This is a genomic window from Haloarcula marina, assembly GCF_024218775.1.
GTDB lineage: Archaea > Halobacteriota > Halobacteria > Halobacteriales > Haloarculaceae > Haloarcula > Haloarcula marina.
Genome location: NZ_CP100404.1, coordinates 3,134,209 through 3,357,773, shown reverse-complemented (window position 1 = coordinate 3,357,773; position 223,565 = coordinate 3,134,209). Strand labels below are relative to the sequence as shown.

Annotated in this window: 216 protein-coding genes, 4 tRNA genes, 3 rRNA genes, 1 other RNA gene and 1 pseudogene (1 of these 225 running past the window's edge); 128 read left to right on the top strand and 97 right to left on the bottom strand. The window is 66.4% G+C overall.

Features of this window, described 5'->3' with window-relative positions:
• Positions 1–23 precede the first annotated feature (23 nt).
• The 3 genes from NJQ44_RS17610 to NJQ44_RS17600 form a co-directional block, all read right to left on the bottom strand.
• Complete coding sequence (locus NJQ44_RS17610) at positions 24–2,423, bottom strand: bacterio-opsin activator domain-containing protein (protein WP_254272633.1); 2,400 nt, start codon at positions 2,421–2,423, stop codon at positions 24–26.
• A gap of 46 nt (positions 2,424–2,469) precedes the next feature.
• A complete protein-coding gene (locus NJQ44_RS17605; protein ID WP_254272632.1) occupies positions 2,470–2,619 on the bottom strand; it encodes a hypothetical protein in 150 nt (49 codons plus the stop codon).
• A gap of 268 nt (positions 2,620–2,887) precedes the next feature.
• Positions 2,888–2,958, bottom strand: a tRNA-Gly gene (locus tag NJQ44_RS17600).
• Between the two features lie 175 nt (positions 2,959–3,133).
• Here NJQ44_RS17600 and NJQ44_RS17595 point away from each other — a divergent pair.
• The 3 genes from NJQ44_RS17595 to thsB all read left to right on the top strand — a co-directional run bounded on the left by NJQ44_RS17595 (position 3,134) and on the right by thsB (position 6,257).
• Positions 3,134–3,967, top strand: coding sequence for an NAD+ synthase (locus NJQ44_RS17595; protein WP_254272631.1), 834 nt, complete (start codon positions 3,134–3,136; stop codon positions 3,965–3,967).
• Positions 3,968–4,011: 44 nt separating this feature from the next.
• Entirely contained in the window at positions 4,012–4,401 is a 390-nt protein-coding gene (locus NJQ44_RS17590; RefSeq protein ID WP_254272630.1) for a DUF7383 domain-containing protein, read from the top strand.
• A 191-nt stretch (positions 4,402–4,592) separates the two neighbouring features.
• The gene (gene thsB / locus NJQ44_RS17585) at positions 4,593–6,257 is read left to right on the top strand and encodes a thermosome subunit beta (RefSeq protein WP_254274352.1); all 1,665 of its coding nucleotides are present in this window, start codon (positions 4,593–4,595) and stop codon (positions 6,255–6,257) included.
• Between the two features lie 316 nt (positions 6,258–6,573).
• On the opposite strand, the gene NJQ44_RS17580 is transcribed toward thsB, so the two are convergent.
• Both NJQ44_RS17580 and NJQ44_RS17575 read right to left on the bottom strand, forming a co-directional pair.
• A complete protein-coding gene (locus tag NJQ44_RS17580; RefSeq protein ID WP_254272629.1) occupies positions 6,574–7,155 on the bottom strand; it encodes a hypothetical protein in 582 nt (193 codons plus the stop codon).
• Between the two features lie 57 nt (positions 7,156–7,212).
• Positions 7,213–8,034 (bottom strand): hypothetical protein, encoded by an 822-nt coding sequence (locus NJQ44_RS17575; protein WP_254272628.1) that lies wholly within the window; start codon positions 8,032–8,034, stop codon positions 7,213–7,215.
• A 105-nt stretch (positions 8,035–8,139) separates the two neighbouring features.
• Here NJQ44_RS17575 and NJQ44_RS17570 point away from each other — a divergent pair, with 105 nt between their 5' ends.
• On the top strand, positions 8,140–9,135 hold the full coding sequence (locus NJQ44_RS17570) for an ornithine cyclodeaminase family protein (protein WP_254272627.1): 996 nt from the start codon (positions 8,140–8,142) through the stop codon (positions 9,133–9,135).
• Here NJQ44_RS17570 and NJQ44_RS17565 read toward each other — a convergent pair.
• A complete protein-coding gene (locus NJQ44_RS17565) occupies positions 9,132–9,344 on the bottom strand; it encodes a DUF7535 family protein (protein ID WP_254272626.1) in 213 nt (70 codons plus the stop codon). The two genes, NJQ44_RS17570 and NJQ44_RS17565, sit on opposite strands and share 4 nt — an antisense overlap.
• Positions 9,345–9,434: 90 nt before the next feature.
• Here NJQ44_RS17565 and NJQ44_RS17560 point away from each other — a divergent pair, with 90 nt between their 5' ends.
• Both NJQ44_RS17560 and leuS read left to right on the top strand, forming a co-directional pair.
• Positions 9,435–10,217, top strand: coding sequence for an SDR family NAD(P)-dependent oxidoreductase (locus tag NJQ44_RS17560; RefSeq protein ID WP_254272625.1), 783 nt, complete (start codon positions 9,435–9,437; stop codon positions 10,215–10,217).
• Positions 10,218–10,299: 82 nt separating this feature from the next.
• Positions 10,300–13,017 (top strand): leucine--tRNA ligase, encoded by a 2,718-nt coding sequence (leuS, locus tag NJQ44_RS17555; protein ID WP_254272624.1) that lies wholly within the window; start codon positions 10,300–10,302, stop codon positions 13,015–13,017.
• On the opposite strand, the gene NJQ44_RS17550 is transcribed toward leuS, so the two are convergent.
• From NJQ44_RS17550 to lpdA, 7 genes are all read right to left on the bottom strand, one after another.
• On the bottom strand, positions 13,018–13,476 hold the full coding sequence (locus NJQ44_RS17550) for a peroxiredoxin (RefSeq protein WP_254272623.1): 459 nt from the start codon (positions 13,474–13,476) through the stop codon (positions 13,018–13,020).
• 1 nt (position 13,477) lies between these two features.
• Complete coding sequence (locus NJQ44_RS17545; RefSeq protein ID WP_254272622.1) at positions 13,478–13,879, bottom strand: Hsp20/alpha crystallin family protein; 402 nt, start codon at positions 13,877–13,879, stop codon at positions 13,478–13,480.
• Positions 13,880–13,979: 100 nt separating this feature from the next.
• Complete coding sequence (locus tag NJQ44_RS17540; RefSeq protein ID WP_254272621.1) at positions 13,980–14,432, bottom strand: DUF5518 domain-containing protein; 453 nt, start codon at positions 14,430–14,432, stop codon at positions 13,980–13,982.
• Between the two features lie 66 nt (positions 14,433–14,498).
• Positions 14,499–15,317 (bottom strand): prephenate dehydratase, encoded by an 819-nt coding sequence (gene pheA / locus NJQ44_RS17535; RefSeq protein ID WP_254272620.1) that lies wholly within the window; start codon positions 15,315–15,317, stop codon positions 14,499–14,501.
• A gap of 48 nt (positions 15,318–15,365) precedes the next feature.
• Positions 15,366–17,087: a PAS domain-containing sensor histidine kinase gene (locus NJQ44_RS17530; protein WP_254272619.1), complete on the bottom strand. Its 1,722-nt coding sequence runs from the start codon at positions 17,085–17,087 to the stop codon at positions 15,366–15,368.
• A 46-nt stretch (positions 17,088–17,133) separates the two neighbouring features.
• Complete coding sequence (locus NJQ44_RS17525) at positions 17,134–17,973, bottom strand: aldo/keto reductase (RefSeq protein ID WP_254272618.1); 840 nt, start codon at positions 17,971–17,973, stop codon at positions 17,134–17,136.
• A 79-nt stretch (positions 17,974–18,052) separates the two neighbouring features.
• The gene (gene lpdA / locus NJQ44_RS17520) at positions 18,053–19,471 is read right to left on the bottom strand and encodes a dihydrolipoyl dehydrogenase (RefSeq protein ID WP_254272617.1); all 1,419 of its coding nucleotides are present in this window, start codon (positions 19,469–19,471) and stop codon (positions 18,053–18,055) included.
• A gap of 84 nt (positions 19,472–19,555) precedes the next feature.
• Here lpdA and NJQ44_RS17515 point away from each other — a divergent pair, with 84 nt between their 5' ends.
• Entirely contained in the window at positions 19,556–19,888 is a 333-nt protein-coding gene (locus NJQ44_RS17515; protein WP_254272616.1) for a carboxymuconolactone decarboxylase family protein, read from the top strand.
• On the opposite strand, the gene NJQ44_RS17510 is transcribed toward NJQ44_RS17515, so the two are convergent.
• The 4 genes from NJQ44_RS17510 to lipA form a co-directional block, all read right to left on the bottom strand.
• The gene (locus NJQ44_RS17510) at positions 19,885–21,474 is read right to left on the bottom strand and encodes a dihydrolipoamide acetyltransferase family protein (RefSeq protein ID WP_254272615.1); all 1,590 of its coding nucleotides are present in this window, start codon (positions 21,472–21,474) and stop codon (positions 19,885–19,887) included. The two genes, NJQ44_RS17515 and NJQ44_RS17510, sit on opposite strands and share 4 nt — an antisense overlap.
• A 2-nt stretch (positions 21,475–21,476) precedes the next feature.
• Positions 21,477–22,472 (bottom strand): alpha-ketoacid dehydrogenase subunit beta, encoded by a 996-nt coding sequence (locus NJQ44_RS17505; protein WP_254272614.1) that lies wholly within the window; start codon positions 22,470–22,472, stop codon positions 21,477–21,479.
• A complete protein-coding gene (gene pdhA, locus NJQ44_RS17500) occupies positions 22,469–23,575 on the bottom strand; it encodes a pyruvate dehydrogenase (acetyl-transferring) E1 component subunit alpha (RefSeq protein ID WP_254274351.1) in 1,107 nt (368 codons plus the stop codon). Before pdhA ends, NJQ44_RS17505 begins: the two co-directional genes overlap by 4 nt.
• 96 nt (positions 23,576–23,671) lie before the next feature.
• Positions 23,672–24,625 carry a lipoyl synthase gene (gene lipA, locus NJQ44_RS17495; RefSeq protein ID WP_348533066.1) on the bottom strand — a complete coding sequence of 318 codons (954 nt, stop codon included), beginning with the start codon at positions 24,623–24,625 and terminating at the stop codon, positions 23,672–23,674.
• A gap of 419 nt (positions 24,626–25,044) precedes the next feature.
• On the opposite strand from lipA, the gene NJQ44_RS17490 reads away from it, so the two are divergent.
• The gene (locus NJQ44_RS17490; protein ID WP_254274350.1) at positions 25,045–27,447 is read left to right on the top strand and encodes a DEAD/DEAH box helicase; all 2,403 of its coding nucleotides are present in this window, start codon (positions 25,045–25,047) and stop codon (positions 27,445–27,447) included.
• Between the two features lie 210 nt (positions 27,448–27,657).
• The gene (locus NJQ44_RS17485) at positions 27,658–27,903 is read left to right on the top strand and encodes a DUF8028 family protein (protein WP_254272612.1); all 246 of its coding nucleotides are present in this window, start codon (positions 27,658–27,660) and stop codon (positions 27,901–27,903) included.
• Between the two features lie 77 nt (positions 27,904–27,980).
• On the opposite strand, the gene NJQ44_RS17480 is transcribed toward NJQ44_RS17485, so the two are convergent.
• The gene (locus tag NJQ44_RS17480; RefSeq protein ID WP_254272611.1) at positions 27,981–28,634 is read right to left on the bottom strand and encodes an HAD family hydrolase; all 654 of its coding nucleotides are present in this window, start codon (positions 28,632–28,634) and stop codon (positions 27,981–27,983) included.
• A 77-nt stretch (positions 28,635–28,711) separates the two neighbouring features.
• Here NJQ44_RS17480 and NJQ44_RS17475 point away from each other — a divergent pair, with 77 nt between their 5' ends.
• The 6 genes from NJQ44_RS17475 to pheT all read left to right on the top strand — a co-directional run bounded on the left by NJQ44_RS17475 (position 28,712) and on the right by pheT (position 37,067).
• The gene (locus NJQ44_RS17475; RefSeq protein WP_254272610.1) at positions 28,712–29,437 is read left to right on the top strand and encodes a PDDEXK family nuclease; all 726 of its coding nucleotides are present in this window, start codon (positions 28,712–28,714) and stop codon (positions 29,435–29,437) included.
• A gap of 31 nt (positions 29,438–29,468) precedes the next feature.
• On the top strand, positions 29,469–30,467 hold the full coding sequence (gene endA, locus NJQ44_RS17470; RefSeq protein WP_254272609.1) for a tRNA-intron lyase: 999 nt from the start codon (positions 29,469–29,471) through the stop codon (positions 30,465–30,467).
• Between the two features lie 67 nt (positions 30,468–30,534).
• Positions 30,535–32,154 (top strand): tryptophan--tRNA ligase, encoded by a 1,620-nt coding sequence (locus NJQ44_RS17465; RefSeq protein ID WP_254272608.1) that lies wholly within the window; start codon positions 30,535–30,537, stop codon positions 32,152–32,154.
• A 167-nt stretch (positions 32,155–32,321) separates the two neighbouring features.
• Positions 32,322–33,554, top strand: coding sequence for a hypothetical protein (locus tag NJQ44_RS17460; protein ID WP_254272607.1), 1,233 nt, complete (start codon positions 32,322–32,324; stop codon positions 33,552–33,554).
• 268 nt (positions 33,555–33,822) lie between these two features.
• Entirely contained in the window at positions 33,823–35,334 is a 1,512-nt protein-coding gene (gene pheS, locus NJQ44_RS17455; RefSeq protein ID WP_254272606.1) for a phenylalanine--tRNA ligase subunit alpha, read from the top strand.
• A complete protein-coding gene (gene pheT / locus NJQ44_RS17450; protein ID WP_254272605.1) occupies positions 35,334–37,067 on the top strand; it encodes a phenylalanine--tRNA ligase subunit beta in 1,734 nt (577 codons plus the stop codon). The genes pheS and pheT overlap by 1 nt, the downstream gene beginning before the upstream one ends.
• Before the next feature lie 189 nt (positions 37,068–37,256).
• Here the strand turns inward: pheT and NJQ44_RS17445 are convergent, their stop codons facing one another.
• From NJQ44_RS17445 to NJQ44_RS17435, 3 genes are read right to left on the bottom strand one after another with little or no spacing between them, the layout of a single operon-like run.
• Positions 37,257–37,742 carry an RDD family protein gene (locus NJQ44_RS17445; RefSeq protein ID WP_254272604.1) on the bottom strand — a complete coding sequence of 162 codons (486 nt, stop codon included), beginning with the start codon at positions 37,740–37,742 and terminating at the stop codon, positions 37,257–37,259.
• A 39-nt stretch (positions 37,743–37,781) separates the two neighbouring features.
• Positions 37,782–38,834 (bottom strand): quinone-dependent dihydroorotate dehydrogenase, encoded by a 1,053-nt coding sequence (locus NJQ44_RS17440; RefSeq protein WP_254272603.1) that lies wholly within the window; start codon positions 38,832–38,834, stop codon positions 37,782–37,784.
• Between the two features lie 51 nt (positions 38,835–38,885).
• Positions 38,886–39,083, bottom strand: a complete 198-nt coding sequence (locus tag NJQ44_RS17435) for a hypothetical protein (RefSeq protein WP_004516407.1) — start codon at positions 39,081–39,083, stop codon at positions 38,886–38,888.
• A gap of 249 nt (positions 39,084–39,332) precedes the next feature.
• On the opposite strand from NJQ44_RS17435, the gene NJQ44_RS17430 reads away from it, so the two are divergent.
• The 9 genes from NJQ44_RS17430 to NJQ44_RS17390 all read left to right on the top strand — a co-directional run bounded on the left by NJQ44_RS17430 (position 39,333) and on the right by NJQ44_RS17390 (position 46,732).
• Positions 39,333–39,641, top strand: a complete 309-nt coding sequence (locus NJQ44_RS17430; RefSeq protein WP_254272602.1) for a non-histone chromosomal MC1 family protein — start codon at positions 39,333–39,335, stop codon at positions 39,639–39,641.
• A gap of 166 nt (positions 39,642–39,807) precedes the next feature.
• The gene (locus NJQ44_RS17425; RefSeq protein ID WP_254272601.1) at positions 39,808–39,951 is read left to right on the top strand and encodes a hypothetical protein; all 144 of its coding nucleotides are present in this window, start codon (positions 39,808–39,810) and stop codon (positions 39,949–39,951) included.
• Positions 39,952–40,186: 235 nt separating this feature from the next.
• Positions 40,187–41,657: ribosomal RNA gene (locus NJQ44_RS17420) — 16S ribosomal RNA — on the top strand.
• A 101-nt stretch (positions 41,658–41,758) separates the two neighbouring features.
• Positions 41,759–41,830, top strand: a tRNA-Ala gene (locus tag NJQ44_RS17415).
• Between the two features lie 202 nt (positions 41,831–42,032).
• Positions 42,033–44,959, top strand: a 23S ribosomal RNA gene (locus NJQ44_RS17410).
• 129 nt (positions 44,960–45,088) lie between these two features.
• Positions 45,089–45,211 (top strand): 5S ribosomal RNA (gene rrf, locus NJQ44_RS17405).
• The 16S, 23S and 5S rRNA genes sit together here with 1 tRNA gene alongside, the layout of an rRNA operon.
• A gap of 100 nt (positions 45,212–45,311) precedes the next feature.
• Positions 45,312–45,569 (top strand): DUF5789 family protein, encoded by a 258-nt coding sequence (locus NJQ44_RS17400; RefSeq protein ID WP_254272600.1) that lies wholly within the window; start codon positions 45,312–45,314, stop codon positions 45,567–45,569.
• Positions 45,570–45,616: 47 nt separating this feature from the next.
• Positions 45,617–45,692 (top strand) — tRNA-Cys (locus NJQ44_RS17395).
• 176 nt (positions 45,693–45,868) lie between these two features.
• Positions 45,869–46,732, top strand: coding sequence for a hypothetical protein (locus NJQ44_RS17390; RefSeq protein WP_254272599.1), 864 nt, complete (start codon positions 45,869–45,871; stop codon positions 46,730–46,732).
• A 22-nt stretch (positions 46,733–46,754) separates the two neighbouring features.
• On the opposite strand, the gene NJQ44_RS17385 is transcribed toward NJQ44_RS17390, so the two are convergent.
• From NJQ44_RS17385 to NJQ44_RS17370, 4 genes are all read right to left on the bottom strand, one after another.
• A complete protein-coding gene (locus NJQ44_RS17385; protein WP_254272598.1) occupies positions 46,755–46,970 on the bottom strand; it encodes a DUF8123 family protein in 216 nt (71 codons plus the stop codon).
• Positions 46,971–47,185: 215 nt separating this feature from the next.
• Positions 47,186–47,259 (bottom strand) — tRNA-Lys (locus NJQ44_RS17380).
• Positions 47,260–47,293: 34 nt separating this feature from the next.
• Positions 47,294–47,962, bottom strand: coding sequence for a DUF7119 family protein (locus NJQ44_RS17375; RefSeq protein ID WP_254272597.1), 669 nt, complete (start codon positions 47,960–47,962; stop codon positions 47,294–47,296).
• 126 nt (positions 47,963–48,088) lie between these two features.
• Positions 48,089–48,238: a DUF8595 family protein gene (locus NJQ44_RS17370; RefSeq protein WP_254272596.1), complete on the bottom strand. Its 150-nt coding sequence runs from the start codon at positions 48,236–48,238 to the stop codon at positions 48,089–48,091.
• A 264-nt stretch (positions 48,239–48,502) separates the two neighbouring features.
• Here NJQ44_RS17370 and NJQ44_RS17365 point away from each other — a divergent pair, with 264 nt between their 5' ends.
• From NJQ44_RS17365 to NJQ44_RS17355, 3 genes are all read left to right on the top strand, one after another.
• The gene (locus NJQ44_RS17365; RefSeq protein WP_254272595.1) at positions 48,503–48,844 is read left to right on the top strand and encodes a DUF8134 family protein; all 342 of its coding nucleotides are present in this window, start codon (positions 48,503–48,505) and stop codon (positions 48,842–48,844) included.
• A 93-nt stretch (positions 48,845–48,937) separates the two neighbouring features.
• Entirely contained in the window at positions 48,938–50,701 is a 1,764-nt protein-coding gene (locus NJQ44_RS17360; protein ID WP_254272594.1) for a nitrite/sulfite reductase, read from the top strand.
• Between the two features lie 268 nt (positions 50,702–50,969).
• Positions 50,970–51,929 carry an AAA family ATPase gene (locus tag NJQ44_RS17355; protein ID WP_254272593.1) on the top strand — a complete coding sequence of 320 codons (960 nt, stop codon included), beginning with the start codon at positions 50,970–50,972 and terminating at the stop codon, positions 51,927–51,929.
• Between the two features lie 7 nt (positions 51,930–51,936).
• Here the strand turns inward: NJQ44_RS17355 and NJQ44_RS17350 are convergent, their stop codons facing one another.
• The 4 genes from NJQ44_RS17350 to NJQ44_RS17335 are packed head-to-tail and all read right to left on the bottom strand — an operon-like array spanning position 51,937 to position 59,378.
• Positions 51,937–53,436, bottom strand: a complete 1,500-nt coding sequence (locus NJQ44_RS17350; protein ID WP_254272592.1) for a DUF7519 family protein — start codon at positions 53,434–53,436, stop codon at positions 51,937–51,939.
• Positions 53,436–54,698, bottom strand: coding sequence for a DUF58 domain-containing protein (locus NJQ44_RS17345; protein WP_254272591.1), 1,263 nt, complete (start codon positions 54,696–54,698; stop codon positions 53,436–53,438). The genes NJQ44_RS17350 and NJQ44_RS17345 overlap by 1 nt, the downstream gene beginning before the upstream one ends.
• Positions 54,691–55,320 carry a DUF7269 family protein gene (locus NJQ44_RS17340; RefSeq protein WP_254272590.1) on the bottom strand — a complete coding sequence of 210 codons (630 nt, stop codon included), beginning with the start codon at positions 55,318–55,320 and terminating at the stop codon, positions 54,691–54,693. Before NJQ44_RS17340 ends, NJQ44_RS17345 begins: the two co-directional genes overlap by 8 nt.
• Entirely contained in the window at positions 55,317–59,378 is a 4,062-nt protein-coding gene (locus tag NJQ44_RS17335; protein WP_254272589.1) for a transglutaminase domain-containing protein, read from the bottom strand. The genes NJQ44_RS17340 and NJQ44_RS17335 overlap by 4 nt, the downstream gene beginning before the upstream one ends.
• Positions 59,379–59,622: 244 nt before the next feature.
• Between NJQ44_RS17335 and rnpB the strand changes: the two genes are divergently transcribed.
• The 9 genes from rnpB to NJQ44_RS17290 all read left to right on the top strand — a co-directional run bounded on the left by rnpB (position 59,623) and on the right by NJQ44_RS17290 (position 69,628).
• Positions 59,623–60,019, top strand: an RNA gene (gene rnpB, locus NJQ44_RS17330) — RNase P RNA component.
• Positions 60,020–60,066: 47 nt separating this feature from the next.
• Entirely contained in the window at positions 60,067–61,056 is a 990-nt protein-coding gene (locus tag NJQ44_RS17325) for a M10 family metallopeptidase domain-containing protein (protein ID WP_254272588.1), read from the top strand.
• Positions 61,057–61,102: 46 nt separating this feature from the next.
• On the top strand, positions 61,103–61,717 hold the full coding sequence (locus NJQ44_RS17320) for a rubrerythrin family protein (RefSeq protein WP_254272587.1): 615 nt from the start codon (positions 61,103–61,105) through the stop codon (positions 61,715–61,717).
• Positions 61,718–61,756: 39 nt separating this feature from the next.
• Positions 61,757–61,918: a C2H2-type zinc finger protein gene (locus tag NJQ44_RS17315; protein ID WP_254272586.1), complete on the top strand. Its 162-nt coding sequence runs from the start codon at positions 61,757–61,759 to the stop codon at positions 61,916–61,918.
• Positions 61,919–62,137: 219 nt separating this feature from the next.
• Positions 62,138–64,195 carry an excinuclease ABC subunit UvrB gene (uvrB, locus tag NJQ44_RS17310; RefSeq protein WP_254272585.1) on the top strand — a complete coding sequence of 686 codons (2,058 nt, stop codon included), beginning with the start codon at positions 62,138–62,140 and terminating at the stop codon, positions 64,193–64,195.
• A 72-nt stretch (positions 64,196–64,267) separates the two neighbouring features.
• Positions 64,268–64,759 (top strand): cation:proton antiporter regulatory subunit, encoded by a 492-nt coding sequence (locus NJQ44_RS17305; RefSeq protein ID WP_254272584.1) that lies wholly within the window; start codon positions 64,268–64,270, stop codon positions 64,757–64,759.
• Positions 64,752–65,945, top strand: a complete 1,194-nt coding sequence (locus tag NJQ44_RS17300) for a cation:proton antiporter (protein ID WP_254272583.1) — start codon at positions 64,752–64,754, stop codon at positions 65,943–65,945. The genes NJQ44_RS17305 and NJQ44_RS17300 overlap by 8 nt, the downstream gene beginning before the upstream one ends.
• Before the next feature lie 224 nt (positions 65,946–66,169).
• Complete coding sequence (locus NJQ44_RS17295; protein ID WP_254272582.1) at positions 66,170–68,632, top strand: ribonucleoside-diphosphate reductase subunit alpha; 2,463 nt, start codon at positions 66,170–66,172, stop codon at positions 68,630–68,632.
• A gap of 3 nt (positions 68,633–68,635) precedes the next feature.
• Entirely contained in the window at positions 68,636–69,628 is a 993-nt protein-coding gene (locus NJQ44_RS17290) for a ribonucleotide-diphosphate reductase subunit beta (protein WP_254272581.1), read from the top strand.
• Positions 69,629–69,652: 24 nt separating this feature from the next.
• Here NJQ44_RS17290 and NJQ44_RS19515 read toward each other — a convergent pair.
• Positions 69,653–69,852 (bottom strand): annotated as a pseudogene (locus NJQ44_RS19515) (hypothetical protein); the annotation flags it as partial.
• Positions 69,853–70,119: 267 nt separating this feature from the next.
• Between NJQ44_RS19515 and NJQ44_RS17285 the strand changes: the two are divergent.
• On the top strand, positions 70,120–70,962 hold the full coding sequence (locus NJQ44_RS17285) for an alpha/beta fold hydrolase (protein WP_254272580.1): 843 nt from the start codon (positions 70,120–70,122) through the stop codon (positions 70,960–70,962).
• 258 nt (positions 70,963–71,220) lie between these two features.
• Here NJQ44_RS17285 and NJQ44_RS17280 read toward each other — a convergent pair whose 3' ends face one another.
• The gene (locus NJQ44_RS17280) at positions 71,221–72,585 is read right to left on the bottom strand and encodes a PQQ-binding-like beta-propeller repeat protein (RefSeq protein ID WP_254272579.1); all 1,365 of its coding nucleotides are present in this window, start codon (positions 72,583–72,585) and stop codon (positions 71,221–71,223) included.
• Between the two features lie 292 nt (positions 72,586–72,877).
• Here NJQ44_RS17280 and NJQ44_RS17275 point away from each other — a divergent pair, with 292 nt between their 5' ends.
• Positions 72,878–73,810: a hypothetical protein gene (locus NJQ44_RS17275; RefSeq protein WP_254272578.1), complete on the top strand. Its 933-nt coding sequence runs from the start codon at positions 72,878–72,880 to the stop codon at positions 73,808–73,810.
• On the opposite strand, the gene NJQ44_RS17270 is transcribed toward NJQ44_RS17275, so the two are convergent.
• A complete protein-coding gene (locus tag NJQ44_RS17270; RefSeq protein ID WP_254272577.1) occupies positions 73,807–74,748 on the bottom strand; it encodes a M48 family metallopeptidase in 942 nt (313 codons plus the stop codon). The two genes, NJQ44_RS17275 and NJQ44_RS17270, sit on opposite strands and share 4 nt — an antisense overlap.
• 271 nt (positions 74,749–75,019) lie before the next feature.
• On the opposite strand from NJQ44_RS17270, the gene NJQ44_RS17265 reads away from it, so the two are divergent.
• A complete protein-coding gene (locus tag NJQ44_RS17265) occupies positions 75,020–75,907 on the top strand; it encodes a DMT family transporter (protein WP_348533090.1) in 888 nt (295 codons plus the stop codon).
• 163 nt (positions 75,908–76,070) lie between these two features.
• Here the strand turns inward: NJQ44_RS17265 and NJQ44_RS17260 are convergent, their stop codons facing one another.
• Together NJQ44_RS17260 and NJQ44_RS17255 are read right to left on the bottom strand one after the other, a co-directional pair.
• A complete protein-coding gene (locus NJQ44_RS17260; RefSeq protein WP_254272575.1) occupies positions 76,071–77,807 on the bottom strand; it encodes an excinuclease ABC subunit C in 1,737 nt (578 codons plus the stop codon).
• 33 nt (positions 77,808–77,840) lie between these two features.
• Positions 77,841–78,458: a hypothetical protein gene (locus tag NJQ44_RS17255; RefSeq protein WP_254272574.1), complete on the bottom strand. Its 618-nt coding sequence runs from the start codon at positions 78,456–78,458 to the stop codon at positions 77,841–77,843.
• Positions 78,459–78,533: 75 nt separating this feature from the next.
• Here NJQ44_RS17255 and NJQ44_RS17250 point away from each other — a divergent pair, with 75 nt between their 5' ends.
• The 4 genes from NJQ44_RS17250 to ligA all read left to right on the top strand — a co-directional run bounded on the left by NJQ44_RS17250 (position 78,534) and on the right by ligA (position 83,362).
• A complete protein-coding gene (locus tag NJQ44_RS17250) occupies positions 78,534–79,043 on the top strand; it encodes a zinc ribbon domain-containing protein (protein ID WP_254272573.1) in 510 nt (169 codons plus the stop codon).
• 41 nt (positions 79,044–79,084) lie between these two features.
• Positions 79,085–79,999 carry a DUF7979 domain-containing protein gene (locus NJQ44_RS17245; RefSeq protein ID WP_254272572.1) on the top strand — a complete coding sequence of 305 codons (915 nt, stop codon included), beginning with the start codon at positions 79,085–79,087 and terminating at the stop codon, positions 79,997–79,999.
• A 79-nt stretch (positions 80,000–80,078) separates the two neighbouring features.
• Positions 80,079–81,191: a pyridoxal-phosphate-dependent aminotransferase family protein gene (locus tag NJQ44_RS17240; RefSeq protein WP_254272571.1), complete on the top strand. Its 1,113-nt coding sequence runs from the start codon at positions 80,079–80,081 to the stop codon at positions 81,189–81,191.
• A 65-nt stretch (positions 81,192–81,256) separates the two neighbouring features.
• Positions 81,257–83,362, top strand: a complete 2,106-nt coding sequence (gene ligA / locus NJQ44_RS17235) for an NAD-dependent DNA ligase LigA (RefSeq protein ID WP_254272570.1) — start codon at positions 81,257–81,259, stop codon at positions 83,360–83,362.
• Positions 83,363–83,473: 111 nt separating this feature from the next.
• On the opposite strand, the gene NJQ44_RS17230 is transcribed toward ligA, so the two are convergent.
• The 3 genes from NJQ44_RS17230 to NJQ44_RS17220 all read right to left on the bottom strand — a co-directional run bounded on the left by NJQ44_RS17230 (position 83,474) and on the right by NJQ44_RS17220 (position 85,763).
• Complete coding sequence (locus NJQ44_RS17230; protein ID WP_254272569.1) at positions 83,474–84,499, bottom strand: ABC transporter permease subunit; 1,026 nt, start codon at positions 84,497–84,499, stop codon at positions 83,474–83,476.
• Entirely contained in the window at positions 84,496–85,425 is a 930-nt protein-coding gene (locus NJQ44_RS17225) for an ABC transporter ATP-binding protein (RefSeq protein ID WP_254272568.1), read from the bottom strand. Before NJQ44_RS17225 ends, NJQ44_RS17230 begins: the two co-directional genes overlap by 4 nt.
• A 62-nt stretch (positions 85,426–85,487) precedes the next feature.
• A complete protein-coding gene (locus NJQ44_RS17220; protein WP_254272567.1) occupies positions 85,488–85,763 on the bottom strand; it encodes a DUF7967 family protein in 276 nt (91 codons plus the stop codon).
• Between the two features lie 183 nt (positions 85,764–85,946).
• Between NJQ44_RS17220 and NJQ44_RS17215 the strand changes: the two genes are divergently transcribed.
• From NJQ44_RS17215 to NJQ44_RS17200, 4 genes are all read left to right on the top strand, one after another.
• A complete protein-coding gene (locus tag NJQ44_RS17215; protein WP_254272566.1) occupies positions 85,947–86,579 on the top strand; it encodes a type VI secretion system tube protein Hcp in 633 nt (210 codons plus the stop codon).
• A gap of 85 nt (positions 86,580–86,664) precedes the next feature.
• Positions 86,665–87,951: an O-acetylhomoserine aminocarboxypropyltransferase/cysteine synthase family protein gene (locus NJQ44_RS17210; protein WP_254272565.1), complete on the top strand. Its 1,287-nt coding sequence runs from the start codon at positions 86,665–86,667 to the stop codon at positions 87,949–87,951.
• Positions 87,948–89,150: a homoserine O-acetyltransferase MetX gene (gene metX, locus NJQ44_RS17205; RefSeq protein ID WP_254272564.1), complete on the top strand. Its 1,203-nt coding sequence runs from the start codon at positions 87,948–87,950 to the stop codon at positions 89,148–89,150. The genes NJQ44_RS17210 and metX overlap by 4 nt, the downstream gene beginning before the upstream one ends.
• A 34-nt stretch (positions 89,151–89,184) precedes the next feature.
• Positions 89,185–89,487 (top strand): DUF7130 family rubredoxin-like protein, encoded by a 303-nt coding sequence (locus NJQ44_RS17200; protein WP_254272563.1) that lies wholly within the window; start codon positions 89,185–89,187, stop codon positions 89,485–89,487.
• Here NJQ44_RS17200 and NJQ44_RS17195 read toward each other — a convergent pair.
• Positions 89,484–90,050 (bottom strand): hypothetical protein, encoded by a 567-nt coding sequence (locus NJQ44_RS17195; protein WP_254272562.1) that lies wholly within the window; start codon positions 90,048–90,050, stop codon positions 89,484–89,486. The genes NJQ44_RS17200 and NJQ44_RS17195 overlap by 4 nt on opposite strands.
• 82 nt (positions 90,051–90,132) lie before the next feature.
• Here NJQ44_RS17195 and NJQ44_RS17190 point away from each other — a divergent pair, with 82 nt between their 5' ends.
• Complete coding sequence (locus NJQ44_RS17190) at positions 90,133–91,011, top strand: ketopantoate reductase family protein (protein ID WP_254272561.1); 879 nt, start codon at positions 90,133–90,135, stop codon at positions 91,009–91,011.
• 18 nt (positions 91,012–91,029) lie between these two features.
• On the opposite strand, the gene NJQ44_RS17185 is transcribed toward NJQ44_RS17190, so the two are convergent.
• On the bottom strand, positions 91,030–91,626 hold the full coding sequence (locus NJQ44_RS17185; protein ID WP_254272560.1) for a TetR/AcrR family transcriptional regulator: 597 nt from the start codon (positions 91,624–91,626) through the stop codon (positions 91,030–91,032).
• A 110-nt stretch (positions 91,627–91,736) separates the two neighbouring features.
• On the opposite strand from NJQ44_RS17185, the gene NJQ44_RS17180 reads away from it, so the two are divergent.
• Both NJQ44_RS17180 and NJQ44_RS17175 read left to right on the top strand, forming a co-directional pair.
• The gene (locus NJQ44_RS17180) at positions 91,737–92,645 is read left to right on the top strand and encodes an ABC transporter ATP-binding protein (protein ID WP_254272559.1); all 909 of its coding nucleotides are present in this window, start codon (positions 91,737–91,739) and stop codon (positions 92,643–92,645) included.
• The gene (locus NJQ44_RS17175) at positions 92,642–94,114 is read left to right on the top strand and encodes an ABC transporter permease (protein ID WP_254272558.1); all 1,473 of its coding nucleotides are present in this window, start codon (positions 92,642–92,644) and stop codon (positions 94,112–94,114) included. The genes NJQ44_RS17180 and NJQ44_RS17175 overlap by 4 nt, the downstream gene beginning before the upstream one ends.
• Positions 94,115–94,117: 3 nt before the next feature.
• Here the strand turns inward: NJQ44_RS17175 and NJQ44_RS17170 are convergent, their stop codons facing one another.
• Positions 94,118–94,984 (bottom strand): beta-keto acid cleavage family enzyme, encoded by an 867-nt coding sequence (locus NJQ44_RS17170; protein WP_254272557.1) that lies wholly within the window; start codon positions 94,982–94,984, stop codon positions 94,118–94,120.
• Between the two features lie 126 nt (positions 94,985–95,110).
• Here NJQ44_RS17170 and NJQ44_RS17165 point away from each other — a divergent pair, with 126 nt between their 5' ends.
• Together NJQ44_RS17165 and NJQ44_RS17160 are read left to right on the top strand one after the other, a co-directional pair.
• Positions 95,111–95,335 (top strand): hypothetical protein, encoded by a 225-nt coding sequence (locus NJQ44_RS17165; RefSeq protein ID WP_254272556.1) that lies wholly within the window; start codon positions 95,111–95,113, stop codon positions 95,333–95,335.
• On the top strand, positions 95,325–96,455 hold the full coding sequence (locus NJQ44_RS17160; protein ID WP_254272555.1) for a GNAT family N-acetyltransferase: 1,131 nt from the start codon (positions 95,325–95,327) through the stop codon (positions 96,453–96,455). Before NJQ44_RS17165 ends, NJQ44_RS17160 begins: the two co-directional genes overlap by 11 nt.
• Positions 96,456–96,474: 19 nt before the next feature.
• Here the strand turns inward: NJQ44_RS17160 and NJQ44_RS17155 are convergent, their stop codons facing one another.
• Both NJQ44_RS17155 and NJQ44_RS17150 read right to left on the bottom strand, forming a co-directional pair.
• The gene (locus NJQ44_RS17155; protein ID WP_254272554.1) at positions 96,475–97,500 is read right to left on the bottom strand and encodes a lysylphosphatidylglycerol synthase transmembrane domain-containing protein; all 1,026 of its coding nucleotides are present in this window, start codon (positions 97,498–97,500) and stop codon (positions 96,475–96,477) included.
• A 1-nt stretch (position 97,501) separates the two neighbouring features.
• Positions 97,502–99,004, bottom strand: a complete 1,503-nt coding sequence (locus NJQ44_RS17150; RefSeq protein ID WP_254272553.1) for a sulfatase family protein — start codon at positions 99,002–99,004, stop codon at positions 97,502–97,504.
• 268 nt (positions 99,005–99,272) lie between these two features.
• Between NJQ44_RS17150 and NJQ44_RS17145 the strand changes: the two genes are divergently transcribed.
• Positions 99,273–101,261 carry a beta-galactosidase gene (locus NJQ44_RS17145; RefSeq protein WP_254272552.1) on the top strand — a complete coding sequence of 663 codons (1,989 nt, stop codon included), beginning with the start codon at positions 99,273–99,275 and terminating at the stop codon, positions 101,259–101,261.
• 549 nt (positions 101,262–101,810) lie between these two features.
• Here the strand turns inward: NJQ44_RS17145 and NJQ44_RS17140 are convergent.
• Complete coding sequence (locus NJQ44_RS17140) at positions 101,811–102,569, bottom strand: IclR family transcriptional regulator (protein WP_254272551.1); 759 nt, start codon at positions 102,567–102,569, stop codon at positions 101,811–101,813.
• Between the two features lie 222 nt (positions 102,570–102,791).
• On the opposite strand from NJQ44_RS17140, the gene dgoD reads away from it, so the two are divergent.
• Entirely contained in the window at positions 102,792–103,982 is a 1,191-nt protein-coding gene (dgoD, locus tag NJQ44_RS17135; protein WP_254272550.1) for a galactonate dehydratase, read from the top strand.
• A 16-nt stretch (positions 103,983–103,998) separates the two neighbouring features.
• Here dgoD and NJQ44_RS17130 read toward each other — a convergent pair whose 3' ends face one another.
• On the bottom strand, positions 103,999–105,093 hold the full coding sequence (locus NJQ44_RS17130; RefSeq protein ID WP_254272549.1) for a M24 family metallopeptidase: 1,095 nt from the start codon (positions 105,091–105,093) through the stop codon (positions 103,999–104,001).
• Between the two features lie 114 nt (positions 105,094–105,207).
• On the opposite strand from NJQ44_RS17130, the gene NJQ44_RS17125 reads away from it, so the two are divergent.
• Positions 105,208–106,038, top strand: a complete 831-nt coding sequence (locus NJQ44_RS17125; protein ID WP_254272548.1) for an SDR family NAD(P)-dependent oxidoreductase — start codon at positions 105,208–105,210, stop codon at positions 106,036–106,038.
• Here the strand turns inward: NJQ44_RS17125 and NJQ44_RS17120 are convergent.
• On the bottom strand, positions 106,026–107,771 hold the full coding sequence (locus NJQ44_RS17120; RefSeq protein WP_254272547.1) for a glycoside hydrolase family 97 protein: 1,746 nt from the start codon (positions 107,769–107,771) through the stop codon (positions 106,026–106,028). The two genes, NJQ44_RS17125 and NJQ44_RS17120, sit on opposite strands and share 13 nt — an antisense overlap.
• 434 nt (positions 107,772–108,205) lie before the next feature.
• Between NJQ44_RS17120 and NJQ44_RS17115 the strand changes: the two genes are divergently transcribed.
• Entirely contained in the window at positions 108,206–109,387 is a 1,182-nt protein-coding gene (locus NJQ44_RS17115) for an ABC transporter ATP-binding protein (RefSeq protein WP_254272546.1), read from the top strand.
• Between the two features lie 86 nt (positions 109,388–109,473).
• Here the strand turns inward: NJQ44_RS17115 and melA are convergent, their stop codons facing one another.
• Positions 109,474–110,781: an alpha-galactosidase gene (gene melA / locus NJQ44_RS17110; protein ID WP_254272545.1), complete on the bottom strand. Its 1,308-nt coding sequence runs from the start codon at positions 110,779–110,781 to the stop codon at positions 109,474–109,476.
• Between the two features lie 175 nt (positions 110,782–110,956).
• Between melA and NJQ44_RS17105 the strand changes: the two genes are divergently transcribed.
• From NJQ44_RS17105 to NJQ44_RS17095, 3 genes are read left to right on the top strand one after another with little or no spacing between them, the layout of a single operon-like run.
• Entirely contained in the window at positions 110,957–112,312 is a 1,356-nt protein-coding gene (locus NJQ44_RS17105; protein ID WP_254272544.1) for an ABC transporter substrate-binding protein, read from the top strand.
• A gap of 7 nt (positions 112,313–112,319) precedes the next feature.
• A complete protein-coding gene (locus NJQ44_RS17100) occupies positions 112,320–113,240 on the top strand; it encodes a carbohydrate ABC transporter permease (RefSeq protein WP_254272543.1) in 921 nt (306 codons plus the stop codon).
• A gap of 2 nt (positions 113,241–113,242) precedes the next feature.
• Positions 113,243–114,154 carry a carbohydrate ABC transporter permease gene (locus NJQ44_RS17095; protein WP_254272542.1) on the top strand — a complete coding sequence of 304 codons (912 nt, stop codon included), beginning with the start codon at positions 113,243–113,245 and terminating at the stop codon, positions 114,152–114,154.
• Between the two features lie 419 nt (positions 114,155–114,573).
• Here NJQ44_RS17095 and NJQ44_RS17090 read toward each other — a convergent pair whose 3' ends face one another.
• On the bottom strand, positions 114,574–114,939 hold the full coding sequence (locus NJQ44_RS17090) for a NifU family protein (RefSeq protein ID WP_254272541.1): 366 nt from the start codon (positions 114,937–114,939) through the stop codon (positions 114,574–114,576).
• Positions 114,940–115,084: 145 nt separating this feature from the next.
• Between NJQ44_RS17090 and NJQ44_RS17085 the strand changes: the two genes are divergently transcribed.
• Entirely contained in the window at positions 115,085–115,852 is a 768-nt protein-coding gene (locus NJQ44_RS17085; protein ID WP_254272540.1) for an SDR family NAD(P)-dependent oxidoreductase, read from the top strand.
• Between the two features lie 84 nt (positions 115,853–115,936).
• Positions 115,937–116,509, top strand: coding sequence for a peroxidase-related enzyme (locus NJQ44_RS17080; RefSeq protein WP_254272539.1), 573 nt, complete (start codon positions 115,937–115,939; stop codon positions 116,507–116,509).
• Positions 116,510–116,518: 9 nt separating this feature from the next.
• On the opposite strand, the gene NJQ44_RS17075 is transcribed toward NJQ44_RS17080, so the two are convergent.
• Positions 116,519–117,046 carry a halocyanin domain-containing protein gene (locus tag NJQ44_RS17075; RefSeq protein ID WP_254272538.1) on the bottom strand — a complete coding sequence of 176 codons (528 nt, stop codon included), beginning with the start codon at positions 117,044–117,046 and terminating at the stop codon, positions 116,519–116,521.
• A 269-nt stretch (positions 117,047–117,315) separates the two neighbouring features.
• On the opposite strand from NJQ44_RS17075, the gene NJQ44_RS17070 reads away from it, so the two are divergent.
• Positions 117,316–119,514 carry a DUF7407 domain-containing protein gene (locus tag NJQ44_RS17070; protein ID WP_254272537.1) on the top strand — a complete coding sequence of 733 codons (2,199 nt, stop codon included), beginning with the start codon at positions 117,316–117,318 and terminating at the stop codon, positions 119,512–119,514.
• Positions 119,515–119,665: 151 nt separating this feature from the next.
• Positions 119,666–119,812: a hypothetical protein gene (locus NJQ44_RS17065; protein ID WP_254272536.1), complete on the top strand. Its 147-nt coding sequence runs from the start codon at positions 119,666–119,668 to the stop codon at positions 119,810–119,812.
• Between the two features lie 25 nt (positions 119,813–119,837).
• On the opposite strand, the gene NJQ44_RS17060 is transcribed toward NJQ44_RS17065, so the two are convergent.
• On the bottom strand, positions 119,838–121,220 hold the full coding sequence (locus tag NJQ44_RS17060; protein ID WP_254272535.1) for a sodium-dependent transporter: 1,383 nt from the start codon (positions 121,218–121,220) through the stop codon (positions 119,838–119,840).
• Positions 121,221–121,274: 54 nt separating this feature from the next.
• Complete coding sequence (locus NJQ44_RS17055; RefSeq protein WP_254272534.1) at positions 121,275–122,039, bottom strand: proteasome assembly chaperone family protein; 765 nt, start codon at positions 122,037–122,039, stop codon at positions 121,275–121,277.
• 74 nt (positions 122,040–122,113) lie between these two features.
• On the opposite strand from NJQ44_RS17055, the gene NJQ44_RS17050 reads away from it, so the two are divergent.
• The gene (locus NJQ44_RS17050; protein WP_254272533.1) at positions 122,114–122,257 is read left to right on the top strand and encodes a hypothetical protein; all 144 of its coding nucleotides are present in this window, start codon (positions 122,114–122,116) and stop codon (positions 122,255–122,257) included.
• Between the two features lie 651 nt (positions 122,258–122,908).
• Here NJQ44_RS17050 and xacF read toward each other — a convergent pair.
• On the bottom strand, positions 122,909–124,348 hold the full coding sequence (gene xacF / locus NJQ44_RS17045; protein WP_254272532.1) for a 2,5-dioxovalerate dehydrogenase: 1,440 nt from the start codon (positions 124,346–124,348) through the stop codon (positions 122,909–122,911).
• Positions 124,349–124,446: 98 nt separating this feature from the next.
• Here xacF and NJQ44_RS17040 point away from each other — a divergent pair, with 98 nt between their 5' ends.
• From NJQ44_RS17040 to NJQ44_RS17010, 7 genes are all read left to right on the top strand, one after another.
• Positions 124,447–125,310, top strand: coding sequence for a fumarylacetoacetate hydrolase family protein (locus NJQ44_RS17040; RefSeq protein ID WP_254272531.1), 864 nt, complete (start codon positions 124,447–124,449; stop codon positions 125,308–125,310).
• A 354-nt stretch (positions 125,311–125,664) separates the two neighbouring features.
• Positions 125,665–126,900, top strand: coding sequence for a mandelate racemase/muconate lactonizing enzyme family protein (locus NJQ44_RS17035; protein WP_254272530.1), 1,236 nt, complete (start codon positions 125,665–125,667; stop codon positions 126,898–126,900).
• A gap of 154 nt (positions 126,901–127,054) precedes the next feature.
• Complete coding sequence (locus tag NJQ44_RS17030) at positions 127,055–128,437, top strand: ABC transporter substrate-binding protein (protein ID WP_254272529.1); 1,383 nt, start codon at positions 127,055–127,057, stop codon at positions 128,435–128,437.
• 51 nt (positions 128,438–128,488) lie between these two features.
• On the top strand, positions 128,489–129,439 hold the full coding sequence (locus NJQ44_RS17025; protein WP_254272528.1) for a carbohydrate ABC transporter permease: 951 nt from the start codon (positions 128,489–128,491) through the stop codon (positions 129,437–129,439).
• Between the two features lies 1 nt (position 129,440).
• Positions 129,441–130,373: a carbohydrate ABC transporter permease gene (locus NJQ44_RS17020; RefSeq protein WP_254272527.1), complete on the top strand. Its 933-nt coding sequence runs from the start codon at positions 129,441–129,443 to the stop codon at positions 130,371–130,373.
• A 2-nt stretch (positions 130,374–130,375) separates the two neighbouring features.
• Positions 130,376–131,524: an ABC transporter ATP-binding protein gene (locus tag NJQ44_RS17015; protein WP_254272526.1), complete on the top strand. Its 1,149-nt coding sequence runs from the start codon at positions 130,376–130,378 to the stop codon at positions 131,522–131,524.
• Positions 131,524–132,678: an ABC transporter ATP-binding protein gene (locus tag NJQ44_RS17010; RefSeq protein WP_254272525.1), complete on the top strand. Its 1,155-nt coding sequence runs from the start codon at positions 131,524–131,526 to the stop codon at positions 132,676–132,678. Before NJQ44_RS17015 ends, NJQ44_RS17010 begins: the two co-directional genes overlap by 1 nt.
• Before the next feature lie 19 nt (positions 132,679–132,697).
• Here NJQ44_RS17010 and NJQ44_RS17005 read toward each other — a convergent pair whose 3' ends face one another.
• A complete protein-coding gene (locus NJQ44_RS17005) occupies positions 132,698–133,471 on the bottom strand; it encodes an SDR family NAD(P)-dependent oxidoreductase (protein WP_254272524.1) in 774 nt (257 codons plus the stop codon).
• 100 nt (positions 133,472–133,571) lie between these two features.
• On the opposite strand from NJQ44_RS17005, the gene NJQ44_RS17000 reads away from it, so the two are divergent.
• The 4 genes from NJQ44_RS17000 (at position 133,572) to NJQ44_RS16985 (ending at position 137,923) form a co-directional block, all read left to right on the top strand.
• On the top strand, positions 133,572–134,615 hold the full coding sequence (locus tag NJQ44_RS17000; protein ID WP_254272523.1) for a zinc-dependent alcohol dehydrogenase: 1,044 nt from the start codon (positions 133,572–133,574) through the stop codon (positions 134,613–134,615).
• 79 nt (positions 134,616–134,694) lie between these two features.
• The gene (gfo6, locus tag NJQ44_RS16995) at positions 134,695–135,765 is read left to right on the top strand and encodes a D-xylose 1-dehydrogenase Gfo6 (RefSeq protein ID WP_254272522.1); all 1,071 of its coding nucleotides are present in this window, start codon (positions 134,695–134,697) and stop codon (positions 135,763–135,765) included.
• 111 nt (positions 135,766–135,876) lie between these two features.
• Positions 135,877–136,641 carry an IclR family transcriptional regulator gene (locus NJQ44_RS16990; protein ID WP_254272521.1) on the top strand — a complete coding sequence of 255 codons (765 nt, stop codon included), beginning with the start codon at positions 135,877–135,879 and terminating at the stop codon, positions 136,639–136,641.
• Positions 136,642–136,948: 307 nt separating this feature from the next.
• Positions 136,949–137,923, top strand: coding sequence for a Gfo/Idh/MocA family protein (locus NJQ44_RS16985; RefSeq protein ID WP_254272520.1), 975 nt, complete (start codon positions 136,949–136,951; stop codon positions 137,921–137,923).
• 25 nt (positions 137,924–137,948) lie between these two features.
• Here the strand turns inward: NJQ44_RS16985 and NJQ44_RS16980 are convergent, their stop codons facing one another.
• A complete protein-coding gene (locus NJQ44_RS16980; protein ID WP_254274349.1) occupies positions 137,949–138,689 on the bottom strand; it encodes an SDR family oxidoreductase in 741 nt (246 codons plus the stop codon).
• A 292-nt stretch (positions 138,690–138,981) separates the two neighbouring features.
• On the opposite strand from NJQ44_RS16980, the gene twy1 reads away from it, so the two are divergent.
• The gene (gene twy1 / locus NJQ44_RS16975) at positions 138,982–139,962 is read left to right on the top strand and encodes a 4-demethylwyosine synthase TYW1 (RefSeq protein ID WP_254272519.1); all 981 of its coding nucleotides are present in this window, start codon (positions 138,982–138,984) and stop codon (positions 139,960–139,962) included.
• A 263-nt stretch (positions 139,963–140,225) separates the two neighbouring features.
• Here the strand turns inward: twy1 and NJQ44_RS16970 are convergent, their stop codons facing one another.
• Positions 140,226–140,645 carry a universal stress protein gene (locus NJQ44_RS16970; protein ID WP_254272518.1) on the bottom strand — a complete coding sequence of 140 codons (420 nt, stop codon included), beginning with the start codon at positions 140,643–140,645 and terminating at the stop codon, positions 140,226–140,228.
• A gap of 96 nt (positions 140,646–140,741) precedes the next feature.
• On the opposite strand from NJQ44_RS16970, the gene NJQ44_RS16965 reads away from it, so the two are divergent.
• Positions 140,742–141,056 carry a hypothetical protein gene (locus tag NJQ44_RS16965; protein ID WP_254272517.1) on the top strand — a complete coding sequence of 105 codons (315 nt, stop codon included), beginning with the start codon at positions 140,742–140,744 and terminating at the stop codon, positions 141,054–141,056.
• A gap of 156 nt (positions 141,057–141,212) precedes the next feature.
• A complete protein-coding gene (rtcA, locus tag NJQ44_RS16960) occupies positions 141,213–142,280 on the top strand; it encodes an RNA 3'-terminal phosphate cyclase (protein ID WP_254272516.1) in 1,068 nt (355 codons plus the stop codon).
• On the opposite strand, the gene NJQ44_RS16955 is transcribed toward rtcA, so the two are convergent.
• The 4 genes from NJQ44_RS16955 to NJQ44_RS16940 all read right to left on the bottom strand — a co-directional run bounded on the left by NJQ44_RS16955 (position 142,254) and on the right by NJQ44_RS16940 (position 143,944).
• A complete protein-coding gene (locus tag NJQ44_RS16955; protein ID WP_254272515.1) occupies positions 142,254–142,550 on the bottom strand; it encodes a hypothetical protein in 297 nt (98 codons plus the stop codon). The two genes, rtcA and NJQ44_RS16955, sit on opposite strands and share 27 nt — an antisense overlap.
• Positions 142,551–142,613: 63 nt before the next feature.
• A complete protein-coding gene (locus tag NJQ44_RS16950) occupies positions 142,614–143,030 on the bottom strand; it encodes a DUF7539 family protein (RefSeq protein ID WP_254272514.1) in 417 nt (138 codons plus the stop codon).
• Between the two features lie 64 nt (positions 143,031–143,094).
• The gene (locus NJQ44_RS16945; RefSeq protein WP_254272513.1) at positions 143,095–143,730 is read right to left on the bottom strand and encodes a dienelactone hydrolase family protein; all 636 of its coding nucleotides are present in this window, start codon (positions 143,728–143,730) and stop codon (positions 143,095–143,097) included.
• 40 nt (positions 143,731–143,770) lie between these two features.
• The gene (locus tag NJQ44_RS16940) at positions 143,771–143,944 is read right to left on the bottom strand and encodes a hypothetical protein (RefSeq protein WP_254272512.1); all 174 of its coding nucleotides are present in this window, start codon (positions 143,942–143,944) and stop codon (positions 143,771–143,773) included.
• 466 nt (positions 143,945–144,410) lie between these two features.
• Between NJQ44_RS16940 and NJQ44_RS16935 the strand changes: the two genes are divergently transcribed.
• The 5 genes from NJQ44_RS16935 (at position 144,411) to NJQ44_RS16915 (ending at position 149,347) form a co-directional block, all read left to right on the top strand.
• Positions 144,411–145,109, top strand: coding sequence for a DUF120 domain-containing protein (locus tag NJQ44_RS16935; protein ID WP_254272511.1), 699 nt, complete (start codon positions 144,411–144,413; stop codon positions 145,107–145,109).
• Entirely contained in the window at positions 145,096–145,749 is a 654-nt protein-coding gene (ribB, locus tag NJQ44_RS16930; protein ID WP_254272510.1) for a 3,4-dihydroxy-2-butanone-4-phosphate synthase, read from the top strand. Before NJQ44_RS16935 ends, ribB begins: the two co-directional genes overlap by 14 nt.
• A 102-nt stretch (positions 145,750–145,851) precedes the next feature.
• On the top strand, positions 145,852–146,913 hold the full coding sequence (locus NJQ44_RS16925) for a hypothetical protein (protein ID WP_254272509.1): 1,062 nt from the start codon (positions 145,852–145,854) through the stop codon (positions 146,911–146,913).
• 137 nt (positions 146,914–147,050) lie between these two features.
• On the top strand, positions 147,051–148,220 hold the full coding sequence (locus NJQ44_RS16920; protein ID WP_254272508.1) for a hypothetical protein: 1,170 nt from the start codon (positions 147,051–147,053) through the stop codon (positions 148,218–148,220).
• 188 nt (positions 148,221–148,408) lie between these two features.
• The gene (locus NJQ44_RS16915; RefSeq protein WP_254272507.1) at positions 148,409–149,347 is read left to right on the top strand and encodes a branched-chain amino acid transaminase; all 939 of its coding nucleotides are present in this window, start codon (positions 148,409–148,411) and stop codon (positions 149,345–149,347) included.
• A gap of 1 nt (position 149,348) precedes the next feature.
• Here the strand turns inward: NJQ44_RS16915 and NJQ44_RS16910 are convergent, their stop codons facing one another.
• Positions 149,349–150,005, bottom strand: a complete 657-nt coding sequence (locus NJQ44_RS16910; RefSeq protein WP_254272506.1) for a DUF502 domain-containing protein — start codon at positions 150,003–150,005, stop codon at positions 149,349–149,351.
• Positions 150,006–150,045: 40 nt separating this feature from the next.
• Complete coding sequence (locus NJQ44_RS16905) at positions 150,046–150,882, bottom strand: proline dehydrogenase family protein (RefSeq protein WP_254272505.1); 837 nt, start codon at positions 150,880–150,882, stop codon at positions 150,046–150,048.
• Positions 150,883–150,994: 112 nt separating this feature from the next.
• Here NJQ44_RS16905 and NJQ44_RS16900 point away from each other — a divergent pair, with 112 nt between their 5' ends.
• Entirely contained in the window at positions 150,995–151,540 is a 546-nt protein-coding gene (locus NJQ44_RS16900; RefSeq protein ID WP_254272504.1) for a CDP-2,3-bis-(O-geranylgeranyl)-sn-glycerol synthase, read from the top strand.
• A 1-nt stretch (position 151,541) separates the two neighbouring features.
• On the opposite strand, the gene NJQ44_RS16895 is transcribed toward NJQ44_RS16900, so the two are convergent.
• Positions 151,542–153,236: an outer membrane protein assembly factor BamB family protein gene (locus tag NJQ44_RS16895; RefSeq protein WP_254272503.1), complete on the bottom strand. Its 1,695-nt coding sequence runs from the start codon at positions 153,234–153,236 to the stop codon at positions 151,542–151,544.
• Positions 153,237–156,869 carry a glucodextranase DOMON-like domain-containing protein gene (locus NJQ44_RS16890; protein WP_254272502.1) on the bottom strand — a complete coding sequence of 1,211 codons (3,633 nt, stop codon included), beginning with the start codon at positions 156,867–156,869 and terminating at the stop codon, positions 153,237–153,239.
• A 186-nt stretch (positions 156,870–157,055) separates the two neighbouring features.
• Here NJQ44_RS16890 and hemC point away from each other — a divergent pair, with 186 nt between their 5' ends.
• The 3 genes from hemC to NJQ44_RS16875 are packed head-to-tail and all read left to right on the top strand — an operon-like array spanning position 157,056 to position 159,723.
• On the top strand, positions 157,056–158,213 hold the full coding sequence (gene hemC / locus NJQ44_RS16885) for a hydroxymethylbilane synthase (RefSeq protein WP_254272501.1): 1,158 nt from the start codon (positions 157,056–157,058) through the stop codon (positions 158,211–158,213).
• Positions 158,210–158,971 carry a uroporphyrinogen-III C-methyltransferase gene (gene cobA / locus NJQ44_RS16880; RefSeq protein WP_254272500.1) on the top strand — a complete coding sequence of 254 codons (762 nt, stop codon included), beginning with the start codon at positions 158,210–158,212 and terminating at the stop codon, positions 158,969–158,971. Before hemC ends, cobA begins: the two co-directional genes overlap by 4 nt.
• A complete protein-coding gene (locus tag NJQ44_RS16875) occupies positions 158,971–159,723 on the top strand; it encodes a uroporphyrinogen-III synthase (protein WP_254272499.1) in 753 nt (250 codons plus the stop codon). The genes cobA and NJQ44_RS16875 overlap by 1 nt, the downstream gene beginning before the upstream one ends.
• 5 nt (positions 159,724–159,728) lie before the next feature.
• Here the strand turns inward: NJQ44_RS16875 and NJQ44_RS16870 are convergent, their stop codons facing one another.
• Positions 159,729–160,454, bottom strand: coding sequence for a PspA/IM30 family protein (locus tag NJQ44_RS16870; RefSeq protein WP_254272498.1), 726 nt, complete (start codon positions 160,452–160,454; stop codon positions 159,729–159,731).
• A 208-nt stretch (positions 160,455–160,662) separates the two neighbouring features.
• On the opposite strand from NJQ44_RS16870, the gene NJQ44_RS16865 reads away from it, so the two are divergent.
• The 5 genes from NJQ44_RS16865 to NJQ44_RS16845 all read left to right on the top strand — a co-directional run bounded on the left by NJQ44_RS16865 (position 160,663) and on the right by NJQ44_RS16845 (position 165,416).
• Positions 160,663–161,169 carry a hypothetical protein gene (locus tag NJQ44_RS16865; RefSeq protein WP_254272497.1) on the top strand — a complete coding sequence of 169 codons (507 nt, stop codon included), beginning with the start codon at positions 160,663–160,665 and terminating at the stop codon, positions 161,167–161,169.
• Positions 161,170–161,214: 45 nt separating this feature from the next.
• Complete coding sequence (gene recJ / locus NJQ44_RS16860) at positions 161,215–162,675, top strand: RecJ family nuclease (protein WP_254272496.1); 1,461 nt, start codon at positions 161,215–161,217, stop codon at positions 162,673–162,675.
• Between the two features lie 63 nt (positions 162,676–162,738).
• Positions 162,739–162,972 carry a hypothetical protein gene (locus tag NJQ44_RS16855; protein ID WP_254272495.1) on the top strand — a complete coding sequence of 78 codons (234 nt, stop codon included), beginning with the start codon at positions 162,739–162,741 and terminating at the stop codon, positions 162,970–162,972.
• 49 nt (positions 162,973–163,021) lie between these two features.
• Positions 163,022–163,342: a DUF5783 family protein gene (locus NJQ44_RS16850; RefSeq protein ID WP_254272494.1), complete on the top strand. Its 321-nt coding sequence runs from the start codon at positions 163,022–163,024 to the stop codon at positions 163,340–163,342.
• Between the two features lie 49 nt (positions 163,343–163,391).
• Entirely contained in the window at positions 163,392–165,416 is a 2,025-nt protein-coding gene (locus NJQ44_RS16845) for a heme-binding protein (protein ID WP_254272493.1), read from the top strand.
• Positions 165,417–165,677: 261 nt separating this feature from the next.
• Here NJQ44_RS16845 and NJQ44_RS16840 read toward each other — a convergent pair whose 3' ends face one another.
• Positions 165,678–166,040 carry a DUF7344 domain-containing protein gene (locus tag NJQ44_RS16840; RefSeq protein WP_254272492.1) on the bottom strand — a complete coding sequence of 121 codons (363 nt, stop codon included), beginning with the start codon at positions 166,038–166,040 and terminating at the stop codon, positions 165,678–165,680.
• Between the two features lie 162 nt (positions 166,041–166,202).
• Complete coding sequence (locus NJQ44_RS16835; RefSeq protein WP_254272491.1) at positions 166,203–166,859, bottom strand: helix-turn-helix domain-containing protein; 657 nt, start codon at positions 166,857–166,859, stop codon at positions 166,203–166,205.
• Positions 166,860–167,285: 426 nt separating this feature from the next.
• Here NJQ44_RS16835 and NJQ44_RS16830 point away from each other — a divergent pair, with 426 nt between their 5' ends.
• From NJQ44_RS16830 to NJQ44_RS16815, 4 genes are all read left to right on the top strand, one after another.
• On the top strand, positions 167,286–167,795 hold the full coding sequence (locus tag NJQ44_RS16830; RefSeq protein WP_254272490.1) for a hypothetical protein: 510 nt from the start codon (positions 167,286–167,288) through the stop codon (positions 167,793–167,795).
• A 154-nt stretch (positions 167,796–167,949) separates the two neighbouring features.
• Entirely contained in the window at positions 167,950–168,246 is a 297-nt protein-coding gene (locus NJQ44_RS16825; RefSeq protein WP_254272489.1) for a DUF3303 domain-containing protein, read from the top strand.
• Between the two features lie 283 nt (positions 168,247–168,529).
• Positions 168,530–168,847, top strand: coding sequence for an RPA12/RPB9/RPC11 RNA polymerase family protein (locus NJQ44_RS16820; protein ID WP_254272488.1), 318 nt, complete (start codon positions 168,530–168,532; stop codon positions 168,845–168,847).
• 185 nt (positions 168,848–169,032) lie between these two features.
• A complete protein-coding gene (locus NJQ44_RS16815) occupies positions 169,033–170,790 on the top strand; it encodes a sensor histidine kinase (protein ID WP_254272487.1) in 1,758 nt (585 codons plus the stop codon).
• Here the strand turns inward: NJQ44_RS16815 and NJQ44_RS16810 are convergent.
• From NJQ44_RS16810 to sufU, 3 genes are read right to left on the bottom strand one after another with little or no spacing between them, the layout of a single operon-like run.
• A complete protein-coding gene (locus tag NJQ44_RS16810) occupies positions 170,778–171,236 on the bottom strand; it encodes a pyridoxamine 5'-phosphate oxidase family protein (protein ID WP_254272486.1) in 459 nt (152 codons plus the stop codon). The two genes, NJQ44_RS16815 and NJQ44_RS16810, sit on opposite strands and share 13 nt — an antisense overlap.
• Positions 171,237–171,273: 37 nt before the next feature.
• On the bottom strand, positions 171,274–172,044 hold the full coding sequence (locus tag NJQ44_RS16805) for a class I SAM-dependent methyltransferase (protein ID WP_254272485.1): 771 nt from the start codon (positions 172,042–172,044) through the stop codon (positions 171,274–171,276).
• A 36-nt stretch (positions 172,045–172,080) separates the two neighbouring features.
• A complete protein-coding gene (sufU, locus tag NJQ44_RS16800; RefSeq protein WP_254272484.1) occupies positions 172,081–172,509 on the bottom strand; it encodes a Fe-S cluster assembly sulfur transfer protein SufU in 429 nt (142 codons plus the stop codon).
• Between the two features lie 169 nt (positions 172,510–172,678).
• On the opposite strand from sufU, the gene NJQ44_RS16795 reads away from it, so the two are divergent.
• Positions 172,679–173,527 carry a hypothetical protein gene (locus NJQ44_RS16795; protein WP_254272483.1) on the top strand — a complete coding sequence of 283 codons (849 nt, stop codon included), beginning with the start codon at positions 172,679–172,681 and terminating at the stop codon, positions 173,525–173,527.
• Between the two features lie 73 nt (positions 173,528–173,600).
• Here the strand turns inward: NJQ44_RS16795 and NJQ44_RS16790 are convergent, their stop codons facing one another.
• The 3 genes from NJQ44_RS16790 to NJQ44_RS16780 all read right to left on the bottom strand — a co-directional run bounded on the left by NJQ44_RS16790 (position 173,601) and on the right by NJQ44_RS16780 (position 177,022).
• Positions 173,601–174,605, bottom strand: coding sequence for an aldo/keto reductase (locus tag NJQ44_RS16790; RefSeq protein ID WP_254272482.1), 1,005 nt, complete (start codon positions 174,603–174,605; stop codon positions 173,601–173,603).
• Positions 174,606–174,679: 74 nt separating this feature from the next.
• Positions 174,680–175,588, bottom strand: a complete 909-nt coding sequence (locus NJQ44_RS16785) for a CheF family chemotaxis protein (RefSeq protein ID WP_254272481.1) — start codon at positions 175,586–175,588, stop codon at positions 174,680–174,682.
• A gap of 186 nt (positions 175,589–175,774) precedes the next feature.
• Entirely contained in the window at positions 175,775–177,022 is a 1,248-nt protein-coding gene (locus tag NJQ44_RS16780) for an aminotransferase class V-fold PLP-dependent enzyme (RefSeq protein ID WP_254272480.1), read from the bottom strand.
• 136 nt (positions 177,023–177,158) lie between these two features.
• On the opposite strand from NJQ44_RS16780, the gene NJQ44_RS16775 reads away from it, so the two are divergent.
• Entirely contained in the window at positions 177,159–177,686 is a 528-nt protein-coding gene (locus NJQ44_RS16775; RefSeq protein ID WP_254272479.1) for a carbohydrate-binding protein, read from the top strand.
• Here the strand turns inward: NJQ44_RS16775 and NJQ44_RS16770 are convergent, their stop codons facing one another.
• The 3 genes from NJQ44_RS16770 to NJQ44_RS16760 are packed head-to-tail and all read right to left on the bottom strand — an operon-like array spanning position 177,687 to position 179,029.
• On the bottom strand, positions 177,687–177,977 hold the full coding sequence (locus NJQ44_RS16770) for a DUF424 domain-containing protein (RefSeq protein WP_254272478.1): 291 nt from the start codon (positions 177,975–177,977) through the stop codon (positions 177,687–177,689).
• Positions 177,974–178,753 (bottom strand): tetratricopeptide repeat protein, encoded by a 780-nt coding sequence (locus tag NJQ44_RS16765; RefSeq protein WP_254272477.1) that lies wholly within the window; start codon positions 178,751–178,753, stop codon positions 177,974–177,976. Before NJQ44_RS16765 ends, NJQ44_RS16770 begins: the two co-directional genes overlap by 4 nt.
• Before the next feature lie 45 nt (positions 178,754–178,798).
• Positions 178,799–179,029 (bottom strand): hypothetical protein, encoded by a 231-nt coding sequence (locus tag NJQ44_RS16760; RefSeq protein WP_254272476.1) that lies wholly within the window; start codon positions 179,027–179,029, stop codon positions 178,799–178,801.
• A gap of 54 nt (positions 179,030–179,083) precedes the next feature.
• On the opposite strand from NJQ44_RS16760, the gene thpR reads away from it, so the two are divergent.
• The gene (gene thpR / locus NJQ44_RS16755; RefSeq protein ID WP_254272475.1) at positions 179,084–179,644 is read left to right on the top strand and encodes an RNA 2',3'-cyclic phosphodiesterase; all 561 of its coding nucleotides are present in this window, start codon (positions 179,084–179,086) and stop codon (positions 179,642–179,644) included.
• Here the strand turns inward: thpR and NJQ44_RS16750 are convergent, their stop codons facing one another.
• Positions 179,645–179,923 carry a DUF7999 family protein gene (locus tag NJQ44_RS16750; RefSeq protein WP_254272474.1) on the bottom strand — a complete coding sequence of 93 codons (279 nt, stop codon included), beginning with the start codon at positions 179,921–179,923 and terminating at the stop codon, positions 179,645–179,647.
• A gap of 161 nt (positions 179,924–180,084) precedes the next feature.
• Here NJQ44_RS16750 and NJQ44_RS16745 point away from each other — a divergent pair, with 161 nt between their 5' ends.
• On the top strand, positions 180,085–180,897 hold the full coding sequence (locus NJQ44_RS16745; protein WP_254272473.1) for a ZIP family metal transporter: 813 nt from the start codon (positions 180,085–180,087) through the stop codon (positions 180,895–180,897).
• On the opposite strand, the gene NJQ44_RS16740 is transcribed toward NJQ44_RS16745, so the two are convergent.
• Positions 180,894–181,412 (bottom strand): hypothetical protein, encoded by a 519-nt coding sequence (locus NJQ44_RS16740; RefSeq protein ID WP_254272472.1) that lies wholly within the window; start codon positions 181,410–181,412, stop codon positions 180,894–180,896. The two genes, NJQ44_RS16745 and NJQ44_RS16740, sit on opposite strands and share 4 nt — an antisense overlap.
• Positions 181,413–181,551: 139 nt before the next feature.
• Here NJQ44_RS16740 and NJQ44_RS16735 point away from each other — a divergent pair, with 139 nt between their 5' ends.
• Genes NJQ44_RS16735 through NJQ44_RS16725 form a run of 3 tightly spaced genes read left to right on the top strand, consistent with a single transcriptional unit; the run spans position 181,552 to position 182,650 of the window.
• Positions 181,552–181,704 (top strand): 50S ribosomal protein L39e, encoded by a 153-nt coding sequence (locus tag NJQ44_RS16735; RefSeq protein ID WP_135303897.1) that lies wholly within the window; start codon positions 181,552–181,554, stop codon positions 181,702–181,704.
• Positions 181,704–181,982: a 50S ribosomal protein L31e gene (locus NJQ44_RS16730; protein WP_254272471.1), complete on the top strand. Its 279-nt coding sequence runs from the start codon at positions 181,704–181,706 to the stop codon at positions 181,980–181,982. The genes NJQ44_RS16735 and NJQ44_RS16730 overlap by 1 nt, the downstream gene beginning before the upstream one ends.
• Positions 181,983–181,984: 2 nt before the next feature.
• On the top strand, positions 181,985–182,650 hold the full coding sequence (locus tag NJQ44_RS16725; protein ID WP_254272470.1) for a translation initiation factor IF-6: 666 nt from the start codon (positions 181,985–181,987) through the stop codon (positions 182,648–182,650).
• A 34-nt stretch (positions 182,651–182,684) separates the two neighbouring features.
• Here NJQ44_RS16725 and NJQ44_RS16720 read toward each other — a convergent pair whose 3' ends face one another.
• Entirely contained in the window at positions 182,685–182,846 is a 162-nt protein-coding gene (locus tag NJQ44_RS16720) for a hypothetical protein (protein WP_254272469.1), read from the bottom strand.
• A 96-nt stretch (positions 182,847–182,942) separates the two neighbouring features.
• Between NJQ44_RS16720 and NJQ44_RS19505 the strand changes: the two genes are divergently transcribed.
• Positions 182,943–183,071 (top strand): hypothetical protein, encoded by a 129-nt coding sequence (locus tag NJQ44_RS19505; RefSeq protein WP_256557181.1) that lies wholly within the window; start codon positions 182,943–182,945, stop codon positions 183,069–183,071.
• Position 183,072: 1 nt separating this feature from the next.
• Here NJQ44_RS19505 and NJQ44_RS16715 read toward each other — a convergent pair whose 3' ends face one another.
• The gene (locus NJQ44_RS16715; protein ID WP_254272468.1) at positions 183,073–183,441 is read right to left on the bottom strand and encodes a DUF5658 family protein; all 369 of its coding nucleotides are present in this window, start codon (positions 183,439–183,441) and stop codon (positions 183,073–183,075) included.
• Positions 183,442–183,550: 109 nt separating this feature from the next.
• Between NJQ44_RS16715 and rpl18a the strand changes: the two genes are divergently transcribed.
• The 4 genes from rpl18a to NJQ44_RS16695 all read left to right on the top strand — a co-directional run bounded on the left by rpl18a (position 183,551) and on the right by NJQ44_RS16695 (position 186,533).
• Positions 183,551–183,724, top strand: coding sequence for a 50S ribosomal protein L18Ae (gene rpl18a / locus NJQ44_RS16710; RefSeq protein WP_254272467.1), 174 nt, complete (start codon positions 183,551–183,553; stop codon positions 183,722–183,724).
• Positions 183,721–184,188 carry a prefoldin subunit alpha gene (pfdA, locus tag NJQ44_RS16705; protein ID WP_254272466.1) on the top strand — a complete coding sequence of 156 codons (468 nt, stop codon included), beginning with the start codon at positions 183,721–183,723 and terminating at the stop codon, positions 184,186–184,188. The genes rpl18a and pfdA overlap by 4 nt, the downstream gene beginning before the upstream one ends.
• Positions 184,189–184,201: 13 nt before the next feature.
• Positions 184,202–185,455, top strand: a complete 1,254-nt coding sequence (ftsY, locus tag NJQ44_RS16700; protein WP_254272465.1) for a signal recognition particle-docking protein FtsY — start codon at positions 184,202–184,204, stop codon at positions 185,453–185,455.
• Positions 185,456–185,630: 175 nt separating this feature from the next.
• Positions 185,631–186,533 carry a DUF4397 domain-containing protein gene (locus NJQ44_RS16695; RefSeq protein WP_254272464.1) on the top strand — a complete coding sequence of 301 codons (903 nt, stop codon included), beginning with the start codon at positions 185,631–185,633 and terminating at the stop codon, positions 186,531–186,533.
• A gap of 37 nt (positions 186,534–186,570) precedes the next feature.
• Here NJQ44_RS16695 and NJQ44_RS16690 read toward each other — a convergent pair whose 3' ends face one another.
• The 4 genes from NJQ44_RS16690 to NJQ44_RS16675 form a co-directional block, all read right to left on the bottom strand.
• On the bottom strand, positions 186,571–188,415 hold the full coding sequence (locus tag NJQ44_RS16690; RefSeq protein WP_254272463.1) for a PDC sensor domain-containing protein: 1,845 nt from the start codon (positions 188,413–188,415) through the stop codon (positions 186,571–186,573).
• Positions 188,416–188,724: 309 nt separating this feature from the next.
• Positions 188,725–189,375, bottom strand: coding sequence for a bifunctional 4-hydroxy-2-oxoglutarate aldolase/2-dehydro-3-deoxy-phosphogluconate aldolase (locus NJQ44_RS16685; protein WP_254272462.1), 651 nt, complete (start codon positions 189,373–189,375; stop codon positions 188,725–188,727).
• A 45-nt stretch (positions 189,376–189,420) separates the two neighbouring features.
• Positions 189,421–189,801: a cupin domain-containing protein gene (locus NJQ44_RS16680; RefSeq protein WP_254272461.1), complete on the bottom strand. Its 381-nt coding sequence runs from the start codon at positions 189,799–189,801 to the stop codon at positions 189,421–189,423.
• 36 nt (positions 189,802–189,837) lie between these two features.
• Entirely contained in the window at positions 189,838–190,743 is a 906-nt protein-coding gene (locus NJQ44_RS16675; protein WP_254272460.1) for an AEC family transporter, read from the bottom strand.
• 93 nt (positions 190,744–190,836) lie between these two features.
• On the opposite strand from NJQ44_RS16675, the gene NJQ44_RS16670 reads away from it, so the two are divergent.
• Both NJQ44_RS16670 and NJQ44_RS16665 read left to right on the top strand, forming a co-directional pair.
• Positions 190,837–192,243, top strand: coding sequence for a signal recognition particle protein Srp54 (locus tag NJQ44_RS16670; RefSeq protein ID WP_254272459.1), 1,407 nt, complete (start codon positions 190,837–190,839; stop codon positions 192,241–192,243).
• 54 nt (positions 192,244–192,297) lie between these two features.
• The gene (locus NJQ44_RS16665; protein ID WP_254272458.1) at positions 192,298–192,696 is read left to right on the top strand and encodes a universal stress protein; all 399 of its coding nucleotides are present in this window, start codon (positions 192,298–192,300) and stop codon (positions 192,694–192,696) included.
• 43 nt (positions 192,697–192,739) lie between these two features.
• On the opposite strand, the gene NJQ44_RS16660 is transcribed toward NJQ44_RS16665, so the two are convergent.
• Together NJQ44_RS16660 and surE are read right to left on the bottom strand one after the other, a co-directional pair.
• Positions 192,740–193,801, bottom strand: a complete 1,062-nt coding sequence (locus NJQ44_RS16660) for a YihY/virulence factor BrkB family protein (protein ID WP_254272457.1) — start codon at positions 193,799–193,801, stop codon at positions 192,740–192,742.
• Between the two features lie 139 nt (positions 193,802–193,940).
• A complete protein-coding gene (surE, locus tag NJQ44_RS16655; RefSeq protein ID WP_254272456.1) occupies positions 193,941–194,807 on the bottom strand; it encodes a 5'/3'-nucleotidase SurE in 867 nt (288 codons plus the stop codon).
• Between the two features lie 91 nt (positions 194,808–194,898).
• On the opposite strand from surE, the gene NJQ44_RS16650 reads away from it, so the two are divergent.
• Genes NJQ44_RS16650 through NJQ44_RS16640 form a run of 3 tightly spaced genes read left to right on the top strand, consistent with a single transcriptional unit; the run spans position 194,899 to position 197,145 of the window.
• The gene (locus NJQ44_RS16650; protein WP_254272455.1) at positions 194,899–195,477 is read left to right on the top strand and encodes a magnesium transporter; all 579 of its coding nucleotides are present in this window, start codon (positions 194,899–194,901) and stop codon (positions 195,475–195,477) included.
• Positions 195,470–196,045 (top strand): magnesium transporter, encoded by a 576-nt coding sequence (locus NJQ44_RS16645; protein ID WP_254272454.1) that lies wholly within the window; start codon positions 195,470–195,472, stop codon positions 196,043–196,045. Before NJQ44_RS16650 ends, NJQ44_RS16645 begins: the two co-directional genes overlap by 8 nt.
• 47 nt (positions 196,046–196,092) lie before the next feature.
• Positions 196,093–197,145 (top strand): nucleoside recognition protein, encoded by a 1,053-nt coding sequence (locus tag NJQ44_RS16640; RefSeq protein WP_254272453.1) that lies wholly within the window; start codon positions 196,093–196,095, stop codon positions 197,143–197,145.
• Here the strand turns inward: NJQ44_RS16640 and NJQ44_RS16635 are convergent.
• Together NJQ44_RS16635 and NJQ44_RS16630 are read right to left on the bottom strand one after the other, a co-directional pair.
• Positions 197,142–197,876, bottom strand: a complete 735-nt coding sequence (locus NJQ44_RS16635; RefSeq protein ID WP_254272452.1) for a GNAT family N-acetyltransferase — start codon at positions 197,874–197,876, stop codon at positions 197,142–197,144. The two genes, NJQ44_RS16640 and NJQ44_RS16635, sit on opposite strands and share 4 nt — an antisense overlap.
• 60 nt (positions 197,877–197,936) lie before the next feature.
• Positions 197,937–198,839 carry a CBS domain-containing protein gene (locus NJQ44_RS16630; protein WP_254272451.1) on the bottom strand — a complete coding sequence of 301 codons (903 nt, stop codon included), beginning with the start codon at positions 198,837–198,839 and terminating at the stop codon, positions 197,937–197,939.
• A 76-nt stretch (positions 198,840–198,915) separates the two neighbouring features.
• Here NJQ44_RS16630 and NJQ44_RS16625 point away from each other — a divergent pair, with 76 nt between their 5' ends.
• On the top strand, positions 198,916–199,857 hold the full coding sequence (locus tag NJQ44_RS16625) for a lamin tail domain-containing protein (protein WP_254272450.1): 942 nt from the start codon (positions 198,916–198,918) through the stop codon (positions 199,855–199,857).
• 23 nt (positions 199,858–199,880) lie between these two features.
• Here the strand turns inward: NJQ44_RS16625 and NJQ44_RS16620 are convergent, their stop codons facing one another.
• The gene (locus tag NJQ44_RS16620; protein ID WP_254272449.1) at positions 199,881–200,099 is read right to left on the bottom strand and encodes a hypothetical protein; all 219 of its coding nucleotides are present in this window, start codon (positions 200,097–200,099) and stop codon (positions 199,881–199,883) included.
• Between the two features lie 133 nt (positions 200,100–200,232).
• Here NJQ44_RS16620 and NJQ44_RS16615 point away from each other — a divergent pair, with 133 nt between their 5' ends.
• Positions 200,233–201,288, top strand: coding sequence for a molybdopterin-dependent oxidoreductase (locus tag NJQ44_RS16615; RefSeq protein WP_254272448.1), 1,056 nt, complete (start codon positions 200,233–200,235; stop codon positions 201,286–201,288).
• Here the strand turns inward: NJQ44_RS16615 and NJQ44_RS16610 are convergent, their stop codons facing one another.
• From NJQ44_RS16610 to NJQ44_RS16580, 7 genes are all read right to left on the bottom strand, one after another.
• Complete coding sequence (locus NJQ44_RS16610) at positions 201,289–201,912, bottom strand: HAD family hydrolase (protein WP_254272447.1); 624 nt, start codon at positions 201,910–201,912, stop codon at positions 201,289–201,291.
• Positions 201,909–202,325 (bottom strand): RNA-binding domain-containing protein, encoded by a 417-nt coding sequence (locus NJQ44_RS16605; RefSeq protein WP_254272446.1) that lies wholly within the window; start codon positions 202,323–202,325, stop codon positions 201,909–201,911. Before NJQ44_RS16605 ends, NJQ44_RS16610 begins: the two co-directional genes overlap by 4 nt.
• Entirely contained in the window at positions 202,322–202,885 is a 564-nt protein-coding gene (locus NJQ44_RS16600; protein ID WP_254272445.1) for an AAA family ATPase, read from the bottom strand. Before NJQ44_RS16600 ends, NJQ44_RS16605 begins: the two co-directional genes overlap by 4 nt.
• A gap of 57 nt (positions 202,886–202,942) precedes the next feature.
• Positions 202,943–203,785 (bottom strand): polyprenyl synthetase family protein, encoded by an 843-nt coding sequence (locus tag NJQ44_RS16595; protein ID WP_254272444.1) that lies wholly within the window; start codon positions 203,783–203,785, stop codon positions 202,943–202,945.
• Positions 203,786–204,289: 504 nt separating this feature from the next.
• The gene (locus tag NJQ44_RS16590; protein WP_254272443.1) at positions 204,290–205,240 is read right to left on the bottom strand and encodes an electron transfer flavoprotein subunit alpha/FixB family protein; all 951 of its coding nucleotides are present in this window, start codon (positions 205,238–205,240) and stop codon (positions 204,290–204,292) included.
• Positions 205,237–206,028, bottom strand: coding sequence for an electron transfer flavoprotein subunit beta/FixA family protein (locus NJQ44_RS16585; RefSeq protein WP_254272442.1), 792 nt, complete (start codon positions 206,026–206,028; stop codon positions 205,237–205,239). Before NJQ44_RS16585 ends, NJQ44_RS16590 begins: the two co-directional genes overlap by 4 nt.
• 71 nt (positions 206,029–206,099) lie before the next feature.
• Complete coding sequence (locus tag NJQ44_RS16580) at positions 206,100–207,245, bottom strand: helix-turn-helix transcriptional regulator (RefSeq protein ID WP_254272441.1); 1,146 nt, start codon at positions 207,243–207,245, stop codon at positions 206,100–206,102.
• 155 nt (positions 207,246–207,400) lie between these two features.
• Between NJQ44_RS16580 and NJQ44_RS16575 the strand changes: the two genes are divergently transcribed.
• Positions 207,401–208,654: a DUF7096 domain-containing protein gene (locus NJQ44_RS16575; protein WP_254272440.1), complete on the top strand. Its 1,254-nt coding sequence runs from the start codon at positions 207,401–207,403 to the stop codon at positions 208,652–208,654.
• 125 nt (positions 208,655–208,779) lie between these two features.
• On the opposite strand, the gene NJQ44_RS16570 is transcribed toward NJQ44_RS16575, so the two are convergent.
• Entirely contained in the window at positions 208,780–209,400 is a 621-nt protein-coding gene (locus NJQ44_RS16570) for a methyltransferase domain-containing protein (RefSeq protein WP_254272439.1), read from the bottom strand.
• A gap of 149 nt (positions 209,401–209,549) precedes the next feature.
• Between NJQ44_RS16570 and ahaH the strand changes: the two genes are divergently transcribed.
• The 10 genes from ahaH (at position 209,550) to NJQ44_RS16520 (ending at position 219,104) form a co-directional block, all read left to right on the top strand.
• Positions 209,550–209,882, top strand: a complete 333-nt coding sequence (gene ahaH / locus NJQ44_RS16565; RefSeq protein ID WP_254272438.1) for an ATP synthase archaeal subunit H — start codon at positions 209,550–209,552, stop codon at positions 209,880–209,882.
• Complete coding sequence (locus NJQ44_RS16560; protein ID WP_254272437.1) at positions 209,869–212,085, top strand: V-type ATP synthase subunit I; 2,217 nt, start codon at positions 209,869–209,871, stop codon at positions 212,083–212,085. The genes ahaH and NJQ44_RS16560 overlap by 14 nt, the downstream gene beginning before the upstream one ends.
• A gap of 227 nt (positions 212,086–212,312) precedes the next feature.
• On the top strand, positions 212,313–212,564 hold the full coding sequence (locus NJQ44_RS16555) for a F0F1 ATP synthase subunit C (protein ID WP_254272436.1): 252 nt from the start codon (positions 212,313–212,315) through the stop codon (positions 212,562–212,564).
• A gap of 21 nt (positions 212,565–212,585) precedes the next feature.
• Entirely contained in the window at positions 212,586–213,170 is a 585-nt protein-coding gene (locus tag NJQ44_RS16550; RefSeq protein ID WP_254272435.1) for a V-type ATP synthase subunit E, read from the top strand.
• Positions 213,167–214,243, top strand: a complete 1,077-nt coding sequence (locus tag NJQ44_RS16545) for a V-type ATP synthase subunit C (protein WP_254272434.1) — start codon at positions 213,167–213,169, stop codon at positions 214,241–214,243. Before NJQ44_RS16550 ends, NJQ44_RS16545 begins: the two co-directional genes overlap by 4 nt.
• Positions 214,240–214,563 carry a V-type ATP synthase subunit F gene (locus NJQ44_RS16540; protein ID WP_254272433.1) on the top strand — a complete coding sequence of 108 codons (324 nt, stop codon included), beginning with the start codon at positions 214,240–214,242 and terminating at the stop codon, positions 214,561–214,563. Before NJQ44_RS16545 ends, NJQ44_RS16540 begins: the two co-directional genes overlap by 4 nt.
• 2 nt (positions 214,564–214,565) lie before the next feature.
• The gene (locus NJQ44_RS16535; RefSeq protein WP_254272432.1) at positions 214,566–216,326 is read left to right on the top strand and encodes an ATP synthase subunit A; all 1,761 of its coding nucleotides are present in this window, start codon (positions 214,566–214,568) and stop codon (positions 216,324–216,326) included.
• A gap of 2 nt (positions 216,327–216,328) precedes the next feature.
• The gene (locus NJQ44_RS16530; RefSeq protein ID WP_254272431.1) at positions 216,329–217,753 is read left to right on the top strand and encodes an ATP synthase subunit B; all 1,425 of its coding nucleotides are present in this window, start codon (positions 216,329–216,331) and stop codon (positions 217,751–217,753) included.
• 178 nt (positions 217,754–217,931) lie between these two features.
• Positions 217,932–218,624: a V-type ATP synthase subunit D gene (locus NJQ44_RS16525; protein ID WP_254272430.1), complete on the top strand. Its 693-nt coding sequence runs from the start codon at positions 217,932–217,934 to the stop codon at positions 218,622–218,624.
• Positions 218,625–218,711: 87 nt separating this feature from the next.
• A complete protein-coding gene (locus tag NJQ44_RS16520; protein WP_254272429.1) occupies positions 218,712–219,104 on the top strand; it encodes a DUF6276 family protein in 393 nt (130 codons plus the stop codon).
• A gap of 186 nt (positions 219,105–219,290) precedes the next feature.
• Here NJQ44_RS16520 and NJQ44_RS16515 read toward each other — a convergent pair whose 3' ends face one another.
• Both NJQ44_RS16515 and prf1 read right to left on the bottom strand, forming a co-directional pair.
• Positions 219,291–221,189 carry a right-handed parallel beta-helix repeat-containing protein gene (locus tag NJQ44_RS16515; protein WP_254272428.1) on the bottom strand — a complete coding sequence of 633 codons (1,899 nt, stop codon included), beginning with the start codon at positions 221,187–221,189 and terminating at the stop codon, positions 219,291–219,293.
• Between the two features lie 162 nt (positions 221,190–221,351).
• Positions 221,352–222,617: a peptide chain release factor aRF-1 gene (gene prf1, locus NJQ44_RS16510; RefSeq protein ID WP_254272427.1), complete on the bottom strand. Its 1,266-nt coding sequence runs from the start codon at positions 222,615–222,617 to the stop codon at positions 221,352–221,354.
• A 7-nt stretch (positions 222,618–222,624) separates the two neighbouring features.
• On the opposite strand from prf1, the gene NJQ44_RS16505 reads away from it, so the two are divergent.
• Both NJQ44_RS16505 and NJQ44_RS16500 read left to right on the top strand, forming a co-directional pair.
• Positions 222,625–223,179, top strand: a complete 555-nt coding sequence (locus NJQ44_RS16505) for a hypothetical protein (protein WP_254272426.1) — start codon at positions 222,625–222,627, stop codon at positions 223,177–223,179.
• Positions 223,176–223,565, top strand: partial view of a tyrosine-type recombinase/integrase gene (locus NJQ44_RS16500; protein WP_254272425.1) — the beginning only. It continues 612 nt past the right edge of the window; 390 of the gene's 1,002 nt are visible here — the first part of the coding sequence; the start codon lies at positions 223,176–223,178; the stop codon falls past the right edge of the window. The genes NJQ44_RS16505 and NJQ44_RS16500 overlap by 4 nt, the downstream gene beginning before the upstream one ends.

Sequence of the window (223,565 nt, the reverse complement as noted above, 5' to 3'; positions counted from 1 at the left end):
CCCCGACAAGTATCCCGCGGTCCCTAGGTGAACAGTTCCTCGAACACCTTCTGCTGGGCGGCCCGGAGGTGCTGGTGGTAGGTCGGCCGGGAGATATCCATCGCCGTCGCGAGTTCGTCGCCGTCGACCTCGCGGGGCCACTCGAAGAACCCGCCGAGGAACGCCGTCCTGAGCGCCGTCTCCTGCCGGTCGGTGAACCGCTCGGAGAGGGCGGCGCGGAACTCCTGTTGGGTCTGGACCGGCCGTTCGTGTTCGTGGTAGCCGACGAGGTCCGTCCCGGCGTAGTTGTCCTCGACGAGCGAGAACACCTCGCGGGCCTCCGTCTCGTAGGGGAGTTCGATGCTGTAGCGCGCGACGCCGTTCTCCCCGGTGATGGCCTTCGGGACCACGCCGTGGTCGACCAGCGTCCCCAGCAGCGACTCCCCGAGCGTGATGTCGAACAGCGCGCTCCCCTCGTGTTCGGCGACGCGCGTCCCCTCGATGACGGCGTCGTCTGTCTCCAACTCGGCGAGTACCTCGTCGCTGTCGGCTCCCTCGCTCGTCAGGTAGAGGCGGAGCGACCCGTCGTCTTGGGTCACCGCGCCCTCGGAGGTGACTCGCGCGCCCGTCGACGCCGAGAGGCGACTCACCAGCAGGTCTCGGTCGTCGACGGTGAACTCCAGTTCGACGACCTTGTCGGCCGAGAGAATCTTCCCGCTCTCGATGGCGTTGATGGCGTTGGCGACGGCCCGCCCGAGCGCCTCTAAGACGATTTGCTCGCGTTCGTCGAAGGCGTCCCGTTCGTCCGCACAGACGTACAGGACGCCGTAGGTCGTATCCGTGTACGACAGCGGGATGGCCATCATCGACCGGAGGCCCGCCGCCCGCGCGCGCTCGGCCCACTCGCCGTCGAGCGTGTCGATGTCGTCGACGATTTCGGTCGTGTAGTCGGCCAGCGCCCGCGCGCCGGGGCCGTCCCCGTCCGCGGGGATGGCGAGGTCGGTCATCGAAATCTCGGCGTCGCCCGCCCACTCGCTGGGTTCGATGCGGTCGCCGCGCACGTCCGGACGGCCGACCCACGCGAACGTGTAGGGGTCGGTGGCGACGAGTTGATCGCAGACGCCCGTCTCGACGGCCTCCCGGGTCGTGGCCTCGACCAGCATCTCGATTGTGTTCTGGATGAGGCCGTTGATGCGTTCGAGGATGGTCGTGATGCGCTCGCGCGTCTCCCTGACCTCCTGTTCGCGCTTCGCGCGGTTACACGCCGCGGCGGCGTTGGTCGCCAGCAGGGCGACGACCTGCCGGTCGATGTCGTCGAAGGCGTCCGGTTCCGTCGAGACGACGCTGAGCGTCCCGTGGACGCCGATGGGGAAGTACAGCCCCGACTGGACGGTCGTTCCGGTCTCGTCGAGTTCGTGTTCCGACCCGTAGGTCGCCGACTCGCCGGAGGCGAACACGACGCCGGACTGCCCCTCGTCTAAGCCACACACCGGTCGCTCGCCGAACTCCTCGACGACGGCGTCCGTCACCGCCGTGGGCCGCAACACCTGCTCGCTGGCGTCGTACAACCGAACGACGGTGTGGTTCAGCCCGAGTACTTTCTCGGCCGCGCCCGCGACGATGCTGGCGACTTCCTGGCGACTGGGGGCCTGCATCAGCGCCCGAGACGTTTCCTGGAGCGCCGACAGCAGTTCCTCGCGGCGCTTGCGCTCGGTGATGTCGCGGATGACGCCCGCCGTCCCGCGGAAACACCCGTCGGGACCATACAGCACCGTCATGTGGTCCTCGCAGTGGACCGTCTCCCCGCTGGCGCGTCGCAGTTCCAGTTCGAACGTCGTCCCCACGTCGTTCGGGTCGTCGTCCGAGAGCAACGTCCGCAGTTTCGCCTCGGCGAGGTCCACCGTCGGTCGGTCCTTGATGATGCTCGTGTGTTCGCCGAGCAGTTCGTCCACGTCGTAGCCGGTCAGTTCCGCCATCGCGTCGTTGACGAAGACGAAACGCCCCTCGTCGTCGAGGGCGTAGAGGCCGTCGTCTAACGCCTCGGTGACCTCGCGATGTCGGTCGAACCCGTCCGCGTCGACCACCCGCCGCGCCTCCACGGCTTGCTCGATTCGGTGTGCGAGGACGACGTACTGCTCGTCAGTGCCGGGCCGGACCACGTCGGTCACGCCGTCGCTGAGCGCCTGTTCCACCGCCGCCGAGTCGCCGCGCTCGAACGCGACGACCGGCGGGTCGGCGCCGCCCGCCCGAATCTCCTCGACCAGCGGCGGGACGTCGAAGGAATCGCAGACGATGCAGTCGACGGCCCCGACGGACTCCGCCGCCGTCTCCCCGATGGTCGACAGCAGTTCGAACCCGTCCCCGAGTCGCTCCAGCGCCGCCACCGTCTCCGCAACGTCCGCCTCGTTATCGCCACAGACGAGCACGGTTGGACCGCTATCCATGCCTAACTGGTTAGCAATTCGCCCACAAGAACCTGTTGGGGGGCGGTCAGACCCGCTTGTGTTGGAGCGCGTCGCTCATCCCCGGGTGACACCCGGCACAGAGCCACTCCACTGTCCGATGGGTCATCGTCTCCGTCGGCCGCCGGTGCTTCCAGACGTGTACCGAGTCGGTGTTGCAGTTTTCACATTCGACCATCGTTCTACCTGCGATTGTGCGCTATTTCGGTATAAAATGCTAGTATAATCGTGTTTAAGGCGTTTAGAATGCTGTGTTCGTCCACTCATTTAATCTAGTGGAATGCTAGCACGAATCGTCTCAAAGTACACCGACCGCTCAGGGCTTGCTCGCAGCAAAATGCGCCGTCCGAGAACTGAACCGCCTGAAGACGGTCGCTCGCGCTACGTCTTCCGTGCTTCAATTCCCTCGATAACGCGGCCGCTCCTCACGTCCGTTCGTCGCAGGATGCGCCGTCCGGGAATTGAACCCGGGCTCTAGCCTTGGGAAGGCTATGTCCTACCACTGGACCAACGGCGCTCGCGGCGCGCGATTGCACTCGTACGTACCGCCGCCGTCGCACTTGAACGTAGCGCTTCCGGCCGGGCGGCCGGGCGGTGGACGCGACGGGCGGCGCGGCCGCGTTCGCTGGACACACGTCCGAAAATCCCGCGGCGATGGATGGCTATTTGTTCCATCCGGCCTACCATTCTGTATGGCCGAAGCCGAATCCGTCGTGCGGGCGGACGATCCGCTCGACCTCACGTTCTCCGAGGCCGAACTCGAAGCGCATCGCGAGCATATCACCGACTTCATCGAGGGGCAACTCGACGCGGCGGGCGTCGACCGGGCGGTCATCGGCCTCTCCGGTGGCATCGACAGCACGCTCACGAGTCATCTCGCGGTGGAAGCGCTGGGTCCCGACGCCGTCCACGGACTGGTGATGCCCAGCGAGGTCAACCGCGCCGATAACATGAGCGACGCCGAACGCGTCGCCGACGAACTGCTGGGCATCGAGTACGACGTGGTCGAGATAAATCCGCTCGTCGACGCGTTCCTTGACGCGTATCCCGACGCCGACGGCGACCAGTTGGCCGTCGGCAACCTCCGCGTGCGCTGTCGCGCGGTGCTGAACTATCTGGTCGGGAACCACGAGAGCGGACTCGTCCTCGGGACCGGCAACCGGAGCGAGGCGCTGGTGGGCTACTACACGAAGTACGGCGACGGCGCGGTCGACTGCCACCCCATCGCGGCGCTGTACAAACAGCAGGTCCGCCAACTCGCGAAACATATCGGCGTCCCAGACGACCTGGCGGAGAAGACGGCGAGCGCCGAGATGTGGAGCGGACAGACCGACGCCGGGGAGATGGGCATGGACTACGACACGCTCGACTCCATTCTCGCGCTGCACGTCGACGGCGGGATGCCCAAATCGGGGACGGCGGCCCACCTCGGCGTTCCCGAGTCCGCCGTCGAACGGGTCCGTGAGATGTACGAGTCCAGCGCCCACAAGCGCGCGATGCCGCCGGGTCCCGACCCGCTGTACTGAGTCTCGGGACAACGCTTTATCACGTCTCCGGCCGACGCTCCGGTATGACGTACCGTGCTAACTACGCGCGCTGTAGCTTCCAGCAACACCTCGGACCGTCGGCGGACTCCCTTGACGTGCCGTGGGCCGATTTTACCGGAAACGTCAGCGACCCGGTGACCTTCGAGATACCGACCGACGCCCCCGCCGAACCCTACATCGAGATGCAGGTGTACGACGTCGACGAGTTCACCCACGAGATTCACCTGAACGACCAGTCGCTCTCGGGGTTCGACATCGCTCCCGGCGACGGCTGGCAGTACTGGATGGACACCATCGGGGCCGAGCAACTACAGAGCGGGGAGAACACCCTGCGGTTCGAACGCGACCGGGACACCGACGACGCCTTCGTCGTCGGGACGGCCGTCGTCCACTGGAAGGAGCCGGTCGAGTAGGTATATAAAAACTCGCCGCCGACAGCCTGTCAATATGTGACTAACTCACACAAATACCGAACGTATCCTCCGCAGTGGGGTGGTTTCAACGCCGAACGGTCCGTTGACTGTCGACCGTCGACTCGTGCCCCAACCCATACTTTTATATAGAACCACATACAATCTCTCGCCTGACTATGAGCCAGCGCCAAATGCAGGGCCAGCCGATGATTATCCTCGGTGAAGACTCCCAGCGGATGAAGGACAAGTCCGCACAGGAGCACAACATCTCGGCCGCTCGAGCGGTCGCGGAGTCCGTACGCTCGACACTCGGGCCGAAGGGTATGGACAAGATGCTCGTCTCCTCGATGGGCGACGTGACCGTCACGAACGACGGCGTCACCATCCTCACGGAGATGGACATCGACAACCCGACGGCCTCGATGATCGTCGAGGTCGCCGAAACGCAGGAGGACGAGGCCGGTGACGGCACCACCTCCGCCGTCGCCATCGCTGGCGAACTCCTGAAAAACGCCGAAGACCTCCTCGAACAGGACATCCACCCGACGGCCATCATCAAAGGGTTCGACATGGCCGCCAAGGAGGCCAAGAAGGAAATCAACGACATCGCGACCGACGTGGACCCCGACGACGAGGAACTCCTGAAGAAGGTCGCCGAGACGTCGATGACCGGCAAGGGCGCGGAACTCAACAAGGAACTGCTCGCCCAGATTATCGTCGACGCGGTCAACGCCGTCACCGTCGAGGCCGAGGACGGCTCCGTCATCGCCGACCTCGAGTACCTCAACATCGAGACCCAGACCGGTAGCTCCGCCGGCAACTCCGAACTGCTCGAAGGCGCCGTCGTCGACAAGGACCCCGTCCACGAGGAGATGCCGACCTCGGTCGACGACGCGAAGGTGCTCCTGATGGACACCGCCATCGAACTCGAAGAGACGGAAGTCGACGCCCAGCTCTCCGTCGACGACCCGAGCCAGCTCCAGAACTTCCTCGACCAGGAAGAACAGCAGATCAAGGACCTCGTCGACAAGGTCGAAGCGACCGGCGCGAACGTCCTCATCTGCCAGAAGAACATCGACGACATGGCCCAGCACTACCTCGCCGAGAAGGGCATCCTCGCGATCAAGCGGGCCAAGAAGTCCGACATCGAGTTCCTGAAGGAAGTCCTCGGTGCGAGCGTCGTCTCGGACCTCGACTCGGCCAGCGAAGACGACCTCGGTCACGGCTCCATCTCCCGCGACGAGAACGAGGGCCTGTTCTACATCGAGGGCGGCGAGGACGCACACGGCGTCACGCTCCTCCTCCGTGGCTCGACCGACCACGTCGTCGACGAACTCGAACGCGGCGTCACTGACGCACTCGACGTCGTCGCCTCCACCGTCGCCAACGGCGCGGTGCTCGGCGGCGGCGGCGCCCCCGAAGTCGAAGTCGCCGCTCGCCTGCGCGACTACGCCGACGGCGTCGAGGGCCGCGAACAGCTCGCCGTCGAGGCCTTCGCCGACGCGCTCGAAATCATCCCGCGCACCCTCGCAGAGAACGCCGGGCTGGACTCCATCGACACGCTCGTCGACCTGCGGGCCGCCCACGAGGACGGGCAGGTCAGCGCTGGCCTGAACGTCTTCACCGGCGACGTGGAGGACACGCTGGAAGCCGGTGTCGTCGAACCGGCCCACGCCAAGACCCAGGCGGTCTCCTCGGCGGCCGAAGCCGCGAACCTCGTGCTCAAAATCGACGACATCATCGCCGCCGGCGACCTCTCGACGTCCGGTGGCGGCGACGAAGGCGGCCCCGGCGGCCCCGGTGGCGCCCCCGGCGGTATGGGCGGCATGGGCGGCGGCATGGGCGGCATGATGTAGGAGAGGCGACGTAGCGAGGCTCTCCGAACAAGCGAGCGGGGAGCGAAGTGACCCCGCTCTTTGAACCGTACTCCCGCTGTTTCTGACGGACGGTTTTTCTGACGGACGGTTTTTCTGACGACGACGCAGTCGAGTCGCCACGTTGCGGGTCGATGGTTGGCGACCCACGCAACACTGTGAGCACAATCGCGGCCTCGTCCGTTCACGGCGCGAAGTCTGTTCGGGCGGCCCGAAAGGCCGACGGGGCTTTCTTCTCTAGTCGCACCGTCCGCGCGCCAGTCGTTCGCCGCGGAGGAACCGGACCGCGCCGTCGGGGCTACTCGGTCGCGGGTTCCCCACAGTACAGCGTCGTCGACCCCGCGGTGGCAGTTATCGGACCAGTCCCGGGCACCCGAACCCGGTGTCCCGAACTGTTGCAGTCGAACCAGTTGCGGCCGACCTCGAAGGAGTGTTGGCGGCCGTCGACGGGGACGCGAACCGTCACGTCGTAGGCGACCGGCGTGCGGAGTTCGAACCGGCGGGCGGCGTCGGCGGCGAACCGGAACCGTCGTGCGACGCGGGGGCCGCCGTCGCGCGCGACGATGCTCACGGCCAGTTCCCGCGGGCGGTTCGCGGCGTTCCAGACGACCACGTCGTGCGGGCGGTTGTCGTCGGGATTCTCGACGCCCTCTCGGGTGCCGACCGGAATCGTCTCGACGGTATCGGCGCTGTCGCCGACGCCCGCCTCGTCGGTTTCGGTGGGCGACGGCGGCGTTTCGACCGTCGACTCCTCGGCGGGCGTCGCGGTGTCTGAGCGCCCTCTCGGCGTGTCGGGAGTGCCGTCGCCGTCGGCCGACGAGGCGCTACAGCCAGCGCCGAGGGCCGAACTCAGGAGGGCGATGTACGAGCGGCGGTTCATAGAGGCGGCACCGCCGCGGGGGACAAGTGCTTCGTGGTCGCTCAAACCGCGGTTGAGCTACGAGAAGTCCGGGTCCGTCGACCCCACGTCGCTGTACCGCAGGGACTCGGTGATATGCAGCGTCGTTCCGTTGCGGAGGACGGTGTACTGGGTCCCGTAGCCGTAGACGACGCCGCTGGGGCCGACGACGGCGGTGAAACCCACGTCACCGACGCGCTCGGCGGGGACGACCGGGAACTTCGAGCGGTCGGTTGCGCCGTCCGCTTCGACGCGGTAGACGGGCGCGCGATAGGTCTGCATCACTTCCTCGCGCGTCCGAGTGACGCCGGTGACGTTCGCACCGTCGAACAGCGCGGCGATGCGGCCGTTGAAAGTCGGTTCGAAGAAGAGCGCCTCCCGCGGGGGAAGCGGCGGCGCGCCGATGCCGCGGCCGTCGGCGACGATGGCTCGCCGAGTCGTGTTGCCGACGGTCGTCTCCTGTATCGCCCGTCCCTCGCTCCAGCGGGTCCGAATCGTTCGTTCGGAGACGCTCGCTCCGGTGAGCGTTCGGACGGCGACGAACTCGCGGTAGTTCGGCCCGAACTCGCCGGTGGTTACCTCGCGGAGGCGGAGCGTCCCGTCGGCCGTTTCGACGGTTCGGGTGTGCCGGAGCGTGTAGGAGGCGTTGCCCAACTGCCGGACGTGCGCGCGTGCCAGCGCGTTCGTGTCGGTGACTCCGGCCTCGGTCAGTCCCGGGGCGACCCGGGCGGGCGGTTCGGGGGGGACTGGCGCGGGCGTCACCGTCGCGCCGCCGGTCGACTGGGCGGGCCCGATGAGGCCGGTGCACCCGGCGGTGAGGAGACAGCACGCCACCGCGACTGCCGCGACGCCCCCGTGCATACGGTTACGAGGGCCTGCCGCGTGATAACGGCTCTGCCGCGCCATTTATTTTACACGTGGGAAAGACGCACGCAGTATAAGTGTCGCGGCGTTCGACCTGTTGTTATGCAGACGTTGCTGCTCGGTCCCGACGACGTGGCCGACTACGCCGACCTCCCGGCGGTCATCGACGCCGTCTCGGCGGCCTTCGCCGCCGACGCTCGCGGCGACACCATCATGCCCGCGAAGTCCTACATCGACCTTCCGGAGTACAACGGCGACTTCCGGTCGATGCCCGCCTACGTCCACGCGGGCGAGTGGGACGCCGCCGCGGTGAAGTGGGTTAACGTCCACCCGGACAACCCCACCGACCACGACTTGCCGACGGTGCTGGGGACGCTCATCTACTCGGACCCCGAGACGGCGTTCCCGCTGTCGGTGATGGACGGCACCGTCCTGACCCGACTGCGGACCGGCGCGGCCGCCGCCGTCGCCACCGACCACCTCGCCGTCCCCGACGCCGACTCGCTGGGACTGGTCGGCGCGGGCACACAGTCGTACACTCAACTGGAAGCCATCGCGACCGTTCGGGACATCGAGACGGTGGTCATCGCCGACCGGGACCCCGAGAAACAGCAGGCGTTCGTCGACCACTTTTCGGACCGATTCGAGGTTCGGGCGGGGTCCATCGCCGAGGCCGCCGGGTGTGACGTACTCTCGACGATTACGCCCGTCGAGTCGCCCATCGTCGAGCGGTCGTGGCTCGGCGACCGGACCCACGTCAACGCCATCGGGGCCGACGCCGCCGGGAAGCACGAACACGACGACCAGACCCTATTGGACGCGAAACTCGTCATCGACGACTACGAGCAGTGTACCCACTCGGGCGAAATCAACGTCCCGTGGAGTGCGGGCGTCCTCTCGGACGCGGACCTCTACGGCGAACTCGGCCCCATCGTCGCCGGTGACCTCGACGGCCGAACCCCCGAGGACGGCCTCACTGTCTTCGACTCGACGGGCTTGGCGATTCAGGACGTGGCCGCCGCCCACGTCGCCTACGAGGGGGCGCGGGCGGCCGGTGCGGGGACGGACTTCGAACTGGTCGGGACCGACCGGACCTAACTCGGCGTCAGCGACTCGGTCACCTTCGAGATAAGCCAGACGATGAGGATGAACGGCAACAGCGGCAGGAGCAAGACGACGAGGCCCAGGAAGATGCCCCAGCCGATAACGTCCATGCTCTCGTCGCGGTGCGACCCGGTTAGCGGCGTGACGGTTCTGAGTGGCTCCGGCAACAGCGACGTGCTCGATTCGTCGGCATCGTCTGTCATACTCGCTGATAGGTTCGGCGCGAGCATAAGGATACGGTCGAAGTGCAGTGGGCGGTAAGGTGATAGCGCCGAACGGCGTCTAGACGACATATGCCCGCTACCGATGCGAAACGCGTCGTCGTCACCGGCGCGAACGAGGGCATCGGCTACCATCTCTGCCGTGCGCTCGTCGACGACGGCTACCGCGTCGCCGGACTCGACGTGGACGGCGCGAACCTCCGCCCGTTGCACGAGTCCCTGCCCGACCGGGTGGCCTTCTACGAGTGCGACGTGACCGCCGACGCGGCCGTCGAGGCGGCCATCGACGGGGTGCTGGCCGAGTGGGGCGGGATAGACATCCTCGTCAACAACGCCGCGATATTCGAGTTCGGCCCCTTCGCGGACCAGACGCTCGCGGCCACGCGCCGCGAGTTCGAGGTAAACTTCTTCGGGTATCTGCGGACGATTCACGCCGTCTTGCCCCACATGCGGGCCCGCGGGGAGGGCATCGTCCACAACGTGAGTTCCGGCGTCGGCCTGGTCGGCAACCCGGGCCTCTCGGGGTACGCCGCGACGAAGGGGGCCGTCGAGGCGTTCACCCGTTCGCTTCGACTGGAACTGCAGAACGAGTCCGTCTCGTGTACGGTGATGCACCCGCCGCTCACCGGAACGCGGTCGGCGGCCGAACTCGGCTACCCCGACTTCCTGCTGCGCGACCCCGCCGACGTGGGCCGGAAACTGGCGACCAAAATCGAGTCGACCGGCCCGGTCATCACGGCCGACTGGACGGTCCGTCTCGGTTTGGCGCTCGCACAGCGGTTCCCGTACGTCGTCAAGAAAGGAACCCAGCGGTTCGTCAGGGAGTTCGAGGCGGCCGAGCGCGACGCGGAGTGACCGTCTGGCCGACCGAAACGGCGTCGCGTCGGTCCCGTGAAGGGAAAGGTATAGCACCGTCCGTGTCCGAAATCACGGTATCATGACCACGACTGGCGAGGAACGCGAGCGTGGGTTCGACCACACCGCCATCGAACCCCGCTGGCAGGCGGCGTGGGAGGACGCCGACGTGTTCCGTATCGACGACGATGCCGAGGACCCCGAGTACGTGCTGGCGATGTTCCCCTACACCTCGGGCAGTCTCCACATGGGACACGTCCGGAACTATACCATCACCGACGCCTTCGCCCGCTTCGAGCGGATGCGCGGCGAGTCGGTCCTGCACCCGATGGGGTGGGACTCGTTCGGTCTGCCCGCCGAGAACGCCGCCGAGGAGCGCGACACCAACCCCCGCGACTGGACGATGCAGTGCATCGACTCGATGCGAGACCAGTTGACCGAGATGGGCTTTGGCTACGACTGGGAGCGGGAGGTCACCACCTGCGAACCGGAGTACTACCAGTGGAACCAGTGGCTATTCAAGCGCTTCCGCGAGGCCGGACTCGTCGAGCGGCAGGGCGCGGAACTGAACTGGTGTCCCTCCTGCGAAACCGTCCTCGCTGACGAACAGGTCGAGGGCGAAGCCGAACTGTGCTGGCGCTGTGACACGCCCATCGAGCACCGCGAGATGGACCAGTGGTTCTTCACCATCACCGACTACGCCGAGGAACTGCTGGAAGCGTTGGACGGCTTGGACGGGTGGCCAAACAACGTCCGGGAGATGCAGCGCAACTGGATAGGCAAGCAGGAGGGCGCGAGCGTCGCCTTCGAGATTCCGGGCTACGGCGACGTGGACATCTTCACGACGCGACTGGACACCATCTACGGGGCGACCTACTTCTCGCTGGCCCCCGGCCACCCCGTCGCACAGGAAATCGCCGAGAGCAACGAGGACGTGGCGGAGTACATCGAGATGGCCGAACAGGCCGACGAGGACGACCTCGACGTGACCTCCGGCGTGTTCACCGGCGAGTACGCCGTCAACCCCGCCACGGGCGAGGAGATTCCGGTGTACGTCGCCGACTACGTCCTCACGGACGTGGGGACCGGCGCGCTGTACGCCGTGCCCGCCCACGACGACCGGGACCACGAGTTCGCCGAGGCCCACGATATCGACATCGTGCAGGTCGTCGAACCCGGCCCCGAGGCCGAGGTGGACGCCGACGACATCGACGTGCAGGAGGCGGCGTACACGCCAGACGGTCTGTTGGTCGACAGCGGCGAGTACGACGGCCTCCACAGCGAGGACGCCCGCGAAACGTTCGTCGACGTGTTCGACGGCGAGGAGCGGACCGAGTACAACCTCCGGGACTGGGGCATCTCGCGCCAGCGCTACTGGGGCACGCCCATCCCGATGATTCACTGCGAGGACTGCGGCTACGTCGAAGTCCCGGACGAGGACCTGCCGGTCGAACTGCCGGAGTTCATCCACACGACCGGGAACCCGCTGGACGCGGCCGAGGAGTGGAAGCACGTCGACTGCCCCGACTGCGGCGGCGACGCCGTGCGCGAGACGGACACGATGGACACGTTCGTCGACTCCTCGTGGTACTTCCTGCGCTACACCGCCCCGGACCTGACCGACGCGCCCTTCGACGCCGACCGGGCGAGCGACTGGATGCCGGTCGACCAGTACGTCGGCGGCATCGAACACGCCGTGATGCACCTGCTGTACGCCCGCTTCTTCACGAAGGTGGTCGAGGACCTCGACATGCTCGACGGCGTTCGGGAACCCTTCACCAACCTCACGAACCAGGGGATGGTGCTGGGCGAGGACGGTCACAAGATGTCCAAGAGTCGCGGCAACGGCGTCTCGCCCCAGCGCATCATCGAGGAGTACGGTGCCGACACCGCCCGCCTGTTCATCATGGAGGCCGCCCAACCGGAGAAGGAACTGGCGTGGAGCGCCGAGGAGGTCCAGTCCGCCCACAGTTTCCTCCAGAACGTCTACACGCTGGCCGAGGAGTACGCAGACGGGGGCGTCGAGACGGGAACCGCGGGGAGCGAGGCGCAGAGCGCCTCGACCGAGAGCGGTGAAACCGCGAACACGGACATCGCCGACTACGTCGCCCGCGAAATCGAGGCGACGGCGGCCCGCGCCACCGAGGAGTACGAACAGTTGCGCTTCAACCACGCCCTGCAGGCGGTCCGGGAACTCGTCTCCCTGCTTCGCCGCTACCGCAACGCGACGACCCCCGACGCCGAGGTGTTCGAACGCGGCCTGACGACGGCGGCGAAACTACTGTCGCCGGTCGCGCCCCACGTCGGCGAGGAACTGTGGTCGGTGCTGGACAACGACGGCCTGATGGCGGAGTCCGACTGGCCCAGCGCCGAGGCCCCCGAGGACTACGCTGTTTCCCGCCGACTGGTCGAGAACACCCGTGAGGACATCCGCGACATCGTCGACACCGTCGGTATCGAAGACCCACAGACCATCACGCTGGCCGTCGCGCCCGCGTGGAAACACCGCGTCGTCGACATCGCCCGCGACGCCGACGACGTCGTGCCCGCAGTGATGCAAAACGAGGAGTTACAGCGGTACGGGTCGGCCGCCGCCGACTTCGCGAAGGAACTGGCGGGCCGCGCCCAGTACGACGAGACGCTGGCCCCCGAGGGCGAACTGACGGCGCTCGCACGGGCCGCGTGGCTTATCGAGGAAGAGTTCGACGCCGACGTGGTCGTGCAGTCGGCCGCCGACGCCGACGACGGCCTGGCGAAGAAGGCCGAACCGGGTCGTCCGGCCATCGATATCGCCGAGTAACTACGACGGTTCGGCGTCGATGAGGCCCGCGTCGTCGAGTGCCCGCAACACGTCGCCCGCATGTCCGTCGGGATGGATGCCCTCGTAGACGCCGACGACCTGCTGCTGTGCGACGACGAACGTCGTCCGACGGGCCCGGCCGTCGCGCATCTCCACGTCGAACGCCGCGGCGATTTTCCCGTCTGGGTCGGCCAACAGGTCGAACCGGAGATCGTGGGCCTCGGCGAACTCGCAGTGACTGTCCACGTCGTCGGTGGAGACGCCGTAGACGGAGACCCCCGCGGTCTCGTAAGCGTCGTAGCGGTCGTTGAACTGCTTCGCTTCGGTCGTACACCCGGGGGTGTCGTCCTCGGGGTAGAAGTACAGGACCGTCGGCGTCGAGAAGTTCGGGCGCACCTCCTCGCCCCACTGGTTGGTCGCCGTCACGTCGGGGACTGGGCGGCCCGGTTCGAGCACCATCTCAGTTCACCGGGATGTCGGTCCCCGACTCGTCGGCGGTCATCTTCGGGAGTGTGACGGTGAGGACACCGGCGTCGTACGCGGCGCTCGTCTCACTCTCGTCGACGGATTCCGGCAGCGTCACGGTCCGACTGACGGACTGTTGGCGGCGTTCGCGCTGGACGAACTGGCCCTCGCTCGCCTCCGACTCCTCGGTGTGGCTGGCGCTGATGGTGAGTCGCCGGTCGTCGGTCAACGCCACGTCGATGTCGTCGGCGTCGAACCCCGGGAGGTCGGCGTGGACGACGAAGGCGTCGTCGTCGTCGACGATGTCCGTCGGCACGGTGTCGAGGTGGACGCCGAACTGGCCACCCAGTACATCGAACGCGCGTTCTATCTCCGCAAAGGGGTCACGGTCGCTCATAACTGGCCGTACGACCTTGACGGACTTAACTCTAGAACAGAGTGTCTGGCCGAGTGTCACGGCTCGCCACGGCAGACAGCGCGGAATCGCGACGACTCCCTCAGTACGCGCGTGGGTTCAGGTGGTCGGGGAGCGTCCAGCGTCGGAGGAGCACGCCGACGGCCCCGCCGAGGATACCGGTGAACCCGTATATCGGTGCGAGGAAGATGAGGCCGAGGAGGCCGTAGAACGACGCCCAGTAGAAGAATAGCTGTCCCGACGCGGCCTGCCAGAGGACGAAGAACGCGGCCGTCGCCGCCACGGCGAGCGTCACGACGCCGAACGCCCCGGCCCGTAGTCCGGCGGCCATCCCGTCGTACACGTTCGTTCCGAGGGCGAATCCGGCGACGAGTCCGCCGACCAGACCCGCAGCGTAGAACGTGACGTCCCCACCGACTTCGAGTCCACCGGCGTAGAACACCGCGACGGCGTACGCGAGGACGGTTGCTGTGCCGAGCACCGTGACCCAGCGCGGTCGGCCGACGAACTGGTCGAGCGTGTGACGGAAACGCATACGTGAGTTCCAGTCAAGCCGGGAACATAAATTCACGTGCCGAACTCGTGCGGACGAGCGCCCCGGTCAGTCCAGTACGGTGACGCTGTCGTACGACCCGAGTCGGCGGACCCAGCCGTTCTCGGCCAGTTCCGCGATGTCGCCGAGCGCGTCCTGCGTCCGCTCCTCGTAGAGGCCCGCGGCGATGTCGATGTGGAAGACGTAGTCGCCGAGTCGCTCGCCGCTGGGTCGGGACTCGACGCGAGTGAGGTTGATGTCGCGGTCGGCGAACGGTTCCAGCAGTTTCAGGAGGAGACCGGGGTAGTCGGCGTTCGGGTAGACGATGAACGAGGACTTCCCACCGGCCTCCGAGCGCTCGCTCGCGGGCGCGACGGCGAGGAACCGCGTCGCGTTCGAGGACTGGTCCTGAATGTCCTCGGCCAGCACGTCGAGTTCGGTCCCGTTGGAGGCGTTGTCCGGGTGGCCGATGGCGGCGACGCTCGGGTCCTCACGGGCGCGCTGGACGCCGCGGGCCGTCGAGGCGACGGCTTCCACGTCGACGCCGGGGTAGTGTTCGTCCAGCCAGCCGCGACACTGCGCCAGCGCCTGGGCGTGGCTACACACCAACTCGAAGTCTTCGCGCTGGGCCAGCAGGGCGTGACGGATGGGCGTGATTATCTCCTTGACGACGGCCACGTCGTACTCCGCGAAGGCGTCCAGCGACTCGGTCACCGACCCCTCGATGCTGTTCTCGACGGGGACGACGCCGTGGTCGGCCTCGCCGTTCGCGACGGCTTCGACGATGGCGGTCATCGACTCCGCGAACTCGATGTCACCGTCGTCGGCGATGGCCGACGCGGCCCGGTGGGAGTAGGTCCCGGACGGCCCCAGCGTAATCGTGGTCATGGCTCCCGGTACTGCGTTGGCGGGTAAAAACGACGCGGTCGTTTCCGCTCAGGCCAGTCGGAGCGTGAACTTGAACACGGACCCCTCGACAGCGCCCTGGCGGTCCTCGACCCACACTTCGCCGCCGTACTGCCCGACGAGCGTCGCGACCAGATAGAGGCCGATACCCGAGTTCCCGCCGTTGCCGGTCTTCGCTCGCTCGAAGATTTCGGCCTTCTGGTCGTCTGGCACGCCGGGACCGTCGTCGGCGATAGCGACCGTGACCCAGTCGTCGTCCGCGACGGCCGACACCTGTATCTCCGTGTCGTCGTGCGTGCTGTGGACGACCGCGTTCTTCAGGAGGTTCCGGAGGACGGAACCGAGCATCTCGTTGGCGAGTACGTCCCGGTCCGGAAGCGGGCCGACGGTGATGCGGGCGTCGGTCGCGGCGGCGCGGGCCTTCTCGGCCTCTGTCTCGACGACTTCGGCGAGCGAGACCGGGTGCACGTCTCGGTCGGTCCGGAGCATCGTCCCCGCGAGGTCCCGGGCCGTCTCCGTGAGTTCTGTCGCGTTCCGGGCGGTCTGCCGGGCGCGGTCGGCGAACTCGGCGACTTCGCCGTCCGCCTCGTCGGCGATAGCGCCGTTGTACGAGAGGACCATCTGGAGGTCGTTGCGGATGTCGTGGCGGACCATCTCGTTGAGCAAGTCCAGCGCGTCGCGCTGGTCTCGAAGCGTCTCCTCGGTATCCAGTCGGTCGGTGATGTCCTCTTGGGAGCCCAGATAGTGGACGAGTTCGCCCGTCTCGTCGTAGATTGGGGTCACCGTCAGGCGATTCCAGAACGTCGACCCGTCGGCGCGCTCGTTCTCGAACTCGACGGTGACCGGGTCCTCGTTGTCGATGGCTCGCCGGAGTTCCGCGACGGTCTCCTCGTCGGTGTCCTCGGTCTGGAGGAACCGACAGTTTCGGCCGATAACCGCCTCACGCTCGTACCCGGTCACCCGCTCGAAGGCGTCGTTGACGTAGACCAGCGGGTTGTCCTCGCGGGTCGGGTCCGAGAGCGACAGCGGCGTGTGCGCGGCGTCGATGGCGCGTTTCAGGACCGCCGGGTTGCGCTCGATGTGCGGTTGCGCGGTCCGGGGTTCGAGGTAGCCCGCCGTCCGGGTCACCGGCCCGTCCGGCGTCGCGACGGTGGCGACCCCGGCGTCGCGGCGGCAGTCGATGGCACCGCCAGCGGCCGCGTTGACGCGGACCGGTGTTCGCTCGTGGTCGCCGAAGGCGGCTTCGGTCGTCTCGGTCACCGTCAGCGAGGCGTGACTCCCCAGCAGGGCCTGTCGCTCGTAGCCCGTCAAGTCGAGAAAGGCGTCGTTGACGGCGACGAAGCGGCCGCGAACGTCGAGGACGTAGGCGGCGGCGGGCACACCGTCGACGAGTTCGTCGTCGGTGGCGGCAAGCGCGGGGTCCGCTGGCGAGGCGGCGCGGCGGATGCGGTCGACCAGCGTGCGACGACCGGCGACGGTCCCCACTTCGACCCACCCGTCGTCGGCCTCCTCGGGCGGGTCGTGGGCACAGCGGATGACCGGCGTGCCGTCGGCCGCGGTCACCTGTGGGGTGTCCGGCGACACGGTGTCGGTGTCGACGACGACGCAGTCGACGGCCGATGTCCCGCCGTCGGCCCGCGCACCGTCCGGGAGGGAGACGATGACGTCGATGTCCGCTCGCCGCTCGAGCGTTTCGAGGACTGCCTGGTCGGCGTCCGTCGTTACGAACCGGACCGTCGCTCTGGTCGCCATACAGCGTACGCGTAGTCTTCGACTACTCGTCAAAAAGGCTGCTGAATCACGTCAGCTGTTCGTACTCTTCGGCAGTCAACTCGATGGCGCTGGCGGCGACGTTCTGTTCGAGGTGGTCGAGACTCGCCGTTCCGGGAATCGGGAGGGTCACGTCGGAGTGACGCAGTAGCCACGCCAGCGCGATTTGATGGGGGGTCGCGTCGTGGTTCGCCGCCACCTCGTCGATGCCCGCGACGTCGTCCAGCGACCCGGCCGCCAGCGGGAACCACGGGATGAAGCCGACGCCGTAGTTCTCGCACGCTTCGAGGACGGCCTCCGCGTCGCGGTTGGCGACGTTGTACTGGTTCTGCACCGTCGCGATGTCGACGATGTCCCGGGCGCGGTCCAACTGCTCGACGGAGACGTTCGAGAGGCCGACGTGGCGCACGAGGCCCTCGTCTTTCATCTCGGCCAGCGCGTGGACCGATTCCTCGAAGTCCGTGTCGGGGTCCGGGCGATGGTACTGATAGAGGTCCAGCGGGTCCATCCGCAGGCGGTCCCGCGAACACAACTGGGCGTTGCGGAGGTAGTCGGGGTCGCCGTGGGGAAGCCAGTCGGCCTCGGTGTTCCGGAGGAGGCCGCCCTTCGTCGCGACGACGAGGTCGTCGCGTTCCGTATCGAGCGTCTCGCCGATGAGTCGCTCGGAGACGCCGGGACCGTAGGAGTCCGCGGTGTCGATGAAGTCGACGCCGAGTTCGACGGCCCGCTTCAGCACCGCGCGAGCGTTCTCCACGTCGTCCGGTTCGCCGATGATGTCCTCGCCGGTGATGCGCATCGCGCCGAAGCCGAGTCGCTTGACGGTCAGGTCGCCACCGATGTCGAACGTGCCGCTCTGGTTTTCGACCATCGCGGTGACGTTCGCGGGCCAGCCTCAAAGGGAGTCGGATGGCGGGGACCGTCGTCCGCTATCGCAACGGGCGAGGCGGCTATCGGGTGTGGATGGCTTCGCCGCGGGCCGCCAGCGCAGCCTCGTGGACCGCTTCGGAGAGTGTCGGGTGGGTGTGGACCGTCCCGGCCACGTCTTCTAAGCGCGCCCCCATCTCGATGCCCAGTCCCACCTCGGCGATGAGTTCGGAGGCCTCCGGGCCGACGATTTGCGCGCCCAGCAGGAACTCCGTGTCGGCGTCGGCGACGACGCGAACGAACCCTTCTTTCTCGTCGAGCGTGAGCGCCCGGCCGTTCGCCCGGAGCGGCATCTGCCCGACGACGGGGTCGAACCCGGCCGATTCGGCCTCGCCCTCGGTCATGCCGACGGTGCCGATTTCGGGGTCGGTGAACACGGCGGCGGGAATCGCCTGCTGGTCCAGCGCGGCCGGTTCGCCCGCCGCGACTGCCGCCGCGACTTCGCCCTCGGCCATCGCCTTGTGGGCCAGCATCGGTTCGCCCGCCACGTCGCCCACCGCGAAGACGTGCTCCACGTCGGTTCGGGCCTGTTCGTCCGTGGCGAGGAAGCCGTTCTCGTCGGGTTCGAGGTCGATTGCGTCCAGCGCGAGCGTGTCGGTGACGGGTTCGCGGCCGACGGCGACCAGACACGTCTCGGTGTTGTACTCGACCACTTCGTCGTCCTCGTCGGTGGTGCTGACGCGGATGCCGTCGTCCAGTCGCTCCCAGTCGCGGGCCGCCTCGCCGAAGGCGAAGGAGATGCCCAGCGACTCGGCGCGCTCTCGGACCACGTCGGCCACGTCAGCCTCGTAGCCCGGCAACACGTCGTCGAGCATCTCCACGACGGTCACGTCCGCGCCCAACTTGGCGAACACCGTCGACAGTTCCATCCCGATGTAGCCCGCGCCGACGACCAGCAGGTCGTCCGGCACGGATTCGAGCGCGAGAGCGTCCCGCGAGGAGAGGATGTGTTCGCTGTCGAATTCGAAGTTCGGAATCTCGACGGGGCGACTGCCGGTGGCGACGACGGCGTGTTCGAACGAGATGGACTCGGAGCCTTGGCCCTCGCCGCCGTGGGCGACGCGGACCGTCTCCTCGTCGGCGAACGTCGCCGTCCCCTCGACGAGGTTGACGCCCGCGCTCTTACACAGCGACTCGACGCCCTTCGTCAGGCGCGTGACGACGCCGTCTTTCCACTCGCTCATTCCGGCCATGTCCACCGCTGGGTCGGCGAAGACACCCATGTCCTCGGCGTGTCCGGCGTCGTGGGCCACGTCGGCCGCCGAGATGAACGCCTTCGAGGGGATACAACCGTGGTTGAGACAGGTGCCGCCGTAGGCGTCCCGTTCGACCAGTGTCGTGTCCAGTCCGAGTTGCGCGCCGCGGATGGCGGCGACGTAGCCGCCCGGCCCGCCGCCGACGACCAGCAGTTCCGTGCCCGTTGTGACGTCTCCTACGACCATACCGGACCGTCGCTTGCCCGGGGGATAAAAGGGACGACAGCGGGGTGTGCCAAACTATGTCTATCGGGCCGTCGAACACCCGCTATGGCAGACGAAGTTACCGACACGGAGGAACTGCCCGAGACTGCAAGCACGTTCGCCGAGACCCACCCCGACGTGTGGGACCGCTACGGCGACCTGGGGCGGGCCTGCTCGCAGGCGGGGCCGCTCGACGACGAGACCAGACGCCTCGTGAAACTCGCGCTGGCCGTCGGCGCACAGTCGGAGGGCGCGGTCCACTCGCACGTCCGCCGGGGGCTAAACGAAGGTCTCAGCGCCGAACAGTTACAGCACGTCGCGGTGCTGGGGATTCCCACCATCGGGTTCCCGAAGGCGATGGCCGCGAGAAGTTGGGTGACCGACCTGACCGAGCGCTAGTCGAGCAAGAGGCGGGTCGGGTCCGCGAGGTACTCCTTGAGGGTGTTGACGAACGCGGCGGCGTCGGCCCCGTCGATGACGCGGTGGTCGATGGCGAGCGAGAGCGTCAGCGTCGGCTTTGCGACGACCTCGCCGTCTTCCGCCACCGGCCGTTCTTTCAATTGCCCCACGCCCAGAATCGCCGTCTCGGGGACGTTGATGACCGGGTCGGCGTACTCGCCGCCGATGGCCCCGAAGTTCGTCACGGTGAACGTCCCGCCCTGCATCTCCTCGCGGGCGATGTCCCGACTGCGGGCGCGTTCCACGAGGTCCGTGAGTTCCGTCGCCAACTGCAACAGTCCTTTCTGGTCTACGTCGTCGACGACGGGCACGACGAGGCCGTGGTCGGTGGCCGTCGCCACGCCGACGTTCCGGTCGCCCTTGTAGACGATTTCCTCGGCGTCGGTGTCGAGTTGGGTGGCGAGAATCGGGTGGTCGTCCAGCGCGGCGGCGACGCACTTCAGCAGGAACGGGGTGTACGTGAGGCGGACGCCGCGCTCCTCGGCCAGCGGTCGAAGCCGTTCGCGCGCCTCGACGAGGCCCGGCACGGCCACCTTGTCGTGGTGGGTCGCGTGCGGGACCTCTCGCCGGGAGCGGGCCATCTGCTCGCCGATAGCCCGGCGGACTCCGCGGTAGGGTTCTCGGTGGTCGCCCTCGGTGGCGTCGACCGCCGCCCCCGAACCGCTCGCCTCGGCGATGGACCGCATCTCCGAGACGACGGTTTCGGCCACCTCGCGGACGGCCTCGTCGGAAACCGATTCGGCCTCGCTCTCGGCGTAGGCCCGGACCGCCGCCGCGTCGACGTACGGTTCGCCGTCGCGGGTCTGGTCGGTCGGGACCACGTCGATGTCCACGTCGAGTTCGCGAGCGAGACGCCGCGTCGCGGGCGTCGCCAGCGTCCGCTCGCGCCGTTCGGTCACCGTCGACTCGGCTGTCGAAACTTTCCGAACGGCGGATTTGACGGCCGTGCCCTCGTCCTCGGATTCTTCCTGCTTGTCGTCGCTCACGCGCGAGACGACCGAGGTGGGACCGTCCCCTTCGTCTTTGTCCTCGTCCTCGTCGACGCGGGAGACGACGCTGGTCGGGCCGCTGTCCTCGCTCTCGCTCGCAGCGGCTTCCACGTCCGCCTCGGTGATGCGGCCGCCGGGGCCGGACCCCTCGACGGTCGCGATGTCGACGCCTTCCTCGCGGGCCAGTCGGCGGACGCTCGGGGCCGCGAAGACGCGACCGCCGGGGGTTTCGCCGTCGGCTGACGCCGTTGCTTCACTCTCGTCGGCTTCGACCGCCTCGCTCGCCGCGGCGTCCGCGTCTCCGTCCTCCTCGATGGTGACGAGCACGTCGCCGGTGGCGACGATGTCCCCGACCTCGGCGTGTAACTCGCGGACGACGCCGTTCACGGGCGAGGGAACGTCGACGGCCGCCTTGTCCGTCTCCACTTCGGCCAGCACTTGGTCCTCGGTCACGGCGTCGCCGACGGCGACGTGCCACTCCAAGACCTCCCCCTCGGCGACGCCCTCGCCGAGGTCCGGGAGTTCGAACTCGAACATGGCTAAAACTCCGCGGCCTCTCTGATACCGTCTTTGATGCGGGCAGGTTCCGGGAGGTAGTAGTCCTCCAGGGCGTACAGTGGGAAGGGCACGTCGAAGCCCGTAATCCGCGTAATCGGCGCTTCCTGATACAACAGGAGTTCTTCCTGTATCGTGGCGATAATCTCGCCCGCGAGGCCGCCGGTCTTGGGGGCCTCGTGGACGACGGCGGCCCGGCCGGTCTTGCGGAACGAGTCGAGGATGGCGTCGGTGTCCATCGGTTTCAGTGTCCGCAGGTCGACCACTTCCACGTCGATGCCCTCCTCGGCTAAGTCCTCCGCCGCTTCCATCGTCGGCCGGGTCATCGCGCCCCACGTGAACACCGACACGTCCTCGCCCTCGCGGCGGACGTTCGCCGTCCCCAACTCCACCGTGTAGGTGTCGTCGGGCACGTCCTCGCGGAACGCCCGGTAGATGAGTTTCGGTTCGAGGAAGACGACCGGGTCGGGGTCCCGAATCGACGCCGCGAGCAGGCCTTTCGTCTCTCTCGGGGTGGAGGGGACGACCACCTTCAGACCGGGTTCGTGGGTGTAGAAGGCCTCTTTCGACTCGGAGTGGTGTTCCGGGGCGCGGATGCCGCCGCCGTAGGGCGCGCGGATGGTCATCGGGCAGGTGTACCGGCCCCTGCTTCGGGTGCGCAGGCGCGCGGCGTGACTCACGATTTGGTCGAAGGCGGGGTACATGAACCCGGAGAACTGCATCTCGGGGACCGGCCGCATCCCGTAGGCGGCCATCCCGACGGCGGTGCCGATGATGCCCGACTCCGCGAGGGGGGTGTCGATGACGCGGTCCTCGCCGAACTCCTCGTAGAGGCCCTGCGTCGCCCGGAAGACGCCGCCGTTCTTGCCCACGTCCTCGCCCATGACGAGGACGTCCTCGTCGCGTTCCATCTCGCCGTAGAGACCGTCTCTGACCGCCTGTACCAAAGTGAGACTCTGTGTCTGCTGTTGGGTGCTCATTGGAGTACCTCCTCGTCGCCGTGTCGCGCCCGCAGGTCCCGCAGGTAGTCGAGTTGCTGTTCGAGTCGTTTCGGCATCTCCGCGTACACCGTCGCGAACATCTCCTCGGGGGTGGGCCGTTCGGTGGACTCGGCGGCGTCGATGGCGTCACCCACCTCCGCTTTGATGGACTCGTCGATGGCCGCGATTCGCTCGTCGTCCAGTAGGCCGCGCTCCCGCAAGAACGTCTCCAGTCGCGGAATCGGGTCTTTGCGCTTCCAGCGCTCGACTTCGGCGTCGTCCCGGTACACCGACGGGTCGTCGGCGGTGGTGTGCGCGCCGAAGCGATACTGCACCGCCTCGATGAGCGTCGGTCGGCGCTCACCGTCGGCGGGGTCGCGGGCCTTCGCGGCGGCCTCCGAGGTGACCTGATACACCGCGAGCGGGTCCATCCCGTCGACCTGCACGCCGTCGAACCCGTACGCGTCGGCCTTCTGGGCCAGTGTCTCGCTGGCGGTCTGTCGTTCACGCGGGACCGAAATCGCCCACTGGTTGTTGTTACAGAAGAAGACGGCGGGCACGTCGAACACGCCCGCGAAGTTCAGGCCCTCGTGGAAATCCCCCTCTGAGGTGGCTCCGTCCCCGAAGTAGGTCAGAAACACCCGGTCTTCGCCTCGCAGTTTCGCGGCCCACGCCGCCCCCGTCGCGTGGGGTATCTGCGTGGCGATAGGGACGGCCAGCGAGAACACCTGTACGTCTTCGGGCGGCGCGTTCCCCCGTTCGTTGCCCATCCAGTACAGCAGGTCGTCCGAGAGCGCCCATCCGCGAACGTACAGCGCGAGGTGTTCGCGGTAACTCGGGAAGGTCCAGTCGCCGTCGTCGAGCGCCATCGCGCTCCCCACTTGGGAGGCCTCTTGACCGGCCATCGGCGGGTAGGTACCCATCCGGCCCTGCCGCTGGAGGCTCACCGCTCGCTGGTCGAAATGTCGCCCGAGTTTGAGCGTGCGGTACATCTCGACCAGTTCCTCGTCGGCGAGGTCCGGCACCGTCGCGCCGTCGACGACCTGTCCGTCTTCGTCGAGAATCTGGACCCGGTCGGTCGGGTCGCGTTGGAGGACACTCAGAAGGACCACCTGCCTCGTACTGGCATATGGGAACAATTCTCTCGCTGACGGCTTAGGGTTTTCGCGGTTATCACCCGTCTACTGCCTTCGTGAGAACTACCGGTCCACGCGCGCCGCTCGCCGCGCGTCGGCCACGTCGTCGCCCCGTCGAACCGCCTCGACGAACAGTTCGCCCGCGCGATACGACGACCGGACCATCGGGCCCGAGGCGCAGTACAGAAACCCAAGTTCCTCCTCGGCGACCCGCCGCCACGTCTCGAAGGCGTCGGGGTGGACGTAGTCGGCCACTTCCAGATGGGACCGCGAGGGCTGGAGGTACTGGCCCAGCGTCACCACGTCGACGCCGACCTGCCGCAGGTCCGAGAGCGTCTGATACACCTCGTGTGCGTACTCGCCCACGCCGAGCATGATGCTCGTCTTCGCGTAGATGTCCGCCGCCCGACTCGCCTGCCGCAGGACCGACAGCGACTGCTCGTAGCCCGCCCGCCGGTCGCGGACCGGCCACTGGAGGCGGTCGACCGTCTCGATGTTGTGGGCCAGCACGTCCGGTTCGGCGTCGATGATCTTTCGAACGAGGCGCTCCTCGCCGCGGAAGTCCGGAATCAGACACTCGACGAGCACGTCCGAATCGCGTCGTTTTATCTCCCGAATCGTCTCCGCGAAGTGGCCCGCGCCCTGGTCCGGTAGGTCGTCGCGGTCGACGGAGGTGAGCACCACGTAGTCCAGACCGATATCGGCGACGGCGTCGGCGACCTGTTCGGGTTCCTCCGGGTCCAAGGGGTCCATCCCGCCCGTCTGCACGTCACAGAAGTTACAGCCCCGCGAACACCGCTCGCCCATCAGCATGAACGTGGCCGTCCCCGGCCCATCGCGCCCGCTCCAACACTCTCCGAGGTTCGGGCAGTTGGCCTCCTCGCAGACGGTGTTGAGGTTCCGGTCGCGGAGGGTCTGCTTGATGTCGGTGAACCGCTCGCCCGACGGCGGCCGCATCTTCAGCCAGTCGGGCTTGCGCGCACGACTCATTGTCCGACGGTTAGGACCTGCCCGCAAAAGAGATTGTGTCTCAGTTCGCGTCGGCGGTGTCGTCAAGCGGTGTGAGGTCTTCGGAACTGCACTCCGAACGGTTGAACCAGTACGACCCGGGGTCGGCGTCGGTCTGGAACTCGTAGCCTCAGTCCGCACACTCGTAGCTCGGTTTCTCCGCCTCTATTCCGCCCGTCTGCTCGACGGTTTCGAGTACGGACATCGCCTCTACCCGATGCCTGTGAGCGGGAGGGCGTTATAACGTTTGCAGGGGATAAAGCGGCTGAAACGTGCGAATTCCCGGCCTGTGTCTGTTACGGCTCGGTCGCGAGAAATTTCCGCGTTCGGGGAGTCGCAGGCCCGTCAGTCGCCGGTCCATAGAAACGCCTTTGCCGTCGCGGTTCCGCCCTGTTGACGTGCCACGCCGAGCAGACAGTGAGCCGACGGTGGCGGTCGAAGACGTGCTGCCGAAGTTCACCGGAGCCTTCCCGTTCGAGCGGTTCAACGAGATGCAGTCGGCGGCGCTTCCGGCCTTACTGAACCGCGAGGACAACGTGGTCGTCAGCGCGCCGACTGCCAGCGGGAAGACCGCCCTTGCGGAACTGGCTATCTGCAAGACGCTCGCCGAGGGCGGGACCGCCCTGTTTCTCGCGCCGCTCCGCGCGCTCACTAACGAGAAAGAGAGCGAGTGGGAGCGCTTCGAGGAGATGGGGTACTCGGTGTACGTCGTCACGGGCGAACGCGACCTGAGTCCCCGCCGCGCCGAGCGCGCGGACATCCTCGTGATGACCCCCGAGAAGGCCGACTCGGCGACCCGGAAACACGACACGCCGCGGTACTCCTTTATCACCGACGTGGACTGCTGTGTCATCGACGAGGTCCACCTTTTGGACTCGGACCGCCGGGGTGCGGTGCTTGAGGTCACCGTCTCCCGACTCCGACGGCTCTGTGACCCCCGCGTGGTCGCGCTGTCGGCGACGATGCCGAACATCGACGACGTGGCGGACTGGTTGGACGCGCCCAGCGAGACCACGTTCGCCTTCGGCGACGACTACCGACCCGTGCCGCTGAACGCCGACGTGAAGACGTACTCGCACGGCGAGAACGCCTTCGCCGACAAGTACCGGCGGCTCTACCGCGCGCTCGACTTGGCCGAACCGCACATCCGCGAGGAGGGCCAGTCGCTCGTGTTCGTCTCGTCGCGACAGGACACGGTGCAGGCGGCGAAGAAGGCCCGCGACGAACTCACCCAGCGCGACATCCCGATGGGCGCGCGCGGGGACTACGACTTCCACAACGACGCCGCGGACCTCTCGAACGACACGCTCCGGCAGTCGGTGCTGGACGGTGTCGGCTTCCACCACGCGGGCCTGGCCCGCGAGGACAAGAACCGCGTCGAGCAGTGGTTCAAGGAAGGGAAGATTCAGTTGCTGTTCTCCACGTCGACGCTGGCGTGGGGCGTGAACCTCCCCGCTCGCTGTGTCGTCATCCGGGACACCAAGCTCCACGACCCATTGGAGGGCGAAGTCGACATGAGTCCGCTCGACATCCTCCAGATGCTCGGGCGGGCGGGCCGTCCCGGCTACGACGACTTGGGGTACGCGTGGGTCGTCTGTGACCGCTCGGACGCGGATAAGTACCGCCGCCTCCTGCGGGACGGCAAGGAGATAGAGTCCCGACTGGCCGCGGAACTGGACGCCCACCTGAACGCCGAAATCGCCCTCGGGACGATTCGGGACGTCGACGACGTGATGGACTGGTTGGAGACGACGTTCTACTACGCGCGCGCCCAGTCTGCGCCCGCCGAGTACGACGCCGGGAGCGACCTGCGCGAACGGGTCAGTCGCACGCTCGGGGAACTGGTCGCCGACGGCTTCGTCGAACAGGACGGCCTCCGCATCGAGTCGACGCGACTCGGCCAACTCGCCTCGAAGTTCTATCTCCGTCTGGAGACGGCCCGGCGCTTCGCGGACCTCGCAGAGCGCTGTAGCGAGGACGGCGCGACCGTCGACGCTGAGGACCTGCTGACCACCGTCGCGGGCGCGACGGAGTTCGACAGCGTCAGCGCGCGGTCGGACGAACAGGATGCCGTCAACGCGGTACTGGGTAGCGAGGCGCTACGCGCCTCGGACAACGCGAGCGGCGACCAGCCGCGAGCGAGTCAGGAGTCGGACCTCGACGCAGGCCAGCGGAAGGTCCTCGCCATCCTCCGGTCTGGGATGACCGGGACGACACCGACGGAACTGAAGAGCGACGCGTGGGTCATCCGGCAGAACGCGCTCCGCCTGCTGGCGGCCCTGCGGGAGTTCCTCGACAACCTCGCGCCCGCCCGCTTCGCCAACCTCGCCTGTCGCGTCGAGGCGCGCGTCGAACACGGTATCAGCGAGGACGCGGTCGGCCTGACCGCCATCGACGGCGTCGGGTCCGGTCGGGCGAAGAAACTCGCCGCCGACGGCCTCCGCTCTCCCGCGGACGTGGTCGCGGCGGGCGTCTCCGGCGTCGTCGCGGCGGGCCTCTCCGAGGGCGTCGCCGAACAGGTCGTTTCGAACGCGCGGGACCTGCCCGTCGTCGTCGTCGACTGGGGGAAGTTCCCGGAGTCGGTGGCAACCGGCGACCACGAGATGCGCGAAGTGACCGTCGCGAACAACGGCGGCGGCGCGCGCGCCGGGCTTAGGGTGACGGTAAACGGTCGCGAAATGACGGCGAAACCCTCCTATCTCGGACAGTCGACCCTGCCGGTCGCCGTCTTCGGGGCCGACGCGGACGAACTGGAGTACACCGTCGAAGTGACGTTTCCGAACCGGCCGCTGCCTCCTGTGACCGCCTCTCGAACCGTCGACGTGCGGTGACGCGGACCGTCCTCAAATCTGGCCGGAGATACGACCTCAGAATACGTTGTAAAATATCTAAAGCCCTCTCAAAACGTTTTAGCAGGACCCAAAAGCCGACAGTGAAACCGGGTGAAACGACTCAACCGGTTGTTAATCTCGCGAATTCACGGTAAGCATCGGCCCCTTATATCGGGGTCCCAGTAATACGGTGTGATGAGGAGGAACCCAATGTCAACCTCGCCCTTCCAATCCCCGTCCGAAGCCCTTCCCAACAGGAGTATCGACATCCAATCGCTCGCCGTCCGTCCGGTCCGGTTCGCCGGGTTCTGGGCGGCCGTCCTCTCGCCGCTGGCGTACCCCCCGCTCCTGTTGAGTGGACTCGACGGACAGAGCCTCCTCGTCCTCTTGGCGGGCGTGTTCGTCGTGAACGTCCTCGGCCTCCTCCTTGGCCGCGGCTACCGCGTCGACGCGTAGCGGACACAGACAGCACCACCTCCCCCCGCCCTGCGGTCCCCGTCCCTCCCACACACTCCCCCTTCCCCAAGCGTCCCTTACTGTTGGAGTAGCACCGCGCGAAGGCTCTCGGCGTCGTCCGCGAGGTGCTGGACCATCGAGAGGTCCGTCTCGTCGCCGTCGCCTCGGAACCCGACGGTGGTCATGCCCGCGGCGACGGCCGCGCGTGCGCCCGCGGTGGAGTCCTCGACCGCCCAGCACTCGCTCGGGTCGACGCCGAGTTCCGCCGCGCCGCGCTCGTAGATGTCGGGCGCGGGCTTGCCCGGGCCGTCCAGGTCCTGTGCGCTTATCGCCGCGTCGAAGTGCCGAAGGTGGTCGAATCGGTCGTCGATGACCTCTATCCAGTCCCACGGGGCCGACGTGGTGAGCGCGAGCGAGACACCGGCCTCCCGGAGGTCCGCGAGCAGGTCGTGCGCACCGTCGAGGAAGGTCGCGTGTTCGCGGTAGATGCGCTCGCCCGCCTCCTCGAACAGGGCTTCGTACTCCTCGCGCGTGACCGCGAGGTCGTACTCGGCGTCGAGTTCGGGGTACACTTCCGTGTAGTCCCGGCCGGTGATGGCCGACAGCGGGATGTCGTCGTTCGGCGCGGCCGTCGGCAGGATGTGGTCGCGCTGGATACTGACCCAGTGGTCCTCGGACATGACGAGGACCCCGTCCATGTCGAAACAGATAGCTCGCGGCGCGTCGCTCATTGGCTTGGTCCAATCGCCCGAGGGATTTGCGTGTTGCGGGCGAGGGTTTAGATACCGGAGCGGAACCAGGGCAGTCTATGCACGACGGAACGCGCGTGATGGCCGGTGAGTGTACGACCGTCTTCGAGGGGTCCCGCGAGCGAGAACAGCGCGGGGACGTACTGGTGGTGGTCAAGCCCGACAACACCGTCTTGGTCCACGACGCCGAGGGGTATCAGCCGGTGGCGTGGCTCACCAGAGCCGAGAGCGTCGCCGTTGAGGACGGCACGGTCACCGCGAGCGACGGCGACGAACTCCTCCGCGTGGTCGCCCACGAGGAACACGGCAGCGCCCGGTTCCCGGCCTCGAACGCGGGCGTCCCGGTAGCGGACTGCCCCGCGTGTGGGGGCACGCTCGTCCGCACGCGCGGGAACGTCACCTGCACCACCTGCGACGCGGACTACGGCATCCCCTCGGACGCCAGCGTCACCGGCGGCCGCTGTGCGGACTGCGGCCTGCCGACGATGCGGGTCGAACGCGGCGAGGCCTTCGAGTGCTGTCTGGACCGCGCGTGCGAGTCGATGGACGACCGGGTCGCCGAGGCGTTCGACCGGATGTGGGACTGCCCGGACTGCGACGGGGACCTGCGAATCATCCGTCGGGGCGGCCTGCTCGCCGGGTGTGAGAACTACCCCGACTGCGATACCGGCTTCTCGTTCCCGTCGGGCCTCGTCGTCGAGAAGTGCCCGTGTGGCCTCCCCATCTTCGAGACGGCCGGGCGGCGGCGCTGTCTGGACGGCACCTGCGACGCCGCCGACCCGTAGGGGCTTTGTCCGCGGGCGCGCCACTCCGGGTATGGACCTCACGCTGGACGGCAACGTCGTCCGAGCGGGCACGCGCGCACGGGAGCGCTTCTACGACTCGCGCGGCTACGGGCACGTACTGAACGGCGACGTGGCGTTCGCGCCGGTGGAGGCCGCCCACCTCCTCTATCGGGGCGATATCGAGGCCGTCGGCGGGATGGACTTCCGCGAACTGCTGTCGTCGTCGGCCGTCTCGGCCGTCGAGTTCTTCGTCTACAAGGACCTGCGCGACCGGGGATTCTACCTCACGCCCGCGCGAGAAGGCTGGGTAGACGACCCAGACGGCGCGGACTTCGTGGTGTACCCCCGCGGGAAGGGGCCGTGGGACGACGAGGTGGCCTATCGGGTCCGCGTGGTCGGCGAGCGCGACGGCGTCCCGGTCGAGTCGCTGGGCGAGTGCGTCCTCGCCGTCGTGGACGAGGAGAGCGAGATAACGTATCTGGACACCACTCGCCGCGAGGTGGCGGGGTCGAGCGACTCGACCGTGCCGCTCGTCGACGGGGAACTGCTGGCCGAGCGGGTGCTGTGCTGGGACCCGCCGGGCGCGCTGTACGAGCGGGCGTTCTACGGCCAGCGACTCGACGAGGACGCGGTGCAACTGTCGCTGGTGGAGGCGGCCTACCTCGCTCGCGAGGGGACGCTCTCGGTCGCGGGCGGCCAGTCGGCAGTCATCGAGCGCGGTCGGGAGGTCGAAGGCGAACGGTTCGACCGCCGCCTGACCGTCTACGCCGCGCTCCGGGACGCGGGCGTCGTCCCCAAGACCGGATTCAAGTTCGGCGCGGACTTCCGGACCTACGCCGACGTGGAGAGCGTCGACGACCTCGGGCACTCGGAACTCCTCGTTCGCGTCCTCCCCGCCGACTTCGAGTTCGAACCGCGGGACCTCGCGCTGGACGTTCGACTGGCCCACGGTGTCCGGAAGACGATGGTGTTCGCGCCCGTCACCGACGGCGACATCGAGTGGACGGAAGTGCGCCGGTTGACGCCCTGAGGGCGGCCGGAAGCGAACCCTTTTTGCGCGAACCGGAGCCAACGATGAGGTACGCAGACACTCGACCATGACCGACCGCGACTCCCACCACGACGACGTATCGCCCGACGAGGACCGCCGCCAGTCGGGAGACTCGTGGCGGGAGTCCCATCTGCGGACGGATGGGGGGGCCGACGCCGCCGGGGCCGACGAGGTCAAACTCGACCCGTGGGGCTCTTCGACCATCGACGACTATCGCAAACTGTTCGAGCAGTTCGGCATCGAGGAGTTCGACGAGGTGCTTCCCGAAGTCCCGAACCCCCACTACCTGATGCGCCGCGGCGTCATCTTCGGCCACCGCGACTACCGGCCCGTCGCCGACGCGATGCGCGACGGCGAGGCGTTCGCGTCGCTGTCGGGGTTCATGCCGACCGGCGACCCCCACATCGGCCACAAGATGGTGTTCGACGAGATAATCTGGCACCAACGGCAGGGCGCGGACGCCTACGGCCTCATCGCCGATATGGAGGCCCACGCCGCCCGTGGCCTGACGTGGGAGGAAATCGACGAACACGCCCGGAGCTACGTCCTCTCGCTTTTGGCGCTCGGCTTCGACCCCGAGGAGGGCGAACTGTACCGCCAGTCCGAGAACCGCGAGCTACAGGATTTGGCGTTCGAACTCGGCGCGGAGGCCAACGCCTCGGAACTGCAGGCCATCTACGACTTCGACGGCGAGACGAACATCTCCTACATGCAGTCCGTGGTCACGCAGATGGCCGACATCCTCTACCCGCAACTGGACGAACCGAAACCGACGGTCATCCCCGTCGGTCCGGACCAAGACCCGCACATGCGACTGGCGCGGGACTTGGCGGCCCGCATGCGCTACTTCGGCGTGACCGAGGCCTTCGCGAGTTTCGAGGCCCGACCCGAGGAGCGACCCCTGCTTCGGGAGGCCTACGAGGCCCGCGAGGCGTACGCCGAGGACCCGGAGATGCCCCGGTGTGTCGAGGCCGCCGAGTGGCTTCGGGACCACCAGCCAGCACCGGCCGAGGCCCGCGACTCGGCCGTCGAGAAACTCGAAAACGCCGGGAAGGAACCGATTCGACCGCGGACGCGAATCTTCGACCGCCGCGCGACCGAGGCGGCGTTCGAGGCGCTCATCGAGGCCGTCGACGGCGAGAAGCGCGTCTACGACGAACACGTCGACGCCTTCGACCTCGGCGAGGCGGAAGCCGAAGACCTCGCCCGGCAGGTGGAACTGGACAACGGCGGCTACGGTTTCCTCCCGCCGTCGTCCATCTACCACCGGTTCATGACCGGCCTCACCGGCGGTAAGATGTCCTCCTCGGTTCCGGCATCGCACATCTCCCTGCTGGACGACCCCGAGGACGGCTACGACAAGGTGAAGTCGGCGACGACGGGGGGCCGAACCACTGCCGAGGAACAGCGCGAGAAGGGCGGGAAAGCCGACGAGTGCCCGGTGTACGAACTGTACGCCTACCTCCTCTCGGGGGACGACGACGAGTTCGCGACGGAGGTGTACGAGGAGTGCGTCGGCGGTGAACGACTCTGCGGCGGGTGTAAGGAACAGGCCGCCGAGTTGATGGCCGAGTTCCTCGAAGACCACCAGGAGAAGCGCGCCGAGTGGGAGGACAAACTCGACGAACTGGACATCGACCTCGATTCGGCCCGTAAACGGTCGTGAACGGTCGGTAAGGCGACACAACGCTGTCCAGCGAGCGAGCGGGAGCGTGCGGCCCGACGCGGCGGTCGTTCCCGACGCGGTAAGGCGGGCTTCAGCGACCGTTTTCGGTGAACGATACTGAACGATAAGCCGTCGTTTTGATGTCACCGTTCTAACTATTGGTCGCGATGCAACGACGAGACTACCTCCGGACTGCTGGGACAGCCCTCGGTGGAACCGCCCTCTACGCCGGGTCGTCGGCGACGGCCGCGGCGATACCGCTCCCGCTCGACGACGTGCCCGACGGACCGACGGCGACCGCGTGGGGCGACGTGGACGACGACGGGCGTGACGAACTCGCCATCGCGCTGAAGTCCGACGACGGGCCGCAGGTCTGGGTGCTCGACGACGAGGACGAAGAGTTCGAGGTGCTGTTCACGACGGGCGAGCGATGGGGCGACGACGCCTTCGCGACGGCCGTCGAGTTCGGCGATTTCGACGACGACGGCTCCGACGAACTCGCGATCGGTCGACAGGCCCGCGGTAACGCGCGCGTGTTCATCTACGACGACGCCGACGAGGACTTCGACCGCCTCCTCGCCGCTGGCAACAACTGGGGTCGCGACGCCGGGACGACGGCACTCGCTGCGGGGGATTTCGACGGTGACGGGACCGACGAACTGGCCGTCGGGCGGGCCGCGAGCGGCAACGCCCGCTTTTTCGTCTTCGACTACGAGGACCGGGAACTCCTGGTCCGCGGCGGCCGCAACTGGGGCCGTGGCATCCCGACGACGGCGCTGGCGGCCGGTGATATCGACGACGACGGCCGCGACGAACTCGCCGTCGGCCGCCGTGCGGGGTCGAACGCCCGGTTCTTCGTCCACGACGATGCCCGCCGGAACTTCCGGATGCTGTACCGCGGCGGTCGAGAGTGGTCCTCGAACGCCTACACCACCGACCTCGCCTTCGGCGACGTGGACGACGACGGCTACGAGGAGTTGGGGGTCGCCCGCCGTGCCCGGTCGAACGCCCGCTTTTTCGTCTTCGAGGACGCCGACGCCGACTTCGAGCGGATTCTCGCCGCCGGGCGCAACTGGGGCCGGAGCGCCTTCGCGACCAGCATCGACTTCGGTGACACCGACGACGACGACTTCGACGAACTCGTCGTCACCCGCCGGTCCGGGTCGAACGCGCGGGTGTTCGTCCACGAAGACGAGGACGCGGACTTCGAACTCCTGTACACAGAGGGTGGCGACTGGGGCGACGACGATTACGCCATCGACGCGTCGTTCGGGGACATGGACGACGACGGCTACGACGAACTCGTTATCGCTCGGACCGGCGACAGTCCGCGGGCCGTCATTCGCGAGGACGAAGATGCGGACTTCGCGTTCCGCGGGTTCGTGCTGTTCCCGGTGTAGACGGTCCGCAACCCTTTTTTCGGTCCTCGTCATTCGTTCTCGCATGGCATCCGAATCCCACCATGCCAGCGCCGCACACGAGTCAGTTCGCCGTCCGGGATTCGGCTTTTTCGGCCCCGTCGGCCGGTAGTGGACTCCGCGCCGCGTCGGGAGACGCGGCCGGACGAAACCACCCGGCGGGCGCGTCCCACCGACGCACCCGACCACCAAGTGAGAACCGTTAACTGAGCGACCCGCGGTATTTCCCGACAACGACCGAGACACCCGTATGAAACGACCACAGGCACAGGTGGCCGTCCTGCAGGCCGCCGACGCACAGGAGGACAGACGAATCGACGAGGTGGCCGGGGAGGCGGGCCTCAAACCAGAGGCCGCCACCCGCGCCGCCTTCGAACTTGAAGACGACGGCCTGCTGACCGTCAGCGAAGAGACCGTCGAACACTACGAACTGACCGAGGAGGGCGAACGGTACGTCCGCGAGAGCCTCCCCGAACAGGACCTCTACGAGGCCGCCCTCGACGCCGGGGCCGACGAGTCCCCCGTGGGGATGGGGCAGGTCATCGGCGCGTCCGGTCTCGACGGCGGGGCCGTCGACATCGCACTCTCGAACTACGCCCGCAAGGGCTACGGCGAGATAGCCAGCGGCGAGATTACGGCCGACCCCGACGCCGACGTTGGCGGCGACCGAGAGATGCACGCGCTGGAAGCGGTGGCCGACGGCCGAATCGAGGACGCCGACGCCGATGCGCTGGACCAACTCGAACGCCGCGGCCTCCTCGTAACCGACGAGGAGACGGTCCGCTCCGTGCGCCTGACCGACGACGGCGTCACCGCCCTGATGGAGGGCGTCGAGGCCGCCGAGACGGTCGACCGACTCACGCCGGAACTGCTCACCAGCGGCGAGTGGGAAGACGTGGAGTTCACCGAGTACAACGTGGAGGCGGACGCCGAGGACGTTCCCCACGGCAAGGAGCATATCCTCCGACAGACCGCCAACCGCGTGAAGGACACGCTCGTCGGCATGGGCTTTCAGGAGATGGAAGGGCCGCACGTCGACGCGCAGTTCTGGATCAACGACTGCCTGTTCATGCCGCAGGACCACCCGGCCCGGACCCACTGGGACCAGTTCGCGCTGGAACGGCCGGACGAAATCAAGGACCTTCCGGAGGACTTGGTCGAACGGGTTCACTCGGCCCACAAGAACGGCGTCGGTCCCGACGGCGAAGGGTATCACTCGCCGTGGGAGGAGGACGTGGCGCGGGGCTTGGACCTCCGCGGCCACACCACCTCGCTGTCGATGCGCTACCTCTCGGGGCACGAAATCGGCGAGTTAGAACCACCCCAGCGCTTCTTCAGCGTCGAGAAGGTGTACCGCAACGACACGCTCGACCCGACGCACCTCCTGGAGTTCTTCCAAATCGAGGGCTGGGTGATGGCCGAGGACCTCTCCGTGCGCGACCTGATGGGGACGTTCACGGAGTTCTACGAGCAGTTCGGCATCACCGACCTGGAGTTCAAACCGCACTACAACCCCTACACCGAACCGAGTTTCGAACTGTTCGGGACCCATCCCGAGACCGGCGAAATCGTCGAAGTCGGGAACTCGGGCATCTTCCGCGAGGAAGTGCTCTCGCCGCTGGGCGTCGACTGCGACGTGATGGCGTGGGGCCTCTCGCTCGAACGACTACTCATGCTCATGTACGGCTTCGAAGATATCCGCGACGTACACGGGACGCTCTGTGACCTCGAACTGCTGCGGGAGACGGAGGTGATGCGGTAATGCCCGTCGTCGACGTCGACCCCGACGAACTGCGCTATCTGACGGGTCACGAGGAGAAAGACGACGACGAACTCCGCTCGGACCTGTTCGACCTCGGACTGGAGTTCGAGGGCTGGACCGAGGACGACGAGTTCCAACTGGAGTTCGCGCCGGACCGACTCGACCGCCTCTCCGTCGAGGGAGTCGCTCGCTCGCTGCGCTACCACTACGGCGACGACCGGGGCGTCTACGTCCCGAACACGAACACGCCCGAGTGGACCATCGAAGTCGAGGACCAACCGCCCGAACGCCCCTACGTCACCGGTGCCGTCGTCCGCGGACTGGACATGAGCGGCGGCGCGCTGGAGTCCCTGATTCAACTGCAGGAGAAACTCCACGCGACGATGGGCCGCAAGCGCGCGAAGGGCGCTATCGGCGTCCACGACCTGACGATGCTGAAGGGTGAGGCCGCCACGGAAGGGACGGCCAAGTCCATCACCTACACGAGCGTCGACCCCGACGAGGCGACGTTCGTCCCCCTCGAATCAGACGCCGAGATGACCCCCCGCGAGGTCATCGCCGAGCATCAGACCGGACAGGCCTACGGCGACCTCGTCGCGGACTTCGACCGCGTGCCCGCCATCTACGACTCCATCGGCCTGTTCTCGTTCCCGCCCGTCATCAACGGCCGCCGGACCGAGGTGACCGAGGACTCCCGGGACCTGTTCATCGAGATGACCGGGTCCGACCAGTGGACCGTCGACCACATGTGCAACATCGTCTGCTACGCCTTGGAGGCCCGCGGCGGCAAGGTCGAACGGGTCACCGTCGAGTACGCCGACGACGCCCCCGGCGAGTACGCGGGTCACACCCTCGACCGACCGGACTTCGAGACGCGGACCAAGACGGTCACGCTGGACCGCATCGAGAGCCTCCTCGGGGTGGACCTGACCGCCGAGGACGTCGTCGACTACGCCGAGCGCGCGGGCCTGAGCGCGACGCCCAGCGACGGCGAAGGGGGCGTCTCCTTCGAGGTGGAGATTCCGCCCTACCGCGTCGACGTGCTCCACCCGCAGGATATCGTCGACGACATCGGCCGCGCGCTGGGGTTCAACACCCTCCAACCGACCTATCCGGACGTGTCGACGGTCGGCGGCCGCCACGAGCGGTCCCGACTGGAGGACGCCGCCCGCGATACGCTCGTGGGACTGGGCTTCGAGGACCTGCTGAACTTCCACATGACCAACGAGGCAGAGAACTTCGAGCGGATGAACGTCGCTCCCGACGACGATTGCGTGGGTGCGGCCGACCCGGTCACGATTCAGGAGCCCTACAGCGAGGACTACACCATCCTCCGGACGTGGGCGCTCCCCTCGTTGATGATGGTCTTGGAGAACAACACCCATCGCCGCTACCCGCAGGACCTCGCGGAAATCGGCCTCGCGGCGGGACTGGACGACTCCCTGAACACGGGCGTCGCCGAACGCCGCACCGTCGCGGGCGCACTCGCGCGCACCGACGCCTCCTACGAGGACGCGAAGGCCCGCCTGCAGGCTATCGCCGAGGCGTTCGACGTGGACCTCGTGACTCCGGCGACGACCCATCCGTCGTTCATCGACGGCCGGGTGGCCGAGGTAGTGATGGACGACGAAGTGGTGGGTGTCCTCGGTGAGATTCACCCGAAAGTGCTCGTGGAACACGACTTAGAGTTGCCGGTGGCGGCGTTCGAGTTCCGACTGGACGCGCTGGAGTAGGACGCGAGCGACCAACGGGAGCGAGCGCCTTTTTCGCCCACGTTTTTCCAGGAGCGGTCGTCTGCGACGACCCGACGCCGAAAAAGGTGGTTGCAACACGACCTGGAGTTGCCGGTCGCGGCGTTCGAGTTCCGTCTGGACGCGCTGGAGTAGGACGCGAACGGCGAGAGCGACTGTACCGCCCTTCGCTTACCGTTCGCTCGGATAGACGTACTCGACGCCTTCAGGTCTGCTGTCGGCGTCCTCGCCCGTCTCGACGACGATGGTCGACGAGAGTTTGTTGAACAGGCGGAGTCCCTCCTCTTCGTAGGCGAGCCACCCGATGATGAGGTCCAGCGGGAGTAAGAACGCCTTCCCGAAGCTCTCGATGGCCGCCGTGCCGTACCCGATTGGGTCGCCCCGTTCGTCGGTGACGGCGATGTTCATGACCATCTTTCCGGCCGATTGGCCCTGATACCCCTCCAGTACCGTCCAGTAGACGAACAGCGCGAGGCCGTTCAGGCCCGCGAAGGGCGTCGAGAGCGAGAGGCTTCCCGTGAGAACTGCGAATAACCCCGCTACTTCGCCGAGGCCAGCGAGGACGGCCCCGACCAGTAGCACGTCGACCAGCCACGCGAGAAACCGGTCGTCCCACGAGGCGATGAGTACCCGTCGAGAGTCGGCGCTATCGGACATACCCCGGCTTCTCTACCCTGTCTATTCAACGTTGGTCCGTTACAGGTCCGCGCCGATAGCGTCCTCGACGCTGTCGAAGCCGTCGCGTTCGAGCAGGTCGAGGAGTCCCTCGTTGATGTCGCGGGCGGTCGACGGGCCGCGATAGACGAGGCCGGTGTACAACTGGACGAGCGAGGCCCCGGCGCGAATCTTCCGATAGGCTCCCTCGGCGGTGGAGACGCCGCCGACGCCGACGACCGGCACGTCGACTCGTTCGGCGACGAATTTGACCATCCGCGTGGACTGTCCTTCGATAGGCTTGCCCGAGAGGCCGCCCTGTTCGCTCGCGTTCGGCGAGCGCAGACTTGCCGGGCGTTCCGTCGAGGTGTTCGTGGCGACGACGCCGTCGAGGCCGAGTTCCGTCACGAGGTCCAGCGTGTCCTCGACGGCGGGTTCCGGGAGGTCCGGGGAGAGTTTCACGAGGAGCGGCGCCGCACCGGCGTCCTGTAACTCGGTGAAGATGGCTTCCATCGCGTCGCGGTTCTGGAGTTCTTCGAACCCCTGCGAGTTCGGACAGGAGACGTTCACGACGAAGAAGTCGCCGCCGTCGGCCACCCGTTCGTACGTGTAGCGGTAGTCCGCCGGGGCCGCGTCGGTGCCGACGTGCTCGCTCTTGGCGATGTTGACGCCCAGCGGAAAGTCCACGTCGGCCGCGGAGAGTCGCTCGCCGACCACGTCCGCGCCGTCGTTGTTCAGACCCATCCGGTTGATGATGCCCTCGTCCTCGCGCAGGCGGAACATCCGCGGACGCGCGTTCCCGGTCTGGGGTTCCGCCGTGACGCCGCCCACTTCCGCGAAGCCAAAGCCCAGTGACCCGAGCATCGAGGGAATGGTCGCGTTCTTGTCGAACCCGGCGGCGACGCCGACGGGGTTGTCGAACGAGTGGCCGAACGCGTCGACAGCCAAGCGGTCGTCGTCGACCGTGTACTGGCGCGCGACGGCGCTCTCGATAGGGGTCCCGGCGGCGCCCTCCAAGAGGGTGTGGACCCCGTTGTTGGCCGTCTCCGCCGGAAGCGAGAACAACAGCGGTCTCGCGATATCGTAGAGTCTCATGGCCGTTCTCTCACATCGTCTCGGTGAATTTGGAACACCGGTAACAACACGTCAGAAGTCGTGCTCAACCTCTTCTGGGTCGGCTTTCTGAATGATAATCTTGTTGTCGCGCACCCGGACGAACACCTCGTCGCCGATTTCCATACCGGCAACCGCGAGTTCGTCTTCGTGGATGTTGATATGTACGTTGTGGTACTCGCCGTCCTCATCTTTGGCGCCACTCGGGCTGAGCTTCTTTTTTCGCACCATCGCGCTATCCTATTCCGTGCATCGCCGCAGGATACACTTAAGTCTACCGTGCGGCGGGCCCCCAGCGGATACCGCGAGGGGCGCGCGCGAGGGCGAACAGGGGCCGAATCACCCCGCAAACGTACTGATTATCGGCTGATACACAGTCGTTCCGCTCTTGGTATATAAACGTATCCGGAGACGGGAGCCGAATTGGGGGGTATATTTATATTGGGTCATGTGCTGGGTTGACATGGAGCGGTGAAAACCATGGCACGCGACAGTGACAAGCGCAACTTTGCGCTCCGTGAGGATGGTGACGAATCGAGCGTCTTCTCAGGCGGGACTCCCCGACAGGCTGCACTGAAGGCAGCACGGCGGCTTGATCCGGCCGACAGCGAGGACGATGCTACCCCAGTGGAGATACGACTCAGGGAGAAAGGCACGCACAAGGTCCACATCTACGAAGCGTGGGCGTGGATCGAAGAGGCGCCCGACGATAAGCCCGACTGGATGCCCGGCGATATCACCAAAGGGAACGTCTCGAAGCAGGGCGTCGAACACTTAGACGACATTTGAGTCGTCGAGCACCCGAGATTTTTCAGCGGCTACGTCTCTCCAGCGTGAGCACTTGATATGACGAGTGGACGATGTTGCGTGTCCCGTCGTTTCGACCCGCGTCCTATGTGGCTCATTCACGCGTGTAACCACCTGACGTAGCGCATCTGGTCCGACGACGTTAAGTATGGCACTCCCATCGGATTTGATGCGAACGCGGCGCGGGTCGACGACACCCGGCCAAGCCAATTCCCGCGGTGCCCACATCAGTGCAAGCGGGTACCGTGGAACGCACGGCCTGTTCGGGACCGACGACACCCGGCCGAAGTGAACGCGACGGAGCGCCGTTCGACTCCAACTCGAAGCCTTTAAGAAGGCTTCGAGCCAACGTTCACGTCCGAAGTAAATGAGGATTCCACCCCTGCGGTCCGCCGTCAAGATGGGATCTGATGTTAGCCTTGATAGTTCGGTGACACTCGGTCGGCGAGTGTCCTCGAACGCCCTTCGATAGCGACCACACCCATCTGGGTGTGACCCGCCTAACCCCCCGGCCTTGTGCCGGGACCATTCCGGTTGATCCTGCCGGAGGCCATTGCTATCGGAGTCCGACTTAGCCATGCTAGTTGCACGGGTTTAGACCCGTAGCATATAGCTCAGTAACACGTGGCCAAACTACCCTATGGACAGGGACAACCTCGGGAAACTGAGGCTAATCCCTGATACCGCTCTCATGCTGGAGTGCCGAGAGCGAGAAACGCCCCGGCGCCATAGGATGTGGCTGCGGCCGATTAGGTAGATGGTGGGGTAACGGCCCACCATGCCGATAATCGGTACGGGTTGTGAGAGCAAGAACCCGGAGACGGAATCTGAGACAAGATTCCGGGCCCTACGGGGCGCAGCAGGCGCGAAACCTTTACACTGCACGACAGTGCGATAAGGGGACTCCGAGTGCGAGGGCATATAGTCCTCGCTTTTCTGTACCGTAGGGAGGTACAGGAACAAGTGCTGGGCAAGACCGGTGCCAGCCGCCGCGGTAATACCGGCAGCACGAGTGATGGCCGATATTATTGGGCCTAAAGCGTCCGTAGCCGGCCGGGCAAGTCCGTTGGGAAATCGACGCGCTCAACGCGTCGGCGTCCAGCGGAAACTGTTCGGCTTGGGGCCGGAAGACCTGAGGGGTACGTCTGGGGTAGGAGTGAAATCCTGTAATCCTAGACGGACCACCAATGGCGAAAGCACCTCAGGAAGACGGACCCGACGGTGAGGGACGAAAGCTAGGGTCTCGAACCGGATTAGATACCCGGGTAGTCCTAGCTGTAAACGATGCTCGCTAGGTGTGCCGCAGACTACGAGTCTGCGCTGCGCCCTAGGGAAGCCGAGAAGCGAGCCGCCTGGGAAGTACGTCTGCAAGGATGAAACTTAAAGGAATTGGCGGGGGAGCACCACAACCGGAGGAGCCTGCGGTTTAATTGGACTCAACGCCGGACATCTCACCGGTCCCGACAACAGTAACGACAGTCAGTTTGACGAACTTACTCGAGCTGTTGAGAGGAGGTGCATGGCCGCCGTCAGCTCGTACCGTGAGGCGTCCTGTTAAGTCAGGCAACGAGCGAGACCCGCATCCGTAGTTGCCAGCAATACCCACGTGGTAGTTGGGTACACTACGGAGACTGCCGCTGCTAAAGCGGAGGAAGGAACGGGCAACGGTAGGTCAGTATGCCCCGAATGGACCGGGCAACACGCGGGCTACAATGGCTATGACAGTGGGATGCTACGCCGAGAGGCGGCGCTAATCTCCAAACGTAGTCGTAGTTCGGATTGCGGGCTGAAACTCGCCCGCATGAAGCTGGATTCGGTAGTAATCGCGTGTCAGAAGCGCGCGGTGAATACGTCCCTGCTCCTTGCACACACCGCCCGTCAAAGCACCCGAGTGGGGTCCGGATGAGGCCTGGATACCCAGGTCGAATCTGGGCTCCGCAAGGGGGCTTAAGTCGTAACAAGGTAGCCGTAGAGGAATCTGTGGCTGGATCACCTCCTACTGATCGGGACTGAGGCTCTGCCTCAGCCCACCTTTGGCGTTCGACGAGACTCACCGTCCGAGCACCTATGAACTATCAAGGCTAACGTTGCGGAGTTCCGGGCCCATAGCTCAGCGGCAGAGCACCTCCTTTGCAAGGAGGAAGCCCTGGGTTCAAATCCCAGTGGGTCCATGTCACGTGCCAGCCCCGAACCGTGCCCCTTAAGTGTGGGACGGCGATGGGATATGGTACGAAGACCGGTGCACTATCCCGGGTGAAACCGCGGATAGGAAGGGTCGATTCGCCTACCATCTACCACCTTGGGGGCGAGTATGAAACCGTGTGTACGTGCGATCCAGGCGTCCACTGGACTCGTTCAGTTTAACGAGTCACAACGACGTTGGCTACTATGCCAGCTGGTGGATAGCTCGGCTCGAGAGCTGAAGAAGGACGTGCCAAGCTGCGATAAGCCTGAGGGAGCCGCACGGAGGCTAAGAACTCAGGATTTCCGAATGAGAATCTCCTCAGCAATTGCTTCGCGCAATGAGGAACCCCGAGAACTGAAACATCTCAGTATCGGGAGGAAAAGAAAACGCAATGTGATGTCGTCAGTAACCGCGAGTGAACGCGATACAGCCCAAACCGAAGGTTTCACGACCAATGTGGTGTTTGGACTGACTCTCATCGCTTGACCGTCTTCATGAAATCCCTTGGAACAGGGTATGAAACAGGGTGACAATCCCGTAATGAAGGCCAGTACGGCGTGCGTCAGTTCCGGAGTAGCGGGGGTTGGAAATCCCTCGCGAACAACGCAGGCATCGACTGCGAAGGCTAAACACTCCTCGAGACCGATAGTGCACAAGTAGTGTGAACGAACGCTGCAAAGTACCCTCAGAAGGGAGGTGAAATAGAGCTTGAACTCAGTTGGCGATGGAGCGACGGGGCACACAAGGTCCCCTGAGAAATGACATATCTGCGAAGATACAGTAAGACTCACGGGAAGCCGGTGTTCCGTCGTACGTTTTGAAAAACGAGCCAGGGAGTGTGTCTGTATGGCAAGTCTAACCCGAGCATCGGGGGAGGCACAGGGAAACCGACATGGCCGCAGCCTCACGGCGAGGGCCGCCGTCTTCAAGGGCGGGGAGCCAGACGGACACGACCCGAATCCGGACGATCTACGCATGGACAAGGCGAAGCGTGCCGAAAGGCACGTGGAGGCCTGTTAGAGTTGGTGTCCTACAATACCCTCTCGTGATCTATGTGTAGGGGTGAAAGGCCCATCGAGTCCGGCAACAGCTGGTTCCAACCGAAACATGTCGAAGCATGACCTTCACCGAGGTAGTTCGTGGGGTAGAGCGACCGATTGGTGTGACCGCCTCCGAGAGGAGTCGGCACACCTGTCAAACTCCAAACCTACGAACGCCGTCGACGTGAGGATTCCGGTGTGCGGGGTAAGCCTGTGCACCAGGAGGGGAACAACCCAGAGGTAGGTTAAGGTCCCCAAGTGTGGATTAAGTGTAATCCTCTGAAGGTGGTCTCGAGCCCTAGACAGCCGGGAGGTGAGCTTAGAAGCAGCTACCCTCTAAGAAAAGCGTAACAGCTTACCGGCCGAGGTTTGAGGCGCCCAAAATGATCGGGACTCAAATCCACCACCGAGACCCACCCGCACCTGTCACAAGGTGACCGAGTAGGTTGGCGCTCTTATTGGATGGAAGCAGGGGCGAGAGCTCCTGTGGACCGATAAGTGACGAAAATCCTGGCCATAGTAGCAGCGATAGTCGGGTGAGAACCCCGACGGCCTAATGGATAAGGGTTCCTCAGCACTGCTGATCAGCTGAGGGTTAGCCGGTCCTAAGTCATACCGTAACTCGACTATGACGACATGGGAAACGGGTTAATATTCCCGTGCCATTATGCATTGAAAGTCGACGCCCTGGGGTCGATCACGCCGGGCTTTCGCCCGGTCGAATCGTCAAACTCCGTGGAAGCCATAACGGCAGGAAGCGGACGAACGGCGAGATAGGGAAACGTGATTCAACCTGGGGCCCGTGAAAAGACGAGCATAATGTCCGTACCGAGAACCGACACAGGTGTCCATGGCGGCGAAAGCCAAGGCCTGTCGGGAGCAACCGACGTTAGGGAATTCGGCAAGTTAGTCCCGTAAGTTCGCGATAAGGGATGCCTGCTCCGGAACGGAGCAGGTCGCAGTGACTCGGAAGCTCGGACTGTCTAGTAACAACATAGGTGACCGCAAATCCGCAAGGACTCGTACGGTCACTGAATCCTGCCCAGTGCGGGTATCTGAACACCTCTTACAAGAGGACGAAGGACCCGTCAACGGCGGGGGTAACTATGACCCTCTTAAGGTAGCGTAGTACCTTGCCGCATCAGTAGCGGCTTGCATGAATGGATTAACCAGAGCTTCACTGTCCCAACGTTGGGCCCGGTGAACTGTACATTCCAGTGCGGAGTCTGGAGACACCCAGGGGGAAGCGAAGACCCTATGGAGCTTTACTGCAGGCTGTCGCTGAGACGTGGTCGCCGATGTGCAGCATAGGTAGGAGGCATTACACAGGTACCCGCGCTAGCGGGCCACCGAGCCATCAGTGAAATACTACCCGTCGGTGACTGCGACTCTCACTCCGGGAGGAGGACACCGGTAGCCGGGCAGTTTGACTGGGGCGGTACGCGCTCGAAAAGATATCGAGCGCGCCCTAAGGCTATCTCAGCCGGGACAGAGACCCGGCGAAGAGTGCAAGAGCAAAAGATAGCTTGACAGTGTTCTTCCTAACGAGGAACGCTGACGCGAAAGCGTGGTCTAGCGAACCAATTAGCCTGCTTGATGCGGGCAATTGATGACAGAAAAGCTACCCTAGGGATAACAGAGTCGTCACTCGCAAGAGCACATATCGACCGAGTGGCTTGCTACCTCGATGTCGGTTCCCTCCATCCTGCCCGTGCAGAAGCGGGCAAGGGTGAGGTTGTTCGCCTATTAAAGGAGGTCGTGAGCTGGGTTTAGACCGTCGTGAGACAGGTCGGCTGCTATCTACTGGGTGTGTTATGGTGTCTGACGAGAACGATCGTATAGTACGAGAGGAACTACGATTGGTGGCCACTGGTGTACCGGTTGTCTGAGAAGGCAATGCCGGGCAGCCACGCCACACGGGGTAAGAGCTGAACGCATCTAAGCTCGAAACCCACTTGGAAAAGAGACACCGTTGAGGTCCCGCGTAGAAGACGCGGTAGATAGACTCGGGGTGTAAGCACTGAGGTAACGAAGTGTTGAGCCCGCGAGCACTAACAGACCAAAGCCATCATTCATACGCACTGTGACTCGATTCACCGACGATTACTCGTCGACTGAACGAGTCCAGGCGCAAACTGGATCGCACGTACGAATTCATCGACCGACCGAGTTGGAGCATCACGGTTCGACTCCGTGACTCGGCGTTAGGCGGCCATAGCGGCGGGGTTGCCTCCCGTACCCATCCCGAACACGGAAGATAAGCCCGCCAGCGTTCCAGTAAGTACTGGAGTGCGCGAGCCTCTGGGAACGTTGGTTCGCCGCCACCATTCATACCTATTCATTCGAGGCCCGTGAGAGTAATCGCTCTCGCGGGCTTTCTATGTGTAAGACGCGTGTAACTATGTTCCGTTCAGTAGAGACATCTGTATGCCACGTGAGGTGAAACTGAACGAGCTTGCGGAATTGCTCGAGGAGATGACGTATCCGGTCGGGGTGACGCAGGCGAAGACACGGTTCGACGATGTCACGCTCGTCTACGCCGACGGGACAGAACAGTTGTCAGCGGTGCTCGACCGAGTTCCGGACGAGCGGTTTGAATCTGCCGGGGATGCACAGACTTCCATCATGAACATCATTCCAGTAGAAGGCGTCGGCGAACCCGGTCAGTCGGAGGGCGAGGGCTAAGTCGAATCCGCTAGCCTTAAGCGACCGACTTTACTACGATTAGTTGCGCCAAGGTGGCAGAGTCCGGCCTAACGCAGCGGCCTGCAGAGCCGCCCATCGCCGGTTCAAATCCGGCCCTTGGCTTTTTTCTTCTCTATCGGTAACCACCGAGCTTGCGTATCGGCTCGTGGGCCAGATGCGACGGGCGGGCTCGTCCGATGAAGAGAGCCACTGTGAACGACCGGTTGTGGCATGAGCGGACAGGTCTCTGTGCAGTCGAAAAGTAATCATTAAACCGTGCCGCACCTGACCGTCTGGATATGCAACGACGAGCCGCGGCGGCATACTTCGCGTTCTTCCTCGTCGTCAGTGTCGCAGCGTACGCGTACATTGGCGTCGCGGAGAGTCAGCGGCCGGAGGTGTCACTCGACGCGACCGCCGAGTTGACCAACGACAGCACGTTCAGTGTCGACGGAACGACCTTTACGGCGTCGAATATCCATCTATCGAGTGGTGGCGGTGGCCACGGCGGCGGTGGTGGGTCGATGGTCGCGGACCTGGCGTGGACTAACGAGTCGTCAAGATACACGGCGACGCTGGAAAACGGATCCACGACGACCGTCGACAACACGACGTACCTCATCACGACGAACAACGAGTCGAACACGGTGACCCTGACCGAACAGATGAACGTCACGGAACTGCTGCGTGAGGACCCCGCCGTCGAGAACTCGGTGGCGACGCAGAACGGTACCGACTACGTCGTCTACCGCGAGAACGACACGCTCCGTCCGGTCAGCGAGTGGCTGCCGGAGCCACAGACGGAAACCTACCCGGTTTCTGGCGTCTATCCGTACCAGACCGACAGCGGTGTCCAACAGACGACAGTGGTCGACGTGTCCGCCGAGAGCGCGACCGTCGAGTGGTTCGCGCCCCGCGAGCGCACGGTCGAACTCACCGAAGGTGGGAACGTCACGCTGCAGGGCCAGCAGTACTTCGCACACTTCCCGGACCACAGCACGGTGCAGGTCGTCAGCGTCGACGAGTATCCGGCCTATCAGGAGGACCTCGACCGCCAGGACTACTTCCACGAACGGAAGAACGGCCTCTGGGGCGTCTCCATCCTGAGCGGCATCGCGGCGGTGCTGATGCTCGGTATGGCGTACATGCCGACGCGCGGCTGAAAAGCGGACCTCGAGTTTTGCGTTATTCGTCGTTCGTCCACGACAGGTAGGCGAGACTCCCGCCAACGATAATCATCAGTATCGCGCCGACGAGTTGCAGTATTGCGCTCGCGATAGTCGCGTGCGTCGCCCACGGTGCGCCAGCAATCGTTCCGAGCGCGGCGAGGACGAGGAAGGTCCCGGCGACGACGCCCAGCGGCCGGAGTGGGTCTTCGAGGGAATCGGAGAGTGCGTTCATGTGGGAGTGCTCGGTGGGTGAGGGTGGTAAAACATTCGTTCCCGTGGAAGAGACGGGCCGGGAGTGGCTGGACGAACACATCGTGTTCGCGAGGGTCGGTGTCCGTCGGGAGTTGCACCACGGAAAGACGGTTGTCTCGCTTCGTTCGGCGCTGCGACGTGTCGGATTCGACTCCCCCCGTGATGTTTTCACTGCTCACTTTGTTCACAGGAAAACGGGCCGGGAGGGAGTTGAACCCCCGACCGTCTGGTTAAAAGCCAGACGCTCTGCCTGACTGAGCTACCGGCCCTCGATATCGAGTGGGGGGAGGGACGGCTAAGGCCTTACGGTCCGCCGTCGAGGGTCGACTCCAGTGCGTCGGTGACGACGGTGCTGGGGTCGGTAGCGTCGAGGGCGGCGCGGCGGCGGAGTTCGCGGTACGCGTCGACGTCGATGGTGAGGGTGAGTTCACCGAGGCGGTAGCCTTCTGTGGCGAGTGCCCTCTCGATGTTCGCGCCGTCGTTGACGCGACTGGCGACGGACCGAATCTCGCGGACGGTCAAGCCGTGGTCGAGGGCGGCCCACGCCAGCAGGAGGCGGGCTTCGCCGGCCACGCGGGCGATGTGTTTGGCCGCCGTCGGCGCGATTTCGCCTTTGGCGACGTGGATGCGGATAGACCGTGGGAGGTCGTGGACACGCGACCACTTCCGGATGAACGAGACGGTGGCGTCGCCACCGGCGCGCTCTGCGGCCGCCTTGTACGACCCTTCGCCGCGGACGAGCGCCGCACACGCCGCCGCACCGCGGAGCATGTACACGTTGTCGTCCGCCCCGGCAGTGTTCTCGGAGAACCGGCGGACGGTCTGCGCGGCGAGTTCGAGGCTCTCCGGGTCGTCGGGGTCGAACTCGACGGCTTCCTCGGCACGCTGGCCGGTGAGGGTCGGATCGCCACGGATGACTGGCTTCCCGACCGGTGATTTACGGTCGGTGGACGGTGCGTCCTCTGGCATCATCGGATGATTCGCGGTCAGTCCACAAAAGTACCCCGTCCGGACGCGTCGCGCGCACGACTCTCCAGTCGGCTCAGAACCGACTGCTATCGGTGCGATTGGACTGGAAAACGGCGGCGGCAGTCCGGTTCAGTCGTCGGAAGCGCTCTCGCGCTCTTCGCTCATGTGTTCCCAGATTTCCGTGCAACCGCACCCGTCCTCGACGTTGTCGAGGTGGTCGGTGCGTGGTTCTTCGGCTTCGGCTTCGGCTTCGTCGTGGGTTTGGTGTGCGTTCGTCATCGTTTCTGGTGGCGCGGCGACAGTTGCCGCGTATCGGTATCTCCCTGTTATAGAGCCGTCATCATAAGGCCGCACTCTCCTGTAATCTTCACCCGCACTGCGGCTTACCGGCAACGTGTGCGCCTATCTCCGACGGCCGGAAAGAGGTGGAGGCGAGTGCTACCAGTTCGCAGGCACCGCACGACGGCGAGCGGTCCGTTCCGACCCCGGCGAAACTTGCGACCGGCGACGCCCTCAGGTAGCTCGCACATCTAATGAGATGTAATGACCACGGACGTTCACCAACTCGACGACGGGGCGTGGATATCCGTCAACGACTCGCGGGAAGTGAACGTCTCGGACCTGTGGCTGTTGGCCCGGAGTGACTTCTGCGGGTGTGAGACGACGGATTTCCTCGCCGAGGGATTCGTGAAAGTCGGCGTCGACCATCCGAATATCGAGGCTCGAATCGCGGGCCAGTGCATCGCGTGTGGCGAGAGCGGCGTCACCGACTGGCTGACCGTCGGCCGCGTCGTAGACCCGGAATCGGGCGAATTCTACGGTGTCGTCCACGAGAGCGTCCACTTCCCGGAGAAACGGACCCGGCTTGCTCGGCCCGAACAGTAGGCAACAATCTCCTGTTTCGGCTAGTGGGGGAGACGGTTGACGAGAAAGCGTGTCGTATAAGGCTGGGTGTCTAGTGGCTGAACACACTCAGCCATGCCGAGCAAAGTAGAGAAATGGAAAGACGAAGTCTACGGTAACGAGATTCGCGAGCATCTGCTGGAGTTCGCAGAGCAGGGATGGGACGCCATCCCGGAAGACGAACAGGACGCGTGGTTCGAGCGCTTCAAGTGGTGGGGCCTGTACCACCAGCGCTCCGGGCAAGAGTCGTACTTCATGATGCGCATCGGGACACCGAACGGCGTCATCGAACCGGGCCAACTCGAAGTCATCGGCGAAGTCGCCAAGGAGTACGCCAGCGGTCCCGCCGAGAACCCCGAGTTCGGCGACGCGTACTGTGACTGGACGACCCGCCAGTCCATCCAACTCCACTGGATCAAACTGGAGGACATCCCGGAAATCTTCGAGAAACTGGAAGCCGTCGGCCTCTCGACCCAGCAGGCCTGCGGTGACTCGTGGCGAAACATCGTCGGCTGTCCGGTCGCCGGGAAGGACAAACACGAACACGTCGACGCGTGGCCCGTCGCCGAGGACCTCCACGAGACGTTCAAGGGCAACGACGACTACTCGAACCTCCCCCGGAAGTGGAAGGTCGCCGTCACGGGCTGTGACGAAGGCTGTGGGCAGGGCGACATCAACGACCTCGCCTTCGAACCCGCCGAGAAGGACGGCGAACTCGGCTTCAACGTCCGCGTCGGCGGCGGCCTCTCGCGCAAAGAGGAGCGCTTCGCCCGCGACATCGACGTGTGGGTTCCGCCGGAACAGGCGGCCGACGTGGCTCACGGGATGTCCGCGCTCTTCCGCGAGTACGGTGACCGCGAGGACCGCTTCAACGCCCGCATCAAGTTCCTCGTCGACGAGTGGGGCCCCGAGAAGATGCGCTCGGTCCTCCAAGAGGAGTTCGTCGACTTCGAACTCCCGACGGCGGGCGAGGACATGCGCGACCAGTACACGTACAACACCGGGACGCAGTCGGGGCACAACGACCACGTCGGCGTCCACGAACAGAAGGACGGTAACTACTACGTCGGCCTGAACGTCCTCGTCGGGCGGATGGGCGCGGACGACACGCTGGAACTGGCCGAACTCGCCGACGAGTACGGCTCCGGCGAAGTTCGCCTGACCCAACGCCAGAACGTCATCGTCACGGACGTTCCCGAGGACGACCTCGACGACCTGCTCGCTGAACCACTCCTCGAAGACTACTCGCCAGAGCCGTCGCCGTTCATGCGCGGCTCTATCGCCTGTACGGGCACGGAGTTCTGTTCGCTCTCCATCGTCGAGACGAAGAACCGGCAGGTCCGCTATGCCCGCTGGCTGAAGGAGAACGTCGACCTCCCGGCCGACCACGAGGACTTCCACATCCACCTCTCGGGCTGTACGGCCTCCTGCGCCCAGCCTCAGATCGCCGACGTGTCCCTGCGCGGCATGAAGACCCGCAAGGACGGCGAACCGGTCGAAGCGCTCGACATCGGTCTCGGCGGCGGCCTCGGCGAGGAACCGCGCTTCGCCGAGTGGGTCGAGATGCGCGTCCCGGCGGACGAAGTCCCCGGCGCAATCCGCAATCTCGTCGAGAACTTCAAAGAAGCGCGCGACGACGACCAGACGTTCCGCGACTTCGTCGAGGCCACCGACGAGGACGCCCTCGCAGCGATGGTCGAACCCGAGGAGACGGACTACGAGGACCCGTACATGCACAACACGAAGATGACGTGGTACCCCTACGCCGAGGACGACGACATGAGCGCTTCGCCCGCACCGACCGACGGCGAGGGTAAGCCGCTCCCCTCTGACGACTAGCCCCTCACTGCTCGGCTTTCGCGCTTTCCGGTCGGGAACAGGATGGGGGCGTGGCCGCCTATTCAGGCCAGCGTTTCGACGACTCCCGGTCCCTGGTTCTCGGTCCCCGGTTCCCGGCGAGTAGGCGTCGTCGAACGCCGCGATACGGTCCCACACGCGCCGTCGAAGGCCGCGTGTCGCGTTTCGCTTCGTTAGTCGCAGTGGTCTCGGCGGTTGATTCCACCGTCTCCGTCGGTACGTATAAGCCGGTCCGTTCGCCCAACAGTGTATGGACGTCGCCGAAGCAGGTTCCCGCGCCCAGTCGATTGTCGACGAAGTCGGCGCGGCGGTCATCACGGACAGAGCGTTCTTAGAGACGGTTATGACGAGCGTCGTCGCCGGCGGTCACGTCCTCTTAGAGGACGTGCCGGGGACCGGAAAGACGCTGACGGCGAACAGTTTCGCGGACGCCCTCGGACTGGCGTTCTCGCGCATCCAGTTCACGCCGGACCTCCTCCCGGCGGACATCACCGGGTCGAACATCTACAACGACGCCGACAGTAGCTTCGAGTTCGTCCCCGGGCCGATATTCGCCAACGTCGTGTTGGCCGACGAGATAAACCGCGCGCCGCCGAAGACCCAGTCGGCGCTGCTGGAGGCGATGGAGGAGGGACAGGTCACCGTCGACGGCGAGGAACACGACCTGCCGGACCCCTTCTTCGTCATCGCCACGCAGAACCCCGTCGAGCAGGAGGGGACCTTCCCGCTGCCGGAGGCACAGGTCGACCGCTTCTGGTTCAAAGACACCATCGGCTACCCCGGCCGGGACGGGGAGAAGGAACTGCTCGACCGGCGGGCCGACCGCCGGTCCTCGACGCCGTCGGTCGACCCGGTGGTGACCGAAGACGAGATAACGGCGATACAGCGCCTTCCCGAGGAAGTCACCGTCGACGACGACCTGCGGTGGTTCATCACCGACCTCGCGCGCGAGACCCGCACTCACCCCAACGTCGACACCGGCGTCTCACCGCGCGGGACCCAACGGCTGTTCGAGGTGTCGCGAGCGCGTGCGGTCTTGCAGGGTCGCGACTTCGTGACGCCGGACGACGTGACCACCGTGGCACCGGGCGCGCTGGCCCATCGACTGGTGTTGACCGCGCAGGCCCGGATGGACGACCGGAACAAGCGGGCCATCGTCCGCGATATCGTCGATAGCTTGGACGTGCCGAACGTCGACGGGGCGGACTGACGGCCGGTCAGTCGGCGCGCACGCGGGGGAGCCACAGGACGGCGAGCAGTATCGCCGACACGAGCACACCGGTGAGGACCACGGCGGGGAACGCGGCGGAGACGCTCCGGTCCGTCGCGGCGACGACGGCGTATCCGATGCCGACGCCGACGCCGCCGACCAGCGTGCTCCCGACGAAGTGCGCCCCCTCGGGACGGGTCATCGTCAGTCGACGGCCGACCTGCTCGCCGAGGACGATGGCGTGTTCTTGCAGGTCCCACACGAGGATGCTCCCGACGCCGCCGACCAGCGCGAGGACCGCGACGTCGTGACGGAACGCCACGAGGACGACACCGAGGTACAGCATCGCGGCGGTCCCGCGGACGCGTGCCGTGTGGCCGTCGCTGCGGGTGAACATATCGACGGTACTCAGGAGAGTTCGCAGGCCGACCGCCAGCGAGAACAGCGCGGCCCCAGCGAGAACCACGAGCACGAATCGGAACGCGAGGACGTTCGGAATCGGCGGGACGCTCGTCACCACCGTCTCTGCGGCCGTCGCGACCCGCGGGGGGAACGGTGCGAGGAGGAGGAGCGCCGCTATCGCCGCGGTCCCGCTCTGTTCGGTGCCGATGTCGACGAGCCACGTGCTCTGTGTCCGCCGGACGACCGCGAGGACGTACGTCGCGGCGACCAGACACGTCTCTGCGATGACGAGGCCCGCGAGCGCGTCGTAGACGACGGGTGGGCCGACGAGGAACGGGATGCCGGTCTGTGGCGACCCGAGACGGACGAACATCACCATCAGCGCCGCGATTGCGGCCAGACCCGTCAGCACGGTCACGAGGCGGACGGGGTCGCGCCCCGTCCGTTCACGCGGGGACCGCCGGAGGTCGAGCGACTCGACCCGGACGAGCAGGACGTGTCCGCCGAGCGCCGAAGCGAACAGGAGCGCGGGCAGCAGCGTCGTGGCGACGTTCGGTTCGGCGCGGAGTTCGACTAAGTGCGCCCACGTCTCGAAGACGGCGGTGAACTGAGACTGGACGCCCGGCGGGAGGAAGGCTATCCAGCCGACGGCGAGTGCGACGCCGACGATACCGACCGACTGGACGAACAGCGACCACCCGACCGACCCGAAACTCCCGCCCTCGTCGTCGGCGAGGAAGGAGAGCTGTCTCGCCAGCGCGAGGACGACCAGCCCCAGTCCCAGACTCGGCAAGACGAGGCGTTTCAGGAGGCGCAGCGGCATGAGCGCTCCTTCGGGCTGGAACCCGAGGGACAGCCAGTAGCCCGCCAATCCGACGGCGGCGACGGTGCCGGTCGGCGCCAGGAGGCTTCCGACGAGCGTCGCCAGTCGCGTCTCGCTCCCGGTGAGGCGGAACGCCGCCCCGAGGGCGACGGCCGCGCCGAGGAATCCAGCCGTCAGAGCGACGCTGCTGACCGCGGCGACGGCGGTTCCGGCGACGAGACAGGCGACGAGCGTGGCCACCGCCGTCCCGCCGGTTCGGGGCCGCGGGTCGTAGCCCGCCATCAGAGCCACCTCCGGGCGAACGACTCCAGCGTGAGACGCAGCGGTTCGGCGCGGTCCCAGTCGACGACGGGCACGTCGCTCCCCTCCAGCGTCCGGAGCCGCCGCGAGCGGTTGGCGGCGGTGAGCGCTTTCCCGACGCTGGTTGACTCGACTAACCGCGGGGAGATGACGCTCACGTCGTGTCTGTGCGCCCCGAGTCGCTTCGCGAGCGTGACCATCTCGTCGTCCAGTAGGGGTGAGACGAGGACGACCTGTGCCTCGGACGGGAGCCACGTCAGGAGGTCCCGCGCGGGGTCGCTGACGTACGTGTCGGTCGGAGCGGCGTCTTCCGCCTCGAACAACTCTCGGCCGGTGGCGGCGTGGTCAGCCCCAACGCTCGGTGCCAGCGCGGTCACGTCGTCGGGATAGAACCCCACGCCGACGCGGTTCCCGCCGCTCAGCAGTTCGTAGAAGGTCCGCTCGGCGGCGTACAGCGACAGCGCCGCACCGGTCGGTTGGTCGGGGGCCGCCCGGACCTGCGCGGCCTGCGAGCGGTCGACCAGCAAGACCACCGTGGCGGCGTGTTCCTCCTGATACTCGACGGTCGAGAGTTCGTTCGTCCGGGCGTAGCGCCGCCAGTCGATGCGGCGGGCCGGGTCGCTGGTGCGGTACTCGCGGGTGCTGTGGAAACTGATTCCCTCCCCCGCGATGTCCGTCGGAATCTGCCCGGCGCGGCGGGCGGTCTGACTCGTCAGCGGCACGTCTTCGACGGGCACCTCACAGCGGAGCGTCGTCTCGACGGGGACGGTCCCGCGAGCGTCGTATTCGCCGCTCAAGCCGACGGAGGCGACCGTCAGGTCGCCGAACGCGTAGGTCCCGCGTTTCGCGACGACGTCGTACTCGAACGTCGCCGTCTCGCCGGCGGCCAGCGAGAGCGAGTGACGGGGCGTCCCGTCGGTGACGCCCAGTTCGTCCGGAACGCCGTCGACGAGACGCAGGTCCGTCACGGCGTCGTCGCCGGTGTTCTCGACCGTCACGGTGACCGTGACGGGTTCGCCGGGAACGGGCGTCGTGGGGGCCAGCGACCGCGTCGCGTCGAGTCGTGCCGCCGCCGGGTCGGGGGTACTGAGTTCGCCGTAGAGGACGTAGACGATGGGGACCGCGCCGGTGGCGTACACGACCGGCGACTGGAAGGTCACCCCGAGGACGACCGGAAGCAGAATCGCGCCGACGAGGTGGCGGTAGCGGTTGGTCCGGATGGGCGCCGGGTCGCTCTCACTCATCGATGTCGCCTCCTGACTGTCGCTCCTCGACGTAGGCCAACAGCGCTCGCTCGATGCGGGCCACGCGCCGGGCGACGGCCCGCGGGCCGAGGAACCACTCCCAGACTCGGGTCGGCAGCGAGGGCCGACGTTCGTCGTCGGGACTCAGAACCGCCGCGACGTACGCGTCGTCGGTCCAGGACCCGTCGCGGACCCGTTCGCGGGCGGCCTCGGTGGGTAGCTGTTCGGTCTCCGCGACCAGCGTCACCACCGCCCGCCTGAGGTCCGCCACGACGCTCTGCGGGTCCACGGCGGCGTCGTCGCCCTCGGCCCGAACCCGTTCGATTCGGTCCTCGAGGTCGCGCTGAACGACCGACTCCTCGCTCGAACTGGCCAGTTCGGGGGTCCCGACGTCCAACTCGGCGCGGCGGGTCCGCGCCTGCGTGGTGGTGATGGCCGCCGTGACGAGGCCCGCGACGGCCCCGACAGCCACCCACAGCAGGGGCGTCTCCGTCTCGACGAGTCCCAGGGCGGTCCCCACGACCGGCGGGTACGCCGCCGGACGGAGCAGTCCCACGGCCGCCCCGCCGACGAGTGCGCCGACGACGAGCAACTTCGTGAGGCGAATCAGGGTCCGTATCATCGGTCCCCGCCCTCCTCTCGGTCACCGACAGTGTCCGGGTCGTCGCCGTCGCCCTCGTCCGGTGACCGGAGCGTGTCGGCGGCCTCCGTGACCGACTGCAAGCGGTCAGTGTCGAGCGAGTAGTGGCCGTAGCGTACCCGCTGGAACGCCTCGGTAATCCGCCGGACCTGCCGCGTGGGGTAGCCGTAGGCCGTCGCGGCCGTCGCCACCCGCGCGGGCGTCTCGGTCAGCGCCGTCCGGGGCGTGTTCTCGGCGAGGGTCACCCACGCATCCACGACCGTCTCGACCGTCGCCTCGTCGGGGCCCGACTCGTCATCTCCGGCCCGCATCACCGCCGGGTCGCTCGGGCCGGGACCGTCGGCGTCCAGCGACGGCGACGAGGTGAACACGGCCCGCAAGCGGGCCGGGAGTCGCCGGAGTTGGGCGGGGAGCGTCCGAAGCCACGCGGCCAACGACCCGGCCAACGCCGCGATACCGGCGAGCAGCGTCGGGGCCTGCCGGAGGGCGTCTCGGACGGCGGTCAGGACGCGCCGACCGACGCCGACGACCGCACGACCGGCGGCGGCGACCACCTCGCCGAGTTTGAGGACGGTGTCGACGACGGCTCTGACGGTTCGGCGAGTCAGGCCCGCCGTGGCCTCGCCGCCCCGAACGGCCCGCCCGAGCAGTCCGTAGCGGCGCTGTAAGCCACCGGCGACGCCGACGAGCAAGAGCGCGAGACCGCCGTAGAACGGGAGCAGCGTCCGCGTGACCGCACCGGAGGCCGCGCCGCGAGTGACTGTCAGGGCGAACGCGGACCGCGGCGGCAGGAAGGGGACCGTCGCGGTGAACGTCCCGTTCTCGGCGGTCCGGGCCACGACGCTTCCGTTCTCGCCGCGGCGCACCGTCGCGTTCGCGACGGGGTAGCCAGCGATGGTCGTGTTGACGGTCACCCGCTGGGTCGGAATCGGATGGCCGGAGAGGGTGACGTTGATGTCCGTCGGGAGCGGCGCGGTCGTTCGTTCGTCGAGTTCGCCGCGCCTGACGGTCACGTTCAGGCGCTCGGCGTAGGGGACGGTGACGGTCGCGGTCCCGTTCTCACCGGTCGTCGCCCGTCGCTCGCCGTCGACGAAGACGGCGGCCCCGCGAAACGCGGCCCCGCCCAGCGTCGCGGTGACGCGGTGCTCTCGCCCGGGAACCGGGTCGCCGGCGATAGTGAGGGCGGTGTCGGTGACGACGGCGAAGGCTCGCTGGCCGCTGGCCTCGGCGCGTCGCACCGTCACCGGCCCCTCTCGGACGTAGGGGATAGACACGCGTGCGACCCCGTCCGCGTCGGTTTCGCCGACCCGTTGCCCGCCGATGGCGACGGTGGCGTCTCGGACGGGAACCCCGTCGACCGTCGCGCGCACCCGGACCTCCCGGCCGGGTCGCCGCTGGTCCCCGACGGCCAGCGAGACGTTCAGGTCCGTCCCGCGAACGGCGGTTCGCCCCGCCGCACCGCTGCGTCTGACGGCGATGGCGTACTCGTTCCGGTAGGGAACGGTGACGGTCGCCGCCCCGTCGCGGTCGGTCTGTGCGACGATGTCTCCGGCGACCCGGACCGTGGCGTTCGGGACGGCCACGCCGTTGATGTCGGCCCGGACCGTCGCGTTCGTCCCCGGCGTGTCGACCGTCTCGTTGGACAGGGTGGGCGCGGTCACGTCGATGTCGGTGTCGATACCGGTGTAGGTCCGTTCGCCGCGGGCGTCCCCGCGCGTGACCGTCACGGTGAACGACTCGCTGTAGGGGACGGCGACCGATGCCTCCCCGTTCCCGTCGGTGGTCGTCACGGGGACGCCGTCGACGGCGACGGTGGCGTCCCGGACGGGAATCCCCTCGATTTCGGCCCGAATCGTCGCGTTCGTGCCGGGCGTCCGCGTCTCGATGTTCGAGAGGCCGATGGTCGTGTTCAGGTCGCGGGTCCCGTCGTCGCTCTGTTGGGCGAACACCGGCGCGAACGACGGCGACGCCCTCGAATCGGGGGCCCGACCGCTGGAGACCGACCGCGTCTCCTCGCTCTCGCCGTCGCTCACGCCGAGTATCTCGACGTGATACAGGACCGTCGAGTCGGGAATCGTGATGGACCCCGGGAGGGTGACGGGACCGTCGCCCCCGCCGCTGGCGGCTTCGGCGGGCGATTGGCCGCCCGGTGACTGGCCGCCGGCCGACTCCCCGGACTGGGAAGCCCCGCCCGACGACGTGCCGTCCTGCGTCTGCCCCCCGCCGTCCCGCGGGCCGGATTGTTGGCCGTCGGTGCTGTCGGACTGCGTCCCGTCCGTCTGGCCGCCGTCGGTCTGCGTGCCCGATCGGCTCGCATCGTCGCTCGTCTCCCGCGCTTTGAACACGTCGACGTCGAACTCCGCGACGTACGGGACGACGCCGCGAACCCGACCGAGGGAGTCCGTGCGCCCGACTCGCTTCCCGTTGAACGTCACGACGGCGTCCCCGACGCGGTTCCCGTCGGCGGTGACGATGACGCCGATTTCGTTGCCGGGAACGACGCGCCCGTCGTATCTGATGTTGACGTCGGTAATCTCTGGCGGCAGGTCGCCGCCGGACTGCTGGCTGGCGTCCGTCGTGACCGGCGCGAAGTCGGGGGCGGCGGTCGGCGCGGCGACGGACGCCCGGGTCGTTCCCGTCTCGCGGAGCGTCTCCCGGTCGGACGGCGTCGGGTCGAAGGTGACCCAACCGGTCTCCGGGAAGTACACCTCGACCCACGCGTGGGCCTTCGCACGGTCGATTTTGAGGTCGCCGTCTGCGGTCTGGCCCGCGGACGGTGAGTAGCCGCTGACGTACCGCGCGGGGACGCCCTGCGTCCGGAGCATCGCGACCATCGTCGTCGCGAAGTACATGCAGTAGCCCCGCTCCATCTCGGTGGCGAACGCCGTGGCGACGGTGCCGTCCGGTCGGTCGATTTGGGTCGAATAGCCCTTCTCGGTCTGGAGCCACTGCTCGACGAGGACCGCCGACTCGTAGGGCGTCGACGCGTTGCGCGTCACGCGCTCGCTCAGGCGGTCGAGGCGCTCCGGCGTGTCGCTCGGGAGCGCCGTGTACCGTCGTTCGACGGCGTCCGGGTAGTCCCGCCCGGCACGCTGGAGGGTCCGGGGCGACCAGGACGGTAGCGTCGCCGCGGCGGTGAACGTCGTCCCGTTCTCGAGCGTCGCCGGTTGCTCGACGCCCGCGCCCGTCAACTGTGGCCCGCCGAGGCCGGAGACGGCGGTCGGTCGCCACGGGACCGGGGCCGCGTCCGTCTCGTTGACGACGGTGTAGCGCAAGCGGACGGTCTGTCCGCTCGCGGGGTAGTCACTCGACGGTCGCCGACGCTCGGCGTCGCTCGGGGCCCATCCGACCCCCGTGTACGTCGCGTACGACGCCACGCGCCAGTAGGGGTCTTCTTGCGGGCCGATGCCGCAGGTGTCGCCGACCACGTCCACGAGCGCCGCCCCGTCGAGGCCGAGTCTGGTGGCGTCCGCTCGCGTGCAGTCGGCGGTCGGACCGGAGCCCGCACTGTTGCCGCCGTCGTCGCCTTCAGCGCCGCTCTCGCCGCTCCCGCTCCCTCCCGACGGGGTAGCGGTCGCTGACCCGTCACCGCCGGTCTCGGTTCCGACCTGTTGCTCGCTCGCTTCGCCACCGGCCGTCGCTCCGGATTCGGAACTCGTCGCGCCACCGGTCCCACCGCCCGCGGTCGACGTGAGGCCGCCGTCGGCCGACTGCGACAGCGACCGTTCGAGCGCCGCTTGGTCCCACGCCGTGTTCGTCGCGGCACCCGTGGGGTCGCCGCCGCTCCCGTCACCGACCTCGCTCGAACGGGCGTCACTTCCCGCCCCCGCGCCGCCCGACCCCGTCGAGGACGAGGAGGACGCCTGTTCGCCGTCGCCCGTGTCGGAGACCCCTGCACCTGACATCCCACCGACTGGGAGCGCACTCTGTGCCTGTCCCGGCATCGCGTCGCCAGCGGGGGACACCGACGCTGTCGGCCCCGACTGCAACAACGGGGCCGAGAGCCCGAAACTCGCGATGCAGAGCAGCGCCAACGTCACCGACAGCACTCGATTCACGTCCACAGTTTGTCTCTTAGCTACGGCCTTCGTCGCCGAAACAAAAAACATATGGATTGGTTGAACCGACTCCGGCCGCGCCGAGACAAAGCCGGTGCGGCGTCGCAGACCCCTGTGAACCGGTGAGACCGTCGCATTCTCGCTGGTCGGGCGAGCGCGCTGCGTGGGCCGCCCGGTGACGAGGCGGTTGGTAAGCGTTATCCCCGCCTGTCGTCTACGCTCACCCGGCAGAGGGAGGCCAGCTCCCGTGCCGCGAGGCATGAGGAAAGTCCCCCCACCCGTCGAACAGGTGACCGGGCGCAAGCCCGGGGCGGGAGACCGTCGGCGCTGGAACAGCAACGACACGTCGTCGTCGGACCGATGAGGTGCGCGAATTCCGAGCGAGGTCCGTGGGCCGCTTTGCGCCCCACGCCACCGAAGCGAGGGAGAGATAACCCACCGAGGGCCACCGCGGACCGCGGGGATTCGTCCCGCGACCCGCGCCGACGACGGACCGATGGAACGGCGAATCCTCACCGGTGCAAGGCCGCGTCGACAGGTAGTTCGGCACCGCGCGCGAGCGTTGGACGCGGCCGCTCAGCCGAATGCTGGCCCGAACAGAAGGGGGCTTACTCCCCTCAGCCGGTTTGCGGCCGCAACTGAAAAATACGCGTAGGCCCACCTCCGGACGATGGACCGACGGACGGCGGTCGCACTCGTAGCGGTCGCCCTCGTGACCGTGAGCGGATGTAGTGCCGCTTCGGAGGCGGTCGGGGAGTTGGGCGAACAGCGGCATCCGTTCGCCGACGAGACGGTGGCCGTCGCCGTCGACGGAACGGACCGCGAGCGTGCGCTCACGCGCGACGCACTGACCTATTGGGAGAGCCACGCCGCCGAGTACGCCGGGTTCGAGACCGAGTTCCGACTGGTCGACCCCGGCGAGACGCCGACGACTGCGGGTCCCATCGTCGAGGTACGGTTCGTCGAGACGGTCGGTGACTGCGGGGACACCGACTACTCGGCGGGGTGTGCGCCGCGAATCAACGCGACGACCCGGGTCGACTGGCCCGCGACGGTGCGGGTCCAGCGGGGGTTCGACGACGACTCGACGCGCCTCGTCGCCATGCACGAGGTGGGGCACTTGCTCGGACGCTCGCACGACGACGCGCCGCGTGACGTGATGCGTCACGAGCGCGCCCTCGCGACGCTCCCGCGACCGAACGCCAGCGAGCGACCCGTCCCGTGGAACGATTCGACGCTGACGGTCGCCGTCCGCGGAGAGGGCCTGTCGGACGCCGAACGGGCGGCCTACCGCGAGGAAGTCGCGTATGCCGCGGCCTACGTCGGTGAGGGGGCCGACGGCACCGTCCCCGCGAACGTCTCGGTGGATGTCGTCGACGACCCCGAGACGGCCGATGTCGTCGTCGAACCGGTGGCGTCGGCCGAGTGCCGACCGGACGCGGGGTCGTGCGCGCGCGTAGAGGGGACCGACCCGGACGCCGACGGCGCGATAGAGACGTACACGCGCGTCGAAATCCTGCTCGTGGACCTCGACCGCGAGGCGGCCAGTTGGCACGTCGCCCGGCAACTGCTGGTCGCCTTCGGGGTCGACGAGGCGGCGATACCGGCCCGACTCGCCGACGCTACCTACGACGAGCGCCGCGGGGCGTGGCACGGGTAAGCGCGGGTCCGACGGTTTCAAGCCCGCGCCGGGCGCAGTCCGGACTATGACAGCCAGCGACCTCCTCGACGCCGTGCGCGACGACCAGCAGACCGAACTCTCCCGACTCGGCTCCTCGAAGACGCTGTACGCCGACACCGGCGGCGAGATGAACCCCGAGGCCGTCCGCGCGGCCGCGGCGGCCCGCGAACAGGCCGCTCACGACACCTTCTCGGCGTGGGCCGACGACGAGTCAGACGACGCGGCCGCCGCGCTGTTCGCCGACGCGGCCGGAGACGCCGCCGACCGACTGGACGACGTGGGCGCGGACCCCGCCGACCGAGACTTCGCGATGCACGACGTCCTCGACGACTTCGAGTCGACGGTCGAACGCCTCGGGGGCCTCGTCGGGTGGGCACTCGTCGACGAGAAGACGAAGGGCCAACTCACCGGCTTCTTCACCGGGCAGGCGGACCCACAGACCGCGAGTACCTTCCGGAGTGCGCGGTCGGACATCGAGGTCCTGCGCGAGGAGGCCGCCGAACTGCTGGACGAGAACTGCGAGAACGACGACGATTGGGACGCGGCCGAGGCCGCCGCCGTCGACGTGGTGGCCGCCGCGTACGACGACTACTTCGAGACGCTGGAAGACCTCGGTGTCAACCCCAAGCCGGTCTGTTAAGCGCCGAGTTACTAACTCGCACGGCGAGAACTGCCCGCCATGACGAAACACCACTACCGCTGTCACATCTGCGGCCGCGACTTCGACGGGTTCGAGGAACTGCGCACCCACACTGAGCGACGGCACGCCGACGGCAACCAGAAGTGGTGGCTGGTCACCGAAGACCCGGACGACCTGCCGTTCGACGTCCAAGAGCCGTGAACCGAGACGCGGTTTTGTCGGCTCTCACTGCTCGCGGGTCGCTTCGCGCCCCACCTATTGCTCCACGACTCACTCCGTTCCCGTTCCGCTTCGCGGTTCTTCCCTGTCGGTCAGAACCTCGCTACTGTTCGCGGCTTCGACGCTCGCTCATTCGGCGGGCCGCGAACTCCGTTCGCACCCCTCGCTAGCCTCAAGTCGCTCCAACCCTACCACCACACAATGAGCGACGCCGGAGGCCCCCTCTCTATCGACCGCCCGGACGCCGACAGCGAATTCCGCGTCGACGCGCCGTTCGACCCGGCCGGTGACCAACCCGAGGCCATCGCGCAGTTGGCCGAGGGGTTCCGGCAGGGGATGGACAAACAGACCCTGCTGGGCGTGACGGGGTCGGGCAAGACAAACACCGTCTCGTGGACCATCGAGGAGATTCAAAAGCCCACACTCGTCATCGCCCACAACAAGACGCTGGCCGCACAGTTGTACGAGGAGTTCCGGAACCTCTTCCCGGACAACGCCGTCGAGTACTTCGTCTCCTACTACGACTACTACCAACCCGAGGCCTACGTCGAGCAGACGGACACCTTCATCGACAAGGACGCCTCCATCAACGACGAAATCGACCGCCTGCGCCACTCGGCGACGCGCTCCCTGCTCACTCGGGACGACGTCATCGTCGTCGCGAGCGTCTCGGCCATCTACGGCCTCGGCGACCCGCGAAACTACGTCGACATGTCCCTCCCGCTGGAAGTCGGCCAGGAGATAGAACGCGACGAACTGCTGGGCCGCCTCGTCGACCTGAACTACGAGCGCAACGACGTGGACTTCACGCAGGGCACGTTCCGCGTGCGCGGGGACACGCTCGAAATCTACCCGATGTACGGCCGCTACGCCATCCGCGTGGAGTTCTGGGGCGACGAGATAGACCGGATGCTCAAAGTCGACCCGCTGGAGGGCAAAGTCGTCCGGGAGGAACCCGCCGCGCTGATTCACCCGGCCGAACACTACTCCATCCCCGAGCAACGGCTGGAGCGAGCCATCGAGGAGATTAAGGAACTGCTCGACCAGCGCATCCGGTACTTCGAGCGGAACGGCGACGCCGTCGCCGCCCAGCGAATCGAGGAGCGCACCACCTTCGACTTGGAGATGATGCAGGAGACGGGGTACTGTTCGGGCATCGAGAACTACTCGGTCCACCTCTCGGACCGCGAGAGCGGCGAAGCGCCCTACACCCTGCTGGACTACTTCCCGGACGACTTCCTCACGGTCATCGACGAGTCCCACCAGACCATCCCGCAGATTCGCGGCCAGTTCGCGGGCGACAAGTCGCGCAAGGAGAGTCTGGTCGAGAACGGTTTCCGCCTCCCCACGGCGTTCGACAACCGCCCGCTCACCTTCGAGGAGTTCGAAGAGAAGACCGACCAGACGCTGTACGTCTCCGCGACGCCGAGCGACTACGAACGCGAGCACAGCCAGCAGGTCGTCGAGCAAATCGTCCGACCCACGCACCTCGTCGACCCCGCCGTCGAGGTGGCCGACGCCACCGGACAGGTCGACGACCTGATGGACCGCATCGACGACCGAATCGACCGGGACGAACGCGTCCTCGTCACCACGCTCACCAAGCGGATGGCCGAGGACCTCACCGAGTATCTCGAAGAAGCGGGCGTCAGCGTGGCGTACATGCACGACGAGACGGACACGCTCGAACGCCACGAACTCATCCGCTCGCTCCGACTGGGCGACATCGACGTGCTCGTGGGTATCAACCTCCTGCGGGAGGGACTCGACATCCCCGAAGTCTCGCTCGTCGCCATCCTCGACGCCGACCAAGAGGGGTTCCTGCGCTCGGAGACGACGCTCGTCCAGACGATGGGCCGGGCCGCCAGAAACGTCAACGGCGAAGTCGTCCTCTACGCCGACGACACCAGCGACGCGATGGCGTCGGCCATCGACGAGACCCAGCGCCGCCGCCGCATTCAACAGGCGTACAACGAGGAACACGGCTTCGAACCGACGACCATCGAGAAGGACGTGGGCGAGACGAACCTCCCCGGGAGCAAGACCGACACCGGCGGCATCTCGGGCGACGGCCCGGCAGACGAGGACGAGGCGGCCCGACAGGTCGACGAACTCGAAGCGCGGATGCAGGAGGCCGCCAACAATCTGGAGTTCGAACTCGCGGCGGACATCCGCGACCGCATCCGCGAACTCCGCGAGGAGTTCGACTTGGACGGCGGCGACGACGGCGGCGTCCCCGCGCCGAGCGGCGAGTTCTGAGCGGCACGAGGCGGTGGTCATACTCCCCCGACGTGGTAGATGTTTATTTCGCTCGCCCCCGTTGCCCCCGGTATGACGGTTTACGAGACAGACGTGCCCGGCGTGGGCAAGAAGTTCGAGGTGGAAATCGGCGGGGAGGAGCGCCTCGTCATCGTGATTCACCACGACGGCAAGCGAGAGGTGTTCCACAAGTCGAACCCCGACGCCGACGCCGACCGGGTGTTCTCGCTCACCGGTCAGCGGGCGCGCGAGGTGGGCGCGATTTTGCAGGGGGCGTACTTCCAACCGGTCGAGACGGACTCGGTCGACGTGCCCCTCGGCGACGCCATCATCGAGTGGATAGACGTCGGCGACGACTCACCGCTGGCGGGGCAGACCCTCGCCGACGCGCAGGTCCGTCAGCAGACCGGCGCGTCTATCATCGCGATTCAACGGGACGCGGAGACGCTTCCGAACCCGGACGCGGACGACACCATCGCCGCGGGCGACATTCTCGTCACCCTCGGCACCCGCGACGAGCAGTCGGCAGTCGAAGGGCTGGTGACGCCGGACGACGATGGCTGAGTTACTACTGGAACTGGGCGTCGCCGTCGCCGGCATCGCCGTCGCGGGGGCACTGGCCACGCGGGTCGGCCTGTCGGTCATCCCCGCGTACATCCTCGTCGGCGTCCTCTTGGGACCGAACGCGCCGACGGCGATACTGGGCCTCCCCGTCGATTTCGTCAGCGACGGCGAGGTCATCGCCGTGCTGGCGGAACTGGGGGTCGTCTTCCTCCTCTTTTTCCTCGGCTTGGAGTTCAGCGTCGAGCAACTGCTTCGGGACCGGCGGAAGATAACCACCGTCGGAAGCGTGGACTTCCTCGTCAACTTCGGCATCGGCGCGGCCATCGGCCTCGCCTTCGGATGGACGCTCGTCGAGACGCTGTTCCTCGCGGGCATCGTCTACATCTCTTCGAGTGCCGTCGTCACGAAGTCGCTCATCGAGACGGGATGGATCGCCAACGAGGAGTCGAGCCCCATCCTCGGGACTCTCGTCTTCGAGGACATCCTCATCGCCGTCTACCTCGCGCTGTTGGCGGCGGTCACCGGCGGCGGCGGCCTCCGCGAGGCGGCCGTCTCCGTCGGCGTCGCCTTCCTCTTTCTCGGGGGCCTCTCGGTCGTCGCGTGGTACGGGTCGGCGTGGTTCGAACGCCTCTTTACCACCGGGTCGGACGAACTGTTCATCCTCCGGGTCGTCGGCCTGACGACGCTGGTGGCCGGGGCGGCACTCGCGCTGGGCGTCAGCGAGGCCGTCGCCGCCTTCTTCCTCGGGACCGGTCTCAGTCAGACCACCCACGTCGAGCGCATCGAACACATCGTCGCTCCAGCGCGGGACCTCTTCGCGGCCGTGTTCTTCTTCGCCATCGGCCTCTCGACGGACATCACCCTGCTCGCGGGCGTCGCCGGACTGCTGGCCGTCGCCGTCGTCGCGACCACCGCTGGGAAACTCGTCAGCGGCACCCTCTCGGGACGGGTCTACGGACTGGACCAGCGCCGGTCGCTTCGGGTCGGACTGGGACTGGTCCCCCGCGGTGAGTTCTCGCTGGTCATCGTCGCGCTGGCGGCCTCGATCGGGACGGGTCGTCTCGGGTCGGTCCTCCCGGCCTTTACCGTCGGCTACGTCCTCGTGATGAGCGTCGTCGGGAGCGTCCTCGTCGACCGCGCGGATACGATTACGTCGGCGATACTGCCGTCGTCGGCGGAGCAGTGACGGCACGCCTCGAAATAAAGTGAACTTGTATTACTGAAATTCAGTTGGGGAAATTTTATACCGTATCGGGACAACCGCACGTACTGCGGCGGTAGACGGTCCTCAAGCCGTGTAAGCCACACTGTCCGGTGAGTGGCGACGCTCGCCAGGCGGTGGCACGCCCGGACGCTCTGAGTGCCAACAGTGGCCAGACTCCGACACGACCGACCGCCGCGTGTGACACCATGAGCCGACAACAGACGACAGACGACGGACGGTCGATTCTCGACCGCGCACGAACTGCTACCGACGAACCGCTTCCCGACGCCGACTGGGCGGCCATCCGCAGCGAGATTGACCGCTCGCTGTACGAGGGGGCGTCACGAGACGAGGTGTACGACGCCGTCTTGCAGGCCTTGACCGCCCGCATCGAGCGCGAACCCGGACTCGAACGGGTGGCCGGTGCCGTCGCGCGCCACCAGTACTACCGAACGGTGCTGGGCGAGGACGTGACCGGCGACGCACTCGACCGCGAGTACCGGGCGGCGTTCGTCACCAACCTCGAACGCGGCGTCGACCTCGGACTCCTCGACGAGCGACTGCTCGACCGCTTCGACTGCGAAGCCCTCGCGGAGTATCTCGAACTCGACCGGGACGAACACTTCGAGTACATGGCGATGGAGACGCTCAGACAGCGGTACTTCCTCAAGACCGAGACCGAGGGGGAACACCTCGAACTCCCGCAGGCGTTCTGGATGCGGGTGGCGATGGGACTGGCGGTCGAGGAAGACGACCCGCAGCGACGGGCCGAGGAGTTCTACGACGTGCTCTCGAAACTGGAGTTCACGCCGTCGACGCCGACGCTGTTCCACAGCGGTACCACGCATCCCCAACTCTCCTCGTGTTACCTGACGACGGTCCCAGACGACCTCGGCGACATCTTCGACGCCTACAAGCACCACGCCCAACTGTCGAAGTGGAGCGGCGGCCTCGGCAACGACTGGACGAACCTCCGCGCCGCGGGGTCGCTCATCGAGTCGACCGGCGTCGAGTCGACCGGCGTGGTCCCGTTCCTGCGCATCAGCAACGACGTGACCGCGGCCATCAACCGCTCGGGCAAGCGACGCGGTGCGGCCTGTGCCTACCTCGCCTGCTGGCACTTGGACTTCCCGGCGTTTCTGGACCTGAAGCGCAACACGGGCGACGAGCGTCGGCGGACGCCGGACATGAACACCGCGGCGTGGATTCCGGACCTGTTCGTCGAACGGGTGCAGTCCGACGGGGAGTGGACACTGTTCTCGCCCGACGAAGTGCCGGACCTCCACGACCTGTCCGGGGAGGCGTTCGCCGAGCGGTACCGGGAGTACGAACGGGAGGCCGAGAACGGGGAGATGCGTCAGTACGAGCGGGTCGAGGCGGCCGAGCTCTGGCGGACGATGCTCACGCGCCTCTTCGAGACGGGCCACCCGTGGCTGACGTTCAAAGACCCCTGTAACGTCCGGTCGCCACAGGACCACGTCGGGACGGTCCACTCTTCGAACCTCTGTACCGAAATCACGCTCAACACCAGCGCCGACGAACACGCCGTCTGCAACCTCGGGAGCGTCAACTACGCGACCCACGTCGAGGCGGTGAGCGCGGACCACGGGGCCGCGGAGACCGAGCGGTCCGACTCGACCGCGATGCTCGACCAGGACCACCTCGCCGACACCATCGAGACGGCGATGCGGATGCTCGACAACGTCGTGGACCTGTGTTTCTACCCGACCGACGAGGCGTCGGCCTCGAACATGCGTCATCGACCCGTCGGCCTCGGGACGATGGGCTTTCACGAAGCCCTGCTGGAACTGGGGGTTCCGATGGCCTCCGAGGCCGCCGTCGAGAAAGCGAACCGGTGGCAGGAGTTCGTCTCCTACCACGCTATCCTCGGGTCTTCGAAACTCGCCGCCGAGCGCGGCACGTACGATTCCTACGAAGGTTCCAAATGGGACCGTGGCCTGCTCCCGCAGGACACCGTCGACTTGCTGGAAGAGGAACGGGGCCGCGAGATTCCGACAGAGCGCACGGAGACGATGGACTGGGACCGCGTCCGGGCGCACGTCGACGCACACGGGATGCGCAACTCCAACACGATGGCCATCGCGCCGACGGCCACCGTCTCGACCATCAACGGGACCACGCCCTCTATCGAACCGCTGTACTCGAACCTCTACGTGAAGTCGAACATGTCGGGGGATTTCACCATCGTCAACGACCACCTTGTCGACGACCTCCGGGAAGAAGGGCTATGGGACGAGGAGATGGTGGACCGCATCAAGTTCCACGACGGGTCGATTCAGGAGATAGCCGAGATTCCAGCGTCCCTGCGAGAACTCCACCGGGGCGCGTTCGAGATAGACCCGCGCCACCAGTTGCGACTGACCGCGCACCGACAGACGTGGATAGACCAGTCCGTCTCCCACAACGTGTTCTTCCCGTCGACGGACGGGTCGTTGCTCGACGACGTGTACACGACCGCGTGGGAACTCGGTCTGAAGACGACGTACTACCTCCGGACGCTCGGTGCGTCCCAGATAGAGAAGTCGACGCTGGACATGGCCGAGTACGGCAAGACACAACATCGTGATGCCTACGAAGGAACCAAACCGGCGGACGGCGAGAGCGACCTCTGTACCGTCGAAGACCCGACCTGCGACGCCTGTCAATAACCAATGCCAATCATCGATACCGACGCCGAACACGACCCGAACAAGATACTGCCAATCGACTACGACTGGGCCCGCGAGTACTACGAGGCGGGCGTCAACAACAACTGGGTGCCCGAGGAGATACCGATGCAGGACGACATCACCCAGTGGGAGGGCGACGCCCTCTCCGAGGCCGAACGCCAACTCGTCGAGTGGAACCTCGGCTTCTTCTCGACGGCGGAGTCGCTGACGGCCAACAACATCGTCCTCGCCCTCTACGAGTACGTCACCGCCCCGGAGTGTCGACAGTACCTCCTGCGACAGGCTTACGAGGAGGCCATCCACACGGACACGTTCATCTACTGCTGTGACTCGCTGGGGTTCGACCCGGAGTACCTCTACGGGATGTACGACCGCGTCCCCTCCATCGCCGAGAAAGACGAGTTCGTCGTCGACCTCACGCGGGCCATCGACCGCCCCGCGTTCAGTATCGAGACGGACGCCGACGTGCGGGACTTCCTGCGGGACCTCGTCGGTTTCTACGTCATCATGGAGGGCATCTTCTTCTACGCCGGATTCGCGATGATGCTCGGCCTGAAACGACAGGGGAAGATGGTCGGCGTCGGTCAGCAGTTCGAGTACATCATGCGCGACGAATCACTCCACGTCGGGTTCGGCGTCGACCTCGTGAACCAGATTCGGGCCGAACGACCCGCTGTGTGGACCGAAGCGTTCGAGGAGGAAATCGTCGCCCTCGTGACCGAGGCGGTCGACCTCGAACACATCTACGCCTACGAGGCCTGTCCCGACGAGATACTCGGCATGAGCGCCGCGCAGTTCGCAGAGTACGTCGAGTACGTCGCGGACCGGCGGCTCGGCCAGCTCGACCTACCTGAGCAGTACGGGACCGACAACCCGTTCCCGTGGCTCTCGGAACAGGTCGACCTCAACAAGGAGAAGAACTTCTTCGAGACGCAGGTCACCGAGTACCAGAGCGGCGGGTCGCTGGAGTGGTGACCGTCGGCGACCGCACGTGGACTGCTCGGTAGACGGCGTTTTTTCGTCGGTCCGGCCCGGGATTCCAGTTCGATTTCGAGGCCCGGTTCGCCGAAGGCGAAGGGCAGTTCCCACTCGCCGGTGGTGCTGGTCGGTTCGCCGCCGTCCCGGAGTTGCTCGCCGAGTTCGACGGGCACACCCCTGTTTCGCTCGCTCTCACTGCTGGCGGGTGGTCGTTTTCGGATATGCGTGTGACTGGCCGTTCGACGTGGCCCGGGTCCGTCGTCCCGCGACGACGGATGACAGCCGTCCCATATCTTAGGGAACACAAAACGCGTAGTGCGCGCCGTCACTCTCGGCCACCGAAGACCAGCATCCGGAATTCTATATCGCAATATGTGATTTATTGGCGGCGAAGGCGGTCACACGGATTCACTCACGAAACAGCGAATTGGCTTCTCTCGCGGGCAGACCGACGAAACGCTTCAGTGGATGGCCGTCGACCGGTCGCTATGGTCACCGACGCGAGCGTCACGGTCGCGGGGACACGGATTCACTACCAGACGGCGGGCGAGGGGCCGCCGGTGGTCCTCCTGCACGGGGGCATCGTCGACGCGGCACACGTCTCGTGGCCGCCGGTGCGGGACCGCCTCGCCGAGGACTACCGCGTCGTCGCTCCGGACCTCCTCGGGTACGGTGAGAGTGAACTCGCCGACGGTCCGTACTCGATTCCCCGACACGCCGAGGTAATCGCGGGCGTTCTGGACGCACTGGAGTTAGGGCCGGTCACGCTCGTCGGTCTCTCGCTGGGCGGCGGCGTCGCCATCCAACTGGCGCTTGACCGCCCGGACCTCGTCGAGGCGCTGGTCCCAATCGACCCGTTCGGCCTCGGTCGCGACCTGCCGAACGGCTTTCTCTCGTACGTCCTCGCGCGCGTGCAGGTGTTCAATCGAGTGGCTATCGCGGCCTTTCGGCGGAGTCGGGGCCTCACACGCGCGAGTCTGGGCGGCATCGTCCACGACCTCGATGCGCTCCCCGCCGAGGCCGTCGACGCCGTCTACCGTGAGGTCCAGCGTCCCACGGCGGGCGCGGCGTTTCGGCGATTTCGGAAGGCCGAGGTCACCCGACGCGGCTATCGGACGACGTTTCTCGACCGATTCGGGGACCTCGCCGCGCCGACGACGCTGCTCCACGGCGCACACGACGAGTTGTTCCCCGTCGAGTGGGCCGAACGGGCCGCCGACCGGATTCCCGACGCCGAACTCCACGTTCTCGACGACTGCGCCCACTGGGCGCCTCGCGAGAATCCAGAGACAGTGGCCGCACACGTCGAGCGCGTGGCTTCCGACGAGTGAGGCCTTCTCCGTGGCTACCCGGCGAACTGGGACGCTACGACCGACAGTCGGTTGTAAACCAAATATAGATATACAAAATCGGGTCGCGTGCAGGCGCTCACCGTCGCAGCGGCTGGGCCAAAACCGGTCGATTCCTGGCACACTGTCGCGCAGCGTCGGGATTTCCGCTCGCGCGTAACTGGTAACACCGCTACGAATGCCGGTCAGAACGCTTCGTATCGCTGTCTATCGTGGCACGAATCCGCGTTCGATACCGTGTCACGCTCGTAACGCCATCAGATGGTGGCTGTAGTCTTCGGTCCGGTACATCGCGTACACCACACCGTCGACGACCGCTGGCGTCATCGCTACGTCGGGGGTCGGTACCGACCACAGCGTGTCGCCGGTCGCCGCGTCGATGGCGTACAGACCGCTCTGTTCCTGTGTGGCCCCCGCGATGAGGGTGTCACCGACGCGGATGGGGCCTGCTTGCGAGAAGCGAACGTCCTCTCCGCGATATCGCCACAGCGGCGCTCCCTCGGCGTCGAGACAGTATATCTCGCCGTCGGACGTCCCGAACGTCACCGTCCCGTCGGCGACGACGGCCGACCCGTTCGTCCCGTTCAGCGTCTCGAACGACCACTTCGTCTCACCGCTGGCGGGGTCGAGCGCGAACAGCGTCTTCGGCCCCACGTCGTTCGGCGTCGTGGCGTACACAGTTCCGTCGCCGACGGTCGGGGCACCGCGAACCTCCTGGTCGACCGCACGCCACAGGAGTTCACCCGTTTCGGGGTCGAGCGCGCGAACCCCGGCGTCGCCCTGCCGGTCACCCGCGACGTACACCCGTTCGGAACCGACCGACAGCGAGGTACTGCCGCCCCCACTCAGCGTCGTTTGCCACCGTTGCGACCCATCGGCGGCGTCCACCGCCCACGCGACCGCGTCTTCGCCGACCCATCCGCTCCCGTAGAGGGTCCCGTCCCGATACCGAAGTGCGCCCAGGAGGTCGGCGTCGGCCGCGGGCTTCGTGCGCCACTGCTCCTCGCCGGTCCCAGCGTCGAGGGCGAAGACCTGCGCGCCGGTGCGTATACTCTCCGCGTTGACGTACACGGTGCCGTCGACCACGAGGGGGTTGCGAACGTTGATGAGTTCGTCCGCCGGAAGCGTGTCTCGGGTCGTCCACCCTAGCTCACCCGTCGCCCGGTCCGAGGCGCGTAGTCCCTCCCCGTTCGCGCCGCCCGTGAAGACGAACTCGTCCGAGAGGACGATACTGGAGGAGACAGTCCCCAAGTCCTCCGCTCGCCACGCGATACACGCACCGTCGGTGCCGACGGATTCCGCGGGGACGTAACCGGTTGCGGCAGCGTCGCTCTGTGGTTGTCCCCACGCGTCAGTGGCGGTCACCGGTAGCGTCGCGTCGGTGGAACACGCCAGTTCCGCCAGCGTCGCCCGCTCCGCCTCGGTTTCCGTCTCCGTCTGTCCGCTCGTGTCGCTCGCCGTCGCTGTCTGCGATGTGGTTACTCCGTCGGTCGCTGTCTCGCTTGCCGCCGACGATTCGTTCCCCGAATCTGGCTCGGCCAACCGAAGACAGCCTCCTGTGCTGACAGCCAACCCCGTCGCCGTCAAAAACGCTCGCCGGTCCATACCAGTTCCCACGTGGGGACCGACAATACTATTTTGATATTCTGGATACACGAGGCGGTTCGAGGCGACACTCCGCGAACGGTGGTCGCGAAGGACGAGACGCGTCCGAACCCCCGTTATGCCGACGGAGCGTCTGGAGGCGGCTTTCGGGGAGCGAACTCGACGCGTATCCCCAGTTGGTGTTGCTCTCGCCGTCCCGGATTGCTGTGGACGTGTCTCGGCCGGTACCGAGTCGGCGGCCCAATACGTGCGTTCTCGGCAGGGTTTTAGCGGCGTCGACCGAACCCATGGTATGTCCTCGGTCCCGTCGCACTGTCGCGTCGCTACGTCGCTTCCGGCCGCTGTCCGGGAGTACTTCACCCCCGAGATGGAGGTGTTCGCCGACTATCTCGACGGGGTCCCCGCGGCGCTCACTCCCGAGAGTGCCGACGCCAGCGTCGGCCCCATTCACGCCGTGCCGTGGTTCTACGTCGCCGACTTGACCGGGTGGCGGGGGTTCACACTGGCGCGACTGCTCGCGGCGGAGTTGGACTGCCCGTGTACCCGGCTGTCCCCGCTCGCCCGCGACGCCGTCTCTACGCTGTGGTCGCTCGTGGAGGAGAGCGCCGCCGGCCCGGTCGTCGTCCACGTCGAACTCCGGACCGACACGGGGCCGGTTCCGGGCACTTTCCGAGAGGCGCTCCGTCGGGGGTACGACCAGCCACCGCAGGCGGCCGGCGACGCGGCCCCCGTCTCGGGCAATCCCGCCGACCTCGTCGTCGTCTTCACCGATACCGCCCCCTCGAAACGGCTGACGTCGCCGCTCCCGAGCGCCACCGACCCGACGACGGGTGCCGTCCTCTCGTACGCGCCCCGGGAGAGCATGCTCCCCGAACAGCCCGACGGCACGACAGTCCTCGACGCGCCGCCGGGGCCGAACGAGCGGACCGACCGTCTCGAAGCGCTGCTCGCGGGTGCGCTCGCTGGCGTTGGCGACTCGGAAGACCGCGAACGATACGTCGAACGGGCCGTCGAGGCGCTGGTCATCACCCACTCGACCATCGGCCGGCAGGACCTGTTGTTTGACGTGTCGCCGCGCGTGGCGCTGAAACACGGCCACCGACTCGACCGAGTGGGGCCGAGCGACGCGCTCGACGCCCTTCACCGGGACATCCTCGCACAGGTTCCCCAGAGTCCCGGGAGCGGCGACCTTCGCCGGACGCTGGCGGACCTGCTCGCGGACTAGGGCCGACGCGGACGGAGCGGCGATTGTCGCCGCGCACGGTCGAGCAGTCTGCCGATTCGCTCGTCCATCGGCGGGTGCGTCGACAGCAGGCGAGCCAACGGACCGTCGTCGTCGCCGTGGACGTACAGCGGTGTCAGCGGCCCGATATTCGGGGTCGAGGCCCGCTCTATCTTCCGGAGCGCCCGCGCGAGCGCCAGCGGATCACCCGTCACGTCGACGGCCCGGTCGTCGGCCGCCCACTCCCGTCGCCGGGAGTACGCCAGCACCAACAGCGTCACCGCCAGCCCCAACAGCGCGACCACCTGCAACGCCGTCCGCTGGGTTCGGGCGAACCACGACCGGGACCACGACGACGGATTGCCGCGGACGAGCGCCAGCGCCCGGGCGATACCGCCAGTCAGCACGACTACCGGAAACAACACGACGGCGACCATCCCGACGAGGCTCTGGGTGACGCTGTAGGCGAGCGTCTGAACGAGGGCGTCTCGGCGCTCCAGATGAGCGAGTTCGTGGGCCAACAGCGTCTCCATCTCGTCGGCCGAAAGGTAGCCGAACAGTCGTCGGTCGACGACGACGGCCGCCCCCGTCCCGCCGACGGCGAAGGCGTTCGGGACCGGTAACCGCGCGACCAGTAGCGCCGGGCGGCGCACGTCCATCCGGTCGACCAGCGCTTCGAACCGCCGGTACGTCTCGGGCGCACGCGAGCGCGGGAGCACCACCGCATCGAGGGACCGCTTCAACTGCGTCGTCCCGGACCAGTAGCTCAGTGCCCCCAACACCAGCGCCGTCCCGACGACGGCGGCGAACACGAGTCCCGGCGACGGCCGGGCGGCCCACAGCGAGACGAGAAGTCGATAGCCCAGCACGGCCACCGCGAGGTAGACGACGAGCGACGCGACACCCAACGTCGCCAGGACCACTCGTCGGCCGATAGTCATGGCTTCGCGTAGGCGAGCGACGGGGAAACGCCTTCGGGCGGCGGATATCTGTGGCGTAGACTTCCGCCGAACGACCAGTTCTATATCGCGTATAGGGATTTATGATGTACACTGGCACGTACCGCGGTTGCTGTCCAAAACAGCCGGATTTTGACGTAACCGCCACCAGAAAGTCCGTTCTATCGAATACTGGGTCGAAGTCGAGGGAACGTGTCTCGCTGTACCGGCCCGAATCGCGGTACTCTTCGCGTCCGGGGAGAAAGCCGTGACAGTGAATCGCGACCGACTCTTCGCGGCCGCGCCGCTCCTCGCCGCGACGCTCTGGGGCGGGATGTACGTCGTCAGCAAGTGGGGGTTTCGAGCGATTCCACCGCTCACGCTGGCGTTCCTGCGAGTCGCGCTCGGGGGTGGCGTGCTGTATCTGGCGGTGCGCGCGACGACGCCGACGCGGTCGTTCTCCAACCGGGAGTGGGGTCGATTCGGTGCGCTCGCCGTCTGGCTCACGGCCGCGCTCACGACGCAGTTCGTGGGGACGGAGTTGACGAACGCGAGTCAGGGGTCGCTTCTGACCGTCCTGACGCCGATTTTCATGATTGCCTTGGGTGTGGCCGTGCTCGGCGAGCGCCTCACGCGCCGTCGAACGGCAGGAGTCGCGCTCGCTTCGCTGGGGACGGTCGTGGTCATCGCCGGCCAGTACGACCTGCAGGCGCTCGCTGGCGGTGGTCTCTCCGGTGTCGGACTGCTGCTGGTCTCGGCGTTCTGTTTCGCCGCGTTCTCCGTGTTCGCCAAACCACTCGTCCGGCGATACTCCGCACTCGAGACGGCGACGTACGCGACGGTCCTGTCGGTCCCCTTGTTCGGCGCGCTGGTTCCCCTCGAACTGTGGATGCGCCCGGACGCGTTCGATTCGGTCCCGGTCACCCTTCCCATCGTCGGTGCCGTCCTCTACCTCGCTGTCCTGAGCACCGCCGTCGCGTGGTTCTGCTGGTACAAGGGGTTAGAGTACGCGGACGCGAGCGCGGTGGCGGTGTTCTTCTTCGCCCAACCGGTCGTCGGCATCCTGCTGGGGGCCCTCTTCCTCGACGAACGGGTCGGGTTCGGACTCGTCGGTGGAGGCGCGCTGTTGACCGCAGGCGTGTTTCTGGTCCACCGCGAGTGAACGACGATGTCGCGTAGCGGCCCCCAGCGCCGGACGACCGAGTAGTCGAAACTTGCGTCGAAGCACCGCCGAACCGCCGCAGTACGGACTATCGGGGCGTTTTCGACGCTGTGTACGCAGGCCACGCGTAGTCGGGTGATAAATCGCCATCTGCGATACAGAATTAGCCGAGACGGGTCCGAATCGTCTCGGCCGTCGCGTCGCCGACGCCGTCGACGGTGGTCAGTTCCTCCGCCGACGCCGCGCGGACGTTCTCGACGCTCCCGAAGCGCCGGAGCAGTCGTTTTCGCGTCTCCGGACCCACGCCGGGAACGTCGTCCAGCGCCGTCGACACCTCGTCCCGGAGCGTCTGGTGGTACTGCACCGCGAAGCGGTGGGCTTCGTCGCGGACTCGCTGGAGGAGGTGCAGATGGGGGGCGTCGTCAGGCCAGTCGTACACGCCGTCGGGGGTAATCACGAGTTCCTCGTCTTTCGCGAGCGCGATGGCGGGCACGTCCCACCCCGTCTCGGCCAGTGCGTCTCCCGCCGCGCCCAACTGCCCGTCGCCGCCGTCGATGAGGAGGAGGTCCGGGTCGGGCCGGTCGTCCCGGCCGGAGACGGCGCGTTCGGCCCGCCAGCGGACCAGTTCGCGCATGTTCGCGTAGTCGTCGTTGCGCTCGGTGAGTTTCTTCCGCCGATAGTCCGACTTCTCGGGATTGCCGTCGACGGCGGTGACGTTCGACCCGACGACGCTCCGGCCCTGCGCGTGGCTCACGTCGAACCCCTCGATTCGCCGCGGGCGGTCGATACCTAGCGCGTCGGCCAGCGCCCCGACGCCGTCGTCGGCCCCGCCGCGTTGGCGGGCGTTCTTCAGCGCGAGGTCGACGAGCGTCGCCTCGCGCCCGGCCCCGGGCACGCGCAGGTCGACGCCCTCGGTTTCGAGCCATCTCGCTATCTCGGCGTCGGCGGGGTCTTCGGCGCACAGAATCGCGCCCGGAAGCTCTCGCTCGGCGTAGTACTGCGTGATGAACGCCCGGTACACCCCGGCGGGACCCTCGCCGTCCGGGGCGTCGAGCGTGTGGCGCTCGCGTTCGACGAGTTTCCCGCCCTCGGCGTGGAGTCGGGCGACGACGGCTCGTTCCCCTTCGACGGCGGCCCCGAGTACGTCCGTCGCGGCCGTCGCGTGCGTGTCGCTGACCGCGGCGTCGCCCTGGCCGTGGAGGGCTTCGACGGCGTCGAGTTTGTCTCGGAGGTTGGCCGCGCGCTCGAAGGCCTGCTCGGCGGCGGCGGCTTCCATCTCTCGACGCAGCGGGTCTGCGAGGACGCCGACTTCGCCCTCGAAGAAGCGGTGAACGCTCTCCACGTCGGCGGCGTAGTCGGCCTCGCTAATCTCGCCCGTGCAGGGGGCGGTACAGATGCCCATCTCGTAGTCCAGACAGGGCCGCTCGCGGTTCCGGTACTTGTGGTCCGAACACCCGCGCAGGCCGTACGTCTCCCGGAGGGCCTTCAGCACCGTCTCGACGCGGCCCTTGTCGGTGAAGGGGCCGTACACCGTCGCGCCGTCGTCCGGGTCGCGAGTGACTTCGATGCGGGGGACGGCGTGGTCGGTGAGTTGGACTAGCGGGTAGGACTTGTCGTCTTTCAGGCGGACGTTGTACGGCGGGCGGTGGCGCTTGATGAGGTTCGCTTCGAGGAGGAGGGCCTGCGTCTCCGTGTCGGTCACCGCGAAGTCGAGGACGGTGGCGCGCTCGACCATCTTCGCGATGCGATTACTGCGCGGGTCGGCGTAAGACCGCACGCGACTCCGCAGGTCGACGGCCTTCCCGACGTACAGCACGCGCCCCTCGTCGTCCTCGAACTGATAGACGCCCGGCTCTCGGGGGAACTCGCTGGCCCGCTCGCGAACGCCGTCTGAATCCATCGCTCACCAGTTGGCGCTCGGCGGAGTTGAACGTCACGCCAGCGGGTCGTCGGGGACGGACGAGGCGTGGCCGCCGTTCCCGGGACCCTCAGACCACAGCGCCGCCCGCAGGTCGTCGACGACGGCGTCGTCCCCGGGGGCGGGGAGTTCGATGTCCTCCCCGCCAGCCACCGAGACGACGAGCAGTCGTTCGCGACTCCAGAGGTAGACGCCGAGCGGCACGACGGCGAACGCGAGTGCGAGGCCGCCAAAGAGGAGCATGATGTCGTCCAGTCGGGCCATCAGTCCCAGCATCGTCTGGAGCAGACCCATCATCTGCCCGAGACCGGCCGCACCCGTCGCCCCGCCCCCCATCGAAACGCCCGCCGCGAGGCCGTCGAGATTGACGAACTGGCTCGCGCCGAGGAGGGCCACCCCGGCGACGCCCGCCTTCGCGCCCTGTTCGAGAAACGCCGTCTCGCCGCCGCTCGCGAGTTCCACGCCGTCGACGTTGGGTCGGTCGACCTGCTGGAAGTTCGCCCCCTCGCGGTTCGGGGTGAACGCGAGGACGCGGTGGGTCGTCACCACGACGCCCGCCTCGTCGACGCGGACGTGCTCCTGTATCGACTCGCCGTCGTACAGCAGGTCACCGGCCCGCGCCACCCAGTCCATACGCTCCGTATGTGCACCATCCGATTTCAATCTCCCGTCCCAAACGGCTAACTCGTCACCCGTTCGAGAGGAGACATGGTCAGCGACCCCCGCTGTCCGCACTGCTCGGAGAAGGTCAGTGCGACGGCGACGTGGTGCATGCACTGCGGGGCCGACTTCGAGGCCCCCGTCGACGCGGACGGCGGCTATCTCGCGAGCGGTGAGGGCGCACGACTCCAGTCGGCGCTCGAATCGGGCGATTTCGACGGCGTTCTCGTCGCCACCGACAGGTTCGACGGGGGGACGACGGCCGTCGGCGTGGTTCTCGGTTTCGCCGCGCTGGTGACGCTCCCCATCGTCTCCCCGCCGGGCGTGACGCTGCTGTATCTCGCGGCTTGCGTCGGAATCGGCGTTTTCGCCGCCAACCAGCCCACCGTCCGAGAGGCGATACGCGACGGCGGGACGGCCCTCGCCGTCGTCCCGTTCGTCCTGTGGCTCCTCGCCGCACTCCTCTTCGGACGCCCAGCGAGCGTCTGGAACCTCGCAGGTCCCATCGTCTACGCCGGGGTGGTGCTGTTCGTGACCCGCAAGGTGGCGGCCGAGTAGGCGCACAAGGCACTTACCTCGGGCGGCGGTGGATTCCGGCGATGCCCTCCCTCTCCCCTCCGAACACGCCGACCCGCCGCGCCGTCCTCGGGGCGGTGAGTGCCCTCCTCGCTGGCTGTTCCTCGCGGCCGGACACGTCCGGGACGGCGCCCTCCGACCAGCCAACCGACTCGTCGGCGCCCGACCGGCGGACCGCCTCCCCGACGCCGAGTGAACGGACGCTCACGCTCGGTCCGGTCCGGGGCGACCCGTTCGCGTCGGGACCGGTGACAGTCTATCGGCGACCGTTCGCCGACGCCATTCGACACGCCGCGGCCGGTGACGCACCCGCACGGGGCGTCGTCGAGACGCCGGTACAGGCCCCCGAAATCCCGCTCGGCGGCGTCGACCGAGTCGCGGTCGAGGACCCCGTCGGCGACGCGGGCGGCACGTACGCCCTCGCTCTCGACTCGGGCGCGCACGTCACGGTCAAACTCGACCTGACGGAAGTGAACGACCCGTCGCCGACCGCGACGGTGTACGACGCGGCCGACCTCCCGAAGGCCCGGCGGGATGCGGTCGCCGAAGCCGTCGGCGACGGCCGCGCCGAGGTCCCGATTCAGCGACCCACCGCGCAGTGGATACTGGACGAGTTGCTCGGCAACGCCGTCCGCTACGAGAACGCGACCTATCGCGCGGTCCGACACACCGGCACTGATAACGGCTTCTTCGAGACGAAAGTGTACTGGGTGCTCGAACTGGACCCGGCCGAGGGCGACCCCGAAGCGACGCTCCGCCTGCCCGACATCGACAGTCGGGTTCGCTCGGTCGTCGACTCGCTGTTGGCGAACCAGCGCTCGACCGACGGGCGGTCGGCCACGGTCACTACCGAGGGACCGGTCGCCGCGTTCGCCCGCGAGACGGACCGACTGCTCGGTTACGACGCGGTGTTCGAACCGACGCTTTCGACGCCGTAGTCGGGCGGCATGCTCTCGCGCCGGTATCAAAACTACCATGCCCTCCGGGGTGCAGTCTCCACCTACCAAGGTGGCTCCCGTGACCAAGAAAAGCGAATACACAGGCGATTACCCCGAGAAGACGCTGTACATCCCCGGCCCGACAGAGGTCCGCGAGGACGTCATCCAGGAGATGGCCCAACCGATGTTCGGCCACCGGATGGACCGGATGACGGACCTCTACACGACCATCGTCGAAGACACCAAGGAGTTCCTCGGCACCGACAACGAGGTCGTCATCCTCACGGCTTCCGGGACGGAGTTCTGGGAGGCGTCGACGCTCAACCTCGTCGACGAGAACATCCTCGTGCCGACTTGCGGGAGCTTCAGCGAGCGCCACGCGAACGTCGCCGAACGGCTCGGGAAGGACGTCGACCGCCTCGAGTACGAGTGGGGACAGGCCATCAAACCCGAGGACATTCGCGAGACGCTGGAGCAGAGCGACAAGCACTACGACGTCGTGGCGACCGTCATGAACGAGTCCTCGACGGGCGTCCGAAACCCCATCGAGGAAATCGGCGACGTCGTCGCGGAGTACCCGGACACCTACTTCGTGGTCGACGCCGTCTCCGCGCTCGGCGGCGACTACGTCGATATCGACGAGCACGACATCGACGTCATCTTCGCCTCGACCCAGAAGGCCTTCGCCATGCCGCCCGGCCTCGCGGTCTGTGTCGTCAGCGACGACGCCTACGACCGCGAAGTGGACAAGGAGTCGGCGTCGTGGTACGGCGGCTTCCAGCGCTGTCTGGACTACTACGACCGGAAGGGGCAGACCCACTCCACGCCCGCGATTCCCGTCATGCTGGCCTACCGCAAGCAGATGAAGTACATGCTCGAAGAGACCCACGAGGGTCGTGACCAGCGCCACGCGGAGATGACCGAGTACGTCCACGACTGGGCCCGCGAACACTTCGACCTCTTCGCCGAAGAGGGGTATCGCTCCCAGACGGTCTCTTGCATCGAGAACACGCGGGGCATCGACGTCGCAGAGACCATCGACGCCGTGAGCGAGGAGTACGACATGGTGTTCTCGAACGGCTACGGGTCGGCGCTCGGCGAGAAGACGTTCCGCATCGGTCACATGGGCGAACACACCGTCGAGAGCATCAAGGAACTCACCGACGCCATCGAAGACGTAGCGGACCTGTAACCGCGACTGTCGCTTTTCGACAACGTGACGTAGCGGCTTAGTGCCCGGCCCCCGGAGAGCGGGTAATGGCAGCCATCTCCGATTCGGACCTTGCGGACAACCCCTACGTCTCCGACCCGGACACCGAGTTCGACCCCGTCGAAGACCTCGACGCGGCGACGGCCCGCGAACAGGCCGCACAGTTGCGCGAGGCCGTCCGCTATCACGACTACCGCTACTACGTCGAGAACGACCCCGTCGTCGGCGACCGGACGTACGACGCTCTCTTTGCCCGGTTACAGGCCCTCGAAGGCGCGTTCGACCTCGACACCTCGGGGAGTCCGACCCAGCGCGTGGGCGGCGAACCCTTAGAGGAACTGGGCGAGGTCGAACACGTCGCCACGATGGGGTCTATCGACCAGGGCGGCGCGGCCGACGACGCCCGCGAGTTCGACGAGCGAGTCCACCGGGGCCTCGACGAGGCCGACTACGACGACGACGTGCAGTACTTCTGCGAACCGAAGTTCGACGGCCTCTCCGTGGAAATCGTCTACGAGGACGGGGTGTTCCAGCGGGCGGCGACCCGCGGGGACGGCGAGGTGGGCGAGGACGTGACCGCGAACGTCCGCACCATCGCCAGCGTCCCCCAGCGTCTGCGCGGGGACTACCCGGACTTTCTGGCGGTCCGCGGCGAGGTGTACATGCCCCGCGCCGCGTTCACTCAGTACAACCGCGAACGCGTCGAAGACGGGAAAGACCCGTTCGCCAACCCGCGGAACGCCGCCGCCGGGACGCTGCGGCAGTTAGACCCGACGGTCACCGCCCAGCGCCCGCTCTCGGTCTTCTTCTTCGGCGTGCTGGAGTCGACGGCCGATTTCGAGAGCCACGCCGAACGTCACGAGCGGTTCCCCGAGTGGGGCCTGCGCGTCTGCGACCGCACGCGTGTCGTCGACGACATCGAGGCGGCTATCGACTACCGCGACGAGCAACTCGACGCCCGTGACGACCTCGACTACGAGATAGACGGCGTCGTCCTGAAAGTGAACGACACCGCGGCGTGTGACCTGCTGGGGGCGACCAGTCGCGCCCCGCGGTGGGCGTTCGCCTACAAGTTCCCGGCCCGGAAGGAGGAGACGACGGTCCGGGACATCGTCGTGCAGGTGGGCCGGACCGGCCGTCTGACGCCCGTGTCGCTGATGGACCCGGTCGAAGTCGGCGGCGTCACGGTCACCCGCGCGTCGCTGCACAACCCCTCGCTCATCGCCGAGTTGGGCGTCGACGTGGGCGACCGCATCCGCATCAAGCGCGCGGGTGACGTGATTCCGGACGTGGTCGAGGTGGTCGAGAAAGCGGACGAGGGCCACTTCGCGTTCCCCGAGACGTGCCCGGTCTGTGACAGCGCCGTCGAGCGCGACGGTCCGATGGCCTTCTGCACCGGCGGCCTCTCCTGTGCCGCCCAGCGCGAGCGCTCCATCGAACACTACGCCAGCCGCGACGCCCTCGACATCGAGGGCCTGGGCGAGAAAGCCGTCGAGCAGTTACTCGACGCGGGACTGGTCCACGACGCCGCCGACCTCTACGCCCTCGACGTCGCGGAACTCGCCGACCTGGAGGGCTGGGGCGAGACGAGCGCGCAGAACCTCGTCGACGAACTCGATGCGGCCCGCGACCCGCCGCTCTCGGACTTCCTCGTCGCGCTGGGCATCCACGACGTGGGGAGCGTCACCGCGCGGAACCTCGCCGTCGAATTCGGCACGTTCGAGGCTATCCGCGAGGCGGGCGAGGAGGGAGACCGAGAGGCGTTCGAGACGGTGCCCGACGTGGGACCGGCCGTCGCCGCCAGCCTCGTCGACTTCTTCCAGAGCGAGGGCAACCGCGAGGTGCTGGACCGACTGCTCGACCACGTGGACCCGCAGGCCGCGGCGGAGACGGGCGGTGACGCTCTCGACGGGCTAACGTTCGTGTTCACGGGGTCGCTCGACGGCCTCACGCGCGGCGACGCACAGGACATCGTCGAGCGACACGGTGGCTCCGCGACCGGTAGCGTCTCGGGCAACACGGACTTCCTCGTCGTGGGCGCGAACGCGGGTCAGCGAAAGCGGGAGGACGCCGAAGCGAACGACGTGGAACTGCTGGACGGACGAGACGGATTCGAGGCGAAACTCGCGGAGTACGGCGTCGAAATCGAGTGATGGACCGGCTCTGAAAGTCGATTCGGTCGCTGATACAGCTGCGGGGCGGGACTTTTTGACTGTCGTTCGAGGTCCGAGAAACGCGAACGGCGGACGAGCCGTCGTTCCGTTCTACAGGTCCGCGAGGTTGAACGTGTAGTAGCTGACGGTGGCGGCGATGCCGACCCACACGAGCATGAACAGGAGGACGGCGGCGTCCGAGTAGAATATCGGCAGGGACCCGGACCCGGGCGCGCAGTTGATGATGGTGCCGAACAGTCCGTCTTGGGCCTGCGGCGACCCGTTGAGGACCTGCCCGCAGATGGTCCGACTGGCCGCCTCGCCCTGACTGAACATCGCGTAGCGCGCGCTGAGCGCGGGGGCCTCGCCGGAGTTGAGCATCGACCGGACGAGGGTCTTGTACGCCTGATTGGGGTTGACGAGTTTCAACAGGAGGACGACGTGCCAGCGAATCGCGCCGGTGACGCCGAGTTCGTTGCTGAGGATGTTGCCGACGCCGTTCGCGCCGGAGTTCCAGAGGAAGGTGAAGTAGAAGTACACGAGGAAGTTCGCCGCGCCGGACCAGAGGCTCTTGGCGAACGCCCCGGAGATGGAGACGACGATGGCGACGAAGACGACGGCGAACACCACGGTAAAGAGCGAGAACAGGCCGAACAGTTCCGGCTTGAAGGTCAGTCGCGAGGCCGTCAGGAAGACGGCGGTGATGGCCAGTGAGGCGGCCAGCGGCACGCCCAAGACGGCACAGCGGCCGAGCACTTTGCCGATAATCACGTCCCGGCGCGAATGCGGGAGCGAGAGCAGTATCTTCAGCGACCCCGACGTGCGCTCTTTCGAGATGGCGGCAAAGCCGACGAAGATGGCGACGATGGGCAACAGGAACGTCACCATGTTGAGGTAGACGCTCGACAGGAGCAGTTGCATCCCGAGGCCCTGTCCCTGCTGGCTCACGCCGATGTCGAAGTACAGCGCCAGCGCGACGGGCGCGATGAAGGCGGTTGTGAAGATGAGGCCCAGCAGCCAGAGCCCCTTCGAGCGGATGGCGTCTTTGAACTCCTTCTTCGCGACGGTGTACCACTCGAAGGTGTTCCGGAGCAGACTGTCGAGGCCCGCGAGGCCGCCCTCGCTGGTGGTGCTCACGCCTCCACCTCCCGTTCCTGCCGCTCGGTGTAGGCGCTAAAGAGGTCCTCCAGCGACGCCTCCTCGGTCTCGAAGTCGGCGACGGTGAGGCCCGCGTCCTCGAAGGTGTTGAGGACGGTCATCTTCGCGCCGCCGTCACAGTTGACGGTGACGCGGTCGTTGGTGACGCTGACGTTCGACACTTCGGGGAGGCTTCGGACCGAGTCGGCCGCCGCGTCGAGGCCGTCGGTGTCGTCGACGGTGACGGTCAGGCGCATGTCGCCTTGTGCGGCAGAACGGAGGCCTTCGACGCTGTCTTTCGCGATGAGTTCGCCGTCTTGGAGGATGCCGACGGTGTCACAGACGGCCTCGACTTGGCCGAGGATGTGCGAGGAGAAGAACACCGTCGCGCCGCGTTCGCTCTCCTCGATGACGAGTTCGCGCATCTTCCGCGCGCCGTTGGGGTCCAACCCCGTGGTGGGTTCGTCCAGAATCAGGAGGTCCGGTTGGCCGACCAGCGCCATCGCCAGCACGAGGCGCTGTTTCATCCCTTTGGAGTACCCGCCCGCTCGGCGGTCGGCGGCGTCGGCGACGCCGACCCGTTCGAGCAGTTCCATCGGGTCGTCGTCGGCGTCTTTCGACTCGATGGCGAACTCGACGTGTTCGCGGCCGGTCAGGCGCTCGTACACGTCGTAGCCTTCCGGGAGGACGCCGATGCGTTGGCGGATGGCTTTCGACTCCTCGTGGACGTCGCGGCCGAGGACCGTCGCGGACCCCGCCGTCGGGCGGACGAAGTCGAGGAGGATGTTGATGGTCGTCGACTTCCCGGCCCCGTTGGGACCGAGGAAGCCGAAAACCTCCCCCTCCTCGACGGTGAGGTCCACTCCGTTCAGGGCGAGGACGTCCCCGAACTCCTTTCGGAGGCCGTCCAGTTCGATGGCGGTCATACGGGCCGGTTGTGCTGGCCTCGGGTATAGTCTTTCGTCTTTTCTGCCGACAGGTCGGGGGGTCAGACCTCCTCGTCGGGGTCGTGCGTCTCGGCCATCCGCCGGGCTTCGGCGGCGTACTGCTCGCGGGTGTCCGCGTCGGCGACCGGTTCGAGGCGGTCGGGTTCCACGTCGAGGGCGGCGGTCACTGTCTTTCGCAGCAGGAGGTTCGTCGAGAACTGCTTGGTCAGGTGACGGTCCCCGTCGGGCGTCGCGTAGACGAGCGTCACCATCCGCTCGTCGCCGTAACTGGACCGTTCGACCAGCCAGCACCGGACCGTCTCGTCGGCGTCTGTCATGGTCTCGTGGTTGCGCCGCCGGGGGTTTGTATCCTCCGGGGTCCGGCCGGTTCGGTGCCAGTTGCACACCGGAAGGACACTCTTAGCTGCGGCCATCGAATCATTACTAAATTGTCAACAATCGTGGTGGTGGTCGGAGGAAACGATGCCGACGACACGCACTGGAGTAACTGGAGTAGTCACATGACCGGGGACGAACAGGAGGACGGCGAGGAGTTCGCCGCGAACCGACGCGACTTCATGAAGTTTGGCGGCCTCGCGGCCGGTGGGTTACTGGGGACGGGCATCGCGGGTGGGACGCCGATGGCGGGCGTCCACCCGCAGGTGTCGCCCGACGCGCCCGCCGTCGACGAGGCGGCAAACGCATACCTTCTCTACAACGCCCGCGACATCGTCGGGGAGCCGTTTTCGACGCCGCGGCCCGACCTCGAAGACGCGTCGACGTTGCTGGCCGTCGAGTGGCAGGTCGACGTCCCGGGCGACGACGTGCGGCAGAGTCAGGTCGCCATCGGCGAGGTGGTCGTGGTCAAGGCGGCCGACACCGCCTCGGTCCCGCTGTACCAGCGATTCCAGAACCGCGCTCCGATAGGGAACCCTGAGGTGGTGTTCTTCGGCCCGACTGACAGTGGGAGTCTACAACCGGTCCGCCGCCTGCGTCTCAGAAACGCCGTGGTGACCGGTATCTTCCAGACGACGCTGGCACGGTCCGGTCTCCCGGAGACGCTCGAAACCGTCTCGTTGCGGGCACAGGAGGTGACCGTCGTCGACGAGACGACGGGGCAGGAGACGACGCTGACGACACAGACGACGGCGTAACCGCGCGGGTCGGTACCGAACCGCTCGGGGAGAGTTTTGCCGTAACTCTTGGTTATAGATGCGTAGAGATATATGCATACTGCACATGACCGAGCGCTACGGATTCGGGACGAGATGCGTCCACGCCGGACAGGAGGAACCGGACCCGGCGACGGGCGCACGCGCCCCACCGATCTATCAGACGTCGTCGTACGTCTTCGAAGACGCGGAGACGGCCGCCGACCGCTACGCCCTCGAAGACGACGGCAACGTCTACTCGCGGTTCGACAACCCGACGGTGCGGATGCTGGAACACCGTCTCGCCTCCCTGGAGAACGCCGTCGACGCCGTCGCCACCGGGTCCGGGATGGCGGCGTTAGACGCCGCGACGACGGTGCTCGCGTCGGCGGGTGACAACGTGGTCTCCGCGTCTTCTATCTACGGCGGCACCCACTCCTACCTCGCCAACACCGCCAGCCGTCGGGGCATCGAGTCGCGCTTCGTCGACACCCTGGACCCCGACGCCTACGCCGAAGCCATCGACGAGAACACGGCCTACGTCCACTGTGAGACCATCGGCAACCCCTCGCTCGTGGTCCCGCCGCTGGAGGAAATCGCCGAGGTGGCCAACGACCGCGGCGTCCCTCTATTCGTCGACAACACGTTCGGGACGCCCGCGCTCTGCCGACCGCTGGACCACGGCGCGGACCTCGTCTGGGAGTCGACGACGAAGTGGATTCACGGGTCCGGGACGACCGTCGGCGGCGTCGTCGCCGACGGCGGGTCGTTCCCCTGGGGCGAGTACCCCGAGAAGTACCCCGAGATAGGGGCGGAGAACCCCGCGTTCGGCGCGAACTTCGCGGAGCGATTCGGCGACCGGGCGTTCAGTGTCGCAGTCCGACAGCGCGGACTCCGGTCGCTCGGTGACGGCCAGAAACCGTTCGACGCGTGGGCCACCATGCAAGGCTGTGAGACGCTCTCCCTGCGGATGGAGCGGCACTGCTCGAACGCGCTCACCGTGGCCGAACACCTCGAATCCCACCCCGAGGTGGCGTGGGTCACCTACCCCGGCCTCGACTCGCACGAGACCCACGACCTCGCGGAGACGTACTTGGAGGGCGGGTTCGGCGGCGTCGTCACCTTCGGTCTCGAAGGCGGCTACGACGCCAGCCGACAGTTCTGCGAAGAGACGGAGTTGGCGCAGTTCCTCGCGAACATCGGCGACGCGAAGACGCTGGTCATCCATCCGGCCTCGACCACCCACGCCCAACTCTCCGAGGACGAACAGCGCGCGAGCGGCGTCAGCCCGGACCTCGTTCGGATGAGCGTCGGCATCGAGGACCCCGCGGACATCCTCGAAGATATCAACGCGGCAATCGAGACAGCAACATGAACGTCGAATCGGAGACCGTCTCGGTCGGCGAGTTCGAGTTCCAGTGCGGGGAGACCGTCTCGGAACTGGAAATCGCCTACGAGACCTACGGCGAGTTCGAGGGGGACAACGCCGTCCTCGTCTGTCACGCCCTGACCGGGAGCGCTCACGTCGCCTCGCGCGGCCGCTTCGAAGAGGGTGACCAGGCCTACGCGTGGTGGGACGACATCGTCGGGCCGGGGAAGGCAATCGACACGAAAGAGTACTTCGTCGTCTGCGCGAACGTCCCCGGGTCCTGCTACGGGTCCTCCGGGCCGTCGAGTGAGAACCCCGAGACCGGCGAACCCTGGGGACCGGAGTTCCCGCCGGTCACCGTCGCCGACTGGACCGACGCCCAGCGAGCGCTCTTGGACGAACTCGGCATCCCCGCGCTGTACGCCGTCGTCGGCGGCAGCGTCGGCGGGATGAACGTCTTGGAGTGGGCGAAGCGCCACCCGGACCACGTCGAGAAAATCGTCCCCATCGCCGCCGCCGCCAGACTCGACCCGCAGTGTCTCGCGCTCGACGGTATCGCCCGCCGCGCCATCACGACCGACCAGCACTGGAACGGCGGCCACTACTACGACGGCGACCACCCCGACGAGGGATTGGCGCTGGCCCGCGAAATCGGCCACGTGATGTACTTCTCGAAGTCGAGCATGGAACGCCGCTTCGGTCGCCGCGCGGCGACGCGGGAGGCCGAACGCGCGTTCCCCACCGACCCCGCCGGGCGCTTCTTCCCCTATCGGGACGTGGAGTCGTACCTCGATTACAACGCCTCGAAGTTCGTCGAGCGGTTCGACGCCAACAGCTACCTCTACCTGACGCGGGCGATGGACAACTACGACCTGTCCTCGGGGTTCGAATCGGACGCCGACGCGCTGGGAGCCTTCGACGGCGAGGCACTGGTGATGTCGTTCACCGGCGACTGGCACTTCACGACCCAGCAGTCCGAGTCGCTCGCAGAGGCCCTGCGGGAGACGGACACCGGCGTCGCTCACCACGTCGTCGACTCGGACTACGGCCACGACGCGTTCCTCGTCGAACCCGACAGCGTCGGCCCACCGCTGTCGGACTTCCTCGACGTCGGCCTCTCCGGAAGCGCCATCTCCGATACGCGGGAGAAGACGGACGAATCCAGCGACTTCGCACCCGTCCACAACAGCCTCTTCTCGCGCTAGTCTTTATCACATTTCGGCGAGTCTGTCAGTACGTATGAGTGATACGTCAGCCGAGTCCGAGACGACCCGCGTGGCGTTCGGACAGGTAGTGTACGACGACGAGGGCAACGAAATCGGGACCATCCGCGGATTCGACGAGCACGGCTTCTACGTGACCATCGAGGACGGCATAGAGGCGCTGTCGAGCGAACACGTCTCGACCGGCAAGGCCGGCGAAGCCGAACTGATGTGGCGCTGCTGGGAGTGTGGCGAGATGGGGAAGATAGACCAACTCCCGGAGGAGTGTCCGGCCTGCGGCGCGCCGAAAGAGGAGATATACTACTGGCAGGAGGACTAGTCGAGGCGTTCGACCCGGTCGGCCGTCGCCGCGTCGAGCGATTCCGTCACGCTCGATAGCCGCGTCTCGGGGACGGCGAACCGAACCGTCTCGCCGCGCCACTCCGCCAGCGCGAGGCCGTCGGCGTCTCTGACGACGAGGTAGGCCACGTCCTCGGCGAGCGTCGCGACGGCGTCGAACGCCTCGCCCGTGAGGGGCACCGTCCCGGCGGTGTGGTCGTCCGCGACGGTCACCTCGGGGTGGCCCGAGAGCGTCTCCAGTTCGAACCGGGGACGGCCGGTGAGGTCGGTACGTCGACCCACCTCCAGCGACACGAACAGCGAGTCGGGGCGGCGCGGCGAGGCGTCCAGCACCGCCGCCAACGCGTCCGCTCGCGCGTCCGCGTCCTCGGCGCGCGGGCGCACCCGAAACCGCGACTCCTCGTCGGGCCACGTCGGCGCGCCGGTGTCGAGTCCGGCCCGCGCCCACGCGTCGACGACGGCGTCGGGGAGGCGGTCGACGCCCACCGTCTCGATGGCCTCGCTCACTCGCTCGGTGTCCGCCCGCGCGTCGTCCTCGTCCATACCGGCGATTCGGACCGCGTGGGGTTGTGGCTGGCGGTCCGTCGCTGGAACGCTTTTGTAGCGCCCCGCCTTCCGACCGGGTATGGACATCGCTGTCGTCGGCGCGGGCAGTCTCGGCAGTCTCCTCGGCGGGATGCTCGCCCGCGAACACGACGTGACGCTCGTGGGCCGGGAGCCACACGTCGGGACCGTCCAGCGCGAGGGACTGGACGTGGTCGGCGTCGAATCCTTCCGCGTCGACCCGGCGGCCCGGACCGATGTGCCCGACAGCGCGGACCTCGCAATCGTGGCGGTCAAGAGCGGCGACACGGCGGCGGCGGCCGACGCGCTCGCCGACTGCGCGCTCGACGCGTGCCTCTCGGTCCAGAACGGGATTGGTAACGAGGAGACGCTCGCGGCCTCGCTGTCGTGTCCGGTACTGGCCGGGACCTGCACCTACGGCGCGCGCCTCGACGGACCGGGTCGGGTCGACTTTACCGGCCGCGGTGAGGTGGTCCTCGGGCCGCGTGCGGGGGGCGAGTCGGCCATCGCCGACGAGGTGGGGGCGGCGTTCCGCGCCGCCGGTGTCGAGACCACCGTCGCCGCCGACATGCCGACTCGTCTCTGGGAGAAACTGGCGGTCAACGCGGCCGTCAACGCGACGACGGCGCTGGCCCGCGTCGAGAACGGCGCGCTCGCCGACGGCCCGGGCCGCGAACTCGCCGCCGACGCCGCCCGCGAGACGGCCCGCGTCGCCCGCAAAGCGGGTATCGACCTCTCGGACGACCGGGCCGTTTCGCTGACCGAACGGGTGGTTCGGGACACCGCGGCGAACCGCTCGTCGATGTTGCAGGACGTGGCGGCCGGACGGCGAACGGAAATCGACGCCATCAACGGCTACGTCGCGGACCGAGCGGCCGGGCGCGCGCCGGTCAACGAGACACTGACGCGACTGATTCGGTTGTGGGAAGCGAGGGACTGAGCGACGCGCTCTCGCTCGCTACTCTGCGACCAAGCCCGCTGCCACCGACTCGATGAGGAGGTCGCGCACCGCCGCGTAGTTCTCGCCGATGTCGTCCTGATGGAGCGTCAGCAAGGGCATCGCGCGAATCGCGCCAGCGATGGTCTCGGCCTCGGCCTCGCGCAGTCGGCCCTCGGCCTGCCAGCGCTCGACGTGGGGGACGATGAAGGCCAGTTCCTCCCGGCGGCTCTGGGCCTGTTCCTCCGCGGAATACTGCGCTTCGAGGCGGTCGAGTTCGTCCTCGACCATGAGCGTGCGGATGAGCGGGTTCGTCTCTATCTCCTCGAAGATAGCGTGGAGAAACGCCTCGATGGCCGCCCGCGGGTCGTCTTCCGACTCGAAGGAGGCGGCCATGATGCGCTCGGCGATGGCTTCTTCCTCGGCTTCCAGAATCTCGGCGTACAGGGCCTCTTTCGAGTCGAAGAACTGGTAGAACGTGCTCGTCCCGATGCCGACGGGGTCGGTGAGGTCGGCGATGGTCGTCTTCCGGAGGCCGTAGCGGGCGAACAGGTCCCGTCCGGCGTCCATCAGCGCGGCCCGGATGCGGTCGCGCTCCTCGTCGCTGAATCCCTTCATACGCGAATCAGGAACCGCGAATACTTGAATCGTCTATTTCTGATTCGCCGCCCACTCAAAAATATAAAAACGATATATTCATGAGTTCTCAAACTCGATAGTGAGTCGAGATGGCTACCGCCGACCACGCCGAGACGGCCGACGAGACGCCGACGAGCGACCCCGTCGTCGCCGTCGCGGACCTAGAATACACGTACCCGGGCGCGGACGCCCCGGCGCTACACGGACTCACGTTCGACATCGAACGCGGCGAGGTGTTCGGCTTTCTCGGACCGAGCGGCGCGGGCAAGAGCACGACGCAGAAGGTGCTGACCGGCCTGCGCGACGACTACGACGGCAGCGTCTCGGTGTTCGGCCGCGAGGTGGCCGACTGGGGCGGCGCGTACTACGAACGACTCGGGGTGTCGGCGGAGTCGCCGAACCACTACCTGAAACTGACCGGCCGCGAGAACCTCTCGCTGTTCGGGTCGCTGTACGAGGCCGAGACGCGCGACCCGATGGCGCTCCTCGAACGCGTGGGGCTGGACGACGCCGCCGACCAGCGAGTCGGCGAGTACTCGAAGGGGATGCGGATGCGCCTGAACCTCGCCCGCGCCCTGCTTCACGACCCGCCGCTGTTGGTGCTGGACGAACCGACGACGGGGCTGGACCCCGGGAACGCCCGCCGCGTGAAGGAAATCGTCCGCGAGCGACAGCGCGCCGGAACCACCGTCTTCCTCACGACCCACGACATGACCGTCGCCGACGACCTGTGCGACCGAGTCGCGTTCGTCGTCGACGGCGAACTCCCGGTGGTCGACGCGCCCGCCGACCTGAAACAGGCCCACGGTACCCCTTCCGTCCGGGTCGACTACCGCGAGAACGGCGGCGTCGAGACGGCGGAGTTCGACCTGGTGACGCTGGCCGACGACGAGGCCTTCCACGCGCGTTTACGGGCGGGCGGCGTCGAGCGCATCCACTCGGCGGAGGCCACCCTCGAAGACGTGTTCATCGCCGTCACCGGGAGGGAACTGCGGTGAGTGTTGGCCGACTCCAGGCGATGCTCCCGTGGGACGTGCGACTGCAAGCGCGATACGGCTTTTATACGGTGTACGCCGTCCTGACGCTCGCGTTCGCGCTTGGAGTCCGGGCCGTTCCGGTCGACGCCCGACCGCTGGCGTTCGTCCTCGTCGTGTTCTCGGACCCGAGTTTTCTGGGCTTTTACTTCGTCGCCGCGCTGGTCCTCTTCGAGAAGCGCGAAGGCGTCCTCGACGCCATCGTGACCTCGCCGCTGTCGACGGCGGCGTACGTCTGCTCGAAGGCGCTCTCGCTGACGCTGCTGGCGCTGCTGGCGACGGCGGTCATCGCGGTGCTGGGCTACGGGCCGGGCGTCGGGTGGCCCGCCTTGCTCGGCGGCGTCGCGCTCACGTCGACGCTGTTCGTCTTCGTCGGGTTCGTCGCCGTCGCCCGCTTCGACTCCATCAACGCCTACTTCATGACCGCGCTGGCGTACATGACCGTCCTCGGCCTCCCTGTCTTCGGGGTCCTCGGTCTCTTCGAGACGCCGCTGTACTACCTCCTGCCCGCCAAAGCGTCGCTCGTCTTGCTCCGGGCGGCCGTCGAGACTGTCCCGACGTGGGAACTGGTCTACGCCGTCGGCTACCTCCTCCTCGGCAACGTCGTCGCGTTCGCGGCGGCAGGGCGGGCCGTCGACCGGCACATCGTCGCTGGCGTCACCGACCACAAGGCGGCGGGGACGCCGATAGGGGCGTCGGTCGGTGGGGAGTACGGCCCCGTCGCGTCGCTGGCGCTGGCGGACCTGAAGAACTGGTTGCGCGACCCCCTGTTGGTGTACATCGGCCTCGCGCCCGTCCTGTTGGGACTCGTCGGTCGGTTCGGCGTGCCGTACGCCGCGAGCGCCCTCTCGGACTGGGTCGCCCTCGCCGCGTACTACCCCGAGATAACCGGGCTGTTCGTCCTGTTCGGTCCCACCATCATCGGGTTCGCCGTCGGTTTCTTCGCGCTCGAAGACCGCGAACAGGGGACGCTTACCGCGCTCCGTCTCACGCCGCTGACCGCCCGCGGTTATCTCGTCTATCGGGGCGTCGTCACGCTCGGTGCGGGCTTCCTCGCGGCGCTCGTGATGGTCCCCCTGTCGGGACTGGTCGCGCTCCCGCTGGCGACCCTCGTCGCCGTCGCCGCCGTCGCGTCGCTGTACGGCGCGATTACCGCACTCGTCCTCGCGAGTCTCGCGGCCAACACGGTGGAAGGCATCGCCGTGAGCAAGTTCTTCGGCCTCTCCGTGATTGCGCCGGTCGCCGTCGTCGCCGTTGCACCGCTCCCGGCACAGTACCTCGCGGGCGTCCTTCCGGCGTACTGGCCGCTCGCGGCGCTGGTTCGGGGGGTCGACGGGAGCGGCGGTGTCTGGGCGCTACTGGCGGTCGGGGCGGCGTACCAGTGCGCGGTCTGTTGGCTCCTCGTCCGGCGGTTCCTCGCGAGGGGCGAGTAAGGGTCAGTCGCCGTCGGCCGGTTGTTCGACCCGTTTCTTTGGCATGCCGAGCATCTCCCGTGCTTCGTCGGGGGTGGCGAGTTCGCGGTCGAGTCGGTCGAGTATCTCCACGGTACGCGCCACGAGTTGCTGGTTACTCTGTGCTTTCTCGCCGCGGCGGTAGTAGAGGTTGTCCTCCATGCCGACGCGGATGTGCCCGCCGAGGAACACCGCCATCGTCGTCAGCGGCAGTTGGTGCGGGCCGACGGCGAGGACGTTGAACTCCGCGCCGTCGGGGAGGTTGTCGACCATATTCAGGAGGTTGCGGGGCCGAGCGGGGGTAAAGGACCCGCCGAAGATGAGGTTGATGTAGGGCGGTTCCTCGATCATTCCCTCGTCGATGAGCCGTTGGACTTCGGCGAGTTGGCCGGAGTTGAACACTTCCATCTCGGGTTTGATGCCTTTCGCTTGCATCTCGACGGCCAACCGTTCGATGTTGTTGCGAGTGTGGTTCGTGATGATGTGTTTGTCCCGCTTGAACGGTCCCATGTCGAGCGACGCCATCTCCGGGTGCGGGTCGGTCCGGATACCGGCGACGCGGTTCTCGTAGGGGGCTTGCCCGCCGGTCGTGTTCTGGATGATGATGTCGTCGCAGTGCGCTCTGATGGCGTCGTTGACTTCCTGTAGCTTCGCCGCGTCGTTTTCGCCGTGTTCGTTTCGGCCGTGGACGTGGGCGATGGAGGCTCCCAGTTCCTCACACGCGGCCACCTGCCGCGCGATTTCCTCGGGTTGCTCCGGGAGGTTCGGATTGGCGTCTTTCCCGTGGATTGCGCCGGTCGTCGCGACCGTGAGGATTACCTTCTTTTGTTGGTGGTAGTCGTCGTATGTCACTGGTTTCACTCGCACCGATTGCTACTTCGTTACAACACGGCTATCAGCCAGTTAGGGACGTTAGAAACTGGCTACCCGGAGAATACGGAGTATAACGATAGCCATCGACTAGAACTATCTGCGTCGATGGTCTGTCCACACCTCGAATATCGCGACGAAAACGAGGACCACTCGTTCGACCACGAACGGCCGTATTGCCTGATACAGCAGGCGTTCGTCTCGCCGATGACGGCCGACCTCTGCAACGACCGGGACCAGTTCGACCACGAGACCCACTGTGAGGTGTACCAACGCTACCACCAGAACGACGACAAACTGGTGCCGGGGTTGAGCCTCGACGATGACGACTAAAGCACTGACCACCGCACGGGCCGCCGCCGACGGCTACACGATTCGGTGGTACGAACCGGGCGACCGCGAGGGGTTCATGGCGCTCCACGACCGCATCTGGCCCGGGTTCCCCGACGACTGGTTCGACTGGAAGTTCGCGGACAATCCGTACCTCGACGAAGCGCCCGTCGTCGTCGCCGAGTACGACGGCGAAATCGTCGGCGCGCGCCCGAACCTCGCCTTCCAGATGCGCGCCGGTGACACCCATCACGTCGCCCTCCAGTCGGGCGATACCATGGTCGACGCCGACCACCGGCGGAAGGGGCTGTTCAGCCGAATGAGCCAGCATCTCTTCGAGGGATACGCCGACGGCCCGCCCAAATTCACGTTCAACGTCCCGAACATGAAGACCACCGGGGGGATGGTGAAACAGGGCTTCGAAATCGCGGGCGAACACACCACCTACCACCGGGTTCAGGACCCCGCGACCTACGCCGGTCGCGACAACCGACTCGCCCGCACGCTCGGGAAAGCGGCGGCGACGGGGTACCTCGGCACTCGCCGTCGCGGCCTCGACGTGCCCTCGGAGGTGACGGTCACCCGTCACGCCGATATTCCCTCGCGCCGCCTCGCCGACCTCTACCGTCGCCGTCCCCCAAACGAGATACACGCCTTCCGAGACGAGCAGTTCTTCGAGTACCGCTTCAGCAACCCGCGCTGGGAGTACACGGCCTACACCGCTCGACTGGGCGGTCGTCCCGTCGCCGGGGTCGTCACCGCGACCCAAGAGACGAACTCGTGGGACAGCGCGTACTCCTACACCGTCACGAAAGTCGCCGACGTGGTGCCGCTGGTCGGCGACGACGAACGCGACCGGGCGCTCCCGGCCCTGCTGGAACGGGTGCTCGCCGACAACGCCGATTCGGCGGTGGTCTCGGTCCGCGGCGAGTCGATTCCGCAGTCGACTCTCGCGAAGTTCGGCTTCCACAGCGACCAACGCCTCCCGCTCAGACCGCTCGCGACCCCCACGCGGATGGTCGTCTCGCCGATTCCACTCGACGACGACTGGCGCGTCGCCGGTCGCGACATCCGCGACCTCTCGAACTGGCGGCCGACGTTCGTCGAGCACAACACGACCTGACGCTGCCGACCGCGTTTTCTCAGTTTCGCCGCAACACGTACAGCGCCGCGCCGCCCCCAAGCAACAGCGCGAAGACGTAACTGGCGACCCGGTAGAGGATGGCGATGACCGTCGCGTCCGTCTGGCCGACGCTCGTCAGCGCGACCACCAGCACCACCAAGGCCGTCTCGACGGCCCCGGACCCGCCGGGCGAGGGGACCAACCCCGCGAGCGTCGACGCGGGGACGATGAAGAAGACGAGCAGAAGCGATAGCTCCGTCCCGATGGCTTGGGCGACCAGATACAGGGGCAGGGCGAAGAAGACCCACCCGACGTACGAGAAAAAGAGCGCCTGCACCAGCGCACGTCGGTCACGGGCGATGCGCTGGAAGGCCTGCTCGGTCTCGCGTAGTCGCTCGCGCAGGCCCGCGACGGTTAGCCGCGGCGTCCGCCGGGTCACCGGTTCGGCGGCGCGGACGAGCGTGCGCCCGAGTCGCTTCCGGTAGCGCCACCCGACAGCGGCGACGACGGGGACGCCCACCGAGAGGACCACTAAGCCTCCGGCGAGGGGTTCGATGGCCTCGGGGAGCGAACTCTCGTACAGCAGGGCCGCAAAGCCCACCCCGGCGAAGGTGACGAACGGAAAGAGGTTCAGCAGGTCCGCGGTGACGACGCTCGCGAGGCTGTCCTGATAGCTCGCCTCCGTGTCCCGCGAGAGGACGTAGGCGATAAAGGGTTCGCCCCCCGCCTGTCCCAGCGGCGTGACGTAGTTGGCGAACGTCGCGGCGTAGTAGGTGACGACCAGTCGCGAGAGGGACTCGTCGATGCCCGCGACGCCCAGCACGATTTGCCAGGCCTTCCCCCACGCGGTGAGGCAGAGGAGCGTCGAGAGACAGGCCAGCGCCAGCCACCCCGGGTCGGCCCGGAGGAGACCGCTGACGACGCCCGCGGTGCCGACGAAGTCCACGAGCAGGTAGAGGACGACCCCCGCGACGGCAAAGCCCAGCAGTATCTGGACGAGCGTCCGTCGGTCGGCGAAGTCGAACGCGGGGCTGTCCGAACTCACGTCAGTCGATGTAGCCGAGGTCCTGCAGGCGGTCTTTGGTGTCGTCGTCCATCTCCTCCAGCACGTCGCCGTCCGCGCCGTCGGCCTCGTCCGGCCAGTCGGCGTCCACGGCGTCGACGAAGTCCCACAGCGCCTCCTCCAGTTCGGCCGGTTCGTCGTCCGTCCCGACCAGATTCTGCGTCTCGCCGGGGTCGGCGGCCACGTCGTAGGCCTCGTCCGGGATGCGGGTGCAGTGGATGTACTTCTCCTCGGCGGTGCGGGCCGCGCCCATCCGCGAGTAGAACCGCGACTGCTCGTCCAGTTCGATGCCCGCGGCCTTCGCTTTCCCCTCTAGCTGGCGCAACTCGACGACTGGCTGATGGTACTCGACGAAGCCGACGTCGCCGCGCGGGACGCCACCCACCTCGCCCGCGAACTCCCGGTAGTCCGTCGACAGGAGCGAGCGGGCCGACTCGAGGGACTTCCCGCGGCCGTCGGCCCCGGCGGCGTCGAGCACGGTGTGGTAGAGGTCGACCAGTTCGACCACCGTCTCCTCGTCGCGCGTCGGTTCCACGTCGGGGTGTTTCACCATCAGCGGGACGTTCACCAGCGGGTCGTAGATGCCGAACTCGTGGCCGTACAGGCCGTGTTCGCCGAACAGTTCGCCGTGGTCGGCACAGACGACGACGGTGGTATCGTCCCACTGGCCGGTCTCCTTGAGGTGCGAGAACAGGCGGTCCAACTGGTCGTCGATGTGGGCCAGTTCCGCGTCGTACAGCCCCGTGATGTCGTCCCACTCCTCGTCGTCGATGTCGCGCGCGCCGCAGTTGAACTCCTTCGAGTTCTGGCACACCTCGGTGGAGTCGACGCCGGGCGCGAACCGTTCGGCGTACTCCTCGGGCGGGTGGTACGGCAGGTGGGCGTCCATCAGGTTGATGAACGCGAAGAAGTCGTCGCTCTCGTCGACGAAGTCGATGGTCTTGTCGACGACCTGTGGCGTCTTCGTGTCGCCGCCGCCACCCTCGGCGAGGTGTTCGTGAATCTTGTTGCCCGCCTGGACGAGTCGGTCCGCGACCCCTCGGAGGGTGTCGTTGTCGTTCATCGTCTTCCAGAGGGTCGCCAGTGGCCCCGAGAGGAGTTCGCTGGGCATTATCTGGAAGAAGTTGTCGTGGTCGTCGAACCCGGCGGTGAGGTTCGTGTAACTCGTGATCCACGCGTTCGAGGAGTAACAGGCGGTGTCGTAGCCCGCCGCCGACAGCGACTCGGCGAGGGTCGTCGCCCCCTCCAGATAGGGGTCCTCTTGCGTGGCCCCGTGTTCGCTGGGGTACAGTCCGGTGAACATCGAGGCGTGGACGGGGAGCGTCCACGGCGCCGGTGCGACGGCCTGTTCGAAGACGGCGGCCTCCTCGGCGAACTCGGCGAGATGCGGCGTCGTCTCGCGGTCGGGGTCGTAGACGGACAGTCGGTCCTTCCGGACCGTGTCCAGTACGACGAAGAGGACGTTCGACCCGTCCGTGTCGGTCATACCCGGTCGAACGTCTGCGTGGGGTTAAAACGGTGTGATTTCTCCCGGTGGGGTGGCTGGGGTATCCAGCGCCGACGGTCGTTCGGGGTCGCCCGGATGCCGTCCACGTTACCGCAGGGACTTCCGGTACAACAGCATGGTGAACGCCTCCCCGTCGAACGTCACGTCCGCCCGCTCGATTTCGCGGAATCCCTGCTTCTCGTAGAGGCTCCGCGGGGCGCGACTCGCTGGGGCAAGACGTATATCGCGGGCCGCCGCCCGAGCGAGTATGACACTCGGAGTCTGCTACTTCCCCGAGCACTGGCCCAGCGAGCGCTGGGAGACGGACGTGGCCCAGATGGCCGACGCGGGACTGGAGTACGTCCGCATGGCGGAGTTCTCGTGGGCGCGCATCGAACCCGAACGCGGCGAATTCGACTTCGACTGGCTCGACGAGGCCATCGAACTCGTCGGCGACCACGGCATGCAGGCGGTGTTGTGTACGCCGACGGCGACGCCGCCGAAGTGGCTGGTCGACGAGCACCCCAACGTGCGGCAGGCCGACGCCGACGGCACGCCCCGCGAATGGGGGAGCCGCCGGTTCACGTGTTTCAACTCGCCGACGTACCGGGAGGAGACCAAACGCATCGTCCGCACGGTCACGGAGCGCTACGCCGACAATCCGCACGTCGCCGGGTGGCAGGCCGACAACGAGTACGGCTGTCACCGCACGGTGCGGTGTTACTGTGACGACTGCGCGGCGGCGTTCCGCGAGTGGTTGGAAGCCAAGTACGGCGACGTGGACGCGCTGAACGAGGCGTGGGGCAACACCTTCTGGAGCCAGCAGTACCCAGACTTCGAGGCAGTCGACCTGCCTGGACCGACGCCAGCCGAACATCACCCCTCGCGCCTGCTGGACTACTACCGCTTCGCGAACGACAGCGTCGTCGAGTACAACCGCCTGCACGCCGACCTGATTCGGGCGGCCAACGACGAGTGGTTCGTCACCCACAACTTCATGGGCGATTTCCCGACGCTGGACGCCTACTCGCTGGCCGACGACCTCGACTTTCTCGGATGGGACTCCTACCCCACGGGATTCGTCCAAGACCGGCAACCCGGCGACCCGACGACGGACGAACTGCGGGCGGGCGACCCGGACGAAATCGGCCTGAACCACGACATCTACCGCGGGCCGGAGACGCCGTTCTGGGTGCTCGAACAGCAACCCGGCGACGTGAACTGGCCGCCCCACGCGCCCCAACCCGGCGACGGGGCGATGCGGTTGTGGGCGCACCACGCCGTCGCTCACGGCGCGGACGCCGTCCTCTACTTCCGCTGGCGGCGCTGTCGCCAAGGGCAAGAGCAGTACCACGCGGGCCTCCGCAAGCAGGACGGCAGTCCCGACAAGGGGTACCGCGACGCCGCCGCCACCGCCCCGGAACTGTTCGACCTCGACCCGGTGGACGCGCCCGTCGCCCTCCTCCACGACTACGAGAGCCTGTGGGCGACGGATATTCAGCCTCACTCTCCGGACTGGCACTACTGGTCGCACCTGCGGGCCTACTACGACGCGCTCCGCGAACGGGGCGTGCAGGTCGACGTGGTCCCGCCGTCTGCCGACCTCGACGGCTACGCCGCCGTCGTCGCGCCGACGCTGTATCTCGCGGGCGAGGCCCTCGCGGGCCGTCTCACCGACTACGTCGAGTCGGGCGGGCACCTCCTGCTGGGCGCGCGCACCGGCGAGAAGGACCCGTATAACCAACTGCACGAGACGCTCGCGCCCGGCCCCCTCGCCGACCTCGCGGGGGTCCGCGTGAGTCGCCACGAGAGCCTTCCCGCGCAGTTCGACACCCGCGTCGGCTACGACGGCGAGACGTACGATTACCAGACGTGGGCCGGATGGCTCGACCCGGACGCGGCCGAGACGCGCGGGCGCTACCGCTCCGGCGAGGCCGCCGAGGAACCCGCCGTCGCGCACAACCGCGTCGGCGAGGGGAGCGTCACCACCGTCGGCTGTTGGCCCGGCGAGGGCCTCGCGGACGCACTCGTCGCGGACCTGCTCGGCGCGGCGGGCGTCGACCACGCCGACCCGCTTCCCGACGGCGTGCGCCTGGCACATCGAGACGGCTACACGTGGGTCACGAACTTCACGAGCGAACCGGTGTCGCTCGACGTGCCCGGGGACGCGTCGTTCCTCGTCGGCGGCGACACCGTCGACGCGTTCGACGTGGCTGTCGTGGAAGCCGCGGTCGAAGACGTGCGCGAAGCTATATAAGAATCCAAACTATATTCGAAATGTATTGAGAAACAGTTGTGTTGGCCTATTCCGGTCAAGATTCTCCGAAGAGAGGATTAAGCTTCCGAAACAGCCGTGTTCGGTAGACTCACGTGAGAAAAACCCTACAAGCCATAGCTGACGATACTCTTCTCCAAACTCACATCTAACCGCCCGATACTGGTGAAGATATGATATGAGTGCATATCTGCTAGCTTATCTACGTACACTAATATATTATATACGACTATCACACATCTCTGATATTACTGGTCTCGACCATGGGCGGCGAACCGAGGACGCTCGTCGTCGCGCCGTACCGCTCCAAGCTCCGTTCACGATGTGAGAACGATACCGCTCTCACTGCTAGTCGACCTAAGATAACACACGTATCGTTGTTAGAACCAGTCGTTATCGGCACGTCGAGGCCGTTCCCGGCCGCTGTGGCGTCGAACGGGCCACGTTCACGTTCTAGACTGCGGGAGGCGGGCGGCGGGAACGGCGACGTGAAAACGGTTCGCACGCGGAGCGTTCACGATGCGAGAACAGCTACTGTGAGAGGAGTTCGTTCTCGATGGATTTTGCGGCGCTGGTGACGAGGCCGGTCACGTCCTCTTCGAGGCGCTTGCCGGACATGTGCTGGATGTTGCCGGTGACGCTGACGGCGGCGATTGGTTCGCCGCTGCGGTCGACGACGGGCGAGGCGACACACTGGTGGCCCGTCATGAACTCCTCGCGGTCGAAGGCCACGCGCTGGTCGCGGATGGAGCGCAGTTCCCGTTCGAGTTCCCGGCGGTCGGTGATGGTCTTCTCCGTGTGCGCGGGGAGGCCGACGCTGTCGAGGATAGCGGTCCGTTTCTCCTTCGAGAAGAAGGCGAGAATCGCCTTCCCTCCGGCGGTGGCGTGCAGCGGTGCGACGTCCCCCTCGGTGACGATATCGCCGAGGTCGACGCCCTCGGGTTCGACGCGGAGCGCGTAGACGCCGCGGCCGTTCTCGTGAGCCATGAAGTTCGTGACGTGGCCGGTCGTCTCGGCGAGGTCGTTGACGACGTTGCTGGCCGGGCCCAGCGGGAGTCGTTCGCGGGCGCGGTTGCCGAGGCTGAGAAACCGGTTACTCAGGTAGTACGCGTCGTCCTCGCGGACGAGGTAGCCGATTTCGGTCAGCGTCTGGACGTGCTTGTGGACGGCGGACTTCGAGAGGTCGACCGTCCGGGCGAGTTCGCTCACGCCAGCGCCGCGGTTGTCCCGCACCGCCTCGATGATGCGAAAGCTCGTTTGGGTCGTCTTGACCCGCGGGCCGTCGTTCATGCACCGTGATTTCGGCCGGAGGCACAAAAGTCGTTCGCACATCGTGAACGGTGGTGGTCGGCGCGGCCCACCGACGCTGACACAACGGTTAAATGGGGCGTTAACGAACTGTGGGACGATGAGACAGACAACGCCACTGGCCCGCCGCGGGTCCGGAACGCGTCGGTCCGCCGACGGCGGTGGCGTCACGCGGGCGACCCCCGCACGCACTGACCGACCACAATGAGTTCGAACACATCCCAATCCGACAGCAGCGCGAGGAACCGAATCGTCGACTACGAACTGTTCGAGGTGCCGCCCAGATGGCTCCTCCTCCGCGTCGAGACGGCCGACGGCACCGTCGGGTGGGGCGAACCCGTCGTCGAGGGGCGCGCCCACACCGTCCGGGCCGCCGTTGAGGAACTGCTGGAGAACTACCTCCTCGGCGAGAACCCCGAGGACATCGAGGACCACTGGCAGACGATGTACCGCGGCGGCTTCTACCGCGGCGGCCCGGTGCTCATGTCCGCCATCGCGGGCATCGACCAGGCGCTCTGGGACATCAAGGGCAAGCAGTTGGGCGCGCCGGTCCACCAACTCCTCGGCGGGGCCGCCCGCAATCGCATCCGCGTGTATCAGTGGATCGGCGGCGACCGCCCCTCCGAGGTGGCCGAGCAAGCCGAACAGAAGGTCGACGCCGGGTTCTCGGCGCTGAAGATGAACGCCACCGCCGAAATCGAACGGGTGGACAACCCGGCGGCCGTCGAGGCGGCCGCGAACCGCCTGCGCGAGGTGCGCGAGGCCGTCGGCGACGAAGTCGACATCGGCGTCGACTTCCACGGCCGAGTCACGAAGCCGATGGCGAAACGGCTGGCGAAGGCCTTGGAGCCGCACGAACCGATGTTCATCGAGGAACCGGTCCTCCCCGAACACAACGAGGCCCTGCCGGACATCGCCGCCCACACCACCATCCCCATCGCGACGGGCGAACGGATGTTCTCGCGGTGGGACTACAAGGAGATTTTCGCGGACGGGGCCGTCGACGTCATCCAACCGGACCTCTCACACGCCGGGGGCATCACCGAGGTCAAGAAAATCGCGTCGATGGCCGAGGCCTACGACGTGGCGCTCGCTCCACACTGTCCGCTTGGCCCGGTGGCGCTGGCCTCCTGCGTGCAGGTCGACGCCTGTTCGCCGAACGCGCTGATTCAAGAGCAGAGCCTCAACATCCACTACAACGAGACGACGGACGTGCTCGACTACCTCGCGGACCCGTCGGTGTTCGAGTACGATGACGGCTACGTCCAGATTCCGGACGACCCCGGACTGGGCATCGAAATCAACGAGGCGTACGTCCGCGAACAGTCCGAGAAGACGGTCAACTGGCACAACCCCGTGTGGCGTCACGAGGACGGCAGCGTCGCCGAGTGGTAAGCGAGCGGTTTTTCGATTAGTCTCGGCTCATCACGGCAGGCAGTTCGAGGGCCGCGCCGTCGCCGACCGGGTCGACGCTCGTCGTCGGCCACTCGCCGGTCACCGTCAGCAACTCAACGTCCGCTTCGGTGACCAGCGCCGTGTCCTCGACTTTCGTCCCCTGAATCGTGGGGTTCCACGCGTAGGCCGACCCGAGCGTCACGGCGTCCTCGCCGTCGGGTCGGGCGAACCACTCGCGGCCGCCGTACCCCGTCATCCCGCCCTGGTGGTGTTCGTGCCACTCCTCTGGGTAGCCGACGGCGGCGTAGGCGTCCCGAATCGCGTCGAACACGTCGCCCGCGGTCCCACCGTCGCGGCCGACACGCTGGGTCGCCCGGAGCGCCGTCGCCGCGACGCGCTGGGTCGCCGCGAAGCGGTCGGGAAGCCACTCGGGCGTCTCGAAGGCCACCGTCCGGGTCACGCAGGCGTGCAAGCCGCCGCGCCGCCCGACGACGGTGAGGGTGGCGTACTCGTCTAACGTCGCGTCGCCGGGCGTGAAGTGCCGATAGCGCTGGCTCCGGTCGGCCCCGCCGACCAGTACCACAAGCGGGTCTATCTTCCGCTGGCGCAGGCCGTGTGCGAGGTCGGCGGCGGCCCCGCGCTCGGTCATCACCGGCGTCACGTCGCGAGCGACGCGCTCGACCACTTCCGTCGTCTCTCGAGAGAGGTCGCGGTACCGTTCCCGTTCGGAGTCGGTGAGCGGGAACGTCCGGGTCGGCACGCGGACCGTCTCCGCGCCGGGGAGGTCGAAGTCCGCGACGGCGTCCCCGGTCGCCAGTTCCGCGACGGCCGATTCCAGCGTCTCGTCGTACCAGTCGAACTCGCGGACGGTGGCGTCCACGGCCAGTTCCTCCTCGCGGAGTCGGTCGGCCTCGATGTGGTCGGCGACGAGGACGACGTCCTCGCCGTCGTAGCCGACCGCGGCAACTCCGGTATCGTCCGCAAGCGAGACGACGTTGTTCCCGCCGCCGGTCAGCCACGCGAACGCCGGCGGCGTGGCGAACCACGCGCTGTCGGCGTCGTACTCTGCGAGTACCGTCTCTAGTTGTGTGCGCTTTCTCGTCGTGAGCATCGTCAGTCCACGGGCGCTGTGCCCGTCTTACTCCTATACTCTTCCCCGCGGTGGTTAAACGTTCCCCCGCCGACCCCTTGCATATTTCTCGGTGGAGTCCACAGGTGCTGGTAGATGAGTTCGACAGACCCGACTGCGAACGCCGTCCCGACCAGACACGAACAGCGCGTCGTCGTCGTCACCGGGTCGACGCGCGGCATCGGCGCGGGCGTCGCTCGCCGGTTCGCCGCGGAGGGGGCGTCGGTGGTCGTCACCGGCCGCTCCCGCGACCCCGGAGAGGCCGTCGTCGACACAATCACCGACGAGGGCGGCGAGGCGACGTTCGTGCAGGCGGACATGCGCGACCCCGCCGAAATCGAGGCGCTCATCGACCACACCGTCGACGAGTACGGCCGCGTCGACGTGTTGGTGAACAACGCGGGCGTCCAGACGGAGACGACGGCCAGCGAGGCCACCCTCTCCGATTGGGAGTTCGTCGTCGAGACGGACTTCCGGTCGTTCTGGCTGTGTGCCAAACACGCCGTCGAGGCGATGCCCGAAGGCGGCACCGTCCTGAACATGTCCTCGAACCACGCGTTCCTGACGATGCCGGGGCTGTACCCCTACAATGCCGTAAAGGCGGGTATCAACGGGATGACGCGGGCGATGGCGCTGGAACTCGGTCCCCACGGCATCACGGTCAACACCATCAATCCGGGGTGGGTCGAGATAGAACGCACCCGCGCGGAGTTCGACAGCGACGAGGAGTACGAGTACACGAAGGCGATTCACCCGACGGGCCGACTCGGCACTCCGGCGGACGTAGCGGGGATGGCCGCCTTCCTCGCCAGCGACGACGCGACGTTCGTCACTGGGGAGAGCATCCTCGTCGACGGCGGCCGGACGCAGGTGATGCAGGACGAACTGTACAGGGAGTACGCCGAGTCGATTCGTCAGGGACAGTAGAGCGCGAAACCGCCGTTTTCGGGTACGTCGACGGACAGCGGCGTCTCCGGCCCCACGGTCACCGTCTCGCGGACGAGGCCGTCGTCGTCAGCCTCGTCTGCGCCGCTCGGGTCACGAATCAGCGTCGCCTCCCGGTCGCCGTCGAGTACTGAGAGCGTCGTCTCGACGGTGCGCGCCCCACCGGCGGTGATGCACCCGACGAACCACTCGCCGTCGCGTTCGCGGGCGATAGTCGCTTCCGAACCCGGATGGCCGCGGAGGAACACCGTCTCGTCCCACGCGGCGGGGACGCGTTCGAGGAACCACTCGGCGTCGGGACGGGTGGCGTAGGCGTCGACGCTGTCGGCGAAGTGCTGGAGGCCGGACTCGTACACCACCGACAGCGCGAGTTCGTGGGCGTCGCTGGTGTGTCGCGAGTCCGCCGAGAACGTCACGGGCGTGTAGTCCATCGCGCCGACGGCGTTGCGAGTAAAGGGGAGCGTGACGTTGTGTTCGGGCGTCAGCGTCGCCCACTTGAGGTGTTCGGCCCCCATCACCCCCTCGTAGGTCATGACGTGGGGCCACCGCCGCTTGAGTCCCGACGGGACGACCGACCCGTGGAAGTTCACGAGCAGTTCGCGCTCTGCGGCGTCGGCCAGCAGTTCGTCGTAGAACTGGAGACGGCCCTGTTCGTCCGAGTCCATGAAGTCTATTTTGACGCCCGCGACGCCCCACTCTGCCCAGCGGGCCAGTTTCTCGCGGCGCTCGTCGGCCCCGTGGAGGTCCGTCCAGTGGGCCCAGACGAACAGTTCGACCCCGCGGTCGGCGGCGTACTCGACCAGTTCCGGGAGCCAGTCGGGACTCCACCCCTCGTCGACGAGGACGTATTCCCAGCCGCGTTCGGCGGCGTAGTCGACGTAGTCACGCTGTCTGTCGGGGTCGTACGGACTGTCGCTCTCGGACCACCACGACCACGCGACCCGGCCCGGGTCGACCCACTCGGGGTCGAAGCGCGGCCCGTCGACCAGCGCCGGGACGAGGTCGGATTCGACGACGGTGGCGAGGTCACCGACCACGGCGACGCGCCACGGCGTCTCGAAGGCGCCTTTCGCCCGCACCGGCGTCCACGGGTGTTCGAACTCGACGGCGGCCGTCTGGTCGCGCGAGCGGAGGCTAGCGGCGTGATACGACCCGTCGACGCCCGCTTCGGTGACCAGCGCCCACGCGTCGTCGGCGACCTGAAACAGGCCGGGCGTGCAGTAGCGGCCCTCTGCGGTGAAGAGAGGCGCGCGCCGCGAGGTGGCCTCGTGGTTCTCGGCCCACGGCGTGAGCCACGTCGTCGTCCGGTCGGGGAACCGAAATTCGGTCTGGTCCTCGAACAACAGCACCGACCCCGTCTCGGGCAGGCGGTAGCGGTAGGCGACGCCCTCGGCGCTCGCACGCACCGTCAGTTCGACCGTCTCGCCGTTCGAAAAGTCGCAGACGAACACCGATTCGGTCGCCTCGTGGCTGTGTTCGCGGCGCTTCCCGTACGTCGTCGCGAACGTCTCCGAGACGGTACGGTCCGAGCGCTCGAAGTCCTCGACGGTCGGCAGGTCGACGTCTTCGGTCGGTGGGTCGAACGGCGCAGTCAGGCCGAGCGTGGACGGTTCGACGACGGTCCGGTCGGCGAGTGCGACGGCGAGGGTCTGGTCCGCGCCGCTGAGCGAGACGGTAGCGGTGACTGTGCCTTCGGGACTCTCTACTGTCGGCATGTGAACACACCACGGGAACCGACAACAAAAAGCCCCGCGCTCCGCCTCGCGAGTGGTGTTTCCGATACGAGAACGGAAGTGACCCGGCGAGGCAATACCGACTCGCTGGCTCCGTCGCGAGGATAGCGGGACCTGTCACCGCCAGCGGCGTGTCGAAGTCCCCGCACTCCGACAGCCGTTATCGCTAAAAATTCCGGAAAACGGATGTGTCGTCGCTCGGCCGTGCTGTCTGCCGGGCGACTGGTCGATAGTGTCGTCATCGCGCGCACACGTGCGTAGCGGGGAACATCCCCTCGCTCAGCGGGGGCGGAGAGCCACGGCGAAATCGTTCTCGTATCAGAAACGCCGTCGACAATCCGGGCGGTTTGCGGGCCGTACGGACCGAACGCCGATGCGTGGCAAGATTTAACACCACCTACAGTATGTAATGGGGTATGGGCGAGCTAGAGATACAGAACCTCACAAAGATATTCCACGACGACGGCGGCGACATCGTCGCGGTGGATTCGTTCGATGCAGAGATTGAGGACGGCGAGTTCATCGTCCTCGTCGGGCCGTCGGGATGCGGGAAGTCGACGACGCTGCGGATGATTGCGGGGCTGGAGAACCCCACCGAGGGGAGCATCGTCCTCGACGGCGAGGACGTGACCGAGAAGAAACCGAAGTCGCGCAACATGGCGATGGTGTTCCAGAGCTACGCGCTGTACCCGCACATGACGGCCCGTGAGAACATGGCGTTCGGGCTGAAGATGACGACGGACCTTCCGAAGAGCGAAATCGCAGAGCGGGTCCAAGACGCCGCCGACATGATGGGTATCGGCGACCTCATCGACAAGAAACCCGACGAGCTATCCGGCGGCCAGCAACAGCGCGTCGCGCTGGGGCGGGCCATCGTCCGCGAACCGGAAGTGTTCCTGATGGACGAACCGCTCAGCAACTTGGACGCGAAACTGCGCACCCAGATGCGCACCGAACTGCAGGAACTCCAGTCCGACTTCGGGGTCACCACTATCTACGTCACCCACGACCAGACTGAGGCGATGACGATGTCCGACCGCATCGCCGTCCTCAACGACGGGCAACTCCAGCAACTCGGGACGCCGCTGGAGTGCTATCACGAACCGGCCAACCAGTTCGTCGCCGGGTTCATCGGGTCGCCCTCGATGAACTTCTTCGACGTCGAACTCGACACGTCGGGCGAGACGCCGACGCTCGTCCACGACGAGTTCGCGTACGAACTCGACGACGACGTGTACGCCGACATCGAGGGCGAGGGCTCGCGGTTCACGCTGGGTATCCGCCCCGAAGACATCAAAGCCGTCCCGAAGGACACCCACAACGCCATCTCGCCGACAGTGAAGGTGACCGAACCGCTCGGGGACGTGAGCTACGTCTACCTCGACATCGGCGGCGAGCAGTACACCGCGACGCTCGAGGGGGACATCGTCATCGAATCGGGCCGCGAACTGACGGTCCAGTTCCCGCAGAACCGGGTCCACGTCTTCGACGGTGAGACGGGCGAGGCGTTGCGCAATCGCGCGCCACCGGAGACCGACGACGTGGCGGCACTGGCCGGACTCGACGACGTGAGCGGCGTGGAAATCGGCGTCGAATAAGCGGATTCACTTTTCGGCACGTCTCGACGGACAGTCTCGGCGCTCGCGGGTCGGAAAACGGAGCAAATGGCTGGGGCCGGGCCGGGTCAGTTCAGTTCGGGCAGGTACGCCTCGTTCGCGTCGAGCAGTTCCTCGGTCATCTCGTGAATCTCGGGCAGGGTGAGTTGCGCGGCGGTGAGGGGGTCCTGCTTGACGGCGCGATGAATCTTCTCGCGGTCGTTTTCGAGTGCACCGGCGACGGCGAGTTGCTGGACGGCGACGTGTTGCTGGGGGAAAGTGCGGATGGACTTCGGGAGTTCGCCGACCGAACACGGATGCAGGCCCGTGCCGTCGACGAGGACGGGCACCTCGACGCAGGCGTCGGTCGGCAGGGATTCGATAGCGTTCGTCTCGTTGCTGACGTTGAGGTTGAAGCGCCGCGTGGTGTCCGTCTCGATGGAGTGGATGAGGCGCGAGGCGTACTCCTCGGAACGCTCGATACCGACCTCGTCCAAGTCGACGCCGAGTTCGGGGTCGTCCCGTTCCTCCGAGCGGGCCTGCCACCCTTCGAGGTACGTCGCGGTGGGCATCCGCTCGGCGTAGTCCGTCCCGGCCATCTCCTCGATGGTGTCCTCGTCGGTCCGGAAGTACGGGACGTACTCGGACATGTGGTGGGAGGATTCGGTCGGGAAGTAGCCGAAGTGTTGCATCATCTCGAAGCGAACGGTGTCTCGCTCGTACGTCTCGGGGTCGTCGTAGGCCTCCCGCAGGTCGGGATAGACGCTCTCGCCGTCGTACTTCGCTTCGAGGAACCACGCGACGTGGTTGACGCCCGCGACCCAGTACTCCAGTTCGCCCTCGGGGACGCCGACGTAGTCCTCGATGGCTTCGGCGGTGTGGGGAACGCTGTGACACAGCCCCACCGTCTCGATGTCCGTCGCGTCGAACATCGTCTGGCAGAGGATGGACATCGGGTTCGTGTAGTTCAACAGGAGGGCGTCGGGACAGACTTCCTCCATGTCGCTCGCGAGGTCGAGCATCGTCGGGATGGTTCGCAGGCCGCGGAAGATGCCGCCCGGCCCGATGGTGTCGCCGATGGCTTGCTCGACGCCGTACTCCTCCGGGATGCGAATCTCGTTCTCGAACGGTTCGGTGCCGCCGACGTTGATCATGTTCATGACGTAGTCGGCGTCGTCGAGGGCGTCGAGACGGTCGGTCGTGGACTCGATTGTCGCGTCTACGTCCTCGTTTTCGACCATCGCCTCGGCGATTTTGGTCGTCTGGTCCAGTCGGTGCTCGTCGATGTCCATCAGGGCGATGGTGCTGTCTTCTAACTCGTCGAACGAGAGGATGTCGCCGACGAGTTTGGTAGCGAACACCATGCTACCCGCTCCGATGAAGGCGATTTTCGGCATGCGTTCTATCTTCTCGTAGAGCGAGTTATAAATCTACTGTGAGATGGATTCGGCGGCAAACGGGTTGTCCACCGTCTTTTGGGAAAATTATAAATATGGGTGGTCCAATGTGGATTCTAGGGTTTGCCCAATGGCAGATAACAGCAGTACTTCCGGACTCAGCAGACGCTCACTCGTGAAAGCTCTCGGTGTCGGTGCGACCGCCGGTCTCGCCGGTTGTGGCGGCGGCGACGGCGGCGCGGCCGACGAGATGGGTGGCGACGGCGGTAGTTCCGGAAGCGACGGAAGCAGTGGCAGCAGCGACGGCGGCAGCGGGTCACCCCCACTGTTCTGGAACTACGCGTTCCCGAACGACGACTCCCCGCCGGTCTGGCGCGAGGCGTTCATCGAGAACGCCACGGAGCGCCTCGGCCAGGAACCGCGGATGGGTCGGTTCTCCTACGAGGACCTGCGACAGAAGTACCTCACCGGCGCTCGGACCGGTGACCCAGACGCTATCGAAGGGGTCCTGAGCCACCTCACAGAGTACGTGAAGGCCGGGCACCTCGAACCGCTCAACGACTTCGCCGAGGGCCTGGACTTCTACGACGGTTTCGTCCAGAGCGCTCTCGACGCGGTGACCTACCGCGGGAACCTCTACGGCCTGCCGTACAACGGCAACGCTCGCGCGCTCATCTACCGCCTCGACATCCTCGAAGAACTCGGTCAGGACGTGCCCGAGACGGCCGCCGAGTTCCAGGAAGTCGGTCGGATGATCAACAGCGAGTACGACGACCTGTGGGCCTACCACAACTGTACCAAGGACGGCAGCGTCCGCGCGTTCCAGGAGTGGATGTCCCACGTCTACCAGCACACCGACCAACTGTACGTCCCCGACGGCGAGTCGTGGTCGCTGAACATCAACGCCGACCAGCTCGGACAGGTGTTCGACAACTGGTACTACCAAATCTACGCCGCCGACGACCCGGTCGGTAACCCCGACCAACTCGGGACCGGGTGGCAGGTCAACGACCCCGGCTACCTCAACGGCGAGTTCGCCTTCATCGAGTGCGGGACGTGGCTCCGCGGGTGGACCACCGGCGACAACATCAACGACAGCGAGGCGACGAGCCAACTGCTGGAGAACAACACCAGCGTCGCCCACCTGCCCTACGGCGAGGGCGGGTCCCAGGGGACCTTCCTCGAAGTCAAGCCGGTCATGGTCAACAGCCACTCCGACCAGAAGGAGGCCGCAAAGCAGATTGCCGCCGCGTTCGCCGAACCGGACACGCTGCGCGCGATGGGAGAGGACGCCAAAGGGAACGGCATGACGCCGGTCCACGAGGACGTCGAATCGACCATCACCAACGAGAACTGGCAACCGTTCACGGACGTGTTCGAAACGGGCCGCGCGCTCGCCAAAATCGGCTGGGGACAGGTCCGCGAACCGTTCTACGGCTACATGCAGGAAGTCGCCTACGGCGAGACGGACCCCTACGAGGCCGGTCAGCAGTTCCACGACGAACTGAAGAACCTCGAAAGCGAGCTCTGAACACGACATGGCAACGAGCACCGACACCGGACCGACCGGCGGCCGCTACGTCGCGGAGTTCCGCGAGTTCCTCGAGGAGACGTGGCTGGGCTACGCGCTGATACTCCCGGCGCTCATCCTGATGGGCGTCATCATCATCTACCCGACGCTCCGGGGTATCCAACTGGCGTTCTTCGAGGCGTCGCTGTTGAACCCGGAACAGCAAACGTTCGTGGGCCTGCAGAACTTCGCCGAGTTGCTCGGCGACGCGACGTTCCGCGAGGCGCTGTGGCACACCGTGTTGCTCACCTCGGTGGCGGTGTCGTTGCAGTATCTGCTTGGCCTCGGTCTCGCGCTGGCGCTGAAGGAGAAAGTCCCCGGTGCGGGGCTGTTCCGAAGCCTCTCGATGGTGACGTGGGTGTTGCCCGTCATCGTGATGGTCATCATCTTCCGGTTCCTGACCCAGTCCGGGTTCGGGCCGGTCAACATCATCCTCGACAGCCTCGGGATGCAGACGGCCGCGTGGTTCGGCCGTCCGGGCGTGGCGTTCCCGCTCATCGTGTTGATGCACGTCTGGCGGAACACCCCCTTCTACGCCATCGCGCTGATGGCGGCGATGAAGTCCATCCCCGAGACGCAGTACGAAGCGGCGCGACTCGACGGTGCGGGGCCGCTCCAGCGGTTCCGCTACATCACGCTGCCGCAGATTTCGTACGTGTCGATGATCATGATCGTGTTGCACGTCATCTTCACGTTCAACAACTTCGACATCATCTTCCTGTCGACGGGCGGCGGACCGCTCGGCAACACGGAGGTGCTCGCGACGTACATCTACAAGCAGGCGTTCCAGCAGTACGCGATGGGGTACGCCGCGAGCATCGGTGTCGTGATGCTCATCATCATGATGGTGTTCACTATCGTCTACGCCAGTCTGGAGGCACGTGAGTAACGATGGCTACCGAAACGCAATCACAGACGGCCCAATCGACCGACCGCTCGTTCGCCGACCGAATAGACGCGTGGCTCGCCGAAGACATGTCGCCGAAGCGCGCACTGGCGGTGTACGCCGTCATCGGCGTCTACATGACGTTCCTGTTGCTCCCGGTCGCGTACATGGTGCTGGCGACGTTCACGTCGGCGGACTTCCTCTACTCGCCGCGACTCGTGCCCGCGCTGGGTGACCTGACGCTCCAGAACTACGTCTCGATTCTCTCGACGGGACTGTTCCAGCAGTACTTCATCAACTCGACCATCGTCGCCACGTCGACGACGCTGCTGACGCTGGTCGTCGGGACGCTGGCGGCCTATTCGTTGTCGCGGTTCGAGTACCCGGGACGGAACACGCTGCTGTTCTCGTTCCTCGGGACGCAGATGCTCCCGCGGGTGCTCATCCTCATCCCCTTCTTCCTCGTGATGTTCTCGCTGAGCCTCATCGACTCGCTGCTCGGCATCGTCATCGCCCACTCCGTGCTGGGCATCCCGCTCGGCACGTGGCTGCTGAAGGGGTACTTCGACGACATTCCGAAGTCGCTCGACGAGGCGGCGAAGATGGACGGGTGTTCGCATCTGGACATCCTCTGGCGCATCATCATCCCGATGTCGCTGCCGGGCATCACCGTCGCCGGGTTCTACACCTTCATCCTCTCGTGGAACGACTTCCTGTTCGTCTCCATCCTCTCACAGACGGCGGCGACCCGAACGCTCCCCTTCGGTCTGCAACTGTTCCAGTCGCAGAACACCGTCGCGTGGGAGCTACTACTCACCGCCGCGACCATCACGATGATTCCCGTCGTCGTGCTGTTCGCCGTGTTCCAGCGGTGGGTCGTCGAGGGCCTCGCCACCGGCGGCATGAAGGGGACCTGACCGGCTATCGGTCGGGACCCCAGTTCTCTCCGCTCGCTTCTCGACAGCCGTGCTACAAACGTGTATCAAAACAGACTGGTCTTGGAACGAGACAACTTTCGTATGTAAGGTTCAATTCTTGCCGACGGATGCTGGACAAACCGTGAAATCGCTGAATTATCGCGAGAGAATCCATTTCACGCGAACCAAAGAGATAGTCGAGTCACTGTCTCCCGAAATCAATGCCCTCGTAAGAAATTCGAGAGAAGGTAGCTGAAAACCCTCTAAGACCGTATTTTCCTCGAATACCGGATGACAGAACGAAAAGACCGATTCCGAGACGTATCATAATAGGTGTATATGTCGGGAAACGACTAGTAGAACAAGGTCTGTCCGACGCTAGCCCTACTCGGCGGGCGAAAAACTGGAGAAATCTGGCTTCAGAACGGGGCTTCGGGGCCTTCGTCGTCGCTGATGTCGCCGCCGCGGGACTCGCCGGGGAACGAGGGACTCATGCCCGCGCCGCCGGACATCCCTTCCTGCTGGTCCATCCCGGTTCGCGCGATGACTTCGTTGATTTCGGGAATCTCCTTGGTCATGCGCGTCTTGATGGCCTGGATGGTCATCGGCGAGATGCCACACCCCGAGCACGCGCCACCGAGGCGGATGGTGACGCTCCCGTCTTCGCGGTCGATTTCCTCGATGGCCGCGCTGCCGCCGTGCATCTGGATCTGCGGGAAGTTCCGGCGCAGGAAGTTGGTAATTCGCTCGCGCAGGTCGTCCCCGTCGTCTGTCTCCGTGCTCATAGTAACTGTAGGTCCGTGCCGGGGAGATTTAGACCTTTGGACTGACAAGGTCGGACGGGTGCGTCGCGTTCGATGTGTAGCACGCGCGCGCGAGAGCGAATGGTTATTTGACACGTCCGCTCGTCGGTTCGAACGGTGTTCACAAATGACACTACTCGACGGTCAGACCGCAGTCGTCACCGGCGCTAGCTCTGGAATCGGGCGCGCAATCGCTCGCGAATTCGCCGCACACGGCGCTGACGGCGTCGTCGTGGCCGACGTGCGAGAAGACCCCAAAGAGGGCGGCGACCCGACGCACGAACTCGTCGAAGCGGAGACGGACGCGCACGCCCGGTTCGTCGACTGCGACGTTACCGACCGTGATGACGTGGCGGCCGCAGTCGACGCCGCCGCCGACCTCGGCGGCCTCGACGTGATGGTCAACAACGCCGGTATCTGGCGGGCCGAGGAGTTCTTGGACGTCGACCTGACGGAGTACAATCAGTTGATGGAGATCAACCTCACCGGCGCGTTCTTCGGGTGTCAGGTCGCCGCCGAGCGCCTCGCGGCGACCGGCGGCGGGACCATCATCAACATCTCGAGCATCGCTGGCCTGTTCGGGAACGGCAACTGGCCGACGTACGCCGCCTCGAAGGGCGGACTGACCACGCTGACGTACTCGCTCGCCCACAAACTCGCCGACGACGGCATTCGAGTCAACGCGATTCACCCGGGCGGCATCGAGACGATGATCGGCGGCGACGCGGGGACCGACCCCGAACAGACCGCCGCCTTCGAGGAGGCGGTCCCGTTGGGTCGCTACGGCCAACCCGAGGAGATCGGCGGTGCCGCCGTCTTCCTCGCGAGCGACTTGGCGAGTTACGTGACCGGCGAATCGCTGGTCGTCGACGGTGGCTGGACCAGTTGGCGATAGCGTCCCGATTCGCTCGTCCTCCCGTCGTCTCTTCTCGGCCCGCGCGGGCCAAAGTTGAAGCGCGCCGCCGCCCCCACTGTGGGTATGAGTGACACAGACGACCCGATGCGGCGATTCGATGTTCCCGACTACGACGAATTGCCCGCCGACCTGCGCGAGCGAATCGACGAGGAGACCGACCGCGCGGGCTTTACCCCGAACGTCTTCTCGGCGATGGCGTACCGTCCCTCGCACTTCCGGGCGTTCTTCGCGTACCACGACGCCCTCGTCGAGGACACCGAACTGGCGCGTGAGGAAGTCGAACTACTGGTCGTCGCGGTCAGCGGCGTCAACGACTGCCTGTACTGCGTCGTCGCCCACGGCGCACTGCTCCGTATCTACGCCGACGACCCCCGACTGGCCGAACAGGTGGCGACGAACCACCGCACCGCGGACATCGGCGAGACGCATCGCGCGATGCTCGACTTCGCGGTGAAACTGACCGAGCGACCCGCCGAAGTCGACGACGCCGACATCGAACGGCTAGCAGAACACGGGTTCAGCCGTCGCGCTATCTGGGATATCGGGAGCGTCGTCGCCTTCTTCAACCTCTCCAATCGGCTGGCGCAACTGGCGGATATGCGGCCCAACGAGGCGTTCTACGAACTCGGTCGGTGAGGACGGCGGTCACTCGACGGCGATGCCGCCCTTCATCCCCAGCGAGAAGTGCGGTTCGCAGTGGTAGAGAACGACCCCCGGTTCGTCCAGTGTGCGCGTGTACTTCACGCCGGACCCGCCTTCTGGTTCGCCGGAGCTGAACTCGTAGTCGGACTCGCCGAGTTGTTCCTCGGGGAGCGCCTCGACGTTGTGGGGGTTGCCCCCGCCCGTCCAGTTCCACCGAATCTCGGTGTCCACCGAGACGACCACCGCGGACGGCGCGTACGCGAAGGCCCCACCGTTCCCCTCCGCGCCCACGTCGACGGTGACGGTGTTCCGGTCGCGCTCGTCGGCGAACGACCCGTCGTACGTGTCGTCCGCACCGCCTACGTCCGTCTCGGTCAGCCACTGGTCGATGGTGGGGTAGTCGTCGCCGGTGACGCCCGAACCGCCGTCTCCGCTCCCGCCATCACCACCTCCACACCCTGCGAGGCCGAGGACGCCCGCGATGGTGACCGTCCGGAGATACCGTCGTCGAGAAGTCGCGTCTCGTGGCATACGCAACGGGACGCTCGCCGATACCTTCGTTATCACCTACATATCACTTTCCCGCTGACTCGTGACTCCGGTCCGGCGTGGCTGGCGACCGGCGACGGCAGAGCGGCGTCTCTGGACGCTCACCGCGTCGGATACGCTGGCAGAAAGCCCGGCTTAGTCGGGGTCGGCGGTCGTTCGCTCGATAGACGCCCGCATTCGCGGGCCGACAAGCCGACCTTATCGACCTCTTGTTTGTGGGTAACTATCCAGCGACCAGCGCATCACCTCCCATGGGTCGGAGTACGCTCGCTCGTCTTGCTGTCGTCGTTTTCGCGTCACTGCTGCTCTGTGCCGTGGCCGCTGTCGGAACGGGGGCGCTCGCAGGGTCTGTCGAGACGATTCCGAGCGGGGCGGTGCAGGCCCAACAGGTCGACACCGAAACGTCGACGCCGTCGATTCCGTCGACTGCGACGGCGGAGCCGACGGCAACTGCGACGCCGGAACCGACGCCCGAGCCAACTGCAACACTCGAACCGACAGCGACGCCGGAACCGACGCCGACGGCGACAGCCACACCCGAACCAACGCCGACGGCCACGGCAACACCCGAACCGACGCCAACGGCGACTGCGACGCCGGAACCAACGCCGACGGCCACGGCAACACCTGAACCAACGCCGACGGCCACGGCAACACCTGAACCAACGCCGACGGCCACGGCAACACCTGAACCAACGCCAACGGCGACTGCGACGCCGGAACCGACGGCGACTGCGACCCCGGAACCGACGCCGACGGCCACGGCAACACCCGAACCGACGCCAACGGCGACTGCGACGCCGGAACCAACGCCGACGGCCACGGCAACACCCGAGCCGACGCCGGAACCGACGCCAACGGCGACAGCCACACCAGAACCAACACCGACGGCGACAGCCACACCCGAGCCGACGCCGGAACCGACGCCAACGGCGACGGCAACACCCGAACCGACGCCAACCGACACGTCGACGCCGGAACCGACGCCAACCGACACATCGACACCGGAACCGACGCCGACGGCGACGCCGACTGAAACGCCGACGCCGCTGTTCCCACCGCTTTTCCCCTCGTTACCGGGGACGCCAACGCCGACGCCGGAACCGACGCCGACGGCGACAGCGACGCCCGCACCCACGGATACCCCCACCACGCCTGCACCCACGGATACCCCCACCGCGACCCCCGAACCGACGGATACGCCTGCCCCGACGGACACGCCGACAGCCACTCCAGAACCGACGGACACACCGACGGCGACGGACACGCCTGCCCCGACGGATACGCCGACAGCCACTCCCGAACCGACGGACACACCGACGGCGACGGACACGCCGACAGCCACTCCCGAACCGACGGATACACCGACGGCGACGGACACGCCTGCCCCGACGGATACGCCTGCCCCGACCGACACCGAGACGCCGGAGGATTCGGGGTCGGATGGCGGGTCGAGCGGGAGCAGTTCCGGCGACGGTGGCGGACCGGTCGTCGTCAACGGGAACGACGTCGATGACGACGACGGCGGAAGCGCGAGCAGTTCCGACCCGCCGCAGGTCGGCACGCCGGAGCCAATCGTCTCCTCGTCGTCGAGCGATGCGGGGACCAGTTTCCTCGTCCGCGACGCGTCGGCCGGGTCGACGGTCAGCACGTCGGTGTCGGTCGACGGCCCAATCGTGTCCTCACCGGCGCTGACCTTGACCGACATGCGCGTCACCTTCGCGAGTGACCAACGGATATCTGAGGCGACGGTCGGACGACCGACGCCGAACCCGGGGTCCATGCCGCCGCTACCCCGCGGTGACGTCATCGGGTACGTCCCGGTCGAGACGAGTGTCAACGACTCCGATGTCGAACGCGTCGACGTGGCGTTGACGGTCGACGCCGCCGCGATTCCCGGCGACCGGGGTCGGGACTCCATCGTCGTCTACCGCTACGCGAACGGCAGTTGGGAGCCGCTGGAGACGAGTTACGACGTGAGCGAAGCGCGCTATCGAGCGAGCGCCAACGGGTTCGGCAACCTCGCGGTGGCCTCGCTGGCACCCGGTCGCATCGAGGTGGTCAATACCACCGAACCGCCGGACTGGGCGAGTCCGGGGTACAACACGTCCGTCAGCGCGACGGTGCGAAATCCCGGCGACAGGCCCGCAGAGCGGCAACTGACCGTGACCGTCGACGGGCGGCCAATCGCGACCAAGAACGTCGAACTCCAACCGGGCGAGGAGCGGAGCGTCGAGTTCTCGTTCCCCGCGACGCCGGGGACCGTCGCGGTCAACGACACCGTCGCGGGGCGGATGAACGTCAGCGACAGCGAGGAGTGGGACCAAGACCCGGGAACCGGATTCTCGACGGGAGAGGGGCCGGGATTCGACCTCGGACTGGTGGCGGTGGTGTTCGTCGCCCTGGTCCTCGCGGGAACCGCAGTCCGGGTCCGGAGGCGATTCGAGTGACCGTCCCGTGGCTGTCGGCGGTGACCGACTCCGCGCGACCGGCGTCTGACACGCGGCAGACGGATACCGAGATGTGGCGCCGCTGTCCGGCGGTTTTCACTTCCGATACGCTTGGCCGAGGTATATCCGGTCACCGCTTCTCTGGTGGGGTATGTTGGCGCAGTTGAAGCGCGCGGTCACCGGGCAGACGGCGGCCCGCGTGCTCCGCGAATGTCGGGACTGCGGGACCGCTGTCGGCGCGGACGACGCGCACTGTCCTGCCTGTGAGTCGGCCGAAATCGCCCGGTACGACCTCTAGGTCTGCTCCGGTCGAGTCGGACCGGTCACCGAGTTGGACGGCGCATCACCGCACCGAGACACAACAGTACCAGCACCACGCCGAGGGCGAGTGCGGGTCGGGCTGTCCGCTCGGTCAGGAGTCGCCACACGGGTCGGGTCACGCCCAGTATCGTCGCGGCGGTGACGACGAGGAGGACAGCCGGGACGACGTACTTGACGACCGGGTACAGACCCCCGAGTTCCCGTCGAACCAGGTCAAGGTCCGCCCCGTAGACGAACGTGAGAGTGAGCAACAGCGCCGACACCGGGAGCGCGAGGGTGCCGACCGTCCCGTCGACGAGGTCGAGGACCGGCACGTCCCACAGCGAGAGGCTGACGGGGCTGTAACTGAGTGCAGAGGGAAGGCCCAGCACGGCCATCCCGGCGGTGAGTGCCACCGTCGCTCGTGGTCGGTCCGCTCGCGTGGTCGTCGCGACGGTGGTGACACCGACCTCCAGCATGGCGACGGCCGAACTCAGCGCGGCGAAAAACAGGAGACCGAAGAAGGCGATGGCGACCCAGCGACCGAACGGCATCGCCTCGAAGGCCGACGGGAGCGTCCGGAACGCCAACTCCGTCCCCAGCGCGGGTTCGAGGCCGAAAGTGAACACCACCGGGAAGATGACCAGTCCTGCGATGAGCGCCGCCCCGATGTCGGCGACCGTAACGAGCACCGCCGACCGTCGTAAGTCGGTGTCGTCGTCGACGTATCCGCCGTAGGTAATCATGATGCCCTGTCCGACGGACAGCGAGAAGAACACCTGCCCGACGGCGGCGCTCCACAGTCCGGGGTCCGCGAGCACGGCGAACTCCGGTGTAAAGAGGAAATCCACGGCACGGTCCCATCCGGCGAGCGTCGTCGCGTACGCCGCCAGTCCGGCGAGGGCGACGAACACCGTCGGCAACAGGACCGTCGCCGCTCGTTCGATGCCGTCGCGGACGCCCAGCGAGACGATGCCGCCGGTCAGCGCCGTGGTGACGAGAAACGCGCCGACGGGTGCCCATCCGGCAGTAAAGGTGGCGAACGTCGTCGGCCGGTCGACGGCGTACGACAGGAGGAAGCCGAGCACCCACCCGGTGAGCACGAGGTAGTAGCTCAGGATGAGGAGCACGCTGAGGACGACGACCCATCCGAAGACCGCATAGCGGGGACCACCGGCGCGAAACGCCGAGACCACGTCCGTTCGGAGGGTTCGTCCGACGGCCAGTTCGAGGACGAGCAAGGGCACGGCACAGCAGAGGGCCGCGAGGAGGTAGGGAACGAGGTAGGCCCCGCCGCCGTTCTGTCCGACGACCGCAGAGAACCGCCAGATATTCCCCAGACCGACCGCCGCACCGACCGTCGCCAGCAGGAATCCGATTCGCGAGGACCACCGCTCGGCTGTCATACCTCGCTCTCCGCGCGTCGACGTGTTAAAAACACATCACGAACCGCTTTCGGACTACATGTACATCCGGTCTTCGGGGTAGTCGTGGCTTCCCAGCGTCTCGCCACCCTCCGATATCGCGGCCATGCGCTCGGCCAACTGCTCGTAGTACTCGCTGAACTGCTCGCCGAGTTCACGGAGTTCCGTCTCGTCGACGGTGAAGCCGTACACGTCCGTCAGCACGTCCAGCAGTCGGAGCGCGGCGTCGATGTCCGGACCGGGCGAGTGGGTGGGCGTGACGAAGACGCCGATATCTGGTCCCGCCCCTTCGTTTTCGAGGCTTCGGGTGATGAGTTCGCCGACGACGCCGTCCAGAAAGCCGCCTCGAAGCCCCGGAATCGACCCGTCGGCGAGTCGCCGTTCGCGGTACGCGTCGGTGGCGACGTGGAACACCTCGTGTTCCTCGGGGCCGTGCGGGAACGGGACGCCGTGCAGCACGACGATTTCCTCGATAGATTGGTCGGTGACCCAATCGAGCAGCGCGTCGGTGTACGAGCGTGCGCTCGTGACGGGGATGAACAGTTCCTCGATGAGGACGGTCAACTCCGTCTCGTCGAGCGTGTAAAAGCGGCTGTGGTGTCGCGGTTTCCCCTCCTCGAACGGGGCGATACCCGGCAGTTCGGTGGCGGAGAGGCGACCGATTTGCGTCGACGGCAGGTGTCGGACGAGGTAGTCGACGGCTGTCACCGAGGCCATCCCGATGTGGGCCTGTCCGAGGACGAGGGTGTTGTCCGTCCCCGTGCCGCTCGGCGTGTCGATTTCGAATGCGCGTGGGGCCATATTCACGTCTCGCGCGGGACGTGCCGTAGTTATTCCCGGCAATTCGGGACGTAACGAGAGGATACCGGGCCGGGATGGGTTGCGGAACGGTTCGACGTGGCGACGACGCCGCACTCGCCTTCCAGACGACTGCGAGGGTCGGCGGCAACGAGACAGTCCTCCGGGAGACGGTCAGCCCCTGTGACCGTGGGCCGACTACCGACGGGATGTGTCTCTAGTTCGGCCAGTAGCTGTCGGTAGCGTCGGAAGACAATCAAAAACCTACGTAGACTTAGGAAATACCGGTATATGCTTAGCAATCCACTTGTAGAAAAGAAAAGAGGAAAATATGGCGAGAAATTAGGGCAAATATATTCATATAGGTTAGTTAGGTGGTTTTATGGGTCCAAAAGCTAAAGGAATCACAAATTCGAGGCTACTATCCTCTACGACACGGATATAGTCGCAGATATGTGTTCTACCGTGTGCAAGGACAACACTCGCGCCGGGGAGACTGCTTGCGACTATATCGGGCCGTCGTTCATCGGCGCAAACGAAGTATACCTGATGTCTGAAATGTCGTTCGGAATGGGTGAACGAGCCTGTCGTAACCGCGGCAATACCTGTTCTCATCGCCTGTGTTGCCGTTCCTGAAAGTACCGAATATCGGCAGTAGCCGCGTTCTCGTGGTGTGTCGACAATACACACGGTTGAGGTAACGAGGGTACGTTTGTTATTTTGGACGTTCATCCATTATGAACAGCGCTTCAGATTTGTGGCGGACTCTCCGTGGTAGCTGAACAGTAGTTCCAGTTCGACTCGGCGGCCGATAGCTACGACTGTACGGACCGAGCGGCGGATTCGGAAAGCCCCCCGTGGCATCGAGACCGTCAATAATTTAGATAGACCGTCTTGCTGAGGGTGTAGAAGTCGAGGGCGGCGTCGCCCTGTTCGCGGTACGTCTCGCTGGAGGAGGCTTTCATGCCGCCGAACGGGACGTGTAGTTCCAGACCCGTCGTCTTCTCGTTGACTTTCGCGACACCAGCGTCGATGTCGTCCACGAAGCGGTGCGCCTCTCGGAGATTCTGTGTCACGATACTGGCCGAGAGTCCCTGCTCCACGCCGTTGGCGACTGCGACGGCCTCCTCGTAGCTACTGACCGGGATGACCGACAGGACCGGTCCGAATATCTCCTCTTGGGCGATGCGCATGGCCGGGTCGACGTCGGCGAACACGGTCGGTTCGACGAAGTAGCCGTCACCGGCGTCTTCGGCGCGGCGTCCACCGGTTTCGAGGACCGCGCCTTCGTCTCTCCCGACGGCGATGTACTCGAGGGTGCTCGATAGTTCGCTGTCGCTGTTCTGTGGTCCCATGTCCGGGTCGTCCATCCCCGGACCGAGCGAGAGCGACTCGGCGTACTCGACGATGCGTTCGAGGAACTCGTCGTAGACGGCCTCGTGAACGACGGCCCGCGAGCAGGCGGTACAGGCCTGCCCGGTGACGCCGAACGCGCCGGACCCGACGATGTCGACGGCCGCGTCGAGGTCGGCGTCGGGCGTGACTACGGTGGGGTTCTTCCCGCCCATCTCCAACTGAACGCGCTTCTGGTCGGGCGCGGCGTTCCGGTAGACGATGTCGCCGACCGACTCGCTCCCGGTGAAGGAGACGGCGTCCACCCGGTCGTCGGTCGTGAGCGCCTCACCGACCGTGTCCCCGGGACCGGTCACGAGGTTGAGGACGCCGTCCGGGAGGCCCGCGTCGTCGAGGCATTCCACCAGGGCAGTGGCCGTGACCGCGGCGTTCTCCGCGGGTTTCAGTGTGACGACGTTGCCGGTCGCCAGCGCCGGTGCGACTTTCCACGCCGGGATGCCGAGGGGGTAGTTCCACGGCGTGATAGCCGAGACGATACCGATCGGTTCTGTTCGCACCGAGAGGGTGGTCGCTCGGGAACTACTGGACTTGACCGTCCCACCGATGTCGGCGGCCTTCGCCGCGTAGTAGTGGAAGATGTCTATCGCTCGCTGGACCTCCCCGGTGGACTCCGACCACGTCTTCCCCTCCTCCAACACCAGCGTCTCGGCGATTGCGTCCCGTCGCTCGGCGAGCAGTCGCCCGGTTTCGCGGAGAATCGCACCGCGTTCCGGGCCGGGTGTCTCGGCCCACGCTTCCCGGGCGGCCGCCGCGGCGTCGACGGCCGCCGTCGCGTCGTCTACCGTCGATACGGGGACTTCGCCGACGACTTCCGACGGCACCGCTGGGTTTCGACTCGGCATCGTCTCACCGGACGTCGAGTCGCGCCACTCGCCGCCGATATAGTTCTGACACGCCATTCCGTACCACGCATATCTCCGAATCAAATATAAAAGCACTCCGGTTGTGTCGGCCTGCTAGCAAAATCTTTTTAAATCATTAATGATTCTCTGGCCGTATGCAGTACTACCAGCTCAGTGACGGAGATACCGATCGGTTGGTCGCTTCGACGGACCGGGGTACGTACGACCTCACCGCGGCGAAACCACAGTTAGCGTCGTTTCGCGACCTTCTCGTGGCGGCCAGCGTCGCCGAGGTGAGTCCGGACGATATCGCCGCCCGACACGTCGAATCGGGGAACGAACTCGCCCCGGAACGCGTCGACACCGACCAAACCGTGCCGATTCACGCCGACGAGGTGTGGGCGGCGGGCGTCACCTACCAGATTAGCGAGGAAGCGCGCCGAGAGGAGAGCGACACGCCGGAGATGTATCTGAACGTGTACGACGCCGACCGGCCGGAGATTTTCTTCAAAGCGACGCCGAGTCGAACCGTGGGGCCCGGAGAGAAAGTCGGCATCAGACGCGACTCCGAGTGGGACGTTCCCGAACCGGAACTCGGTATCGTCCTCTACGAAGGCGAGACGGTGGGGTACACCATCGGCAACGACATGAGCAGTCGCTCTATCGAGGGACGAAATCCGCTCTACCTGCCACAGGCGAAGGTGTACGACCGTTGCTGCGCTATCGGTCCGAGCGTCGTGACGGACATCGACGACCCGCACTCGCTGACGCTTTCGATGTCGATTCACCGCGACGGCGAGTGCGTCTACAGCGGCGAGACGAACACCAGCGAGATGGTGCGTACCTGTGAGGAACTCGTCTCGTGTTACACCGCGCACAATGCCGTCCCCGAACTCGCCGTGTTGCTCACCGGAACGTCGTTGGTGCCCGAGGAGGGGTTCACGCTCCGCGAGGACGACCGGGTCGACATCGACGTGGAGGGTATCGGGACGCTGAGCAACCCCGTAACGACTGTCTGACCCGTCCGGTGTCGATACGTCCGGTCGCCGGTTCCCTCGTTTGGCAACTCGGCCCGCGCTCCCGTCGGATTTCGACGTTTGACTAGAACAAGTATTATTAATCGTCGAACCGTTCGGTGGCGCATGGAACGGCAATGTCCGCAGTGTCGAGCGATGGTACTGGCGCAACGCGCGGATGGCTGGGCGTGTCGCGAGTGTGGCTACGTCCCGCCTCACGGCGCGGATTGAGTCGGTGACGGCGGAACGCGCGGTGTCCGTGACGCCCGTGAGTACGGCCTGTCGACCCGACTGCTGGCCGGGTCTAGCGGTGTCCCGGAAGTGTTTTTATCATGGATATTCATCAGTCGGTGTCGCATGAACTACGCAAACTTGCGCGACCCTAACGCAGAGTACACTATGCGCGACCTCTCGTCCGGGACGATGGGACTGACCGAGTCCCGCGGCGAGCGGCGCGACGTCGAGATCACGGACGTGCAGACGGTCATCGTCGACGGAAACTACCCGTGGACGCTGGTCCGCGTGTACACCGACGCGGGCGTCGTCGGCAACGGTGAGGCCTACTGGGGCGGTGCGCTCCCCGAGATAATCGAGCGCCTCAAACCGTTCATCGTCGGCGAAAACCCGCTGGACATCGACCGGTTGTACGAACACATGGTCCAGAAGATGTCCGGCGAGGGGTCGGTCGCGGGCAAGGACATCGCCGCCATCTCCGGCATCGAACTCGCGCTTCACGACGCCGCCGGGAAGGTGCTCGACGTCCCCGCGTACCAACTGCTGGGCGGGAAGTACCGCGACGAGGTGCGGGTGTACTGTGACTGTCACACCGAAGACGAGGCCGACCCGGAAGCGTGCGCCGACGAGGCGGAGCGAGTCGTCGACGAACTCGGCTACGACGCCCTGAAGTTCGACCTCGACGTGCCCTCGGGCCACGAGAAAGACCGGGCGAACCGCCACCTCAGAAAACCCGAAATCGACCACAAAGCGGAAATCGTCGAACGGGTCACCGAGCGAGTCGGTGACCGGGCCGACGCCGCGTTCGACTGCCACTGGGCGTTCGCCAGCGGGAGTGCGAAACGACTCGCACGGGCCCTCGAACCGTACGACGTCTGGTGGCTGGAAGACCCCGTCCCGCCGGAGAACCACGACGTCCAGCGCGAGGTGACCGAATCCACCGTGACCCCTATCGCCGCCGGGGAGAACGTCTATCGGACGCACGGCCAGCGTCGCCTGATAACCGAGGAGGGCGTCGACATCATCGCGCCCGACGTGCCGAAGGTCGGCGGGATGCGCGAGACGGCCAAGATAGCCACCCTCGCGGATATGTTCTACCGTCCGGTGGCGATGCACAACGTCTCCTCGCCGATAGGGACGCTGGGGTCGGCCCACGTGGGGGCGGCGATTCCGAACGCCCTCGCGCTGGAGTACCACTCCTACGAACTCGGCTGGTGGGAGGACTTAGTCGAGGAGGACGGCCTCATCGAGGACGGCCGTCTGGCGATTCCCGAACGACCCGGACTGGGACTGACGCTCGACTTCGACGCCGTCGAGGCCCACCTGGCCGACGGACAGGAGATGTTCGACGAGGCGTGAGCGCGCACGAAGGCAGGACGACGGGTCGAACGAGTTACCGTGGAGGCCGCCGCCGGAACCGACAGCGGCGATAGCGGCGACCCCGGCGTGCGAGACGGTATCTACTCACAAATGCGATAGTTTTATATTCCCGTAGATAATCGCTCTATATCGTATGGTTGAACGTGACAAACCTGATTCGACACTCGACAGGCGTAGATACCTCGCGGCGCTGGGCGCTGGCGCAGCGCTCGGCATCGCTGGCTGTTCCGGTGATGGCGGCAGCGGCGACGGGGGGAGCGACGGTAGTAGTTCCGGGAGCGACGGCAGCAGCGACGGCAGCAGCGACGGCAGCAGTGACGGGTCCAGTGGCAGCCAGTGGAGCGAGACGCTAGAAGTACTGCACGGCTGGGCCGGGGGTGACGGGGAAGCGGCGATAAACGCACTCATCGACGAGTTCGAGAGCGCGTACCCGGATATGGAGACGGAGTTCCAGGCTGTCGGGGCGAGCGCGAACGTCAACCTCAACGCGACGATTCTCCGCCGGATGGTGAACAACAACCCGATGAGTTCGTTCGCCAACTGGCCGGGGAACAACCTCGAACGGTACCGGGGGAACCTGATGGACCTCGAAGCGGACGTCTGGGACGCGGAGGGGTACAAAGACGTGATGCAGGACCGCGCCGTCGAACTGTGTACGTTCAACGGCAAGATGTCCTCGGTCCCGCTCGGCTCTCACCGGATGAACAACCTGTTCTTCAACATCTCGGCCTTCGAGGAGGCCGGGGTGGACCCCCAGAGCCTCGACGGGATGGACGCGCTGATGGACGCGCTCGACGCCATCGACACGGAGACGGACATCACGCCGATGGGGCAGGCGATGGTCGCCCCGTGGACCGTCCTCCAACTGTGGGCGCAGGTGTTGCAGAGTCAGGCTGGCGTCGACGCGTACATGGACTTCATCGAGGGTAACGGTGACCGACAGGCCATCGTCGACTCGCTCGAACTCGTCAAGGAGATTCAGCAGAACTACATCACCAACGACGCCTCGTCGGTGAGCTTCACGGACGTCGGTGGCAAGATGATCAACGGCGAAGTCGCCTGTATGCACCAGGGGAACTGGCTCGCGGGCCAGTTCCGGGTGGACGACTCCTTCAACTACAAGGAGCACTGGGACTGGATTCCGTTCCCCGGTACCGAGGGGGTCTACGGGTACCACATCGACGCCATCGTGGCGCCCGCGAACAATCCCAGCGAGGAAGAGACCATCGCGTGGCAGAAGTTCGTCGGGACCAAGGAGGCTCAGATCGCCTTCAACAACCTGAAAGGGTCCGTGCCGCTCCGGACGGACATCGACCCGAACGAACTGGGCGACTTCATCGGCATGACCTACGAGGACCTCACGAGTTCCGAGCGGTACCCGCCGACCATCGCACACGGTCTCGCGGTGCCGCCGGAGCAGATGGGCGCCTGCAAGACGGCGATGAGCGAGAACATGATGGGGCCCTACGACACCGGGGCCGCGGCCGACGCACTGCTCGACGCCGTCTCCCAGTAACGGGACCGACACCAACACTATTTATTACCAAGGAACGAAACCAGTTTAGTTATGGATACGCACGAAACAGCAGAGGCCACACAAACGTCGGGGGAAGAAGTCGAATGGGAGACGAAGCTACGGTACTTCCTCAACAGCGACTTCGTTCGTTCCTCGCCGTACTGGGGGATTCCGTTCCTCATCATGGGCATCGCTGTCTACGGGGGGATGGGGTTCAACATCGCCATCTCGCTGACCGATGCCCGGGGCCTGACGCCACCGGATTACTCCAACCTCGACCTGGAGATGTACACGCAGGTACTCGGGAACGACGCGTTCTTACAGGCCACGCAGAACAACCTCGTTCTCCTCGTCACGTTCACGACGGTGTGTCTCTTGCTCGGGATGTTCCTCGCGATACTCCTCGACCAGGGGATTCGGTACGACGACAAGGTCCAGACCATCTACCTCTTGCCGATGAGCCTCTCGTTCGTCGTCACAGCCCAGATGTGGCTCTGGATGTTCAACAACAACAACGGGTTGCTGAACATCATCGTGACGACGTTCGGGTTCCAACCCGTCGACTGGATAGGGGACCCCTCGATAGCGCTGGGGTCCATCATCTTCGCACTCATCTGGCAGTTCAGCGGCTACACCATGGTCGTCTACCTCGCCGGTTTGCGGTCGCTCCCCGACGACCAGTTCGAGGCCGCGCGCGTCGACGGTGCGAGCACGGTCAAGACGTACCTCCGCATCATCATCCCGCAACTGAAGGAATCCTCGGTCAGTGCGGCCGTCGTCCTGATGGTGTTCGCGCTGAAAGCGTTCACCTTCCTGTACGCGTTGACCGGCCGATATCGGCCACCCAACGGGACGGACATTTTGGCGACGCTGATGGTTCGGCAGGCGTTCAAGTTCGGCAAGTGGGCCTACGCGGCGAGCATCGCGACGTACCTCATGGTTCTCGCGCTGGGCGTCATCGCACCGTACCTCTACTACCAGTACAGACAGGGGAGTCTCTAACATGTCACAGTCAACACCCGATACCAACTATGACGTCGCATCGCTCGTCGAAGAGTTCAATCTCGCCCGCATCGGCCAGTACGTGCTGGTCATCATCTTCATCGCGTTCTTCCTCGCGCCCCTCGAAACGGGCATCATGACGGCCCTGAAGACCAACGAGGCCGTCGCCCGCACGATTCCGCTGGCGCCGCCGACCAGCGAGGGATTCACGTGGGACAACCTCCAGTTCGCGTTCGACCGCCTCTCCGACGCGTTCTTCAACTCGCTGTTCATGGCGATTCCGGCGACCATCGGCAGCGTGCTGTTCGGTAGCATGGCCGCCTACGGTCTCACGATGGTTCGCTGGCGCGGTCAGATGGCGTTCCTGGTACTGTTCCTCATCGGTATCTTCCTGCCGTATCAGGCGGTGCTGGTGCCGCTGGCGCGGTTCTGGAACAACATCTTCCCGCTCGCGACGATGCTCGAACCGACGTTCGAAGCGCTGCCCATCGTCCAGGACTTCCACTCGAATCTCGTTCCGCTGCTCATCACGCACATCGCCTACGGGATTCCAATCTGTACGATTCTGTTCCGCTCGTACTATCAGAGCCTCCCGAGTTCGCTCGTGGAGGCGGCGAAGATAGACGGGGCGTCCATCTCGAAGATTTACCGCCGAATCGTCCTCCCCATCTCCAAGCCGATGTTCGGCGTCGTGTTCATCTACCAGTTCACCCAGATTTACAACGAGTTCCTCTTCGCGTTCACGCTGATTACTGGCGCTGACACGCCCGAGGCCGTGGTGACGCTCATCCTCCCGGCCGTCGGTGCGTCGACGTCCGGCATCGACTTCGGGGTTCGGATGTCCGCCGCGTTCCTCGCGGCGATTCCGACGCTCATCATCTACGTCGCCTTCGCGGAACAATTTGCGAAGGGTCTGCGGACGGGAGGTGGGTGACGATGGGTGAGATAAACATCGAGAACCTGACCAAGAAGTTCGGCGACACGACGGCAGTGGACAATCTGTCGCTCGACATCGCCGACAGCGAGTTCCTCGTGCTGGTCGGTCCGTCGGGGTGTGGAAAGTCCACGACGCTTCGCTGTCTCGCGGGGTTGGAGACGGTCACCTCGGGCGACATCTACATCGCTGGCGACCACATGAACTACCGCGTACCCCAGAACCGCGACATCGCGATGGTGTTCCAGGACTACGCGCTGTACCCGCACATGACCGTCCGCGGGAACATCAAGTTCGGCCTCGAAGAGGAAGACGGCTATACGAAGGAAGGCCGCGAGGAACGCGTCGAGGAGATAGCCGAGACGCTCGGCATCACCGAACTCCTGGACCGCAAGCCCGACGAACTCTCCGGCGGGCAACAGCAACGGGTGGCGCTGGGGCGGGCTATCGTCCGCGACCCCGAAGTGTTCCTGATGGACGAACCGCTCAGCAACTTGGACGCGAAACTGCGGGCGGAGATGCGGACCGAACTCCAGCAACTCCAGCACCGGTTCGACGTGACGACGGTGTACGTCACGCACAACCAGACGGAGGCGATGACGATGTCCGACCGCATCGCCGTGATGAACGACGGCGAACTCCAACAGGTCGGCCGACCGCTGGACCTGTATCACGCGCCCGAGAACCGCTTCGTCGCGGGGTTCATCGGCGAACCGATGATGAACTTCGTGACCGGGCGCAACGAGAACGGGACGTTCGTCGGGACGCACCTCGAATACCCGCTTGACGGGGACATCAGGGAGGACGTCAGCGGTACGTCCGCGGTCACGCTCGGGGTCCGACCCGAAGACATCGACATCGAGGCGGTGACCAACCCCGACGAATCCTCGCTCGGCGACCACGAGTTCCTCATGCACGTCTCGGTCGTCGAGCCACACGGCGACCAGAACGTCGTCCACTTGAACTTCCCGGACGACACGGCGGAGGAAGACCTCCTGCAAGCGCTCACCGGAGGCACCGATATCTTCGAGCAGGGGTCTACGGTCGTCGCCTCCGTCGACCCGCGCGACGTTCACGTCTTCGACGCGGAGAGCGGCGAGGCACTGCACAACAGACGCACCGCGACGGACGCGGAGGTGACTAACGTCTAATGGCCCGCTTGCTACTCGACGGCGTGACGAAGGTGTTCGCGGACGGCGAGGACGAAATCGTCGCCGTCGACGACGTCTCGATAGACATCCGCGACGGCGAGTTCCTCGTGCTGGTCGGTCCGTCCGGATGTGGGAAGTCGACGACGCTCCGGATGATCGCGGGGCTGGAGACCATCACCGAGGGCGAAATCAGACTCGGCGAGACGGTGTTGAACGACGTTCGCACGCAGGACCGGGACATCGCGATGGTGTTCCAGTCCTACGCGCTGTACCCCCACCTGACCGCCCGCGGCAACATGTCGTTCGGACTCGAGGAGTCCACCGACCTCTCGGACGCCGCCATCGACGAGCGCATCACCGAGGCGGCGACGATGATGGGCATCGAGGACTTGCTTGACCGCAAGCCTGGCGAACTCTCGGGCGGGCAACAGCAACGGGTCGCGCTGGGACGTGCTATCGTCCGCGACCCGGACGTGTTCCTGATGGACGAACCGCTCAGCAACTTGGACGCGAAACTGCGGGCGGAGATGCGGACCGAACTCCAGCAACTGCAGTCACAACTCGACGTGACGACGGTGTACGTCACGCACGACCAGACGGAAGCGATGACGATGTCCGACCGCATCGCCGTGATGAACGACGGCGAACTCCAACAGGTCGGCCGACCGCTGGAACTGTACCACGAACCCAACAACCTCTTCGTGGCCGAGTTCATCGGCGAACCCGCGATGAACTTCCTCCCGGGGCGACGAGAGGGCGCGTCGTTCGTCAGCGACCGAATCGAGTATCCGTTCTCCGCGGCCGTCAACGACGACATCGGCGACGCCGACGACATCATCCTCGGCGTCCGTCCGGAAGACGTGTCGATACTCGACGGGACGAACGGCGGGGGCGACCCGGCACACGAGTTCGAGATGACCGCCACCGTCGTCGAACCGATGGGTAACGAGAACGTCGTCCACCTGGAGTTCCCGGGCGAGACGACGGGGACGGAGGACCTCGTCGCCATCACCGAGGGACGGCGCGGGGTGGAAGAGAACGAGTCCGTGAGAGTCCGTATCCCGGAGGAGGCGATTCACGTCTTCGATACGGCCAGCGGCGAGGCGCTCCACGCCCGGCAACTGGAAATCGACCCACAGGCGCTTCGCATCTAACGAAGCCCACGTTTTCCGCTCAGAGTGCGCTGTCCGAGAAGCCGCCGTCGACGGTCAGCACCTCGCCCGTGACGTAGGAGGCGGCGTCGCTCGCCAGATAGACGGCGGCGCCGACTATCTCCTCTCGCTCGGCGACTCGTCCCAGCGGCGCTCGGTCGTCGATTTTCGCTCGCTTCTCGGTCCCTTCGGCGTACGTCTCGGCGTTCTGGGGCGTGATGACGAACCCGGGCGCGATAGCGTTCGCTCGAACGTCTGGTGCGAGTTCCTTCGCCGACGCGCGCGTGAAGGCTTCGACGCCGCCTTTCGCCGCCGCGTAGGCAGGCAGGTCCGCCATGGCGAGTCTGGCGGCGAGCGAGGAGATGTTGACGATAGCGCCGCCGTCGTCCATCGCCGGGACCATCGCCTGCGTGACCCGGCGGACCCCGTCCAGCGCCACGTCGGTGACGAAGTCCCAGTCCTCGTCGCTGATGTCGCGGACCGTCTCCCGCGAGATAGCGCCCTGCGAGGCGACGACCACGTCGATACCGCCCAACTCCTCGACGGCCGTCTCGCGGACGCGTTCGAGCGTGTCCATCTCGGTCACGTCGCAGGTGACGCGGGCGGTGTCCGCGCCGTGTGCCTCGATAGCCGCCGCCGTCTCCTCGACGGCGCTCTCTCGGCGACTGGTGGCGATAACGTCGGCCCCCTCTGCCGCGAACCCGAGGGCGATTGCCTGTCCGATACCGCTCGTGCCGCCGACGACCACTGCGCGTTTATCCGCAACGGTCACTGGCGTGTGCTCGTAGGAAACCATACTGGCCGTGTCTCGGCGTGTCTATTTGACGCTTGCGGAGGCCGCGAAACGCCGTGACGACAACCATAGAATTATTGTCCTCGAACGACTGCTGAGACGTATGCGTGGACTAGCGAAAGTGCGCCGTAGTCACGGCGCTATGGAGTTCGTCGACCGTTCCCGACCGTCGCCCGCCGCCGACGAGGCGCTCGTCGAGGTGGACTACGCGGGACTCTGCGGGAGCGACGCCGGTATCTACGAGTTCGAATCGGCGTTCGAACGGATGGACCTCCCGACGGTCATCGGGCACGAATACTCGGGCCGCGTGGTCGAAGTGGGCGAGAACGTGACGAAGTTCGACGTGGGCGACCGGGTCGTCGAACGGCCGATTCGGGGCTGTGGAGACTGCTATCAGTGCGAAATCGGGGAGTCGAACGTCTGTCAGAACGCGGTCATCACGGGCGTCGACCACGACGGGGCGTACGAGCAGTTCGTCGCCGTTCCCGAGGACGCGCTCCACCCGGTGCCCGACAGCGTCGAACAGCAACACGCCGCGATGGTGGAACCGACGAGCATCGCGGCCCGGGCGGTCATCGAGAACTCCCGGGTCACGGCGGGTGACCGCGTCCTGGTCGAGGGACCCGGCCCAATCGGCCTCCTGACGGCCCAGATTGCCGACGCACAGGGCGGGACCGTGGTGGTCTCCGGCGTCGGACAGGACGCGCAGTACCGGCTTCCGCTGGCCGAGGAACTCGGCTTCGAGACGCTCAACGTCGCCGAGGCGGACGTGGAAGCGCGCCGCGAGGCGGTCACCGACGGCGTGGGCTACGACGTCGTCTTCGATACGACGGGCCACCCCTCGGGACTCCCCTCCGCCGTCGACGAGGTCCGGAAGGGCGGCCAGATAGTGCTCGTCGGACAGACCGGCGAGACGACGATGCCGTACTCCCCGCTGGTCCGGTCGGAAATCGACCTCCAGTGCTCGTACGCGTCGATGTACGACGACTTCGACCGCTCGCTCCGCCTCATCGACAGCGGCGACGTGGACGCCGAGACGTTCATCGACGACCGCTTCTCGCTACTGGACGCCGACGAGGCCTTCGAGGCGTTCGTCGCGGGCGAAACCTGCAAGCCGGTGTTCGACGTGTCGGCGCTGTACGACTGATCTGGGTAACCCGAACAATATCTCCGAGAACTGACTATTTGACGAAGATTTTACTTCGTGTCCCCGGTAGCCTGTAGCGATGAAAGATTGGCTCGACAGCTACGACGACCGCGATTGGCAGACGACTACCGACGGCACGGTCCGGTACGCGCTCCTGGGTCTCGGCTGGTGGACTATCGACCTCGCGCTCCCGGCTATTCAGGAGTCGGACCTCGGCGAGGTGACGACGCTCGTGAGCAGTTCGTCGGAGAAAGCACAGCGCCTGGCCGACGAGAACGGCGTCGACCACGGCATCAGCTACGACGAGTTCCACGACGGCGCGGCCACCGACGCGTACGACGCTATCTACGTGGGGACACCGAACGCCTATCACCTCGAATACGTCGAGAGCGCGGCCGCACACGGCAAGGCCGTCCTCTGTGAGAAGCCCATGGAGTCGACCGTCGAACGGGCCGAACGGATGGTCGAGGCCGCCGAGAGCGCGGACGTACCGCTGATGATTGCCTACCGGATGCAGACAGACCCCGCCGTCAGGCGCGCGAAGGAACTGGTAGCCGACGGCTTCATCGGCGACCCGGTATCCGTCTACGGCAACAACAGTCAACCGCTGTTGCAGATGATTCCCGACCACGACCAGTGGCGACTGGACCCGGACCTGTCGGGCTACGGAACGTCGGTGATGGACCTCGGCATCTACTCGCTCAACACGACGCGGTTCATCCTGGACCGGGACCCGGTCGCGGTGCAGTCGCAGATGAGTTCGCACCACGAGGCGTTCGAGGACGTGCCGGACGAGCGCTCGGGGGCGTTGCTCACCCTCGAAGACGGCGTGAAGATGGTCACGACCGACAGTCAGCGCGCCCACGAGGACACGCAACTCAAGATTACGGGGACGGCGGGGCAAATCGACCTCCGCCCGGCGTTCCACGGCCAGTGTACGATGCACCTCGCGCGCGGCGAGATGACGGCGACGGTGTCCCACGAGGCGTTCGACTCCCAGCGAGAGATGCGCGAGGAGTTCGACTTCTTCGCGGACCGCGTGCTCACCGACGGGGAGATAGTCGCCGACGGCCGCCACGGACTGCAGGATATGCGGACGATTCGCGCCATCCACCGGGCCGCAGAGAGCGGCGACGTGGTCGAACTCTGAGGCCGGGAGCGCAGCGAACGGACCGCTCAGATGGCGCGACAGGGATTTTTCCCACACTGGTGAAACTACGGAAAAAATCAATTTTTTGTAGGTCTGTCCCGAGGTATGAGTATGGCGAGCACAGCGCAAAACCCGGTCAAATCTGTCGGAACGACGTTCGACATCCTCAACGGGTTGAAAGAGTTGGGCGGCGCCCGGGTGACGGAGCTGGCACGGCACCTCGACCTGCCCAAGAGCACGGTCCACAACTACCTCAGTACGCTCGAACAGGAGGAGTACATCGTCAAGGACGGAACCGAGTACCGCGTCGGCCTCCGGTTTCTCGAACTGGGGGCGTTCTCGCGCCACGAGCGGAAGCTGTTCCAGATAGCCAAACCGGAGGTCGACCGGTTGGCAGACGAGACCGGCGAACTCGCCAACATTCTGGTCGAAGAACACGGTCTCGGCTCCTATCTGTACCGCTCGTACGGTGAGCGCGCGGTCCGAGTGAAAGCCCACGTCGGAACCCGCGTGCCGCTTCACACGACGGCGCTGGGCAAGGCGGTGCTCGCGTATCTCCCCGTCGAACGCGTCGACGAAATCGTCGACCGGCACGGACTGACCGAGAACACCGAACAGTCTATCAACAGTCGCGCGGAACTGGACGAGACGCTCGATGCCATCCGGGAGCGAGGCGTCGCGTTCGACGACGAGGAGCGCCTCAACGGCCTCCGCTGTGTCGCCGCGCCCGTCCTCGACAACAGCGACGACATCATCGGGGCCATCAGCGTCGCGGGACCGACGAACCGGTTTCGCGGCGACCGGTTCCGCGAAGACCTCCCGCAGAAGGTGCTGGAAGTCGCGAACGTCATCGAACTCAATTTCACGTACTCGTAGGACTCGCCGGGTACCCGCCGCGTGGGACCGCGTGAACGGGGCGATACCGCGGCGCTCCACTGCCGCGCCCCGTTCACCAGCGGTGAACGGTCGGTGGCCCGCTGAACGGGCGAATGACGGCCACACTGACGGGGCGAGACGGCGATTCAGCCTCGCAGACCCTCCGCCTGCCCGTTGCACTTTCGCGCGACGGAGATACCAGTAGTGCGTGTATCACCTCCGCCGTTTCGTAGCGGTGAACCAGGGTGGTCTCTCGTGGCAGTCGAACGACCGCTACACTTATTCGGCCGTCGCTCGCGTTCCGAGTATGCGCTTCGGTGTCATCAGCACTGCCGATATCGGTATCGACTCCGTCATCCCGGGTATCGTCGCGAGCGACCACGAGTTCGGGGCTATCGCCTCCAGAGACGCGTCGCGGGCGCAGGCGGTCGCAGACCGATTCGACGCGCCGACTGCCTACGGGAGCTACGACGCGTTGCTCGCGGACGACAGCCTCGACGCGGTGTACATCCCGCTCCCGAACGGCCTTCACGCCGAGTGGATTCGACGGGCCGCCGACGCGGGCCTGCACGTCCTCTGTGAGAAACCGCTCACGGGCAGCGCCGAGGAGACGGCCGCCGTGTTCGACTACTGCGAGGACCGCGACGTCGTCCTCATGGAGGCGTTCATGTACCGGTTCCACCCGTTGACAGAGCGAGCGGTCGAGATAGTCGACACCGAACTCGGCGAGGTCCGCAACGTCACGTCGACGTTCACGTTCCGGATGCCCGACGGGGCCGAGGACATCCGACTGGACCCGGCCTTAGACGGCGGGAGCGTCATGGACGTGGGTTGTTACGCTATCAGCGCGGCCCGACTCTTCCTCGGGGACCCCGAACGCGTCTACGGCGTGACCAACGACGGGCGCGACTGCGGGGTCGACACCGAGATGACGGGGATTCTGGAGTACGAGGGCGGTGCGACGGCCCGCGTCCAGTCCGGGTTCGAGACGCCCCTCACGCAGTACTACCGCGTCGAGACGACAGACGGGTGGCTACGGGCGGAACCGACCTTCGACATCGGCGTCGACAACGGGACGCAACTGACCTACAGCGACGGCGACGAGACGATGACCGAGCGGTTCGACCCGACCGACCACTACCGGCTAGAGGTCGAGCACTTCGCCGACTGCGTCGAGGCCGGCGAGACGCCGCGAATCGACCGCACCGAGAGCGTCGCCATCATGTCGATTATCGACGCACTCTACGAGAGCGCGGACGCGGGCGGTCCGGTGACGCTCTAGTGAATCGGGACGAGGCCGCCGGTTTTCAGAAGTGCGAGAGCTTATCCCGCCGGTACAGGTCCAGCGAGGTCACCGAGTTCGGCGGCTGCTGGCGGACGGCGTAGGCGATGGCGTCGGCCACTTCGATGGGTTCGGTCACCTCGCCGGGCTCGAACGTCTCCTCGGAGGGGGTCCCGCTCTCGGACCCGAACTCCGTGCGGACTTCCGTCGGATTGATACAGGAGACGGCGACGCCGTCCTCGCCGATGCTGGCCTGCAGGCTGATGGCGAACCCGCGCGTCCACCACTTCGTCGCGGCGTAGACCGGATTGGCCGGTCGCGGGTGGTTCCCGGACATGCTCCCGAGGAAGACGAGATGGCCCTCGGACTCGACCAGGTGCGGGATTGATTCGCGGGCGGTGTAGAACATCCCGTCGACGTTGACCCCGGTCATCAGGCGATACTCGTCGTCGGTGAGTTCGCTGACGGGTTCGTCGACGGCGAGGCCAGCGTTACACACCGCGATGTCGAGGCCGCCGAACCGGTCGACGGTGGCCTCGACGAGCGCCGCGACGGCCTCGGAGTCGGTCACGTCCGTCGGGACGACGGCGACGTCGCTGTCCGTCGCCTCGCGTATCTCCTCGGCCAGCGATTCCAGTCGCGCCTCGCGGCGAGCCGCGATAGTCAGGTCCGCGCCGTCTTCGGCGAGGACGCGCGCCGTCGCGGCCCCGATACCGGAACTCGCGCCGGTGACGACGGCTGTCTGGCCCTCCAGTGGCTCCTCCATACGGGTCGGTCGTTCCGCCATGCTCCCGCTGAAGGCACCGTCGAACAAATGCGTTTCCCCACACGGGACCGGAGCGACAGAGCGTCCGTACGAATGTCCGTATTGGCGAATACGTTCACATATTTGGGCTATCTACATACAAAAATGCGGTCTTGAAGATAGCCTCTCGTCCGAATGTCGACCCCGTCTCGTAGCCCGCCGAAACGGCCCGTTCTCCCCGGTCTCTCTGTCGCCGTTCGCTATCCCCGCTCAGACGAAAGGTTGTTTGAGACTGGACTGCGATGAAGTCCCAATGAGCGAGTCCGACGACGGTCCGAAACAGGTCTCGGACCCGGCCTACCACAGCGAGAACCACACCGCGGCCCAGACCTGTGGCTGGACGAAAAACGCTCTCCGCGGGGAGGGGAAGTGCTATAAGTACATCTTCTACGGCATCGAGTCCCACCGCTGTATCCAGATGACGCCGGTCGTCAAGTGCAACGAGCGCTGCGTCTTCTGCTGGCGCGACCACGCGGGCCACGCCTACGAACTCGGCGACGTGGAGTGGGACGACCCGGCGGCCGTCGCCGACGCCTCCGTGGAACTCCAGAAACGCCTCCTCTCGGGATTCGGCGGCAACGAGGAGGTGCCCCGCGAGGTGTTCGAACAGGCGATGGAACCGCGTCACGTCGCCATCTCGCTGGACGGCGAACCGACGCTGTACCCCTACCTCCCGGAACTCATCGAGGAGTTCCACGACCGGGACATCACCACGTTCCTCGTCTCGAACGGGACCAATCCGGAGATGCTCGCCGAGTGCGACCCGACGCAACTGTACGTCTCCGTCGACGCGCCCGACAGAGGGACCTTCGACGAGACGGTGAAAGCCGTCGAGGACGACGCGTGGGACTCGCTGATAGACACTCTCGACGTCCTCGCCGAGAAAGACGAGACGCGGACGGTCATTCGAACGACGCTCGTCAAGGACCACAACATGCATCATCCGGAGTGGTACGCGGCGATGTGCGACCGGGCGGACGCCGACTTCGTCGAGATGAAGGCGTACATGCACGTCGGCCACTCGCGGGGTCGGCTTGACCGCGACTCGATGCCCAGCCACGAGGAAGTCCGGGCGTTCACCGAGGAGATGGGCGCGTACCTCCCCGACCACGGCACGCTCAAGGAAGTCGAGGAGTCCCGCGTGGCGATGCTCGCCCGCGAAAAGAACACGTGGGTTCCGAAACTGGAGAAGGGAAGCGAGTTCTGGGAGCGCGACGCGCTAGTCGAGTACTGAGTACGGTCGGTCGGCGCGTCCGCCTCGCTGGAAGCCGTCGTGCTCTGGACGCACTCACCGCAGTCCGGCCTTGTGGCGAAGGAAGCAGTTTATGCGGGTATATTCGCCAGTATTGTCTGTACTTGCGGGTATATGTCACTGAAAACAGCGTATTTATGGCACTGACTGTCGGATTCGAACCGAAATACCGGAGACGGTCACACCGCTCTCTGGACCGTCGCACACGGGTGCGTCCGGAACGAACAGCGACTCTCTGAAAACTCTCAGATGACGAGGACGTGGCGGTCGGTGTCGTCCAAGACTCGCTCGACGATACTGCCTCGCTGTCGGCGGTGCGAGTGGCCCTGATGACCCATCACGAGGAGGTCTGCCTCGATTTCGTCGGCGTAGTCGACGATGAGTTCGGCGGGTTCGCCGTGTCTGACCGCTCGTTCGACGACGATACCGCGTTCGTTGGCGCGGCCGACCAGTTCCGAGAGGAGGTCGGACCCTTCCGTGTCGAGTTCGTCGATGAACATCGCGACGCTCCCCAACGCGGGTTCGCCGTAGAGGTGCGTGTCGACGACGAAGAGGGTGTGGACGACGGCGTCGTTCTCCTCGGCTAGGCGGAACGCGACTTCTGCCGCCTTCTCTGCGTGTTCGCTACCGTCGGTGGGGACGAGAATCGTCTCGTACTGGCTCATCACACTACCGTTCGAAGCGGTGACACAAATACGCTTCCGCCGGTCCGAGGAGTCGCCGCCGAAAAGCGGATATGGTGTCAACGATAAGTCAGGTGTATGGTCGAGACACAGTTAGCCGAACTCGGCAAGAAGCAGGTGCGGTACCGCGACCACACGTGGGAACTCACGGGGAACGTCGATATTCGGGACCGGGGGACGCTCCTCGCTGTCGAAGTGCGACAGGTCGACGAGGTGCGCCACCCGACGGCGACGCTGTTTTTCGGCCTCGACGAGCAGTCGCCGTCACTCAATCCGGGGAACCTCGGCCACCACTTCGATAGGCTCGAACAGACGGCGGAGGGCTACCGTCTGGTGGTCAAGACGGACGGACGGACCTACCGGTACGACCTACAGCGGATGGAGTACGACTGAGCGCGGTGGGTGGTCGCGACGGTAACGGCATCCTATCGAAACCTAACGGACGTACGCGTGTTATCGTAATAGGGCCGATACCGTCGCGGTAACCCCGTCGTATCGGCGTCGTCCGTCGCGGGTACCGCCGCTTTCCGCCAGACGGGCTAGCTATAGGTGCGTCCCGGCCCAACCGGCACGCGACTCGTGACGCTCCGCATCGACGGAACCGAAGGCGGCGGGCAACTCCTCCGAACCGCGCTGAGTCTGGCCGTCGTCACGGACACGCCGTTTCGCATCGACCACGTTCGCGGCGCGCGGCCGACGCCGGGCCTCCGGCCACAGCACCTCGCGGCCGTGACGCTCGCCGCCGAGTGCTGTGAGGCCACGGTTCGCGGTGCCGAACTCGGGTCGCCGACGCTGACGTTCCGACCTGGCGCGTCGCGCACGCGAACACTGACGGCGGCCGTGGCGACGGCGGGCAGCGTGACGCTCCTGTTCGATACGCTGTTACCGATTGCGGTCCTCGACGACGGCCCGTACGCGCTCACCGCGACCGGCGGGACCGACGTGAAGTGGGCACCGACCGTCGCGTACTACCGCCACGTGAAACTGCCACTGCTCGCTCGTTTCGGCGTCGACGCCCGGATTTCGCTCGGCCGAACGGGTTATTACCCCGCTGGCGGCGGGCGGGCGACGCTCAGTACCGGCGACTCGTCGCTCGCACCGGTCGAACTCACCGACCGCGGCGCACTGGACCGGGTCGACATCTACTCGAAGGCCGCGGCGGTCCTCGAAGACCGCTCGGTGGCCGCCCGACAGGCGACGCAGGCGAGCGACCGCCTCGCCGCCGCCGGTTTCTCGGCCGAGGTCCGCGCCGTCGAGTACGCCGAGACGCACTCGGCGGGGTCGTCGCTCCTGCTCTGTGGCGTCTACGAGGGAACGCGTCTCGGCGTCGACGCGCTCGGCGAACGCGGCCGCACGTCGGAGGCCGTCGCCGACGGGGCGGTCGACCGATTTCTGACGGCCCACGAGAACGGCGCGCCGGTCGACGAGCACATGGGCGACCAGTTGCTCGTGTTCCTCGCGCTGGCGGGCGGCCGCCTCCGCGTCCCACGGGTCACGTCGCACGTGCGGACCAATCTCGACGTGTTACGGCGGTTCGGTGCGGATATCGGAATCGTCGGCGGTGAGGACGGTCCGGCGGTGGTCGAGGCGTCACCCCATCCCGCCGTCTCGCGGTGAGTCACGTCTCGATTTTCCGAGGATGGTCCGGGCCTGCGACCGTGCGTTCGGTCTCCCGGCGGCGTTCGGAATCAGGACCGATCGGAGGACCCACTCGTCGCTCCCGCTCCGTCGCCCGGTGCGGATTTTGCTCCCCGGGGCGCCGTCCGTGGCGACGTTCGTGGCCCAATCGGGCGTCCGAATCTCGCTGAACTCGTCAGGGTCGCGAAAGCGCGCGTGATAGTACTCGCCCTCCAAGCCGACGAACTTCGGGTCGGGGAGGTCCGTCATGGTCGGCGAGTGGACCGCGTCGCTGACAGTTCCTCGCCCGGCGACAGCGGTTCCAGAACCGCCTCAGCCCCGCTCCATCTGATCGAAGAACGCGTCGAGTTCGGTCTGGAGGTAGCGCGTCACTCGCTCGGCGTAGTCCCAGAGCACGTCGTTGAGTTGCTCGCGGGTCGGTTCGTCCAGGCTCTCCTCGCCGCGATAGCCGTCGTAGGGAATCTCCGGATGGGCGATACAGACGACGGCGGGACCGTCGTCGGCACCGCCCGCGGTGACGATGCCGTACTCGTCGGCGTTCCAGAGGCCGTCGCCGGTCCGCCGGACCATGTCGGCGTCGATTCTGTCGAGGAGGGCGAGTTCCTCGTCGGTCAGTACCGCGGACGCCCCCTCGAAGAGGTCGGCGTAGGCGCTGTCGCGTGCCGCGTAAGTCCAGCCGTCGAGTTGTTCGCGGACGCGCCGGAGTTGCGTTCTGTCGCTCGCTGCCATACCTGTCCCTACGCGGGCACGCATCAAGAACGATTGGGCCATCCGACCGGTCTCTGGAAGGCTCTCACCCCAGCTGGCGCTCGAACCACGACGCCGCGAGGTCGGCCACCGCTTCCAGTTCACCGGGGCCGTCGAAGAGGTGGCCCGCCCCCGCGACGACCTGCAGGTCCTTCGGTCCGGACAACGCCGCGTACGCCTCGCGGTTGAGCGCCAGCACCTGCGTGTCCGCGCCGCCGACGACGAACAGCGTCGCGGCGGCCACCGCGGGCAACTGCTCGCTCGCGAGGTCGACCCGGCCACCTCGCGAGACGACGGCGGCCACGTCGTCGCGCCGGGCGGCGGCCCGGAGCGCCGCGGCCGCGCCGGTACTCGCGCCGAAGTAGCCGAGGGACAGGGTTTCGGTGTCGGGTCGCTCACGAAGCCACTCCGTCGCCGCGAGCAGTCGCTCGGTGAGCAGGTCGATGTCGAAGCGGGTCTCGCGGGTCTGATCCTCCGCCTCGGTCAGCAGGTCGAACAGGAGCGTCCCGAGGCCGTGTCGCGCCAACACCTCCGCGACGAAGGTGTTGCGGGGGCTCTTTCGACTGCTCCCGCTTCCGTGGGCGAAGACGACGATACCCCTGGCTTCGGGTGGAATCACGAGTTCGCCTTCGAGTTCGACGCCGTCGACCGGTATCGAGACGAGCGTGTCTGTCGATGCCATACCGGAGGTACGACCACACGATATGTTAGCGTTCCTGCAACTACGCGCTCGCCGGTGGCCGCCGATTACCGCCGTCGCGGTCGACCAGATACGCGAACACGGCCGCGTCGAACCACACCGACTCGACGTAGTGAATTGCCTGTTCGAGGCCTGCGGCGACGATGTACCCGAAGGTCGGCGTCGCCACGTGTGAACAGATGCTGTCGAGGGCCATAGTTCTGCAGTCGAGCGGACCGTTCGCCGCTGGAATAGTCTGCCTCCATTGAGTTCGTGATGTGTGTATTTCGGCACAACCTACTCGGGAATGTGCGAGTTCTGTACGCGACTGTAAAATCTCCCTATTTACTACCTCCATATATGCATATCTGCATGTTTGATGGCGATTTCACAGATATAAAAACAAGCTCAACCGATATATGTGGACATATTGGCGTTCTTTATTACTATCTATGTCAAATATGGCGTTAGATATGAACTAAGCTCGACAATATCTGAATATCGGACGAAATACGGCGCTATCGATGGGCATCACCTGTCTACAGTCGGAAACGCAAAGACTGACACCGCTGGCGTCCGCAGGGACGATACGGAACAACTGCCGCTCCGTTCTCCACCGTTCCAGTTCTGGAATGCATCTCACGTTCGGTATGCTTATCCGAATCGGCCGCATAGGTCGGCCCATGGCTGAGTCAACGGGACAGGCGGTGGGTCGCGACGAACTCGCGACGCTGAAACTGCTCGCGCTCGACGGGGCGTTGGACGAACCGACCCGCGTCTCCTGCGGGGAGTTGGCAGCGCGACTGGACGCGTCGAACCAGACGGCGTCCCGACGCCTCCAGCGCCTCGACGACGCCGGACTCCTCGAACGGACGATGGTCAGCGACGGGCAGGACGTCCGCATCACCGCGGCTGGCGAACACCGACTGCAGTCCGAATACGCTGACTACCGTCGTATCTTCGAGACCGACGCCAGCGTCGACCTGCGCGGCATCGTCACCTCGGGCATGGGCGAGGGGCGACACTACATCACGCTTCCGGGCTACATGGAGCAGTTCATCGACCGACTGGGGTACGAACCCTACGCGGGAACGTTGAACGTCGAACTCACCGAGGACAGCGTCCGTAAGCGCGCGCGACTCGGCGCGCTGGAACCGGTCACCATCGAGGGCTGGGAGGACGACGAACGCACCTACGGCCCGGCGTACTGCTACCCGGTGTCCGTCGAGAGCGGCGACGGCGAGTACGAACCCGCCCACGTCATCGCGCCCGAACGGACCCACCACGGCGAGGAACAACTGGAGGTCATCGCACCGGAGAAACTCCGCGACGTGCTCGAACTGGCAGACGGCGACGAGGTGACTGTCCATGTCTCGGAGTGAGGCGAAGGCCGACGCCGTCGCCGCTTTCGCCCGCGGCGAACCCGTGTTGATTCACGACGCCGCCGACCGCGAGGGCGAGACGGACATCGTCTACCCCGCGGCGAGCGTCGACGCCGGGGCCGTCGCTCGGATGCGCAACGACGCGGGCGGCCTCGTCTGTCTCGCTCTCTCGGACGCCGTCGCCGACGAACTCGAACTCCCGTTCATGCAGGAGGTGCTCGAACACCCGACGGCGGCCGACCACGAACTCGGCTACGACGAGCGCTCCTCGTTCTCGATTACGGTGAACCACCGCGAGACGTTCACCGGTATCACCGACGAGGACCGCGCGCTGACCATCCGCGAACTCGGCGCGGCCGCCGCCGACCCGGACTCCGAGGCGTTCGCCGCCGACTTCCGCTCGCCCGGCCACGTCCACTTGCTCCGGGCCGCGCCGGACCTCTTGGCCGACCGCGAGGGCCACACCGAGTTCGGTGTCGCCCTCGCCGCCGCGGCCGACCAACCGCCCGCCGCCGTCGTCTGCGAGATGCTCGACGACGAAACCGGGGCCGCGCTCTCCCCGGCGGCCGCCCGGTCGTACGCCGACCGGCAGGGACTGGTGTACGTCGAGGGCGCGAGTCTCGTTTCTGCGCTCCGCTGAATCGGATAAGTCGGGCTTTCGCGTTCGCTCCGTCGGGTTCTCCGGGCTTACGCTTCGCTACCCTCGGTATAACAAATGCGCTCTCAGGAGCGGTGGGCCGATATGGAATCGACTTCCAACTCGGACGCTGGTCCGGGACGGCGACTCGCGACGATAGCAATCGTCCTCGCCGTCGTCGCCGTCCCGTTCTCCGGCGTCGTCGGCGCACAGACCTCTGGCAATCAGGCGGGCAACGCCAGCCAAGTCGCCGGAAACCAGTCCTACGTCGCGGTACAGGGCGAGCAGTGTACACCGATGGCACCGATTCGGGGCAACGAGTCCGTCCGGACGTTCTACGATTACCGCATCCCGATTCCGGACAACCCCTACGCCAACACGACGGGGGAAGCCTACGGCTCTGAGGGGACGACCGACCTCCAGCGGGCCAACACGAGCATCGTGTTCCTGTACGCGGACACGAACGGGACGGCCGACACCGCCGACGACACGCTGAGCCTCGTGTTCGTCCACGGCAACGAGGGTAACGACGCGTCCGCGGGCGGGTCAGCCTCGTTCAACATCACCGGCCTCCCCGAGAACGGGACGTGGGCCGTCAGAGACGACGACTACGAGGGTGAGTCGAACTACGACGCGTGGTTCGTCGACGCCAACCGGAGTCGCGTCGACTGGACGTGGGGCGACGCCGCCACCGACGGCGGCGCGTACGAAGGCATGACCGACAACGCCACCGTCACCGTTCGCCCGGCGTTCAACGAGCGAGCGGCGCTGTTCGGCCAGTACTTCAACGGCACGGTCGACCGCTGGGAAGTGGTGTCGAACGCGACCGAAAACGAGAGCGCCGACGTGACGCGCACGCAACTCAACATGACCGAACCGATGGTCATCACTACGCAGTCCTGCGCGGACCTGCGCGGGAACGCCAGTCAGCAGACGGATGCCGACGGTCTCTCGGTGAACGAGTCGGACCTCTTCGGCACGCCGAGCGAGAACGAATCGAACCCGAACGAGTCGGCCGAGAACGGCACGTCGACGCCGTCGGCGACGCCGACCGAGACGGAAACCGCAGCGGAGACCGGCACCGAAAACGAGAGCGACATCCTCGACCCCGAGAGCGTCCCGGCGACGGAGACGCCAGCCAACGAATCGGCGAACGAGACCGAGTGAGGGTCGGGAGCGCCTGAACGGGATTCCGAGCGCGGGCGGACGAAACCCGCCGACAACGGTTGGCCTACCGAGGACCGTCCGCGCGGGCGTCGCGATACGCCCGCCATAACAAACGTCAATTCCTGATTGTGGCCGGTATGACGTTCGACTCTCCGTCGCTCCGGGGCGGCGTCGTCCGACTCGGTGCTCTCGTCGTCGCCGTGGCCCTCACGACGGCGCTGTTGGTCGGCGTCGCCGCTCCGCAGACGGCGGCCGAGACGCCCACCTACACTGCGGTCAACGGCGACCGCTGTGGGCAGGTGACGCCCGTCACCGGCGACGAATCGGCGCTTCGCTTCTACGACTACCGCAACCCCTTCCCCGACAATCCCTCCGTCAACACGACGGGGTCGGCCTACGGGTCCGAAGGGACGACCGACCTTCAGCGAGCGAACACGAGTCTCGCGTTCCTCTACGCGGACACGAACGGGACGGCCACGCGCGCGGACGACACGCTGAGCGTCGTCTTCGTCCACGGGAACGAGGGCAACGCCAACTCCACCGGCGGGGCCGCCTCGTTCGCCATCAGCGGCCTCCCCGAAAACGGCACGTGGACGGTCAGAGACGACCAGTACCGCGCGCCGGGGAACAACGACCGCTGGGCGACCAACGGGAGCGAGGCCCGCGTCGACTGGACGTGGCAGGACGGCGCGACTGACGGCGGCGTCTACACCGGCCTCGGCGACGAGTTCACCGTCACGGTCGACCCGGCGTTCAACGAACGGGCCGCGCTGTTCGGGCGGTACTACGACGGCCGCGTCGACCGGTGGCAACTGCTCTCGAACGCGTCCGGCAACGGCGTCGAGCGCTACGACCGCACGGCGCTGGACCGCAACGCGTCGCTGACGATTTCGACGGCCTCCTGTCAGGCGCTCCTGACCAACGAGAGCGGCGAGTCGGCGGCCGACCCGTTCGCGACTGACGACGGGGCGGAGGCGCAGACGCCCGGGGACGAGAACGAGGAGGGAATATTCGTCGTCGAACCGTCGGAGGAGTCCGACGACGAAGGCGACGAACGTGACGACGGCGACGGCGATACCGATTCGGACGACGACGATGGGGAGGCAGACGAAGATGATGACGACAGTGACGACGATGACGAAGGCGAAGATGATGACGACAGCGACGATGGAGACGAAGACGAAGATGATGACGACAGCGACGATGGAGACGAAGACGAAGATGATGACGACAGCGACGATGGAGACGAAGACGAAGATGATGACGACAGCGACGATGGAGACGAAGACGAAGATGATGACGACTGACTCGTGGACTGTCGGCGAGTACGCTATCGCCACCCTGCTGCATCGCGCCTCCGTGGCGGCGGGAGTGTGAACCGCCGCCACGGACCGTCAACACTCTTAACGAAGGACTTCAATGGGGTAGATATGACACACGACGAGGCACCCGTCGGTATCGACGCCAGTCACGCAACGGCAGGGCGGTGGGGACGATGAGCGAGCGCGGCCGTCCCGAGATGTTCGAGGGCGTCGACGAGATTTGGCTCGACGGCGAGTTCGTCGACTTCGAGGACGCACAGGTCCACCTCCTGACCCACGCGCTGCACTACGGCACGGGCGTCTTCGAGGGCGTCCGGTGCTACGAGACGGCGGAAGGTCCGGCCATCTTCCGCTGGGAAGAACACTTAGACCGCTTCTACGACTCCGCCGAAGTCTACGACATCGAGATTCCCTTCGAGAAAGACGAACTCACCGAGGCGACGGAGGAACTCATCCGCCGCGAGGGCTTGCAGTCCTGTTACATCCGCCCAATCGCCTTCTACGGCTACGGACCGCTCGGTCTGAACCCCGGCCAGTCTCCGGTGCAGGTCGGCCTCGCCGTCTGGCCGTGGGGCGCGTATCTCGGCGAAGAGGCCTTGGAGGACGGTGTGGACGTGGCCGTCTCCTCGTGGCGAAAGTACGCCTCCAGCCAGATTCCGACCAACGCCAAGACCACCGGCACGTACGTCAACAGCGTCCTCGCGTCGCTGGAGGCGAAGAGCAACGGCTACACCGAGGCCATCGTCCTCAACAAGGAGGGCAACGTCGCCGAGGGGCCGGGCGAAAACATCTTCCTCGTCCGCGACGGCGAGATTTACACCACCGGCCTCGCCGAATCCATCCTCGATGGGATTACCCGACAGACGGCCATCGAACTCGCCGAGGAGCGCGGCTACACCGTCCACGACGAGGCGACAATCTCGCGGGGCGAACTGTACACTGCCGACGAACTGTTCTTCACGGGCACGGCCGCCGAGGTGACGCCGATTCGGAGCGTCGACGACAACGAAATCGGGGCCGGAACGAAGGGACCGGTGACCGACGAACTCCAGACGGCCTTCTTCGACTTACTGGAGGCCGGCGAGCGCGAAGAGTGGTTCCGCTACGTCTGACCTAATCCTCGTCGCCGCCGATGGGAATCGGCTGTTCGCCTTTGTTGTTGTCGCCGAATCCGGCGCTCAGGATGCGCGTCAGGGCTTCTTCGACCCGTTCGTCCGTCTCCTCGTAGTCGTCCGGTTTCACTTCGATGACGTAGCCGGTGGTGATGTTCGGGGCCGTCGGCAGGAAGAGGACTTCGCGGCCGTCGTCGGTGGTCTGTCCGGTTTTGAACGCCGTCATGCGGAGGCCGTCCCACACTTCGAGTTTGACGGGTTTCTGGAGTTCTTCGGTGCCCGAGACGGCGGTTTCGACCGCCATTTTCGAGGCGTTGTACACCACGCGGAGGCCGGGCACTTGGTTCATCGCGTCGTCGAGGGTACGTTCGACGAAGTCGCCGAACGCCGTCCGCATCAGGTACCCGACGGAGAAGACGATGAGGATGAACAGAATTAGGGCGATGAACACTCGCGCGAACTCGACGGTGCGGGCGGTGGCGAACTCCGCTGGCACGCCGAGGGTCATCAGCAGTTCGGAGTCGATGGCCGGGATGAAAAACGCCGCAGACGCCAGAATGCCGTAGAGGTAGACGATGACGTAGAGGGTGACGATGAAGGGCAACAGGATGATGAGGCCGCTCGCGAAGTCCCGCTTCCACGACGAGGACGAGGCCATACCGAGTCCTGACGGCGACGGATTATCAGCCCTTCCCTTTTCACCCGCTGGCGAGCGCCCGAAGCGCGAACAGGGCGTTCTCCTTCCGTTCGAGGACCCGTCGCCAGAAGTAGGCTGGCCACGACGACCCGTAGGGCGCGTACTGCCACACGTCGCAGACGCTCGCGAGGTCGCGCTGGGCAGTCTCGCGCACGCCCATGAGCATCTGGACCTCGTAGGGCGTCCCGTACTTCGTGTGGAGGTCGGCCGCCAGCGTCAGCATCTCGGGGTCGTGGCTGCCGACGGCGATGCCGCCGTCGTACTCGCGGAACACGTATTCGAGGTCGGCGCGGTACGCCTCGTTCACCCGCGACTGGGTGGGGTACGCGATGTCGTTCGGCGGGTCGTACGCTCCCTTGACGAGTCGGACCTTACCGGGGCAGTCGGCCAGTCGTCGCAGGTCGTCGGCCGTTCGACGGAGGTTCGCCTGCAGACAGAGGCCGACGCCGCCACCCCGTTCGCGGGCGTGGTGCTCGAACGCGTCCAGCGTCGGGTCCGTCGTCGTGTGGTCCTCCATATCCATCCAGACGAAGACGCCGTGGTCGGCCCCGGCCGCGACCACCCGCGCGAGGTTCTCGCGAAACACGTCCTCGTCGACGAGGAGGCCCAACTGGGAGGGTTTGACCGAGAGACACGCGCGAAGGTCGCTCGCGCCGATGTCGGCGGCGAGTCGCTCGTAGGCCGCCGCGTCGGCGTCGGCGGGGGCGCGGTCGTGGTAGTGTTCGCCGAGTCGGTTGCAGATGACGCCGATACCGTCCTCGTTGCACTGTCGGGCGTGTTCGAGGACCGTCGCGGCTGACTCACCGGCGACGAACCGACTGGCGACTGGCGGCAACATAGGTAATATTTGCCGTCCGTGCGGCAAGAAGGTTGCTCCGAGTATACGCTGTCCGTCGCTGTGTCCGCCGGAAGCCACACCGATTAAGCCGTCGGCGCGTGAGGCGGCGGATATGGACGTATTTGGGGTCCTCGTGACGGCTATCTGGGTGATGCTACCTGCGTACGTGCCCAACAACGCGGCCGTACTGGCTGGCGGCGGTCGACCGATAGACGGCGGCCGGACGATGGGCGGGCGTCGCGTCCTCGGCGACGGCAAGACGTGGCGCGGGACGCTCGCCGGGACGCTCGCCGGGACGGCCGTGGCGGTGGGCCTGTCGGCCGTCGCTGGCGTCGCGAGCGGCGTCGTCGGCCGTCCGCTTTCCGAGTTTCCGCTGTTGGCGGGGGTCGGACTGGCGTTCGGGGCGATGCTCGGTGACATCGGCGCGTCGTTCCTCAAGCGACGGAGCGGCCGCGAACGCGGCGCGGCCTTCCCCGGCCTCGACCAACTGGACTTCGTCGTCGGGGCGCTGGCCTGCGCGTTCGTCCTCGCGCCGGCGTGGTTCGTGCAGACGTTCACGCTTCCGGTGCTGGTCGCGATTCTAGTCGTCACGCCACTGTTACACGTCGTGACGAACGTCGTCGCCTACGTCGCGGGCCTGAAGAACGAACCGTGGTGAGCTAACGCCGCCCGGCGAATGCGAGACTCAGGAGAACGGCGAGCAGTGCCGCGCCGACGGTGAATCCGGGACCGTCGGCGGCGGTGGTCGGCGGTGCCGGAGTGGGCGTCGTCGTCTCGCGTGCGGTGGGTTCCACGGTGGTTGATTCGGCCGACTGCGTCGTGGCGACGGTCCGGACGACGGTGGCCGTCGGCGTCGCCGTGGCCGTCTCCGTCACCGTAGTGACCGCTTCGGTCGCCGCTGTCGTCGGAACTGCCGTCGGCGTCACGGCCGGAGTCGGCGTCTGCGTGGCTGTCGTCGTCGGTGTCTCGGTCGCCGCCGGCGTCGACGCAGCAGTGTCCCCTGCGGGTACGAAGCCACCGCCTCCCCCGGCGTCGCCACCAACGTCGTCGCTATCGGTGTTACTACTGCCGCTATCGTCGCTACTGTCACCGGTATCCTCACTTGGGGTCGCGGTTGCGGTGGCCGTCGCAGTCGTCGTCTCCGTCGCGGTTGCCGTGACCGTCGCGGTTGCCGCCGCTGTCGCGGTCTCTGTCGTCGTCGCCGTTCCGGTCCCCGTCTCCGCCGCGGACGTGCGCCCGGTGAGGGCGTACACGCCGCCGTCGTCGGTCCCGACGACGACGGTTCCCGACGCGAGCGCAGGCGGGGACACGGCAGTTCCACCGACTTCCGTACTCCACGCGACGGTGCCGTCGGTGTCGATACCGTGGACCGAACCGGCGTCCGTCGCGGCGACGAGGGTGTCCCCGTGGAGCGCCAGCGAGACGCCGGTGACGCCCGTCGCGGGCACTTCGGCGGTCCACGTCGTCGCGCCGCCAGACGAATCGTCGAGTGCGACCACGTCACCGGCGGCCGTCGCGGCGTACACCTCGTCCCCGGTCACGACCGGCGGGTACAGCACCGCGTCGCCGAGCGTCCGCCCCCACCGCTCGCCGGTCGACTCGCCAGCGTCGACGGCGGCTACCGTGCCGTCGGCGGCCCCGACGTACACCGCGCCGTCGGCGACAACGGGCGAGGAGAGTTTCTCGTCCGCGACCGACCGCGTCCAGTCGCCGGTCCCGCTACCTGCCGCGACGGCGTGGAGCGTTCCCGAACGGTCGCCCACGTAGACGCGGCCGTCGGAGACGGCGGGCGCGCCCGTCGAGAGGGCCGTCCCGGCGTCGTAGGTCCACCGCGTCGCCCCGCTCTCGGTGGTCAGGGCGTACAGCGTCCCGTCGTTGCTCCCGAGATAAATGGTGCCTTCGTGAGTAGTCGGCGAGCCGAACACGTCGCCGGACAGCGAGCGGGTCCACCGCTGGCTCCCGTCGGTCGCGTCGAACGCCGTCACGCCGTCCGCCGTCGTGGCGAACACGACGCCGTGGGCGACTGCGAGCGACCCGTACACCTGCCCGCCCGCGTCGGCGGACCACTGCCGGGTCCCGTCGTCAAGGGAGTTGGCGACGACGGTGGACCCGCTGGCGACGATGGCCTCTCCCTTGTGTATCACGGCGCTCCCGACCACGTCGCCGCCGGGCGAGTCCTGCCAGCTGACGGTCGTCTCCCCGAGCGTTCCCAGTCCGGCGGCCGTGCCGGTGTTCTGGTCGTCGCCCGCGAAACTGCTCCATCCGGCGGCACCGGTCCCGGCGGCCAGCGGCGCGGTGACGAGGAGGACCGCGACGGCGAGGACGAAGACCGCGACTCCGCTGTGCTCGACCATTCAGCGCTCCTCCAACAGGCGGCGAAGCGTCCGATAGTCGATTCGCTGGCCGTTCAGCGGTTCGCCGGATTCCCAGTGTTCGCGGGCCTCCGCGATGTCCGCGAGCGACATCTCGCCGTCGTCGCCAGCGACGGCGGCCACGACGGGGTCCGTCTCGTCGACGGCGACGTACGGTATCGTCGCCCGCGTCCTGCTGTCGTAGGACAGCGCCGCCGACTGGTCGGTGTCGCCGGGCGTCACCATGTCGACGACGTGCGGGTCGGTGTCGCCGTCGCTCCCGCCGCCGAAGGTGTACTCGCCGCTGCTGGCGGCCACGCCTCGGATGCCGCCGCTGTCCTCGCCGAACAGGAGCGGCGCCACGTCCATCTCCGAGATGTCGCCGATGGGCGACTTCGGCGCGTCGACGACGATACCTTCGAAGGACTCGTGGGCCGTGGCGCTCACGTCACCGCTCAGTTCGGTTCCGCCCCCGTCGACGACTTCGCCGCCGCGGAAGCCGTCGGCCGCGATTCGGTAGTGGAACGGCCTCTCGAAGGTGACGTTCCGGCCGCCGGAACTCGCCGTCGCGCCGCCGCTCCCCTCGGGGTCGTGGACGTACAGGTGCGGGTACTGGAGGCTGAATCCGCCGCTCCCGCCGAACGGGTTCTCGAAGCCCTCGGCGACGGTGAACACGAACTTGTAGCGCTCGCTCGTCTCGTAGATGGCCACGTTCGTCAGGTCGAACGCGCCGTCGTAGAACGCCTCGTCGGTGGGGTAGGTGTACCCGCCGGGCCCGTCGTCGTCGCCGGTCGGGTCGTCCCACTCCGCGAGGAGTCGGCCGCCCGCCGTCGCGTGGCGCATCCCGCGGCGCACGGAGAGCAGTTCGAGCGACCCGCCGTCGTTCAGCGCGGAGGACTGCCGGGTCCCGCGCGGTTGTATCGCGTCGAGGACGTTCGTGTCTGTCGCGTCGTCTGCGCCGCCGCCGAAGTGGGTGGTGGAGCGTGCTCTGTCGACGGGGCGGACGCGGCCGGGGCCGTCGCCGCTCCCGAGTAGGACCGGCACGACCATCGCGTCCGTCAGGTCGCCCAGCGAACTCTTGGGCGCGGTGACGCCGATTGCGCCGGTTCCGATGCTCGGGTAGGTCGCTGCGGTGACCGACTCGGAGACGACGCTTCCGTCGGCCGCTTCGACGGCGTTGGTGACCCCGCTCCCGTCGGTGTAGCCGTCGGCGACGACGCGTCGGTCGTACGCCGACGCGAACCCGACGTTGAGTCCGGGCCGACCCGCCGTACTGGTCGCTCCGCTCCCGGTGTCGAGGTACACCTGCGGGAACTGCGCGGAGAACCCCGCGCCCGCCCCGTCGGGGTTCTGAACGCCGCCCGCGAGTTCGAACAGGAAGACGTAGTCCTTGCCGCGGTCGTATATCTCGAAGCCCGTGAGGTCGAACGCGCCGTCGTAGACCCCGCTCCCGGTCGGGTAGCGATAGGTTCCAGGGCCGTAGTCGTCGCTCGTCTCGTCGCGCCAGCGAGCGAGTCGGTCGCCGAGGAGCGGCGGCGTCGCGTCGAGGACGAGGGCGTCGTCGACGGTGACGGTGGTCGTCCCGTCGCTCGTCGACCCGACGCCCTTCCCCGAGATTCGGTCGGTCGTCCCCACCGTACTTCGCAGGTCGACCGACGCGCTCTCGGCACCGAAGTTGAGGACGACGACGGCGGCGTCGCCGCCCGTCTCGCGGCCGTAGGCGACCACGTCGGCGCTGTCGCTCTCGTAGTATACCGGGCGGAAGTCGGCGTCGGACTGTAGCGATGGCTTCGCGTTCTCGCCGCTCCGCAGGTCGATGAGGTTCCGGTAGAACTGCCGGTTCGCCTGCTGGGTGGTCGACAGACCGCTCCACTGCATCGGTTCCCGGGCCTCGTCGTCGTACTCGCCGCCCCGATTCAGCAGAATCTCTTCGCCGTAGTACACCATCGGTGTGCCAGGCAGGGTGAACGTCGCGGCGGCCGCGGCCCGTTGCTGTGACGCGGTCCCCACGTCGAGAAAGCGGCCCTCGTCGTGATTCCCGAGGTACTGCAGGAAGCCCGCCGAGTCGGGAAAGCCCGAGTCACGCCGTTTCTCGACGGTGTCGAGCAGTGCTGTCGGGGCGGCGTCTCCGCGCGCGATGTCTCGCAGCGTGTAGTGGAGGGCCGTCCCGAAATGCATCCCGAACTCGCCCTCGGAGTACTCGGGAGAGGCCGGAATCGTCTCGTCCAGCATGAGGAAGTCAGTGTCGACTGCCCTGACTCGCTCGCGGACCTCCTTCCAGAAGCCGTGCGGGACGCCGTAGGCCACGTCACAGCGGAACCCGTCGACGATGGGGGCCCACTGGTCGACGACGGCGAGGAGGTGTTCTCGCACGGCGGGGTTGCCGTAGTCGAGGTTCTTCAGACTCGTCCACCCGAAGTAGGCGTCGACGTCCCCGTTCGCGTCGCGCTTGAACCAGTCGCCGTACGGGTCGTCGGTCGCGGCCCCGTTCCGGTACAGGTCGTGCTGGTCCGAGACGTGGTTGCCGACCAAGTCGAAGACGACCTTGAGACCGTTGTCGTGGCAGGCCTGGACGAACGACTCGTACTCGGCGAGCGTTCCGAGGTCGCTCGCGGTCTCGAAGTAGTTCTCCGTGTCGTAGCCGTGGTGGCCGCCACCGCCGTACCCGGGGTCGGTGCTCGTCGCCGCGACGATTGGGGTCAGCCACACCGCGTCGACCCCCAGGTCGTCGGCGAGGTAGGGGACGCGCGATTCGAGGTACGAGAAGGTCGTCTGCTGGGCGTCGTCGCCCGCCCACGACCGCGTGAATATCTCGTAGACGGTGGCGTTTTCGACCCACTCTGGCGGGTCGTTCCACCGCTCGACGCTCCCCGAGTCGAGATGCAGTGTGTCGACGACGCTGTGCCCGTCTGTGCCGTCGTAGGCAACCGCGTGGAATCGGACGGTTCCCGTGACGTTGGCGGCGTCGACGGTGTGGGTCGTCGTTCCGGTACCGCTGGCGACCCGACGCTGTGAATCGGTGTCGCTGGTCCGGTCGTCGCGGTATATCTCGACCGTGAGGCCGTCGTCGTCGGCGCTCCCGTTCGGTGCGGCCGCGGGCGTCGCTGTCAGGGTGTACTCGTTCGCTCCGGCGTCGTAGGTCCCGTCCAGCCGAATCCGGGGTGGCGTGGACCCGTCGCTGGGGGTCGGAAACGCCCGGACCAGTTGCTCGTAGGTTTTCGCGCCACCGTCGACCTGCAACTGGAGGCGGTACTCGCCCGCCACGTCGGGTGCGAACTCGATGACGTCGTCGTCGTTGTCCGGGTCGCCCCACGCGGCGTCGGTCCCCGCGTCTATCGTGGCGGTGCTTCCGGCGGGCTTCGAGGCGAGCGACCAGGAGTACGCGGAGTCCGCTGGCGCGTCGGCGTAGGACCCGTGTGCGCTGTCCGGGTTCGGAATCCGGGGCGCGAGGTCGTCGCGCTGGACCGGTTCCGGCGGGACGCCGCCCTGCCACAACTCGTAGTCGATTGCCTCGCCGACGGTCAGGAACCGCGGCGGGCCGGGATGTTCGTTCGGGACGCCCGCGCCCGCCCCCGTTCCCGCCAGCGCCATCGCGCCGACGCCCGCCGTCCCGGCGAGGAACTCACGTCGGCGCATCGGTCACCCACTCCGCACTCCCCCGTCGTCCGCGCGCTGCTTGTTGCCCCCACATTGTCGTGAATAGTGTCGAGGTACGGAATTACGGGCGTTAAATGTGTGGGTATCTATCCAAACAACCTTTTCAGACTCTCGCGGGCGACGGAAGTGATGTGCTTTTCACGGCGGCCGGGCCAAGAGTCACGTATGACTACGCGCGCGGACACGCTCCGGCTTGCGACACGGGGGTCCGACCTCGCCCTGCGACAGGCGGCGACGGTGCGGGACAGCCTCGCCAGCCGTCGGCGGACGGTCGAACTCACGGAAGTCGAGACGACGGGCGACCAGATTCGAGACGAACTCATCCACCGGTTAGGCAAGACCGGCGCGTTCGTCCGGAGCCTCGACGAGAAGGTCATGGACGGCGAACTCGACGCCGCGGTCCACTCGATGAAGGACATGCCGACCGAGCGACCCGACAACCTCGTGGTCGCTGGCGTCCCCGAACGGGCCGCGCCGGGTGACGCTCTCGTGACGCCGGACGGGACGGCGCTGGCGGACCTCCCGGAGGGCGCAGTCGTCGGCACGTCCAGTCTCCGACGGCGCGCTCAGTTACTCGCCGAACGGCCGGACCTCGTCGTCGAACCGCTCCGCGGGAACGTCGACACGCGCGTCGAGAAACTGCTCGCGCCGTCGCTCCAGCGCGAACATCAGGAGCGCCACGAGGCCGAACAGGAACGGAAGGAACACGCTGGCGAGGCGGACAGCGACTACGAGTTCCCCTACGACGAGGACGTGGAAGCATGGTTCAACGGCCTCTCGGAACTGGAGCGCCGCGCGCTCGGCCGAGACGACGAGACGGAGTACGACGCCATCGTCCTCGCGAAGGCGGGCCTCGACCGGTCGGGGCTGAGCCACCACGTCGCCGCCACAGAGTTGGACCCCGAGACGTTCGTCCCCGCGCCGGGACAGGGCGCGCTGGCGGTCACGGCGCTCGACGGCGAGGTCGCCGACGACATCAACGACCGCATCGACCACCCGCGAACGCGCGTCGAGACGACCGTCGAACGGACGATTCTCGCCGAACTTGGCGGTGGCTGTGTCGCGCCTATCGGCGCGTACGCGACGGTGGAGGGCGGCGTCGTCCACACGACCGTTCGCGTCCTCTCGCGCGACGGCGACGAGGAAGTGACCGCGACTCGGGACCTCCCGGTCGAACGGCACGTCGACGCGGCGGTCGACCTCGCGGCGGAACTGGCCGACGAGGGCGCGGCCGACCTCGTCGCCGAAGCCAAACGCGACGCCGGGGCGGCCGACGACGACGCCGCGACCGCTCGCGAGGAAGGCGAGGAGGACGAGCCATGAGCGACGAGACGGTCGGCAAGGTGTACCTCGTCGGGTCCGGCCCCGGCGACCCGGACCTGCTGACGGTGAAGGCCAAGCGCCTGCTGGAGTCGGCCGACGTGGTCCTCCACGACAAACTCCCGGGGCCGGAGATTCTCGGGCTCATCCCCGAGGCGAAGCGCGAGGACGTGGGCAAGCGCGCCGGTGGCGAGTGGACGCCGCAGGAGTACACGAATGCCCGCCTCGTCGAACTCGCCCACGAAGGCAAGACGGTCGTTCGACTCAAGGGCGGCGACCCGACGGTGTTCGGCCGCGGGGGCGAGGAGATGGTCCACCTCGCCGAGAACGAGATTCCGTTCGAAGTCGTCCCGGGAATCACGAGCGCCATCGCGGGGCCGGAGGTGGCGGGCATCCCCGTCACCCACCGCGACCACGTCTCGTCGGTGTCGTTCGTCACCGGTCACGAGGACCCCACGAAAGCGGAGTCGGCCGTCGACTGGCAGGCGCTCGCCGACACCGGCGGGACCATCGTCGTCCTGATGGGCGTCGGCAAACTGCCGGACTACACCGCCGCACTCCGGGAGGCGGGGATGGACCCCGAGACGCCCGTCGCCCTCGTCGAACGGGCGACGTGGCCCGACCAGCGAGTCGCCACGGGGACGCTTGAGACTATCGTCGACGTTCGGGACGAGGAAGGCATCGAACCGCCCGCAATCACCGTCATCGGTGCGGTAGCGGGCGAGCGCGCAAAGGTCGTGGAGTTCTTAGAGGGGTCGTGATGCGCGAAGAACCGCGACTCCGCGTGGCGGCGTTCCGGCCCGACGACGAGCGACTGGCGGCGGCCGTCGAACTGCTCGAATCGCTCGGGGCCGACCCGGTTCCAGACCCGATGCTCGCCGTCGAACCGGCCGACGCGACGCCTCGAACGGACGCCGACTACGTCGTCCTGACGAGCAAGACGGGCGTGGAACTCGCCGCCGAGGCGGGATGGTCGCCGAACGGCGCGACCGTCTGCGCTATCGGCGATGCCACGGCCGCCTCGCTCCGGGAAGCGGGCTACACTGTCGACGTGGTGCCCGAGGAGTTCTCCTCCACGGGGTTGGTCGAACGACTCGAAGACGAGGTCGCGGGCGCTCGTGTCGAAGTCGCCCGCTCCGACCACGGGTCGGCGGTCCTGACCGACGGCCTCGAAGCGGCGGGCGCGTACGTCCACGAGACCATCCTCTACCGTCTCGTTCGGCCCGAAGGGTCCGGCGAGTCGGCGGCACTCGCGGCCAACGGGGAACTGGACGCGGCGCTGTTCACTTCGTCGTTGACGGTGCGACATTTCCTCGCGGCGGCGGCCGACCAGGGTATTCGGACGGAAGCGATCGAAGGCCTGCAAGCGGCGACCGTCGGCGCTATCGGAGAACCCACGAAGGAAACAGCTGAGAACGCGGGCATCTCGGTCGATGTCGTCCCGGAGCGCGCGGACTTCGAGACGCTGGCCTGCGAAGTCGTCGAGGGAGCGGCCCCGACGTACCACGACTGAACGGGTCAGTCGGCCGCTTCCGCAGTCTTCTCGTCTTCCTCGACCTCTGCCCGGAGCGTCTCCAGTTCGTACTCGACGGCCCGTTCGTTCGAGAGGCGGTCGAGTTCCCGTTCCACGTCGTCGCCCTCGTCCAAGACGGACTCCAGTTCGCCGCTGGCTTCGAGTTCTTCGAGGGCGGCGGCACGGGCCTCCATGCGCTCGGTCCGCTCGGTCGCACGCTCGATAGAGCGGTGTACGTCGGCCATCGTGTCGCCGACGCCGGTGAAGGCCTCGGAGACGCGGGCCGAGGCCTCGGCGGCCTCGTAGCGGGCCTTCATCGTCTCTTTCTTCGTCCGGAACTGCTCTATCTGACTACTGAGTTCGGCCCGCTTCCCGACGAGGCGGTCCTGTGTCCCCTGTAGGGCGTCGATTTGTTCGGTCAGTTCGGTTATCTGACTCACGTGGGTCTGTTTCTTCGCCAACGCCCGTCGCGCGAGGTCCTCGCGGTCCTCTTGCATGGCTTCCCGGGCCTGCCCGTCGTACTTCTCGACGTTCTCGCGCAACCGCCGCCGGTGAATCTCCAGTCGCTTCTTCTGGGTCGTCACGTCGGCGATGCCGCGGGTCACCCGCTGGAGTTCGTCGCGCAACTCCTCGTAGGAGTAGTCCAACTCCGCCGAAGGGTCTGCCGCGCGGTTCAACAGCGCGTTCAGTCTCGCTCGGATGGCGAATCCGAGGCGGCCGAACAGACTCATCGGGATTCCTCGCTGGGACACTCGAACGCCTGGGCCGCACTGCAACGTCTCGCGGAGAACATGCCACAGGCTACGAGTGACAATCAGATAACACCATCGGCGGTTCGGCGGGCCGCCGACCGGTCGGGGGTGCTACCGGGGTTTATTTCTGGGGTCGCCCTACGGAGGGTATGCGCACGTCGCTCTCGGGAGTCGTCCGGTCGTGGCAGTGAGCCGTCGAGACGCCGCCGTCCTCGTGGTCGTTCTCGCCGCAGTCGGCGCGGGCACGGCGTTCATCGTCGGCGTCGGTCCGTTCGCAAGCGGTGGGGAAACGGCCCCGCCGACCAGCGACGGTGCTGAATCACCCCGGGTCGAGACGCCGACACCGGGGCCGCCGCCGTTTACGCTCCGGATTGACCGGATAACGCAGTGCGGCCGGACCTGCCGCGACGTGACCTCGACGCTCCGGAACGAACAGGCGGTCCCGGCGACGGAAGTGGGGGTCACTGCGACCATCTACGCGGGGCGGGGAACCGACGGCAGCGAGGTGTGGTCGGGCTACGAGTGGGTCGGGTCCCTCGGCGCGGGCGAGGCCCACACCGCGACCCAGCGCGTCGCCCTCTCGCTCGGCCAGACGCTGGCCGTCGAGCGGGCCGACGGCTGGATAACCATCGAGACGACCGTCGAGTACGACGGCAAGACCCTGACGGTCTATCGACAGCGGCAGGTCGCGTGACCGCGACTGAAGGTTTTTATGCCGGGGCGCACCTACCCCGCCACGATGAGTACACCCGGCCCCGTTCCCGAGTTGGCCGACCGCGCGACGGCGTGTGCCGACCGATTGCGGGCCGCCGACCGCGTCCTCCTGGCCTCCCACATCGACGCCGACGGCCTGACCAGCGCCGCCATCGCGACGACGATGCTCACGCGGGCCGGTATCGCCGTCGAGACGGTGTTCAAAAAGCAACTGGACGCCGACGAAATCGCCAGCATCGCCGCCCGCGACTTCGAGACGGTGCTGTTCACCGACTTCGGGTCCGGCCAGTTGGACGCTATCTCCGAACACGTCGCGGCGGGCGACTTCGAGGCGGTCATCGCCGACCACCACCAACCCTCGGCCCCCGAGGACTGCCACCCCGACGCAATCGAGGACACGGATGGCTACGCGGACTTCGCGTACCACTGTAACCCCCTGCTCGTCGGCGTCAACGGGGCGTCGGAACTGTCGGGCGCGGGCGCGGCCTACGTCCTCGCCCGCGCGCTCGAATCGGAGGGCGTCGACAACCGCGACTTGGCGGCGCTGGCCGTCGTCGGGGCCGTGGGCGACATGCAGGCCGTCGGCGGCGAACTCGTCGGCGCGAACGCGAACCTCGTCGCGGAGGGCATCGAGGCCGACGTACTCGAGGAGGGGACGGACCTCTCGCTGTACGGCAAGCAGACCCGCCCGCTCCCGAAACTGCTCGAATACGCGACGGAGGTCCCGATTCCGGGCATCTCTAACGACCAAGCGGGCGCGACGCGCTTCCTCGAGGAACTCGGGTTGGACCTGAAACGACAGGGCGAGTGGCGCACGTGGGCCGACCTGACCGACGACGAGCGACAGACGGTGGCGAGCGCGCTGGTCCAGCGGGCGGTCACGCGTGGCGTCCCCGCCGACAAGATACAGTCGCTCGTCGGGACGACGTACACGCTCACCGCCGAACCGACCGGGACGGAACTGCGGGACGCCAGCGAGTTCTCGACGCTGCTCAACGCCACCGCCCGCTACGAACGGGCCGACGTGGGACTGGCGGTGTGCCTCGGCGAGCGAGACGCCCCGCTGGAACAGGCCCGGAAACTGCTGGCGAACCACCGCCGGAACCTCTCGGAAGGGCTGGACCTCGTCAGAGACCGGGGCGTCACCCAGTCCGAGCACGTCCAGTACTTCGAGGCCGGGAGCGCCATCAGAGAGACCATCGTCGGCATCGTCGCGGGGATGGCTCTCGGCACGGACGGCGTCGACGCCGACAAACCTATCATCGCCTTCGCCGACGCCGACGGCGAGACGAAGGTGTCCTCGCGGGCGACCGGCCCGCTGGTGGGCCGCGGCGTCGACCTCTCGGTGGTGATGCGCGAGGCGTCGCAGTCGGTGGGCGGCGACGGCGGCGGCCACGACATCGCCGCGGGTGCGACCATCCCCGCTGGCGAGGAGGCGGCGTTCATCGAGGCCGCCGACGACGTGGTGGCCGAGCAACTGACGTGAGGAGGCTTCAGCGGACTGGCAAAAAGAGCTATACGGCGGCCTCACCCATGAGCAGACGATACGATGGACCGGCGGTTGCTGTTCGACATCGTCCTCGTCTGTCTCGCCGGGCTACTGGCGTACACCGAGACGTTCGGGTTCGCGGACCCCAGAGCGACTATCGAAGAGATTCTCGCTATCCTCGCGGGACTCGACGTTCGCGTCTACGTCGTCTTGGCCGGTATCTTCGGCATCGCGTTCGTGACCTACCTCGTCGTCTATCTCCCGAAGCGAGACGCCCGGACGACGCGGCCCTGAGCGACGCGAGTCCGGTCAATCTTTATCCCCCGCCGTCTAGCCCTCGCCAATGACCGACTTCGACCCCGAGCAGTTCGAGGACAAGTACGCGAACTACTTCCCGGAACTCCAGAAGGCGTACAAACAGGCCTTCGAGGTGCTGAACGACGAGTACGACTCGGAGTTGGTACACGCCATCGACCAGCAGGTGCTCAACGAGTCCGAACCGTTCTACGACGAGGGCGAGGGCTTCCGCGTCGAACTGCCCGAGAACCCGCGGGACCGACTCACCGCGGTCATCGTCGACGACGAGAAGTTCGAGACCGTCCTGTCGGAGTTCGTTGCCGAAATCGAGTCCCAACTGCACCGCATCTTCGGCGTCGACGAGTAGCCGCCGGGGAGATGGGAAGTTTCCTTACCGTCGAACCGTAACCGCCGACATGGACCAACGCAAGCCCCCGCAGACGGAGGAGGGCTGGTACGTGCTGCACGACTGTCGGCGCATCGACTGGGACGCGTGGCGCGAGGCCCCCTCGCGCGTCCGCGACCGGGCGCTCTCCGAGGGCATCGACTTCTTCTCGGCCTACGAGGCCCTCGAAGACGCCGAGGAGGGACAGACCGCTGTCTACACCGTCCTCGGCCACAAGGCGGACCTCATGATTCTCCACCTCCGGCCGACGATGGGCGACCTCGATGCGGCCGAGCGACACTTCGAGCAGACGGAACTCGCGGCGTTCACCGAGCGCGCGTTCTCGTACGTCTCGGTCACGGAGGCGTCGGGCTACACCGAGAAATCCCGCGAGTACTTCGACGGCGAGGTGGACGACGATTCGGGTCTCGCGCAGTACATTCAGGCGCGTCTCCACCCCGACGTTCCCGACGAGGAGTTCGTCTGTTTCTACCCGATGAGCAAGCGTCGCGACCCGGACCAGAACTGGTACGACACGTCCTTCGAGGAGCGAGCGGCCCACATCAAGCGCCACGGCGACATCGGCCGGGGCTACGGCGGCGACGTGAACCAGATGATTTGCGGGTCTATCGGCTTCGACGACTGGGAGTGGGGCATCACGCTCTGGAGTGAGGACATGACGAACATCAAGGAACTGCTGACGGAGATGCGGTTCGACCCCTCCACGTCGCAGTTCGCCGAGTTCGGGCCGTTCTACGTCGGACGGCGGTTCGACCCGACGGACCTCCCCGCGGTGCTGGCGGGCCAGCGGGTCCCCACCGACGACCGGGCCGTCGAGACGGCCGCGCAGGCGGGCGGGCACGCCGAGGTACCGGACCACGCTGAGACGGCCGCCGCCCACGCGCACGGCGAGGCCGGTGCGGGACACGCCCACGGTGGCGACGCCGACGAACGCGGCGGCCCGCACCCCGGCAACGCGGGCGAAGGTGACCACCCACACGGCGGCGACAGCGCCAGCGGCGACCACCCCTCCGCCGACGACCATCCGTCTCCCGGGGGCACTGAATCGAGTTCGGGCGGCGGCCGCCCGGACGTGTCCGGTGACTTCGAGGAGGTAGACGACGCCGTCCAGCGAGTCGGTCGCCTCGGCCTCCACGAGGGGAACGCCTACGACGCGGGCGACTACGCGCTGATTTTCCACTCGTCGGCCGACGCCGAGGACATCGTCGACGATGTGGAGGAACTCGGGAACAGTTTCGACCACTACGACCGCCACGTCACGACCACCGTCCGCGCACAGAGCGGGCAGACCTACCTCGTCAGCATCTGGACGGCCAAGGAGGCCGCCGAGACGGCGGCCGGGTTCCTCAGCGACGTTGACGGGGTCGAGGAGCAACTGGGCGGGCAGTTGGGCGCGGCCGACGACGGCGCTGACGAGTCGGGAGGAAACGGCGGCGAGGCGGCCGCCTCCTCGCAGTCCATCCGCGAGCAACTCGAATCCGAGGGCGTCTACGCCGGACAACCGCACGGCGAGGACGTGTACGCGCTGGTCGTCTACTCGCGGGCCGACGCCGACGCACTCGCCGAGGAGGTGGCCGACCTCCGGAGCGCGTTCGACCGCTACGATACGCACGTCCGGACGACGGTGTACCGCGACGCCGACTCGGACACCACCGCCGTCGCTTCGCTGTGGGACACCGAGGACGCCGCTGAAACGGCCAGCGAGTACCTCACGGACCTGCCCGAGGTGGTGCACCGGCAGGGCGAGGGCGACGGCTTCGGGACGATGGGGATGTTCTACACCGTCAAACCGGAGTACCGCGAGGAGTTCGTCGAGAAGTTCGACACCGTCGGCGGCCTGTTGGCCGACATGGACGGCCACCGGGAGACGGCACTGCTGGCGAACGTCGACGACGCGAACGACATGTTCATCGCCAGTCAGTGGGACAGCAAGGAGGACGCGATGGCGTTCTTCCGCTCCGACGCCTTCTCGGACACGGTGAGTTGGGGCCGGGACGTGCTGGCCGACCGGCCGCGACACGTCTTCCTGGCGTAGGGCGGCCTCGCCGAAACCTTCGAGCGGGGATAGGTCCCAGCGTCAGTGCTGAATAGCGGGCGCGTATCGGTCACCAGCGGGTAGCCGAAAACGAGCCGACTGAATCGTTCGATACAGAGGATACATTCTGCAATCCGCGCTCGTCTGTTTTACTCAATCTACGCTGCCTCAGCCGCGTGTACGAATGTGTCTTGTTCGTTGTCTTCGTCTTCTCGATGCAGCGATTTTGTACTGAGCGAGAATGGGGAGCGGTTGTCGACGCTAACGTTCGAGTACTGGTTCGAGTGTGGGCTCGGCACCGAGAACCGTAGACAGGGTCGACTGTACTTGATCGAGTTGCGCGGTTGGTTCCACGAACTGTCGCTCTGGATCATACGTTATGAGTCCTCCCGAGGCCAACTTCGGGAGGTGAACGTGATGGAGTGAGAGGCGAATATCGGTTCGTACGTTCTCAGACGCCGCTGCAATTGTCGTATCGTGATTGTACTTGAGGACGACTTCGGTAAGGTCGTCGATCGTTACAGACCGCCGGTCTTCAACGAGCGTCCCGAGGACGATCCGCCGATACCGATGCCGACACAGGTCGAGTACCGAGTCGAAGGTGAGAGGCCCCTTACTCGCCATATCCACATACAGACGAACGACGACAATCATCTTACCTTTTTCATACACAACCCGTTCTTACCTCCCGTTTCATACACAACCCGTTTCATACACAACCCTTTTCATACACAACCCTTTTCATACACAACCCTTTTCATACACAACCCTGGCTTACGTACCCACTCAGGATTGGACTGTAAGGGCTGAGAGTGTGCTCCCGAGGACGTGTTTGATTCCCCCACGGAGGCGGGAGCCGACGGCCTGCTGTGAGATGCCGAGTTCCTCGCCGAGGGCTTCCAACGTGACCTGGCGGGGGGACTCATAGTACCCTCGCTGGTAGGCAAGTACCAGCGCCTCTAGCTGGGTGTCAGTGAGGCCGGCTTCGGTTGTCGTCTCAACCGGCGTGAGTGCGTGCAGTGCCGTCATCGTGATCGGGATGTCCAGCTCTCGACAGCGTCGTTGAAAGTCAACGATGTCACTTCGGTCATCACCGCGAACCTCGAATGTCCACTGGTGGTTTGTCCCGATGGCCTCGATCAGTGGAACCCCTGTCTCCGCCAGTACAGTTAGCACGTCGTCGTAGTCTATCGCCCACTCGACGCGTAACAAGTACTCGTCATCGACAGAGTCGACTAGCCGAATGCTCTTCACGCCCGGGTGCTCGGTGAACTCGCCCTCGATGTCGGTGACTTCGGTTCCCCGCACCCAGAAGTAGGGAATCACCACGTTCTGTGCGGGGACGATTCGCTCCAGTTCGACCCTCACGTTCGGCAGTTGGTCGAACACTGTCCCCAAGGGAAACTGGTCTGACGGAACCGTGAACGTCGCCTCAGTAGCCATTGTCTGTACCGTTTGCGTCCAGCTTGTAAAGGTCTGCTGCGGATTGCATCGTGCTCACGACGCCACAGTACCCGGATGATACACTCTCGACCCAAGAATCAATACCAGATGCATCTTGAAGAATTCACCACGGTGACGACGCCACACACAACACCGGCTGATTCAGTCGAATCAACGTGAAATCAACATGCAACCGGTGCTGCATTCAGCCTCTGTATCGGGCACACCGTCACTGATAGGAATCGAGTAGGTTGATGAGGCGGTGCTGTATACAGCACGCGTATCTCTTGCGGTGCCAACATATCTGGCCGAGTTCAGTTAGGCTCCCATCATCTGTTGAGCCACGTCTCATTCTCAGGCCCCGGACGTATGCGGCAATATGAGTTTTTCACCTCGTATGACGTATATACAATCGGTGTATGACCAATGAGTTCTACAACCGTCGAAACCGCCAGCCCCACCATGTCGTCCACGCGGACGTGGAGCAGCGCGGTCGCTGGCGGGCTCGTCGCCGGTATCGGCATGGGCCTGATAATGCACTTCGTTATGAACGCGATGCCCCTGGTTGGCGGGCTCTACGGCCAGCCGACGGTAGCGATGGGGTGGATCGCCCACCTCGTCCACAGTGTCGTCTTCGCCCTGGTCTTCGCCGCGATCGTCACCAGGACCTCACTCCGTGAGTACGGGCTTCTGGGGATGATCGGGCTGGGCGCCGCCTACGGTATCGTCCTGGAGTTGGTCGCCGCTGGCGTCGTCCTGCCAATCTGGGCGAACGCCGTCGGCTTGGGACCGCTCCCGGTTCCGTTCATCGTGCCAATCGGCTTCGTGACCCACCTCGTCTACGGTATCCTCCTGGGTGCCGTCTTCGGGTACGTCCTGAGCCGTGATCGCTCGCGGTCGGCGATGACTGAACCACGGGAGCAGGGATCGAACTGACGAAAATCGTCGATTTTCCTTCTTGATGCTGCTTGAAACCATGAGGAGAGAGCGGTTCAGTTTGAAGATACTGCTCGCATATTTCGTACGTTCATCTTACTGAGGTGAAGTGGGTCTATTACAAAATGACGTTAATTCCCTGTATGTAGTGCCGATGTTATTCCATGTCAGTCTGACCCACAGCCCCGAGAACTGCTGGGCCCGGGATGAACACGAAGGGAAGGCGAGCGAACTGGTCGCCCGGATGGAGGACGCCGATGGATCTCAAGGCGTCACCGTCCAGAGTTCGTTCGTTGCGCCGAATGAACACACGTTCTACTTGATGGTCGAAGCGGACACGTTTGAGAGCCTGACGTCGCTGCTCGGGCCGCCGCTCCTACAAGATCACGAGGCCGACGTGGTCCCGGTGACGACCTTCGGCGAGGCCCTGGACACGCTCGATGTAGAGTGACCTGACGCTACATCGATTTCCGGCCGTCCATGTAACGGTTCTCAGTTGGAACCACAGACGACAGTGTGCTGGCTACATCCGCTGTATCGGGCACGTCGTTACTGACAACCACTGAGTAGCTCCTAACGGAACTGCTGCAGACGAGCCGCGTATGCAACACGTCGCACACCGAGAACCGGCGCTGTCTCGTGAGACCAGTTCAGTCGGCACGAGACGGTGCCCGAAATCCACGACGAATCGGAAATTAACACATATATCCGACAATCGTGTCTCCGTGTGGTATATGCAATTTTGTGACGAGTGTGGTTCGATTATGCACACGGAGGAGGACACGTGGGTGTGTCGCTCCTGTGAGCACGAGGAGCCGCGGGACTCGCAAGCTGAAGCGGCGATGGCGACCCAGGATGGGCAGCGGGACGACGGAGCACCGACCGTGGCCGACGCGACCAAGGACTCCTCCGAGACGGTGCAGGAGCCGTGTCCGGCGGACGACTGCGACAGCGACCGGGCCTACTACGAGATGATGCCGAAACCGGGCGGTTCCTACGAGGTTCGGCTGTTCACCTGCGTCGAGTGCGGCCACAAGTGGCGCGAGTCCTGACGCAGTTCATACCGGCGAGTCTGCAACCAAGGACGGAGACTTGCTGATTCCACCTTCCGGATTCGGTACGCCACTCCGCTCAATCCCTGACGGTTTCAATGGAGCCTCCACGCCCGACACTCGCCTCGCTCTCAGTCGTGATAACGGTGGCATAACTGTTTAGGGACGAGTGTTGTATCGGGAGTATGCTCAGACCAGCGACGGTGAGCGTGGTAGTGGTGGTGCTCATCGCCGTCGCCGTGGTCACCAGTTTCGGGTTCGCGTGGTACGCCCGCAGGCGGACTCGGCATCCGGTCTCGGGGTGGTTCTCGCTCCTGATGGCCGCCGACGGAACGTGGGCGCTGTTGACGCTCCTCGAGTTGCTCAGTCCGACGGACGCGTTCGCCTTGCTGTTGGGCCCGTTCGTCGCCTTCACCGGAGTCTCAGCCGCCGTCATCTGGTTCCAGTTCGTCGTCGAGTACACCGGGGACAGTACGTGGGTCCCGCCCATCGTGGGCCGTCTGCTCGGCGCACAGACGGCCGTGTACGCGCTCCTGTACGTGTTGAATCCCGGCGAACTGGTCTACACCACTCGCGGCGTCGCTCAGTACGGCGTCGTCCGCCTCCCGTACGAGGTGTTCGGTCCCCTCGCGTACCTCGAACTCGCCGTCGTCTACGCGCTCCTGTCGGTGACCTTCCTGTTGCTCGGGCGCCTGTTTGTCCAGAGCCGCAACCTCTATCGGAAACAGACAGGGCTCATCTTCGCAGGGACGTCGGCCGTCGCGCTCGCGAACGTCGCGTTCTTCGCGGGTATCTCGCCGCACCCGCGTCTCGACCTGACGCCGGTGTTGTTCGTTGCACAGGCCGCCGGGGTCGGCGTCGCGCTGTTCCGGTACGACTTCCTCGACGTCACGCCGATGGCGGCCGATACGCTCCTCGATGAGATGCGCGACCCGGTGTTCGTCGTCGACGGCACGGGACGGGTCATCGACCAAAACGCGGCGGCAGCGCCCTACCTCGGCGCACTCGACGACCCGACGCTCTCGGACGTGGGCATCCCCGGACTCGGCGACGTCATCGCGCCGACGGATGGCGGCGTGCGCGTGGAACCGACGGAGGTGACGACCCTCAGACAGCACAGCGACCGCCTCTCGACGGTGACCTACGACGTTCGGACGACACCGATTCGGGACCGGTACGACAGCGTCCAGGGGTACGTCGTCGTCCTGCGGGACGTGACCGAGCGGAAGGCCCGGGAACGAGCGCTGGAGAACCAGAACAAGCGTCTCGAGGAGTTCACCGGCGTCGTGAGCCACGACCTTCGGAACCCGTTGCAGGTCATCGACGGCCACGTGAGGATGGCCCACGAGACCGGCGACCTCTCGCACTTGGAGGAGGCAACCGACGCCATCGGCCGTATGGAGTCGATGCTCTCGGACCTCCTCGAACTGGCACGGGAGGGCCAGACCATCGACGAGAAGGCCGAAGTCGACCTCGAATCGTGCTGCCGAGCGGCGTGGGACGCGGTGGAGACGGAGGACGCGACGCTCGACGTCGAGACGAACCTGTCCGTGCTGGCTGACCCCGAACGCCTCCAGCAGGTCTTCGAAAACCTGTTCGGAAACGCCGTCGAGCACGGGTCGACGAACGAGCGACCGGCCGCCGACGGCGCCGCGGAACACGGTGCCACGAACAGCCAGCCACGGACCGACGACAGCGACGCCGTGACGGTGACGGTCGGCGATTTCGAGGGTGGATTCTACGTCGCTGACGACGGGCCGGGTATCCCCCCGGCGAAGCGCGACTCCGTGTTCGAGTTCGGCGTGACCCACACCGAGGACAGCACGGGATACGGTCTCGGCATCGTTCAACGTATCGTCGAGGCACACGGCTGGCGCATCGCCGCCACCGAGAGCGAGAGCGGCGGGGCCCGCTTCGAGGTGACTGGGCTCTACTCGTCGTAGCGCTGGACCGTCGCAGTCCCGACCCGAATCCCCAGCAGCGCCCACTCGCCGGGCGGGTCGGCGTCCTCGCCGCCGTCGCTTGCGGTCCCGTCTCGATATATCTCCGTCATCGCCGCTTCGACGGCCGCGATTCGGGCGTCGTCGTCAGACTCGCGGGCCGTCCCGAGCAGTTGGACCGCCCAGTCGACGCCGGATTCGTCGGCCCGTTCGATGGAGACGGCGACCCGCGGGTTCCGCCGGACGTTTTCGAGTTTCTTCCCGCCGGTGAGTACCCACAGGCGGTCGTCTCGGACCGTCTCGGCGTCGCTCGCGGCGCGGTAGGCGTCGCCGCCCTCGTAGACGTACCAGACGGGCGCGACGTGCGGTCGGTCGTCGACGCTCGTCGCGAGGTGGGCGCTCAGCGGGGCGTCCGCGATGAGCGCGGCCACGTCGTCGGGGATGGACATACCCGGTTTACGCGGCCACGGCGGATGAGAGTCGCGCTCACCGGCGTTCGGCGACGAACCGAATCCGGCGGTAGTCGGCGGTCCACGTCTCCGTCGCGGCGTCGAACAGCGGTTCGCGCAGGCGGTCCTCGACGCCGTCCAGCACCGCTTCGCGTTCTGTCTCGTCGACGTCCGCGAAGAACTCGTCGCCGAACATCCCGACCCAGTTGCGCAGGCCGTCGGGGCCGTCTTCCAGTTCTACCGGGCGGTCGAACAGGCGCGCGAACGTCACTTCCATCCCGTGGGCTTCGAGTCGCGGCGCGTACTCGCCGACGCTCGGGAAGTACCACGGCGTGGCCACGTCGTAGCCTCGCTCGCCGAGTTCCGCGTCGAGGGCGGCGACGATTCGCGCGACGTTGCCGCGCCCGCCGAACTCCGCGACGAAACGGCCGTCGTCGGTCAGGGCGTCCGCGACCGTTTCGAGGACGGCGTCGTGGTCGTCGCCGGGAATCCAGTGCAGCGCGGCGTTCGAGAAGACGGCGTCGAAGGGGGCCTCGGGCGCGTACTCGCGGGCGTCTGCGTGTTCGAACCGACAGTCGGGGTACTCCTCGCGCGCTCGCTCGACCATCTCCGGAGCGGCGTCGATGCCGAGCACGTCGGCCCCGCTGTCGGCGATAGCGGCCGTCAGGTGCCCGGTTCCACAGCCGAGGTCGAGAATCCGCTGGCCGGGTTCCGGGTCGAGCAGTGTCAACAGGTCCTCGCCGTACTCGTGGACGAAGCCGTGGTCGTCGTCGTAGTCGTCCGGGTCCCATTCGTTGCCGTCGCTCATACTCGGTCGAAGCGGGCCGCGAAAATACGTCTTCGGTCAGTCGTCGTCTTCGGTGGTCGTCTTGTCGAGGTCCTTCTCGCCGAAGTAAATCTCGGCCCCGTCCTGTGCGACTTTCTCGGCGAGGACGGCACACTTGATTCGCATCGGCGAGATGTCGACGCCCAGCATGTCGACGATGTCGTCGCGGTCCATCGCCGCAAGTTCCTCGACGGACATCCCGTGGAGGCGCTCCGTCAGCATCGACGCGGACGCTTGGGAGATAGCACAGCCGTCGCCCTCGAAGGCGACGCGTTCGATAGTCTCTTCGTCCTCGGAGAGCACCACGTCCATCCGAATCTCGTCGCCGCACATCGGGTTCTCGCCGATGTGGGTGAACGTCGGGTCCTCGATGGACCCCGTGTTCCGGGGGTTCTTGTAGTGGTCGAGGATCTGCTGCCGGTACATGTCGGAGCCGCCGATACCCATTGTTGGACAGTGATAGGGCCGTCGCCCGGAAAAGCGTTCCGAGGCAGGCGGTGACTGGGCGATGCCGACGAGCGCCGGTCAGCCGCGGGTACCTACCGGTCGGACGGCACACCCTCACATGGGCGGGGGTGGTTATAGGTCGCTCTCGCCCGAGCGTGTAGCAACCGGTATGTTCGACCGAGTGCGCGACGCGTCGAGACGGGCGCTGTCCGGCGATGGCGACGACGCGCCCGACGAGGAGACGGTGAACGGCTTGGGCGCGTTGCTCGACGACGACGAATCCGCCGAGTACGCCCTGTGGAGTACGCGGGGGTTCGAACGCACCGTCGCCGACCGCACCGAGACGCTGACGCCCGACGACGACGGCTACGCCTTCGCGCTGGTGTCGGACCGCCGCGTCTGCTTCGTCGTCGACGGCGACCGCTCGACCCCGGACAGCGACCTGTCGCTTGCCGCGGTCACCGCAGTCGAACATAGGGAGTCGCTCTTGCGGCGTTCGCTCTCGGTCGAGACGAGCGACGAGCGCGTCTCCTTCCGACCGGCGGGCGGCGACGTCGAGGCGGTGGCGGCGTACCTCGACCGGACCGCCCGGCGCTGGCGCGACCTGCGCGGGGAACTGGACGACGCCCGAGAGATGTTGCGGGCGTACGGCGACGAGAACGGGACGTACGACGACATCTGGCGCGTCGGGAACCGGGTTCGGTCACATCTGAAAGCGGCCGACGAAGCGGCCACCCGGTACGACGACGCGGCCGAAGACCGACTGAGAGCCGCGATGGAACCCGTCGCCGCCGACGTCGCCGTCCGACTCCGGAGCCACGCCGAAGCTGTCGTGGACACCGTCGACGTGGACGACGAGGGGGCCGAGCAGACCTACGAACAGGTCCGCGACGTGCTCGAACACGCCCACACCATCGTGGCCGAGTACACGGACCGCGACCTGGACCCGTTCGAAGCGAGTCTGGAGAGTCTCGACGAGGCCATCGAGCGGAGCCAGTGGCAGTGGGGCGGGACCTGAGCCAGCGGCCAGGTATCGCCGTAGGACCGCGCTTCGCTCGGCCGGAGTGGTCGTCCGAGCGGTCGAGGCTGACTCAGATGTCGTCGTAGGGGCCGCCCTTCGCCTCGTTCAGTCGCTCGAACTGGTCGTCGGAGAGGTCGACGGCCGCCGCACCGAGGTTCTCTTCGAGTTGGTCGACGGTGCGCGCGCCCAGCAGTGGGACGGCCACGCTGTCGTGGTGTGAGAGCCACGCGATAGCCACCTGCGCGGGCGTCGCGTCCTCTGCGTCGGCGACGGCCTGCACCTCGTCGAGGACGGCGAAGTTCTCGTCGGTGAGGTAGGCGTCCTTCCAGTCGTCGCTGCGGCCCGCCGCCGAGTCGGCCGTGCGGTCCTCGCGGTCGTACTTCCCGGTGAGCATCCCCTGTGCCAGCGGACTCCACGGGCAGACGCCGAGGCCGTAGTGGTCGCACATGTCGAGGTAATCGCCCTCGACTTCGCGGTTGACGAGGTTGTAGCGCGGTTGTGAGACGGTGAACTGCTCCAGTCCCTCGCGCTCGGCGAGTTCGTTCGCCTGCGCGACCCGCCACGCGTTCGGGACGAACGTCGACGCGCCGAGGTAGTTCACCTTGCCCTCGTCGACGAGGCCGGTGAGGGTCCGCATCAGTTCGCGGGCGGGCGTGGCCTCGTCCCAGCGGTGGATGTACAGCACGTCCAGATACTCCGTCCCCAACCTATCGAGCATCAGGTCGATGTTGCGCCGGATGTGCTTGCGGCCGAGGCCCCGGCCGTTCGGGTCGTCCTCGCGCGTCGGCCAGTAGATTTTCGAGGCCAGCACGTACTCCTCGCGGTCCCTGTCGGCCAGCCATTCGCCTATCCAGCGCTCGCTGTCGCCGCCGCCGTACACGTCGGCGGTGTCGATGAAGCGCCCGCCAGCCGTCTCGTACGCGTCGAGCAGTTCGTGGGCGCGCTCGCGGTCGATTTCGACGGTTCCGTCGTCGGCCTCGCGGCCGAACCGCCACGTCCCGAAGGCGAGTTCGCTGACGGACAGTCCCGTCTCGCCGAGTCGGACGTACTCCAAGTCGATGTCGTCGAGTGCCATACCGACGGTTCGCGGGTCGGCCGTTTCAAAGGTCGGGCGGCGGTCAGGGTCGCCGGAACGAGAGCGGGTCGCCCTCAGTCCGTCTGCCCGGTCGACCGTCGCGGGCCGTCGACGGCGGCGCTGGGGCCGGTGTCGCTCACGCACTCGGTGACGAGAATCCACCCGCGGGAGGTCAGCGCCACCTCGCCGTCGACGGCTTCGACCAACTCCCGGCGGCGGAGGCCGTCGACCAGCGCGCGGGCCGATACCGATTCGCGCTCGACCAGCGACGCCGCCGTTGCCCGGCCGCGGCGCGAGTACAGTCGGACGAGCGCGCGAATAGCCACGGGCGGCACGTCCAACCGCCGTATCTCGCGTCTGGTCTCGACGTATCGCCGCTGGAGGTGGCGGCCAAGGAGGTGCTGGACGCGGGGCGGATTCAGCGCCAAATCGAGCGACACCGCCACGCCGTTTCGGACGTATTGGATGTGGATGACCGACTGCCGGTCGCCGAGCAACTCCTCGGTGGCGCGCCAGAAATCGACGATGTCCTCCAGTTTGAGGTCGAACGGCGTCGCTATTTGCGTACAGCCGACCCGTTCCGGAACGACGTGCAGACGGCCGATATCGAACGTCGCGTCGGTCACCCGCCCACCGACCTCGGCGGGGTGGCGGACGGCGACTTCCTTCCCGTCGAGGAGTCGTCGGTACAGAAGGCCGCCGAACGAGGTCAGGGTCTCCGAGTCGGTAGTGACGAACAGCACTCGCCGTCGCCCGTCGCGTTCGAACCCGACGGTCAGCACGGGGGTGTTGAAGCTCGACGGTGCCGCCTGCGGCCGTGCGCCGAGTTTGACGTCGAACACGTTCCCGAGGTCGATTTCGCCGACGAACGCGTCGTTCTCGACGACGAGGGCGTCGCTCCGCAGCGAGAGGTCCGCCACGAGCGGGTCCGGACCGAGCGCGGGGCAGAAGACGGTCGCCGAGATATCTATCGCGTCCGACATTTCTCGACAGATTGTTGAATGTTCTATATGATAAATATACTGAACGAAATATCAACAATTGAAACGGGGCGGGACGGCCACGAACGGAGCGAGTGGCGGTTGACCACCGCGGTAGAACGCTAACGAGTCCTTCGCGCTTACCGCAAAAATGTGAGCGAAAACGGCGACGACTCGCTCGGAACCGCGCTACGCGAACAACTGGCGGGCGTCGTCGATGGCGTCGACCAACTTGTCGACTTCCTCGCGCGTGTTGTAGATGTAGAAGGAGGCGCGCGCCGACGCCGCCACGCCCAACTTGTCGTGCAGTGGCTGCGTGCAGTGGTCACCGGCCCGAATCGCCACCGCCGAGTCGTTCAGGATAGAGGAGAGGTCGTGGGCGTGGACCGATTCGAGGTTGAACGCGACCAGACCGCCGCGCTCCTCGCCGACGGGCGGGCCGTACATCTCCACGTCGCCCTCGTCGGCCAGTCGCTCCATCGCGTACTGTGCGAGTTCGTTCTCGTGGCGCTGGATGTTCGCCATCCCGATGTCGTCCAGATAGTCACAGGCCTCCGCGAGCGCGATGCCCTGACAGATGGGCGGCGTCCCGGCTTCGAACTTCCACGGCAGGTCGTTCCACTTCGACTCCTCGAAGGTGACTTTCTTTATCATCTCGCCGCCGTACAGGTACGGCTCCATCTCCTCTAAGAGGTGTTTCTTGCCGTAGAGGACGCCGATGCCGGTCGGGCCGGCCATCTTGTGCCCCGAGAACGCGAGGAAGTCGGCGTCGATGGCCTCCACGTCGACGGGACGGTTCGGGACCGATTGCGCGCCGTCGACGAAGATGTAGGCGTCGTGGTCGTGGGCGATGTCCGCGAGTTCCGAGACGGGGTTCACCGTCCCGAGCGTGTTCGAGACGTGGACGACGCTGACCATCGCCGTGTCGTCGCCGATTAGTTCGCGCGCGTGGTCCATGTCCAGCGTGCCGTCCTCCTGTACGCGGATGAACCGACAGGTCGCGCCGGCCTTCTTCGCGATCTGCTGCCACGTCACCAGCGAGGCGTGGTGTTCCATCTCGGTGAGGACGACTTCGTCCTCGGGGCCGAGTTCGTTCAGGCCCCACGCGTAGGCGACGAGGTTCTCGCTCTCGGTGGTGTTCTTCGTGAAGACGATTTCCTCGCGCTCGCCCGACGCGCCGACGAACTCGGCGACGCGGTCGTGGGCGTCCTCGTAGGCGATACTGGCCTCTTGGCTCAGTTGGTGGAGGCCGCGGTGGACGTTCGCGTTGGTCGTCCGGTAGTAGTCGGCGATGCACTCGACGACGGGTTCCGGCGTTTGGGTCGTCGCCGCGTTGTCGAGATAGACGACTTGCTCCCCGCCGAATTCGCGCTGGAGGATGGGGAAGTCCTCCCGGAGACCCTCGACGTCGAGGGGTTCGATGTCGGTCTGTCCCATTGTCGGAGCACACGGGCTGGATGGGGAACTTTCCTTCGGTTCGGTCGAACCTCCGTCACAGAGCGGCTGGTAGCCGCCGTTTACCGCCGTGTTAGCCTGGCTAAAACAAAGCCAGTACTCAGTGAGCAAATGGCATATGGGTGACTACGATATTGGTGAACAAGGACCGGTTACCCGGGCCACGCCCGACGTGCAGGACGACCCTTACGAGCAGGAGCGGTGCCACGAGTGGCACGGCCGCCGAATCGGTGCACACGAACACCCGGGCATCCAGGACCACGAGATTCCGGGGACGTTTCCGGTCGGGAACTACCGCATCTATCATCACGACGGGCGCTGGCGACACGACGACACGCCGCTCACACGCGACGGTGGCCTGGACCTGCTGGTCACCGACGAGTGGCTGACCTACGCCGTCGACACCCGCGAGTCGGGACCACACGACCTGACGCTCCGGGTCGCCGCGGCCGACGGGTTCGGTGGCGGCGTGGTGGGTATCGCCGTCGACCGCGAGCCACAGACCCGCGTCGCGTTCGAACCGACCGGTGGCTGGGACGAGTGGGCGGAACTCACCACGAGCGTCGAGTTAGAACGGGGCTTCGGACTGATCCGACTGGTCGTCCTCGAAGGCGGCTGGAAACTGGACCGAATCCGAATCGAGTGATCAGAGCCAGAGCAGTTGCGCGTGGCGCGTCCCGTCGACGTCTAGGACGTTGGCCTCGTCGACGAACCCGTGTTCGATAGCCACGTCGACGCTGTCTTCGCCGACGATGTTGGCGACGCTACACCGAGCGAGGCTGTCGACGACTTCCTCTTCGGAGACGCTGTCGCCGCCGTAAAACCCCTCCTCGACGGTCAGCGAGACTGGGCCGTCCTCGAACGTCTCGCCCATCACGTCCGGGTCGCAGACGGAGACGAGCAGGCCCTCTTCGGTCTCGCGTTCGTTGAGTATCATTCGAGCAGCTGCTCTTCCGCGTTCTGTCGCATCTCCTCGACTTCGTCGGCCAGTTCCTCGGCGCGGTCGTACTCGCCCATCTCTTCGAGCGCGCGGGCCTTCTCCTCGAGCACGTCGGCGTTCCGGAAGCCGAGTCGGATGGCGTTGTCGAACGCCTCGACGGCGTCTTCGGCGAGGCCGCGTTCCGAGAGGAAGAAGCCGCGGTTGTACCACGCTTGGGCGAATCGGGGGTCGATTTCGACGGCGCGTTCGGCGTGTTCCAGCGCCTGTTCGGTCCGGCCGGACTCCCAGAGGGCGTAGGCGAGGTTCGTCTCGGCGGTGGCGGCGTGCTCGGTGCTCGCGGTTTCACCGCTCGCTCGCTCCGAGGCGTGTTGCGCTTCGCCGCCCTCCATGTCTTTCAGCGCCTCTTTGTACGCGCCGATAGCGGCGTCCCACTCTTCGAGTTCGGCGTGGGCCGCGCCCTTGTTCGTCCACGCCTCCTGCTTCAGGCGTTCGTCGTCGGTGTACTGGGCCACGCGCTCGAACGTCTCGGCGGCCTGTTCGTGGCGGTTGATGTGCATGTACTCCAGTCCCACGTCGAGCAGTTGCTCGGGGTCGACGGCGTCGGCCGGGATGTTCCGGCGGTCCAGCATGTCGGTGACGACCCGGGAGTCGACGGGGTCGACCTTGTCGGTGTCCACCTCGAACTCCGGCGGTTCGAGGTCGAACCCGTCGTAGGGGTCGTCGAACCCCTGTCCCTCAGAGAACTTGTGGTCCTCGGGCTCGCGGTCTGTCATACCCTCGGATTGTCGGTCAGGCCGGTTAAGGGCTACGTCCCGGACTCACTCGACGCCCTCTCGTTCCCCGTGGTCCGCGTCGAACGCCGACTCGAGGAGCGACACACCGAGATACAGCAGTGCCGTCGCGGCCACGATGAGGCCGTAGTGCTGTCTGCCTGGGGTTGGCGAGGGCGAACGTCGCGAGACCGACGGTGGCGACGAGGATAGCGGTCGAGCGGTGGACCGTCCGGTGGAGGGGAGCGTCGTCGTCCATACGTGTCGTTTCCCCACCACGTACAACACGGTCCGGCCGCGAACAGCCAAGTACGCGACGACCCTACTTCGGGTATGAAACGACTGTTCGTCAGCGTCGACTTGGACGGCCTCGGCGACGAAGTCCGGGCCGTCCAAGACCGATTCGAGGGCGTCTCGGGCCTCCGATTCACCGACCCCGAACAGACGCACGTCACGCTGAAGTTCCTCGGTGACACCGACCCGGACCGCGTCGACGACGTGGTGTCCGCGCTCGAAGCGGCCGTCGACGAGAGCGGCGTCGCCCCGTTCGAGGCCCGCTTCGGCGGCCTCGGCGTGTTCCCGTCGCTCGACTACATCAGCGTCGTCTGGGTTGGCGTTCGCGAGGGCCACGGCGACGCCGAACTAGGGGCGCTCCACGAGGCAATCGAGGCGCGGACTGTCGAACTGGGGTTCGACGCGGAAGACCACGAGTTCACGCCGCACGCGACCATCGGACGGATGGACCATGCTGGCGGGAAAGAACGGGTACAGAAACTCGTGGAGAACGAGGACCCCGACGTGGGGGCGCTTCGAGTCGAGGAAATCCGACTCACCGAGAGCGTCTTGGGCGACGACGGCCCGGAGTACACGACGCTCGCGTCGGTGTCGCTGTGATTAGCGAGCGAGGCCGGTCCGCGGCGGGCCGCCCGGCAGGAGGCGGGTGACCATCCACAGGTCGTCGCCGTCGTCCGTCTCGACCGGCGCGAGGTCGACGCGGACGGAACTACCAGTTCCGTGACCTTTGAACTTCGCTTCGAGTATCGGGTCGGCGTAGTCGACGACATCGTACGTCTTCCCGGTCGTGTGGTGGACGAGTTCGAGTTCGGCATCTTCGCACTCTTTGGCGGCTACAGTGTAGGAATCGACTACTTTACTCGCAGTTTCAACAGACATAGATAACAAAATGCGGAAATTGTGTATAAGTGTTTTCTGCATATAGTCCAGTCTACTGCGGAAGTGTATAATGAGCCTAGAAGACGGTACGCCGTTTAGGCCGTCCGAAAAACAATCAGGAAAGTGATAATTGTTAACCGTCTCTGCGGCATAGCGCTGGCATGGTCGTCTTCGAGAACGTCGCGTTCGTCTTCGTCGCGGGGCTGTTGACGGCGCTCGCGACGGGGTTGGGTGCGATACCGTTCTTTCTGGTCGAGGAGTTCTCCGACCGGTGGAACGTCGTGCTGTGGGGACTCGCGTCGGGTATCATGGTCGCGGCGTCGCTGTTCGGCCTCGTCCGGGAGGGACTGGCCTACGGCGGCGCGGTGCTCCTCGTGCCGGGGGTCCTCGCTGGCGTCCTCCTCGTCGAAGGGGCGGACCGGGTCCTCGACAACTACGACCACAACCCCAAGCAGTTCGAGCGGGCGGACTTCAAGAAACTCCTGCTCATCCTCGGCATCCTGACGGTCCACAGTTTCCCCGAGGGCGTGGCCGTCGGCGTCTCCTTCGCCGAACTCGGACTGGAGGGGGCGTCGGCGGGCGAGACGCTCGTCATCGCGGGGACGGCCGTGCCGCTACTCGCGGTGTTCATGACCATCGCCATCTCCATCCACAACGTCCCGGAAGGGACGGCCATCGCCATCCCGCTTCGGTCGCTCGGCGTCAGCGAGTGGCGGATGGTCTGGTGGGCCGTCTTCTCCTCGCTCCCCCAACCGCTGGGGGCGGTCATCGCCTACTACTTCGTCACGCTCGCGAGGGCGTTCCTCCCCTTCGGATTCGGCTTCGCCGCCGGGGCGATGGTGTACCTCGTCGCGACGGAGTTCGTCCCCGAGGCGCTCGAATACGGCGAAGGGCTGGCTGGCGGCGGGAAGCGCGAACTGCTCGCCGGTGGCATCACCGGTGCGCTGGCGATGGTGCCGCTGGCGTTCATCTAGAACGGCGAGCGATTGCGGATGACCTTCAGGTCGACGAACGCCGTCAACGGGTCGTCGAACTCTTCGACGCGGGTCTCCATCCGGTAGTTCGAGTGGTCGACGGCGAAGTAGTACGGCCCAGTCGCGTCGACGGACTCGCGATTGCCGCCGTCCGTCGTCGCCGCCTCGTAGAGGTCGCCGTCATCGGTCGGGAGCGCCGTCTGGCTGAACTTCGCGTGGCCCGGCGGCGTCTCGTCGGGGTCCCGACCTTTGATGTAGGCGTCGTACTGGGCGAACGCCGACTCGTCGGCGAAGAAGTACACGTCGAAGGCCGTCTCCGAGCGGACGATGTATTCGATGGCCCCGCCGGTGTCGGAGAGGTCCGGAATCTCCTCCCATATCCGGGCCTCGCCCGGTTGCACCGTCACGTCCTGCTGGACGCTCACGATGACTTCGCCACCCATCCCACCCAGACAGCCACCGCCGATGGCCGTCATCCCCGTCCCCAGTGTCCGCAGTACCGACCGACGTTTCATTATCTGACCTCGCGAATTTTCGCACTTAATTCTACGCGCCCGCTTACAAGCCCTGATAATGCCACAGCGACGCGGTATCGCTCGCGGGCGGCCCGAAAAGGAAGGAATTTAAGTCGTGGCGCGGAACACTCGGGACACCATGAGTAAGAAGTCGAAGGCCAAGAAGAAGCGTCTGGCCAAACTCGACAACCAGAACAGCCGCGTCCCGGCGTGGGTCATGCTCAAGACCGACCGGGAAGTGCAGCGCAACCCCAAGCGACGCCACTGGCGGCGTAACGACACCGACGAATAATGTCCGCGAGTGATTTCGAGGAGCGCGTCGTCACCATCCCGCTCCGCGACGCTCGAGCCGAACCGAAACACGAGCGCGCCGACAAGGCCATCAAACTCGTTCGCGAGCACCTCGCGAAGCATTTCTCGGTCGACGAGTCCGCCGTCCGCATCGACCCCTCCATCAACGAGACGACGTGGGCCAAGGGCCGCTCGAAGCCCCCGAGTAAGCTTCGCGTGCGCGCCGCCCGCTTCGAGGAAGAGGGCGAGGCCGTCGTCGAAGCCGAGACGGCAGAATAACGTTGCTCCGCGCGGCGTTTTCCGGGTCGTCGTACGTCGGTGTCTTCGCCCGTGCGACCGACGACTGCGTGCTGGTTCGCCCAGACCTAGACGAATCGCTGCAGAACGACCTCGCCGACGAACTCGAAGTGCCGGTGATTCCGACGACCATCGGCCACTCCGGCACCGTCGGCGCACTGGCGACCGGCAACGAGAACGGTCTGCTGGTCACCTCGCGGGTCCGCGACGCCGAAATCGAGCGCATCCGAGACGCCGTCGACGTTTCGGTGACGAAGTTGCCCGGCCGCCTCAACGCCGCCGGGAACATCGTCTGCTGTAACGACTCGGGCGCGTACGTCCACCCGGACCTCTCCCGGGAGGCCGTTCAGGCGGTCCGCGACGGCCTCGGCGTCCCCGTCGAACGTGGCGTCATCGCCGGTGTCAACACCGTCGGGACCGCCGCTGTCGCCACCAACAGCGGCGTGCTCTGTCACCCGAAGGCGACCGACGGCGAACTCGACGCCCTCGAAGACCTGCTGGACGTGCCCGCCGACATCGGCACGGTCAACTACGGCGGCCCGCTTGTCGGGTCCGGCCTCGTCGCCAACGACTTCGGCTACGTCTGCGGCACCGACACCTCCGGGCCGGAACTGGGCCGCATCGACGCGGCGCTCGGCTACATCGACTGACGACTCGGCTTCCGTTTTCCGACGTTTCGCCCGCTCAAACCGGGTGCTGGTGGCTGAGGCGCTCGCCGACGATACCCGGGACGAGCGTCCCGCAGTCTTTGCACTGCCACCTCCGGGTCGTCCCGCTCGTGTCCTTCCGCAGGTCCTGTCGGTAACGCAGCGTCGCACCGCAGAGACACTGGTGGGTCGTCGCCATACCGAGACTACGGCGAGGTCCGGCTAAACGACACCGGCCGGTCACGCGACGCCTATCGTGTCAACTGTTATTAGGAAACGCGACCAACGGTCACGTATGCCACAGCAAGAATCCGAACACGCGCTCGTCTGCCGGAAGTGCGGGTACACCACGAACGTCCTCCGCACGTCGTGCCCGGAGTGCGGCGGCGACATGATTTCCGCGCCGACGACAGGGGACGGGTGAGTCACAGCGAGGCCAGCGTCAGCGCGTTCAGCGCGACGACGACGAGCGAGACGACGGCGAACCCGACGAGGACGGCCGTCGCCCGGCGGTCGCCGTCGTCGAACCACGCCCAGCAGAGGACGACCAGCAGCAGGGCGCTAAACTTCAGCAGGCCGATGCCCGACGCGCCGTACGTCTGGATGAACGCCCGGGCGACGACGTTGCCCTCGCCCAGACCGCGTTCGAGGCCGACCATCGTCGTCACCACGTCGAACAGCGACGCGAGGATGACGACCGACCACAGCACGGCGTGTGACTCCGAGAGCATCCGCTCGCCCGGGAATCGCGTGGGCGTCGTTTCGGGGGCGTCGGGCCGCGGGTCAGAACTCACACGTACTCCGTCGAGGCGCGCCGTCGATATAAAACGCGGCGGGGCCGTCGCGGCCGTCGAAAGAGGCCGAAAGGGAAGATACTTCCCTGTCCTGCACGCACCCGAAAGTATGAGTACGTACACTGTCCGCGGTAGCTTCCCGGCCCGCGACGGGCCCCAGGAGTTCGAGACATCGGTCGAGGCACCGAACGAGAACGTCGCCGAGGAGCGCGTCCTGAGCAACCTCGGTTCCCAGCACAACCTCAAGCGCACCCAGATCAGCATCGAGGAGGTGGCAGCATGATGGGCGGCGGTGGCGGCGGCGGCGGTCAGATGCAGCAGATTTCGCAGGAAATCGAGCAGATGGACCAGGAGATAGAGGCCATCGAGAACGAAATCGAGAACCTCCGTCAGGAGAAGACCGAGGCCGACGAGGCCATCGAGGCCATCGAGACGCTCGAGAGCGGGTCGACGGTGCAGGTTCCGGTCGGCGGCGACGCCTACATCCGCGCCACGGTCGACGACATCGACGAAGTCGTCGTCTCGCTGGGCGGCGGCTACGCCGCGGAACGCGACCAGGAGGGCGCCGTTAGCTCGCTGGAGACGAAGAAGGACACGCTGGACGACCGAATCGAGGACCTCCAGTCGGAAATCGCCGACGTCGAGACCGAGAAGGAGGAACTCGAACAGCAGGCGCAGCAGATGCAACAGCAGCAGATGCAGCAGATGATGCAACAGCAGCAAGAAGAGCAGGCTGACGACGAGTAATCGCTAGGTCCCAATGTTCGACGGACTGAAGGACAAACTCAGCGGGTTCACCAGCGACGTCGAGGAAGACGTCGACGAGGAAGCCGTCGAAGAGGAAGCCACCGACACGGACGCGGACGCGGACGCGGAATCCACGGACGAACCCACCGAGGAACCGGTGGCGGCGTCCGAAGCGGCGGACGCAGACGAGCACACGCCCGAAGGTGGCCCCGGCGAAGAGACGGTCGAACCGACAGCCGAGGCTGTGGCGTCCCCGGAGACCGCCGCTGACACCGACACGGCGGTCGAAGAACCGCCGGGCGGCGTCGACTCGGACGAGGCGTCGGTAGAAGACGACGGTGAGACCGAGGAGGTCGACGAAAGCGACGAGGACACCGGCGGTCGCAGTTTGACCGAGCGGGCCAAAATCGTGGCGACCGGGAAGACGGTCATCGAGGAGGAGGACTTAGAGAAGCACCTCGACGACCTCGAACTGGCGCTGCTGTCCAGCGACGTGGAGATGAGCGTCGCCAACGAGATTCTCGACGGCGTCAAGGAGAACCTCACCGGACAGACCCGCCGCCGCCTCTCCAGCACCGGGAGCCTCGTCCGAGACGCGCTTCGCGAGGCGCTGTACGACGTCATCAGCGTCGGTCAGTTCGACTTCGACGAGCGCGTCCAGCAGGCCGAGTCGCCCGTCGTCATCGTCTTCACCGGTGTCAACGGCGTCGGGAAGACGACGACCATCGCCAAACTCGCCCGTTACTTCGAGGAGCGTGGCCTGTCGACGGTGCTCGCCAACGGCGACACCTATCGCGCGGGCGCGAACGAGCAACTCCAGAAACACGCCGAGAACCTCGGGAAGAAGATTATCACCCACGAACAGGGCTCGGACCCGACGGCGGTCATCTACGACGCCGTCGAGTACGCGAAGGCCAACGACGTGGACGTGGTGCTCGGCGACACGGCGGGCCGTCTGCACACCTCCGACGACCTGATGGCCCAACTGGAGAAGATAGACCGCAACATCGACCCGGATATGACTATCTTCGTCGACGAGGCCGTCGCGGGACAGGACGCGGTCAACCGCGCCCGCGAGTTCGACGACGCGGCCGAGATAGACGGCGCGGTGCTGACGAAGGCGGACGCGGACCCGCAGGGCGGTGCGGCGATTTCGGTGGCCCACGTCACCGGCAAGCCGATTCTGTTCCTCGGCACCGGACAGGACTACGACGACCTCGAACCGTTCGACCCCGAGGAAATCGTCGACAGCCTGTTCGCGGAGTAGCCCCGTCTCGCCGTCGCACACAAGCCGCTCTTACTCGCGACAGGTTCGCCGCGTTGCTCCCCGAACCGACTCGATTTCGTCCGTTTTTCTCGCGGCGACATCGCTGACTAGTAAGCCACGCGGCGGCCCGATAGCCACCGACTGCTAATGTCCGAGAGGCAATTCGGGCCGGACGATGCAACAGCAATCGAAGACCCGACGACGCGTACTGACACTGACCGGCGGCGCACTCGCAGCACTCGCCGGATGCGGCGGCGGGGACGGCGGCGCGGGCGGCGCGAACGGCACGGCGGAGACCGACATGTTGTCGCCGACCGAGACGGAAACGGGCACGGAAACCGAGACGGAGACCGAGACCGAGGCAGAGACGGAGTCCGAGACGACCACGGCCTCGGGCGACGCGCTGCTGCGGGTCGCGCACCTCTCGCCGGACGCCCCGAACGTCGACGTGGCCGTCGACGGCGAGACGGTGCTGTCGGACGTGCCGTTCGGTGCCGTGAGCGACTACCTCACGCTCTCGCCGGGCGAGTATCAGGTCACCATCACGCCGACGGGCGGGGACGAGGCGGTGTTCGACGAGACCGTTCCGGTCGAGAGCGGGCGACAGACGGCCGCCGCTATCGGCGAGGTGTCGGGCGAGAACCAGTCGTTCGGCGTCTCGCTCATCGCGGGCGAGAGCGAACTGGCCGAGAGCGGGAGCGCCCGCGCTCGGGCGGTGCACGCGATACCCGACGCGCCAGCGGTCGACGTGACCGCCGGTGACGCGGTGCTCGCGGACGGTCTCGCCTTCGGCGAGGCGTCCGAGTACGCGACCGTTCCGGCCGACACCGCCGAACTCCAACTGCGGCCCGACAACGAGAGCAACGACGCCGACCCGGTCGGCGCGTTCGAAATCAGCCTGACCGACCGAGCGGTCCACAGCGTCTTCGCGGCGGGGTATCTCGAACCCAGCGGCGACCAACCCGGCGCGCGACTCGTCGTGGCGACGGACGCCGCGCCGGAGGGGATGGGCACGGAGACGGGGACTGGAAGCGGTACCGAAGCGGGTACCGAGACGACGACGACGGCCTCGAACTGACGCGGTCGCTCCGGACTCGGCCCGGGCGGCGTCCGTCTCAGTCGTCGCGTTCGCCCTCGCCGAGCGACGGCCCGCCGGTGAAGACGAACTGGTGTTCGGACTCGGTCTCGAACCGGTCTAACACGTCGTGGAGCGGCCTGACGTAGCGCACGAGTTCGTCCGCGCGGCGGCTTACCTCGTTGAGTTCGGCGGCCTGTTCCTCGGCCGCCCCGGCGACGTTCTCGGCCTCGGCCATCGTGTGTTCGGTGGCGTCGGCCACCTCGGTGAGCGTCCCGGCGACGGAGTCGAGTTCGTCGCGGGCGGCCGCCACGTCGCCGTCGTCGAGGGCGGCGACGGCCGCGTCGACGGATTCGGTCGCGCGCTGGAGGTTCTCGCGCTGGACGTGGGCGTCGTCGGAGATTGTCTGGACGGACTCGGCCACTTGTTCGGCGGCGTCCTTGACGCTCGCGGCGCTGCTTCCGACGACGGTCCCGGACTCCTCGACCTGTTCGGCGAAGCGCTTCAGTTGGCCGGTGGTCTTCTCCAGTTCGGTAATCATCTCGTTGAAGTCGCCCGCGATGGCGTCCATCGCGTCGTGTTCGCCGTCGGTCGCCATCCGCTGGGTGAGGTCGCCAGCGGCGGCCCGTTCCATCACCTCGGAGTAGGTCGCCGCGGTCTCTTGCAGGTAGGCGTTCGTCTCGATGACCTCCTCGCGCGAGACTTCGGCGCGTTTGCGCTCGCGTTCGGCCTCGTCGATGCGGTCCTGTAGCGAGTCGCGCATCGCCGCAAACCCGTCGTGGAGGCGGCCGACGGTGTCGACCCGTCCCGAGCGTATCTCCACGTCGAGGTCGCCCCGTTGCATCGCTTCGGTCTTCTTGGTGAGGCGACTCAGTGCGTTGGCGGTGTTGCGGCCGAGGACGGCCCCGATAGCGCCGATGGCGGCGATACCCAGTGCCGTCGCGACGAGGCCGCGGTTCGCGACGCTCCGGACGGTCCCGTAGGCCGTCTCGATGTCGGTGTGGACGAGGACGACCCAGTCGGTGTCGAGCACCTGCGCGTAGCCGACGACGTACTCCTGCCCGGCCATGCTCGCCGTGCCGTTCAGCGCGCCGTGGGCCGGTCCGGCCCGCAGTGCGCCGGGGTCCGCGGGGCCGGACTCGCGGGCGGCGGCGGGCGCGCCGTTGTCCTCGCCGTACGGCGTGCGCAACAGGTCGTTGTTCAGTTCGTGAAAGAGGACCTGATTGTCTCCGCCGACGACCATGCTGGTGCTCGTCCCCGTCCCCGAGAGCGTCCCGGTGCGCATCTGCAACGGGACGGTGTAGACCACGACGGCGTCCGTACTGGGGCCGACCGGCGTGACGTAGGCGATTCGCGGTTGCGGCGATTCGAGCGTCGGCGTGTCGGTGTAGGCGTCGGTGATGACCGTTGCCGACCCGGTATCGAGCGCCGATTGGACCGTCTCGTTCAGGATGTCGACGGACTCCCCGCGATAGTTCGACTTCGTCGAGGCGGCGACGACGCCCGTCCCGGTGTCGACGTAGTGGAGGTTCGGTTGGTCGTCGGCGTCGAAGTTACGCTCGCGCATCTCCCGGTCGAAACGCCGCTGCATCGCCGAGACGTTCCCGGCCCGCACCGGTTGGGAACGCGCCATCGTCTCCGCGAATCGCGAGTTCTGCCGGTTCCAGTTCGCCAGGCTGTCGGCCTCCTGCTTGGCCGTCGTCGCGTGTTCGTCCAGTACCTGTTGCTCGAACTCGGCGGTCATCTGTTGGGTGCCCAGTGCGCCGACGCTCCCCACCAACAGGCCGATACACAGGAGCGCGATGAAGAACTTCAGCGCGAAACTCCGGCGGACGACGTTCGGCGTCGCCGTGCGCACGAGGCCGAGGAGGCCGTCGTCGCTCATCGGCGACCCCGCCCGTCCGGCCGGTCACGGCCACCCCACGTGTGTTCCCACCACTGTCCCCCGTCCACCCCAATCACCGCGCCACTCGTTCGCATACGATTATTTGTGAAATACTATTTCATAATTGTTTTGCTTGTTTCGGCGACTCTTCGGCGGCGCTATCGCTCGCGGTGTGCGTCGAGAAAAACGGGGGTCGTCGGCGTTCCGTCGAGGGTCCTCGCTCCGCTCAGACCCTCGCTGTCGTTCCGCGGGTCGCTTGCGCTCCCCGCTCCACCGAGGACCGCGCTCCTCGCAGTCGCGCGCCCCTCGCTACTCTCTCGCGGCCTCGACGGCCTCGACGAACGCGGCGGCGCTCTCGCGCACTTGGTCCATGTCGTCGTTCTCGATGGCCTCGTAGTCGACGAGGGCGGAGCCAGCGCCGACGGCGACGGCACCGGCGTCGAAGTACTCTGCGACGTTGTCGACGGAGACGCCGCCGGTCGGCATGATGGGGATGTCGCCGAGCGGTCCCTGGAGCGCGCCGATGTGGCCCGGGCCGACGGTGGAGGCCGGGAACATCTTCAGGATGTCTGCGCCCGCCTCCATCGCGTCGGCGGCCTCGCTGGGCGTCATGACGCCGGGGACGACGACGACACCCTCGCGGTTGCACACGTCGATGACGTCCTCGTTGAGGTTCGGCGCGAGGACGAACTCCGCCCCGGCCTCGATGACGTTGCGCGCGGCGGCGGCGTCCATCACGGTGCCAGCGCCGATGATGGCGTCCGTGCCTTCCAGTTCCTTGTCGACGGCGGCAATCATGTCCGAACACCGCTTGGCGTCGGCGGTGAGTTCCAGCGCCGTGACGCCGCCCTCGTGGATGGCCTTCGCTACGTCGACCATCTTCTCCTCGGGGATGCCGCGGAGGACGGCGGTGACGCCGCTGTCGATGAGTCCCTGCTGAACTGCCTGTTTGCTCGTCATACGTGGCCGTGCGCGGGCAGGGGGCAAAAGCGTAGGTGAAAGGCGTTAGTCCTCGCTGTCCGGGTCGTACGGCAGCGCGATGTCCGTCTTCGGCGCGCCGACGCCGAGCACCTTCGTCGGGCCGTCGGCGTCGGCGGGGGTGAACGCCCGGTGTGGGCTCTCGGGTTCGGCGACGAACACCTCGTCGGCGGGGACGACGAACTCCTCCTCGGGCGTCTCGACGTGGAGCGTGCCGGTGAGGACGTAGAACAGTTCCTCGCGTTGCTGGTGGTAGTGGTAACTCCGGGGCAACTGCTCGCCGGGGGCCATCTCGTAGGTGGCGGCGTGGAGCGCGTGGAGTTCGGCGGCATCGGCGATACCGCGGCGGTCACACGGGTAGTCCGCTGTCTCGGGGAGGTCCTCGGGGTCGATGTGGTGGTAGCCCATAGCGAGGAGGCGGTCCCGCGGGGCAAAAGCGTGCGGTCAGCCGAACAGCCAGACGAGCACGGAGAGCGTTCCGAGCGAGGCTACCGTCGTCACGAAGACGTTGAGCGAGGCGAAGGCGGCGTCGCCACCGAGTTCGTTCGTGTAGACGTACGTCGAGACGGCGGTTGGGACGCCGAGCATGACGACGGCGGCGGCCAGCGCCGTCGGTCCGAGTCCGAGTGCGGAGAAGACGGCCCACGCCAGCGCGGGCATCCACACCACCTTGAGCGCGACGATGCTGGCGCTCTCCCGAACCGACCCGAGCGAGAGGTCCGTATCGAGCGTCCCGCCGATACAGAGCAGGGCGAGGGGGAGCGCGAGTGCGGAGAGGGCGTCCATCCCAGCCAGCACCGCCGCCGGAACGCCGACGCCCGCGAGCGATGCACCGATACCGGCCGCCAGCGCCAGCAACACCGGGTTGGTCAGCAGTTCGCGGAGTTCGCCCACGAGCGACGCGTCGCTGTCGTTCAGCCGAATCAAGAGGAAGACGGTGATGAAGACGAAGCTCAGCGAACCCACGCCGAGGATGACGCTGGCGACGGCGGCGGCGTCCCCGCCCAGCGTCGCGGCCACCAGCGGCAGGCCGAGAAAGCCCATGTTGCCGTGGTAGGACTGGACGACGGCGACGCTCTTGCGGGCGTCGCCGCGGCCGCGGTTGAGGAGCCAACTGAGACCGACCGTCGACGCGAGGACCGCCCAAAAGCCGATCAGCAGGGCGGGCGAGACGAGTTCGCCGAGCGGTCGCCCGTACGTCGAGGCGAACACGAGCGCGGGCAGGGCGACGTAGAAGGCCAGCGCGGTCAGCAGGTCCGTCCGCTCGTCGTCCAAGACGCCGACGCGGCGCAGGCCCACGCCAGCGGCGAGGAAGGCGAGCATGTACCCGAGTTGTCCGAGGACGGCCATTGTCGACACCAACGGACTGGCGGTCTTGTCCCTTTCGTCACGCCGATGCTGACAACAAGCCTTTACGGTGCGGTCGCGTACCCCGGCACAACAATGGTACTCGACGATTTGGGCAGTTCTCTCCGGGGGACGCTCGACGACCTCAGGGGGAAGTCCCGCATCTCCGAGGAGGACATCGAGGACATCGTCAAGGAGATTCAGCGGTCGCTACTACAAGCCGACGTCGACGTTTCGCTCGTCCAAGAGCTCTCTTCGAACATCAAGACGCGCGCGCTCGACGAGGACCCGCCCGCCGGGACGACGCCGCGGGACTGGGTGCTCCGCATCGTCTACGAGGAACTCGTCGACCTCGTCGGCGAGTCGACGGACCTCCCGCTGGAAGAACAGACCATCATGCTCGCGGGCCTGTACGGGTCGGGGAAGACGACGACGGCGGCGAAGATGGCGTGGTGGTTCTCGACGAAGGGCCTGCGACCGGCCATCATCCAGACCGACACCGACCGCCCCGGCGCGTACGACCAATCGAAAGAGATGGCCGAGCGCGCCGAGGTGGACTTCTACGGCGACCCCGACGAGGACGACCCGGTGAAAATCGCCCGCGAGGGGCTGGCGGCGACGGAGAACGCCGACGTGCGCATCGTCGACACGGCGGGGCGTGACGGCCTGAACGCGGAACTCATCGAGCAGATAGAGCGCATCGAACAGGAGGTCCAACCGGACCGGAACCTCCTCGTGCTGGACGCCGCGATGGGCCAGAGCGCGAAGAGTCAGGCCGCGGACTTCCAGGAGGCCATCGGCATCGACGGCGTGGTCATCACGAAACTCGACGGGACGGCGAAGGGTGGCGGGGCACTCGCCGCCGTCGACGAGACGGACTCGACCATCGCCTTCCTCGGGGCCGGTGAGACGGTCAAGGACATCGAGCGTTTCGAGCCGTCGGGCTTCATCTCCCGACTGCTCGGGATGGGGGACCTGAAGCAACTCACCGAACGCGTCGAGCGGGCGATGCACGAGACGGGCGAGGACGAGGAAGACTGGGACCCCGAGGACATGCTGGAGGGGCAGTTCACCCTGAAAGACATGCGCAAGCAGATGGAGGCGATGAACAACATGGGGCCGCTCGACCAGGTGATGGACATGATTCCCGGCCTCGGCGGGGGGCTGATGGACCAACTGCCCGACAACGCGATGGACGTGACCCAAGAGCGGATGCGCGACTTCGAGGTCATCATGGAGTCGATGACCGAAGAGGAACTCGAAAATCCGCGCGTCGTCGGCCAATCTCGAACCGAGCGCATCGCCCGCGGGTCCGGCAAGCCCGAGGAGCGCGTGCGCGAACTGCTCCAGCAACACAAGCAGATGGACCAGATGCTCAAGCAGTTCCAGGGGATGGGCGACGGCGACATGGAGCGGATGATGAAGAAGATGCAGCAGGGCGGCGGCGGTGGCGGCGGCATGGGCGGGATGGGCGGCGGCGGGATGGGGCCGTTCGGCGACTGAGGACCCGACCATTATCGGTGTCGTGACTTTGGTTCTGCGACGTGACTGGCCTGTATGTACGAGATAGTCGTCGGCATCGACCGCAACGAGAACCGAGCGCGCGCACAGGCGACGGAACTGGTCGAGATGCCCCTCGACTGCGAGGCGACGCACGTCACGCTGGTCCACGATTTCGAAGACAACCCCGAGGCCGCCACCGTGACGCAGGTGGGTTCGGTTCGACGGGCGCGCGAGATTCTCGAAGACGCCGGTATCGCCGTCTCGCTCGAAGGGCGGACCGGGGAACCAGCAGCGGAACTGTTGGCAGTCGCCGACGAGTTCGACGCCGACCTCCTCGTGGTCGGCGGCCGCAAGCGCTCACCGGCGGGGAAGGCGCTGTTCGGGAGCGTCACCCAACAGGTCGTCCTCGGAACAGAGCGGCCGGTGCTGGTCTGTAGCGACCGGACGGCGTAGTCGCCGAGTCGCCGGGGCCGCGGAGTTCGTCACTCGGCGACTCTCACTCCTCGTCGTCGCGCTGTGAGGCGTCCGTATCGGGCCACCAGCGCAGCGTCAGCCCCACCGAGTCGTCGAGGCCGAAGACCGCCGTCGAGGACTCGATGCGGGCCGTCTCCGGCGAGGCGATTTCGAACTCCTCGCCAGCGACGCGAACCGTCATTGGGTCGTCGCGTTCGCGCAGCAGCGTCGCCAGTTCGTCTAAATCCGTCAGGAGCGCCTTCCGGTCGACGGTGGTCAGGCCGTCGCCTTTCCGCCGCGGGACGCCGCCCAACACCGGGTCGATGTCCACGTCCCCCGAGCGGTTCGAGAGGACGGCGTTGATGGCGACGCCCAGCAGGATGACGAGGCCGACGACGTACAGCCACGTCAGCAGGAGGACGATGCTGGCGACGAGGTTCCCGCCCGCGCTCCCGGCTTTGAACGTCGTGAAGAGGACTTGCGCGACGGCGATACCGACGGCGGCGAAGACCGTTCCGGGGACGACTTCGACGAGCGAGCAGTCGGTGTCGGGGAAGATGTAGTACATCGGATAGAAGACGACGAACAGTCCGGCGGTGGTGAGCGCGCCCCGCAAGAGCGTCGTCAGGAGTCCGTCGCCGTCGAGGGAGATGGCGTTCCCGACGAGGCTGGCGGCGATGATGGCGATGCCGACGGTCACGAGCAGGAGGATGCCGTCGCTGAGTTGGTCGAGGAAGGTGTTCGAGCGTTCGGTCTCGTAGATGTCCGAGAAGGCCGTATCGAGGCCGCGGAAGATGCGGAGCGCCCCCCAGACGAGGATGACGATGCCGAGGATGGAGATGGATGCGTCGGCCTCGGTCAGTCCCTGCTGGATGACGTCGCTGGCCTGTTGGGTCAGCACCAACTGCATGATACCGACGATAGAGTCCCTGAGAGCGAGATTCTCCGTTCGCTGGAGGACGGCGAGCAACAGCAACAACAGGGGGAGTATCGAGAGAAACGCGTGGTAGGCGATAGACCCCGCGAGGAAGGTCACCTTCTCCGCTCTGACTTCGTGGACGATTGCCAACAACACTTCCTCGACGCGGGCACGACTGACGCGCATGTGCGTCAGTATGTCACCCGCTGGTAAATAATCGCCCGACGGGCCGCTCGCGGGTCGGTCGCCGCTCCGCCGGGGCCGCTACTACGCTGTGGGTCGCGACGCTCGTCGCATCGCTGTCCCAGGTTCCTGCGGACCCCCGCTACTCCGCTCGCTTCCGAGCGGCCCCGCTCTCGTTGAATCCGGTGACCAGCGTTTCGAGTGCGCTCGACTGGACGCCGACGGCGGGGGCGGTCAGCGGCGAGACGCTGACCTCGCCGTCGACCAGTGCGCGGCGGTCGGTTCCGACGGGGTAGCGGTCGCCTAAGGGAACGTCACTGGCGAAGGGGTTCTCCCACCCGACGGTGTCGGGCCACACCACGTCCCGGAGGGCGATGTCGCCCTCAGTCCCGTTGTTGGCCTGTTCGTCGACAGCCGTCTGGGTGTCGTGTTCGACCTGTAAGTCGTAGTCGTGGTGCGGTTCGGTCAGGCGCATCTCGGGGTCGGCCACGTCGACGGGGACGTTGACGTTGAGGAAGTCCGCCGTCTCGAAGACGCCGCCCGAAAGGGCGCGGACGACGACTTCCGTTGCGACCCGGGCGGGGCGGTCGAAGTCGTAGGAGTCGGCGGGCGAGACGAAGAAGTCCTCGCAGTGATAGGCGGAGACGGCGACGCCGGGGACGCCCAGAAAGCCCGCCTCGACGCAGGCCCCGACGGTCCCCGAGCGTCCGACGACGTAGTTCCCGGCGTTCGGGCCGTGGTTGCACCCCGAGACCACGAGGTCGAACTCCGCGTCGAGGCCGCGCAGGCCGTAGGCGGCGCAGTCGGCGGGCGTGCCGTGGAGGGCGTACCCCCACGGGTGCTCTTCGCGGGTGGTGCGGTGGCTTCGGGTCCGGCCGACGCCGCTCTGGTTCTCGGCGGGCGCGACGACCGTCACGTCGGCGACTGCGGTGAGTTCCTCGTAGAGGCTCGCGAGACCGGGGGCGTCGATACCGTCGTCGTTCGTCAGGAGGACCCGTGGCTCGTCCATCGCCTGTGGGTTGGGGCGAACGGGCCTGAACGCTTCGGTCGCGGACGCCGGACCACCCCTCTTTTTCCGAATGCGCCCTGTCGGTCCGATAATGACCGTCCGCGAGGTGGCCGTCGAGGCTTACCGGGAGTCGCTGCCGGTGCTGACGCTCAGCGCGGTCGGCGGCCTCTTCGCTGGCGTCGTCCTCGGGGGGATGGACGCGGAACTCGAACAGGTCGCGGGACTGCTCGTGTTGGTCCCGGCGCTGTTGGCGACCCGCGGCAACGTCTACGGGTCGCTCGGCGCGCGCCTCGGGTCGGCGCTCCATCAGGGGTTGGTCGAACCCCGGTTCTCGCTCGCCGACCACCGCGTGAACGCGGCGGTGGTGGCGGCGCTCACGAACGGGGTCCTCGTCAGCGGCGTGGCGGCGGTGCTGGCCGTCGCGCTCTTGTTGGCGCTCGGTCGGCCGTCGGCGTCGCTGTGGACGCTCGTCGGTATCGCGCTGATCGCCGGGTTCGTCTCGGGCGTCCTCCTCACTATCGCCGTCGTCTCGGTGGTGTTCGTCGGCTACCGGCGCGGCCTCAACCCGGACACGCTCGCCGGGCCGGTTGTGACGACGACGGGCGACGTGGTGGGCGTGGCGACGCTGCTGGCGGCGACGCGCATCGTCCTCGCGCTGGGAGGTGGCTGACGTGGCGTCCTCGGCGTGGTCCGTCCGGGGTATCGTCCGCCGGATGTTCCCCGTGCTGGTGGTGCTGACGGCCATCGAACTCGGGAGTGGTCTCGTCCTCGATACGTTCGAGTCGACGCTGCTTCGCTACCCCTCGCTCCTCGTCCTCGTCCCGGTCACCATCGGGATGGCGGGCAACCTCGGGAGCATCCTCGCCGCGCGGTTCTCGACGGCGTTTCACCTCGGCCTGCTATCCTTCGACCCGACCGACGACAGATTGGCGGGCAACGCCCTCGCCACCGTCGCACTCGCGCTGACGGTGTTCCCGCTGGTCGGGGCCGGGGCGTGGGCGGTCCAGTCGGTGGTCGGCGGCGCGCGCCTCCCGCTGGGTCTGGTCGTCGCCATCGCGCTGACCAGCGGCGTCGTCTTGGCGGCGCTCGCCGTCGGGGTCACGACGGTGACGACGTACGCGGCCTACCGGTTCGAACTGGACCCGGACGACGTGGTTATCCCCGTCGTCACCAACGTCTGTGACGTGCTGGGGGTCCTCGTCCTCTTCGGCGTGGTGCGCGTGTTCGTCGGGGCATAGCCCCGGATTTCGACGGACCTTTGCCGCCGTCGGTCCGAGTTCGGGACGTGCAGAACGCCGTCGCCGACCTGCTGACACACCCGGTCACCGCGCTGTTGGCCGAGGCTGTCCTGCGGGTGGCCCGCATCGCGGTGTTCCTCTCGCTGGGGGTGTTTCTCGCGAACCTCGCGGTGGCGTTCGGACTGGTAGAGAAGATTGCGGTCGTCTCGCAGTACCTCACCGGTCCGGCGAACCTCCCGGAGGAGGCGGGGACGGCCATCCTGACGACGACTGCCTCGCCGACGGCGGGCTACGGGATGCTGGCGGACTTCCGGGAATCGGGGGTTTTGGACGACCGGGCGACGCTCGTCGCGGTGACGATAAACACCTTCTTCGGGTTCGCCCAGCACATCGTCACGTTCTACGTCCCCATCCTCGTTCCCATCCTCGGCCCGCGCGTCGGCGTTCTCTACGTCACCACGCGCGGATTGGTTGCGCTCGCTATCACGCTGACCGGCATCGCCGCGGGCGCGGTGCTGTTAGACGGCCGGGCGACCGCCGCGGCCGACGCGGACGAGGCGACGACCGACGGCGGTGCGACCGAGAGCGACGCGGCCGACGTGACAGGCACCGACCGGCCAGACACCCGCGCGGCGGCGCTCCGGGAGGCCTACGGCGAGACGGTGTCGAAGGTCCGGGACATCATGCCGCGACTCGCGGCTATCTACGTCGTCGTCACGCTGTTGGTCGCCTACAGCGAGCAGTTGCTGGCGCTGTTCGGGCAGGGCGGGGCCAGCGTCGTCGGCGTCGCGGGCGACCTCACTGGACTTCTCGGCCTGCCGAGTGCCGCGGTGCCCGTCGTCGCGGCGTTCGCGCTGGACACAACCTCCGGGGCGGTGGTCATCGCTCCGCTCGTCGAGAACGGGACGTTCACCGCTCGGACCGCGGTGGCGACGATGCTCGTCGGCGGCATCGTCTCCTTCGCCGTCTCGACGTTCAAACGGTCCATCCCGTTCCAGTACGGCATCTGGGGCCGGGAATTCGGGTCGAAGGTAATCGCGGTGAACACGGCGCTGAAAATCGTCTGGATCGCGGTGGCGCTGGTCGTCCTGCTGGCCTAATCGAGCGTGCGGGCCATCATCACCTCGTCGACGGTGTCGTCGCCGAGCGTGTAGTGATTCCGCCGGATGCCCTCGGTGTGCCAGCCGTGGCTTTCGAGGAACGCCAGCGCGCGTTCGTTGACCGCCGGGACGCTGTTGTACAGTTTCCGGTAGCCGTTGGCCCGCGCCCACTCGGTCCCGCGTTCGAGCAGACGGCTTCCGATTTCGTGTCCGCGATACTCGGGGACGACGCCGACGGTGGACTGTGCCGTCCCCCTGAGTTTGTCCAGTTGGGGCAGGTCGAGGTGGCACCAACCGACCAGTTTCTCGTCGACGGTAGCGACGAAGAACACGCGCGACTCGACGGTGTTGTGTCGGGTGACGGCGTCCTCGTAGAGCAACTGCTCGGCGACGCTCTCGGCGACGACGTAGGTGCTCTCGTCGGAGACGGCGCGGATGGCGTCGATGAGTCCCTCGAAGTCGTCCGGTTGGGCCGGGCGAATCGTGTACGTAACCGGCCCCTCGGCGTAGCGCTCGACGCTGCCCACGTCGAGCGCGAGCGACAGGGTCCCGCCGTCGTCCGCCAGGTACCCCTTCGACAGCAGGTGTTCGAGCGCCTCGTCGAACACCGCCGGGTCGAGGTCGCTGGCCGCTCGCACGCGGTGGCGCGCCGCCGTACCGTGTCGCTCGACGTACTGATACACCGACCGTGCTGCACTCGTCTCGAAGGTCGGACGGTCGACTGCGTCCATGTGCGACCGTCGAGGGGGCGTTGGCTTAGTTATTCAGACGTGGGCGAACGTAGCGTGAAACTACCCCGGGTCGGGAATCGGGTCGGAGATGACGACGGCGTCGCCCTCGACGACGCACTCGCCGTCGCTGTCGTCGACGGCGGTGGCGAGGCGATAGCGGTTCTCGCGTAACTGCTCGACCACCTCGCAGTGGGCGGTCACGCGTTCGCCGATGTCGACCGGACCGCGATAGCTGAGTTCCTGTGAGAGGTAGATGGTCAGCCCCGGCAGGCGCGCGAGGGCGGCGCTGATGAGGCCGGAGACGAGCGTCCCGTGGACGATACGGCGGCCGAACCGACTCCCGGTCGCGAAGGTGTCGTCGAGGTGAAGGCGGTTCGTGTCGCCGCTGACCTCGGCGAACTGCTCCACGTCGCGCTCCGAGAGGGTTTTGGTGAACCGGACGTGGTCGCCCACGTCGATACCGTCGGCGGTTCCGTAGCTCTCGAACTCCCAGTCGTCGTTCTCGTACAGCGTGTCGGGGCGGGTGAACCGACGGCGTTCGGGGCGGTCGGAGCGGTCGGCCGCCGACAGCGAGCGGTGTGAGAGGTGCGGGAGGTAACTGGAGATGTCCGTCGTCGTCACCATCCCCACGAGGCCGTCCGCGCCGACGACGGGGAGTTTCTTCACGCCGTGGGTTCGCAGGCGCTCGACGGCCGTCTCGATGTCTGCATCCGGGCCGATGGTGACCAGGGCCGTCGACATCACGTCGCCGACGGTCAACGCGTCCGTGTCGCCCTCCGCCGCGGCGACGGCGACGATGTCGCTCTCGGTGATGATGCCGACGCACTCACCGTCTCGTTCGACGACGAGCGACCCGATGCCCTCGTCGCGGAGTCGCCTCGCCGCCGCCACGATAGTGGTCTCGGGGTCGACGGTCCGTGCGGGGGTCTGCATGATGTCCTTGACCGGCAGTGGGACGAGCATCGTCTGTGACGTCTCGGTGCAGTACCAATAAACTCCGCCCGGCAGGTTTGTGGTCGTGGCACGTCTCGGTCCGTCAATGCGCGTCCTCGCCGCCCTCGTCGTCGCTCTCGCCGTCGCGCTGGCCGGATGCGGCGGAATCACGATTGCGGAACCGACCCCACAACGGGTGCAATCGACGGCGGACGAACCGTCCGCCGGACCACTTCCCGACCCCGCCACGGAGGCGTCCGTCGTCGCGGTGGTCGACGGCGACACGATTCGCGTCGCCTACCCGAACGGGAGCGAGGACACGATTCGCCTGCTCGGCGTCGACACCCCAGAGGTCCACGCCGAGAACGACCCGGCCGAGTTCGAGGGCGTCCCCGACACCGAGGCGGGGCGCGAGTGCCTCCGCGCCGCTGGCGGCGACGCCTCGAACTTCGCGAAAGACGGCTTGCTCGGCGAGACGGTCGGTGTCGTCGGCGACCCGAACGCCGACCGGCGGGACCGCTACGACCGCCGCCTCGCGTACGTCGTCGTCGACGACCGTCTGTTCAATTACCGACTGGTCGCGACGGGCCACGCCCGCGTCTACGAGAGCGACTTCTCGCGACTGGACCGGTTCCACGAGGCCGAGCGGACGGCCCGCGAGGCCCGCCGCGGCCTCTGGACCTGTCTCGACTCCAGTGCGGCGACCCGGACGCCCGGCGACTCGCCCCTCGCCGTCGCCGAAATACACGCCGACGCCGCCGGGAACGACAACGAGAACCTGAACGACGAGTACGTCGTCTTCGAGAACCGCGGCGACTCCCCGCTCTCGCTCGCCGGGTGGACGGTGGGCGACGCGGCGGGCCACACCTACGCCGTCGGGGACGTGACGCTCGACCCCGGCGAGCGAGTGACTCTCTATACGGGAAGTGGGACCGACACCGCCGATAGCCTGTACTGGGACGCGGACGGCGCTATCTGGAACAACGGCGGCGATACGGTCGTCGTCCGGGACGCCGACGGTCGGGTCGTCCTCGAACGGTCGTACTGAAAACTCGGTTCTGTGGGCGGTACTTATCGGCGGGGTCGGTCGGCGACGAGCGGGGAGTCCGGCTGCCGCGCGAGTCCGGCGAACAGCGAACTCGTCATCGCGACGAACAGGGCCGCGAGCGCGAGGGTCGCGCCGACGAATCCGGCGGTTTCGAGGGGGGTCGACCCGAGGAGGTCGCCCGCGAGAACGGCCAGCATCGCGCCGACGGTGACGGTCAGGAGTCGTGTCTGTAGCGTCTGCATTCGTGCCCGTAACTCGGCGGGCGAGACGGTTAAGGCGTGCGAGAGCCCTGTGAACCGGCGACAGGGTGACACGGCGCAGTAACCTCGGCCTACGCGGCCCGCAGTATAAGCGCGTCCGGCCCTAACCTCGGCTATGGACCTCCGGCGGTACACGCCCTCGCCGCGCGCCGTCGACTGGGGGTTGTTCGTCGCCGTCACGGCGCTGCTAGCGACGGGCGTGGCGACGATGTTCACCGGCACGCCCGACACCGCGTGGGTCATCGACCTCCACGCGATAGCGGGCGTCGTCCTCGTCTGTCTGCTCCCGGTGAAACTGTGGCGGGTCCGCCACCGGGTGACGCCGGACCGGATGACCGCGCCGCGAGCGCTCTCGCTCCTCCTCGCTCTCGACGCGACGGCGGCGCTCGTGACCGGCGTCTGGTGGATTTTCGGCGGGACGCTCGACCTGGGACCGTGGGGGCTGTTTCACCTCCACGTCGGCCTCGGACTGCTCGTCCCGCCGCTGTTGCTGTGGCACCTCCGCTATCGCTTTCACTCCCCCGCGACGGCGACGCGGCACGGACGGCGCGACGCCATCCGCTACGCCGGGCTGGTCACGACGGGGGCCATCGTCTGGCGGCTTCAGCGACCGCTGAACGACGCGCTGGCGACGGCCGGGGCCGACCGGCGCTACACCGGGTCCCGAGAGGAGGGGACCGGCGACGGCAACCGCTTCCCGGTGACCAGTTGGGTGGCCGACGACCCCGACCCGGTCGACGCGAGCGAGTGGCGACTCGGCCTCACCGGCCGCGTCGACAACCGGAAATCCTTCACGCTCGCCGATATTCCGACCGACGCCGCCGAGGACGCTATCCTCGACTGCACGAGCGGGTGGTACTCGGGCCACGAGTGGCAGGGCGTCGCGGTCGGTGACCTCCTCGATGCCGCGGTGGTCGACGAGGGCGCGGCGTGGGTCCAGTTCCGGTCGGTGACCGGCTACCGGTGGAGTCTCCCGGTGGACGAAGCCCGGAGCGCCATCCTCGCCACGCACGTCGACGGCGAGCGACTCTCACACGGCCACGGCTTCCCCCTCAGACTTGTCGCGCCGGGGCGACGCGGCTTCCAGTGGGTGAAATGGGTCGAGGAAGTGCGCGTCACGGACCGGCGCGAACTCGGCGAGTGGGTGGCGATATTCGTCAGCGGCCTCTGACTACAGCAGGGCGCCGATGGTGGCCCAGAGGTCGGGTCCGTCGCCGTCCGGTCCCTCGTAGTGGATGGGGACGAACCCCGCCGCCCGTGCGCCCTCGACGTCTGCCTCGTAGTCGTCGCCGACCATCACGTACTCGTCGGCGGGCAGGCGCTCTCTGAGGAGGTCGAACGGGGCGGCATCGGGTTTGTGCGCGCCCGCTTCGTAGGACGCGACCACGGTGTCGAAGCGGTCGGTCAGGCCGTGGTAGTCGAGTTTGCCGAGTTGCCACTCGCGCATCCCGTTGGTAATCACGGCGAGGGCGTCGTCCTCGGCCAGTCCGGCGAGGCTGTCGCGGGCCGCGTCGGGGACTTCGGTCGTCGCGTACGCTCGCTCGCGGAGCGTCTCGACCATCGCCTCGGGGTCGCCGTCCGCGCCCGTCTCGTCGAGGACCACTTGCATCGACTGCCCGAACGGGTCGGGGTCCATCGCCTCGTGCGCACGCCAGAACGTCTCTTGGGCGGTCGAAACGAGGGCGTCGTCGGCGTCGATACCGTGGTCGGCGAGGGCGGCGCGGGTCACCGCGTCGTAGGGTTCGGTACGGTGGACCAGCGTCCCGTCGAGGTCGAAACACAGCGCGGTCGTCATTCCGGGTCGAGGGGTTTGCCGTCCTCGGTCGGCGGCGCGACGTAGTCGATGTAGCTCTCGGCGTCGGGGTCGCGGACCATGACCTCGACGTGGATGTCGCCCAGTTCCGACGGGTCGCCGACGGCGAAGTTCACGCGCCCCTCGAAGGCCGCCTGCTTCTTCAGGTCGAACGCGAAGGTGTCGCCCGAAAGCGAGTCGAAGAAGACCGAGCGGGCGGTGTCCAGAATCTCGGCGGCGTGGAGTGCCTGCGAGAACCCCTCCATCGTGTGGACCTCGGCGACGAGTTCGCCCTCGCGGTGAGTGGGGTCGGCCTCCGGGAACAGATTTCGGACGGCGTCGGCCACGCGGTCGGTGACCTCGGTGTCGTTGACCGGCGCGGTGATGGTCACGTCGACGCTGTAGACGGCGCTCACGCGTCGACCGCCTCCGGTCCGTCCCGAATCAGCGTGCGCACTTTCCGCTGGAACGCCGCCAGCGACTGGGTGTTGTCGATGGTCAGGTCGGCCATCGCCATCGCCTCGCCCATCCCGAACCCGAGTTCTCGCTCGTCGCGGTCCTCGAGTGACTCGCCGCCGTCCTCGCCGCCGGCGTCCCGGCCGCGCAGGTCCAGTCGCTTCGCCCGCAGGTCGAACGGCGCGTCGACTTTCACGAGGACGAACGACTCGCCGAAGGCGTCGCGGAAGGCGTCGACTTCCACGTCCGAGCGGATGCCGTCGACCAGCACCGTCTCGCCGTCTTCGCGTTCGCGCTCGATGACGGGAAGCGAGTGCTCGGCAATCGCGGCGGGGCCGTTCTCCTCGCGGAGGGCCTTCGCCACCTCGCCGTGGTGTCTCGCGGGGTCGAGGCCCCGGTCGCGACACTCCTGCCGGATGACGTCGCCCATCGTCACCACCGGCACCCCCATGTCGGCGGCGACGTTGGCCGCCTCGCTCTTGCCGCTGCCGGGTAACCCGACGATACCGATAACTGTCATTGACGGCGGTTCGTCGAGAGCGGACAAAAGGGCTACCGTTCGGGAAGCGGTGGCCGCTCAGCGTTCGCGGACGACGACGAACTCCGCCAAGTCTCGCAGGTACTCGATGGACTGCGAGTCGGGGGCGTCGACCGTCGAGAGCGCTTCGAGCGCGGCGTCGGACTCCGCGCGGGCACGGGCGTTGGCCTCTTCGGGGGTGAGGTCGGTCACCTCGACCAGCGAGGGGCGTTCCATCTCGGCGTCGTGGCCCGTCGGTTTCCCCAGCGTCTCGGCGTCGGCGGTGGCGTCTAACACGTCGTCGCGCATCTGGAAGGCGACGCCGACGCGCTCGGCGTACTCGCCCATCGCTTCGACGGTGTAGGCGTCCGCGTCGGCGGCAATAGCGCCCAACTCGGCGGCCGCCCGGAACAGCGCGCCGGTCTTCCGGCGCGCCAGTTCCATGTACTCCCGTTCGTTGCCGGGTTGGGCGACCAGTTCGGTGGCCTCACCCTCGCCGAGTTCGACCATCGCCTCGGCGACGGTCTGCATCGCGCGTTCGTCCGCGGAGAAGAGCGCGAACGCCTCGCCCAGCAGGCCGTCGGAGGCGATGATGGCCGGGCCGTGGCCGAACTCTGCCCACGCCGCCGGGGTCCCGCGCCGGAGTTCGGACTCGTCGATGATGTCGTCGATGACCAGCGAGGCGTTGTGGACCAGTTCGATACCGACGCCGAAGTCCACGGCGTCGTCGGGGTCCCCGCCGAGGGCCTCACACACCAGCACGGTCACCGTCGGCCGCACGCGCTTGCCCCCCGACAGCGCGACGTGGCGGACCTCGTCGGCGAGTTCGTCGGGTTCGACGCCGTCGAGGACCGCCTCCAGACGCTCCTCGACGCGGTCACGACGCCGCTCCAGATACTCCATCACCGTCGGCTTAGGACCACCCGGAAAAGTACCTGACGACCCGCGATGCATCGAAGGACGACGCTCTCGGGTCGGAGCCACGGTAGAAAGCGGGACGGTGAGGGATGGGACTGGCTCGGAAGGCGCGCCATGTCGCGCCGCCGCCGGGTCGCTGGGCTCGACGAACCCGGCGTGTCGTCCGTCGGGAGTGAACGGAGACGACGCCGTCCCGCACATCACGGTGCGAGCGCACGTATCTCAGTGGTCGCGTCAGTCTATACTGGTCTATTAGTATTAATACTAACGGTGGGCGACCAATAGTAAAGAAAAGGTGGTACCATTCGTGTTCGGCCGGGAACGCGACGAATCTGACCTTGCTGCAGTAACTGTGAGGGCGTACGACGGCACCAGACGGACGAAAACGACGCGATTCGCCCCCTTACAGAAACTGTACTGTCGGTGGGGTGGCGGTAATGAAGAATTGGTGTTTCGCACGCTTCGCTCGGCGAGGGCGGCCCGGCGGCGTCACTCGAACTGTTCGGTGAGCGCCGGAACGACTTCGAACAGGTCGTCGACGATGCCGTAGTCGGCGATGTCGAAGATGGGGGCGTTGGGGTCGTCGTTGATGGCGACGATGATGTCGCTCCCTTTCATCCCGGCGACGTGCTGGACCGCCCCGGAGATGCCGATGGCGATGTACACGTCCGGGGTGACGACCTTGCCCGACTGGCCGACCTGTCGGTCTTTCGGCAGCCACCCGTTGTCGATGAGCGGGCGCGAGGCCGACACCGTCGCGCCCAGCGCCTCCGCGAGGTCGTAGACGATGTCGAGATTCTCCTCCTCGCCGATACCGCGGCCGACGGAGACGAGAACGTCCGCGTCGGTGATGTCCACGTCGCCGCCGCCGACTTCCTCGAATCCGGTGACCGTCGAGCGCACCGCGGCGTCGTCGATGTCTACCTCGAACGCTTCGACCGTCGCGTCCCCGGTTCCTTCCGCGGCGGGCCACTCGGCGGGTCGGACCGTCACCGCCGCGCGGTCGGCGTGGACGTCGATGGTCGTCTCGACTTTCGACCCGTACAGCTCTCGGGTCGCGGTGAGTTCGTCGTCGTACGAGAGGTCGACCACGTCGGTCACCAGTGGCCGGTCGAGTCGACCGGCGACGGCGGGGGCGTAGTCGAGGCCGTTCACGCTGTTGGGCATGACCAGCACCGCCGGGTCGACGGCCTCGGTCAGTTGCGCGACGGCCTGGGTGTACACGTCGTGGTTGAACTCCTCGCCCTCGGCTATCGTGTGGACGGTGTCGACGCCCTCGCGGTTCAGTCGCTCGGCGTACGCCTTGACGGGGCCGCCGACGACGGCGGCGTGGACCTCCCCCTCGATGTCGTCGGCCAGTTGCCGGGCCACGGTCAGCAGTTCGAGACTCACCTCCCGCAGTTCCCCGCGCCGATGCTCGGCGACGGCCAGGACCGTCACTGTCCCACCCCCTTCTCTCGGAGAGCGCTCGCCAACTCGGCGGCCGTCGCCTCGGCGCTCCCCTCGAACACCGTCGCGTCGCCCCCCGTCTCGGGTTCGTAGAGGTCGGTCTGTTCGAGCGGACTCGCCACGTCCTCGGCCGCGAGACCGAGGTCCGACAGCGACCGCTCGGCGAGTTCCTTGCTCTGGGCCTGCCGGATGCCGCGGAGGCTGGCGTACCGAGGTTCGTTGATACCCGTCTGGATGGTCAGCACCGCCGGGAGTTCTACGTCGGTCAGTTCCTCGACCCCGCCCTCCAGTTCTCGGTGGACGTGCGCGACTCCGGCCTCGCGGTCGAGGTCCAGACTGCAGACGACGGCCGCCCACTCGAAGCCGATGCGCTCGGCGAGCGTCACGCCCGTTGCCCCGAACCCGTCGTCGGCCGACTGGACGCCGGTCAGGACGAGGTCGGGGTCCTCGTCGTCGGCCACGGCGGCGAGTACTCGCGCCTTCGTCGCGGGGTCGAGCAGACCGGCCTCCGCGAGAGCGTCGTCCCACACCCGTATCGCGCGGTCGGCCCCCTTCGCGAGCACTTGCCGAACCGTCTCCTCGGCGTCCGCGTCGCCGATGGTCACGGCCACGACCTCCACGTCGTCTCCGGCCTCCCGTATCTGGACGGCGGTCTCGACGGCGTACTCGTCCCACTCGTTGAGGTCGTACGTGACGTAGCGGTCGTCCACTGCGAGGCCGTCGAGTTCGAACTCGTCGTCGACCGCCGCCACCTCCTTCACCGTGACAAGAATTTTCATACCACGGATTGGGGCCGGACGGCGAATAAACGTTTCCGACGGGGAAACCTCCGCGATGATGTTTACGCCGCCTACTCGTCTATCTCGGTCACGTCTTCGTCCGGGAACGAGATGAGGTTCTCCCGGCCGATGCGGAGTTTATCGATGCGGTCGTCCTCGTCCATCGCCGAGAGCAGTTGGGACACCTTCGCGTTCGACCACCCCGTCTCCTTGACGATGCGGGCCTGCTTCATCCGGCCGCCGTTCTGCTCGATGAGGCGTTCGACCCGCTCCTCGTCGCTCAGTAGCTCCACGTCGATGTCCGACACCGCCTCGGCGGCGTCGGTCCCGTTTCCGTTGCTCTCTGGCTTCACCTCGGGACCGCCACCGTCGTCGCCGTCGGACGGAGACGCGGCGCTCACGGGTGCCGAGGGGTCTCCTGGCTCCCTGTTCATGTAGCCGACGGCGACGACGATGCCGACGACGAGCACCAGCAGCGCCCCGGCCCACAGCGGCGTGTTCCCGAGCGCGCCGCCGGGGTTCGGGTCCTCGGTCGTCGTGCTCGTCGTCGGTCCCTGATTCCCGGTGTACGCGACTTCGAGGAACCCAGGCTCGAACGTCCGCGGCCCCTCGAACCGGAGTTCCCCGTTCCGGACGCCCATCGTCGGGGGTGAACTCTGGACCCCGTAGCCCGCCGGGGCCGCGATGACGAGCGTCTGGTCGTCGGTGAGGCTGTTGAGCCACGTCCCGTCGGTCGTGTTGAACGCGTCACCGACCGCGAGACGGTCGCCGTCGACAGTCGCGAAGTTGGTCCACGTAAACTCCAATATGAGGATGCCGCGCCGGTCGTCGACCACGTAGTCGCGATTTACCGACGTGACGTTCATCTCTCGACCGGTCGCCGTCGTCGCCGCGTCGTTCGCCTCGCGGAACGCCGCTTCCCACTCCGTTCCGGCGTTCCCGTCGACGAACTGCTGTGCGAGTTGCTCGAACGCTTCCGTGTCGTTCTCGTCTTCGAGCGCGTACGTGTCAGTTATCGTCCACCGCGCGTCGCCGTTGGGCTGTAACTGGACGTAAAACGTCGTGTTCTCGGTCACCGGTGCCGGTGTCGGTGTCGGCGTTTCGGTCGTCTGTTGCAGCGGACCGGGGGTCGACAGCACCGGCGCGGCCGCTGCCGGCGCTGTCACCGACACCGCGAGAAGGAGGGCGAGGAGGGCGGCGGATACCCGCGAGGACATTTCCACCATTGCATCCACGGCCCGGCGGCAAAACCCTTTCCATCCGAGAATAAAACGTCAGCGGGCTTTTTGAAACGTTTCGGCCCCTCTCCGGCCGCAACCGCTGGGTGTGCTAATAGGGGGATTTTTGTACTCCGCCGCTATATGCGGTGGTGATGCGACTCCTCCCCGCCCTCCTCGTTACACTGCTGTTGGTCAGTGTGACGGCAGCGCCGGTCGCCGGTTGGGACGCCCCCGCCCAGTCGACGACGGACGACGGCGCGTCTCCACGTATCACGGCCATCGACAACACGACCAACCACCTCGCAATCCCCGCCAGTTCGCTTCGAGCGTCCGAGTTCAACGAGTCGGGCCTCGACGTCGGGACAGCGGTCGCCGCTAGCTCTGGCGAACTCCACCAGCGCCACGAGACGGCCGCCTTCGAGACCCGCTTTCGCCGTCTCGACTCCTCGTTCGAGCGCACGGAACTCATCCGCGAGACGCTCTCGGCCGTCGAACAGCGGCAGGCCGCGCTAGACCGACGCCAGCAACGGGCTATCAGCCGCTACGCCGCGGGCGAGATAACCGCCGCGGAGTTCCTGCGGGTTCGGGCCGTCGTCGACGCCGAGTCCCGTCAGTTGACGACGACGACCGAGCGCGTGTTCGAACTCCAGCAGATAGAGCCGGACTACTCGATGAGCAGCGGGCTGGAAACGCGCCTGCGGAACGCTCAAGGCTCCCTCCGGAAACTTCAGGGGCCGGTCGGGCAGCAGATTCGAACCAGCGTCTCCGGGTCGGGCGACCCGGTCGTCGTCTATCTCGAAGTCTCCGACACGGCGTACATGCTCGCGACGATTCGGGAAGACGACGGCGAGTACGTCCGGGAGACGCTTCTCGGCGACGAGCGCGCACCCAACCGGACCGACCAGTTCGCGGCCGCCGCCGACGGTGACCCCGACGTTGACCGCCTCGACGTGGCCGACAACCGCGCGTCGAACCTCTACACGTGGGTCTACGACCGCCAGCGACCGAGTTTCTACTCCTACGGGACCTCGGGTATCTACGAACTCACCGCCACGCACCCCAACGGGCGCCTCGTCTCGTTCCTCGACGGCGGAACGACCAACGTGTTCTACGAACTCCAACACCGACGGCTAGCGACGGTCCGGACCACCGAGACCATCAGCCGTGTCAACGGCACGCTCCGTCTCGACGTCCAGCGAGCGTACGAGACCGGCCCGCTCCTGATTACGGCCTCGAACAACGCGACCGGCGCGCCAGTCGACGGGACGGTCAGCGTCAACGGCCGCGCGGTGGGCCAGACAGCCACCGACGGCGCGCTCTGGACCGTCGAACCACGCGACTCCTACACCGTCACCGTGACGAGAGACGACGGCTCGCGGGTTTCGGTGTTCGTCCCCTCGTACTAACCCACCTTTTCGCGGTCGGTGGTCTGCGGTCACCGCTCCCGGCAAAAACCTGGACGAAAAAGGCCGTCATTCGCTCCGCTCGTGACGGTACCCTCTCGGAGACCTGAACAGCGACCGTGCCCGCTCTACTCCGGCACTTCCGCGATGGTCGTAATCGCCCGCGGACTACCGGGTCGGGACTGCTGGATGTGGTGTTCGAACGCTTCGAAGCCCGCCTGTTCGAACATCCGGTCGGCCTCCTCCTCGTCGTAGAACAGCATGATGGCGTCGGCCATCTTCTGGAAGACGGAGGAGTTGGGGTAGTCCGGGCCGACGATGAGCACCGTCCCGCCGGGTTTGGCGATGCGGCGGCATTCTTCGAGGGCGTCGACGGGGTTGGGCCAGTACTCGATGGACCCCGAAGACCAGACGACGTCGAAGGTGTCGTCTTTGAAGGGGAGTCGCTCGGCGTCGCCGAGGTGGAACTGGACCTGGCCGTGCTTGCCGAACTTTTGATAGGCCTTCGACAACTGGTGGGGGCTCTGGTCGAGACCGTAGACGGTGTCGACGTGTTGCAGTAGCCCCTCGGTGGCGAAGCCGGTGCCACATCCGATGTCGACCACGCGGTCGTCGGCGTCGAGGTCCAGCATCTCGATGGCCTCGTCGCGCATTCGCTCGTCCCAGATGAAGGGGTTGATCTGGTCGTACACCTTCGAGAGGTACTTGTAGAACGTCCGCGCGCGAGCCTTGTTCTCGAGGACTCCCATTATCCACACCTTCGTCTCTCGCGGTGATAATTCCCCGGATTTCGGGCGGCCAGTGGCCTCGCCAAGGCGGGCGCGTGTGACTCTCACGCAGGCACGGAAACTTCGCAACTACCAAATAGCCGCTATAGCAACAGTCACACGATTAGAGAATGCCACGGCCAGAAGTTCTAACACGGATAAAGGAGGCCGAGCAGGAGGCCGACGATATCGTCGCTGAGGCCGAAGAGTACCGCGAAGAGCGACTCGCCGAGGCCCGCAAACGGGCCGACGAAATCCGCGACGAGGCCGAAGCGGAGGCCAGCGAGGCCGCCTCCGAGCGTCTCGACGAGGCGCGTGAAGACATCGAGTCCGAGCGCGAGGACCTCATCGCCGAGGGTGAGAGCGCCCGCGCCGAACTCGAAGAACAGGCGGCCGGGCGCGTCGACGAGGTGGTCGACCACGTGACAGACCTGTTCGAGGAGGCGGTACATGCTCAGACCTGAGAAGATGTGCCGCGTCTCGGTGACGGGGTCGAAGCGGGTCATGGAATCCGCCATCGAGGCGGTCCACGACCTCGAAATGCTCCACGTCACCGAATACGACGGCTCGTGGGACGGCTTCGAGCCAGGTGACCCGGTCGAAGGGGCCGACAAAGCCTCCGACCAACTCGTCACCGTCCGGTCGCTGCAGTCCATCCTCGACGTCGAGGCGGCCGACGCCGGACCGACCCGACTCGTCACCGACGACGCGCTCGAAGCGGACTTAGAGGAGGTTCGCACGGAAGTCAACGAACTCGACGACCGACGCGACGACGTCCGTGACGACCTCCGCGAGGTCGAAGAACAGATCGGCACGATGGAGCCGTTCGTCACGCTGGGCATCGACCTCGACCTGCTCCGTGGCTACGACTCGCTCACCGTGGCGGTCGGCGAAGGCGACGCCGACGAAGTGAAAGTCGCACTGGCCGACAGCGACATCGACGTGTTTCAGGTGTTCGACGAGGACGGCGTCCTCGCCGTCTTCGCCCGGGCCGACGACAGCGCCCTCCAGGACGCGCTGGTCGGTGCGACGTTCTCCCAACTCGTCGTCCCCGACGGCGAGGGCGACCCCTCGGAGTACCTCGAAGAGCTGAAACACCGCAAGCAGAAGCTCGAATCGAAGCTCGCGACCGTCGAGGACGAACTCGACGACCTGCGACTCGACTACGCGGGCTTCCTGCTGGCCGCCGAGGAGAAACTCTCCATCGAGGTCCAGAAATCCGAAGCGCCGCTGACCTTCGCGACGACGGAGAACGCCTTCATCGCTGAAGGCTGGATTCCCAACGACCGCTACGACGCGTTCGAGCAGGCAGTCGAGTCCGAGGTCAGCGAGGCCGTCGACATCGAGAAACTCGAAGTCGCCGAGTACGACGACGGTCACGTCCACTCGCGCGAGGAAGTCGAGCAGGGCGGCGACGAAGGGTCCTCGGGCGGCGAGGGCGCGACCATCACGGAAGCCGACGACCAACCGCAAGAGGCCGTCGCCGACGGCGGCCTGGTCACGATGAGCGGCGACGACCCGCCGGTCATTCAGGACAATCCGCGCGGCGTCCGTCCGTTCGAGGACCTCGTCGAGGTCGTCAACCGACCGAAGTACGGCGAGTTCGACCCGACGGTCGCGTTCTTCCTCACTTTCCCGGCGTTCTACGGGTTCATGATCGGTGACCTCGGCTACGGTATCCTGTACCTCCTCGCGGGGTACGGGCTCTACTCCAGCGTCGACAGCGACGTGCTGAAGAGCCTCGGTGGCGTCGCGATGTGGGCCGGTGGGTTCACCGCGCTGTTCGGTGTCCTGTACGGCGAGATATTCGGGCTGCACATCCTCGGCGAGGTCCTGTTCGGCGGCAGTCCGCCGATGCACAAGGGGCTTCAGCCTCACTACGCTGATTACGCGCTCGCGTGGCTGACGCTCAGTCTCCTGGTCGGGATGGCGCACCTCGCGGCTGGCTGGATATTCGACTTCGTCGAGAACCTCGGTCACGGACTCTGGGACGCCGTCACCGAGAGCGGGTCGTGGCTCCTGATGCTGTTCGGTCTGTGGGGCTGGGTGTTCTCCGGGGCCAACGGCGCGGCACCGAACTTCCTCTACACCGCCGAGGAAGGCGTCTTCGCCGGGAACCCGTACGCCTTCGGGTTCGCTGGCGTGCCCGCGTTCAACCTGTTCGAGATTCCGGCGCTCGGCGCGCCCTTCTCGGCGTGGCTGCTGCCGTTCCTCCTCGGCATCGTCCTGCTCGCGCTCGCGGACCCCATCGAGGTCGTGGAGTTCCTCAACGTCCTCGTCAACGTCCTCTCGTACACGCGTCTGGCCGCCGTGCTGCTGGCGAAGGCGGGGATGGCCTTCGTGGTCAACCTGCTGTTCTTCGGGGCCTACGCACACGACGGCGAGTGGCACTTCCTGCTGGGCCACACGCCCGATTGGGCAATCGCAGAGTATGGTGCCGAGTCGATAATCTTCCCCGGTCTGATGCACTCGGGCATCGCGGGGCTAGTCGGCGGCCTCCTCGTCCTCGTCCTCGGGCACCTCCTCGTCCTCGTGCTGGGTGTCACCAGCGCAGGCCTACAGGGTGTGCGTCTCGAGTACGTCGAGTTCTTCGGGAAGTTCTTCGAGGGCGGCGGCAAGCCGTACAACCCGTTCGGCTACGAGCGGACCTACACGACCGACGACTGACCACAGAGCGCGCGAACCGCTCTTTTTCCGCTTGACTCGCCTACGAGGGTAGCATCTGCGACAGCTTTCGGTGAGCGACGGCTGGTACCAGCTCACAAACGCGCCCGCTACGGCCGCTAAAACGCCGGAACAGCACGCTGACGAAGCGTTTTGGGAAGCTTTATGAAGTACGTGGAGTCACATACGCCTGTTCGGACACGAGCAACCTCAGAGAGGACTTCAAAACCATGATTGAAACCATCGCACTCGTTGTCAACGCTGTACTGCAGAGTAGCGCACCGGCTATCCCGGGCTCCGCCGCCGCGGCCCTCGCCGTCGGACTGGCCGCACTCGGGTCGGGCTACGCGGAGCGCGGTATCGGTGCCGCCGCCGTCGGCGCTATCGCCGAGGACGACAGCATGTTCGGCCGTGGCCTCATCCTGACGGTCCTGCCGGAGACACTCGTCATCCTCGCGCTGGTCGTCGTCTTCGTCGTCTAAACCACATCCCCTTTTCCAACAATGAGCCTTGATACAGTCGTAGAGGACATCCGAGACGAGGCCCGCGCGCGTGCAGAGGAGATTCGGGAGGAGGCCGACGAGCGTGCCGAGGAGATTGTCTCCGAGGCCGAGGCCGACGCCGAGCAGATTCACGAGGACCGCGAGGCCGCGGTCGAGCGCGAAATCGCCCAGGAGCGCGAACAGCGCCTCTCCTCGGCGAAGCTCGAAGCGAAGCAGGCCCGCCTCAGCGCCCGCCGCGACGTGCTCGAAGACGTCCACGATGACGTCGAGCAGGCTATCGCCGACCTCGAAGGCGACCGTCGCGAGGAACTGACCAGCGCACTGCTGGCCGCCGCCGTCGAGGAGTTCGACGACGGCGAGTCCCTTCGCGTCCGCGGCCGCGCCGACGACCAGGACCTCATCGAGGGTATCCTCACGGACTACGACGACGCAGAGTTCGCAGGCGAGTACGACTGCCTCGGCGGCGTGGTCGTCGAGAGCGAGGCCTCCCGCGTTCGTGTGAACAACACGTTCGACTCCGTGCTGGAGAGCGTCTGGGAGGACAACCTGAAAGACATCAGCGACCGACTCTTCGAAGCACAATGAGCAGCCAAGGGACGGCAAAACGCGGCCGGAGCTCGAATTACGAGTACGTCATCGCTCGGGTTCGCTCCCGTCGTGCCTCGCTGTTCGACGACGACGACTACCGCAAACTGGTCCGCATGGGGACGGGCGAAATCGCCCGCTTCATGGAGGAGACCGAGTACGAGACCGAGATGAACGCGCTCGGCTCGCGGTATTCCGGTGTCGACCTCGTGGAGTACGCGCTGAACCGCAACCTCGCGAAGCACTTCGAGGACCTCTTAAAGTGGTCCGAGGGCGCACTGTACGACTACATCGCCCGTTACCTGCGGAAGTTCGACGTGTGGAACGTCAAGACGATTATCCGCGGGCTGTACGCGGGGAGCGACGCGACCGAGGTCGAAGACGACCTCATCCGCGCCGGTGAGTTCGGCGAGCAGCGACTCGACCAGTTGCTGAACGCCGGGTCCATCGAGGAAGTCGTCGAGCGACTCGACGACACCATCTTCGGCGACGTGCTGGCCGACGCCTACGAGGTGTACGAGGCCGAGAACGTCCTCGTCCCCCTGGAAAACGCCGTCGACCGCGCCTTCTACGAGACGCTCCTCGACGGACTCCCGTCGAATCCCGAAATCGACAGCCCGACCGGGCTGTACGTCGAGTTCCTGCAGGCCGAAGTCGACTTCCGGAACCTCCGGAACGCGCTTCGACTGGCCCGAAGCGGGGCCGACATGGACCCGGCGGAGTACTACATCTCCGGCGGGAAACTGTTCGACGAGCAGTCGCTCGCGCAGTTGACGGCCAACGTCGACGGCCTCGTCGCCGCGGTGCGCGAGAGCACGTACGGTGACGACCTCGATGCGGCGCTGAACGCGCTGGAAGACGCCGAGAACTTGATCGAGTTCGAGCGAGCGCTCGACGCGGCGCTACTGGAGTACGCCGACAAACTGTCGAACCGCTACCCGCTGTCGGTCTGTCCGGTGCTGTCGTACATCCTCGCGAAGGAACGCGAGGTCGACAACATCCGTGCGATCGCTCGCGGTCGCGAGGCAGGTCTCGAACCCGACGAAATCGAACAGGAGCTGGTGATACTATGAGCCAGGAGATAGCAGTCATCGGGAGTCCGGAGTTCACGACGGGCTTTCGACTGGCGGGCGTCCGCAAGTTCGCGGACGTGCCCGCAGAACAGAAAGACGAGCAGCTGGACGACGCCGTCGAGGAGATGCTCACGGACGACAACGTCGGCATCGTCGTGATGCACGACGACGACCTCTCGCATCTCTCCCGCGGCGTCCGGAAAGACGCCGAGACGAGTGTCGAACCCGTGCTGGTGACGCTCGGCGGCGGCACCGGCAGCGGCGGACTGCGTGAACAGATCAAACGAGCCATCGGAATCGACCTGATGGACGAAGACTAACTATGAGTCAAGCAACAGAATCCGACGTCCGCGAGGACGGCATCATCGAAAGTGTCTCGGGACCGGTCGTAACGGCTCGGGACCTCGACGCCCGGATGAACGACGTCGTTTACGTCGGTTCGGAAGGGCTGATGGGCGAGGTCATCGAGATTGAAGGCAACATCACCACCATCCAGGTGTACGAGGAGACCTCCGGCGTCTCCCCCGGTGAACCCGTCGAGGGGACCGGCGCACCGCTTTCGGTGGACCTCGGGCCGGGCATGCTCGACGCCATCTACGACGGCGTCCAGCGCCCGCTCGACGTCCTCGAAGAGAAGATGGGGTCGGCGTACCTCGACCGCGGTGTCGACGCCCCCGGTATCGACCTAGAGAAGACGTGGGAGTTCCAGCCCGAAGTCGAGGAGGGCGACGCGGTTGAAGCCGGCGACATCGTCGGTACCGTCCCCGAGACGCCCAGCATCGACCACAAAGTGATGGTCCCGCCCGACTACGAGGGCGGCGAGGTGTCCGCCATCGAGGCTGGCAACTTCAACGTCGAAGAGACGGTCGTCGAACTGGACAACGGTGAAGAGATCCAGATGCGACAGGAGTGGCCGGTGCGCCAGCAGCGGCCGACCGTCGACAAGGAGACGCCGACGGAACCGCTCATCTCCGGCCAGCGCGTGCTGGACGGTCTGTTCCCCATCGCGAAAGGTGGGACGGCCGCGATTCCCGGTCCGTTCGGGTCGGGTAAGACGGTCACCCAGCACCAACTCGCCAAGTGGGCCGACGCGGACATCGTCGTCTACGTCGGCTGTGGCGAGCGTGGCAACGAGATGACCGAAGTCATCGAGGACTTCCCGGAACTGGAAGACCCCATCACGGGCAACGCCCTGATGGACCGGACGTGCCTCATCGCGAACACCTCCAACATGCCGGTCGCCGCGCGTGAGTCCTGTGTGTACACGGGCATCACCATCGCGGAGTACTTCCGCGACATGGGGTACGACGTGGCGCTGATGGCCGACTCCACCTCCCGGTGGGCAGAGGCCATGCGCGAGATTTCCTCGCGTCTGGAGGAGATGCCCGGTGAGGAGGGGTACCCCGCGTACCTCTCCGCGCGCCTCTCCGAGTTCTACGAGCGCGCCGGGTACTTCCAGAACATCAACGACACCGAGGGGTCGGTTTCGGTCATCGGGGCCGTCTCCCCGCCGGGCGGGGACTTCTCGGAACCGGTCACCCAGAACACCCTGCGTATCGTCAAGACCTTCTGGGCGCTGGACGCCGACCTCGCCGAACGCCGGCACTTCCCCTCTATCAACTGGAACGAGTCCTACTCGCTGTATCGGGACCAACTCGACTCGTGGTACGTCGAGAACGTCCGCGAGGACTGGCCCGAGACGCGACAGTGGGCCATCGACGTGCTGGACGAGGAAGCGGAACTGCAGGAGATCGTCCAACTCGTCGGGAAGGACGCGCTGCCAGAGGACCAGCAGCTGACGCTGGAAATCGCCCGCTACCTGCGCGAGGCGTGGCTCCAGCAGAACGCGTTCCACCCGACGGACACCTACTGTGAGCCCGAGAAGACCTACCGCATCATGAACGCTATCCAGACGTACAACGATGCGGCCTTCGAGGCGCTCGAAGCCGGTGTCCCCGTCGAGGAGATAACCGACATCGACGCCGCCCCCCGGCTCAACCGTATCGGCGTCCAAGAGGACTACAACGAGTACATCGACGACCTCGAAGACGATATCACCGCAGAGCTCCGGGAGCTGTACTAACAATGAAAGAGTACCAGACAATCACGGAAATCAGCGGACCGCTGGTCTTCGTCGAGACCGACGAACCCGTCGGCTACGACGAGATCGTCGAGATAGAGACTGGCGACGGCCAGACCCGCCGCGGACAGGTGCTCGAGTCCGCGAGCGACTACGTCGCCATCCAGGTCTTCGAAGGGACCGAAGGTATCGACCGCCATGCCTCCGTTCGCTTCCTCGGCGAGACCATGAAGATGCCCGTCACCGAGGACCTCCTCGGGCGGGTGCTTGACGGGACCGGCCAGCCCATCGACGGCGGGCCGGAAATCGTCCCCGACGAGCGCCAAGACATCGTCGGCGCAGCTATCAACCCGTACTCGCGTGAGTACCCCGAGGAGTTCATCCAGACGGGCGTGTCGGCCATCGACGGCATGAACACGCTCGTCCGCGGGCAGAAACTGCCCATCTTCTCGGCGTCGGGGCTGCCCCACAACGACCTCGCGCTCCAGATTGCGCGACAGGCCAGCGTGCCCGAAGAAGAGGAAGGCGACGACGAGGAGGGCTCCGAGTTCGCAGTCATCTTCGGCGCGATGGGTATCACGGCCGAGGAGGCCAACGAGTTCATGGACGACTTCGAGCGCACCGGCGCGCTGGAACGCTCTGTCGTCTTCATGAACCTCGCGGACGACCCCGCCGTCGAGCGGACGATTACGCCGCGACTCGCGCTCACCACGGCCGAGTACCTCGCCTTCGAGAAGGACTACCACGTGCTGGTCATCCTGACGGACATGACCAACTACTGCGAGGCGCTGCGCGAAATCGGTGCCGCGCGTGAGGAGGTCCCGGGCCGACGTGGCTACCCCGGGTACATGTACACCGACCTGGCACAACTGTACGAGCGTGCCGGTCGTATCGAGGGTCGTGAGGGGTCTGTCACCCAGATTCCGATTCTCACGATGCCCGGCGACGACGACACCCACCCGATTCCGGACCTCACCGGCTACATCACGGAGGGGCAGATATACATCGACCGCGACCTGAACAGCCAGGGCGTCCAACCGCCGATCAACGTCCTGCCGTCCCTGTCGCGCCTGATGGACGACGGTATCGGCGAGGGCCTGACCCGCGCCGACCACGCCGACGTGAAAGACCAGATATTCGCCGCGTACGCGGAGGGTGAGGACCTGCGCGACCTCGTGAACATCGTCGGTCGCGAAGCCCTCTCCGAACTCGACAACAAGTACCTCGACTTCGCGGACCGCTTCGAGGACGAGTTCGTCGACCAGGGCTTCGATACGGACCGCGACATCGACGAGACCATCGAACTCGGTTGGGACCTGCTCTCGATGCTCCCGAAGGATGCGCTCAACCGCATCGACGAGGAACTCATCGAAGAGCACTACCGCGAGGACGAGTCCGCCGAATCCGAAGTCGTCGAAGCCGAAGCGTAATCGACGACGGTCTCTTCTTTCTGTCTCGCGGTTCTCGCGCGCGCTGTGACGACTAGCCGTCGGGACGGCAGTCCGATTCACGCCGACGACAGATGGCGGGCCGAGACCCCGAGACGGACTCTCACATCGCCGTCACGACTGAAAACGGTTAACTGGCTACGCCCAAAACCAGCGGGTAATGGCGAAGGACGTCAAACCCACACGGAAGAACTTGATGCAGATAGAGGACCGCATCGAGCTTTCCGAGCGTGGGCACGACACGCTGGAGAAGAAGCGTGACGGCCTCATCATGGAGTTCATGGACATTCTGGACCAGGCACAGGACGTCCGTGACGACTTAGACGACTCCTACGACCGCGCACAGCGAGCCATCAACATGGCGCGTGCGATGGAGGGCGACGTTGCGGTGCGAGGTGCCGCGGCCGCGCTCAAAGAGCACCCCGAACTGACGACCCAGTCGAAGAACATCATGGGCGTCGTCGTCCCGCAAATCGACTCGAAGGGCGTCAAGAAGTCCCTCGACGAACGCGGCTACGGCGTCATGGGCACGTCGGCCCGCATCGACGAGGCCGCGGAGGCCTACGAGGACCTCCTGGAGAACATCATCCTCGCCGCCGAAGTCGAGACGGCGATGAAGAAGATGCTCGAAGAAATCGAGACGACCAAACGCCGCGTCAACGCACTCGAGTTCAAACTCCTCCCGGACCTCTACGACAACCAGGAGTACATCGAGCAGAAACTCGAAGAGCAGGAGCGCGAGGAAATCTTCCGCATGAAGAAGATCAAGGCCAAGAAGGAAGAAGAGGAAGCCGCCCTCGCCGAGGCCGAGACCGAAGACGAAGAAGTCGAACCGCTCACGGCCGACGACTGAGCCGTTCTCTCGCTCTCTCGCCGTTTTCTCTGTCTTCTCGTCTAGAGAGTCGGTACGTCTTTGCCGTCTCGCGGTCACGTGCCGAGTATGTCCTGTGCCAACTGCGACGGCGAGACGCTCGTCGTCCCCGTCCCGACGGACCTCCGTGAGTACCTTCCGGGAACGGCGACGGGTGCGACAATCTGCCGCCGCTGTCTATCGATGGGGCCGAGCGACGATCCGCCGGCGTCGGTCCCGGACCTGACGGTGCTTGACGACGCGATGCCGAGCGACCCCGACGCCTCGGTTCCGATGGTCCTGCTCCTCGGGTTGCTCGACTCCCTCGCGGTCCACCGGCAGGAGATTACGGCGCTGTTGGAGCGCGTCGAACGGGCGGGCACGGACCCGCTGTTGGTCCTCGACCGCCTCGACGACGCGTACGGCGACGACGCCCACGTCGACCTCGGCCGCCGACGCCACCAACTCGAACAGCTCCTCTGAACGGACATTCTAACGAGTTAGGTATGATTAATTTATGATAACCCGTCTTCGATACAGATGCGGTTCCCGGCGTGTGTCTGTCGGTGGGCGAGTGTCGCTCACCACACACCCTCATCCCACCCCATTTCCCACCTTCACCTGTCCGAGAGCGACGGAACCGTCTTCGATGACGGCGCGGTCAGTCGCTCACTCGTCGAACTCCCCAGTGACGTTCTCACCGTCGCGGTACAGGCGGTAGGCCGACTCGCCGCCGGTCTTCTGGAACGAGACGACGGTTCCACGAACTTCGTAAGCGTCGCCCCACCGATTCCCGGCGAATCCGGTCACCGTCGTCGTTCCGTCGTCGTTGTCGGTGATGCGGTCGCTCGGTTCGGACCCGTAGCCCATCGCTTCGGTCTTCGAGACGGTGCCGTCGACGGTGAACGTGTAGTTGAACTCGGCCCCGTCGGTAGTCGATTCGACGACGAAGTCGACGGTGTCGGGTGACGAGGAATCGCGTTCGCCGTCGACGTACTCGTCGGTGACAGCCGTACCGTCACGGAACAGACGGAACTCGGAGTCCCCGCCGGTCTTTTCGAAACTCGTGACCGCACCGCGAATCTCGTAGGCGTCGCCCCACCGATTCCCGGCGAATCCGGTCACCGTCGTCGTCCCGTCGCCGTTGTCGGTGATGCGGTCGCTCGGTTCGGACCCGTAGCCCATCGCTTCGGTCTTCGAGACGGTGCCGTCGACGGTGAAGGTATAGTTGAACTCGGCCCCGTCAGTGGTCGATTCGACGACGAAGTCGAACGACTCGGTCGGTGCCGGGTCACTCCTGTCAGTCCCGTCGCTCGGTTCCGTGGTGCGGAACGCAGCGACCGGTCCGGACCGGTCGACGGACCCGGACACCGTGCCGGTTTCCTCGTCGACCGTCGCGTTCGGGAGTCGCTGCCACTCGCTGTCCACGTACTGCCGGAGGGCAACGCGCCCGTCACCGTCTCCGGCGGCGCGGTCGTAGGGAAGGCGCAGTCGGACTTCGGTGGGACTCTCGGCGTACGTGTGCACGTCCACGGCCGCGCTCGCTCTGGTCGCGTCGCTCGGTGGCGCTGGTAGGTCCGTCGCGAGCGAGACGCGTTCGAGGCTCCCGTTCCACCAGAGCGTCGCCCCGTCGAGACGGAATCGCTCGGCGACGACGCCGCCGAAGGAACTCTCACTCAGGTATGCGCCACCGCCGTTGTCCGCGACGCTGAGGTTCTGGAGTCGGTCCTCGTTGGCGGGATAGCTGAGGACGCCCGGTCCGGCGTTCCCGGTGACGGTGGCGTTCTCGACGACGTTTCGGTAGCTATCGGCGAACTCGATACCGGGCCCGCCGTTGTCCGCGACGGTCACGTCCGCGAGTCGGTTGTCCGCGACGCTCGTCGAGAGATAGAGTCCCTCGTCGCCGTTTCCGCTCGCCGTCAGGTCGGTGAACGTGCCGTTCCGGACCGCCTGTGCGAGGTAGATGCCGGTGTCGTTCGCGCCGGTCACGGTCAGGTGGGTCGCACGGATATCGAGCGTCTCTCTGACCGCGATACCGTCGGTACCACCGCGGACGCGCACGTCGCGGAGCGTCGACCCGTCGGCGCCGACGAGTCTGACGCCGATGTCGTTGTCGACGGCGGTGACGTTTTCGACCGTGGCAGTGGGGCCGTCAGCGCCGAAGCGGCCGAGGACGAGGCCGCGGTCCCACCCGGTCACGCGGACGTTTCGGACGGTCACGTTCCGCAGTTCCGGACCGCGTCGGCGTTGCACGTCGGTAGACCCGTTGAACACGCGGACACCGGCCGTGCCGTTCCCCGCGACGGTGTAGCCGTTGCCGTCGACTACCACGTCGTCCGAGCGCACGTACAGACAGGGGCCGTCGCCGGTGAGGTTCGCGGTCAGTTCGTACCGACCGGGGTCGTCGATGACGGTACACTCGTCGACGGGCGTCGTCGCGGTCGCGTTCCCGGCGGATTGACCGAGGGCGGACCCCACAATGGGGCCGACGACGGCCACCAGCGCGACCGTGACCGCGATTGCGGCGACCGTCCGACTGCGCGGAGGGGTGGGAGGGCGGCGTGCCATACCGCAACCGCGGCGGGGCACGGTATTGTTACTGAGCGGCCACCCTCGCTAAGTCAGACTTATCGGGGTCCGACTGGCGGGTGACACCAGTCGCCGCTCGCGACGGGTGAAAATACCGATAAGGAGAGGTTATCGACAGCGCGAGCGAAGCAGGCGGTTCGTTTAGACGCCGGTGGAGTAGCGGAGCAGTCCGGCGACGCCGCCGAAGGCGGTCAGCAGTTGTTCGCCCTTCTCGAAGTCGGTGGAAATGAACACCGTCTCCGTACCCCGTTGGTCGGCCAGTTGCATCAGGTGGTCGATGGCGTCCTCTCGCTCGCCTTCGTCGGCGTCGACGGTGGCCGCACAGCGCGTACAGTCGTGGGCCTCGGTCGTGGCGTTGCTGTCGACGAGTTCGTACTCGTCGTGGCCGTTCTCGCAGGTGTAGGCGACCACGTCCTTCCGGAGGTCCTCGGAGATGAGGAGTTCCTCGACGGCCCCCATGTTGAGGTTCTGCCGGGTCTGGTCGAACCCGTAGGTGGCCTTATCGCCGTCGTGGAGTTGCTTGAAGAACTCCTCCATGACCTGCTTGTCCTCCAGCATCTCGTGTTCGGCAAGCACGTCGTCGGCGGCGTCGACGAGGTCGTACAGCCCCGACTCGTCGGTGTAGGCCACGTCGAACTTCCCGAGGACCATGTCCTGCAGTTCGTGGTGGAGGTAGTCGCCGTCCAAGAACTCGTCTTTCGTCGGCGAGGGGCCGCCGACGAGGACGCCGTCCATGTCGTGGCGCTTGGGGACGAACAGTTCGTTCGCCATCCCCGCGACTTCCTGATAGAAGTTGTCGATGGCTTCCAACCGGAGGCGGGCGAACCGCTGGGCGGACTGGCCCCCTTTGCGCTGTTTGCCCGGCACGAGCGACGAGGCGGACTTGACGGGTTCGACGCGTTTGCCCTTCAGCCACCCGACGTTGGCCTCGCGTCGGTCCAGCACGACGAGGCCGAACAGGCCCTTGTCGGCCAGCATCTGCTCTAACGGATCGGTGAGGAACGCCGAGTCGCAGTGGTAGCGGAAGGACTCGATGGGGTCCGGCGGCGATTCGAGCACTTTCGTCACCATGTCCGTCCGGCCGCCCCCGGTGTCGATAGCGCCCGAGAACAGGACCATCCCGTTCGCCGGGGCCGTGTCGTAGTAGCGGAGGCGGTCCTTGATGGACGTGAGCGCGTCCTGCACGGCGGTCCGCGTGTCCTTCGATTTGATGTTCGACGCTTCCGAGTGTTCCTGCGTGACGTGGGCGACGACGTCGCTCAGCAGTTTGTCCTCCGGAACGTAGATTGAGACGAGCTGTGTTCCCGACCCTTTGTAGCCTTTGAGCTCCTCGATGACCTTCCGGAACTCGTATTTCTGCTTATCTCCGTATTCCTCCGTATTACTTTTGGCGTTGGAGTCAGACATGGTTGTTATGAGCGATAAGAAGGTCAAGACGGTAAAGGTTCCCGAAGCACGAGCAGAAGAGTGGGAAGAATACGCCGACGAAACGCCAGAGGTTGACAGTGTGAGTCACTTGATACGGCTCTCTGTCCAGAAAGAAATCAGTGGGAAATACGATGTTGAACAACGCCGCGCACCCGACGAAAACGCGGGTATGAGTGGGGAAGTGCTGACCCATCTTCAGAAGATTCAGACTTCCATTGAAGATGTTGAGGGCAGACTGTCGGCCCTTGAGGAAGTGGAAAGCGAAGAAGCTGGATACGACTTGAAAAAAGCGGTCTTCGAGGTGCTTCCACCGACTCCAGACGAAGCTGTTACCGCCACAACTGAGCCTGAAATCCCGGCTTCGGCTCCGAACTTTCCTGAAGACACCGAAGCAATGACGGCTCAAGAAGTGGCGCAAAAACTCGGAGCCGAGGTAAACGATGTTCAAGACACACTGAAAGACCTTGCCGAGAACACCGGACAGGTTTTTCGTAGTGACACGAACCACGACGGACGGCACTACTGGAAGAAAGGCCAATGAGAGACACCGACTTTCGCCAAGTGCTTTCGAGGGTAGAAAACAACAAGTCGGAAGCCACGGCCACCCAGTACGTCCCGAAGATTCGAGAGTTTCGGCAGTGGCTTAATTACGGTGAACCAACCCCGGAATACGACGGATACATTCGAGAGCCGAAAGTCTTGGAGGAAGCCGACACAATCGACGTTGAGGACTGGCTGGCAGAGTTGGATGAACGATACACGAATGCCAGCAGTGTGGGTAAGGCCGAAGCCTCTCTTGTGGCCGCATTCAATGAGTTAAACAAGCTCATTGACGCCGGTCGCATTGACGCCGAAGGTTGGGAGTACGATACGCCAGCAGAGAGGGCCGATTACTCGCCGGAAGATTCGAGTACGTACAAGAGTCGC

What these genes read in the sequence shown, in the direction of transcription:
- NJQ44_RS17610 (WP_254272633.1), bottom strand. Translation starts at nt 2,423, where the DNA reads ATGGATAGCGGTCCAACCGTGCTCGTCTGTGGCGATAACGAGGCGGAC.
- NJQ44_RS17605 (WP_254272632.1), bottom strand. Translation starts at nt 2,619, where the DNA reads ATGGTCGAATGTGAAAACTGCAACACCGACTCGGTACACGTCTGGAAG.
- NJQ44_RS17595 (WP_254272631.1), top strand. Translation starts at nt 3,134, where the DNA reads ATGGCCGAAGCCGAATCCGTCGTGCGGGCGGACGATCCGCTCGACCTC.
- NJQ44_RS17590 (WP_254272630.1), top strand. Translation starts at nt 4,012, where the DNA reads ATGACGTACCGTGCTAACTACGCGCGCTGTAGCTTCCAGCAACACCTC.
- thsB (WP_254274352.1), top strand. Translation starts at nt 4,593, where the DNA reads ATGCAGGGCCAGCCGATGATTATCCTCGGTGAAGACTCCCAGCGGATG.
- NJQ44_RS17580 (WP_254272629.1), bottom strand. Translation starts at nt 7,155, where the DNA reads ATGAACCGCCGCTCGTACATCGCCCTCCTGAGTTCGGCCCTCGGCGCT.
- NJQ44_RS17575 (WP_254272628.1), bottom strand. Translation starts at nt 8,034, where the DNA reads ATGCACGGGGGCGTCGCGGCAGTCGCGGTGGCGTGCTGTCTCCTCACC.
- NJQ44_RS17570 (WP_254272627.1), top strand. Translation starts at nt 8,140, where the DNA reads ATGCAGACGTTGCTGCTCGGTCCCGACGACGTGGCCGACTACGCCGAC.
- NJQ44_RS17565 (WP_254272626.1), bottom strand. Translation starts at nt 9,344, where the DNA reads ATGACAGACGATGCCGACGAATCGAGCACGTCGCTGTTGCCGGAGCCA.
- NJQ44_RS17560 (WP_254272625.1), top strand. Translation starts at nt 9,435, where the DNA reads ATGCCCGCTACCGATGCGAAACGCGTCGTCGTCACCGGCGCGAACGAG.
- leuS (WP_254272624.1), top strand. Translation starts at nt 10,300, where the DNA reads ATGACCACGACTGGCGAGGAACGCGAGCGTGGGTTCGACCACACCGCC.
- NJQ44_RS17550 (WP_254272623.1), bottom strand. Translation starts at nt 13,476, where the DNA reads ATGGTGCTCGAACCGGGCCGCCCAGTCCCCGACGTGACGGCGACCAAC.
- NJQ44_RS17545 (WP_254272622.1), bottom strand. Translation starts at nt 13,879, where the DNA reads ATGAGCGACCGTGACCCCTTTGCGGAGATAGAACGCGCGTTCGATGTA.
- NJQ44_RS17540 (WP_254272621.1), bottom strand. Translation starts at nt 14,432, where the DNA reads ATGCGTTTCCGTCACACGCTCGACCAGTTCGTCGGCCGACCGCGCTGG.
- pheA (WP_254272620.1), bottom strand. Translation starts at nt 15,317, where the DNA reads ATGACCACGATTACGCTGGGGCCGTCCGGGACCTACTCCCACCGGGCC.
- NJQ44_RS17530 (WP_254272619.1), bottom strand. Translation starts at nt 17,087, where the DNA reads ATGGCGACCAGAGCGACGGTCCGGTTCGTAACGACGGACGCCGACCAG.
- NJQ44_RS17525 (WP_254272618.1), bottom strand. Translation starts at nt 17,973, where the DNA reads ATGGTCGAAAACCAGAGCGGCACGTTCGACATCGGTGGCGACCTGACC.
- lpdA (WP_254272617.1), bottom strand. Translation starts at nt 19,471, where the DNA reads ATGGTCGTAGGAGACGTCACAACGGGCACGGAACTGCTGGTCGTCGGC.
- NJQ44_RS17515 (WP_254272616.1), top strand. Translation starts at nt 19,556, where the DNA reads ATGGCAGACGAAGTTACCGACACGGAGGAACTGCCCGAGACTGCAAGC.
- NJQ44_RS17510 (WP_254272615.1), bottom strand. Translation starts at nt 21,474, where the DNA reads ATGTTCGAGTTCGAACTCCCGGACCTCGGCGAGGGCGTCGCCGAGGGG.
- NJQ44_RS17505 (WP_254272614.1), bottom strand. Translation starts at nt 22,472, where the DNA reads ATGAGCACCCAACAGCAGACACAGAGTCTCACTTTGGTACAGGCGGTC.
- NJQ44_RS17485 (WP_254272612.1), top strand. Translation starts at nt 27,658, where the DNA reads ATGTCAACCTCGCCCTTCCAATCCCCGTCCGAAGCCCTTCCCAACAGG.
- NJQ44_RS17480 (WP_254272611.1), bottom strand. Translation starts at nt 28,634, where the DNA reads ATGAGCGACGCGCCGCGAGCTATCTGTTTCGACATGGACGGGGTCCTC.
- NJQ44_RS17475 (WP_254272610.1), top strand. Translation starts at nt 28,712, where the DNA reads ATGCACGACGGAACGCGCGTGATGGCCGGTGAGTGTACGACCGTCTTC.
- endA (WP_254272609.1), top strand. Translation starts at nt 29,469, where the DNA reads ATGGACCTCACGCTGGACGGCAACGTCGTCCGAGCGGGCACGCGCGCA.
- NJQ44_RS17465 (WP_254272608.1), top strand. Translation starts at nt 30,535, where the DNA reads ATGACCGACCGCGACTCCCACCACGACGACGTATCGCCCGACGAGGAC.
- NJQ44_RS17460 (WP_254272607.1), top strand. Translation starts at nt 32,322, where the DNA reads ATGCAACGACGAGACTACCTCCGGACTGCTGGGACAGCCCTCGGTGGA.
- pheS (WP_254272606.1), top strand. Translation starts at nt 33,823, where the DNA reads ATGAAACGACCACAGGCACAGGTGGCCGTCCTGCAGGCCGCCGACGCA.
- pheT (WP_254272605.1), top strand. Translation starts at nt 35,334, where the DNA reads ATGCCCGTCGTCGACGTCGACCCCGACGAACTGCGCTATCTGACGGGT.
- NJQ44_RS17445 (WP_254272604.1), bottom strand. Translation starts at nt 37,742, where the DNA reads ATGTCCGATAGCGCCGACTCTCGACGGGTACTCATCGCCTCGTGGGAC.
- NJQ44_RS17440 (WP_254272603.1), bottom strand. Translation starts at nt 38,834, where the DNA reads ATGAGACTCTACGATATCGCGAGACCGCTGTTGTTCTCGCTTCCGGCG.
- NJQ44_RS17435 (WP_004516407.1), bottom strand. Translation starts at nt 39,083, where the DNA reads ATGGTGCGAAAAAAGAAGCTCAGCCCGAGTGGCGCCAAAGATGAGGAC.
- NJQ44_RS17430 (WP_254272602.1), top strand. Translation starts at nt 39,333, where the DNA reads ATGGCACGCGACAGTGACAAGCGCAACTTTGCGCTCCGTGAGGATGGT.
- NJQ44_RS17425 (WP_254272601.1), top strand. Translation starts at nt 39,808, where the DNA reads ATGGCACTCCCATCGGATTTGATGCGAACGCGGCGCGGGTCGACGACA.
- NJQ44_RS17400 (WP_254272600.1), top strand. Translation starts at nt 45,312, where the DNA reads ATGCCACGTGAGGTGAAACTGAACGAGCTTGCGGAATTGCTCGAGGAG.
- NJQ44_RS17390 (WP_254272599.1), top strand. Translation starts at nt 45,869, where the DNA reads ATGCAACGACGAGCCGCGGCGGCATACTTCGCGTTCTTCCTCGTCGTC.
- NJQ44_RS17385 (WP_254272598.1), bottom strand. Translation starts at nt 46,970, where the DNA reads ATGAACGCACTCTCCGATTCCCTCGAAGACCCACTCCGGCCGCTGGGC.
- NJQ44_RS17375 (WP_254272597.1), bottom strand. Translation starts at nt 47,962, where the DNA reads ATGATGCCAGAGGACGCACCGTCCACCGACCGTAAATCACCGGTCGGG.
- NJQ44_RS17370 (WP_254272596.1), bottom strand. Translation starts at nt 48,238, where the DNA reads ATGACGAACGCACACCAAACCCACGACGAAGCCGAAGCCGAAGCCGAA.
- NJQ44_RS17365 (WP_254272595.1), top strand. Translation starts at nt 48,503, where the DNA reads ATGACCACGGACGTTCACCAACTCGACGACGGGGCGTGGATATCCGTC.
- NJQ44_RS17360 (WP_254272594.1), top strand. Translation starts at nt 48,938, where the DNA reads ATGCCGAGCAAAGTAGAGAAATGGAAAGACGAAGTCTACGGTAACGAG.
- NJQ44_RS17355 (WP_254272593.1), top strand. Translation starts at nt 50,970, where the DNA reads ATGGACGTCGCCGAAGCAGGTTCCCGCGCCCAGTCGATTGTCGACGAA.
- NJQ44_RS17350 (WP_254272592.1), bottom strand. Translation starts at nt 53,436, where the DNA reads ATGGCGGGCTACGACCCGCGGCCCCGAACCGGCGGGACGGCGGTGGCC.
- NJQ44_RS17345 (WP_254272591.1), bottom strand. Translation starts at nt 54,698, where the DNA reads ATGAGTGAGAGCGACCCGGCGCCCATCCGGACCAACCGCTACCGCCAC.
- NJQ44_RS17340 (WP_254272590.1), bottom strand. Translation starts at nt 55,320, where the DNA reads ATGATACGGACCCTGATTCGCCTCACGAAGTTGCTCGTCGTCGGCGCA.
- NJQ44_RS17325 (WP_254272588.1), top strand. Translation starts at nt 60,067, where the DNA reads ATGGACCGACGGACGGCGGTCGCACTCGTAGCGGTCGCCCTCGTGACC.
- NJQ44_RS17320 (WP_254272587.1), top strand. Translation starts at nt 61,103, where the DNA reads ATGACAGCCAGCGACCTCCTCGACGCCGTGCGCGACGACCAGCAGACC.
- NJQ44_RS17315 (WP_254272586.1), top strand. Translation starts at nt 61,757, where the DNA reads ATGACGAAACACCACTACCGCTGTCACATCTGCGGCCGCGACTTCGAC.
- uvrB (WP_254272585.1), top strand. Translation starts at nt 62,138, where the DNA reads ATGAGCGACGCCGGAGGCCCCCTCTCTATCGACCGCCCGGACGCCGAC.
- NJQ44_RS17305 (WP_254272584.1), top strand. Translation starts at nt 64,268, where the DNA reads ATGACGGTTTACGAGACAGACGTGCCCGGCGTGGGCAAGAAGTTCGAG.
- NJQ44_RS17300 (WP_254272583.1), top strand. Translation starts at nt 64,752, where the DNA reads ATGGCTGAGTTACTACTGGAACTGGGCGTCGCCGTCGCCGGCATCGCC.
- NJQ44_RS17295 (WP_254272582.1), top strand. Translation starts at nt 66,170, where the DNA reads ATGAGCCGACAACAGACGACAGACGACGGACGGTCGATTCTCGACCGC.
- NJQ44_RS17290 (WP_254272581.1), top strand. Translation starts at nt 68,636, where the DNA reads ATGCCAATCATCGATACCGACGCCGAACACGACCCGAACAAGATACTG.
- NJQ44_RS17285 (WP_254272580.1), top strand. Translation starts at nt 70,120, where the DNA reads ATGGTCACCGACGCGAGCGTCACGGTCGCGGGGACACGGATTCACTAC.
- NJQ44_RS17280 (WP_254272579.1), bottom strand. Translation starts at nt 72,585, where the DNA reads ATGGACCGGCGAGCGTTTTTGACGGCGACGGGGTTGGCTGTCAGCACA.
- NJQ44_RS17275 (WP_254272578.1), top strand. Translation starts at nt 72,878, where the DNA reads ATGTCCTCGGTCCCGTCGCACTGTCGCGTCGCTACGTCGCTTCCGGCC.
- NJQ44_RS17270 (WP_254272577.1), bottom strand. Translation starts at nt 74,748, where the DNA reads ATGACTATCGGCCGACGAGTGGTCCTGGCGACGTTGGGTGTCGCGTCG.
- NJQ44_RS17260 (WP_254272575.1), bottom strand. Translation starts at nt 77,807, where the DNA reads ATGGATTCAGACGGCGTTCGCGAGCGGGCCAGCGAGTTCCCCCGAGAG.
- NJQ44_RS17255 (WP_254272574.1), bottom strand. Translation starts at nt 78,458, where the DNA reads ATGGACTGGGTGGCGCGGGCCGGTGACCTGCTGTACGACGGCGAGTCG.
- NJQ44_RS17250 (WP_254272573.1), top strand. Translation starts at nt 78,534, where the DNA reads ATGGTCAGCGACCCCCGCTGTCCGCACTGCTCGGAGAAGGTCAGTGCG.
- NJQ44_RS17245 (WP_254272572.1), top strand. Translation starts at nt 79,085, where the DNA reads ATGCCCTCCCTCTCCCCTCCGAACACGCCGACCCGCCGCGCCGTCCTC.
- ligA (WP_254272570.1), top strand. Translation starts at nt 81,257, where the DNA reads ATGGCAGCCATCTCCGATTCGGACCTTGCGGACAACCCCTACGTCTCC.
- NJQ44_RS17225 (WP_254272568.1), bottom strand. Translation starts at nt 85,425, where the DNA reads ATGACCGCCATCGAACTGGACGGCCTCCGAAAGGAGTTCGGGGACGTC.
- NJQ44_RS17220 (WP_254272567.1), bottom strand. Translation starts at nt 85,763, where the DNA reads ATGACAGACGCCGACGAGACGGTCCGGTGCTGGCTGGTCGAACGGTCC.
- NJQ44_RS17215 (WP_254272566.1), top strand. Translation starts at nt 85,947, where the DNA reads ATGACCGGGGACGAACAGGAGGACGGCGAGGAGTTCGCCGCGAACCGA.
- NJQ44_RS17210 (WP_254272565.1), top strand. Translation starts at nt 86,665, where the DNA reads ATGACCGAGCGCTACGGATTCGGGACGAGATGCGTCCACGCCGGACAG.
- metX (WP_254272564.1), top strand. Translation starts at nt 87,948, where the DNA reads ATGAACGTCGAATCGGAGACCGTCTCGGTCGGCGAGTTCGAGTTCCAG.
- NJQ44_RS17200 (WP_254272563.1), top strand. Translation starts at nt 89,185, where the DNA reads ATGAGTGATACGTCAGCCGAGTCCGAGACGACCCGCGTGGCGTTCGGA.
- NJQ44_RS17195 (WP_254272562.1), bottom strand. Translation starts at nt 90,050, where the DNA reads ATGGACGAGGACGACGCGCGGGCGGACACCGAGCGAGTGAGCGAGGCC.
- NJQ44_RS17190 (WP_254272561.1), top strand. Translation starts at nt 90,133, where the DNA reads ATGGACATCGCTGTCGTCGGCGCGGGCAGTCTCGGCAGTCTCCTCGGC.
- NJQ44_RS17185 (WP_254272560.1), bottom strand. Translation starts at nt 91,626, where the DNA reads ATGAAGGGATTCAGCGACGAGGAGCGCGACCGCATCCGGGCCGCGCTG.
- NJQ44_RS17180 (WP_254272559.1), top strand. Translation starts at nt 91,737, where the DNA reads ATGGCTACCGCCGACCACGCCGAGACGGCCGACGAGACGCCGACGAGC.
- NJQ44_RS17165 (WP_254272556.1), top strand. Translation starts at nt 95,111, where the DNA reads ATGGTCTGTCCACACCTCGAATATCGCGACGAAAACGAGGACCACTCG.
- NJQ44_RS17160 (WP_254272555.1), top strand. Translation starts at nt 95,325, where the DNA reads ATGACGACTAAAGCACTGACCACCGCACGGGCCGCCGCCGACGGCTAC.
- NJQ44_RS17150 (WP_254272553.1), bottom strand. Translation starts at nt 99,004, where the DNA reads ATGACCGACACGGACGGGTCGAACGTCCTCTTCGTCGTACTGGACACG.
- NJQ44_RS17145 (WP_254272552.1), top strand. Translation starts at nt 99,273, where the DNA reads ATGACACTCGGAGTCTGCTACTTCCCCGAGCACTGGCCCAGCGAGCGC.
- NJQ44_RS17140 (WP_254272551.1), bottom strand. Translation starts at nt 102,569, where the DNA reads ATGAACGACGGCCCGCGGGTCAAGACGACCCAAACGAGCTTTCGCATC.
- dgoD (WP_254272550.1), top strand. Translation starts at nt 102,792, where the DNA reads ATGAGTTCGAACACATCCCAATCCGACAGCAGCGCGAGGAACCGAATC.
- NJQ44_RS17130 (WP_254272549.1), bottom strand. Translation starts at nt 105,093, where the DNA reads ATGCTCACGACGAGAAAGCGCACACAACTAGAGACGGTACTCGCAGAG.
- NJQ44_RS17125 (WP_254272548.1), top strand. Translation starts at nt 105,208, where the DNA reads ATGAGTTCGACAGACCCGACTGCGAACGCCGTCCCGACCAGACACGAA.
- NJQ44_RS17120 (WP_254272547.1), bottom strand. Translation starts at nt 107,771, where the DNA reads ATGCCGACAGTAGAGAGTCCCGAAGGCACAGTCACCGCTACCGTCTCG.
- NJQ44_RS17115 (WP_254272546.1), top strand. Translation starts at nt 108,206, where the DNA reads ATGGGCGAGCTAGAGATACAGAACCTCACAAAGATATTCCACGACGAC.
- melA (WP_254272545.1), bottom strand. Translation starts at nt 110,781, where the DNA reads ATGCCGAAAATCGCCTTCATCGGAGCGGGTAGCATGGTGTTCGCTACC.
- NJQ44_RS17100 (WP_254272543.1), top strand. Translation starts at nt 112,320, where the DNA reads ATGGCAACGAGCACCGACACCGGACCGACCGGCGGCCGCTACGTCGCG.
- NJQ44_RS17095 (WP_254272542.1), top strand. Translation starts at nt 113,243, where the DNA reads ATGGCTACCGAAACGCAATCACAGACGGCCCAATCGACCGACCGCTCG.
- NJQ44_RS17090 (WP_254272541.1), bottom strand. Translation starts at nt 114,939, where the DNA reads ATGAGCACGGAGACAGACGACGGGGACGACCTGCGCGAGCGAATTACC.
- NJQ44_RS17085 (WP_254272540.1), top strand. Translation starts at nt 115,085, where the DNA reads ATGACACTACTCGACGGTCAGACCGCAGTCGTCACCGGCGCTAGCTCT.
- NJQ44_RS17080 (WP_254272539.1), top strand. Translation starts at nt 115,937, where the DNA reads ATGAGTGACACAGACGACCCGATGCGGCGATTCGATGTTCCCGACTAC.
- NJQ44_RS17075 (WP_254272538.1), bottom strand. Translation starts at nt 117,046, where the DNA reads ATGCCACGAGACGCGACTTCTCGACGACGGTATCTCCGGACGGTCACC.
- NJQ44_RS17070 (WP_254272537.1), top strand. Translation starts at nt 117,316, where the DNA reads ATGGGTCGGAGTACGCTCGCTCGTCTTGCTGTCGTCGTTTTCGCGTCA.
- NJQ44_RS17065 (WP_254272536.1), top strand. Translation starts at nt 119,666, where the DNA reads ATGTTGGCGCAGTTGAAGCGCGCGGTCACCGGGCAGACGGCGGCCCGC.
- NJQ44_RS17060 (WP_254272535.1), bottom strand. Translation starts at nt 121,220, where the DNA reads ATGACAGCCGAGCGGTGGTCCTCGCGAATCGGATTCCTGCTGGCGACG.
- NJQ44_RS17055 (WP_254272534.1), bottom strand. Translation starts at nt 122,039, where the DNA reads ATGGCCCCACGCGCATTCGAAATCGACACGCCGAGCGGCACGGGGACG.
- NJQ44_RS17050 (WP_254272533.1), top strand. Translation starts at nt 122,114, where the DNA reads ATGGGTTGCGGAACGGTTCGACGTGGCGACGACGCCGCACTCGCCTTC.
- xacF (WP_254272532.1), bottom strand. Translation starts at nt 124,348, where the DNA reads ATGGCGTGTCAGAACTATATCGGCGGCGAGTGGCGCGACTCGACGTCC.
- NJQ44_RS17040 (WP_254272531.1), top strand. Translation starts at nt 124,447, where the DNA reads ATGCAGTACTACCAGCTCAGTGACGGAGATACCGATCGGTTGGTCGCT.
- NJQ44_RS17035 (WP_254272530.1), top strand. Translation starts at nt 125,665, where the DNA reads ATGAACTACGCAAACTTGCGCGACCCTAACGCAGAGTACACTATGCGC.
- NJQ44_RS17030 (WP_254272529.1), top strand. Translation starts at nt 127,055, where the DNA reads ATGGTTGAACGTGACAAACCTGATTCGACACTCGACAGGCGTAGATAC.
- NJQ44_RS17025 (WP_254272528.1), top strand. Translation starts at nt 128,489, where the DNA reads ATGGATACGCACGAAACAGCAGAGGCCACACAAACGTCGGGGGAAGAA.
- NJQ44_RS17020 (WP_254272527.1), top strand. Translation starts at nt 129,441, where the DNA reads ATGTCACAGTCAACACCCGATACCAACTATGACGTCGCATCGCTCGTC.
- NJQ44_RS17015 (WP_254272526.1), top strand. Translation starts at nt 130,376, where the DNA reads ATGGGTGAGATAAACATCGAGAACCTGACCAAGAAGTTCGGCGACACG.
- NJQ44_RS17010 (WP_254272525.1), top strand. Translation starts at nt 131,524, where the DNA reads ATGGCCCGCTTGCTACTCGACGGCGTGACGAAGGTGTTCGCGGACGGC.
- NJQ44_RS17005 (WP_254272524.1), bottom strand. Translation starts at nt 133,471, where the DNA reads ATGGTTTCCTACGAGCACACGCCAGTGACCGTTGCGGATAAACGCGCA.
- NJQ44_RS17000 (WP_254272523.1), top strand. Translation starts at nt 133,572, where the DNA reads ATGCGTGGACTAGCGAAAGTGCGCCGTAGTCACGGCGCTATGGAGTTC.
- gfo6 (WP_254272522.1), top strand. Translation starts at nt 134,695, where the DNA reads ATGAAAGATTGGCTCGACAGCTACGACGACCGCGATTGGCAGACGACT.
- NJQ44_RS16990 (WP_254272521.1), top strand. Translation starts at nt 135,877, where the DNA reads ATGGCGAGCACAGCGCAAAACCCGGTCAAATCTGTCGGAACGACGTTC.
- NJQ44_RS16985 (WP_254272520.1), top strand. Translation starts at nt 136,949, where the DNA reads ATGCGCTTCGGTGTCATCAGCACTGCCGATATCGGTATCGACTCCGTC.
- NJQ44_RS16980 (WP_254274349.1), bottom strand. Translation starts at nt 138,689, where the DNA reads ATGGAGGAGCCACTGGAGGGCCAGACAGCCGTCGTCACCGGCGCGAGT.
- twy1 (WP_254272519.1), top strand. Translation starts at nt 138,982, where the DNA reads ATGAGCGAGTCCGACGACGGTCCGAAACAGGTCTCGGACCCGGCCTAC.
- NJQ44_RS16970 (WP_254272518.1), bottom strand. Translation starts at nt 140,645, where the DNA reads ATGAGCCAGTACGAGACGATTCTCGTCCCCACCGACGGTAGCGAACAC.
- NJQ44_RS16965 (WP_254272517.1), top strand. Translation starts at nt 140,742, where the DNA reads ATGGTCGAGACACAGTTAGCCGAACTCGGCAAGAAGCAGGTGCGGTAC.
- NJQ44_RS16955 (WP_254272515.1), bottom strand. Translation starts at nt 142,550, where the DNA reads ATGACGGACCTCCCCGACCCGAAGTTCGTCGGCTTGGAGGGCGAGTAC.
- NJQ44_RS16950 (WP_254272514.1), bottom strand. Translation starts at nt 143,030, where the DNA reads ATGGCAGCGAGCGACAGAACGCAACTCCGGCGCGTCCGCGAACAACTC.
- NJQ44_RS16945 (WP_254272513.1), bottom strand. Translation starts at nt 143,730, where the DNA reads ATGGCATCGACAGACACGCTCGTCTCGATACCGGTCGACGGCGTCGAA.
- NJQ44_RS16940 (WP_254272512.1), bottom strand. Translation starts at nt 143,944, where the DNA reads ATGGCCCTCGACAGCATCTGTTCACACGTGGCGACGCCGACCTTCGGG.
- NJQ44_RS16935 (WP_254272511.1), top strand. Translation starts at nt 144,411, where the DNA reads ATGGCTGAGTCAACGGGACAGGCGGTGGGTCGCGACGAACTCGCGACG.
- ribB (WP_254272510.1), top strand. Translation starts at nt 145,096, where the DNA reads ATGTCTCGGAGTGAGGCGAAGGCCGACGCCGTCGCCGCTTTCGCCCGC.
- NJQ44_RS16925 (WP_254272509.1), top strand. Translation starts at nt 145,852, where the DNA reads ATGGAATCGACTTCCAACTCGGACGCTGGTCCGGGACGGCGACTCGCG.
- NJQ44_RS16920 (WP_254272508.1), top strand. Translation starts at nt 147,051, where the DNA reads ATGACGTTCGACTCTCCGTCGCTCCGGGGCGGCGTCGTCCGACTCGGT.
- NJQ44_RS16915 (WP_254272507.1), top strand. Translation starts at nt 148,409, where the DNA reads ATGAGCGAGCGCGGCCGTCCCGAGATGTTCGAGGGCGTCGACGAGATT.
- NJQ44_RS16910 (WP_254272506.1), bottom strand. Translation starts at nt 150,005, where the DNA reads ATGGCCTCGTCCTCGTCGTGGAAGCGGGACTTCGCGAGCGGCCTCATC.
- NJQ44_RS16905 (WP_254272505.1), bottom strand. Translation starts at nt 150,882, where the DNA reads ATGTTGCCGCCAGTCGCCAGTCGGTTCGTCGCCGGTGAGTCAGCCGCG.
- NJQ44_RS16900 (WP_254272504.1), top strand. Translation starts at nt 150,995, where the DNA reads ATGGACGTATTTGGGGTCCTCGTGACGGCTATCTGGGTGATGCTACCT.
- NJQ44_RS16895 (WP_254272503.1), bottom strand. Translation starts at nt 153,236, where the DNA reads ATGGTCGAGCACAGCGGAGTCGCGGTCTTCGTCCTCGCCGTCGCGGTC.
- NJQ44_RS16890 (WP_254272502.1), bottom strand. Translation starts at nt 156,869, where the DNA reads ATGCGCCGACGTGAGTTCCTCGCCGGGACGGCGGGCGTCGGCGCGATG.
- hemC (WP_254272501.1), top strand. Translation starts at nt 157,056, where the DNA reads ATGACTACGCGCGCGGACACGCTCCGGCTTGCGACACGGGGGTCCGAC.
- cobA (WP_254272500.1), top strand. Translation starts at nt 158,210, where the DNA reads ATGAGCGACGAGACGGTCGGCAAGGTGTACCTCGTCGGGTCCGGCCCC.
- NJQ44_RS16875 (WP_254272499.1), top strand. Translation starts at nt 158,971, where the DNA reads ATGCGCGAAGAACCGCGACTCCGCGTGGCGGCGTTCCGGCCCGACGAC.
- NJQ44_RS16870 (WP_254272498.1), bottom strand. Translation starts at nt 160,454, where the DNA reads ATGAGTCTGTTCGGCCGCCTCGGATTCGCCATCCGAGCGAGACTGAAC.
- recJ (WP_254272496.1), top strand. Translation starts at nt 161,215, where the DNA reads ATGAGTACACCCGGCCCCGTTCCCGAGTTGGCCGACCGCGCGACGGCG.
- NJQ44_RS16855 (WP_254272495.1), top strand. Translation starts at nt 162,739, where the DNA reads ATGGACCGGCGGTTGCTGTTCGACATCGTCCTCGTCTGTCTCGCCGGG.
- NJQ44_RS16850 (WP_254272494.1), top strand. Translation starts at nt 163,022, where the DNA reads ATGACCGACTTCGACCCCGAGCAGTTCGAGGACAAGTACGCGAACTAC.
- NJQ44_RS16845 (WP_254272493.1), top strand. Translation starts at nt 163,392, where the DNA reads ATGGACCAACGCAAGCCCCCGCAGACGGAGGAGGGCTGGTACGTGCTG.
- NJQ44_RS16840 (WP_254272492.1), bottom strand. Translation starts at nt 166,040, where the DNA reads ATGGCGAGTAAGGGGCCTCTCACCTTCGACTCGGTACTCGACCTGTGT.
- NJQ44_RS16835 (WP_254272491.1), bottom strand. Translation starts at nt 166,859, where the DNA reads ATGGCTACTGAGGCGACGTTCACGGTTCCGTCAGACCAGTTTCCCTTG.
- NJQ44_RS16830 (WP_254272490.1), top strand. Translation starts at nt 167,286, where the DNA reads ATGAGTTCTACAACCGTCGAAACCGCCAGCCCCACCATGTCGTCCACG.
- NJQ44_RS16825 (WP_254272489.1), top strand. Translation starts at nt 167,950, where the DNA reads ATGTTATTCCATGTCAGTCTGACCCACAGCCCCGAGAACTGCTGGGCC.
- NJQ44_RS16820 (WP_254272488.1), top strand. Translation starts at nt 168,530, where the DNA reads ATGCAATTTTGTGACGAGTGTGGTTCGATTATGCACACGGAGGAGGAC.
- NJQ44_RS16815 (WP_254272487.1), top strand. Translation starts at nt 169,033, where the DNA reads ATGCTCAGACCAGCGACGGTGAGCGTGGTAGTGGTGGTGCTCATCGCC.
- NJQ44_RS16810 (WP_254272486.1), bottom strand. Translation starts at nt 171,236, where the DNA reads ATGTCCATCCCCGACGACGTGGCCGCGCTCATCGCGGACGCCCCGCTG.
- NJQ44_RS16805 (WP_254272485.1), bottom strand. Translation starts at nt 172,044, where the DNA reads ATGAGCGACGGCAACGAATGGGACCCGGACGACTACGACGACGACCAC.
- sufU (WP_254272484.1), bottom strand. Translation starts at nt 172,509, where the DNA reads ATGGGTATCGGCGGCTCCGACATGTACCGGCAGCAGATCCTCGACCAC.
- NJQ44_RS16795 (WP_254272483.1), top strand. Translation starts at nt 172,679, where the DNA reads ATGTTCGACCGAGTGCGCGACGCGTCGAGACGGGCGCTGTCCGGCGAT.
- NJQ44_RS16790 (WP_254272482.1), bottom strand. Translation starts at nt 174,605, where the DNA reads ATGGCACTCGACGACATCGACTTGGAGTACGTCCGACTCGGCGAGACG.
- NJQ44_RS16785 (WP_254272481.1), bottom strand. Translation starts at nt 175,588, where the DNA reads ATGTCGGACGCGATAGATATCTCGGCGACCGTCTTCTGCCCCGCGCTC.
- NJQ44_RS16780 (WP_254272480.1), bottom strand. Translation starts at nt 177,022, where the DNA reads ATGGGACAGACCGACATCGAACCCCTCGACGTCGAGGGTCTCCGGGAG.
- NJQ44_RS16775 (WP_254272479.1), top strand. Translation starts at nt 177,159, where the DNA reads ATGGGTGACTACGATATTGGTGAACAAGGACCGGTTACCCGGGCCACG.
- NJQ44_RS16770 (WP_254272478.1), bottom strand. Translation starts at nt 177,977, where the DNA reads ATGATACTCAACGAACGCGAGACCGAAGAGGGCCTGCTCGTCTCCGTC.
- NJQ44_RS16765 (WP_254272477.1), bottom strand. Translation starts at nt 178,753, where the DNA reads ATGACAGACCGCGAGCCCGAGGACCACAAGTTCTCTGAGGGACAGGGG.
- thpR (WP_254272475.1), top strand. Translation starts at nt 179,084, where the DNA reads ATGAAACGACTGTTCGTCAGCGTCGACTTGGACGGCCTCGGCGACGAA.
- NJQ44_RS16750 (WP_254272474.1), bottom strand. Translation starts at nt 179,923, where the DNA reads ATGTCTGTTGAAACTGCGAGTAAAGTAGTCGATTCCTACACTGTAGCC.
- NJQ44_RS16745 (WP_254272473.1), top strand. Translation starts at nt 180,085, where the DNA reads ATGGTCGTCTTCGAGAACGTCGCGTTCGTCTTCGTCGCGGGGCTGTTG.
- NJQ44_RS16740 (WP_254272472.1), bottom strand. Translation starts at nt 181,412, where the DNA reads ATGAAACGTCGGTCGGTACTGCGGACACTGGGGACGGGGATGACGGCC.
- NJQ44_RS16735 (WP_135303897.1), top strand. Translation starts at nt 181,552, where the DNA reads ATGAGTAAGAAGTCGAAGGCCAAGAAGAAGCGTCTGGCCAAACTCGAC.
- NJQ44_RS16730 (WP_254272471.1), top strand. Translation starts at nt 181,704, where the DNA reads ATGTCCGCGAGTGATTTCGAGGAGCGCGTCGTCACCATCCCGCTCCGC.
- NJQ44_RS16720 (WP_254272469.1), bottom strand. Translation starts at nt 182,846, where the DNA reads ATGGCGACGACCCACCAGTGTCTCTGCGGTGCGACGCTGCGTTACCGA.
- NJQ44_RS19505 (WP_256557181.1), top strand. Translation starts at nt 182,943, where the DNA reads ATGCCACAGCAAGAATCCGAACACGCGCTCGTCTGCCGGAAGTGCGGG.
- rpl18a (WP_254272467.1), top strand. Translation starts at nt 183,551, where the DNA reads ATGAGTACGTACACTGTCCGCGGTAGCTTCCCGGCCCGCGACGGGCCC.
- pfdA (WP_254272466.1), top strand. Translation starts at nt 183,721, where the DNA reads ATGATGGGCGGCGGTGGCGGCGGCGGCGGTCAGATGCAGCAGATTTCG.
- ftsY (WP_254272465.1), top strand. Translation starts at nt 184,202, where the DNA reads ATGTTCGACGGACTGAAGGACAAACTCAGCGGGTTCACCAGCGACGTC.
- NJQ44_RS16695 (WP_254272464.1), top strand. Translation starts at nt 185,631, where the DNA reads ATGCAACAGCAATCGAAGACCCGACGACGCGTACTGACACTGACCGGC.
- NJQ44_RS16690 (WP_254272463.1), bottom strand. Translation starts at nt 188,415, where the DNA reads ATGAGCGACGACGGCCTCCTCGGCCTCGTGCGCACGGCGACGCCGAAC.
- NJQ44_RS16685 (WP_254272462.1), bottom strand. Translation starts at nt 189,375, where the DNA reads ATGACGAGCAAACAGGCAGTTCAGCAGGGACTCATCGACAGCGGCGTC.
- NJQ44_RS16680 (WP_254272461.1), bottom strand. Translation starts at nt 189,801, where the DNA reads ATGGGCTACCACCACATCGACCCCGAGGACCTCCCCGAGACAGCGGAC.
- NJQ44_RS16675 (WP_254272460.1), bottom strand. Translation starts at nt 190,743, where the DNA reads ATGGCCGTCCTCGGACAACTCGGGTACATGCTCGCCTTCCTCGCCGCT.
- NJQ44_RS16670 (WP_254272459.1), top strand. Translation starts at nt 190,837, where the DNA reads ATGGTACTCGACGATTTGGGCAGTTCTCTCCGGGGGACGCTCGACGAC.
- NJQ44_RS16665 (WP_254272458.1), top strand. Translation starts at nt 192,298, where the DNA reads ATGTACGAGATAGTCGTCGGCATCGACCGCAACGAGAACCGAGCGCGC.
- NJQ44_RS16660 (WP_254272457.1), bottom strand. Translation starts at nt 193,801, where the DNA reads ATGCGCGTCAGTCGTGCCCGCGTCGAGGAAGTGTTGTTGGCAATCGTC.
- surE (WP_254272456.1), bottom strand. Translation starts at nt 194,807, where the DNA reads ATGGACGAGCCACGGGTCCTCCTGACGAACGACGACGGTATCGACGCC.
- NJQ44_RS16650 (WP_254272455.1), top strand. Translation starts at nt 194,899, where the DNA reads ATGACCGTCCGCGAGGTGGCCGTCGAGGCTTACCGGGAGTCGCTGCCG.
- NJQ44_RS16635 (WP_254272452.1), bottom strand. Translation starts at nt 197,876, where the DNA reads ATGGACGCAGTCGACCGTCCGACCTTCGAGACGAGTGCAGCACGGTCG.
- NJQ44_RS16630 (WP_254272451.1), bottom strand. Translation starts at nt 198,839, where the DNA reads ATGCTCGTCCCACTGCCGGTCAAGGACATCATGCAGACCCCCGCACGG.
- NJQ44_RS16625 (WP_254272450.1), top strand. Translation starts at nt 198,916, where the DNA reads ATGCGCGTCCTCGCCGCCCTCGTCGTCGCTCTCGCCGTCGCGCTGGCC.
- NJQ44_RS16620 (WP_254272449.1), bottom strand. Translation starts at nt 200,099, where the DNA reads ATGCAGACGCTACAGACACGACTCCTGACCGTCACCGTCGGCGCGATG.
- NJQ44_RS16615 (WP_254272448.1), top strand. Translation starts at nt 200,233, where the DNA reads ATGGACCTCCGGCGGTACACGCCCTCGCCGCGCGCCGTCGACTGGGGG.
- NJQ44_RS16610 (WP_254272447.1), bottom strand. Translation starts at nt 201,912, where the DNA reads ATGACGACCGCGCTGTGTTTCGACCTCGACGGGACGCTGGTCCACCGT.
- NJQ44_RS16600 (WP_254272445.1), bottom strand. Translation starts at nt 202,885, where the DNA reads ATGACAGTTATCGGTATCGTCGGGTTACCCGGCAGCGGCAAGAGCGAG.
- NJQ44_RS16595 (WP_254272444.1), bottom strand. Translation starts at nt 203,785, where the DNA reads ATGGAGTATCTGGAGCGGCGTCGTGACCGCGTCGAGGAGCGTCTGGAG.
- NJQ44_RS16585 (WP_254272442.1), bottom strand. Translation starts at nt 206,028, where the DNA reads ATGAAAATTCTTGTCACGGTGAAGGAGGTGGCGGCGGTCGACGACGAG.
- NJQ44_RS16580 (WP_254272441.1), bottom strand. Translation starts at nt 207,245, where the DNA reads ATGTCCTCGCGGGTATCCGCCGCCCTCCTCGCCCTCCTTCTCGCGGTG.
- NJQ44_RS16575 (WP_254272440.1), top strand. Translation starts at nt 207,401, where the DNA reads ATGCGACTCCTCCCCGCCCTCCTCGTTACACTGCTGTTGGTCAGTGTG.
- NJQ44_RS16570 (WP_254272439.1), bottom strand. Translation starts at nt 209,400, where the DNA reads ATGGGAGTCCTCGAGAACAAGGCTCGCGCGCGGACGTTCTACAAGTAC.
- ahaH (WP_254272438.1), top strand. Translation starts at nt 209,550, where the DNA reads ATGCCACGGCCAGAAGTTCTAACACGGATAAAGGAGGCCGAGCAGGAG.
- NJQ44_RS16560 (WP_254272437.1), top strand. Translation starts at nt 209,869, where the DNA reads ATGCTCAGACCTGAGAAGATGTGCCGCGTCTCGGTGACGGGGTCGAAG.
- NJQ44_RS16555 (WP_254272436.1), top strand. Translation starts at nt 212,313, where the DNA reads ATGATTGAAACCATCGCACTCGTTGTCAACGCTGTACTGCAGAGTAGC.
- NJQ44_RS16550 (WP_254272435.1), top strand. Translation starts at nt 212,586, where the DNA reads ATGAGCCTTGATACAGTCGTAGAGGACATCCGAGACGAGGCCCGCGCG.
- NJQ44_RS16545 (WP_254272434.1), top strand. Translation starts at nt 213,167, where the DNA reads ATGAGCAGCCAAGGGACGGCAAAACGCGGCCGGAGCTCGAATTACGAG.
- NJQ44_RS16540 (WP_254272433.1), top strand. Translation starts at nt 214,240, where the DNA reads ATGAGCCAGGAGATAGCAGTCATCGGGAGTCCGGAGTTCACGACGGGC.
- NJQ44_RS16535 (WP_254272432.1), top strand. Translation starts at nt 214,566, where the DNA reads ATGAGTCAAGCAACAGAATCCGACGTCCGCGAGGACGGCATCATCGAA.
- NJQ44_RS16530 (WP_254272431.1), top strand. Translation starts at nt 216,329, where the DNA reads ATGAAAGAGTACCAGACAATCACGGAAATCAGCGGACCGCTGGTCTTC.
- NJQ44_RS16525 (WP_254272430.1), top strand. Translation starts at nt 217,932, where the DNA reads ATGGCGAAGGACGTCAAACCCACACGGAAGAACTTGATGCAGATAGAG.
- NJQ44_RS16520 (WP_254272429.1), top strand. Translation starts at nt 218,712, where the DNA reads ATGTCCTGTGCCAACTGCGACGGCGAGACGCTCGTCGTCCCCGTCCCG.
- NJQ44_RS16515 (WP_254272428.1), bottom strand. Translation starts at nt 221,189, where the DNA reads ATGGCACGCCGCCCTCCCACCCCTCCGCGCAGTCGGACGGTCGCCGCA.
- prf1 (WP_254272427.1), bottom strand. Translation starts at nt 222,617, where the DNA reads ATGTCTGACTCCAACGCCAAAAGTAATACGGAGGAATACGGAGATAAG.
- NJQ44_RS16505 (WP_254272426.1), top strand. Translation starts at nt 222,625, where the DNA reads ATGAGCGATAAGAAGGTCAAGACGGTAAAGGTTCCCGAAGCACGAGCA.